The sequence below is a fragment of the Aeromonas sp. SER genome, assembly GCF_038739615.1.
GTDB lineage: Bacteria > Pseudomonadota > Gammaproteobacteria > Enterobacterales > Aeromonadaceae > Aeromonas > Aeromonas jandaei.
On the sequence record NZ_JBCGFC010000001.1, the window covers coordinates 1 to 226,164 of the forward strand.

Genomic DNA, 226,164 nt, shown 5'->3' on the forward strand with positions numbered 1-226,164 from the left:
CAGTAGCTTCTTGAGCAAAGCGGCCTTCCGTTCACTTGAATAACGAGCCATTCGACACTCTTTATCCTCCCCCGGTCTTCACTTGTAGATAGATCAGATCAGGCGACAACTATCCTGACACCGGGGGCTTCCATGGCGCCGTCGCTGAGGTTGTACCACAGCTACATGCAAGTGAATACGGGGGGGCGATTGGCGATGGTTGACGCCCGTTACCTGCCTTGGGATAGACGGGGTCGATGACCGTCAGCATCCTTGACCATGGGAGCACAGCCTCCATGCGGGCTAAGAATATATCTTTGCGGGGTTTGCGGAATTTAGCATTGAACTCGCTATCCGCGAAGGTGAGCTGGGGACTCATGCTGAACCTTACCCATGATGCCAAGTGGGGCTCATGCTCTCACGAAAAGGACTCGCCCCCCCCCCTTAAACCATGCCGTGAGGGCATGGCCTTGTCTATTTAGATGAGGAACTCGTCCAGCTGACGACCTTGCTCGAGTTGCTCAGCCAGGAACTTGGGTGTACGGCCCTGACCGGTCCAGGTTTTCTCTACGCCATTTTCAACATAACGGTATTTCGGGGGCCGAGGTGCTCGTTTCGCTTTAGCCGCAGTCGCTGCTGCTGGGGCACAGCCTACCAACTCAGTCGGGTCAATACCAGCCTGAGCCAACATCGCTTGGAACTCAGCCAGCTTTTGCTGACGTTCTGCATTGGCTGCTTGCTCTTTCTCTGCGTGCTCCAGACGCTCCAGATAAATCGATTCAATCTTCTCGTGGGCTTCTTGGAGTTGTTCCAGAGACAACTCACGCATTGCTGCACGTAGACTACGGATGTTCAACAGCACTTTCAGAAATTCACTCATAGATATCCTTAAATTAAATACGCAGGGATTGTTCTATAGCATACTAATGAGCACTGACGTGCTCAAGCGTCTTATCGTACTTGACTGCAACCGAAGTTGCGTTGTCCATCAGCAACCTTCGTTCTTTGTTTACTCAGATAAGCCATACGAAATAAAAATGCACTGAAATTTTCATCTAAGTTTCGCGCTGAATTACGGTCAAACTTGTATTGTGGATTTACAGGGAAGTTAACCAGCGTTGCATTATCAGGGTATGGGAGGCCCAACGCGCTGCACCACGCCTTCTGGATCCGAGTTCCCATGTTGTTAGCATCATAATCCCGATAATCTCCCAGGAAGGCATAAACATCTTTGTTAAACAGCAGCATCAGGTGGTAATGAGGTGATGCCGATGACTCCTGTTCCCGACACCAGATAACGGTTGGTAATGACGGAGACCCACGCCGTTTCTGACGGCAATGGTCTGCACGTAATTGGCTTTTTAGTGACTCCATAAAGCGAGTGATCACTGATGAATCTGAACGCTGTAAACAAGTCAGCGTATCCGTATCATCTTCAGGCGACTCACTAGCAAAGCGCAGATCCACACGCAGAGCATAAACACGAGGATACCTAGCCAGGGTACCGGAAACAACATCTAAGCTACGCCTTAAATAATTACTATTCATAGGGCCGTAACTATCTGTGTATAATCTAGTAAGTGCTTTCATCTTCAATACTGAATTTTTTAAGTGATTCAACATAGGAGTCCCTACCTTGGTGAATAGACACGGAGGTATAGTTATTGAATTAAATAAATAGATGTGCTTTTTGCTTAAGTAAATACACCATGCTCTGGATGCTATCCATAGTGGTACATGCTTAGAGGCATGTAGTCTTCACGCTACCCCATCGTTAGATTGCATAGCGTATATGCATCGTTAGTAGTGTGCATGGCTATGGATGTATATAATGGAGTGTGTATATATAATACATATACCGCTCTATATGTTATTTAAGCAACCTGACACACAACCTGCCCATATCTATATATACACTGAAATATATACATATGATTCCTAATTCATATGCAGTTATGATTCATCCATATATAACAACACTCTTAAGTTATTTAAGGATAGGTATCGCAATCGTTAATGCTGCATCTTACTGCATGGGTATGGAGCATATTCTTATCATCGTAATTGACTTCTCATGTCCATCAACGGTCTTTCAAAAAGTTCAACTGATGGTATCCCTAAATGGCGTCTTCCACGATACTCTACAAGTTCGTTAACATAAATCCTATCGTGAGTGCGTACTGAAGAGCGCCTAACAAGCCTAGGGTATTTTTTCCAAGATAAAGAAATATAGATTGACTGTTTCTTTTTAAAGCAAATGATATCTCCTCGAGCAATAAGAACTTCTATTGCATCTTCTAGCTTATTCAAATTACGAACGCAATGTGGTCCACTTCGTCTAATGTCACCTTTCAGAAACAGCTCATTATTCCAGTTATGAATAATCCACTCCAGTAGCTTATTAACATGTGCCTCGTCCACGAACTCCCTAGCCTCAGGTGATCTAAATATTATCAGTGCTTGATGCAAATATATTTCAGCCAGTGCAATGGCTGTCTGCATAGTTTCATGAGTCACAAGCGTGTTTCTGTAGTTTATGTTTTTAAATACATGAAGTGACGCCGCAATTCTTGACGCCTGCTCCATAAACTTTGAACCAAAATCTTTATAGTGTTCCAAATATTCCCCACGTCTCATCGCGTATTCAATGTCATTGAACTTGTCATTCCAAATTTCCTTAGCACTTTCTGTCAAATTCAGGCAATGACGCTCCTTGCCTTGTGCTATCATCTCTAGCCCTTCTTTCAGTAAAGAATCAATCCTGGAGTTAAATCTACCTAATTTAACTTTATCCTCTAGTGATGTGCTCTCATTTCTATCTTCTTGACGATAGCCAATCTCTGATTCAGGCTCACAAAGTAAAATTCGAGCATCTAATCCAGAGCTCCTCATCGCATCACCATTACTATCTCTGAATGTTCTATATATATCAGGCTGGATTTGCATGCTCAAAGTCAAACGAGCGCCTTCAATATGGACTTCATTGGCATTGGCTCTGTCAACACGTATACTTTGACCTGACCATAAAGAGTTAAACAATGCATTATCTTTCATCAGGTCACTCGATAATAGTGTCCCCGCTTCATCGGACACCAGAGCTAATGATGTATTTTTCCCTGCTAACATCGACTTCAGCTTTGCGACAGTTATATCCTCAGCTAAAATCCTCTTAACTACCGGAGCTATAGGCATAATCGCATGGTGAGTATGCCATGTCTCTATTAGAACGGGTTGCTCATCACCTTTTTTATAAATTTCATATAACTCTTTGCTTAACACTTTTTTCTTCATATTCCACAATTCTAGTTCGACCTGGTATTTCTGTTGTGCAGCTTCTACCTGCTCAGCCAAGCATTTTTCAAATTCACGGACTGGTTTCATGAGCATCTTATCGACCGTGCTTTTTCTCTCACCAGAAGCCGCTAGAATTAGAATGTAAAGTGATGCTGGTATTTTTATCTCACTTTTGGGGCTAATATCTACCAACTGCTGCGATGCGATAGCTATTACAGATAACATTTGAGTCAAGATCATAAATCTCGGGGCTTTTGTTTTATAGGCGACGACATCCAGTGGATCCCAAAGGGATTGATCTAACCGCTCAATGACAGCTTCAATGGCTCTGTGTTGATTCATTATTGACCTCCATTGCTTGACTACTTTGCGACCTAGTTGCGATCCATTGATTAACCTCGCTCTGACGCCAGCCTATCGCTGACTTGCCAAGCTTTATCGCCTTGGGAAAGCTGGGGTCGTGCCGAGAAGACTTGACATTCAACTTGTCATAAATTGTTGATCTAGCAAGGCTAATCATCTTTATAAGCTCCGGCATCCTAATGATGCAGTCTATTGCTTCTTGCATTATGTGATGTCCTTCTAACGTCTGATTGGATGAGCTCGCATTATGGTGGACCTGGGGGTAACGTGTCAGGGGGACAAATTACGGACCCAATCTTGGGCAAACACACGAACATTTATTGAACGAAATCCATATTTTGTGCGCGTAAATCGAGCAATCAACACTTACCAACATCAACTCAATCGTGTATATCCAACGATGCTTTCATCGAAACAGATCTTGAGTGTTCACAAACCGCACATACGCTCGACCACCCAGCAACGAACCCAACAGGTAAATCATGAAGACACATCCCTTTGCTGAATTTATCTACTCTGTAGAAGACACTCTTGGTCTTTGGTATAAGGCTCGGAAAACAGAGCAAACAAGTAAACGCCCTTTCGATGCGCACCGTGAACACTTTCAAAGTGTTGTTCCAGCAAAATCTGATAGAGATGAATACCGACCAAGACTAGAAAAAATATGTAGACGGCTACATGTCGGCAGTCATTTATCACCTGACATTCTTTCCAATCATGTTGATATATTGGAGAGTGTGTACATTGGTCTGGCTCGGCAACCCAATGTTGTTGAAGTATTCGCAGATGATATCAACCAGTTTTATATTGCTACCATATTAATCCCTCTAATATGTGCAGACATATTGATTTTCAAAGAGAAGGCTGATGAAAACTCCATCTACTATCATCTTAACCAGATCCTAGCAATAGAAGGACTGGTCACACTCGATGGTGAGCAGGTTAAACTCAGAAAAAGAACAGCACGAAAATATATGATTGACTATATAGATAACTATTTCACTGCAAATCGCGAGGTGCTTAAAGTCAATTATGAAAAACCTGCTTCGTTAATATTGGAACTACTAGAATACTTAGATGAACTACCTAAGAAAGGCAATCAAACATGTGTGACATTAAATCAAAAAATTGATGTGTGTAACAAGTTGTTCCTCAATAAAAACATTGAAAACTTTAGCATTCAACCAATTGCCGCAGCTTACACCGCGATTATCATCCTTCAAGATATCGATACCAAAACAAATATGTTTGGGTATTTCTGTCAAATTTACAATGCAATGTCCATAGAGGGTGATGAAGATGCTTTACAATCAAGCCTGCACGCAGCTCTTAATGAGAATTACAATGACATTGATATAAGTGAGTTTTTGGCATGTAAATATCTCAGCTATGAGCCCAAAAGACTCTTAAGCATCAAGAAGAAAAACAACTTAGACAACATTATTTATCACGCCCTTGAATTGTGTAAAACACGGTTACCATCTAACTATTTGGATATGCTAGCTCCATTCCCAACACAGGAATTATATTTGTCAAAGATGGTGTCTCTTCCACCTCAATTCGATATACCTATGGTAATCAGTGAAGATGCCATTTATTCAAAATATAAAACCGCCGCTATTGATATGAACATTATAGTGTTTGATAAAAAATCCATATTCGCTATTGCAGAACTAAAGCATAAAACTAAAAATCGAGTTGAAATGCATTATGCTCAATACACGCCATTAATCGATGCTCTGAACTGTATTAAACTAAATAATCCAGATGCGGCTTTAAAGATAGTTGAGAATGCAGTGAAGAAAAGTTACCCACTATTTGGCTTCATTAAGTATTCACTCGCAGTGCTTTACGTTGGACTCATGTATAAGCTAGAGAGAAGAAAAATAAAACATCAATCGTTAATGCAACAAGTAAATGACATTATAAATCACCAAGGGATTGTTTTCATCCCTGTAATTAGACCGTCTCATGTAACTACATCCACCAATATTTCTTGGCTTTCCGAAGATGATTATATCAAATATTCTATAATCACTGGAGATAATACTTATAACGCAATCATATTGCAGGCCATATACAGTTATAACTTCACTGTTGCACGGCACACCTCTACGGACAATAATCTAATTGATGCGAACAACTACAAATTTTTGAGAGTAAACCTTCTTGATATAAATTACGCCTCCTCGATGATCTGTCACGATTTACTAGAACGGTTTAATTCGATATCAGGAAAAATACTCGCTGGGTTAGATAAAGTGAACACGGAGTCAACACCTGAATTATTTGTAAGTGACCTAATAAGTACACACGTTATCTTACCTGAAGATTTAACTGACAACCTGATCCACTGTATAGGTGGTTCTTCACTCGGTATCTGTCTACTAGACCATTTATCGATTATATTGTTTTTATCTGTTCCTGGGGATGATGTTGAGAACATTATAGCATTGGGTAAAAATACTAAAGTTGTTGAACTATTGTTCAGGTATCAGCATTCTTTAACTAACTGAGGTTCATGTACAGGAGTCAGGGTAAAGGTCGAGGTGTTCTTGGTTCATACCGGAATTATACGGATAACAACTGGGTACGTAACTTCAGTTAACTAAGAGCAAGAACACCTTTTGATGTATGTCACTGCCAAACACATCTATGAATAATAATTTTAACATGTTTTTATTATTAGGTATATTTTCACTAGGCGAGGATGTTACAAACCATGGATTTATGCTCTGATGACATGACAGCGACCCAATCCGGCAGCATCTACTCTGGTGTATGGTTATACTTCCTTCCCTTATCCGTGAGATGCCAGCAATCTAAAAAAAAGAAAGCTCCGGATACTCTTTGATACAAATATCAAAAATATCTAAAATGTCAAACATATCACGCACAAACGAGTCTCATGTGTGCTAGTGGCTGCCGCCACAAAACCTCATATAAGGTTGCTTGAACTTTAATCTCTATGCATGGTGCATTGCGGTTATCGGACATTCTCATTACGACATTTAAAATGAACCATCTAATATCCGCCTCTCTATACTCCTATCTGTAGGAGTAATTTATTAAATTCATTTCCATCGGAAATTTTTATATGTTCCACCTTATTAAAGGCATGATCTGTACTGGCAAGTACACCCTGGAAAAATTTGATAATCCATTACCAAAAAATATTTTCAGATTTCACTGAATAATGTAGAAATGACATTAATTAACAAGCTAACTGAATTAATTTCTAATGTTTTGAGAGCCTCTGTATACTCATGCCTATAGTGTTCGCAAGGGTTATGATATCACATCCCCCTCGCACGAGTATCTCAGCATCATAATGTGGTGCAGCCCCATAAAGCTCCATTGGAAGCAAAAATGTTTTGAGCTGGGAAAAGATGTGTCCTCAAAGGTGGTCGTAATATTTGAGATCATGATCGTATCGCTCATGATATGAAAACTAGGGTGAGAGTGTTAATTTTATATGCCTCTTGCCACCAGCTGCAATGTAAGTTTCTTGATGCCTACGGTATCAACCTAGAATTGGATAAGCGACGCCTTGATGTGTTAACGCCGATACAATAACACCCCTCAATCACCGAGCGATGCCTCAAGGTAATGCGAATAACGAGCGATTGGCGATACGCGACTGGATGCCATGCTTTATTTTAGGCACAGATATTCACTTATCAGTGACAGCCGAGGATAGGAGGTCATACAACTGAAAAAGCCAGACAACAGTCTCTATCTCTCCACTCTCGGGCCTAAATAAAATACTGGACAGGTATTTACCCATCCAAATAGGTAAGTGGATGATGTTCCCGAACTTCGTCTTGGTAGATCAAGATTATCGCTTTTCCGGTCCGATTGAAAAGTAACTCAGATAGATATTATCAAGGGAGAGTAAACACATATCGCTGTGAAGCTGCTTGGGAGCGCCATTGCGGCCTCCCAAGTTATTGACCCTGGCATCGGGTGTCAGTCAGTCACAGATGCGCACTGCGAGCTGTTAAGGCGCCAGTCGTGCCACCAGTTTATCAACCACCTCCAACACCAGCTCTCTGTCCGCTGTATCGAGCTTGGCCAACTGTTGGCTGAGCACAATGCCTTGTTCGGTGGGGCGGTTGCTGGTCTCACGCAGGAAGTCTGCTAGCTCACACTCAAACAGCTGGGCGAGCTCTGCCAACCGCACTACGGTCGGCACCACGAGACCTCGCTCCATTCGGGAGACGGCTTCCATACCTATCTTTAAGTGCTCTGCCACTTGCTCCTGAGTCAGCCCCGCCTGCTGGCGTTGGCGTCCAATCGCTTTGCCCACGCTCTTGGCCAGCTCTTCAGAGTTGATGTTTGTCATACGTCCTCCAGTCAACCCTAATAGTTGACTATGGACCCTCATTGACATTAAGGACCCTTTGGGGTGAGGATCACCTCATTAGATCTAATTCAGTGAAGTAGTCACCCCAACATCGAAAGGAGTTCGACACGACCTAACCTCAACCCATCCCCTTGGTGGCATTTGACTATCAGCCCTCACCACCATTAACCCATTACGTTTACACCCGTTAGCCCGACAGGCTCGCCTCGTCGGTCAGGCATCCCTTTGCCATTTTTATTAAGGAGAGATCATGAATCGCACACTGCTTTATCCCTTGCTGCTGGCCTCTGGCCTATCACTGAGTGCCTGCAATGCAGAGTCTGCCGATGGCCCAGAATTCGATCTAGACGTGGAGTACACCGCTATTGGACGGCCTCAGATCGTCGTCACCTCGCTCAACGATCAAGTCACTATTCAGAAAGTGCTGATTAATGGCGGCAAGAGTAAATGTCGGGTGATGCTGCGCAATGACATCGGTGGTCAGCTTGGGGGGACCCATTTCCCACTCAAGCTCAATTACACCGAAAGCTGGCGGCTGGTCATGACCGAACCGTGCCGATTGAGAGAGGTCACCCTCTTTACCAATCTGGGCAATGCCTCTTACACCATTGAATAAGTCGTCTGGAGAGTGACATGACAGAAAGAATCAAACTGGCACTGTGGTGCACATGGTTATCGCTGTTTGCCTTACCAGCCTGGGCGGCGCCTGAATTCACGGTGCCAACGGTCACTCAGCGGGTACCGGCCAACATTGAGGGTACCCTCAATTTCGCCAGCATGCTGTTTTGGATAGAGACCTCGAAAGGGGAACGCATCATGCTGATGCCGCTGGATGAAGATGAGCCAAGGCTCATACCCAGGGTCAGCCAGCCGGTTGCCCTGAACGGTTTTATGCTCACCTATTCAGATGGCAGTCGTTACTTCGAGCCCTCCTTTGCCCCCGCGTCCACCGCATCAAGTACCACGTCATTTACCATCGTGAAAAATGGTGATGACAACATCGAGATCTGGCATGGGGGTGAAGTGCTGCTGCGCACCGATGAATATGACGCCATCAAACTCACGCACCGTTTGCCGCTGGCCAACGGGCAGGCGGTCTTGTTTGAGCTGCACAGTGGCGGTGTGGCATGCCCGGCGCTCTATCAGTTGGCGGTCGCTCAGACGGGGGCGCTGACCATGCTTTCACAACCCTTTGGTACCTGCAGCGATGAAGGCAAGCTGACCCCCGCCCCCAACGGTTTCACCCTCGACCTGCCCGGCAATCCTCGCCAGCGCTGGGTATGGGATGCCAACAGCTTGACGCTGCGTAAGCAGTCCTGACCACCAGCCACCACACATTCACCACCATCAGGGCACCTTCGGGTGCCCTCTTTTTTATGTCGCATTTTATTTAAGGAACGGTTCATGCCATTACCACAATCAGGGGATCACCTCGTTTCCCCCCGCACCGGTTACCAGCACCACGGTCTCTATCTGGGGGACCATCAGGTCATCCATTACCAAGGGGTCAGTGCCGGAATACATTCCGGTCAGATAGCTATCACCACGCTTGCCGAGTTTAGCCAAGGGCGGGGCTATCGCATCCAGCACCATAGCGCACGTGCCTATAACCAGGAGGAGAGTATCGACCGTGCTTACTCCCGTCTTGGAGAGGCGCACTACAGCACGCTCTTTAACAACTGCGAGCACTTCGTGCTCTGGTGCATCGAGGGCTTTCACTACAGCAAGCAGATTAATCAGCTGATTGCCACGGGGTGTATCGCACATCAGGCACTTCGCAGCGTGGCACATCAGCCGACCCTAGCAGCCCTGCCAGGCAGGGCCACCAGCACGGTACTGAACCCGTCAGCAACGACTGTGGTGACCGCTGCAGTCGGTGCGTTGCTGGGGAGCTCGGTCACCTCGCTGGCGGCGCCCTTGGCCGCCTCCTACGGCCTCTACCGCGCCTGGCGCTGGTTCAGGGATTAACGCCTCTCACATTCGATACGAAAGGACACACCATGATGACCATGCCATTTCACCTAGCAGGGATGGCCCTGCCGATTTCACCTGAGCTACCTGACTTGCTGCGCCGCGTCGTGCGGGAACAACAGCTCGACCTCACCCACCTCTCGACCCTGATCTTCAACTTTCGCTGCCCCGGCTACAGTGCCGAGACGGGTGGCGTCCATCCGGTAGAGCTGCGGCTTATTCGGGGATTACACGGCTGGGTCTTTGATTACATCACCGACTTCAGTTACCAGGGACTGGGCCAGGATGCCGAGCTCTGCAAGGAGCTCGACTTCAACCTCTCCTGCGACGAGCACTATCTGCAGGGCTGGGGACCACTGCCCGGCGTGGAAGCACGGGAGCTGTTTGCCCTGTGGCAGCGCAATTTCATTAGCTACGCCCAGTTGGGATATTTCAGCGTCACAGTCAGTGGGGAGTAGGAGGTGTGTGATGACTAACGAACTGCCGCTCTCCCATTACTCACGTCAGTGGCTGGGATTGGTCGCGGCCAAGGCTAAGCTAACCCCCACCCACAGTGGTCAGCGCTGGTTGCTGCACCTGACTCCTAGTCGCCCATATGCCCGCACCGTTACGCTGCACCTGCGCTGGTCTGGGGTGCAGTGGCAACTGCTCTCCCTCACCAATGCCGAGGATTGGCGCACCATGAGCCAGCACGTGGATGAAATCTGTGTGGACCCCACGCGTCGCTGTTTCTGGCGCTGTCAGGCTGGACCGGTGCCACTCACTGAGCAGCCCCGAGTACTGGGGCGCTTTCTGAGCGACCTGCAGCGTGCCTGCATTCATCACGGTTATCGTGTGGAGAGTGATCCCTTACCCCAAGAGGAGGCACTCGATGCCCAAACAACCGATAGCCGTTGAGCTTGAAGCGATTAATCGAGATGGCGAGACGCAGGTGGTACGTGACAGTAGCCTGACGGTTCAGGGCTACAGCGTCTACCTGCGGGCGGTGGAGGCAAGTGGCCTAGCCTTGGCTACCTGGGTAGCTGACTACGACGCTATCGGCCCAGCCTACCAACTGGCGGAACGGCTGAGTATTGCGCTGGCTATCCCGCTCACCGTGCAGGTCCCCGGATCGCTGATACCGGTGATGTGGGGACCCACAGCCGGAGCAAGAGCAAAAGCCACCACCAAGGCCAACTGAACTACCCTCAAAGTGAACCAACAACACCTCTGCATTTAGCCCCGGTATGCCTCGCGCTGCCGGGGTCTTTCTTTTTCTGGAGACCACCATGCGTTACCACAAACTCAAGGCCGGGGAATGCCCCGGCACCTATGTCGTCACCGAACCGGTGACTGAGCAAGACCTGCTGCGCATCGCCAATCAGATTGCCCGTAAACGCCTGGCCAAAGGCACCGCCATTACCAGCACCACCGAGGCCGCAGAGCGACTGCAAACCCTACTGCAAGACCGGGAGCATGAAGTGTTTGGCGCACTGTTCCTTGACTCCCAGCATCGCGTGCTGGCTTTTGAGGAGCTGTTTCGCGGCACCCTCGACAGCGCCAGCATCTACCCACGGGAGGTGGTCAAAAGGGCCTTGTTACTCAATTCCGGGGCCATCATTGCGGTCCACAATCACCCCAGTGGTGACCCAGAACCCAGTCACTCTGACCGGGTCTTTACCCAAGCCCTCAAAGAGGCCTTGGCCCTGGTCGATGTGCGATTGCTCGACCATCTGGTGGTCGGTGCTGAGGGCGTGGTGTCATTGGCCGAAAGAGGTCAGCTATGAACCAGACCTCAGGTAAAGACCACCTCACTACCCTCGATATCCTCCTCGAGCTGCGCTGCTGGCTTGCAGACAACGTCGAGATGCAGGCCGAGCCTGCTATCGTCGCTCATCTGCCCAATGGTTACCAGCTCACCCACGCTGACTGTATCGAGGCTATCGATACGCTGCTGCATCAGCTACGCCATTAGCTACTCAAAGAAGGGACAAGCACCATGCGATTACCCAATCCCTATTCCCTTGAGGAAACCCTCGAGAAGCTGCGCCATGGTCTGGCAGTCGCCAGCAACGAAGATGCATTGACGTTGCTGGAGAAGGCCGTCACCAAGGCGCGTGATGACGAGGCCTATGCCAAGCGGCTTGAAGAGACCCTGCTGCAAGGATCCACCATCGAGATCCGTGAATGTCTCAGCTGCTTTGGCGACTACTTCGAGCGCTCCCGAGACGCACCGCCCTACTACCCGCATCATGATGCCGTTAACGGCATTGATTGTGCACTCTACGCCATCCTGTTCGATGAGGCTTACCCAGACGCAGAGCAGGCACACGAATAACGCCAGCATCCCCAAACTAGGATCATCAGGTCCCACACCATGATCCGGATATCTCGACACAACCCACAAGGCCACCTCACCGAAGGTGGCCTTTTGCATTTTAAGGAACCATGCCCATGTCTGCCTTCATGATCGATCGCAAGGACTACCTGGCCTTTGCCGTACAGTTACACCGTTTTTGCAATGCTCCGATGCCACCGCACTACACCTTGGAGCTGCTGCGCTCCCTCTGGTGGAACTCACCAATGGATGTCACCAGTACCTGGACGTGGCGGGTAGACCGGCTGGTACGGCTGATGATGCTCGCCAATCGGCGGGCAGTCTGGCATCGCTATCAGCTGGGGCGTCAGCAGGAGCGTAAGGAACCACGCCAGCACCACTCGAACAAGCTGGGGCCACTTAAACCTGCGCACCGTTACCACCAGACGCCACTAACCGATAGCGAGCTGGTGGCTCTGTACAAATTCACCTGCTGCGCCCTGTACCAATCGAGTGAATGGAGCGGGAGCCCTGAGCAGGCTCCCCGTATGGTGAAGGTAATCCAGCAGTTACAGCAAGCGCTGGCGCAAGACGTGCTGACTCGACTGTCACTGTGGGAGCAAGCCCCTTGGGGAGAGATGTAATGGAGCTCTCCATCACCCTGACAGTGACAAGCTCACCACCGAGCTCAACAGCCCACCTAGCCCAACGTGTCGCCGATGACATGGCACACCTGCATCACCTTCTGGGAGATGAGGTAAGCGATGAACTGGGCATTAGCATCAGTTACTTAGTCGAACAATTTGCGCTGCTGGCAGCGGCTTACCGTGTACCAGCGGAAATGGAGAAACAACAATGATTACGTTCAACGATAGCTTTAGCCAGGCCACTTGGCTGAGGCTATTCAAGGTGTGGGAGAACGAACCGTGGGACGGCGTCACCCCGCTGCAGAGGAACTAATCCCCTCCCTGAAGGGAGGGTTCAATCATGGGCTGCCCATTCTGGCGGCTCTTTTTGTTTCATGGATAAACATCATGATCGAATTCAACGATAGCTTCACTCAGGTCGCTGTCGCTCAGGCCATGAGCGCACATGGCGATTTGCATAGGCTCATTACCTATCAGCTCACCTTCCCGACGTGGGCACACGACTATGACGAGACCGGCAAGCGCACTGGCCCCGACAAGATCAAGCCCGTGCCAACGATGCACAAGACCACGCTGTTCGTGAGTCCACTGGACATGGTGGACAACCTGCCCCGCGAGATTAACTTTGCGTGGTGGGAGCGTGAGTGCAACGACCTCGGCTATCCCGTTGGAGAGTGGCGACGCACCATTGTGGGTGCCTACTTCAACCACGGCACCAACGACAACCCAAACTGGAGCAGCCACACATGAGCATCGTCGAGCACATGACATGGGGACTGGGCACCCCGAACCTGCCCAAGCTGGGGGCTCGAGCCATTCTGCAACGTGGTTATGTTGATTTCTTGGGTGACCGTGCCGGTATGTACGGCGAGCCAGACGAGGCGTGGCGGGCCGAGTGCGACACAGTGCTGCCGCACTTCCTGCGTGAGTTAACCAAGATGGCCAAGGCATACCAGATATGCACCGACATGGACGAGGTGTTTCGCCTTGAACACAAGGGCTGGGTGTGTGAAGCCAGTCCGAGGCGCAGCTACGGCTACCTCTACCTCGACATCTACCACCCCGCTAACTAGCGGGGTGTTTGTTTCAAGGATAAGTATCATGAACAAGTTCTATCACGTGGGCACACTGGCCCGCTGTGAAGTCACCGCCCTGCTGCACACGCTGACGCACAATACAGCCGCCAATGCCGAGGGGATCCTCAACTACGTGGGCAGCAAGCTGAACCCCTACGACCCGCGCAAAGAGAAGGCCAAGGCACGGCACACATTGCGCCGGGTCAAGAAGGCTCTGAAGGTAGGGCGTATCCCGCTTGAGCTCACCGTGACGGGTTGCCGCATCGACCGTGGCAGCCATCAGGCAGACCGTTACTACTACGACCGGACGCTGCTGGCCCAGGGCTGGCAACAATACGATACCGAGGAAGACGCCTGGTATTTCGGCATCTGGATTCACACCGAGAAGCTGGAGACCTTTACCTACGCCGAAGGGGATACCAGCCATGTGATTGCACCGAACGTCGAGGCGTTTCGTGCCGAACTGGCGCGGCTCTACCAGTACCACCCGCAAGCCCCGGCGTTTATCAGCATCGACCCGGAAGCGGGCATTGTAACCTGCCACTTTGAAGCCAAACCGGAGGTGTGAGATGGCAAAAAACATCACCATCAAGGTACCCGGCAAACATCCGCAAACTGGCGAGTTCACCACCTTTGAGCTCAAGGGCCAGCGCATGGATATCGACATCGGCGGCCAGGCTGTGCCCTTCCTCATTCACGGGAGGGGGATAGGGACGTCGCTCACCCATATCCCGAGCGGCTATCGCATCGCGCTGCTCGGCGGCTGGCTCACCGCTCGTTACGCAATCCCCGAGAATAAGCCCAGCAGAACAGACTGCGCCCAGATGGCCATAGACCGACTGGTAGCCCAGTACGGCTCGCTACACCTGCTGGACCGCCTCAATTGCAAGCCTGTTATCAATCAGATGTAACGCACAGCCCAGACAACAAGGAGCGATGTAATGACCAACACCCTCCCTGCAACGCCGGACCCACTGGCAGGCCATTCGGTGATGCAGATGCTGGATGTCGCCATGAGTTCCATCATCGGCGATTACGATGACGCAGACCTGGTGCCAGAATGGCAATGGGTCAAGCAAAGGGCCTCCCATGAACATGTCGGTGTGAAGGATGACTTCGCCTATGAGTTCACCCTGAACCTGGCCATGGAGCTCAATGACATCCCGCCAGCACTACAACCCTTGCTCACTGCCGCCCAGCTGGTCGGTGTGAACTACATCCTGTTTTACAACGGCTAGCCACCGCGACCATCTCATCGCTCATCAACAAACAACATAAAGGGCCAGCCCTCACAGGCTGGCCCTTTGCATCATTGGAGTCACCGAACATGACCCGTCTTATCACTGGGCTCAAGGTACATCGCTATACCCCGAGCTGAACAAACTGCATCTGCTGGAGTGACGAAAAAATACTGTTTTTCTTTACAGTGAAACTATGCCTCTGGGTCAAATGAGTGATAGACTCCCCACAATTACTGAAGACTGGATTCGACTATGAACATTGCATTGCAGCTCAACTCCCTGGATGAAATCCAGAACTATCAAAACCCTAGCCTTAAAGAAGACCGCCATCTCATGGAAATGGTCCTTGAAATCTATGATCAGAAACAAATCGCTGAGAAGCTGCGTGAAATAGGTGACAGCGAATGGACCCGAGAGGGGCTCAATCGCTGGCTCAACGGAAAAGTTGAACAAAAGCCACTGACGCATAACGAAACCGAGATGCTAAAAGGACTACTGCCTTCACCACCTAAGCATCACGGAAACTATGATTTCAAGTTTATCGATCTATTTGCCGGCATTGGTGGTATCCGCAAAGGATTCGAGGACATTGGCGGCCAGTGTGTATTTACCAGTGAGTGGAACGAGCAGGCAGTCAGGACCTACAAGGCCAACTGGTATTGTGACAAAGATCATCACAAGTTCAACTCCGATATACGTGAAATCACTATGCCGGATAATGAAAACCGTGACTTTGTTTATGCTCATATTGACAAGGAGATCCCGGATCATGATGTGCTGCTGGCTGGTTTCCCATGCCAGCCATTCTCCTTGGCCGGTGTATCCAAAAAGAACTCGCTTGGCCGTGCCCATGGTTTTGAGTGCGAGGCTCAAGGGACCCTGTTCTTTGATGTCGCACGGATCATCGATGCTAAGCGGCCAACTGCGTTCGTCTTAGAAAACGTCAAGAACCTTAAAAGTCATGATAAGGGCAATACTTTTAGAGTAATCAAGGAGGCTCTGACTGAACTGGGTTATTGGATCGCTGATCTTGATGTAAATGGCCCAAATGATCCCAAGATCATCGATGGAAAACATTTTATTCCACAACACCGAGAACGAATTGTTCTCGTGGGGTTCAGAAAGGATTTAAATTTGCACGAAGGTTTCTCACTTAAGGAGATATCCAAGCTATTTCCTGCAAAGAGAATTACATTTTCCGACTTGCTCGAACCCGTTGAGCGACTTGATCCTAAATATATCTTGACACCCAAGCTGTGGTCATATCTTTATCAATATGCCAAGAAACACCAAGCAAAAGGTAATGGCTTTGGGTATGGACTTGTCAATCCTGAAAATCCTGCAACCGTTGCTAGAACTCTATCTGCCCGCTATCACAAAGATGGTTCAGAAATTCTGATTGATCGTGGCTGGGACATGCAGCTGGCAGAGGTAGACTTCAATAATGAAGAAAACCAGCAAAAACGCCCACGTCGTCTGACACCTAGGGAATGTGCCAGATTGATGGGGTTTGAACAACCGGGAGAATACAACTTCAGGATACCAGTCTCCGATACACAAGCATATCGGCAATTCGGCAATTCGGTAGTTGTCCCTGTGTTTGCTGCTGTGGCCAAGATGATGAAACCACTTTTATTAAAGTCTAAAAACAAGGCCTAATAAATTTAGTTGTTTTATATCTATCGAGGTGCCCGTCAATTTGATGATGGGCATTTTATTTGTTTTTTATTAAACATTTAAAACTAATACCTACTTGGTATTTACTTACTGTTAATTATAGTGATGGGGTACGTTATGGAAAAGTCAAAAACACTCAATGCTTTAAATACTGATTTTCGTATGATCGGATTGTCAGCAGATTGGATTTATCAAACGTGGCTAATAAAAGGTTCTCTAACTAAAGGGACTGTTATTTTTGAAAACGAAGATAATGCTACATACGAGCTTGTTGATTTTTATTATGAAGACGAACAGCGTGTAGAGAACATTTTATGCTCTGGCTCTCTAAGAGACGTTATAGAGTTTTCTTCTTGTTTAAAACAAACAAGATGATAGGCGAGATCAACTCTGAAATACCGTGCCGTTCAAAAATTAGGCAGCCTAGAGTGGCTCATCAAACACCACATAGGGCTGCCGAAATCCCAAGCATACGCTGAGCCTGAAACTTAACTACCGTTCGAAGCCAAGCAGGACGTTGAGCAGCACTAAGCTTTGCTCTCCGACATACTGTCGCGTCAAGCCATCAACGCAATCGTTCCCATGGGCAATATAGATGAGCACTGCATTGCTATGGGTTGGCATGCTGAAGATGACAGTCAGCAAGCTGACCAGTATGGTCAAATCCCCGAAAAAACCAAATTGATTGGATGAACCTTTTTGGGGTCTTGGTGGGTCAGTGAAAAAACTAGGATTAAACCTAGCTTAAACCAAGCCAAAAAAAATAAAATCAATAAAATCAACGCTTTGGTTTTTTGTGTGAATCTTTTTGTTGGTGCTTTTCGAATTCTCGATCTACGATGCTCCTACTTTTCCAATGTAGGAGCTCGGACATGTCTGCCAAAACTCACTTTCCATCAGCATTCGAACACTTCTTCACATCAGTGAACGATTTGACTCTTATGTTGAAAAGCCTCGGCATCCAAAAAGCTATCCTTAAACCACTGCCGAAAAACGCAAATGACAAGAATCAGATTTATTTCGCTAGTGACTTCAGCGTGCTGTACAACCTTTTTGACATTACGCTGGCCGAACGCGGACCCAGTTTCAGCAGCACCAAGGACTCGTCTACTCCGGGTAGTCTGATCCCGGAAGGGGTATTCAACGACTTCTCATGGTGCAAGCGTGATGGAACTTTGGTTAAGGCCAAGAACGTCAAGGTTATTATCTACACGCAATATCCCGAGGCGCGCCTGTCAGGATTCATCAGTGTAGAAAACGACATGCCTCAATCGCTGTCAGTTAGTTTCATGAAGGACAATCCGGAATGTAAACGCATTCTTGTTCTTGGCAGCCTGCCAGGTGGGGCATGTATTGCACTTGTGATCATCAACTACACCGATAGTTTTGCTGCTGATGTGGCAGCCCTGCCGGGGATGGAAGGGTCACGTATATGCAAACAGATAACAATCGAGCAGGACCACAGAAGTAACCTACTCAAGCAATTATCCGGTGTAGTAAAAACGCCACGGAAGGGATGTCGACTAGATGCATACGGGAACACTCTCCCGTTCACTGGTACCCAAGTGTGTGGATATACTCTGGAACATGCCTTGGGCATCGTCCCCAACTCGGACAAAGATGGTGATATTAACGGGATAGAACTGAAAACCCATACTCAAGAAAAAGTAACGCTCTTCACACCAGAACCGGATTTCGGTCCGTACACAGATGATTTTGCAAAGTTCATGATGATGTATGGCTATCAGTCGGCTGGGAAGAACGAATACCGTCTGACAGGTGTTCATCGTGCAAATGAACGCAATAAAAAGACCGGTCTGACACTAAAAATTCGTGAATATCGCCCAGCCAACCCAGACGATAAAAAGTCTGACTGGGTGCGTGATGCCAATGGAGATAAAGTAGCATTTCCATATGACAGATCTACTTCATTGACATCCAAACTGAACGCCGTTGAAGTAGTTCTTGAAGATGATGCCGGAAAGGTTGCAGCAGGCTGGAGTCTGACTCGTCTGATGAATACTTGGGGGGTAAAACACAATGATGTGGTGTATCTCTCGGCAAGTAAGACGGCGAATGAAGATCAAGCTGAGAGAGAACTGGGATATGAATTCAAGGTTCGCTTTGAGCCCAAGGTAATCTTGTGTCAGCGGACATCAGCAGAGCATCTTCTGAAAGCTATCAATGATGGTGTCATTTTCCTAGATCCTGCCCCCAAATATGTACCCGATGATGTGTCAAAGAACAAGCGGCGTTCACAGTGGCGAGTTAATGATATCCGTAAGGCTGTCTATTCGTTGTATGATGATGTTAATATTTTTAATCTTGTCGACGCTTGATGCTTATTTAATTGTTCTGACCGCCCTGTACCAGAATAATATGACACTGTCAGTTCAAGGCGGCATATCCACAATTCAGAAAGTAATGCTTTTTTTCATCCATATTAGAAAAATCCTTTATTGCTTTAGCAATAAAGGATTTTCCAATCTCGATGACATGGGGAGGTTCATCCCTCAATGTTCTCATTAATTCTAGAATCTTCGAGCATTTTTGCCGTTACAGGATGAGAAAGCGAGCCATTAGCTGCAAGGACTATATTCTGAGCTAGCTTAGCAATAGATGTATCAAGTGTTCCAATAACATGAAAATTTTCAACAGGTACATCGATATACTTTAATTTCTTATTTCCATCAAATGATGTCTTGTAGTCGCTAGTCTCACAATTACGTTTTCCAAGTTCATCCAATTGTTTCGAGTCAATACGGTACGCAATAAGAAGTACCTTATTTCGCAACGAAGGATCTTGCAACAAGTAACCAGGGCTCAATTCATCGTTCCACTTTGGTTTCACCATAACCATATGGAGTGTATTAATTCCCATATTGGCTAAATCCTTCATCACATTCAACTGACCAAAATTCAAGCCAAAGCATAAACGATTATTTCTATAAAACGGATATTTATGTTTTACTTCAAACTGCATCAACCTTCCATCTGCAAAGGATACGATGTTATCTACATCCCATAGTGCAGTGAAAAAGGGACTTATCACACAGTTTTTGAAAAGACGATGTAGAACGACATCATTGAATAGCCTTTCGTTATAAATCCCCTTAAGCCCTCCCCAGAAAGCTTGCATGTACCTCTTATCATTGCTCACTCTTTCAGCTGGAGCATGATATTGCAACTTAGGTATGTTGCGCTTCTTCATCATGTATTGCTGAACAGGTTCTTTGACTTTTTGAGAATTCCAGCTATCTAGAATGAAATCAAAATCTATCCGATCGTAGGTGCATTCAATAAGGACATGTCTTTTGGAATAAAGCCTCTCTTTCAGCGATATTGTATCTTGAAATTTCTCATCATATATCCACAACCACCAAGCTGGTTTTTTCCAGCCACGTACGGGATCCTTATACGACGATTTAACCAAGGCTATAGGGAGAGTGATGATTCCAATGTTGTGTAACATTTCAACAAACTGTCTGAAATATCCTTCAACTATCAGCCCTTCCAACATTTGGTGCTTGTCATGGCGCAGCAAACTTTGCAGGCAGTCATCCGACTCGAGTTCAAGTCGATCAAGTGGTCCCATAGGAGTAATTAGTGACATGGTATTCCATTATGACGCTACAGAGTGAGATGCAATTGTATCCGTCAAGGAAGATAACAGCAATATATCATGTGGTTACATGAAAAACACATCACGGAAGGTTCCCAATGAGTGCAAAAAATCGACATGGTTGGTGCAAAGACAGGCTCTCGCCTGATGTCCGGAATACAGCTCAAGAATACAAAACCCGAGCTGATGCTCCGTCGTTTATTCCACTTAGAGAGGATTTCTATTCAGGCTGATGGGCATTGTTGAAGATAGTGGTGGTGAGCAGATTGCCACGCGGCCAGTTAGCTCCATTCAATGGGAGGCAACGTCGACATTCGTTACTTCGTGATTCACAGGGGCCATGATCGTTCAACTGCACCAGAATACGCAGTGTGACTCTGTCATCAATGAGGTATTTCATTTCTGAGCCGCTCGGCTTAGTACGGCAAATGTGGGTTCAAGTGTGGGTTCAAAACTAAAAAAGCACTTCCAGTTAAATGAAAGTGCTTTTGTTTTCAGTTGCTTAGCTGTTATGGCTTAGTTCATGCCGTAACGCTTGAGCTTCTTGCGCAGGGTACCACGGTTGATGCCCATCATCACGGCGGCGCGAGTCTGGTTACCGCGGGTGTACTGCATGATCACGTCCAGCATCGGCGCTTCGACTTCGGAAAGAACCATATCGTACAGATCAATCACTTCCTGACCGTTCAACTGGGCCAGGTAGTTACGCAGGGCCTGTTGCACAGAGTCACGCAGGGGGCGCTGGGTCGGCTCGGCAGCGTGATTGTGAGTAGTTGTTACCAATGCATCAGAAGTCAGGGTTTGTTCGAACATATTCGGTCGGCTCTTTAGTTATGCGTTAACCTAATCCATCGAAATACGCTTCGAGTGCCTCAAGTTGTGCGTCTGCACAATCCAGGGCATTGAAGTGCTTACGGAATTCTCGGCCCGTCTCTTCTTCATCCAGATACCAGCCCACGTGTTTACGGGCTATGCGCGCTCCCAGATATGCACCATAAAACTGGTGCAGGTTGGTTACATGCTCGTTCATCAGGGTGCGAACCTCTTCCCTTTCGGGAGGCGGCAGCTTGGTGCCCGTCTCAAGAAAATGACGGATTTCCCGGAAAATCCAGGGTCGTCCTTGCGCAGCGCGGCCGATCATCACGGCGTCGACGCCGGTATAGTCGAGGACATACCGGGCCTTTTCCGGGCTGTTGATGTCGCCATTGGCGACAACAGGAATCGATACGGCCTGCTTAATCGCCCTGATAGTGTCGTACTCCGCTTCGCCCTTGTAGAGGCAGGCACGGGTACGACCATGCACGGCGAGGGCCGCGATACCGCAATCTTCGGCGATTCGGGCGATCTCCACGCCATTGCGGTTATCCGGATCCCATCCTGTGCGGATCTTCAAGGTGACAGGCACCTCCACTGCATCCACCACGGCCCGGCAAATTGCTTTGACCTGATCGGGGTATCGCAGCAGGGCTGAACCTGCCAGCTTCTTATTCACTTTTTTTGCCGGACATCCCATGTTGATGTCGACGATCTGTGCGCCCTGCTCCACGTTGTAGCGGGCAGCAAACGCCATCATCTCGGGGTCGGCTCCGGCAATCTGGACCGATCGCAAACCGCCTTCTGCAGAGTGATCCATCCTCATCCGGGTTTTCTGGGTATCCCAGACATCCGGGTTGGCCAGCAGCATCTCGGAAACGGCCATGCCGGCCCCCAGTCGCAAACAAAGTTCACGGAATGGTCGGTCAGTTACACCGGCCATGGGAGCCACGATCAAGGGAGTTTCAAGCGTGTGGGGACCTATCTGCATTCCACGGTTACCATCGGCTTAGGGCGGCGTATATTACGCATTTTTTAGGCAGGAGAAAAGGTTAGTATTTGAGCGTCAGCCATTTTTTTCTGAAAAAAACGTCGCGCCAAGGCTTGCAAATTCTGGAGTTATTGAAAAACGGCCAGATTGACCGTCAGTGAGTGCTGTACCATTCGGACCAGCCCCTTGCATAATTGTCTGTCCACTTGTCGGCCTCGTTTGCGTTATGATGGCGGGCTTATGCGAGCAAAAGCTCCAAACATTTTTGCAACAATGCGGATTGGGGATCTATGACGTCAAGGTTCATTACATCACTCTGGCCGTGTCTGCTAGGTGCCGTGCTGGGGTCGGCGCAGGCACAGACCATCAGTTTCAGCGAGGCCTGGACCCGGGTCATCCAGCAGGATGAGGGGCTGGCCGCCGAACAGGCAGGGGTGGATCGCGCCAAGCAGTTGCGCGAGGCTGCCAAATCCATGTATCTGCCCAAGGTAGATGTGGGCGCCAGCTATACCCACCTCGATCAGCCGATGGAACTCGACATGATGGATCTCAACCCCATCGCCAACCATCCGGAGATGATCAAGGCGCTGCAGGGCATACTGAGCCAATTTCCGGTACCACTTCCCCAACTCTCACATGACGACTTCGTTACACCTCTCACCAAGCAGAATGTCGTGACCAGCTCGGTCAAGATGCTCTGGCCGCTCTTTACCGGCGGTCGCATCGATGCGGCGCAGGACATTCGCCAGGCGCAGGTGAGCGAGGCGCAACAGCTGCTGGTGCTCAAGGAGCAGTCCACTTTCGAGAGCCTATCCCAGGCCTATTTCGGTGTGGTGCTGGCAGGTCAGGTGGTACAGACCAAGCAGGATATTGAGGACGGGCTGGCCCGCCATCTGGATCACGCCAGGAAGCTCGAAGCGCAGGGGCAGATTGCCAAGGTGGAGCGCCTCTCTGCCCAGTCGGCCTATGACCGTGCCCGCATCGATACCCAGAAGGCGCGTCGCAGCCTCGAGATCGCCGAACTGGCCCTTGGCCGCATGCTGAAGTTGCCAGATGCCCAGCCGGGCAGCGGCCTGTTCGTCAATGAGGAGCTGCCGCGCCTCGATGGGCTGGTGCAACAGACCCTGGAAGTACACCCCGGCCTCAAGTTGCTCAGCGCCAAGAAAGAGCAGGCCAAGGGGATGATCCGGGTCGAGCAGGGCAAATATGCCCCCGAGGTGTTCCTGTTCGGTAACTACAACCTCTATGAAGATGATTCGATAGCTTCCAAGACCGCGCCGGACTGGCTGGTGGGGGTGGGTGTCAGCATGCCGCTGGTGAGCCGCGATGGCCGCTCCGAGACGGTGCAGGCCGCCAAGAGCGCCGAGCTGCAGGTCAATCTGCTGCAGGCCAAGACCCGCGATGATCTGAAGCTGCTGGTGGAGAAGACCTGGCGTGAAGCGGCGCAGGGGCTGGAGGAGTATCAATCGCTCTCTTCCACCCAGGCGCTGGCCGAGGAGAACGTGCTGCTGCGGGACAAAGCCTTCGGGCAGGGGCTTTCCACGTCACTCGATGTAGTGGATGCCCAGAACCAGCTGGCGGGGGTCAAGACCCAGCGCGCGGCGGCAGCTTATCAATATGTGGTGTCGCTGGCCCGTCTGCTGGCACTCTCCGGCCAGATGAACAGTTTCAATCAATATCAGCACGGTCAGGTGATCGAGGTGAACTCATGATCGCACTTCAGTCCGTGCCTTTTTCTATCTCTGTTTCGACCGCCAAGGGTCGCCCGTTTGTCGAGGTGAAGTGATGAGCCATCCCCCCATCAAAAAGAAGATGAGCCAGGGTAAACCGCTGTTGTTGCCGCTGGTGCTGGTGATCCTGGTGGTCTGGCTGGGCTGGCGCTTCTGGCTCGCCTATCAGCCGGAGCCGGTGCATCTGCAAGGGCAGATTGAGGCGCAGCAGTATTCGGTCTCCTCCAAGGTGCCGGGGCGCATCGACGAAGTGCTGGTGAAAAAGGGTGATCAGCTGACCAAAGACCAGCTGGTCTTTACTCTGGCGAGCCCCGAGATTGAAGCCAAGCTGAGCCAGGCCAAGGCGGGTGAAGCGGCTGCGGGCGCGCTGGCGCAAGAGGCTGAGAAAGGAGCAAGAGCCCAGCAGATCGCCGCAGCCAAGGATCAGTGGCAAAAAGCCAAGGCAGCCGCAGCCCTGCGCGGCAAGACCTATGAGCGGGTTGCCAGCCTGCACCGCGATGGCGTGATGCCGCTGCAAAAACGCGATGAAGCCTGGACTGCCTGGCAAGCCGCCCGCTACAGCGAAGGGATGGCATGGCAGCAGTACCAGATGGCGCTGGAAGGGGCGCGGGAAGAGACCAAGATCGCCGCTCGCGAGAAGGCCAAGATGGCGGCCGGTTCGGTGGCCGAGGTTGAGGCCTATCTGGCCGATACCCGCATCGTCAGCCCCCACTCAGGCGAGGTAAGTCAGGTGCTGCTGCGCAGCGGCGAGCTGGCGCCGCAAGGCTTCCCGGTGGTGACTTTGCTCGACATGAGCGATGCCTGGGCCCAGTTCCACGTGCGCGAAGATCTGCTGCCCCGCTTCCCGGTCGGTACCGAGTTCGATGCCCGCATCCCCGGCCTTGGCGATCAGATGGTGCGCTTCAGGGTGACCCATGTGGCCGTGATGGGGGATTTCGCCACCTGGCGTGCTACCGATACCCGTCAGGGCTTCGACATGAAGAGCTTCCAGGTAGAGGCTCGCCCGCTGCAACCGGTTGAGGGGCTGCGGGTTGGCATGAGTGTGCTGGTTGAACTCTGATGGGACGTGAATTTCGGCTGCTGTGGCAGGATCCGTTCAGCCGTGCTCTGATGAGTTGGGCGCCGCTGCTGCTGATGGGGATTCTCTGCTGGATCTTCTCGGCAGGGCTGGCCCGCGACCTCAAGGTGGGGCTGGTGGATCTCGACCACAGCATGCTCTCGCGCCAGCTCGCCTTCTCGCTGGATGGCTCGGCCGGGCTCAAGGTCGCGCAACAGTTTGACTCCATCGATGCCGGGGCCCACGCCCTGCGCGGTGGCGACATCTATGCGCTAGTGGTGATCCCCAACCATCTGGAGCGGGATGCCCGTCAGGGTACCCAGCCGCAGGTGACGGTGTTCAACAACGGCCAGTTCATCCTCATCGCCAAGCTGGTCAACTCTGCGCTGGCGCAGGTGGTAGGCACTCTTAACGGTCAGGTGGGCGTGCTGGAGGCGATGGCTGACGGCAAGGCGCTGCCCGGTGCGATTGGGCAGTCGGTGCCCATCAACAGTCAGGTCACTGCGCTCTACAACCTCAACTCCAGCTACGCCCAGTTTCTGCTGAGCGCCATTCTGCCCGCGGTATGGCAGATCTTGGTGGTGCTGTTCGGCCTCAATGCGCTGGCCCGTACCGATCGGCTGGGGCTGGACTGGACCACTCGCGGTGTCTGGTTTGGCCTCTGGCGCACCCTGCTGCCCCACGTGCTGATTGGCTGGGGCTGGGGGATTGTCTGGACGCTGCTGCTGTTCAAGGGCTTCTCCTACCCCATGCACGGTAGCTGGCTGGTATTGCTGGTGGGGCTGGGGCTTGCCTCGGCCGCCTGCGTCACCATGGGTGCCTTTTTCTACGGCATCATCCGGGATCCAGCCCGCGCTCTGTCGCTGGCGGGGGCTTACACGGCGCCAGGTTTTGCCTTTATGGGGGTCACCTTTCCGGTGAGTGCCATGGGGGATTTCGCCCGCTTCTGGCGCAGCCTGTTGCCGGTCTCTCACTATGTCGAGCTGCAGATTGGTCAGAGCAACTACGGTCTGCCCCTCGCATCGGCGCTGCCGCAACTGGGGGCTCTGCTGCTGTTTCTGCTTCCCCTGCTGCTGGTGGTGCGCCGTTACAAGCAGCAGGCCGAGCTGGCCCGTCAATCAGCCGCAGTGGCAGTCGCCGAAAAGGAGCCTGAGTGATGCTGGGATTTGTCGATCTGTTGCGCCTCGAGTTGCGCACCCTGCTGGCGGATCGCGCCATCATGCTGACCCTGTTTGGCGGGGTGTTCTTCTACTCCTTCCTCTACCCCCAACCCTATCTGCATCAGTTGCCGCGGGAAGAGGCGGTGGTGGTGGTCAACGAAGATGGCAGTCAGCTATCGCGCCAGCTGGAATTTATGGCCGATGCTACGCCACAGGTGAAGCTGGTCGCGCGGGCCAATTCGCTGGATGAAGCGCGGCAGCTGATGATGGCCGGGAAGGCGAGCGGGATCCTGCATATCCCCAACCACTTCTATCGGGATCTGATGCTGGGTAAGAGCGTCACCCTGAGTTATGCCGGTGATGCCTCCTACTTTCTGGTCTACGGTACCATTGCCGAGGGGCTGGCGCAGGCCGGCGGCACTCTCGCCGCGCAGGTGAAGGTGGCGCGGCTGCTGAGCCACGGCGAGGCGCTGCCACAAGCGGCCATGGGCTGGAATGCGGTGGCCCTCAACGTGGTGCCGGTGTTCAACCCAACCATGGGCTACGTCAACTACGTGGTGCCGGCGGTGTTCGTGCTGATCCTCCATCAGGTGTTGCTGATGGGGGCGGGGATCCTGGGGGCAACCCAGAACCAGCGCAGCTGTCGCGGCGAGCATGGTTACTGGCAAAGCGCGCCGGTGTTGCCGCTGCTGCTGGCCAGAACTCTGGTGCTGGCGGGGTTGTTCCTGCTGCCGGTGAGCTACTTCCTCGGCTTTTGCTTCGATCACTACAATATCGCTCGTCATGCCGACCCGGTGCAGCTTTGGCTGTTCGCCCTGCCGTTCCTGCTGGCGACCTGCTGGTTTGGCGTGGTGCTCGGCGCGATATTTACCCGGCGGGATCTGCCCACTCAGGTGGTGCTGATCTCCTCCCTGCCGCTGGTTTTTCTGGCGGGCTTTATCTGGCCGCTGGAGCTGATCCCGGCCCCCCTCAACTGGCTGGCTCAGTGGGTGCCCACTATCCCCGCCATCGAGGGTTTTCTGCGCCTTAACCAGATGGGGGCCGACTTTGTGCAGGTTGCCCGCTACTGGTGGCAACTATGGGGTCTGGCGCTGCTCTACGGTGTGCTGGCCTGCCTGCTGCTGCGTTGGCGGCAGCAGTCGTTGCCGGTTGCTCGCCCGTCAGTCGTGCAGAGTGAAACGACCGCCGGTTAAGCGGGATGGTGTAAGTGCGCGTGAGATAGCGTGTGCGGTAAAGCGAAAACGGTCAGCCCTTGGGCTGACCGTTTTGTTATGTGGTGGGGTTAAGCGGTTTTACTGCTGCTTTAGCCACGCTGGAGTTCGGGATCGCCGATGGCGTAGATCTGCCCCACTGCCGTCTCATCCGCCAGCAGACGCAAGCCTCGGGCGGCCACATCGGCGCGGCGCACCAGTCCGTGTACCTCCTTGCCCTGACTCAGCTCGGCGCGGTCGGTGGCGTCGCCATCCAGCAGACCCGCCGGGCGCAGAATGGTCCATGCGAGGGAGCTGGTCTGCAGCCAGCTCTCCGCCAGACTCTTGAGGCGCACCTCGTGGCCGAAGGCGGCGCGGGCACGCTGCGGCAAATATTGCCAGCTGTCGCCACAGCCGAGAGAGGTGACCAGCAGCAGCCGTTTCAGGCCTGCCTGCTCCATGGCATCGATCACATGACGGTTGCCCTGATAGTCCACCGGCACAACCTGACGGAAACTGCCGAGGGTAGAGACGACTTGGGCAGCTTGTCCTGCCGCAATGCAGGCCTGCTGCACCGCAGCCGGATCCAGTGCATCCCCCTCGATCACCTCAACTCCCAGCGCCTCCAGTTCCGTAGCCATCTCGGGGCTGCGCACCAGCGCAACGACCCGATGAGCCTCAGCGAGAGCGTGATGAGTAAAGGCGCGGCCCAGCCCGCGGCTGGCTCCGAAAATCAGTGTGGTTGGCATAGCTGAGCTCCCTTGGCAAAGGGGCTAGCCTAGTGGCTTGTTCGCTTGCTGTAAATGAGAGTTGTTTCTATTTGTGAGCCGGCAGAGAGGCGCGGGTGCGAGCCGCTTGCGACTCGCACCCGCTGAGAGGGGATCAGCCGTTGTAGTTGCCGATGCTGGGGCGACGGCTGGGGCCGCTCAGGTGGATATCCACCGGATTGAACGCCTTGATCGCCTCATAGCTGAAATCACCGATCGCCTGATGCAGGGTCTGGGGTGTGTGGTTGGTGATGATGATGACGCTTTTTGACAGGTTGCGACGGCGGCGCAGCAGGTGGCCGAGGAAGCTGGACTGGCTCTCCGCCATCTTGGCTCGGTTGGCCGATACCTCGTCGATGATCAGCAGATCCACCTCTTCCAGCGCGCGGCGGTACTGGTTGCGCTCGTCCTGATCGGGGATGACGTTGAAGAAGAGGCGATCGACGATGGAGGCCCACTGCTGGAAGATCACCGATTTCTGGTGACGCTCGATCAGCTCGTGCGCCACTGCACCCGCCAGGGTCGACTTGCCGGTGCCGTAGTCGCCGTAGATGAGCATGCAGCCGCCACCGCTCTTCTCCCAGTGCTCGAAACCGCTGATAAAGTAACGGGCGGTCTCGATGGGATATTGCAGCGCCGGATCTGTGGCATCCATCTTGTCGAACACCCAGTCGGGGTTGAGGTCGGCCTGGGCGATCAGCTTCTGGATCCGCTCCTGACGGGCCGCCTTCTGCAGCTCGCGCACCTCGGCGTTGGCCTTGGCGTCGTACTCCTTGCGCAGGGTCTCGTAGTCATACTGGCCGCCGCCGGTCTCTTGCTGCAGGCGACGAATGCGCTCCAGCAGGCCACCCACATGGCGGCTCAATTCCGGATCGTGAACACGGTGGTCCTGCTTGGCCTTGGCGATCTTCTGGCGCTTGGCTTCGATCTCTTCCAGCTCCTGGCGCAGGGGATCTTGCGGGTCAGTCATGGAGTGCTCCTTCTGCTTGATCAGGGATGGGACAGGGGTCTGATTCTGCCTGCAGCAGGCAGATGGTATCAATCATTATCCGGTGTCTGGGCAGGCATCTGCTGGCTCTCTGCCAGCCGCTTTGCCTCTTCAATCATCTGTTGGGCCCGTTTGCTGGGACCCGACTCTGCCGGGGCCGGCGTCACCTGCTGATAGCCCTGCACCTCCATCGGCTTGCGACGGGTATAGCGGCGGGTCTTGAGGGCGCGAATAAACTTGAGCATCCATTGATGCTGGGAGTCGAATACCTCGGGGCGCCCCAGCCAGTAGGCGATAAATTCTCCCAGATCCTCTTCGCTATAGCTGGCATCGATCACCCCGCACAGACGGGCGAGGGCGGGCAGCTCTTCGTCCGGGCGCCATTGCAGATGCATCTGGAAGGGGCGTTCCGGCAGCGGGCTGCGCAATTTCTGGGTCAGCAGCGGCAACTGAAAAGGGCACTGATGGTAGTGCTCACTCTCGGGCTGAGCCTCGACCTGCAGCAGGCCCGCCTCCATCAGTTCATCGAACAGTTCGGTGAGCTGGCGGGCATTGACCTGAAACGAGAAGCCGCAGGGATCGCCCGGGTCAACCACCGCCAGTGCGCGACCCAGCTCGGGATAGTTAATCCGGGCCAACTGATTTTCCAGCACCAGTCTGCGCAGCTGCAGGGTATAGAGACTGCGGGCCGGATGGGACAATCTGGGGTGGGCGAGGGCACTGTATTCGGCTGGAGTCATGGTCTTCTTTATACGCTTGTGTGGCGGCCATTATCCCCTATGGCAGGGGCTTGCACAATTCGCATGGAGGTAGCGACATTGTGGGGAGAGGTTGTGCTGCTATGTGGTTGTTAATAGAGCAATCTGTCGCTCAGAACCTGACCAAGGTCTATTTTTGACGCATCGTTTCCGCGGATACCTCACTTTTGAACTAGTCTTAATATCTAAATAACCAATTGACTAATAAGAGCTTTATCAAGATGTTAAGAGCCGGGCTAAGGATCCTGGTGGTGGAGGACGAAGCCGTTTTTCGCCACTCGCTAGTGAGTTACCTCGCACGGGACGGGGCAACGGTTTTTCAGGCCGAAGACGGGATTGAGGGTCTGTCGGCCGCAGCTCTCTACCATCCCGATGTGGTGCTCTGCGATCTCAACATGCCCAATATGGATGGTCACGAAGTGATCGCCTGCCTCTCTGCTCGCTACCCCGATATCCCGGTTATCGTCATCTCGGCCCAGAGCACGATGGAGGCAGTGGCTGGTGCCTTGCGCGCTGGTGCGCGTGATTACCTGCTCAAGCCGCTGGAAGATTATGCGCTGGTCGAGCGCAGCATAGAGCAGTGCCTCAAGAGCCAAGGGACACGCAGCCAGCAGCTGGAGCTGATGGATCATATGGAGTACTTCAGTGCCCACGATCGGGCCGCCAGCCGTTTGCTGGCGGGACTGAAACCGCCGGGATTGCAGGAGTGGGGCCCCTGGCAGATTACGTTCAAGGGGCTGGGCCAGCTCTTTATTCCCGACACCTTCAAGGTGGGGGACAAGTTACTGGTATTGGTGATGGAGCTGCCCATCATGGGGACGGATGCCGCCTTCTGCGGGGCGCTGGTGCGCTCGTTGATGAATGTCCCTTATCGCCAGTTCCAGCGCAAGGAGAGTCAGCTGTTAAGTCAGCCACACCGGCTGCTCGACTACCTCAATCATCAGTTGATGGAGTCGGGGCTGCGCAGCTCTTTTGCCATGGCGGCACTGCTGTTTGATCAGGAGGATGGGCTGGTGTTTGCCAATGCAGGGCTCACCTCTCCCCACTGGCTGATGCGCTCGGGTGGCTTGCCCCTTGGCTTGATGCGCAGCAGCCACTATGCCCTGCACAAGCGCAGCTGGCACGAGCCCTTTGATCTGCAGTTTTGCAGCGATAGCGGCAGCGCCCTTCATGTTCAGGTGCGTTACCACTGACGGCCATGGTGCCACAGTTGAATATCGGTCAGATAAAAAGAGAGGGCGCCCATCGGCGCCCTCTCTTATGTCTGCTTGTCCAACTTGCTTATGCGGTAGCGGACTGCAGTTTTTCATCCTGATGGTCAGTGGATTTTGCCGGGCCTTCGGCACCGTGCATCCAGTAGACCAGACGGTTGGCCATGGTCAGCAGGATCACGGCACTGATCACGGCAGCCAGAGCGATACCGCCGAAGATGGCGATGGGGCCGGCTTCACCCACGAAGGAGCCGATAAAGCCCGCAGCGTAGTTGGCCAGAGCCACGAAGCCGAACCAGGCACCCATCATCAGGGAGGCCAGGCGCAGCGGAGCCAGCTTGGTCACCATGGAGAGGCCGATCGGGGAGAGGCAGAGCTCACCCAGGGTGTGGAACAGGTACGCGCCAACCAGCCAGAACATGGAGGTCTTGACGGTGTTGTCACCACCCTGCTGCAGCACGGCACCGACCATGAACAGGAAACCAACGGCCAGGAACAGCAGACCCATGGCGAATTTCACCGGAGAGTTCGGCTCTTTCTTGCCGAGCTTGATCCAGATGGCCGCAACGACCGGCGCCAGAGTGATGATGAAGAAGGGGTTCAGGGACTGGAACCAGGCAGTCGGCACTTCAAAAGAGCCGATCATGCGGTCGGTGTACTCCTGGGTATAGAGGTTCATCAGACCGCCGGCCTGTTCGAAACCAGCCCAGAAGATGATGGTGAACAGACCCAGAACCAGAATGACCTTGATGCGATCCACTTCCTGCTTGGTCAACGGCGCTTTCTGCTCGGTAGTGCGCAGAGCGGCGGCACGCTGGGCGGCAGTCACACGGCCGATGTCGCCGAGGAAACGCTGTGCCAGAGTCGCCTGGATCACCAGAGAGAGCAGCATACCAATACCGGCACCGACGAAGGCAGCTTGCCAGCCGTAGGCAGTCGCGGCAGCACCACAGATCACGCCTGCCAGCAGGGAACCCAGGTTGATACCCATGTAGAAGATGGTAAAGGCACCATCACGACGGTGGTCACCCTCTGCATAGAGGTCGCCTACCATGGTGGAGATGTTCGGCTTGAACAGGCCGTTACCCACGATCAGCAGAGCCAGACCGGTATAGAAGACGCTGTTGACCATATCCGGGAACATGGCGTGGGGCAGGGCCAGAGTGAATTGGCCCGCGGCCATCAGCACGGCACCGATCAGGATGGCACGGCGTTGACCCAGGAAGGTGTCAGCCAGCCAGCCGCCGATCAGCGGAGTGATGTAAACCAGACCGGTATAGATACCGTAGAGTTTGAGGGCGTCTGCCTGACTCCAGCCCAGACCGCCATTGGCAGTCAGGTCGGTCAGATATAGCACCAGTACGGCACGCATGCCGTAATAGGAGAATCTCTCCCAGAGTTCGGTACTAAAGAGCAAAAAAAGCCCTTTAGGGTGACCTAAAAAGGTCCCTTTTGACGGGTTATTCATTGGAACTTCCACCTGTGTCTTATATTTTTTTGAGTTTTTTATGCAAGGGCGAGAAACACGCCTCAATCCTTATAGAGCATGTGTGAATAAATTACAACATTATGATTTGCTGAGGATTTATTTATTCTTGATTGATTTTTTGTTGCGCAAATGAAAAAGGAGCATCATTTGATGCTCCTTGAATACCACTATGAAAAACGGAATTTTCAGCTATTACAACTGCTTGACGAACTGCTTCAGCCAGCCGATGAATTCGCCGTTCAGCTCGCGGTGACGCACGGCATACTCCACATTCGCTTTCATATAACCGATCTTGCTGCCGCAGTCGTGGCTCTTGCCCTTCATGAAGTAGGCGTTGACCTGCTCCTGCTCCATCAGCATGGCGATGGCATCAGTCAGCTGGATCTCGTCACCAGCGCCGGCAGGGGTTTTTTCCAGCAGCGGCCAGATATTGGAAGAGAGCACATAACGGCCCACTACCGCCAGATTAGAGGGGGCTTCATCGCGCGGTGGTTTTTCGACGATAGCCTGCATCGGCAGGGACATCCCTTCGGTCAGTGCTTCGCCCTTGATGTCGGCGATACCATATTTGTCCACTTCACTCTCGGGCACAGCTTCCACCATGATCTGGCTGATCTGGTCTTCTTCAAACATGTGCACCATTTCGGCCAAGTTGTCTTTTTTCGGGTCGCTGGCCACTTCATCGATCAGCACATCCGGCAGCAGCACGGCAAACGGGTTGTCACCGATCAGCGGGCGGGCGCAGAGCACAGCGTGGCCCAGACCTTTGGCCTCACCCTGACGGACGTGCATGATGGTGACGTCTTTCGGGCAGATCTGTTGTACCTCTTCCAGCAGCTGACGCTTGACCCGCTTCTCGAGGGTCGCTTCCAGTTCGAAACTCTTGTCGAAGTGGTTTTCGATGGAGTTCTTACTGGAGTGGGTGACCAGCACGATCTCTTTGATACCGGCGGCGATGGCTTCGCGCACAACGTACTGGATCAGGGGTTTGTCGACCACCGGCAGCATCTCTTTCGGAATGGCCTTGGTGGCGGGAAGCATGCGGGTACCCAGACCGGCTACCGGGAGCACAGCCTTGCGAACAACGAGAGGTGTCTTTTTCATGGAGAGATATCCAGAGATACAAAGTGGGCCCATGATACCCGAAGAAAAATGGGGCAGCCACAGGCTGCCCCATTTGCATATACAGTGCTCGGACGTTATTTGACGATGATCATGTCACGGTTGGCTTCCAGCGTGGCCGGGCCGATGCCGTTTACATCAACCAGTTGATCGACAGAGGTAAATTTCCCCTGTTTTTCGCGATAGTCGACGATGGCTTGTGCCTTTTTGTCGCCAATTCCCTTAAGGTTGGTGAGTTCGGCAAGGGTTGCCGTATTGATATCTACTTTGCCGATCTCTTGCTTGGCGGCAACCGTGGTGGTCTGCTTGGGTGCGACCTTGTCTGCGGCCTGTGAGGACAGGGTGAACAACGGGAGGGCGGAGAGCAACATGATGATGGGCAAGTTGTTTTTACGCATTTCACACTTCCTTGTGGTGGGGGATTCGTATGGATGATTAACCAGATTTGGAAGGTGTGACGGCTGTCATTTTTTACAGGTATTGCTAGTGGGTTGCTTTGCTATAAGAGATTGCTGTTTGCGACTAACGACAAGATATATAAAGACTTTTATCGGCACATACAAAATGGAAATTATTGTATGGCAGGGCGTGAAGCTTCATAAAGCACTCACACTTTTATCTGTCTGATCCTGAATCTTCGGTTGGTTATGCTGCCTTCAGAAAAATTCCCAACAAAAAAGGCTGCTCACCTTGGGTGAGCAGCCTTTGTGATCGGTTTTTTCAGACGGATGCTGATTAAGCTTGTTCGTCAGCCTGAGCAGCCTGGATACCGGTCAGGGCGATGGTGTAGACGATGTCGTCAACCAGGGCGCCGCGGGAGAGGTCGTTGACCGGCTTGCGCATGCCTTGCAGCATCGGGCCGATGGAGACCAGGTCAGCGGAACGCTGCACCGCTTTGTAAGTGGTGTTACCGGTGTTCAGGTCAGGGAAGACGAACACGGTGGCTTTACCGGCAACCGGTGAGTTCGGTGCCTTGGACTTGGCCACGTTCTCCATGATGGCCGCATCGTACTGCAGCGGGCCGTCGATGATGAGATCGGGGCGCTTGGCCTTGGCCAGCTCGGTCGCTTCACGCACTTTCTCTACATCGGCACCGGCGCCAGAGGTACCGGTAGAGTAGGAGATCATGGCGACGCGCGGCTCGATGCCGAACGCGGCAGCGGAGTCGGCGGACTGGATGGCGATCTCGGCCAGCTGCTCGGCAGTCGGATCCGGGTTGATCGCGCAGTCACCGTAGACCAGCACCTGATCAGGCAGCAGCATGAAGAAGATGGAGGAGATCAGGGAAGAGCCCGGAGCGGTCTTGATGATCTGCATCGGCGGACGGATGGTGTTGGCAGTGGTGTGCACCGCGCCGGATACCAGGCCGTCAACTTCATTGCGCTCCAGCATCATGGTACCCAGTACCACGTTGTCTTCCAGCTGCTCGCGGGCAACCACTTCGGTCATGCCCTTGTTCTTGCGCAGCTCGACCAGACGCGGCACATAGCGCTCGCGCACAACGGCCGGATCGATGATTTCGACGCGATCGGTCAGAACAACACCCTGCTGTTCGGCAACGCGACGGATCTCTTCCGGATTACCCAGCAGCACCGGACGGGCAATGCCACGCTCGGCACAGATGGCGGCAGCCTTGATGGTGCGCGGCTCGTCGCCTTCCGGCAGCACGACACGCTTGTTGGCCTGACGGGCCAGCTCGGTCAGCTGATAACGGAATGCCGGCGGGCTCAGACGACGGGAACGGGTAGAGCTGATGGTCAGCGACTCGATCCAGTGCTTGTCGATGTGGCCAGCCACATAGTCCTGTACCAGCTCGATACGCTCGCGGTCATCTTCCGGGATATCGACGTTGAAGTTCTGCAGGCTGACGGCGGTCTGCCAGGTGTTGGTACCGGTCATCATGATCGGCAGGCCGGTGGCCATGGCCTGTTGGCACAGTGCCATTACCTGCGGCTCCGGATGATAGTTGCCGGTCAGCAGCAGGGCACCCAGCTTGACGCCGTTCATGGCGGAGAGGCAGGCGGAGACGATGACGTCAGAGCGGTCACCGGAGGTGACCAGCAGGCTGCCCGGACGGAAGTGCTCGACCATGTTGTGGATGGAGCGGGCGCAGAAAGTCACGGTCTGCAGGCGACGGCTATCCAGCTCGCCTTTGTGCAGGATCTTGGCGGCCAGATGCTTGGCGAGATCCTTGGCGCGCGGGGCGATCAGCTGGGTGTTCCAGGGGATGCAACCCAGGATGCGCAGCGGGCTCTTGCCAAACACTTGCAGTACTTCCAGGTTGTGGGCGGCGTCGGAAGCGTGGTGATGGGCTTCGAACATCTCGGTCAGGTCAGGGCGGGTTACGCCATGCTCGTCAACCGGCGCGCCAACCTTGTTGATCACGCAGCCAACGATACGGGGGTTGTTGACACCACCGAAGTTGGAGCAGGCCAGTTCGATGCGCTCTTTCAGCTTCTGGCTGGAGTCATGGCCCGGGTGGGTCACGAATACCATGTCGGCATCCAGCGCCTTGGCAACGTCGTAGTTCAGCTTGTTGGCAAAGGGCTGCTTGTCGGTCGGCACCATACCTTCGACAACCAGCACTTCGGCACCGCTGGATTTCACGTGCTCTTCGAAGCGGGCAACGATCTCTTCCAGCAGGATGTCGGTGTTGCTGGAGCTGATCATGTTCTCGGCGTAGGAGAGGGTGAAGGGCTCGGGCGGATTGATGTTGGCAGCTGCGCGGATAACGGCGGTTGAGCGCTCGGCACCGGTTTCACCCGGACGCGGCTGGGCAACCGGTTTGAAGAAGCTGACATTGACACCGTGACGTTCCATGGCGCGAACAACGCCAAGGCTTACGGAAGTTACGCCGACACCAGTGCCGACCGGGATAAGCATAATAGTGCGTGCCACTTTATACCCCTTGTTCATTTTTTGGGATCAGGAAAAGGCCGCCCTGGTGGGCGGCCTCGAGTTACTGCGTCAATTAAGCGCCGACCAGTTCCAGCGCGTCGTGGGCGATAACCCACTCTTCGTTGGTCGGGATTACCAGAGCCTTGGTAGAACCAGCCTTGGTGATCTCGCCACCCTTGCCGAAACGAGCCTTCAGGTTGGCGTCGTGATCGACGTCAAAGCCCAGCAGACCCAGCTTGTTCAGGGTGATTTCACGGATCGGGGCGGAGTTTTCACCGATACCACCGGTGAAAACAACGGCGTCCAGACGACCGTCCATGGCGGCAGCGTAGGCGCCGATGTACTTGGCCAGGCGATAGCAGTAAACGTCCATGGCACGCTTGGCTTCTTCTTTGCTGTCGTAGTTGTCTTCAACAAAACGGCAGTCGGAGGTAACTTCGGTCAGACCCTGCAGGCCGGACTCTTTGGTCAGCATGGTGTTGATATCGGCAACGCTCATGCCCAGCTTGTCGTGCAGGAAGAAGATGATGGCCGGGTCCAGATCACCGGAACGGGTACCCATCACCAGACCTTCCAGCGGAGTCAGGCCCATGGAGGTATCAACGGATTTGCCGTTCTTGATGGCGCAGACGGAACCGCCGTTGCCCAGGTGGCAGTTGATGATGTTCAGCTCTTCCACCGGCTTGTTCAGCTGCTTGGCTGCTTCCAGGCTGATGTAGTAGTGGCTGGTGCCGTGAGCGCCGTAGCGACGGATGCCGTTCTCTTTGTAGAGCTTGTACGGCAGAGCGTACAGGAAGGCTTCTTCCGGCATGGTCTGGTGGAACGCGGTATCGAATACGGCCACGTTCTTGTCAGCCAGCGCCGGGAATACGCGGCGGGCTTCACGGATACCGATCAGGTGAGCCGGGTTGTGCAGCGGCGCGTACGGAACGGCGGCTTCGATGCCGGCGATCACGTCGTCACAGATAACGACGGAAGAGGTGAAGCGCTCACCGCCGTGAACAACACGGTGACCGATGGCGATCAGGTTCTTGGACAGTTCCGGGTTGAGCGGCAGGATCTTGTTGACGATGAAGTCCAGCGCTTCCTGGTGAGCGGCACCAGCGCCCAGATCGGCACTGCCTTTCTCGCCATTCAGTTTCCACTTGATGCGGGCGTCGTCGAGGTTGAAGCACTCGGCCAGGCCGGACAGCAGGTCATCACCGGTGGTTGCGTCAATGACAGCAAACTTCAGGGAAGAGCTGCCACAGTTAAGAACAAGAACCAGCTTACTCATGAATAAATCCTATCGCAGATTGGGTTGTGTAGGCGGATGCGTTGGACGCCGGACGTCCAAAAACTTTCAACTTATCCTTATGAGGGTTGGCAATCTGTTGCTTGCCCCTTGTATAGTGATACAAGACCCGAAATCCAGACGTCCCTGACAGGTCAATAGCAAGATGCTTTTGACGCAAAAATGGGCGTACAAAGGATAACCCGATTGTTGAAAAATAACAAAGTCATCCTCAACCTTTGTTACTTTGCATCAAATTTTGTCGAGGTTTTGCCGTTGGTACGTTCAAAAAGCGCTCGGAGGTAGTATGAGCATGAACATTTTTGGAACTAAGTTACAGCAAGGCCGCCATTATATGACGCTTTGGCCGCGCCGTCCCGAGCTCAATTCGATGTTTCCTGAAAATCGGGTGATCAAGGCGACCGAATTCGCTCTCAAGGTGATTCCGGCGCTGGCGGTGCTGAGCGTGATGCTGCAATTCCAGTTTGGGGAGCAGCACTACTGGCCTTCAGTCATCACTTCCGTACTGTTTCTGCTCAGTTTGCCGCTGCAGGGTTACTACTGGCTCGGTCAGCGGGCCGACACCCGGTTGCCCCCGTCGCTGGCGAGCTGGTATCGGGAGATCAACGGCAAGATGAACGAGCAGGGGGGGCGCCGTCAGCTGGTCTCCCAGCCCCGCTATGAAGAGCTCGCCGATACCCTCAAGGCCGCCTTCCAGCAGCTCGATAAGTCCTTTCTCTACGAATAACCCGATTCAGATGCAAAAAGGCGCCAGTGGCGCCTTTTTGTTGTCTGGTGGCCTGCCATCAGGCTGCCAGCACTTTGCGGATCTCCTGGATGGAGAGCTTGTACTGACGGGGGCACTGGCGCCACACCTGCAGCATCCGCTGGTACTTGTCGCGCATGGCGATGTCGCTGGAGAGCTCGTCGCACGGGCACTTGAGCTCGGGGAAGCGCTTGTCCACTTCCAGCAGGAAGCAGACATAGTCGGCCAGCTCCCGCTCCTGGCTGCGGCTGTAGCCGTTGAACTCCAGCCGGCTGGCGTTGATCTCGCCCTGATCGGCTGCATCCAGATTACCCCATGAGATGGCCAGCGCGTGGTGCAGCTCCAGGGTATCGATCACCTCCTGGCAGGTCGCCAGATCCAGATGGCCGAAGCTCTTCTCCAGCTCGAGGATTTGCAGGCAATAGCCGCGCTCGATGATGGTGCTGGCACGCTGGTAGAAGTCCGCTTTCTCCGGATTGAGTTTTGCCAGAATTTCGTACTGGTTGCTCAGGATCAAACGCTCTGTGTTGCTCATGTTCATGGGATATCTCGCTGGAAGATGATTCTGGGGTCACGTTAACCCATATATAAAATGAATTTTTTGATCTGGGCGGGGGAGTTGGTGAGAAAAATCTTCAGGCAAGGGATGGCTTGTCAGAGCAAAAAGGCCTGCGTGGCAGGCCTTTCAATAATGCAGGGGAGGGTTACCCCTTGAGGAAATCCATTACCACCTGATGGTGATCGCTGGTCTTGAACTTGTCGAAGTGATGGGCAATCTTGCCCTCTTCGTCGATCAGGAAGCTCTGGCGGTGGATGCCGTCATACTCCTTGCCCATGAACTTCTTCGGACCCCAGACGCCAAAGGCATCGGCGACGGCGTGATCCTCATCGGCCAGCAGGGTGAAGTTAAGCTGATCGCGCTCTTCGAACTTTTTCAGGCGCTTGGCCGGATCCGGGCTGATACCGAGCACTACCACATTGAGGGCGGCCAGCTCGGCGTTGACATCGCGCAGGCTGCAGGCTTGGGTGGTGCAGCCGGGGGTCATCGCCTTGGGATAGAAGTAGACCAGCACTTTTTTGCCGCGCAGGGAGGAGAGTTGCAGCGGATTGCCGTTCTGGTCGGGCAAAGTGAAGTCGGGGGCGGGGCTGCCAGCTTGTAATGGTTGCATGGGTTCTCCTTGAGTGAGTGCTCAGGCGTGTTTGCGATTGACGATAAACTCGAACGATTCTGCGCCCAGTTCACGACAGAATCCGGCGAAGGCGGTCTGCGACCGTTCAACCTCTCCCTCTTTGGCCAGATTGAGCTGGAAACTCATCTTGAGCAGGTTGAATGGCTGCTGTTCCAGGGTCATGGACTGCATCGCCTGAATGTTCCAGCCGTGTTCGCTGAAGAACTGGGTGCACTGGCTTACGATGCCCGGCTCGTCACGGATCAGGATCCCGACGCTGGCGCTCACGTCATACTGGAGCGACTGGTGGCGCTCGGTGCGCTTCATCATGGTGATGAGGTCCCACTCCTGGCTGCGCAGGGGGAGGCTGATCTCGAGTTGCATCATGCTGTTCCAGTCGCCCGAGAGCAGCATGATAAAGGTGAATTCATTGCCGAAGATGCCAAGACGGCTGTCCACAATGTTGCAACCACAGCTACTGACGTGACGGGTCACTTCATTGACGATGCCAGGCCTGTCCGTGCCGATGGCCGTTACGACCAGATAGTGAGTCATAAATCTTCTCTCGTCCGTTATGTATCTTGAAAGCCGCACAGGATTGCCGATTTTCGGGCTGTTGATGACCCGCAGCGAGGTGCTCCCCCGACTCTCATTTATTGCTTTTTGTGGCCGATGGTATCACGGCTTGTCCCCTCTCTCCCTTGTTTTTCAAAGGGGGCAGCTTTACCATTACGGCCCTGAAAATCGGGAGAAATATCCATGTTGCGCGGTAGTATTGTTGCCCTCGTTACCCCTATGCTGGCTTCAGGTGAAGTCGATTGGGCCAGTCTGGCCAAGCTGGTCGAGTATCATGTCAGCGCCGGAACCAGCGCCATTGTCGCGGTTGGTACCACAGGGGAGTCGGTGACCCTGAGCGAGCAAGAGCACATTGCCGTCGTTGAAAAGACCGTTGAATATGCTGCCGGTCGCATTCCTGTCATTGCAGGCAGTGGCTCCAACAATACTGCCCACGCCATCGAACTTAGCAAACGTCTGGCCAAAACCGGCGTGGTTGCTGGTCTCTCGGTGACCCCTTACTACAACAAACCCACTCAGGAAGGTCTCTATCGCCACTATTGTGCGATCGCCGAGGCTAGTGGTCTGCCCCAAATTCTTTATAATGTGCCCGGTCGCACCTGCTGCGATCTGAAACCGGAGACCGTGGCCCGTCTGGCCAAGGTGCCCGGTATTATCGGCCTGAAAGAGGCAACCGGCGATTTGAGTCGCACCCCGCTGCTGCGCGAGCTGTGCGGGCCGGATTTTGCGCTCTACAGTGGCGACGATGCCACTGGCTGTGATTTTATGCTGCAAGGCGGTGATGGTGTCATTTCGGTCACCACCAATATTGCAGCGGCCCAGATGGCCGACATGTGTCGTGCTGCGCTGGCCGGTGATGCCGGTCTGGCCCATGACATCAACAATCTCTTGATGCCGTTGCACAAGACTCTGTTCTGCGAACCGAGCCCCACCCCGGTGAAATGGGCCTGTGCCCAGCTGGGATTGATTGCAACAGCAACCTTGCGTCTGCCGCTGGTTGAACTCTCTCCCGAGGGTGAACAGCAGATGGCGCGAGCACTGACCACTGCGGAGTTGATGGCGAGTGTTTAAATCAAATGGAAAGGGAAATAGTGCCCGTCTGGTGCTGACTGTTGCGACCGCCGCCGTGCTGGCCGCGTGCAGCACGCCCCAGGATCGCAAAATGGCCAACCGCGACTTCGGTTATGAAGATGCCCGCCTCGAGGGCCGTGCATTCCTGATCCCGTCAGGATTGAGCGCCCCCGCCTTCAACAGCCAGTTCGATATTCCGCCGTTGCCCGAGAGCAGCCGTGACGGTGCCCTTGGCGCCAAGATCGACGTGCGTCCGCCCGCCCAGCTGCTGACCGTAGTGCCGGGTAGCCAGGTCGTCCAGAATGCCAGTGAACCGACCATCGCCTACTATGCCCTGAGCACCAGCCAGAGCGTGGAGCGCGATACCTGGTCGTTCCTGATGAACTTCCTGGCCAAGTACAAGGTCACCACCGAGAAGCTGGACCAGCAGGCCGGCGTGCTGCAGACCGGCTGGTTTGACAACACGGTTGCACTCGATGGCTGGGGTGAAGATGACGACGATTTCAAAATCCGTCAGCGTTACCAGTTCACCGTGCGCAACGATGCTGCGCGCCATGCCGTCAACATGTCGGTTCGGGTACTGGATCACGAAGAGAGCTTCGATGGCGAGACCACTACCCAGCTGAGCCCGGCTGAAGCGCAGCGTTATGCCGTGCGGGTGCTCAACCAGTTCTCTCTCTATTACGACAGCCAGCTCAAGTCACGCGAACAGCACAAGTCCAATGAGGGCATGGGGCTGGAACTGGGTCTGGACAACAACGAGCTGAGCGCCTGGATTGCCGATGGCTCCTTCGAGCAGGTATGGCGCCGTCTCAACCAGGTGCTGCCGGGCTACGGCTTCGTCATCAAGGATACCCAGCAGTCGCTGGGCTGGATCGACGTCGAGTATGAAGCCCCGTCCGCCGAGTTCTGGAAGGCGAAAGGGAGCGAGCCGTTCAAACTGGAAGAGGAGAAGTACCGCTTCCAGCTGGGTGAAATGGCAGGAGGCAAAACCTCCATCACCCTGTTCGACAAGGACAAGAAGCCGGTGTCGTCCGGGGTCATCTCCCAGATGTACATCAGCATGTCAGAGGCGTTTGCCAAAGGACTGGCTGCACAGGCAGCAAAATCAGAATAAATACAGGGGCCTTGTGCCCCTGTTTTTTTATCTCTGCACGACTGGCGAGCCACTCAATGTGGATACCGGCGTGCAGGGCATGGATTGATTACCCCCAACGAGAGCGGAGCTTGCGGCTTCTCTCTTATTACCCCCCACAAACAGGAAGTGTTATTAGCCATGAGTCTTGCAGACCAAGTATTGGCGGTGAATGACGATTTGCCGATCCGTACCGATAAGCCTGTCCATTCCGGTAAAGTGCGTAGTGTCTACTGGCTGACCGCCGCAGACAGCGCCCGTCTCATTCGCGAGAAGGGTTATGACGTGCCAGCGGATGCGCCGCTCGCCATCATGGTGATCAGCGACAGGATCTCTGCCTTCGACTGCATCTGGCAAGGTGTGAACGGGCTGAACGGCGTACCGGGCAAAGGGGCGGCGCTCAACGCCATCTCCAGCCACTGGTTCAAGCTGTTCAAGGAGAAGGGGCTGGCCGACAGCCACATTCTCGACATCCCGCACCCCTTTGTCTGGATCGTGCAAAAAGCCCGTCCGGTGATGATCGAGGCGATTGCCCGCCAGTACATCACAGGTTCCATGTGGCGTGCCTACAAGGATGGCGAGCGCGAGTTCTGCGGCATCACCCTGCCGGAAGGGCTCAAGAAGGATCAGAAGCTGCCGGAGATCCTCATCACCCCTTCCACCAAGGGCGTGCTGAAAGGACTGGATGGCGTGCCGGAAGCTGATGACGTCAACGTCTCCCGTGCCGATATCGAACGCCACTACCAGGGCTTCAACTTCAGCAAGCCGGCCGATATCGACCGCTACGAAGTGCTGCTCAAAGAGGGCTTCAACGTCATCAGCGACGCGCTGGCCGAGCTGGATCAGGTGTTCGTCGATACCAAGTTCGAGTTTGGCTACGTCCACGATGCCGCCGGCAATGAAAAGCTCATCTACATGGATGAAGTGGGTACCCCCGACAGCTCCCGTATCTGGGATGGCGCCGCCCTGCGCGACGGCCAGATCGTCGAGAAGTCGAAAGAGGGTTTCCGTCAGTGGCTGCTCAACCACTTCCCGGATCCGGACATCCTGCTCAACAAGAACCGCATGCCGGAACGCTTCGCCCTGGCCCGCGACAACAAGCTGCCGACCGAAGTGATGATGGATATCTCCAGCACCTACGTCGGGATCGCCGAGAAGATCATCGGCCACAAGCTGGAACTGTCGGCCAACCCGAAGCAGGAGATCATCGATATCCTGCGCGCGCAGTACGGTCTGATCGACTAAGAGTTTCGCTCTTTTTTGCCATCAAGAAACAAACGTTTGCCGATGGTGAAGAAGAGGCGCAGAGAAACAGACGGGCCCCATTGCGGGGCCCGTTTTTTGTATCCGGCGCACGGCGATCAGCCGTTGACCTTGAACACCTGGCCGGTCTGGATGCCCAGCACCGACTTCTTGTAGGCCTGCGCTACTTTGGCGGCGGGCACCGGCACGAAACCGGGGAAGAAGTCGGCGTATTTGTCCATCGACTCCGCCAGCACGGTCGGGCTTACCACGTTGATGCGCAGGCCGCGGGGCAGCTCGCAGGCGGCCGCTTTGACGAAGTGCTCGACGGCGCCATTGATGGTGGTCGCACTCGCCCCCCAGTTGATGGGCTCTTCGCTCAGGATGCCGCTGATCAGGGTGATGGAACCTTTGTCGCTCAGGTGGGGGATAGCGGCACGGGTCAGGTTGATCTGGCCCATCAGCTTGCTCTGAAGCCCCACCTGCCACTGCTCGTCGGTCATCTCGGTCAGGGCGTTGAAGGCCACGTTGCCGCTGGCCACTACCAGCGCATCAAACTGGCCCAGCCCGGTGAACAGCGCCTTGATGGAGGCGGGATCGCGCATATCGACCGTGGCATCCCCCTGGCTGTGGCCGACCCGGATCACCTGATGATCTTTGGCGAGCAATTCGCTGACGGCAGAACCTATGGTGCCGGACGCACCCACAATCACAATCTTCATCTCTGTCACTCCTCGGTTGGGATGTGTTGATTCTAGTGCAACAAAAAAAGAGAAAAAGCGCGTAAAATAAACCAATTGTTTCCATATTGGAGTTAATGATGGATATCGCCCATCTGGCCAGCTTTTACGAGGTGGTTTTGCGGGGCAGTTTCTCTGCGGCCGCCGATGCACTGGGGGTCAGCAAGGGGATGCTGAGTCGCCACGTCAGCGCGCTGGAGTCCTCCCTCAACGCCCAGTTGCTGCAACGCACCACCCGCCGGCTCAGTCTGACCGAGGCGGGGTCGACCCTCTATCTGCAGGCGGGCGAGATCTTCGCGCTGGCACGGCAGGCGGAGCAGGATATTCAGGCGCTGACCGAAGAGGATAGCGGACGACTGCGCTTCACCTGCCCGATCAGTACCGGCGATCGCATGGTGAGCGAGCTGATCGCTCGCTTTGCTGCGCTCTGTCCCGGGGTGGCGGTCGAGCTCAACTTTACCAATCAGGTGGTCGACATGAGCCAAGGGGAGAATGACATCGCCCTGCGCGCCATCAATGAGGTGCCGGACAATCTGGTCGCGCTCCCCCTTGGCTGGCTTAAGGATGTGGTGGTGGCCAGCCCTGCGCTGGTGGCCAGAGAGGGGAAACCGGCAACTCCCTATGAGTTGGGGGGGCTATCCTGCCTGCCCATGGAGAGCAATCCGGCCTGGGAGCAGTGGCACTTCAGCCGCAAGGGCGAAGAGGCTCATATTTTGGTGCAGGGCAGGGTGCGGGCCAATCAATACAGCACCGTCATTGAGCTGGCCCGGGCAGGCATGGGCTATGCCAAATGCCCGCTGGTGGCGGTGGATGCCCTGCTGGCGACGGGAGAGCTGGTGACCGTGCTCGATGACTGGCAGAGCGGCCTGCACCAGCTTCATGTGCTGCATGCCCAGCAGCGGCGGGTGCCACGCAAGATCCGCTTGTTCAAACAGGTGCTGGCCCAGTGGTTTGCCGATCATCCCCGTTATCTGCTGTAAGAGGGCACATCCCACCGGTCGCCCAGAATGGGGCCCGACTACGTTATTTTTCTGTCATCTTCGGCTGCTACCCTGCGCCCATTGTCGGCATCAGGAAGCGAGAAGCGATGAACAAGCATTGGAGATGGGCGGGATTGGCGCTGCTGTGCGGCACCGCCAGCGTGCAGGCGGCTGTCGGGGTGAGCGTGCCAGAGAATTTCCGCATCCTCGCGGTGAGCAGTGGCACGCTGCAGGATGAGCAGCACGCCACCCTGAGCGATGGGGAGCAGCAATTGCTGGTACGTTTCGAGGGGCTCATCCCCAGCCGCAGCAGCAGCGAGAATGATCGGCAGGTTCGCTCCGAGCCGCAGGTAGTGCGCTATCAGGCGAGCAACCAGCGGTTGCAACTGGTGGCGAGCGTACCGGCCGATGAGCAGGGGATGCAGGCCTATGCCAAATCGCCCGCAGTGGCGTTGCAGGAGAGTGGCCGGGCACTTGCCATCCAGCAGGATGCACTGGTGACCAGCGGCATGCTGCTTGGGGTGGATTGGAACGGGAAACTGACTGAATACAACCGCAGTGGCGGCAAGGCGGCCCTAACGGCGGGAGTGATTGCGGCTCCGTCAATCAATGTAGTTTCTGGCGGCTCTCAACCTGTTGTGGCAGCCGGCGAGCTGGAAGGGCAGTTGCAGCAGCTGTTCCTCAAGGCAGACCCGACTCTGCGCAAGCGCTTTATCAGTTGGGCTGTGCCGCAGCTTTAAGTTTGCCGCCCGTTGCAGTAACGTGGGCATCCCTGTCGGATGCCCTCTTCATCGTACTCAACGAGGTGTTCATGTTTGAATTGCATTCCCGCCTGCAGGCCGATACCTGCTGGCTTGGCGATCTGCCGCTTTGCCGCATCCTGCTGGCCAAAGACAGTCAATACCCCTGGCTGATTCTGGTACCGCGAGTGGCCGACCTGCGCGAGATCCACCATCTGGCACCAGAGCAGCAGCAACAGCTGATGCAGGAGTCCTGCGCCGTCGCGGCGCTGATGGAGCAGGCCCTCAGTCCGGACAAGATCAACATCGGGGCGCTCGGCAATCTGGTACCGCAACTGCACATTCATCATGTCGCCCGCTTTGCCACCGATGCCGCCTGGCCAGGCCCCATTTGGGGTGCTCATCCGGTCGTTCCTTATGAGCCACAAGTTTTGGCGCAGCATGCCGATACATGGCGTGCCCGGCTCGCCAGGCTGAGCGGTTTCACCCCTGTGGCTGCTGATAACGGAGTCAACTGAGAGGCGTGTCGCTATTTCAGTCTTCTGGCCGCGCCATCTGTTAGAGTTATGGTATAGATAAGCCCATTCTCGATGTTCAGGAAGGACACATGATAGTTACAAGATCCGATGATGACGTCGTGTTGACGACTGAGGATGTACTGCTCAGTCTGTGCAACTCGGTAACCGACGTATTGAGTGCCGCGACCATGAGTCAGGTACGTTTTTCCGGTATGGTGCAGCGGATCAGCAAGACCTGCCTCAAGCCCGATATCGGCTGCTTCGTGCTGTTCGATGGCGGCTTCTCCGGTCTGGTGGTGATCAACTTCTCCGCCGCTGCCGCCATGGAGCTCTATGAGAGCTATATGCTGAGCATGGGGCTCTCCAAGGAGGATCTCGCCATCTCTCATACTTCTGACGAGGTGAGCAACGTGATGGGCGAGCTGATGAACCAGATCGTCGGCAGCTTCACCGTCAAGGTGGGCCGCGATCTGCAGACCCACATCACCCAGAATCAGCCGAAGATGCTGGCCCTCAACAAGCAGGTTATGCTGAGCGTTGATACCAATCTCGACAGCCCGGAATCTCGCCGCGTCACCTTCTTCACCGCTCGCAACAACATCTTCTATCTGGAGCTGGCGATGGACAAGACCGAGTTCATCCGTATCCACAATGAGGGGATGGAGCACGAGGAGCTGGATCCCGATGCCCTGATAGCTCAGGCCAAGCAAGACGCAGCCAAACCGGCGCCAGCAGCAGCTCCGGCCGCCAGCAATGACCACGACGATCTGCTCGACTCGCTCGGTATCTGAAGCAGGTCTAAGGCAGCAATGATAAGGCCACCCATCGGGTGGCCTTTTTTATTGCGGCTTTGCTGAGATTAGAAGTTGTAGAGCAGGCCGGTGCTGACGCGGCTCGCTTCGGTATCGTAGAAGCCGATATCGGAGCTGGCGTTGGCGTAGGAGAGGGTAAAGGTCGCGCTGAGCGGTTTCACCCCGAACAGGCTATGCCAGAAGAAGGTGCCGTTGATGGCAAACTCGTCTGCATCGGCGCGCTGGCCGAAGATGGGGTTGGCTTCGTCATACTTGCGCTTGCCGGCATAGACGTTGCTGACAATCGACCACTGGGGGCCGCGCTTGGCATAGGTCAGTTGCAGGCCGGTGTTTTCGAAGCTTTCGGCGCTGCCATCGAGGTTGGCTTGCTTGTAGATCAGCGCAGGTTCCAGAGCCTGACCGTCGGCGAAGGTCCACTTGTAGGAGAGCTGCATGTCATACATCTTGCCATTGCGATCCAGCATGGATGCGTAGTGAGTGCCATGGACCCGGTCGTACTGCTGGCCGCTCTGCTCATCATCCATGTCGATGCTGCGGGCGGTGATGCTGCCGTTGAAGTTGCTGCCCCAGATCTTGTCCCAGGCGAAACGCGCCCCTTTGGATTTCAAGTCGGTGGAGCTGCGATCCACGCCGGTGGCAAAAGGATCGCTCCACAGCTCGACCGGCATGGCGTTGAATACCAGCGAGGTAGCGACGATCCCCTTGTCGCCCATCTCCTGACGCAGACCGAACTGCTGGGTAAAGTCGAAGCGGATGGCATCCTGAATGAGGTTACCGAGGAAGATCTGGGTGCGGGTATCGGCAAAGGTGTAGCGGATATCGGCGTTGATCAGTGGAGTCAGCTTGTTCTCGCTATCCGGTGAGCCCAGATCATTGATGCGACTGTGGTTGTCGTCGCCTGCATAGAAGTTGGACTTGTAGCTGGTGGCGCTGACGCCGCCCAGCAGGAAGCCGGACCAACCGGACTGGCGCGGAATTTCGCCCAGATCGGCGTATGCAGCGTGGCTCGCAAGCAGGCCGAGGCCCAGCAAGGTGAGATTGCGCATCAAAAGACTCCTGATATATCAAACTGTTGAGGTGTGAAGCCCGGGATGTTCGTGCTGCTGATGTCACCTTGGTATTGCCCGGGCGAGTGCAATGGTCACATATGATACAGGAATATCCAATTATTGGCTTATCACACAAGAGTTAAGCGCGTTGTGCTGGTATTCTGTCCGGCGAATATCGGGGAGAAAACAACAAGATGAAGCAGATTAAATCCTGGGCGCAATACTACGTCGATCTGATGACCAAGCTGGGGCTGGTGCGTTTCAGCATGTTTCTGGCCACCGGCATCATAGTGCTGGCGGTCGCCATCCAGATGGGGGTCACCCTGTTTTTGCGGGGCAGCATCGATGTCATCGATTTCGTGCGCTCGGTGTTTTTTGGTCTGCTGGTCACCCCCTGGGCGGTCTATTTTCTCTCCATCGTGGTGGATCAGCTGGAGGATTCCCGCCAACGGCTGAGCCGGATGGTGCGCAAGCTGCAGGATATGCGCGAGCGGGATCTCGAGCTCAACAATCAGCTGCAGGAGAACATCAGCCGCCTCAACAGCCAGATCGCCGAGACCAACCGGGCCGAGAGTCTGCGTCTGCAGGCCATCGAGGATCTGGAAAACGAGGTGTTCCAGCGGGAAAAGGCTCAGCTTCATCTGGGAGAGCGCACCGCTCTGCTGCGCTCCTTTATCGACTGCTCCCCGGATCTGGTTTACTACCGCAATGAGGATGAGCAGTTCTCCGGCTGCAACCGCGCCATGGAGGAGCTGACCGGCAAGGCAGAGAGCGAGTTGATTGGCCTTACCCCGTTCGATGTCTACAAACAGGAGATCGCCAACAAGGTGGTGGAGACCGACCGCCAGGTCTTTGCCAGCAACGAGCCGCTCACCTATGAGCAGTGGCTGGAGTACCCCGATGGTCGCAAAGCCTACTTCGAGCTGCGCAAGGTGCCCTTCTTCGACCGCTTCGGCAAGCGGCTCGGCCTGCTCGGCTTTGGCCGTGACATCACCGAACGCAAGCAGTATCAGGACAAGCTGGAGAAGGCGAGCCGCGACAAGACCACCTTCATCTCCACCATCAGCCACGAGCTGCGTACCCCGCTCAACGGCATTGTGGGGTTGAGCCGGATGCTGATGGATACCCCACTCGACCCGAGTCAGCGCCAGCAGCTCAAGACCATCCATCTGAGTGCGGTCACACTCGGCAACATCTTCAACGACATCATCGACTTGGACAAACTCGATCGGCGCCGGCTTGAGATCGCGCCAACCCGGATCGACCTGCCTGCCTTCCTCGACGAGCTGGAGACGCTGTCGCGTATTCAGGCGGAGCAGAAGGGGCTCTATCTGCACTTTGATCGCGATGGCGACATGCCGCAATTCGTCATGGCGGATGGCACCCGCCTGCGTCAGGTGTTGTGGAATCTGGTGGGCAATGCAGTCAAGTTTACCGATGAGGGCGGCGTCACCGTGCGCTGCCTCTCCCATCCTGCCGACGAGCCGGGCAAGCTGGCGCTCCACTTTGAGGTGGAAGATACCGGCGTCGGCATTCCCCGCGCCCAGCAGGAGAAGATCTTCGCCATGTACTATCAGGTGCAGGGCAAAAAACACGCCACCGGTACCGGGATCGGCCTCGCGGTGTCGCGCCAGTTGGTACAGGCCATGGGCGGCCAGCTCTACGTGGATAGCGAGCCGGGTGAAGGCTCCTGCTTCACCGCCGAGCTGGAGGTCGCCTGTGTCGAACAGGTGTTGCCTGAACAGGAAGAGGAGATGCCCTCCCTCGACATCCTGCTGGTGGAGGATGTCGAGCTCAATGTGACGGTTGCCTGCGCCCTGCTGAACAAGCTCGGCCATCAGGTCAAGGTGGCGCGCGATGGTTCCCAGGCGCTGGCGATGGCCAACCCGGATGATTTCGACCTTATCCTGCTCGATATCCAGCTGCCGGACATGACCGGGTTCGATGTAGCGGCAACCCTGCTCGAGCGCTACGGCGAAAGTTTGCCGCCCATGGTTGCCCTGACGGCCAATGTAACCGGCGATCGCCAGTACTATCTGGATCGCGGCATGCGGGATGTGATTAACAAGCCGCTCGGCTCGAAGGCGGTGCGCGAGGTGATTGGTCACCTGTTTGCCGATCTGGCCGACGACGAGGCGGACGAGCAGGCTGATGCGGTGGCTCAGGATGCGTTGCTGGATCTCCCTTTCCTCACCGACTATGCCGATACCGTGGGCAAGCCGGTACTGCTCTCCAGCGTCGAGCTGTTCGAGAAGATGATGCCCGACTACATGGCGGTGCTCGACTCCAACATGATCGCGCGGGATCAGGCTGGCGTGGTGGAGGAGGCGCACAAGATCAAGGGGGCGGCAGGCTCCATCGGCCTGCGTCGCCTGCAGCAGACGGCGCAACTCATCCAGAGCCCGGATCATCCCGCCTGGTGGGAGAATGTGGAAGACTGGATTGAGACGCTGCGCCGGGAATACCCGGGTGATATCGCCCGTCTGCGCCGCTGGTTGTTGTCTTGAATCCAATGGGAGCCGCGGGCAAGGAGCCACAGGATGTATAGCCGTTTGATCACCCCCGAGCGTGTTCACCCCTGGGGAAATGAGGATCTGCTGGAGGCGACCGAGCTGGATCGCGCCCGCATAGTGCAGGCGGCGCCGGTGCGCCGGTTGCAGCAGAAGACCCAGGTTTTTCCGCTCGATGTGAAAGCCTCGGTGCGCAGCCGTCTCACCCATTCGCTGGAGGTGCAGGAGACCGGCCGCCAGATCAGTCGCCGCATTCTGGCGGAATTGCCCGCCGGTGTGGTGTGCGAGGGAGCCTTTATCAATCTGGTGGAGATGTCCTGCCTCTTGCACGATGTGGGCAACCCGCCGTTCGGCCACTTCGGCGAGCAGGTGATGAGCCAGTGGATCGGTGAAATGCTCGATCCCCTCTATCAGCAGGCACTGGCACAGCCCCCCTCGGCCCAGTGGGCTGAATTGTGTCAGGATCTGCAACTGTTTGATGGCAACGCCCAGAGTCTGCGGCTGGTGCACAGCTTGCACGAGCTCAACCTGACGCTCGGACAACTGGCAGCGCTCTGCAAATACCCGCAGCAGCCCCGGCCCGGCGTGAGCTATGGCCAACATCATGGCTGGAGCAGCAAGCGGGGCATCTTCTTTAGCGAGCAGCCGCTCTACCGGGCCCTCGGTCAGAGCCTGGGATTGGCCCCCGGCTGCCGTCATCCGCTGGTTTACATCATGGAGGCGGCTGATGACATCTCCTACTGCATCGCCGATCTGGAAGATGCGGTAGATCGGAGGATCCTGACTCAGGGTGAACTGCTGGCGGCGCTGCGAGCTGCTGACCAGAGTGACTACATGGGCACCTTGCTGGATGAGGCGCTTACCAGTGGTCGGGGCTTTTTCCCCCATTTTCGCCAGCAGCTGACCCGGGATCTGGTTACGCTGGCGGCGCAGAGCTATGTCAGCGAACATCAGGCCATTTTGCAGGGCTCCTATCCGCAAGCACTGCTGCATGGTCAGGCGCCGGCGGCGCGGGTGCTCGATATCCTCAAACGGGTGGCCCGCGAGCTGGTCTTTATGCGCCCCGAGGTGGAAGCGCTTGAGCTGGAGGGGTATGCGGCGCTGCGCGGGGTACTGACCAGTTATGCCTGCCTGTTGTCGCTGCCAGCGCCACAGTTTGCCCGTCTGCTGGCCGGGGAGGGGAGTCAGGCGCTGTTCTTTGCGCGCCGCCTCTATCACCGTCTCTCGGCCCGCCATCTCAAGGCCTATCGATTGGCGATCGCCACCCCGGATCCGCGCTTTGCCTGCCAGAACGAGCAGGAGTGGTATTACCGGGTGCGGCTGCTGCTCGATTATGTCAGCGGCATGACGGATACCTATGTACTGGAAGAGTACCGCCTGCTATCGGGGATCTGATGACCCGTACTCCCTTGCGGGCAGCATAAAATGCCGTAAAAACGTTTAAAAAGGAGTCGCAAGAGGCTTGTGTTAAATTCGGAGTTTTTTTAGACTGCTGCAACCTGTTCAACTTTTATCCGGTAAGGAGACGAAAATGCACCATCAGATGCTAAATCTTGCATTCTCTCGCGGCACTGCGTGCGGCTTGAAATCTCGTGCTCTTTTACCGCGTGGCGTAAACAGGTAACCCCTGTCTTTTTATCACCCGCGGTTTGTCCCGCAGGGTGATATCCACTTTCTCCGGGAGAACCGCATGTTCAACTGGAGAATGTCATGTCTATCGAACTGGTTTTACTGCGTAGCGTCGAGTCTTTGGTACAAAAGCGGATCGCCAAGGTCGAGCGTCGTCTCGCCGTGATCAATCTCTCGCCTGCCCTGCTGAAAGATATCGGTCTGGAAGGGTATGAGGGGCAGATCTCCCATATCCGTGAGCGCGAGTATCAAACAGGCTTCCGGCTTGGGAATCGAATAACCTGATGTGGTGGGGGGCGTTGTTCCCCCCCAATCTTTTAACGTTGCGAAAAAATGACGTGACAGACCACAATCTGTCACGTTTTTTGCTTTAAAAAGGATTGTTTATTCACATTCAGCCAATATCCCTCTATCCTCTTGGCCCCGTTTATAGCGGAACTGTTTGTTTTCTCACCGGCTAGAGCCATTATCTAGAGGGTCGAGGATGAATCGTATTGGCCTCACTCATCAGGACAAATAGCTCATGTCTCGCGCTTGTCATCTCCTACTGATTTTTTGCTCACTGCTTCTGCTGAGTTGGCATGTTGCTGCAGAGTCATCGCCCGAAGAGGAACAAAGAGCGGTTGATGAGCAGGGCTTCTCTCAGGAGCTGGTGGTGGGCGTCCCCCGTGGTGGTTATCCCCCCTTTATCTACGAGGTGCCATCGAAACAGTACGCCGGTCCGCTCAAAGAGCTGGCCCTGCGGATTGCCGCCGAGATGGGATTAACGCTGCGTTGCGTATCCTTTAACTCTTATATCGAAGCTCAGGAAGCGTTGAAGAAGGGGAAGGTTGATGCGCTGGTCGGGGTGGAGCTTGATGCTTTGCCGGTGGAGGGGGTGAACCATATCGGTCACCTCGGCTCTTATGGCCGCGCTATCCTGATGCAGCATCCCAACCAGCGGTTAACGATCGAGCAGGCAAAAAAAATGCGCTGGGTTTGTATCCGCGGGTTTGGCAGTTGCCGTGAGCTGGCATCGCTGGGAATGCCCAACGTGACCCAGGTCGAGAGCCGTGATGAGGCAACCTATATGGTCAAGCTGGGTCTGGCTGATGGTTATCTGGCTCTGGGCCCTATTCTGGTGCGGGAGCTGCAGCGCCTCCCGGACACCATGGGGATTGCGACTCCTCGCTGGTTGAGCAGCAGCGCCCTGACGATTGCGACCAGTGCAAATAATAGTGAGCTGACAGAGCGGATATGGCAGGCATATCAGAGGATCCCGGTGACCGATTCCCGCCTGCGCCTGGCGGAGGGGGATAGCCGCTTCAAGGTCGATCTGCTGCTGGAGCCTGCCGAGATGGCATGGTTAAAACAGAAAAAAGTGATCCGGTTTGCCGTAGCCCCCTCTTTTTCCGGTATCAGCGAGATCGATGAAGAGGGGCGATTGCACGGGTATGCCGCTGACCTGATGAAGCTCATTAGTCTGCGTTCCGGAGTCCGGTTTGAGCTGGTTCCGACCCGCACCTGGCAAGAGTCCATCGAACTACTGCAAGCGCACAAGATTGATTTGATCCCCCTGATGACTCCCCTGAAGGATCGGCGGGAGTTCGCCTCCTTTACTTCCTCTTACCTCAAGTTTGACAGCTACATCGTTGCCAGGACCGGAGCTCGCAGCTTGAAATCTCTGGCTGATTTAAAGGGGCGTCAGATCGGGGGGGTGACAGGTTCCTACGAGGCATCGTTGATTCGCAACTTTGGCGGGAAGATTGTTGAGGTTGACCGCGATGCAGATCTTCTGAAGTTGCTCGACTCGGGCAAGGTCGATTATGTACTGCTGACCATGACCAACCTTGGCCAGCAGGCGATGAAAGGATTCAACGAGAAGTACCAGGTTGTGCTGGGGAGCCCCGAATTTTCGGTGCCGATCAGTATGGCGGTCGATATTGCACAGCCCGAGCTGACCAGGATTATGGACAAGTTGCTGCAGACCATTACCGATGAAGAGTGGCAGCTGTTCGATCGCCGCTGGCTCAACATCTCGGTCAATATGGCGGTGGACAATAGCCCTCTATACAAATGGCTGGCTTTTGCCGTAGCGGCTCTTGGTACCTCGGGTCTGCTGGTGTTGCTGTGGGCGCGCAGCCTGCGCCGCCAGATTGCCCAACGCAAGGTTGCGGAAAGCAAGTTGAATGAGCAGCTCTCTTTTGTGCAGACACTGCTCAACTCCTTGCCGACCATGGTGGCACTGCGTGACAACGAGCAGCGTATTACCCTTTGCAATCAAGCCTATCGCGAGACCTTTTTCATCGAGCATGATGGGCAGCCGCGAGACGATCTCGCGCACATGCCCGAGCCGGTTCGCCGCCAGATGGTGCAGGAGGAGCGAGCCGTCTGGCAGAGCGGTCGCCAGCTGGAGGGGGCGGGCAACAGTGTGCGGGCCGATGGTTCACCATTTCATGTGATGTACGCCAAACTCCCCTATCGCGACCCGGCAGGCAAGATGCTTGGGGTATTGACCGTGCTCACCGATGTCAGCCAGATCAAGGATGCGGAGGCGCGGGCGCGCAAGGCGGAAACCCGCCTGACCCAGATTACCGACAGTATGCCGGGCATTGTCTACCAGTATCTGTGGCAGGGGCCGGGCAAGGGACGTTTTCTCTATGCCTCCCAGGGGGCTCGCGAGATCCTCGGGGTCAGTCATCAGGAGCTTTTTGCTGCCGAGTCGGGAGGAGAGATCTTCGGGTTTACCGAAGAGGCGTTGCAGGACTTTGTCAGCAAGGTGGCCAATCATGCCGAGACCCTGGCCCCGCTTGATCTGGAGGTCAAGGTCGAGCGGCCGGAGGGGGATCGCTATCTGCAGGTACGCGGCAGTTTCGTGCGCCAGGAGCAGCAGGAGCTGATCCTCAACGGGGTGATTCAGGACATTACGGCGCTCAAGCTGCAGGAGCACCAGTTGCGCGAGGCGCAAGCCTATGCCGAGCAGGCCATGCAGGCGCGTAGCCGCTTTCTTGCCACCATGAGCCATGAGTTGAGAACACCCATCTCCGGTATGCACGGCATGCTGGAGCTGTTGCAGATGAGCGAGCTGGATGACGATCAGCGCTACATGGTGCGCAATGTCGTCACTTCAACCAACAACCTGCTCTATCTGGTGAATGACATCCTCGACTTTTCCAAGATAGAGGCCGGCCAGTTGCGATTGCACTATCAGGTCTGTCGCGTGCAATCAGTTATTTGTGACGCGATCCGTGGCCATGCGACGCTCGCGCATAGCAAAGGGTTGCAGGTGGTGCTGGAGTGGGGTCAATCCGTGCCCGATCAGGCCGAGATGGATGGCGTCAGGGTAGGACAGGTTATCTCCAATCTGCTCAACAATGCCGTCAAGTTTACCGAGCAGGGGAGCATCACTCTTGCTGTTAACTACCTCGACGGGTTGTTGAGCATTATGGTCGCCGATACCGGTATCGGGATTGCCGAAGAGAAGCAGGCGCTGCTCTTCACTCCTTTTGAGCAGGTGGAGTCAGACATCAATCGCCGCTTCGGTGGTACAGGGCTGGGGCTGGCCATCTGCGATCAGCTGGTGCGCAAAATGGGGGGCAACCTGCATTTGGTCAGCAAGCCGGGTGAGGGGGCGAGTTTTACCTTCACCGTACCGCTGCAAAAACCACAATGGGACCTGCCAGCTTTGGCAGGGAGCGAGTGGTGGTATTTCAGCAACGATCCGGTGCTGGAGATGGCCATGAGACGTCTTGGCGCCAAGCTCAAACCCATTGAAGCATCGAATTTCAGCGATGATTTGCAGGGATTGTTGCTGGCTGACGAACTTTGGCTGGAGCAGACGCTGGGGCCCGAGTGGCAAAGCTGGCTTCAACAAAGGGCTCTCAAAGGGATCATTGTGTCTCCCCGCGAGGCGCTCCGCGGGCGTCTCGGTGCTGCTCACTGGTGGCGACTGGGACTCTCGCCTCTCTATCCGGATCTGCTGCTGGAGAGTTGCAACGAATTGCTCAATGAGCAGGTTACTCCCATGCTCACTGCACTCGGGGAGAAGCTGGGAGGTAGGGTGCTGGTGGCCGACGATCATCCGGTCAACCGGGCTCTGCTGGCCAGACAGCTCGCCATTCTCGGGATAGAGGCGCAGGTGGTTGAGGATGGCGAGAAGGCTTTGCGGGCATGGCAGGGGCAGGATTTCTCTCTGCTGCTGACCGATTGTCATATGCCGGTGATGGATGGCTATAGTCTGGCCAGAGCGCTGCGAGCCCAGGGAGTGACTGCGCCCATAATCGGGGTAACGGCTGATACTTCGGAAGAGGCGAGTGCGCGGATGGTTGAGGCTGGCATGAGCGACATGCTGTTCAAGCCATATCCCCTCGAGACCCTGCGTCAACTATTGGCACATTGGCTGACTGATGTGGCTACAGTCTCAACAGAAAAACCCGCAGAACAGCAGCAAATCGCCGAGCAGGCGGAACGCTGGCAAGGGCTCTTTGGTGATGAGGAGGCTGCTCGGGCGATGGCAAAAGAATATCTCGATTCCAACCGTCAGGATGGCAAGGATATGATGGTGGCACTGACTTGCCACGATACTCAGGCGCTGGTAGAAACTGCCCACCGTATCAAGGGGGCCGCACGCATGGTGGGGCTGCAAGAGCTGGCAGTACAGGCCGCCAGACTCGAATCGGCCGCACGATTGAAGCAGACGGAGGAGCTGGAAGAGTTGGTTTGCGGGGTACAGGTATTGATGAACGCAATCTCCCACGAAATTGGATTATGGCTCGATGAATAACGTACAAAACGTACACGATGAATTGGTCATCATGGTTGTCGAGGATCATGCGTTTCAACGCAAGGCCCTGATGCACCAGATCCGTGACCTGGGTTATCAACAGTTGCTGGAGGCTCGTGATGGGCAGGAGGCACTTGAGCTGTGCCAGCGTCACTCGGTTGATATCCTTTTTTGTGACCTGCGCATGCCCGGCATGGATGGAATGGCGCTGTTGCGCCGCCTCTCCCTGGGAGGATTCAGTGGTGGCATCATTCTCTCCAGCGCATTGGAGGATGACGTCGTTGAAGCTGTGTTGCGGATGAGTGCCGCCTATGGTTTGCAGGTGCTGGGACGTATCGAAAAACCATCGAGCAAGCAGCAGCTAAAGGTGCTGATCGAGTCGTGGTCTCCCCGTCAGGAGCAGGCCCAAAAAGAGGATGGGCATCGGCTTGGGCTGGATGAACTGCGACGCGCGCTGGATGATGACCAAATCGTCCCCTGGTATCAACCGAAGGTCAGCTTTGCCACCGGTGAATGGGTCGGGATGGAAGCGCTGGCGCGCTGGCAGCACCCGGAATATGGCCTGGTCTCGCCGGGCCGTTTCATTCCGTTGGCGGAAAACAACGGGCTCATCGATCAACTCACCGAAATCATCATCAACAAGTCGCTGCGCGATGGTCATCTCTGGGAGGAGACCGGTCTATCACTCAACTTGTCGATGAACCTTTCAACCACCTCGCTGATTGAGGGGGATCTCTGCAACTCCCTGATCGCGCAATGTCTGCGCTGGAGCATAAATCCAGAACTGATCACCCTGGAGGTGACCGAGAGCTCCTTCGTGCAGGATGTGGGCAAGTCGCTGGAGGTGCTGACCCGACTGCGGATGCATGGATTCGGTCTCTCTATCGATGATTTCGGCACCGGCTACTCGTCGATGCAGCAGTTGGCTCTGCTGCCTTTTACCGAGTTGAAGCTGGATCGATCCTTTGTCGATCGCTGCTATGCAGATCCATCCCGTCTGGCCATTATCGAGTCCAGTATCGAGCTTGCCCGCAAGCTGGGGCTTAAATCGGTGGCGGAAGGGGTCGAGGATGAGTTGACTTGGCAACAGTTGGCAAAACTTGGATGTGACGTGTGTCAGGGCTTTTTCTCTGCCAGACCGATGCCGCGCAGTGAATTGCAGGAGTGGCACCGCTCCTGGCAGGAGAGATTGCCTACACTTATATCGACCTGATTCTTTTGGCCTTCGGGCCTCATCTGAACAAGGATGTTCATGAAAATCTCACACAAGCTTCTGATCAGCTTCGGATTTATCAATCTTCTGATCGCCCTCTCCTCTGCACTGGTCTACTACCGGCTAAACCAGATCAATCAATCCCAGCAGATGCTGCTGGCGCAGGCGCTGCCGGCTCTGCAGCGGGATGAGGCCAGCCAGAAAGCGCTGGTCGCCACCGTCTCGGCATTGCGTGGTTATCTCATTCTTGGCAAGGATCCCGCCCAAGCTGCCAGATTGAAGCAGGAGTGGGAGGGGGCCTGGCAGGTTATTACCAGCCAGCAGTTTGATGTGGGGTTGGTACAGTCACTCAAGAGTTTCAAGAGCAGTCAGGAAAAGGTATGGGTGATTGCCCACACAGAGGAGAATCTGCCTGCACATACCCTGATGCTGCAGGAGGCAGGGCCGCTTGCCGAAGCTGCGCTCGATCAGCTGCAATCTTTCGCCAATGAAGAGGTGGCGACTCCTCAGGAACAGCTATCGGGAGATCGCCGCATGTTGCTCAAGCAGGTGGGAGATGCCTACAACAGCTTGTCAAATGCGCTCTCCGCCCTGCGAGATTTTCTTATTTCCGGCGACCCGGAATATCGCAGCAAGTATGAGGACTATTACAAGTTCCATCAGCAACGGGTGGCGGAACTCAAACAGCAGTCCAGTCTCTTTTCCGAAACCGAGCGCAGCCTCTGGCAGCTGTTTGAGGAGATGGGAACCCCCTTCTCGGAGCTGGTGGGCCAGGTCATCAGCAAGCGGCAAGCACCGGATTGGGATCAGGCTAACTACTTGATGGCAAAAGAGATTGAGCCGATGCAGGAGATCCTCTACGAACGGCTGGCCAAACAGGTAGGGGAAACCCGCAGCAAAGTAACTGCAATCTCAGGAGAGATGACCCAGGCTGGCCACTCCATCACTCGTACTCTGTTGCTGGCAACGGGGAGTTCCATCGTGCTTGGCATGTTGGTGGCGTGGCTCTTCAGTCGTCGTTTGACTCGTGACATCGCCAGTCTGGTTGTGCGGGCTGGCGAGGTCGCCGATGGCAAGCTGGCTGCCAACCCCTTGCCCATCTTGAGTCAGGATGAGCTGGGCGGTTTGACCGGCTCCATCAACCGGATGTCGGCCCAGCTACGCAGTCTAGTGAGCGAGCTGCAGGGGGCGGTGGGACAGGTAGATGTCGCCTGTCAGGATGTAGGCAGCACAACTCAGGCCATAGTGACCGATTTGACCGCGCAGGATATTCGGGTAAAAGCGGTCGCCAGCGCGATCGAGCAGATGTCGGTCAGTATGAAAGAGGTGGCGGGCAATATTGCCAATGCAGCCGACAGTGCCCATCAGGTGCAGCAGCAAACCCGGCAGGGACAGAATGCATTGGCACGGATGACAGATGCCATGCAGCAGATCGCCGCCATGATTGGGCAAGCCAATCACGCGATGGGATTGCTTGAGAAGCAGAGCGAACAGGTCGGGCAGATCACCGAAGTTATCGCCACCATAGCCGAACAGACCAACTTGCTGGCCCTTAATGCGGCAATAGAAGCTGCGAGGGCCGGTGATCAGGGGCGCGGTTTTGCCGTGGTCGCCGATGAGGTACGTCAGCTGGCAACCCGCACCCACCAGTCAACCGCCGAAATCAGCCAGACGATTAGCGCAATTTCCCAGCAAACCCGCCAGACCGTCGCCACGGTGAGCGGTGGCACCCAGCTGGTCGAGCAGGGGCGTGATGCAGTCGGGTTGGTAACCGAGACGTTGAATGCGATGAACCAGCTGGTGCAGGCGCTATCTGGCCAGCTGGAGGCCATCGCAACGGCGACCGAGCAACAATCCCAGGTCGCCGCCGAAGTGGCTGGAACGGTAGAGGATATTGCCGCTCTGAGCCGTCAATCCTGTCAGCAGAGCCAGCAGGGTGAGGGCATCGTCGCCCGTCTGGCGGGTGATACCGGCAAGTTGACGGCGGTGATCGCCCGTTTCGAGCTGGAGTGACGGGGGGGGGGCAGGACATCCTGCCCACCTCTTAGTCGATTCGTCTGAAGGCGTGGTTTTCGAAGCTGCTGGTGGTCTCTTTATTGAGCAGACTGACCAGCAGAATGGCCCGTTTCTCCCCATCCGGCTCCATATAGATGGCTTCAAACCCTGCCAATGGCCCCTCTTCAATCAATACCTTATCGCCCGCATTTGGCAGTTTGGCGTAACTTGCTCGCGCCTGGTCGCTGTCATCACGGCTCATCAGCTGATAGACCAGCTTGTTGCTGATGGGGGTCCATTCACTGCCGAAGTGGATGATCCGGCTGATGCCACGGGTCGATTTCAGGGTGACCGGAGTTACCTCTTCCAGATCGACGTATATGAAGAGGTAGTTGGGAAACATGGGTTCCTTTACCGGGACTCGCTTGCCCCGACGCAGTTTCTCGATTTCCACCATGGGGTAGTAGGACTCGATACCTTGGGCATCGAGGTGGGCGCGGGCGCGGGCCTCTTCCTTTGGCTTGCAGTAGGCCAGATACCATTTTTTCATGTGATGTTATATTCGTGTTGCCGTGCTCGCCGATATGATAGCGGCGGCAATAAAAAAGGCCACGCATTGCGTGGCCTTTTTTGTCGAGTGAGCAATTACCAACCTTTTACCAGGCCGCCTTTGAACAGCTCCAGCCCTTTCTTGTAGACATCATCGGTCTGGAAAGCCTGTACGAACTGTTTGACCTTCTCGTCATCCTTGTTGTTGTCGCGGGCGACGATCAGGTTGACGTAGGGGGACTCTTTATCTTCAACAAACAGACCATTTTCGGTCGGGGTCAGACCAATCTGGCCGGCAAAGGTGTTGTTGATGATGGCGAGATCCACGTCTTCCAGCGAGCGAGGCAGCTGAGCTGCTTCCAGTTCAACGATCTTGAAGTTGCGCGGGTTGCTGGCGATATCGAGTACGGTCGCCTCCAGACCAGCACCATCTTTCAGGGTGATCAGGCCCTGCTTGGCCAGCAGGATCAGCGAGCGGCCCAAGTTGGTCGGATCGTTCGGTACCGCGATCTGGGCGCCATCTTTCAGCTCGCTCAGAGACTTCAGCTTCTTGGAGTAACCGGCGATCGGGTAGACAAAGGTGTTGCCGACCGGTACCAGTTTGAAGCCGCGATCACGTACCTGTGCATCCAGATAGGGTTTGTGCTGGAAGGCGTTGATGTCGATGCTGCCATCGTTCAGCGCCACGTTCGGGGTGACATAGTCGGAGAAGTTGACGATCTCGACGTTCAGACCATATTTCTCTTTTGCCACCTTGGCGGCTACTTCGACCAGCTCGGTCTCAGGGCCGGCAATGGCGCCTACTTTCAGGGTCTTGTTCTCTTCCTTTTGACCGCAACCGGCCAGTACCAGACCAGCCAGCAGGGCTGCCGCAACGGATTTGATGCCAAATTTCATAAAACCTCCTGTCAGAAATCGACGATTAACGATGATCACATTTGTTGACCAGGCGCTCACCCGCGCTCTGGATAAGTTGAACCAGCACGACCAGTATCACGACGGTGACCAGCATGACGGTCGGATCGAAGCGCTGATAGCCGTAACGGATGCCCACATCACCGAGACCACCACCACCGATGGCACCAGCCATGGCGGAGTAGTTCACCAGCGTGACGAGGGTAATGGTGACGCTGTTGAGGATGCCGGGCAGGGCCTCGGGCAGCAGCACCTTGGTGATGATTTGCAATGGCTTGGCACCCATCGCCTTGGCCGCTTCCAGCAGGCCGTCGGGGACTTCCATCAGGGCACCTTCCACCAGACGGGCGATGAAGGGGATGCAACCGACGGTCAGCGGCACGATGGCGGCGATGGTGCCGATACTGGTGCCGACAATCAGCCGGGTCAGCGGAATAATCGCGACCAGCAGGATGATAAAGGGCACCGAGCGACCCACGTTGACCACCATGCCCAGAGTGCGGTTGAGCAGCGGGTTGGCCAGGATCTGGCCGGCTTTGGTCACATGCAGCGCCACGCCGAGCGGCAGGCCGAGCAGGCAGCCAAACAGGGCGGAGGCAAACACCATGATAAGGGTGTCGCCCAGGGCCGTGATGAGCAGATTAATCATGGCTTCGGACATAACCCATTACCTCCAGCTGAATGTGATTGTCGATGAGGAACTGCTGGGTCGCTTCGCACTGGGCTTCATCCCCGAACAGCTCGGCCAGCAGGAAACCGAACTTGACGCCACCGGCGTACTCGATGTCGGCACTCAGAATGCTGATATCGATATTGAAACGGCGGCTCGCCTCGGAGATGAGCGGCGTATCGACCGTGCTGCCGGTAAAGCCAAGTTTCAGCAGCGGGTAGCTGCCGGGCACTCGCTCATTGCTCATCCGATCCTGATACTCCTGCGGTACCTCCAGATGGATGGTGGAGCGAATGAAATCGCGGGCCAGCTGGGTCTTGGCATTGCTGAAGAACCAGGCCACTTCGCCCTGTTCGATCAGGCTACCATCGCTGATGATGGCCACTTCGTCACAGATCCCCTTCACTACATCCATTTCGTGGGTGATGAGCAGGATGGTAAGCCCCAGCTTGACGTTGATCTCCTTGAGCAGGGTCAGGATCGAGCGGGTGGTCTGCGGATCGAGCGCCGAAGTGGCCTCGTCACAGAGCAGCACCTTGGGCGCCGGGGCCAGCGCCCGGGCTATGGCGACCCGCTGTTTCTGACCGCCGGAGAGTTCGGATGGATAGGCGTGGGCACGGGCTTCCAGCCCGACCAGCGCCAGCAGCTCTTCGACCCGGCTCTTGATCTGATCCTTGTTCCAGCCTGCCAGCTCCAGCGGAAAGGCGATGTTGGCAAACACGGTTCGGGAGGCGAGCAGGTTGAAGTGCTGGAAGATCATCCCGATCTGGCGGCGGGCCTGGGTCAGATCCCGTTCGCTCAGGGCGACCAGATCCTGGCCGTCGACAATCACCTGGCCCTCTGTCGGGCGCTCCAGCAGGTTGACACAGCGGATGAGGGTACTCTTGCCGGCACCGGAGGCACCGATCACCCCGAAGATTTTGCCTTGGGGTACATGCAGACTCACGTCACGCAGGGCGTGCACGGCGTCACTGCCTGTACCGTAGACTTTGTTGAGACCGATCAACTTAATCATGGATTCTTCCGTGCTAACAGCCTTACAGCACAGGGCGCTACAGGCGAGAAAATTGGGCAGAGGTTTCACTAGGTTGCACTGCCATCATGGGGGATGATGCTAAGATGTCCGGATGGCTGTGTCAACGCATGTTTTTACGTCTAGACGTCTAAAAAAGTGATAAGGATTTTCAGTTGGCAGATAAGGAATAGCAGGGTTTGGCGTTATTCCATATTGAATTTCGCTTTGAAGCCAAAGAGCCGAATTAAAGTTGGCTGATGGCGTGTGATGCTCTGTTCTATTAGGTATCCCTGTCGCGACTATCCGGCTGTGGAGCCTACCCCTCACAAGCCCCAGAATTGCATAAAGTTGAACCCCCTGTCTGCCCACTTATATATACCTCGGCCAATTTTGATGCAGCGCAAGAAGATGCCTGATCGTGATTGGGGCCTGACTGGTCGTTTTTTATACTGAGGTTGCGGATTTCCCATGGAGGGCAGAGCGATGAGATTCCAACAGATCAAAGAGTTGCTGCACTACCTCGAGCAGGTGCATCACCAGCTCGGTCTCTGTTACCGGCGTCTGGGCAATCAGGTGGATAGCGAACGCTGCCGGATGTTGCTGGTCTATCTGCAAGGGCGGGAGGATGCCGCGAGCGTCCATCTGCAGGAGTATGCCAGCCAGCTGGGCGGCACGGTGCGGGAGACCTGGCTGGATCAGAGCTTTAGCGAGGACATGTTGCCAGCGATTATGTGCTGCGAATTGCCTGCTTCAGCCAGAACCGGAGATATCGTAGCCCTGGTTTGCCGCTGGGAGGGGCAGTTGATTGGCGAACTGGGTCATCTGGCCCGGGAGTGCCCGACTCGGAGCACGGCTGAATTGCTGGATAATTTGGCCCGACTGGAGCAGACCCGCCTGACCCGCTTGGTGCACGGTGCCCACCAGCTCGATGACTTGTAGCAAAGACAGAGGATCGATCACCAGATAGAGAGAGGGCCCGGTATTGCTGTCAGGCCCTCTTCGTATCGGGAGCTCATGGCTCCGATGTGCAATCAGCCCTGATGTCGTTCAGCGGCGTAGAGCGCCGCGCCGATAATTCCGGCCTGGTTGAGACTGGCTGCGGGAATGAGTGGTGCCCGGGTTTCGATGCGATCGACGAACTTCTCCAGTTTGGCTGCGCTGCCGCCGCCCAGAATGAAGAGGTCGGGGGAGAAGAGAAACTCGAGGCGAGCCAGATATTTGTTGAAGCGTTTGCCCCAGCGCCCCCAGGAGAGATCCTCGCGTTTGCGCACTGCGTCGGAGCAGTAGTGCTCGGCGATCATCCCTTCCAGCATCAGATGGCCCAGCTCGGTGTTGGGCAGCAGGTGACCGTTGACGAAGACTGCGGTGCCGATACCGGTGCCGACCGTGATGAGGATGATAACACCCTTGCGATCCTTGCCGGCACCAAAGCGCATCTCGGCCAGACCGGCGGCGTCGGCATCGTTGAGCACATAGCAGGGCTTGCCGGTGACATCGGCAAACAGGTGCTCGGCATCGGTCTCAATCCAGCTCTTGTCGATGTTGGCTGCGCTCTTGGCAATGCCGTTGTGGATGGTGGCCGGGAAGCCGCAGCCCACCGGCCCTTTCCAGTCGAAGTGTTCCACCAGCGCCTTGAGGGTATGGGCAATGGCGGCCGGGGTGGCCGGCTGTGGTGTGGCAATGCGATGGCGCTCGCCAATCAGCTCACCGGTTTCGGTATCGACCAGACAGCCCTTGATCCCCGAGCCTCCAATATCCACTCCCAACATTTGCATCTGTGATGTCCTTTTTGTGTGCCGACCATTGTTGCTCAACCATGGCGTGCTGATCTTTGTGGGTCGGCAGAGCATGAAAAAACTGCTGCAATCCGGCAAGGGGCAGATCACTCAGGCGTGATCCGGCAGACCTTTTTCGATGCAACGGATCAGCAGGCGGGTTTTCTTGTTCGTTTCATCCTGGCGTCTGGCCAGCGTTGCCAGCGCCCATTCAATATGTTCTGCCGCCATGGGCTCTGCTTCCGGCAGTGCTTGCTGCAGGGCAGCCATCACTTCCGGGTTGGCCGGGCCGTTGCCAAGGGCTACCGCCAGATTGCGGCGCCAGCGTTGATAGCCGATGCGGCGGATCGGGCTCCCCTCGGTATGTTTGAGGAACTCGGCCTCGCTCCAGCGCCACAGCGCCAGCAGGGGCGGGCGATGCAGGCTGGGGCGGGGGCTGAAATCGGGCTCCGGGCTAGCATCTGCGTAGCGATTCCACGGGCAGATGAGCTGGCAGTCGTCGCAGCCATAGATGCGGTTGCCCATCATGGGTCTGAACTCTTCCGGAATAGGGCCGTCGTTCTCTATGGTGAGATAGGAGATGCAGCGGCGGCCATCCACCACATAGGGAGCGACAATAGCGCCAGTGGGGCAGATGTTGATGCAGGCGACACACTTGCCGCACTGCTCTTTTTCCACCTGCACATCGATGGGGAGTGGCAGGCTTACCAGCAGCTCCCCCAAAAAGAAGAAGGATCCGGCTGACTCATTGAGCAGCAGTGAGTGTTTGCCAACCCAGCCGAGGCCAGCTTTGGCGGCCAACGGCCGCTCCAGCACGGGAGCGGAGTCGACAAAGGGGCGCCACTCACCAAGGGTGTCAGACGTGCCTTGAAACAACTTGGCGCATCGTGCTTCGATTCGGTCACCCAGCTGTTTGAGGCGATTGCGCAGCACCTTGTGGTAGTCGCGGCCGAGGGCGTAGCGGCTGATATAGCCGAGAGTCGGGTCGCGCAGGGTGGCGGCAAAGCCCGCCTCGAAGGGGAGGTAGTTCATTCGCACCGAGATGACCCGCAAGGTGCCCGGCAGCAACTCATGGGGGCGGGCGCGCATCATGCTGTGACGCGCCATGTAATCCATGGTGCCGTGATAACCGGCGTCCAGCCAGGCCTGCAATTTCGGCTCTTCGGCCCGCAGATCCGAGTCGGTGATGCCAACCTGGTCAAATCCTAGCTCGCTCGCCCAGAGCTTGATATCTTGAGCCAGCTGGTTGAAATCAGGTGTTGTCATGCTGCATGGCATCCCGGCACTTGAGCACTTGGAGCGAAAGAGAGCAGATCGGGAGCCATCATGGTAGAGGTCATCGGGGACGCTTGGTGCAAAAAAGTGGGAAGCAGTCTATCACAGGGGCTGTGGTCGACTGAACAGATCCGCTCGCGAGAGCGGCGCTGGGCCGAGCGTGAGGGGCAACCCCTCTATGCGCTGATGGAGCGGGCAGGGCTGGCGCTTTGTACCTATGCCTGCAGTCACTGGCCCGCGAGCAACTGCTGGTGGATTTTTGTCGGCCCCGGCAACAATGGCGGCGATGGCTATGTGCTGGCCCGCCTTGCCCGTGAACGTGGCCTTGAGCCGGTGGTGATCGCCGCTCGCTCTCCCGACCAGCTGAAAGGGGATGCCAGGATTGCCGCCGATAGCTGGCTGGCGGCCGGTGGTGAGGTCTGGCTGGCAGAGCAGTTCGATCAGGCGCTATTTCCTCCTCCCGATCTGGTGGTCGATGCCCTGCTTGGCACCGGTGTCAGTACACCCCTTGCACCGTTACTGACAAAGATCGTCGCAACAATCAATGAGTTGGCTGCACCTGTGCTGGCGGTCGATCTTCCTTCTGGCCTCAATGGCGATACCGGCAGGATCATGGGGGCTGCCGTGCGGGCGACCCGAACTCTTACCTTTATCGGTATCAAGCAAGGGCTGCTCACTGCAGACGGGGTCGATGTGACCGGTCAGCTCGATTGTGAGCCGCTTGGTGTCATGCCTGATGATGAGATTCACCCCGCAGCATGGCGGCTCGATTATCCTGTGCTGCAATCCTTGCTGACCCCGCGTCAGCGCTCCTCGCACAAGGGTTCCCACGGCAAGGTGTTACTGGTGGGCGGGGAGTGCGGCATGCAGGGGGCCATTGTGCTCGCCGGCCGGGCCTGTCTGCGGGCAGGCGCCGGTCTGGTTCGAGTCAGCCAGCACCCGGCGTTGCCGCCGGTCAGCCTCTATCAGCCTGAATTGATGAGCCTGCAGGGAGAAGATGATGACGGTTGGGCCTCGGTTCGGGTCATTGGCCCCGGGTTGGGTCAGGGGGAGTGGGGCAGACAGCAGTTTGCCCGCCACCTTACCGAACAATTGCCGCTGGTTTTGGACGCCGACGGGTTGAATTGGCTGGCGCAATCTCCCCGCCATCAGGATAATTGGGTGCTCACTCCGCACCCTGGCGAAGCGGCGCGGCTGCTGGGGTGTTCCATTGCCGAGATTGAAGCAGACCGGTTTGCCGCCGTGCGGGCGCTGCAACAGCGTTACGGCGGAGTGGTGCTGCTCAAGGGGGCGGGGACTCTCATCCATGATGGCGAGCGGCTTGCCTTGTGCAATGAAGGCAATCCCGGCATGGCAAGTGGCGGCATGGGCGATCTGTTATCTGGTATAATCGCCGCCCTTTTGGCTCAGGGTTGGTCTGCCACCCTGGCAACCTGGCTGGGGGCCGTGATCCACGGTGAGGCAGCCGTTCTGGCTGCTGCTGATGGAGAGCGTGGCATGCTGGCATCAGATCTGCTGCCCTTTATCCGCAAGCTGGTTAATCCCGACACCATAACAAGTTAAAAAAGAAGAACATGGCAAAACAGTTGATGATGACACTGCCGGACGAGGCAGCAACAGTGGCTCTGGGAGGCCGTCTGGCAAAGGCTTGCCAGCAGGCGACGACCGTGTTTTTGCACGGGACGCTCGGGGCTGGCAAAACAACCCTGACCCGTGGCTGGGTGCAGGGGCTTGGCCATCAGGGCAAGGTGAAAAGTCCGACTTATACCCTGGTGGAACCCTACGAGCTGGAGGGGTGGCAGGTTTACCACTTCGATCTCTATCGTCTGGCCGATCCGGAAGAGCTGGAATTCATGGGAATTCGCGACTATTTTGCCGCCAATACCCTCTGTCTGGTGGAGTGGTCGGAGAAGGGGGAAGGCTGGTTGCCGGCGCCTGATCTCGAGATCACCCTCACTTATGTAGGCGAGCAGCGCGAAGCTCTGATTGAAGCTCGTTCTGCTACTGGCGAAGCTATTCTGGAACGGTTGTCATCCACGTGCGTTTGATCCTTGTTATTGCTCTCTCCCTGATGGCGTTACCCTCCTGGGCTAATCAGCTCAAGAGCGTGCGGATTTGGCCATCACCTGATAACACCCGGGTGGTGCTCGACATGAGCAGCGCCCCCGATTTCAACTATTTCACCCTGACTGGCCCCGATCGGCTGGTGATCGACATGAAAGGGGCGAGCAACGCCACCAATCTGGCGCGGGTCGAGAACAGCAGCGAACTGGTGCGTAAAATTCGTGAAAGTTCACCGCTGGAGAAGGGGGGGCTGCGTCTGGTGCTCGACCTCAGCTCTGCCATCAAGCCGGTAGTCTTTCCGCTGGCGCCTGCCGGCCCCTATGGTCACCGTCTGGTGATCGACCTTCCCTATGAAGAGAAGCGCTCGGCCGCCGCGGTACAGTCCACGCCGGTTGGCGGCAAGGGCAAGGGGGTGGTGATTGCCATCGACCCGGGCCACGGCGGTGAAGACCCGGGTTCCATCGGCCCGCGCCGCACTTATGAGAAGCGGGTGACCCTGGCGGTTTCCCAGAAACTGGCGGCACTGATCGACCGTGAGCCGGGCATGCGCGCCGTGCTGACCCGCCGCAGCGACTACTTCGTTGATCTCAACAAGCGTTCCGAGATCGCGCGCAAAGCCAAGGCCGACCTGCTGGTATCGGTGCACGCGGACAGCTTCCACAACTCCACTCCGCGTGGTGCCTCGGTCTGGGTACTCTCGACCAACCGCGCCAACCGCGAGATGGGCAGCTGGCTGGAGAAGCAGGAGAAGCAGGGTGAGCTGCTGGGTGGTGTCGGCAAGGTGTTGGCCGAATCCGATCCCAACCCCTATCTGGCGCAGACCTTCCTCGACCTCTCGATGGACAAGTCCCGTGCCGAGGGTTATGACGTCAGCCGTCAGATCCTGCGCTCGCTGGGCAAGGTGGCACGGCTGCACAAGAGAGCGCCGGAGCACGCCAGTCTGGCGGTGCTGAAGGCCCCTGACATTCCCTCTGTGCTGGTTGAGACCGGCTTTATCTCCAACCATGCGGAAGAGCAGCTGCTGGCTACCGCCAGCTATCAGGATCAGCTGGCTCGCGCCATTTTCGAAGGTATCCGCAACTACTACCGTGCTCACCCGACCAAGGGTGCCATGCTCACCGGCAAGGGGGTTGCCAGCGCCCCGGCCTCGACCCATAAACAGGTCGCTGCCAGCAAACCTGCGCCAGCCAGGCAGGTTGCGAGCAAGCCGGCAGCAGTTCAGTCCCAGCCGGTTGTGACCAACCGGATGCCGGCGACGGTGCGCGATAGCACAAGCGCTTCTGGCAGCTCCTCCGGTGCTGGGGTGATCAAGCCTTATTCCGAGGCGGCCAAAGAGACCGGCGCTCCGGTCACCAGCGTGCAGGAAAACGAGAAGTCGCAGATGATCCGCCACGTGGTCACGCGCGGTCAGAGCCTCTCGCGCCTGGCCGAGAAGTACGGCGTGAGTCAGGCGAGACTGGCGGAGATCAACAAACTCAAGTCACGGGAAATCCAGATAGGGCAGGTGCTCTATATTCCCAAGCAATAACTGAGCGGGAGCTAGCGATGCCGATCCGTATTTTGCCACCTATTCTGGCCAACCAGATTGCCGCCGGAGAGGTGGTGGAGCGGCCCTCCTCCGTGGTCAAGGAGTTGGTGGAAAACAGTCTGGATGCGGGCGCAGACCGGGTCGAAATCGATATCGACAAGGGGGGCGCCAAGCTGATCCGCATCCGTGACAACGGTTGCGGCGTTGCCAAAGATGAGCTGGTGCTGGCGTTGTCGCGCCACGCCACCTCCAAGGTGGCGACCCTCGATGATCTGGAGGGGATCAACAGCCTCGGTTTTCGTGGCGAGGCGCTTGCCTCCATCAGCTCGGTCTCACGCCTCACTTTCACCTCCCGCACCGCCGAGCAGGCCGAAGCCTGGCAGGCGCAGGCCGAAGGGCGCGAGATGAGCGTCACCGTCAAGCCGGCGGCCCATCCGGTGGGTACCACGGTGGAGGTGGTGGATCTCTTCTTCAATACTCCGGCGCGGCGCAAGTTCATGCGCAGCGAAAAGACCGAGTTTGCCCATATCGACGAGCTGGTGCGTCGCATCGCTCTCTCCCGCTTCGACGTCACCCTGATCCTGCGCCACAACGGCAAGGTGGTGCGCCAATACAAGGCCGCCAATACGGTGCCGGAGCAGGAGCGGCGTCTTGCTGCCGTCTGCGGTACCCCCTTCATGCACCATGCGCTGGCTGTCGAGAGCGAGCACAGCGACGTGCGGTTGTGGGGCTGGCTGGCGACCCCCGAGGGCGCCAGACCGCAGAACGATCTGCAATACACCTATGTCAATGGCCGGATGATGCGCGACAAACTCATCAATCATGCCATTCGTCAGGCCTATGACGAGCTGCTGCCCGCCGACCGCTTTGCAGCCTATGTGCTCTATATCGAGCTGGATCCCCGTCAGGTGGATGTCAACGTTCACCCTGCCAAGCACGAGGTGCGCTTCCATCAGGCGCGGCTGATCCACGACTTTATCTTTCAGGCACTCTTTACCGCCTTGCGCCGCGAAGGTCGCGCCGTCAACGAGCAAGAGCAGCCGCTGGCCGAGACGCTGGTCGAGCTGCCGGCCAGCCCGCAGATCGAATATCCCGGTCAGGCACCGCGTACCGAGTGGTATGGCGCCGAACACAGCTATCGGGCGCCGGCGCAGGTGCGGGAAGGGAGCGGTGGTGGTGCAGGCCGGGTCAGCAACTATCAACCACCCGAGCCGCCGAGCCGGGAGGCGATGCGTGGCATGGGGGCCTTGCTTACCACGCTGCCCGTTGCCACAACCGCTTCAGCTCCCGAGCCGGGTGTAGCCACTCAGACGGTTTCAAAACAGGGCGGGTGCCGGGCACTGACTCTGGTGGAGCAGGCTTATCTACTGTTCGAGCGGGATGGTCAGCTGGCGCTGCTTTCACTGGTACGTGCCGAGCGTCTGCTGCTGCGCCACTGGCTGTTGGAGACCTGGGGCCAGGGGCTGGCAGCCCAGCCGCTGCTCTTGCCTGTTTCCTTCAAGCTGCCGAAGAACCTGAGTTCGCTGGTAGAAGAGCAGGAGCGACTGCTGAAACGGATGGGGCTGGAGTTGAAAAGCGGGGGGCGCGACACCATGATCCTGACGCGGGTGCCTGCTCTGCTGCGTCAGACCGATCTGGTGCGTCTGTTACCCGAATTGCTGCAAATTATCGAGGGCGGATCTGACAGTGATGCTGGCCAGCAGGCTGAAGTATTATGCCAATGGCTGGTGGAGCAGGGGATAAGCCGCGAAAAAATATACGATTTTTCAACTGCCAGTCGTCTGCTGACGGAACTTGTGACCGATTTCAGTGACCAACTGGCAGATATTCGCATGGCCCGCCCGCTCTCGCTGGCGGCTGTGCTTGAGGAGTTTGAACATGGCGAGTGACTTGCCGACCGCAATTTTTTTGATGGGGCCGACGGCCTCCGGCAAGACGGATCTCGCCATTGAACTGTGTCAGGTGTTGCCCTGCGACATCATCAGCGTCGATTCGGCGCTGATCTATCGCGGCATGGATATTGGCACGGCCAAGCCGACCGCCGATGAACTGGCACGAGCCCCGCACCGGCTGATCGATATCCTCGATCCCGCCATAAGTTATTCGGCAGCCGATTTTTGCAAGGATGCCCTGCGGGAGATGAAGGAGATCGCCGACCGCGGCCGCATTCCGCTGCTGGTGGGCGGTACCATGCTCTATTTCAAGGCGCTGCTGGAAGGACTCTCTCCGCTCCCTTCTGCCGACCCCGTCATTCGGGCTGGAATAGAAGAGGAGGCTGTCCGTCTTGGCTGGCAGGCGCTGCACGATGAGCTGGTGCGTATCGATCCGGTCGCCGGGGCGCGTATTCATCCCAATGACCCGCAGCGGCTCAGCCGGGCGCTCGAGGTTTACCGCATCAGCGGCAAGACCCTCACCGAGCTGACCCGGGTGCAGGGGGAGGGGCTGCCCTATCGGGTGCAGCAGTTTGCCATCGCCCCGAGCGATCGCGCCGTGCTGCATCAGCGGATCGAACAGCGTTTCGACAAGATGCTGCAGGGGGATTTCGAGCAGGAAGTGCGGGCTTTGATGGCTCGTGGCGATCTGACCCCGGATCTCCCCTCCATTCGCTGTGTAGGTTATCGCCAAATGTGGGACTACCTGAACGGCGAGATAGAGTATGATGAGATGCGTTATCGTGGCATTGTTGCCACTCGCCAGTTGGCAAAACGGCAGATGACCTGGTTGCGCGGTTGGGCCGATGTGACCTGGCTGGAATCCGGTGAGTCTGACAACCTCGCCCGCGTGCTTGCTCGCGCTGGTGCGGCTTGACACTCCCTGTATAATCAGGTTGTTATATTGAATATCCGGTGTTTAAAAACAACAAACTATAAGGAAAAGAAAAATGGCTAAGGGGCAATCTCTCCAAGACCCGTTTTTGAATGCGCTGCGCCGTGAGCGGATTCCTGTTTCTATCTATTTGGTGAACGGCATCAAACTGCAAGGTCAAATCGAATCCTTCGACCAGTTTGTCATTCTGCTGAAGAACACCGTGAGCCAGATGGTCTACAAGCACGCCATCTCTACCGTGGTTCCGGCCCGTGCCGTCAACCATCATCAACAGGCTGCCGGTGGCGCCGGTGATGAACAGGGTGATGCCGAGGCGTGATATCCCGGGGCGAGTCGACTCGCCAACTCAGATTCATCATGAAACCTGTTAAGGAGCAAGCGCTTGTTTGACCGTTATGAAGCTGGCGAACAGGCCGTTCTGGTGCACGTCAACTTCAGTGATGAGGGGGAGCGGGAGGATCTGGAAGAGCTCAAGATGCTGGTGAGCTCGGCTGGCGTCAATGCACTGGGTGTCATCACCACCAGCCGCAGTGCGCCCAGCGCCAAGTATTTTGTCGGCAGTGGCAAGGCTGAAGAGATTGCGTACCAGGTCCAGATGCTGGATGCCGACGTCGTCATCTTCAACCATGCCCTGACCCCTGCCCAGGAGCGTAACCTGGAGCGTCTGTTCCAGTGCCGGGTAGTGGATCGCACCGGTCTGATCCTCGATATCTTCGCCCAGCGCGCCCGTACCCATGAAGGTAAACTGCAGGTCGAACTGGCCCAGTTGCGTCATCTTTCTACCCGTTTGGTTCGAGGCTGGACCCACCTTGAACGTCAAAAAGGCGGGATCGGCTTGCGCGGCCCGGGTGAAACCCAGCTTGAAACCGACCGACGCCTGTTGCGCGAGCGCATCAAGGCGATTTTGCGCAGGCTCGACAAGGTGGCCAAACAGCGGGAGCAGGGGCGACGTGCCCGCAACCGCAATGAAGTACCGACAGTATCTCTGGTTGGTTACACAAACGCCGGAAAGTCTACTTTGTTCAACCAACTTACAGCTGCCAGCGTGTATGCTGCCGACCAGTTGTTCGCAACCCTTGATCCGACGCTGCGTAAACTGGTGATCCGGGATGTGGGCGATGTGATTTTGGCCGACACGGTTGGATTTATTCGACACTTGCCCCATGATCTGGTCGCAGCGTTCAAGGCGACCCTGCAGGAGACCCGCGAAGCGGACCTGCTGCTCCATGTGGTGGATTGTGCCGATGAGCAGATGCAGGAGAATATCGACTCCGTGCAACAGGTGCTGGCTGAAATCGAGGCGGATGACCGTCCCCAGCTAATGATCTGCAACAAGATCGACAAGCTGGCTGATCGCCCGGCGGGTCTGGAGCGGGATGATGAGGGGCGTCCGCTGCGGGTCTGGCTGTCTGCCCAGACTGGCGAGGGGTGTGAGTTTCTGTTTGCGGCGCTGACCGAATTGCTGGCTGGCTCCATGGTGCACCACACCCTGCAACTGCCGCCTTCTGCTGCGAGATTGCGCAGTGCGCTCTATCAGCTGAAAGGGATCGAGCAGGAAGGTTTTAGCGAGGAAGGGGATTTTGTGCTGAAAGTCCGCCTGCAACTGGCTGACTGGAACCGCCTCGTGAAACAGGAAGGTGAGAATTTACAACGCTTTATCAGGCATTGAACCGTTGATGAGGATAACCGCTTAGCGGCTTCGTCAACGAGCAGTGACCCGATAGAGATGATATCCATCTGCATGTATTAATGGAGACGCTGATGGCTTGGAATGAGCCTGGTAACAACGGCAAAGACCGTGACCCCTGGGGGAATAACGGCAAGAATCAGGGGCCCCCTGATCTGGACGAGATGCTGCGCAAGATGAGTCGTCGCTTTGGCGGCCTGTTTGGCAGTGGCAAATCTGGCGGCGATGTAGGCCGCTTTGGTATCTCCATCGCGCTGGTTGTCGCCGTGGTGGTATGGGTCGTTAGCGGCTTCTATACCATTCGCGAAGCCGAGCGTGGTGCAGTGCTGCGCTTTGGCAAGTTTTCCCATATCGTCGAGCCGGGCCTGCGCTGGAAGCCGACTTTCATCGATCAGGTGATCCCGGTGGACGTTGAGTCCGTGCGTTCCCTGCCTGCGTCCGGCTTTATGCTGACCCAGGACGAGAACGTGGTACGGGTCGAGATGGACGTGCAGTATCGTGTCGTCAATCCGGAGCAGTACCTGTTCAGCGTGACCAATGCCGACGAGAGTCTGAGTCAGGCCACCGATAGCGCCCTGCGTTACGTGGTGGGCCACACCAAGATGGATGACGTGCTGACGACCGGTCGTGAAAAAGTGCGTCAGGAGACCTGGCAGGTGATCGATGGCATCATCGAGCCTTACCAGATGGGTCTGCAGATTGTCGACGTCAACTTCCTGCCGGCACGTCCGCCGGAAGAGGTGAAGGATGCCTTCGATGACGCCATCTCCGCTCAGGAAGATGAGCAGCGTTTCATCCGTGAAGCGGAAGCCTATGCCCGTGAAGTCGAGCCCAAGGCCCGTGGTCAGGTGAAGCGTCTGGAGCAGGAAGCCGAAGCGTACAAGTCCCAGATCGTGCTGAAAGCACAGGGTGAAGTGGCCCGTTTCAACGAGTTGCTGCCCCAGTATCAGGCTGCGCCCGAGCTGACTCGCAACCGTATCTACCTGGAAACCATGGAAGAGCTCTATCAGCAGGCCAACAAGGTCATTGTTGATATGCCGGCTGGCAACAACAGCATGATCTATCTGCCGCTCGACAAGCTGACTGGCAAGCCGGCAGCTGCTCAGCAGACTCGTCCTGCGACTGTGCCGGTAGCAGAGCCTGCGCCTGTTTCCAACGAGGGTGCCAACTCCACTCCGATGCCGCTGCGTAGCGGTGACCGCTTCAGCTCAGGGAGAAACTGATAGATGAAAAAGCTAGCTATTGGTGCAATCGCTGTGGCTGCCATGGTCTGCTTCTCCTCTGTCTTTATCGTTGATGAAGGTCAGAAGGGGATCGTGGTGCAGTTTGGCAAGGTGAAGCGGGTTGATTCCGGTGAGCCCCGTCTCTATGAGCCGGGCCTGCACTTCAAGGTGCCGCTCATCGATCAGGTTCGCAAGATGGATGCCCGTATCCAGACCATCGACAGCCAGGCCGACCGTTTCGTCACCTCTGAGAAGAAAGACCTGATCATCGACTCCTATGTGAAGTGGAAGATCGAGGACTTCTCCAAGTACTACCTGGCAACCGGTGGTGGCAACAAGCTGCAGGCAGAAGATCTGCTCAAGCGCAAGATCAACAATGGTCTGCGCTCCGAGATCGGTAACCGCACCATCAAGGACATCGTCTCCGGTGAGCGCAGTACCGTGATGGAAGATGCCCTGAAGAAGATGGCGCGCTCCTCCGAGCTCGGCATCAAGGTGGTAGATGTGCGGATCAAGCAGATCAACCTGCCGGTGGAAGTCTCCAATTCCATCTATCAGCGGATGCGTGCCGAGCGTACTGCGGTGGCCCGTGAGCATCGTTCACAGGGTCGCGAGAAGGCCGAGATCCTGCGCGCCGATATCGACCGTAAGGTAACCGTCATGCTGGCGGATGCCGAGAGTAACGCCCGTCAGTTGCGCGGTGAAGGTGATGCAGAAGCGGCCAAGATCTATGCCGAAAGCTACAAGAAAGACCCCGAGTTTTTCAGCTTCGTGCGTAGTATGGAGGCCTATCGCAAGAGCTTCACCGGCGGTAACGAGCTGATGGTGCTCAAACCTGACAGCGAGTTCTTCCGCTATCTCAAGTCTCCTCACGGCACCAAGCAGTAATCGCCGGAGTTGTCTTGCCAGGGGCCTGCATTGTCAGGCCCTTTTATTTATCTGCCGAACCACCGGAGAAGGTGGTTTTTGACGGGAGAAGGGCACAATGATGACATCCATACTGACAGGGATTGGCTTGTTGCTGCTGTTTGAAGGGCTCGGTCCCTTGTTGATGCCAAAAGGGTGGCAGCAGATGTTGCGGCTGCTGAGCGATCAGCCGGCTGAGCAGCTGCGCCGTATCGGCGGTTCGCTGGTGGTGGCGGGCGCCGTGATCCTCTGGATGGTGAGCCGCTGGTAGCAAACGCATAAACAACAAGAGGCCCATGGGGCCTCTTGTTGTTTATGAAAACAGTGACGGGATCAGGCGCTGCGCTGTACGGCCATGTGGGCCAGTGTTGCCAGAGCCTGCTTGTGCTGGGAGTCCGGCAGAATGGCGAGGGCGGCAATCGCCTTGTCAGCCTCTTCCCGGGCACGCATGCGGGAGTACTCCAGCGCGCCGGTACGATCGAGAATGGCCAGGATCTGGTCGAGGTGTTCCATGCCGTTGCGGTGCTCGATGGCATCGCGCACCAGCTGACGCTCCTCGGGCGAACCCACTTCCATGGCACGCAGCAGCGGCAGGGTCGGTTTGCCTTCGGCCAGATCGTCGCCGACGTTCTTGCCCATCTCTTCGCTTTGAGAGCAGTAGTCCATCACGTCGTCGATGATCTGGAACGCGGTGCCAAGATACTTGCCGTAATCGGTCATTGCCTGCTCGACGGGTTGGGGCTGATGGGTCAGCACGGCGGCGAGGCGTGTCGCGGCTTCAAACAGCTTGGCAGTCTTGCAGTAGATGACCGTCATGTAGCTCTGTTCGGTAGTATCCGGGTCGTTGCAGTTCATCAGCTGCAGCACTTCCCCTTCGGCGATGGTGTTGGTGGCATCGGAGAGGATCTCCATCACCCGCAGGTTGGAGAGCTCGGCCATCATCTGGAAGGAGCGGCTGTAGAGGTAGTCACCCACGAGAACGCTTGCCGCATTGCCAAACAGGGCATTGGCCGTTTCGCGACCGCGGCGCAGGTCGGATTCATCGACCACGTCGTCATGGAGCAGGGTGGAGGTGTGGATAAATTCGATAATGGCGGCCAGTTTCAGGTGATCCTCACCTTCGTAGCCCAAGGCGCGAGCGGCCATCACAGTCAGCATGGGGCGCATCCGCTTGCCGCCAGCACTGACAATATAGAAACCCAGCTGATTGATCAGACTAACGTCGGACTGGAGTCGGGCCAGGATCAGTTCATTGACCGCCGTCATGTCGGCGGCACAGAGCGCACGGATAGTCTGTTGGTCCATAAGTCTCGTAACGTGACAGCAGCAATAACTGCGATTTTTAGTAATGCTGGGGATTCTACACGATTTCACAATGGGTTACAGTTAAGCGTTTATCCACGGCGGCAGATATGCGCACAAAATAAACTTTTTGCGAAAATGGCCTTGCCTGAGCAGATCGATTTGCGTAGAATGCCCGCCCATTGTTATAGGTTTTTGTGCATGTCTGCCTTGAGCAAAGGACATGCCTTTACGGAGTTAATCAAATGTACGCGGTATTCCAAAGCGGCGGAAAACAACACCGTGTGGCCGAAGGTCAAATCGTTCGTCTGGAAAAGCTGAACGTTGAGACTGGCGCTACCATCGACTTCAACGAAGTTCTGATGGTTGCTGCAGGCGACACTTTTAAAGTAGGTGCTCCTTTCGTTGAAGGTGGCAAGGTTGTAGCTGAAGTTGTGGCTCACGGCCGTGGCGAGAAAGTGACTATCGTCAAGTTCCGTCGTCGTAAGCACCACCGTAAGCAAGCGGGCCACCGTCAGTGGTTCACTGAAGTCAAAATCACTGGCATCAGCGCTTAATTAGAGGAGTCCGATAGATGGCACACAAAAAAGCTGGCGGTTCATCCCGCAACGGTCGCGATTCTGAAGCCAAACGCCTGGGCGTGAAGCGCTTCGGCGGCGAAACAGTTCTGGCTGGCAGCATCATCGTTCGTCAGCGCGGCACCAAGTTCCACGCTGGTGAGAACGTTGGTCTGGGCAAGGACCACACCCTGTTCGCTACCGCGAACGGCAAGGTGCAGTTCGAAGTTAAAGGTCCGCTGAACCGTAAGTACGTTAGCATCGTTGCTGAGTAATTACGGACCGCAAGGATCCGAAGCCCCGCCAACAGGCGGGGCTTTTGTTTTTCCGAAATGATGACGAAAAAACGGAACGCAGATGACCCGGGCGCAGAGATGGCTCGGTGAGGCAAGATGCGTATCGCCCGCAGGGGTCTGTACCACTATAATTGCGTATCGGTTTTTCGAATTAAGGTGACGGTTACCTATGAAGTTTGTTGATGAAGTCCAGATTCGAGTCGATGCCGGTGACGGTGGTAACGGTTGTGTAAGCTTTCGCCGTGAAAAATATATTCCCAACGGTGGTCCGGATGGTGGCGATGGTGGTGACGGTGGCGACGTGTATCTGGTTGCCGACGAGAACCTCAACACCCTGATCGACTATCGTTTTGAGCGCTTCCATGCCGCCGAACGTGGCGAGAATGGTCAAAGCGCCAACTGTACCGGTCGCCGCGGCAAGGACAAGATCCTGCGTGTGCCGGTCGGTACCCGTGCGACCGACGAAGATACCGGCGAGCTGCTGGGTGACCTGACTCACCACGAGCAGAAGCTGCTGGTCGCCAAGGGCGGCTTCCACGGTCTTGGCAACACCCGCTTCAAGAGCTCGGTCAACCGCGCGCCGCGCCAGAAGAGCAACGGTACTCCGGGTGAAGTGCGGACCCTGAAGCTGGAGCTGCTGCTGCTGGCCGACGTCGGTATGCTGGGTCTGCCGAACGCCGGCAAGTCCACCTTTATCCGCGCCGTATCAGCCGCTCGTCCGAAAGTGGCTGACTATCCCTTTACTACCCTGGTGCCGAACCTGGGCGTAGTACGTGGCGAGAACTCACGCTCCTTCGTGATCGCCGATATCCCGGGTCTGATCGAGGGGGCCGCCGAAGGTGCGGGCCTCGGGATCCGCTTCCTGAAACACCTCGAGCGCTGCCGCGTATTGATCCATCTGGTGGATATCTGCCCGGTTGATGGTTCCGATCCGGCCGAAAATGCCGTGACCATCGTGCGTGAGCTGGAGAAGTACAGCCCCGAGCTGGCTGGCAAGCCGCGCTGGCTGGTGTTCAACAAGATGGACCTGATCCTGGAAGAAGAGGCTCAGGAGGTGATGGACCGCGTGAAAGCCGCCCTCAACCACGAAGGGCCGGTTTACGCCATCACTGCCATCAGCAAGGAAGGCACCAAGAAGGTCTGCTACGACATTCTGGATCTGCTGGATACCATGCCCCGTCAACTGGAGCAGGATGCCAAAGAGGCGATTGAGAAAGTGGAGTTCAAGTGGGATGACTACCACAAGAACCAGCTGGCCAAGGCTGAAGCGGAAGCGCTGGCCGCCTCCATGGCCTTCGACGAGAGTCTCGATGATGATGACTGGGATGACGAAGATGATGATGGCGTGGAAGTGATCTACGTCCGCGATTGATTTCGCTGTTCTTTGCCAAAAACCGGAGCCTGCAGAGGCTCCGGTTTTTTTATGGCTGGCGCCTGGTCTCTGTACCTGATTAGCTTGGGGTGGGCAGAGTGTTTAGTGAATTAATATTCCGCTAGTTGCCTGTTTATCCGTTCACGCCGGTTTTATTTGGGTATTTATTCGTTAATTAATCTGAAATTGCTTTTTTAATCCATTCTATTGGGATATTCTTGCGCCCCGTTTGGCTGGGTGTGCATGAATATGCGCATTATCCGGCATAAGTTTTAGCTATGTCAGGGCAGTAGATTATGTTGGAAAAGAGTCTGGAAGCGCCTGCGGTCAATACCCGCCGCAATCTGTTGATGTTCTTGATCCCCTCGCTGATCGGGATCCTGTTGTTCATGACTCCGGTACTCTATGATGGGAATGTCACCATTCCGGTAGCCGTGCTGGCCAAGCTGGTTCAGCGGGTGTTTGCCGACTATCTGGTTGCCATGGTCAGCGCGGTGATCACCACCACCATGCTGATGACCGTCGTCGCCTGGTTGTTCAAACCGGCGCTCCTGGTGCGCCGTCCTTTCCTCAATAGCCTGTTCAACGTCTCCCCCTTCTGGGCCTGTGTGCGGGTGCTGGGCGGGATCTTCGTACTGCTGACCTTCTTCCAGACTGGGCCTGAAGTGCTACATTCCGGCGCAACCGGCGGGCTGGTGCTCAAGGATCTGCTGCCAGTGCTGTTTTCCGTCTTTATCTTCGCCGGCCTGCTGTTGCCACTGTTGCTCGATTTCGGGCTGCTGGAGTTCGTCGGCACCATGATGACCCGCATCATGCGCCCGGTGTTCCGGTTGCCGGGTCGCTCCGCAGTTGACTGCTTTGCCTCCTGGTTAGGGGATGGCAGCGTCGGCATTTTGCTCACCAGCAAGCAGTACGAAGGGAAGTTTTATACCCAGCGGGAAGCTGCCGTCATTGGCACCACCTTCTCTGCCGTCTCCATCACCTTCTGCCTGGTGGTGATCTCGCAGGTGAAGCTGGAGCACATGTTTGTTCCCTTCTATCTGACCGTCTGCCTGGCCGGTGTGGTTGCGGCTATCGTGGTACCACGCCTGCCACCGCTCTGCTGGAAGAGGGATGTCTATATCGATGGCACCCCCTTGTGCCGCAAGCAGGAGTCGGTACCGCATCAGCACAGCGTGCTGAGCTATGGTCTCGAGCGTGCATTGACCAAGGCGGAGAAGATGACCGATCTCGGTGCTGTGGTGCGGGAAGGGGTGAAGAACGCGTTGGACATGGTGTTTGGCGTGCTGCCAGTGGTTATGGCGATCGGTACTTGTGCCCTGATGCTGGCTGAACATACCCCCGTCTTCAACTGGCTGGGTGCACCGTTCGTTCCCTTGCTCGAACTGCTGCAGCTGCCGGAGGCAGAAGCGGCTGCCAAGACCATCATGGTCGGGTTTGCCGACATGTTTATCCCGGCTGTGCTGGCGTCCGGCATCGAGAGCGAGATGACCCGCTTCGTCATCGCAGCCATGTCGGTGACCCAGCTTATCTATATGTCTGAAGTGGGGGCACTGCTGCTGGGCAGCAAGATCCCGGTCAAGTTGTGGGAGCTCTTTATTATCTTCCTGATGCGTACCCTGGTGACGCTGCCCGTGATTGCCGGTATGGCCCATCTGCTGTTCTGATACAGACTGCCATAGTCTTAAGGCCACTCCCTGTGGAGTGGCCTTTTGCTATCTGGCGTTTGCCACGGCAGAAAGTGTTCCGTTCGAACATCTCATGGTAGAGTGCCCCTCTGTTAGCAAATTGTGATGCAACGGAGTGTATTTATGTCTGCCATCCCCTATTCCCTGCTCGATCTGGTGCCGGTTGCCGAGGGTTCCCATCCTGCCGAATCGTTCCGCCATTCGCGCGATCTGGCGCAACATGCTGAGCGTTGGGGCTACCGCCGCTACTGGCTGGCTGAACACCACAACATGCCGGGTATTGCCAGTGCCGCGACATCTGTGTTGATCGGCCATCTTGCCGGGGCAACCAGCACCCTACGGATCGGGGCGGGTGGCATCATGCTGCCGAACCACTCGCCGCTGGTCATTGCCGAACAGTTTGGCACCCTGGCTTCTCTCTATCCTGACCGCATCGATCTTGGCCTTGGTCGCGCCCCCGGTACCGATCAGCGCACCATGCGGGCCCTCAGACGCCAACGCAGCGGTGAGGTGGATGACTTCCCGGCCGATGTCCGCGAGCTGATGAGTTACTTTGGCGACGAGATAGGCGCGGTACAGGCAGTACCCGGGCAGGGACTGCATCTGCCAGTCTGGCTGCTGGGCTCCAGCCTCTACAGTGCCCAACTGGCTGCGGCGATGGGCTTGCCGTTCGGTTTTGCCTCCCATTTCGCGCCAGCCATGTTGCTGCAGGCGCTGGAGATCTACCGTATCCAGTACCGTCCCTCTGCTCGCTGGCCCAAGCCTCATGCGGTGGTCTGCATCAACATGATCGCCGCCGACAGCGAGCGGGAGGCGCGCTTCCAGTTCACTACGTTGCAGCAGCAGTTCCTGCGCCTCCATCGTGGTGATGCGGGCAAGCTGCCAGCACCGGTTGCCGAGTTGGGCGAGCAATGGTCGCCGCGCGAGCTGATGGCGATGGAGCAGACCCTTGCCCGCTCTCTGGTTGGCGATCCGGAGCAGATCCGCCATGGCCTCAAGGCGTTGCTGGCGGAAACCCGAGCCGATGAGCTTATGTTCAACGGTCCCATCGTCGATCATCAGGCTCGCTTGCGCTCTTTCGAGATCGCTGCCGGATTGATGCGGGATCTATAAGCTCGCCTCCCCGCATACAAAGGCGCTATCTTGCAGAGAGAGTCTGGTGTCGCCCTGCTGTCCGGTTCTCGCAAACGGGCAGCTGGGGAACTGGATCCCGGATATCGAGCCTTTATCTAATGCACTGAATTAAAAGGAAAGTCAGGTTGGTGTCAGGCTGCTGTCGTGTCGCGTGCCACCCTCCGGCCCCTATGCTGGCTCCGTCAAGCAACCACAAGGAGTTCGAGATGATCGTCAGGAAGTTGAGATTGCAGCGGGGCTGGTCACAGGAGCAGTTGGCCGCCTTTACCGGCCTGAGCGTTCGCACCATTCAGCGGATCGAGCAGGGTCAGCAACCCGGACTGGAATCCCTCAAGGCCCTGGCCGCCGTCTTTGAGCTCGATGTGGCGCAACTGGACGGCACACGGCAACAGGAGCATGAGATGAGAGGGAGTGACACGATGGAACAGGATGGATTGCAGGTATCGGCTGAGGAGCGGGCCGCCATGAAGTATGTGGAGGGGCTCAAGGGCTTCTATCACCATGTCGCCAGCTATCTGCTGGTCATTGGCGGGTTGTTTGTCATCAACTACCTGAGCAACCCGGGTTATATCTGGGCCTGGTGGCCGGCGCTGGGGTGGGGATTGGGGTTGGCGTCCCATGCTATTCGGATATTCGAGCCTTTCAAACTGTTTGGCCCGGAGTGGGAGCGACGCCAGATCGAGAAACGGTTGGGGCGCAAGTTGTAACCAGAGCTGTTGTGGAAAAAGAGAGCCCGGCAAGTTGCCGGGCTCTCTTTTTGGTTCAGGTCTTTGCAACCACTGCCCTAGCTGGCGTGAGTGGGGCAGGGGGTGGCAAAGAGGGCATCATCCTCGTAGCGCCACAGGGTGAGGCTGTTGCCCCAGACACAGCCGGTATCGAGCGCCTTGATATCGCTCTTGCCGGTGTTGCCCATCAGGGCCGCCCAGTGGCCGAACACCAGAATGGGGTCATCCACGTGATGCTCGCGCTGCTCGAACCAGGGACGCAGGCCCGGGGTCGACTCTTTGGGGCCCTTCTTGCATTTGAAGTCGAGCCGTCCATCGAAGTAGCAGAAGCGCATCCGGGTGAAGGTGTTGATGATGTAGCGGTAGCGGTCGATCCCGACCAGATCATCTTTCCAGCCATCCGGCTGATCGCCATACATGTTGTGCAGCAACCACAGGTACTGATCGCCACGCAGCAGGCTCTCTACCTCGCGGGCGCAGTTGCGGGCGGTGCGGGCATCCCACGCCGGGGAGATACCGGCATGCACCATCATGATGGGCAGGTCGGGGTGTTCGGCCAGCAGCGGGCGCTGGCGCAGCCACTCCAGCAGTTCGTCCCGATCCGGCGCATCCATCAGGCTCTGCAGCTTGTCTTTCTTCTTGAGCGGTGCAACACCATTGGCCACCGCCAGCAGGTGCAGGTCGTGGTTACCGAGCACGGTAACGGCACGGTTGCCCAGATCCTTGACGAATCGCAATGTGTTGAGCGAGTCCGGGCCGCGGGCGACCAGATCGCCGCACAGCCAGAGCACGTCATTTTCGGGATCGAACTTGGCAAGATCCAGCAGACGGCGCAAGTCGTCGTAACAGCCCTGGATGTCACCGACAAAACAGTTCGCCATGAAACCTCAGTTGATAATGTTGGGGATGGCCAGCGTGAAGGGGGCGACGGGCGCCTCAAACTGCTGGCCAGAGCCATCTTGCAGGGTGTAACTCCCCTCCATCACTCCGAGCGGTGTCGCCAGCGGCACGCCGCTCTGGTAGCGGTAGGTCTCTCCCTCGGCAATAAGGGGTTGCTCCCCGACCACGCCGGGGCCCGAGACTTCCTGCATCTTGCCATTGGCATCGGTGATGAGCCAGCGCCGGTGCAGCAGCTGCACCGGGCCGGGCCCCAGATTCTCAATCTCGATCAGATAGTGAAACTGGTAGGGGTCTTTGCTATCCGCCACATACGAGGGGTATGGGCGGACAACGATGTGCGGGAGTGCCACCTGATCAGGCCTTTGGCTGATCCGCCAGCCAGTTGGCGATCATGACAAACTGCTCGAGGGAGAGGTTCTCCGGGCGCAGATTGCCATCGATACCAAGCTCGGTCAGCTGGGCGTCGGTGATGAAGTTGGAGAAGCTGTTGCGAATGGTCTTGCGACGCTGGCCGAAGCCCTCGGTGCAGACGCGATTCAGGCAACGGATGTCTTTGGCGACGATGGTCGGGTTCTTGTGCGGCACCAGACGAACCACGGCAGAGTCCACCTTCGGCGCCGGTTTGAAGGCGCCCGGGCCCACTTCCAGTACCGGGATCACCTGGCAGTAGTACTGGGTCATCACGCTCAGACGGCCATAAGCCTTGCTGCCGGGGCCGGCGGCCAGACGCAGGACCACTTCCTTTTGCAGCATGAAGTGCATGTCTTCGACCCGATCTGCGAACTCGCACAGGTGGAAGATGAGCGGAGTGGAGATGTTGTAGGGCAGGTTGCCGAAGATACGCAGCGGCCCCTTGCCTTCACCCATCAGGGTGCTGAAGTCGAAGCGCATGGCATCGGCTTCGATGACGGTGAGCTTCTCCTTCAGGGTCGGGTGCTCGCGCAGGCGCGCCGCCAGATCCCGGTCCAGCTCGACCACGGTCATCTTGTCCATCTGGGCGGCAACCGGCTCGGTCAGCGCGGCCAGACCCGGGCCGATCTCCACCAGGTTTTGGCCCGGCTGCGGATTGATGGCGGCCACGATCTGGTCGATCACGTAGCGATCGTGCAAGAAGTTCTGACCGAAACGCTTACGGGCCGTGTGGCCCATGTGCACCTTACTGCTCATATCTTTTTTTCTCTACCATCTTGATGGCGTGGTTAATCGCGGTGACAAGGCTACCCGAATCGGCCAGGCCCTTGCCTGCCAGATCCAGTGCGGTGCCGTGATCCACCGAAGTGCGGATGAAGGGAAGCCCCAGAGTGATATTGACCGAACTGCCAAAGCCCTTGTATTTGAGCACGGGCAGCCCCTGGTCGTGGTACATGGCGAGTACCGCATCCGCATCCTTGAGGTATTTCTCCTGGAACAGGGTGTCGGCCGGCAACGGGCCGACCAGATCGATCCCCTCCTGACGCAGAGTCGCCAGAGCAGGTTCGATCACGTCAATCTCTTCACGTCCGAGGTGGCCGCCTTCCCCGGCGTGGGGATTGAGGCCGCAGACGTAAATTCGGGGGTTGGCGATGCCAAACTTGGTGGCGAGATCCGCATTGAGGATGCGGATCACCTTGCCGAGGCGATCTTCCGTGATCGCCATCGCCACATAGGCAAGGGGGATATGGGTGGTCGCCAGCGCAACCCGCAGCCCCTCGGTTGCCAGCATCATCACCACATCGGCGGTGTTGGATTGCTGGGCGAAGAACTCGGTATGACCGCTAAACGAGACTCCGGCCTGGTTGATGATCCCCTTGTGTACCGGCCCGGTCACCACGGCGGCAAATTCGCCGCTCATGTTGCCATCGCAGGCGCGCTGCAGGGTTGCCAGCACATAGGCGCCGTTGCCTTCGTTCAGCTCGCCCGGTACCACAGAGGTATCAAGAGAGACAGAACATACCGTCAGGGTACCAGCTCGCTGCGGTTGAGCAGGTTGACTGGCATCATAGGGCTCAAGTTCGATGGGCAGCCCCAGCAGGGCCGCCCGCTCGCGCAGCAATACCGGATCGGCAATGACCACCAACTGATGCGGCCAATCCTGCTGGGCAATCTGCAGCACCAGATCAGGCCCAATCCCGGCCGGTTCGCCCGGGGTGACGGCAAGACGACGGCAGTTCATCAGCTACCGGCGCCTTCGATACGGATGTAGGCCTCATCACGCAGCTCGTCCAGCCACGCCTGGGACTCTTCCACGAAGCGACGGTTGTAGATGAGCTGGTAGGCACGCTGCTCCTGTGCCTTGTCAGTGGCGTCCTGGCTACGGCGATCTTCAACCTGCACGATGTGCCAGCCATGGCTGGTACGGAACGGTGCACTGATTTGGCCCGGCTGCAGGCGGTTGACCATGTCGCGGAACTCGGGCACATAGACGTTGGGATCAGACCAGCCCAGTTCGCCGCCCTGTACTGCAGAGCCCGGATCTTCGGAGTACTTCTCTGCCATGCTGGCGAAGCTTGCCTTGCCGCTCTTGATGTCGTGCAGAATGCCATCCAGCATCCCCTTGGCCTTCTCTTCGCTCAGGATGATGGAGGGCTTGATCAGGATATGGCGAGCCTTCACCTCGGTCAGCATCACCTGCTGCTGCCCCTTGGTATCGAACACCTTGATGATGTGCAGACCGGCACCGGAGCGCAGCGGGCCAACGATGTCGCCCTTCTTGGCGCCCTGTACCGCTTCCGCCATCAGGGTCGGCATCTCTTGCGGGCTCATCCAGCCCCAATCACCACCTTCCAGTGCCTTGGGGCCGTTACTTTCGGCAATGGCCAGTTTGCGGAAGTCGGCACCCTGCTTGAGGGCAGTCAGGATACGCTCGATCTTGCTCTTGGCGGCATCCAGCTGGGCTGCGGTGGGGTTATCCGGCAGGGAGATCTGGATATGGCCGACGTGATATTCGTTCTGTTGCTGACCCTGTTTTTTCAGGATCTCGACCACCTGCTTCACCTCCTGATCGGAGATGTTGATGCGACGGCGTACCTGATTGCGGCGTACCTCGTTCATCAGGATCTCGCGGCGCACCTCTTCCCGATACTGGGCATAGCTCATCCCTTCGCGGGCGAGCTGGGCACGCAGCTGATCCATGGTCATCTTGTTGTCGGCGGCGATCCCCTGGATAGCTTGCTCCAGCTGGGTATCGCTGATCTTGAGGCCCTGGCGATCAGCCAGTTGCAGCTGCAGACTCTCCTGGATCAGGCGATCCAGTGCCTGCTTGCGCAGGGTGGCGTCATCGGGCAGGGACTGGCCGCTCTCCTGAGCGGAGAGCTTTACCTTGTTGACCAGTGCATCCTGTTGACTGGCAAGCACCACGTCCTTGTTGACCACGGCCAGCACCTTGTCCATCAGCTCGGGGGCCGCCAGTGCGGCCTGACTCATGGCGCCAAACATACCCGCGGTCAGCAGGGCAATCAGGGTCTTTTTCATATCCATCTCTCAAGGCTGGACCAGCATCATTGCTGGTCTTTCAGATTAAACGGGCGAACATAGGGCAACAGCTCTGTATCCAGCGTGACGCTGCGGCCACCGGTACCGACACTGCCAAGTCCCTTCATCTCGAATTGAAGACCGATCGATTTCTCGGAGGTGGGCTTCAGAGTGATGTTGTCTGGCTGGTTGTGCCACTCCAGACTCAGGTTGATGCTCCAGCAGCAGGAGTCATATTTGACGCCTATTTTGCGGTCAATATTGACGTTTTGCTGGATGTCACGGTAGTAGCCACCATACATCTGCCACTGATCGGCGATCGGCGCCATCATCACCAGACCTGCCTGGCTCAAGTCTTCGGCCACAGCACTGTTGTAGTAGCTCTTGTTGCCATCCTTGATAAAGCGGTAGTTGACCTGGCTGATGAACTTCTCGTTGCGGTATTCCACCGCGCCATTTGCCGCACTGAACTGACTTTTCTCTGTGTCGTATTGAGTGCCAGCGTGAGCAAACCACTGCTCCGTGACCCGGGCATCCCCCTCAAAGGAGAGCAGGGAGCGAGAGTTGGTGCTCTCGGGATCCGAAGGATAGAGGCGAACCTTGGGCGGCGTGATCTCGAAGGCTTGGGCTACTGCCAAACGCAGCCGCTCGTCACCTACGTTGTCATAGATCCGGCTGGTGAGACCGGCAGTGACGCGGTTGGCGTCGCTGATGCGGTCGAGACCGGCGTAGCGGCGATCACTGAACAGGCTGTAGTAATCCTGACGGGTGGTGGTGGAGTCGTAGATCCCGATATCGTCCTGATCCCGATAAGGAACGTAGAGATACTGGAACTCAGGTTCCAGAGTCTGGGTGCCCTTGCCATCATACCAGTCAACCGGGCGATCGAAGTTGAGCCCCCCCTTGAGCCGGAAGGAGGGGAGTGTGCGATTGACAGTGCCATCCTTCAGGGTGAGCTGGCCAGTGCTGGAGTCGGTAAAACGCGAGCGATCCGTGTAGACCAGATCCTTGGGCACCTCCTGGTTGTAGGAGGTAAACATCAGCTTGTACTGGCTGGTGAGGTAGTAGCCAGGGGCATCGATGAGAGGCACGGTCAGGGTCGGAGCCAGGTGCAGACGGGTGGTGGTGTAACGCTCACCGGCCTGCTGGGCACTGGCGCTGCCACTGTCATAACCAAATTTGGTCAGTTCGCTGTTCCAGGCCAGATCGAACCACTTGCCCTGCTGGTAGTAGTTGTAGTCGATACGCGGCAGCATCTCGTGGGGCAGCAGCGCGTAGGGGCTCAGGATCTGATAGCGGCGCACTTCTGAGGTGAGGTTCCAGTTCTGCTGGTAGTAACCGGCAGTAAAGGATTGTTGCAACTGACTATCGACCTGGGTGCCCACCGTCGGACTGAAGTCGTTGAAGTAGTTGTAATCCTTGTCGCGCACCTGGGTGTAATCGACACCAAAGCGCAGGGAACCATCCATCAGGCTTGAGCCGTGACGCACGTTCATCAGATAGCGGTGGCCATCGGACAGGTAAGGGGTGCCGGTCGACGTGTTGATGAAGCTGGGGTTGCCGGCATCATACTGCTTGTCGTCCGCCAGGTTTTCAAAGTAGAGGATGCCTGCGTGGGCGGGGTCCGGCATATAGCGGAACTCCACCTGCTCCATCAGGCCGCGTTTGTCCATAAAACGGGAGGTGATGGTGGCATCGTAGTTAGGGGCAATGTTCCAGTAGAAGGGCTGGGTGATATCCATGCCGTTGCTGGAACTTTGGGTATAACCGGGGTAGAGCAAGCCCGTCTTCCGCTCATCCTTGATAGGGAAGTTGATATAGGGAAAGTAGAACACCGGATAGTCGTAGAGCCAGAGGCTGGCGTTCCATGCTTCGCCGAACACCTCTTTCTGGTCGATGTCGATGCTGCCCGCTTTGAGGGTCCACACCTCCTGACCCGGGGGGCAGGTGGTGTACTGGGCCCCCTCCATGGTGATGTTCTGGTTGTTGTTGGTCATGGTGACCCGCTTGGCAAAGCCGCGCACCGGTGAGCCATGAACCTGATATTTGCCCTCTTCCAGCTCCGAGTTCTTGGTATCCAGGTTGGATTTGAGGGTCTTGTCGCTGGTGACGGTCACCTGACCGTCGTTGTAATAGATGTTGCCGATGGCGATGACATCCCGGCTCTTCTGGTCGAGCTGGGCATAGTCGGAGTCGAACTTGCGAACCCCCTGACGAACCTTGACATCCCCTTCATAGACGGCGGTGCCGCCCTGCTTGGCTTCGAGGCGGTCAGCATCCACCTCGACCGGCAGCGCATTGGCTTCCTCGGCAGAGGCAGGTTTTTCGACCTTGGGGACATAGTCGTAACAGAGGCTGTCGAGGATCCCTGTGGCTGGCGGCGTCTCAAAAGGGGCAGCCTGAACCATCATGGATGTCAGGGCCGGTGCCAGGCTGATAGTCAGGGCGATGGGATAACGGTATCCCAGTGTCCATTTTGTCATGTGAAAGACTCGTGCAATCCGTGATAGATACGGTTGATCCAAGGCATGCATTTTACGACAGGTTTCATCGAGTTGACATTGCATGTCATTGCTTTATGTTAGCCGGCAATGATAAAGCATTATTGCGGCCAGGGCTAACAGCCAAGTGCTGCTTTCCACTTTGGTCCCCGACTTATGCACGATCGCGATTCCCTGCTATTGCAGTGGGCACGCCAGATTTCAGGCGATGCCACCCTTCAGTTGACTCTCATTTCCGGTGATGCCAGTTTTCGCCGCTACTACCGTGGCGCCGGGCTGGTATGGGTAGATGCCAATCCTAAAACCGAAAAAAATCATGAGTTTGTTCGTAATGCAGCAGCCTTGCATGCGCGTCAGCTCCTGGCGCCAGAGGTCAAGGCCGTTGATTATGAACAAGGTTTGCTGGCGGTCAGCGACCTGGGCGATACCCAGCTGATCAGCTGCCTGAATGAGCAAAATGTGCTGGCTTGGTATACCAAGGCGATAGAGCTGTTGCCAACTCTGGGGGTGGTGGAGCTGGCGCTTGAGCCCTTCGATGCCGCCTTTATGGCGCGGGAGAACAGCATTTTCCCCGAGTGGCTGCTTGGCCACCATCTAAAACTGACCCTGGGCGATGAAGAGCAACAATTGCTGGATGAGACCTTTGCCTGCCTCACCGCTTGCAATCTGGCTCAGCCGCAAGGGGTGATGCACCGTGACTTCCACAGTCGCAACCTGATGGTGTGCCGCGGAGACACTCCTGATAGCAGCGAACTCGCCATCATCGATTTTCAGGATATGGTCATCGGGCCGCTCACCTATGATCTGGTTTCCCTGCTGAAAGATTGCTATGTGCGCTGGCCGGACGCGGTGATCGAGCAGGGGATGCAGCATGGCTTTGCCACCCTGCAGCAGGCGGGGCTGCTTGGCGAGCGCGACTACGCCAGTTTCCGCCGCGATGCCGACCTGACCGGCATGCAGCGCCATCTGAAAGCGGCAGGGATTTTCACCCGCCTCTATCATCGCGACGGCAAGTCCGGCTATCTCAAGGACATTCCCCGCACCCTCGGCTACGTGGTGGATGTCTGTCGCAGCCATGGTAGCGCCTATCCGGTTTTGGCCCGTTTTGGTCAGTGGCTGGAGCTGGTGGTGTTGCCGGGGATCGCCAACGCCGGGGTGAAACCATGAAGGCGATGATCCTGGCCGCTGGCCGTGGCGAGCGGATGCGCCCGCTGACTGACCTGCTGCCCAAGCCGTTGTTGGCTGTCGGGGGCAAGCCGCTCATTGTCCACCATATCGAAAAGCTCAAAGCAGCCGGAGTCACCGAGCTGGTGATCAACCACGCTTGGCTCGGCCACAAGCTGGTCGAGACTCTGGGTGATGGCAGTGCGCTTGGCGTGACCATCCGCTGGTCAGCCGAGGAGAGTGCGCTGGAAACGGCCGGCGGCATCATTCAGGCGCTGCCACTGTTGGGGGATGAGCCATTTCTGGTGATCAACGGCGATACCTGGCTCGATCTCGACTATCGCTCTCTGGTTGAGCTGTCCTTGGGTGAGAATCTTGCCCACCTCTGGTTGGCTCCCAATCCCCCCCAGCATCCGGCCGGGGACTTTGCCCTGCAAGATGGCAAGGTCGTAGACACCCCCGCCTTCACGTTCAGCGGCGTCGGTCTTTATCGGCCCGCAGCCTTTGCCGGTCTGCCTGCCGGTGCCCGCAAATTGGCTCCCCTGCTGCGGGAGTGGATGGCGCAGGGTCTGGTAGGTGGCAGCCTGCTGGCTGGCGAGTGGCGCGATATCGGCACTGTCGACCGTCTGCGCGAGCTGGACGAACAGCTTCAGCTCCGCGCTCAATAACATCAAGAGGTCTTGAACCATGCGTATTTGGGGTAAGGTGCTGGGCGCCTTCTTCGGTTTTCTGCTCGGCAACATCATCGGTGCCCTGATTGGTCTCTGGATTGGCCACCGTTTCGATCGCGGCATGGGGTTGCAGGGGGCGTTTCGCCGTACCCCGACTCAGGAGCAACAGGCTGTCTTCTTCCATGCCACCTTCTCGGTGATGGGCCATATCGCCAAATCGAGCGGTCAGGTGACCGAGCAGGAGATCCGGGTCGCCTCCAATCTGATGGATCGAATGCGCCTCTCCGGCGAGCAGCGCAGCCGCGCGCAGGATTCGTTCCGGCAGGGCAAGGAGGCCGGTTTCCCGCTGCGCGAGACCCTGGCCGAGTTTCGTCGTGCCAGCCAGGGCCAGCGCGATATCCTGCGCTTCTTTCTGGAAGTGCAGCTGCAGGCCGCCTTTGCCGATGGTCGGGTAGAGGATGGTGAACGCGCCATCCTGCACACCATTGCTGACGAGCTGGGCTTCAGCCGCATCGAGCTGGCCCGCATTCTGGCGATGGCCGAAGCGCAGATGAACTTCTTCAATCAGGCCCATGGCCAGTATCAGGGGGGCGGCGCGGGTGGCCAGCAGTATCGGCAGGCGCCTCCCTCGGCGGATCGCCTCAAAAATGCCTACCAGCTGCTGGGGGTAAGCGAGAGCGACAGCGATCAGGATATCAAGCGCGCCTACCGCAAGGAGATGAGCAAGCATCACCCGGATAAGCTTGCCGCCAAGGGGTTGCCGCCGGAGATGATGGAGATGGCCAAGGAGAAAACCCAGGAGATCCAGCAAGCCTGGGAGTGGATCCGCGAGGCCCGCGGTATCCGTTAAGTGCCAAAGTCAGGCTGGAACAGACAATAAAAAGCCCCGCAGCAGTGCGGGGCTTTTGTTTTGCCTGTTTTATCCGGGCCGTCTTACTTGGCCGGAATGGCTTCCAGTACGTGTACCAGCAGTTGCCAGAAACGCTCGACTGCCGGGATGTGTACCTTCTCGTCAGGGGAGTGGGCACCGCGGATGGTCGGGCCGAAGGAGACCATGTCCCACTCCGGATAGGCGCTCTTGAACAGACCGCACTCGAGACCGGCGTGGATCACCATCACGTTGGGCATGGTGCCGAACAGGGTCTGGTAGCTGTTGCGCACCAGCGCCATGACGGGGGAGTCCACGTTCGGCGCCCAACCCGGATAGGCACCGGTGAACTCGCAGCTGGCACCCGCCAGGGTGAACAGGGAGCGGGTCATCTGCTCGATGCTCTCGCGACCGGAGTCGATCAGGGAGCGGATCAGGCACTGGACATACACTTCGCCATCCTGAGTCTTGATGACCCCCAGGTTGGTAGAGGTTTCGGTTACGCCGGGCATGGCATCGCTCATGCGCATCACGCCGTTCGGGCAGGCCATCAGGGCATCCAGCAGGCGCTGCTGCAGGGAGACGCTCATCAGCTTGGCCGGTTTGGCGGCGTTGTTGACCAGCAGAGTCAGGTTCGGCTCGGTGGCGGCCAGTTCGGTCTGGTAGATCCCGGTGTAGCGGTCAACCAGCGCCTTGAACTCGTTTACGCTGGCAGCGGGTACCAGCAGGGTGGCACGGGCTTCGCGCGGGATGGCGTTGCGCAGGGTGCCGCCGTGGATCTCGGCCAGACGGATACCGAGCGGCTCGGCTGCTTTGAGCAGGCGCACCAGCAGCTTGTTGGCGTTGCCACGACCGCGATGGATGTCGCAACCGGAGTGACCGCCACGCAGCCCTTTCACGGCCAGCTCGAATGCTTCACCTTCCGCAGCATCAACCAGCTCGAGCGGGAAACGGATATTGGCATCCACCCCACCGGCGCAGCCCATATAGACCTCGCCATCCTCTTCGGAGTCGGTGTTGAGCAGGATCTCGCCTTCCAGCCAGCCCGCTTCCAGACCGAAGGCGCCGGTCATGCCGGTCTCTTCGTCAGTGGTCAGCAGCACTTCCAGCGGGCCGTGTTTGATGGTCTTGTCCGCCAGCACTGCCAGGCAACCGGCCATACCGATGCCGTTGTCGGCACCCAGGGTGGTGCCACGGGCAGTGACCCACTCGCCATCGACATAGGCATCGATGGGATCGGTCGCGAAGTCGTGTTTGGTGTCGGCGTTGGCCTGCGGCACCATGTCGATGTGGGCCTGCAGCACCACGCCCTTGCGGTTTTCCATCCCCGGGGTAGCCGGTTTCTTGATGATGATGTTGCCGACGTTATCCTGTTTGACCGCCAGACCTTCCCCTTGCGCCCATTGGACGATCCAGGCGCTCAGCTTGGCTTCATGCTTGGAAGGGTGGGGGATGGAGCAGATCTGTTCGAAGAAATGCCAAATCAGTTGGGGGGACAAGGAACTTAGTTGTGCCACGTCAGGACTCCTTACCAGCACGGAATGAAAGAGGCCCCGTCAGTGGGCCTGGAAAGTGGATAACGATAATACAGTCAATCGCAGAAAAATGTGAGCGGTTAGCGCAAATCGCAGGGCGGTTGTGCTGTCGGTGGCCACCGGGGCAGTGTAATTGTCAGGCTCGGGTGACACTGTTTGGTAGAAATGAAATTTATGTGACGTGCTTCACAAAAAGATTGAATTTACGGTGCCGGCTGGTAAATTAGCTCCCGTGGTTCGCCACCCGTCAGGATGACGATGAAAGCCTCCAGGGAACCGAAGCAAAGCAAGTGCGCCTCCATGGAACCGAGTGTTCGTTCAAGGATTTGAGCCCGCATAAAGGTACGTAACTTGTTAAGCAATCAGGAGATTCAAGATGCCAGGCAGCAACTCTACCTATTGGTTCGCCCCATCTCTCTATACCCAGGGTTTCAGCTACCCTAACCCCTTCGTCAGCCGTCGCTAAGACGAGCTTGTCCTGAGGGGCAAGTCACCCGATTGGGTGCAGACGACAAAGCAGCAGGTGCGCGAGGTAAATCCTCCCCCTGCTATTTTTTTATCTGTCGTTTATCAAAGAGCGCCAATTGTCGCTGACGAGAGGGGCGCAAGATTGGCCATTCGACTCTCTGGTTGGGTCATTTGAAGATGAAGAGGCCAATTTTTCCTGAATTTGGCATACGTTTGCCAGGCATTTTCTCTGCAAAGGGTGCTATCATATCGGCCCAACAGCCTGTCCGCGGTTTTGGCACTCTTATCGACCCAAGCGCCGGATATGTCCATCTTGCTTCCACTGCTATCAGATTTGCTGCCGAGGTCATCCCTCAGGCAGAACAAGTGCAATCTGAATTCAGCCGGACAAGAGCCGCCATTTATTGGCATTCGAGAGGGTACTTTCGGATGCCATTATTTTAAGTGATTGTTTTTGTACAACTATTCGAGATCGATAATATGCCGAAAAAGTTTTATGTGTCGTGGGACAACCTGCAACGTGAAGCTCGCCGTCTGGCTCGTCGTCAACTGCCTGCCAACCAGTGGAAAGGGATCATCGCGGTCAGCCGCGGTGGTCTGGTACCCGCAGCCCTGATGGCCCGTGAACTCGGCATCCGCAACGTAGAGACCCTCTGCATCTCCAGCTATGACCATGACAACCAGCGCGAGCTGGTGGTCGTGAAGGGTGCGACCACTGCCGGTGACGGCGAAGGCTGGCTGGTAGTGGAAGATCTGGTGGACACCGGCACAACTGCCAAGGCCATCCGCGATCTCTACCCGAAAGCCAAGTTCATCGCCATTTTTGCCAAGCCTATGGGTGAGCCGCTGCTGGATGATTTCGAAGTTGCCATCCCGCAGGACACCTGGATCGAGCAACCGTGGGATATGGCGTTGGAGTTTGTCACGCCAATCTGCGACGAAGAGTAATGGTTTCACAGGGCTCCTTGAAGGAGCCCTGTTTTTTTGTGTATCAATCTGTTGCGGGGTGGCTGACGGGCAGTAAAAGTGGTTAAGATGAACCATTGCCTGATTGAAAGAGACATTATCTTGGACTTGAACGACGACCTTAATCTGACCGAAAAACTGTTCACCCGGGTCAAGAAGGTATTGGAAACTTCCGAGATCTCCAACTCCAGCCCTGCCGAACTGGCCGAGGCCGAGTCAGACGAGATGTTTATTGACGGCTCCATGTCAAAGAGCTGGTATCGCTTGCTGCGCCGCCCATCCTGGGCCTGGCAGGGGGCAGATCCGGTCGAGGTGGAGCAGACTCTGGCCCGCATCGCCATGGCGACCGGCGAGCGCACCCACGACTGCTATCTCGATACCATCAAGGGCTATGTGCCCGGCAACTGGATCTACGAGTGGAGCCAGGTGGCTGGCACCTATTTCAAGCAGGGCCGCGAACTGTGCGAGCAGGGCGATAAGGAAGGGGCTCTCAAGCAACTGCTCAAGGCGGTGCGCTACTACTCCATCGCCAGCTACCCCCATCTCAAGGATGATGAACTGGCGGATCAGGCCCAACTGCTCGGCAACATGGCCTATCGCGAAGCGGGCCGGCTGTTCAAGGTGCCGCTCAAAGAGATCCAGGTGCCATTTCGCGGCAAGAATATCCAGGGCTATCTCCACCTGCCGGCTACCGACAAGCCGGTGCCGCTGGTGATCATCAGCGGGGGGATCGACTCCCTGCAGCTCGATTTTCTCAACTTCTACCTCAAACGGCTCGAACCCAACGGCATCGGCATGCTGTCGCTGGATATGCCGGGTATCGGCTATGCCGAGCACTGGCCGCTGGTGCAGGATACCAGCCGTCTCCATCAGGCGGTGCTGCACTACCTCTCCGAGGTTGCCTGGGTCGATCACCAGCGTATCGCCATGGTCGGTTTTCGACTGGCAGGCAATGTGGCGGCGCGGCTGGCCTTTATCGAACCGTTCAAGCTCAAAACCGTGGTCTGTGTCGGGGCCGGGGTCAATCAGGTGTTTACCAATCAGGAGCTGTTTGCCCGATGCCCGCGCATGATGCGGGACAGTCTGGCCAACCGGTTGGGGGCCGATGCGGCCGAGTGGGATACCATGCGTACCAAGTGCCAGGTATTTTCACTGAAAACGCAAGGATTGCTCGGGACTCGCACATCGGTGCCGATATTAAGTATCGGACACAAGAGAGATTTCATCTGTCCCGAGCAGGATGTCCGGGCGTTGGCGTCGGCCAGCCGCAATGGCAAGGCCATCGTGTTTGACAAACAGCCTTTGCTGGAGGTCTATGACCAGGCGCTGGATGAGATTGTCGAGTGGTTGAAACGGCACCTGTGTGCCTGATATTGCGCTAAAAATCTGACGCCATCACCAGGTGGCGTGGCTTGTTTAACAGGGAGGTTAACATGTCTGAAAGAGTGACCTACAAGCGGCTGCTGCGGCAGTTTGCTGCCATTGGCCCCTATCTGCGCGAAGATCTCTGTGAAGAGGGGCGTTACCGCTTCGACTGTTTGTCTGTCTGCGTCAGCGCCAAACCGGCGCCGGACAAGCGGGAGTTCTGGGGCTGGTGGCTGGTACTGGAGCAGGATGATCACCAGTTCCGCTATCACTATCAGTTCGGTTTTTACAATGCCGATGGCGAGTGGCTCGACAAGCCGATCCCCAAGAAGCATCAGGTGGAGGTGGAACGCACCCTCAACCGCTTCTACAAGCTCATCAGCGACAAGCTGGCCGCGCTTGAGTGTCACTTGTCTCCTGCCGAGCAGGTCACCAACGAGCTGACCGTAACGGCAGCCTGATCCCCTGAAGCCCTGCGAGTTGCATCTGTCACTCGCAGGGCTCCAGTTCTCTCTCCTCCCGTTTTTTCTCCTCCTCCACCGCACCATGAATTGCCTTGCAGGGCTCCATGGCCGTGGGTATAAAGATATTCCTTACTTTTTTAGCCTTTATGCTCCCATGGAAAACAGAACCATAGTCGTCAAGTTGGGCACCAGCGTGCTCACAGGGGGGTCTTCCCAGCTCAATCGTGCCCATATGGTCGAGCTGGTCAGACAGTGTGCGGCCTTGCACCGCCACGGCCATCGGGTCGTGGTCGTCACCTCGGGGGCTATCGCCGCCGGGCGTGAGCATCTGGGCCACCCGCCACTGGCGCCAACCTTGCCCAACAAGCAGATGCTGGCGGCGGTCGGTCAGACCCAACTCATTCGGGTGTGGCAGGATCTGTTCAACCTCTATGGCTTGCATATCGGCCAGATGCTGCTGACTCGCGCCGATCTGGAAGATCGGGAGCGCTATCTCAATGCCCGCGACACCATGCGCACCCTGCTCGATCACCGCATCATTCCGGTCATCAACGAAAACGACGCGGTAGCGACCGCCGAGATCAAGGTGGGCGACAACGACAACCTCTCCGCCCGTGCCGCCATCCTGGCCGATGCCGATCTGCTGATCCTGCTCACCGACCAGAAGGGATTGTTTACTGCCGATCCGCGCACCAATCCCGATGCCCAGCTCATCGAAGAGGTGCAGACCATTGACGATACCCTGCGTTCGCTGGCGGGTGACAGTGTCAGTGGCCTCGGTACCGGCGGCATGGCCACCAAGCTGCAGGCGGCCGATGTTGCGCGTCGCGCCGGCGTCAACGTGGTGATCGCGACCGGCCAGATGCCGGAGGTGATCGGCCGTCTCGCCAAGGGCGAGCGTATCGGAACCCTCTTCCCGGCGCTGGCCTCCCCGCTGGAAGGGCGCAAGAGCTGGATCCTGGCAGGCCCGCCCCCTCACGGCGAAGTCCATGTGGATCAGGGGGCTGTGGCCGCCATGAAGGAGAAAGGCTCCAGCCTGCTGCCCAAGGGGATCGTCGCGGTCAAGGGCGACTTCATTCGGGGCGATGTGGTGCGCATTCTTGATCCCAAGGGCGCCGAGCTGGCCCGCGGCATCTGCCGTTACGACCATCTGGAGCTGGATAAGCTGCGCGGCGTCCACTCGGACCAGATTGAGCAGGTATTAGGCTATGGCTACGGCTCTGTGGCTATCCATCGAGACGACATGGTGCTGCTCTAATCAGGGCGGCACGGCATGAACAAAGGGAAATGAGATGAGTCTGGAGAAAATGGGGCAGGCGGCCCGTGAAGCCGCCTATCAGCTGGCTACCGTCAGCACGGCGCAGAAGAACCGGGCGCTGGCCGCCATCGCCGACGAGCTGGAGGCGCGCAGCGAGCAGATCCTCGCTGCCAACGCGAAAGATATCGCCGCTGGCCGTGAGGCTGGCTTGTCAGAGGCGATGCTGGATCGCCTGCTGCTTAATCCGGCCCGGCTGGTCGGTATCGTGGCAGATGTGCGCAAGGTAATCACGCTGGATGATCCGGTCGGCGCCGAAATGGATAGCCGGGTGCTGGAGAATGGCCTGCGCCTCTCCCGTCGTCGGGTGCCCATCGGGGTTATCGGCGTCATCTACGAGGCGCGCCCCAACGTCACCATCGACATCGCCAGCCTCTGCCTCAAGACCGGCAACGCCAGCATACTGCGTGGCGGTCGCGAGACCTTCCACTCCAATCTGGAGCTGGTGCGGGTGATCCAGGATGCCTTGGCGGCCTCCGGCCTGCCCGAGGCGGCGGTGCAGTATATCGACAACCCGGATCGGGCGCTGGTGGCCGAGCTGCTGCGCCTCGACCGCTTTGTGGACATGATCATTCCCCGCGGTGGTGCCGGTTTGCACAAGATGTGCAAGGAGAACAGCTCCATTCCGGTCATCATCGGTGGTTTCGGCATCAGCCACATCTTCGTCGACGAGAGTGCCGATCTGGTGCGCTCTCTGGCAGTTATCGACAACGCCAAGGTGCAGCGCCCCTCCGCCTGCAACGCCCTCGATACCCTGTTGGTACACGAGAACGTCGCTTCAACTTTCCTGCCGCAGCTGGTAGCGCTGATGAACGAGCGTAAGGTGACGCTGGTCGGCGCGGCCAACGCCATGACGCTGCTGGCGGGCGCCGACAATCTGTGCGAGGCGGGGCCGGAAGATTTCGATACCGAGTGGCTGGGATTGACTCTGGGGGTCAAGCTGGTGGCGGATGTGAACGAAGCGCTGGCCCATATGCGCGAGCATAACGCCGGCCACTCCGATGCCATCCTGACCAACGATCTGGCCAACGCCGAGCGTTTCGTCAACGGGGCCGGTTCGGCGGCGGTCTACGTCAACGCCTCGACCCGCTTCACCGATGGCGGCCAGTTTGGGCTGGGGGCTGAAGTGGCGGTGTCGACCCAGATGCTGCACGCCCGTGGCCCCATGGGGCTGACCGAGCTTACCAGCTACAAGTGGGTGGGGCAGGCCGATTACCTCAGCCGCGCCTGATAACCTGTTGTGTCAGAAACAAAAATGCCGACCCTTGGGTCGGCATTTTATTTGGTGGATATCGGGAAGATATCAGGCGCTCGGGTTACTCCCCCTGATAGAGCACCTTGTCACCGGATTTGAGCACATAGCCCTTCCAGGGGAAGAGGGTGTAACCGCTGCCCTGCCACGACCAGTTGCCTTCCATGCCCTGACGGGCAAGCTGGTGCTGCTCGCCGGTGGGCAGGGTCAGCTCGGCCTTGCTCTGATCGGTGTTGAACAGCACGAACGCACTGCTGGTCTGGCTGGCATCGGTCGGATTGAGTCGGATGCCCTGCTCGAACAGGCGCACGCATTTGCCGGTCAGCGCTGACCACTGATAGCCCGCACTGCCGATGCAGCCGTGGCTGTCGCGATCGCTGCCAACCAGATGTTGTTCCGGTGTACTGCATGCCGCCAGCAGCAGAGAGGCGGCCATCAGAGTCAAGGTTCGCATGGTTACTCCTGATCCTCTTCGAGGTTGTCCCGTTCGATGACAATGTTGGAAAACCCCAGCTCTTTGAAGTAGTTCTCCCGGTAATCCTTCACGCTCTTCTTGTCGCGCCGGCACACCTGAGCCAGCTGAGCCTCCATGGCGTGGAAGCTGGCGAGATCGATCCCTTCGGCAGCGGCAACCGCATCATAGATGCTGTTGAACTTGTCGTTGGCATAGCCGATCGTTTTGGCCTGCTTCTTGTAGGTGTAGGTAATCTTGAACGCCATGGCGTTATTCCTTTGATTTGGCTTGCTTGCGCTGAACGTAGAGGTAGAGGCTCTCTACCTTCTCCCGGGCCCATGGGGTCTTGCGCAAGAACTTCAGGCTGGATTTGACGCTGGGCTCATGGGTGAAGCAGCGGATATTGATCTGCTGCCCCAGCTCTTCCCAGCCGTAGTGTTCGACCAGCGCGGTGACGATGGCTTCCAGCGTCAGCCCGTGCAGCGGGTTGTTCTTCTGCGAGGCGTTCGGTTGCTCGCTCATGCCTGCTCCGCCAGCTTGGCAAAGGGCTGACCCATGCGGGTGGTGACCCCGTTGGCCAAGTGAGGTTCGAAACCGGCCAGCATGCCCGGGCCAAACAGGCAGACGACAGTACTGCCCAGTTTGAACAGCCCCATCTCGGCACCTTTTTGCAGGGTAATGGCCTCGTCACCGGTGTAGTCCCAGCGCACCACCTTCTTCTCTTTGGTCGGCGCAATGTTGCCGGCCCAGATGGTCTCGATGCTGGCCACGATAGTGGCACCAACCAGCACCAGCGCCATGGGGCCGTGCGGGGTGCGGAAGGTGGCCACCACCCGCTCGTTGCGGGCAAACAGGTTCGGCACATTCTCGGCGGTGAGCGGGTTGACGGAGAAGAGATCCCCCGGCACGAACACCATGCTCTCCAGCACGCCGTCCAGCGGCATGTGGATGCGGTGGTAATCCTTGGGCGCCAGATAGATGGTGGCGAAGTCGCCATCCTTGAACGGCGCTACCAGATCCTCATAGCCGCCCAGCAGCTCGCGAGCGCTGTAGTCGTGGCCCTTGGCCTGGATGATGCGACCCTGCTGGATCGGGCCGAGCTGGCTGACGGTGCCATCCACCGGCAGCACCAGGGTCATGGCATCTTCTACCACGGGGCGGATGCCGGGCTTGAGCTCGCGGGTGAAGAACTCGTTGAAGCTCTTGTAGTGGGCCGGACTCTCGTGCAGCGCCTCGCTCATGTCGACCTGGTACTGCTTGATAAAAGCCTCGATCACCCTGGTGGTGATGTTGCCCGCTTCGGCGGCGGCAAACTTGCCGATCAGACGGGATAGGGCGTGCTTGGGCAGACAGTATTGACCGGCAATTTTCAGGTTGTCAGTAATGCTCATGTTCATCATCAACGTAGGTTAAACAGGGTCACAGGCGCGCTTGTTGGCGACCGTGACGGGCTTCCTGCATGGTTTCCAGGATGCGGTGATAGTTGTGGAAGCGATCGGCGCTGATAGCGCCCGCGTCGACCGCGGCGCGCAGGGCACAGCCGGGATCGTCCTTGTGGGTACAGTCGCGGAACTTGCAGCCACCCAGATAGTCGCGAAACTCGACGAAGCACCAGGTGATGCGGTCGGCTTCCAGATGCCAGAGGGCGAACTCGCGGATCCCGGGGGAGTCGATGAGATCGCCACCGCTCGGGAAGTGGTAGAGCCGCGCCGTGGTGGTGGTGTGCTGGCCGAGCCCCGAGTTTTCGGAGATCTCGCCTGTGAGCACATCCAGCCCCGGCATCAGGGCATTGGTGAGCGAGGATTTGCCCACCCCGGACTGGCCGACGAAGATGCTGATCTTGTCGGTGAGCTTGGCTTTCAGCTCATCGAGCCCTTCACCGCTCTCGCAGCTCACCAGCAGCACCTCGTAATTGAGTTTGCGGTAGGTTTCGAGCTGGCTCTCGATGCGCGCTCTCGCGGCATCATCGAGCATATCGACCTTGTTCAGCACGATGAGTGGCTGGATCTCCACATCCTCGGCGGCCACCAGATAGCGGTCGACGATGTTGGTGGAGAACTCGGGCATCACCGCCGAGACGATGATGATCTGGTCGATGTTGGCGGCGATGGGTTTGACCCCGTCGTAGAAGTCCGGCCGGGTCAGTACCGAGTGGCGCGGATGCACCGCTTCGATGACGCCCGCTGTTGCGGCATTGAGGCCGGGACGCCACACCACCTTGTCGCCGCACACCAGACTGCTGATGCTGCTGCGCCGCAGGTTGCTGCGGTGGATGGTGCCATCGCTCGCCTCAACGTCCGCGTGCTGACCGAAACGGCTGATCACCACCCCTTCGATGGCCGGGCCAAACAGGGTGTCATCCACCTCTGTGGTGTGCTCTTTTTGCAGCCGACGCTCGCGGTTGGCCTGGACGCGTCTTTGTTGACCCAGATTGAGTTTTGCTTTCTTTGCCACTCGATTCGCCAGTTTATGAACAGATCCAAAGCCAGTATGATACATGCAAATTGGCAAAATTCCGCCATTCCTCCCAACAGAGAGAGTAATCATGACAGTCAGCGCGCAGAACCTGGTATGGATCGACATGGAGATGACGGGTCTCGACCCCGAAGAGAACGTGGTACTGGAGATTGCCACCATCGTCACCGACAAGGACCTGAACGTGCTGGCCGAAGGGCCGGTCATCGCCATCCATCAGAGCGATGAAGAGCTGGCCAAGATGGACGAGTGGAACGTCAACACCCACACCAAGAGTGGTTTGGTGGCCCGGGTCAAGGCGAGCCAGCATGACGAGGCGAAAGCCGTTGCCGAGACCCTCGACTTTATTCGCCAGTGGGTGCCGGAGCGCACCAGCCCGCTATGCGGCAACAGCATCGGTCAGGATCGCCGCTTCATGGTCAAGCACATGGCTGATCTGGAAGCCTTCTTCCACTATCGCAACGTCGACGTCAGCACCATCAAGGAGCTGGTACGCCGCTGGCAGCCGGAGTTGCTGGATCAGTTCAAGAAGAGCGGTACCCATCAGGCGCTGGACGATATCCGCGAATCCATCGCCGAGTTGCAGTTCTATCGCAGCCACGTCTTCAAGATCTGATTTCCCGGCAAGGGGTTGTCATGCGCTGGCTGCTAAAATCGACAGTTCGGCCAGCTTTTGAGCGAACGCGCGCAACCAGACAAAAAAGCCCTTGCAATTGGAATGACTGCTCTTATAATTCGGCTCCCGTACAGTAGCGCAAGCAACCAAATGCTGTACGGCCTGTTTTAAGGTAGTTGCGGGAATAGCTCAGTTGGTAGAGCACGACCTTGCCAAGGTCGGGGTCGCGAGTTCGAGTCTCGTTTCCCGCTCCAAAAATCTGATGATGACACTGGTGCAAACCAGCCCGATGCGGGAATAGCTCAGTTGGTAGAGCACGACCTTGCCAAGGTCGGGGTCGCGAGTTCGAGTCTCGTTTCCCGCTCCAATCATCAGCCAGCCTCAAGACAACCAAATTGTTGCGGGAATAGCTCAGTTGGTAGAGCACGACCTTGCCAAGGTCGGGGTCGCGAGTTCGAGTCTCGTTTCCCGCTCCAAAAAATTTGTAAGTGATATTCCGATGCGGGAATAGCTCAGTTGGTAGAGCACGACCTTGCCAAGGTCGGGGTCGCGAGTTCGAGTCTCGTTTCCCGCTCCAATCACTTGCAGATGACATTCTGTTGCGGGAATAGCTCAGTTGGTAGAGCACGACCTTGCCAAGGTCGGGGTCGCGAGTTCGAGTCTCGTTTCCCGCTCCAAACATTTGTAAGTGACATTCCGTTGCGGGAATAGCTCAGTTGGTAGAGCACGACCTTGCCAAGGTCGGGGTCGCGAGTTCGAGTCTCGTTTCCCGCTCCAATCACTTGTAAATGACATCCTGTTGCGGGAATAGCTCAGTTGGTAGAGCACGACCTTGCCAAGGTCGGGGTCGCGAGTTCGAGTCTCGTTTCCCGCTCCAATCTCTCTTCGAAGTCCTGATAATCCCTTTGAATTGCCCATCACATCGCGCTGCGATGACTTGTCGTATCCGGTGCTTGCTTTCTCTCTTCCCCGCATATCCCAAGTCATAAGACCAAGATGTATTGCTCGCTAATAGCCTCTCGGAGATCGGGCACAACCCTTTGCGGTCGGCTTACAGACATGGCAGGGGCTGAATCACAGACATTGGCTCGGTATAAGTTAAAACCGGGGCATTTAACCAAAACCCATAAATTTGACTTATAGCGGCCGGTGGTGGCCATAAACGCCTTGCAGGCGGGGATGGCAAGCCCGGCAAGAGCTCTGCCGATCGGGGAGGGGACATCGCGGGCAAAAAAAGCGGGCAAAAAAATAGGAGGGCCGATGGCACCTCCTACATGTTCACTGGCGTGGCCTTAGATAACGGTGACGTTTTCGGCCTGCGGGCCTTTCTTGCCCTGGGTCACAGTGAACTGGACTTTCTGACCTTCAGCCAGGGTTTTGAAACCTGCGCTCTGGATGGAGGAGAAGTGAACGAATACGTCCGGACCCTGGGATTGCTCGATGAAGCCAAAACCCTTGGTTTCGTTGAACCATTTTACCTGGCCGGTGCGAATGTCAGACATGTGCAAAATCCTATCAATAACAAAATGAAACTAAGCCCTGTGGGGCTGCATTTGCCTTGCAGCAGGGGTTGGCTCATGACTGACCACGTCTCTTTGTCCCAGTAGCACGCAGAACAATCCCTGTCTAAAGCACAATCGATTGTACGTTAGCGCCGATCCTTGTCAATTTGACCCCTGTCGTTTTTTGAACAAGCTAAAAATATTGTGAAGTCAGTAGCTTATTTGGCAGGGATCGGGATGTAAAACGGGAGGCCGCAGCCTCCCGTTTTGTTTTACTCCTTGAGGACGAACCCTTCGCCCTGCCGGTCATAGCGATAGATGGCCTGACCGTAGGAGCGGATCTCGACCCGCTGAATGCGGCGGCTGTCATCCACCAGAATGAAGACGGAGCGGCCCGATTGCAGGCGGGTCAGCGGCCGATCCGGCCCCTCGATGGCGATCAGGCGACTGAGCTCGGCGCCCGGCAGCTCGAACTTGCGGAAGATGGAGAAGAGGGTCTCACCGGCTTGCACATCGTGCTGCAGCCAGGTGCCATTGACCTTCTCTTCGACCGGTTTGGCAGCGGCAGGCGCACTGCCCGTGGTGCCATTGCCAACGGTCATGGCCTGTGCCGGTACCGCCAGCGGCACTTCCAGCGAACCGGACGGCGGCGCTTTGGGCACACTCGGGGCGGGTTCCCAGGCCAGCACCAGCAGCCAGAGCGGGATCAGGATCAGCAGACCTATGGTGTTCTTGCGCGGCAGCGGGCTGCTCAGCTTGAATTTGCCGGTGCTGGCACTCTGGCTGCGCAGGGCTGGCTGCTGCTCTTTTTTGCCAAATCGTTGGCGCAAGGACTCTGTTGCTGCATTGATACGATGGAGCAGGGATACTTGTGATTCGTCTTTGCGACGCTGCTGGGCTCGTCTGTTATGGCCACGTGGGCGACGGTCCGGGGTGGGCACGGCATTTACCTCTCACTGCATTGCCTGCCATCAGGCAAATTTCGCCGCCTATGGTAAACGGACTCGCCCCCGAGGGGGAGAGTCCTGAGGTGGAAAATTATCAGCTGAGACGAAATTGTCCCAATAATTGCTGCAATTTGTCGGCTGCCTGGCGCAGTGCCTGGCTGGCTTTGGCCGTTTCGGTCGCATCCTGAGCGATGTCGTTGGCCAGTGCGTTGGTTTTTGACAGGTTGCCGGAGACCGTCTCGGAGACCGAGCTTTGCTCTTCGGCGGCGGAGGCGATCTGGTAGGTCATGTCGTTGATGGTGGAGATGGCCTTGTAGATGCTGCCAAGTGCCTCTTCCGCCAGATCCGCTTCGCCCACCGCCTGATGGGTCAGCTGCTGGCTCTGGTTGATGGCGTTGACCGCGTTGGTCGAGCTGTGGCGGATCTTCTCGATTAGCTCCTGAGTGTTCTGCACTGCCTGCTGGGTGTTGCCCGCCAGTTTGCGCACCTCGTCGGCGACCACCGCGAAACCGCGCCCCTGCTCACCGGCCCGTGCTGCCTCGATGGCTGCGTTGAGGGCCAGCAGGTTGGTCTGATCGGCAATCCCCTGAATGACGGTGAGGATGCTGGTGATCTGCTCGCTGTCGTGGGCCAGCCCTTCCACCACTTCGGCCCCTTTACCGGCTTCTGCCGCGACCTTGTGCATCGACTGGATCACCTGCTGGAAGCGCTCCTTGCCCTGATCGGCGGCGCTTTGCGCCTGCTTGGCCGAGTCGGCGGTGTTGTTGGCGTGGGTGGCGACCTCCTGACTGACGTAGGACATCTCCTGCACCGCGGTCAGCATCTGTTCCATCTCGGCCTGATGATGCTGCAGGTTGGTGTCGGTCTGGCCGGCGATGCGGTCGGTATCGCCGGCATGGCGATTCACTTCGCTGGCCGTTTTCAGCACATCCCCGAGCAGCCCCTGCAGCTTGTCGATGAAGCGGTTGATCCCCTTGGCCAGATCCCCCAGCTCGTCCACCGAGCGGGTGTTGAGGCGCTTGGTGAGATCGCCCTCGCCATCGGCGATATCATCCACCAGGCTGACCATCTGGCGGATGGGGCCGGTGATGCTGCGGGCGATCATCAGCATGGTGACCAGCGCCAGCACCAGCACGACAAAGGCGCCGACCAGCTGTTGGGTCACGGCGGTGCGGTTCATCTCGCCCAACTGGTTCTCCAGCTGATCGGCTCCCGCCAGCACCACCTGATAGGGCAGGGTGACGATGATGGCCCAGTTGCGGCTCATGCCCGGCACCATGATGGGCACCGAGATGCGAAACGAGTTGTTCAGCTCCTGACGCTGCAGTTCCGGCTTCAGGTACTGCTGCCACTGGCTGCCCAGCACCTTCTCGGCGCTGCTGCCAAGCAGGCTGGCATCGCCGCTGGTGCCGGTGATGACGCCGGCGGCGCTGACGATCAGGGTTTCCCCCTTGCCGTCATAGATGTTGCTGTTGAGGGACTGGGCCTGACGGCTGATGGAGTCCACCGCCAGATCGAGCGCGGCGATCCCCCTGAACTGGCCATCCACCATGATGGGAGTGGTGATGGTGCTCACCAGCACCTGCTGGCCGTTGATATCCACCTTGAAGGGATCGATGAGGCAGGAGCGCCCCTCCCGTTTCGGGCAGGCGTAGTAGTCGTTGGCCGGGTTGCCGAAGCTGTCGGTCTCGCTCTTCTCGATGGAGAGCAGCAGATCTGTGCCGACCTTGTCCTTGTCGCGATAGAAGTAGGGGACAAAGCGCCCCTTGCTGTCACTGCCCAGCGCAGTCTGGCCGGCAAAGCTGGCATCCTGATTGTCGAAGCCGTTGGGCTCGAAGCCGGCGAAGGCGCCGTAGAGCTGAGGCTCAAGGGCGAGTTGAGCCTTGAGCAGGTCGGTGGCTTGCTGACGATCGAGCGGCAGCTTGCCCTGCTGTTGCTGGGCGAAGACGCTGGCCATCTGCTGGGTGTAGGAGAGCCCTTTTTGCAACAGCTGGGTGATGGTGGCCGCTTCGGCGCGGGCGTTGGCACTGACCTTCTGCCATGCCTCCTGCTGCAGGGCGGCGCGGCTGGAGCTGATGGTCAGCTTCTGGGTCTGTTGACCGGAGTACTGGTTGAGCAGGATCAGGATGACCAGGGCTGTCGTCATGGCGATCCCGGCCATGACCAGTATTCGGGTCTGGATTGAACGGAACTGCATCGTCTCTTCCTTGTTCTTGTTGCGTGGGGCGTTGAGAGTTGTCTGGATATCGGCAGGAGGAGGCAGCTCTCCAGCGCTATGCATAGCAAATCGGAAATGGGGATTTTGTTCTGCGATCCCCTTCAAAGATCAGGGGGGCAGGGGGGCGTTGCGCAAATTTAACCCGCTACTTTGCCCTTTGCGGCTTCATGGTTTTCCCATCCGTGATTGTCGGTGCTAAAATGCGACGGTTTTTTTAACGAATTGGCCCAAGGCCCTCTACACAAGGCTTAAAGATGAAAGTCAAAACCCGTTTTGCTCCCAGCCCGACCGGCTTTTTGCATGTCGGCGGTGCCCGTACCGCACTCTATTCCTGGTTGTTTGCAAAGAACCAGGGCGGTGAGTTTGTGCTGCGTATCGAGGATACCGATCTGGAACGTTCCACTCAGGAGGCCATCGACGCCATCATTGAGGGCATGGAATGGCTGGAGCTGAACTGGGATGAGGGCCCCTACTACCAGACCAAGCGCTTCGATCGCTACAACGCGCTGATCGACGAGATGCTGGCTGACGGCCGCGCCTACAAGTGCTACTGCTCCAAAGAGCGTCTGGAAGCGCTGCGTGAAGGCCAGATGGCCAACGGCGAGAAGCCCCGTTATGACGGCAAGTGCCGCGACCACGACCACGATCACCCGGCCGATGCGCCGCACGTGATCCGCTTCCGCAACCCGACCGAAGGCTCCGTGGTGTTCGATGACCACGTCCGTGGCCGCATCGAGTTCGCCAACACCGAGCTGGACGATCTGATCATCCGCCGTACCGACGGCGCGCCGACCTACAACTTCTGCGTAGTGGTCGATGACTGGGATATGGAGATCACCCACGTGGTGCGTGGCGAAGACCATATCAACAACACCCCGCGCCAGATCAACATCTACAAGGCGCTGAACGCGCCGGTGCCCGAGTTTGCTCACGTCTCCATGATCCTGGGTGACGACGGTGCCAAGCTCTCCAAGCGCCACGGTGCTGTCTCCGTGATGCAGTACCGCGACGATGGCTACCTGCCGGAAGCACTGCTGAACTATCTGGTGCGTCTGGGTTGGTCCCACGGCGATCAGGAGATCTTCAGCCTGGAAGAGATGATCAAGCTGTTCAGCTTGGATGCCATCTCCAAGTCCGCCTCTGCCTTCAACACCGACAAGCTGCTGTGGCTGAACAACCACTACATGCGCAGCCTGGATCCGGCTTATGTTGCCAAGCATCTGGCATGGCACATGGAAAACCAGAAGATCGACACCAGCAATGGCCCGGCGCTGGCCGATGTGGTCACCCTGCTGGCCGAGCGCTGCAACACCCTGGTCGAGATGGCTGCCCAGAGCCGCTACCTGTTCGAAGAGTACGAAGCGATCGACGAAGCGGCTGCCAAGAAGCACCTGCGCGGCGTGGCTGCCGAGCCGCTGGCTCTGGCCAAAACCAAGCTGGCTGCACTGGATAGCTGGACTACCGAAGCACTGCACGAGCTGATTGAAGCGACCGCTGCCGAGCTGGGTCAGGGCATGGGCAAGGTTGGTATGCCGCTGCGTGTGGCCGTCACCGGTCTGGGCCAATCCCCTGCCATCGACGCCGTGATGGCGCTGGTCGGCAAGGAGCGCGTTCTGGCCCGTATCGACCGCGCGCTGGCTTACATCGAAGCCCGCGTGGCTGCCGAGTAACTGCTGCCGATGTGGCAGGCGAGGGGATAACCCTGCTCTGCCACATGCTGAATAGCAAAAATCCGAAACCACTGGTTTCGGATTTTTTTATGGCCATCGCACAGGCCGAGAATAGTTTGGGATAAAAAAATGCCAGTCAGCTGACTGGCATTTTTGTTGGCGAAAACCTGACTTAGTGGCCGTCTACCCAGAAGAACTTGAGGACGAACAGCAGGGCTACCACCAGTACGCAGGGGTTGATCTCGCGCCAGCGGCCGGTGCCCGCCTTCATCACGCAGTAGGAGATGAAGCCCACGGCGATCCCCTCGGTGATGGAGAAGCTGAACGGCATCATCACCGCAGTCATGAAGGCCGGTACCGCTTCGGTCAGGTCTTCCCACTTCACCCGGGTCAGCTCGGAGCACATCAGCACGCCCACATAGATGAGAGCACCAGCGGCGGCATAGGCCGGCACCATGGCGGCGACCGGAGAGAAGAAGATTGCCAGCAGGAACAGAATGCCGACCACGATGGCGGTCAGACCGGTACGGCCGCCGACGGCAACGCCGGAGCTGCTCTCGATAAAGGCGGTGACCGAGGAGGTGCCCATAAAGGCGCCGCCGACCGAGCTGACGCTATCGACCAGCAGTGCCTGCTTCATGCGCGGGAAGTGGCCCTTGTCATCGGCCAGCTTGGCGCGGTTGGTGACGCCGATCAGGGTGCCGGAGGAGTCGAACAGGTTGACCAGCATAAAGGAGAAGATGATTCCGGCGAGGCTGATGTCGAGCGACCCCATCAGATCCAGCTGACCGAACACCGGCTCGATGCTGGGGGGCATGGAGACGAAACCCTTGAAGGTGACATCGCCAAACAGCCAGCCCAGCGCCGTGGTGACCACGATGGCGATCAGCACGGCGGAATGAACGCCGCGGGCGGAGAAGATGCAGATCAGGAAGAAACCGAGCAGACCCAGCAGGCAGGGCAGGGAGGTGAGGTTGCCCACGGTCACCATAGTCGCGGGGCTGGCCACGACGATCCCGGCGTTGTGCAGGCCGAGCAGGGCGATCAGCAGACCGATACCGGCGGTGATGCCGACCCGCAGGGTGAGCGGAATGTTGCCGATCAGCCAGTAGCGCACCCGCAGCAGGGTGAGGATCAACAGACCCATGGCGCCCCAGAAGATGGTGCCCATACCCACTTGCCAGGAGTAGCCCATACCGGCCACGACCACGAAGGCGAAGAAGGCGTTGAGGCCCATGGCGGGTGCCAGCGCGATGGGCAGGTTGGCGAGCAGACCCATCAGGATGCTGCCGATACCGGCGATGAGGCAGGTGGTGACAAAGACTGCCTGGGTGTCCATGCCTGCCGCAGAGAGGATCTGCGGGTTGACGAAGACGATATAGACCATGGTCAGGAAGGTAGTGATGCCGGCGATCAGTTCGGTGCGGGCGTTGGTGCCATGGCCCTTCAGGGCAAACAGACGCTCAAGCAATCCTTGCCCGGCAGCCTGTGTGGGGGCCTGTTGTGGTTGATTCATGTTGGATTCCAATAGGTGACGTGAAATAAGCAGCAGGCGAGCGGGCTCCCATTCATGCGGGAGTGATGGCCCTGTTTCTGGTGGAGAAGTAACCAGACTCGTCCTGATACCGTGACAGCGCGCACATTTTTACACAGGCGACGCCGTTTACAAACCCCGGATCTGCGAAGCGGATCAATGAATGGAGCAAAAGATCAAACGTTTGCTTTTTCGCCAACAAAAAAGGTTCTCGTCGGAGAACCTTTTTGGCGTGGAGAGGGCAGAGATCAGAGAGTTTTGAAGTAGCGCTCCACCAGCTGGGCCAGCACCGAATCGAGCTGATCCTGCACTTCCCCCAGCTCGCGGCCGAAGCGGCGCAGAAAGAGACTGGCCTGCTCCTCGCTCAGCTTGAGATCGTTGAGAAAGAACTCCTGCTCCGGCAGCTTCTTGTCATAGCGAGGGATCAGCACCCAGCTCACCAGCTCCGGCTCGACCGCTTCGAAGATTTTGGCAGCGGCAACGCAGAAGGTTTCGATGTGTTCCTTGCCATCCGGCCCGAGACAGCCGGGTTCAACCCGGATCTGGATGGTCAGTTTTTTGGTCATTTCAGTACATCCATGCAATGTTATCCGTCTTGGATTGTAAGCCAAAAGGCAACAGAAAGGGGAGCCGGAGCTCCCCTTGTGACGCTGGTCGCAGCTGCAATGGTACGGCTTGCGCCGACCGACCGCTTACTTGGCGATGCGCTTGTACTTGGCGCGGTGCGGCTGGATGGCCTCGGCGCCGTAAGTCTTCTTCTTCCACTCTTCGTATTCGGTAAAGTTACCTTCGAAGAACTCGATCTTGCCCTCATCCTGATAGTCGAGGATGTGAGTGGCGATACGGTCGAGGAACCAGCGGTCGTGGGAGATGACCATGGCACAACCCGGGAACTCCAGCAGAGCGTTCTCGAGGGCGCGCAGGGTTTCGATATCCAGATCGTTGGTCGGTTCATCCAGCAGCAGCACGTTGCCGCCGGTCTGCAGCAGCTTGGCCAGGTGCAGACGACCGCGCTCACCACCGGAGAGCTCGCCAACCCGTTTCTGCTGGTCGGAACCCTTGAAGTTGAAGCGGCCGATATAGGCGCGGCTCGGGAACTCGTAGTTGCCGATGCGCAGGATATCCTGACCGTCAGCGACCTCTTCGAATACCGTCTTCTTGTCATCCATGCTGTCGCGGAACTGATCGACAGAGGCGAGCACCACGGTTTCACCCAGGGTGATGGCACCGGAATCCGGCTGCTCCTGACCCGACATCATGCGGAACAGGGTCGACTTACCGGCACCGTTCGGGCCGATGATGCCGACGATGGCACCCTTCGGAATGGCAAACGACAGATCGTCGATCAGCACCCGATCACCATAGGATTTGCGCAGGTTGGCCACTTCCACCACCTTGTCGCCGAGGCGCGGTCCGGGCGGAATGAACAGCTCGTTGGTCTCGTTGCGCTTCTGGTAGTCGTTGGTGTTGAGCTCTTCGAAGCGAGCCATACGGGCCTTGGACTTGGCCTGACGCCCTTTCGGGTTTTGACGAACCCACTCCAGCTCTTTCTCGATGGACTTGCGACGGGCAGCTTCGGAACTTGCTTCCTGCGCCAGACGGGCGTCCTTCTGCTCCAGCCAGGAGGAGTAGTTGCCTTCCCACGGGATACCTTCGCCGCGGTCCAGCTCCAGGATCCAGCCCGCCACGTTGTCGAGGAAGTAACGGTCGTGGGTGATGGCTACGACAGTGCCTTCGTAGTCGTGCAGGAAGCGCTCGAGCCAGGCCACGGATTCCGCATCCAGGTGGTTGGTCGGTTCGTCCAGCAGCAGCATGTCCGGCTTTTCCAGCAGCAGACGGCACAGTGCCACACGGCGGCGCTCACCACCGGAGAGGTGCTTGATCTTGGCATCCCAGGCCGGCAGGCGCAGGGCATCGGCCGCGCGCTCCAGCTGGTTTTCCATGTTGTGGCCACCCTGAGCCTGGATGATGGCTTCCAGCTCGCCCTGTTCGCGGGCCAGCTTGTCAAAGTCGGCATCCGGGTCGGCGTAGGCCGCATAGACCTCGTCCAGACGGGCCATGGCGCGCTTCACTTCGCCAACGGCCTCTTCGACCGCCTCGCGTACGGTCTGCTCCGGATCCAGCTTCGGCTCCTGCGGCAGGTAGCCAATCTTGATGCCGGGCTGCGGACGGGCTTCCCCTTCGATCTCGGTGTCGATGCCTGCCATGATGCGCAGCAGGGTGGATTTACCGGCGCCGTTCAGACCCAGCACGCCGATCTTGGCGCCCGGGAAGAAGCTCAAGGAGATGTTCTTGAGAATATGACGCTTGGGCGGCACTACCTTGCCGACCCGGTTCATGGTGTAAATAAATTGAGCCATTGGCTAATTCTCTTCCTTTTCAGCAGGTTAATGTCTTGGCATTAACAGACTGATGTCGTGGTGGGGCCAAGTCGACACAGGTCAACCGGGTTCCAAAAAACCCGTCGATTGTAAACCAACGGACGAGGGGGGGCAAAGGCGGCACCCGGCTATGTCCCCCCTTTGCCAACAGGGTCACGCCTTGCTGCATCAGTCGTGCAATTTGGGCATGATGTGGGCTGCCGTTTTGTTCCGGAGCCGTCATGAACCCATCTCCTCAAGCCCCCCTGCTTGCCACCTTTTTGTGTGCCATGGGATTGGACGCCGCCCTGAGCGAAGCCCTCTGTCAGCGTTTGCCACGGCAGACGCTGCGAGCCGGTCAGGTGCTGTTGGCGCAAGGGGCCGAACAGGAGGCTGCCTTCTATATCGAAGCGGGCATCGCTCGCGCCTGCCACTACACCCGGGACGGACAGGAGCGCTGCAAGGAGTTCTACTTCGAAGGGGAGCTTTGCCTGCTCTATGACAGCTGGCTCACGGGGTCGCTCGCCCGCTACCAGCTGGAGGCGCTGACGGAGTTGCAGGTGGTGCGGGTGCCGCTCGCCCTGCTGGATGAGCCCGTCTGGCAGCCGGTCTGCATGACTCTGTTGCGTCAGCAGCTCGGTTACAAGGAGCGCAAGGAGGCGTTTTTGCTGCTCCACTCGCCCGAAGAGCGTTATCGGGAGCTCTGCCACACCTTCCCCCACTGGCCGGCACGACTGACCCAAGTACAGCTCGCCAACTACATCGGCATCAGCCCGGTCACCCTGTCACGGATCCGCAGGCGCATTAACACGGGTTAATGCCACCTGCCGGTTGCCACTTCATGCTGCGCCATCCAAATGACGGACGAGGGGTGGATGATGTCGCTGTTTCTGTGGTCGCAACTGGTGGTGAGCCTGGCCTTGCTGCTCGATCTGTTGTCGTTTCAGTTGCGGGATCGCCGCAGGATCTTGGCCTGTCTGGCCCTCTCCTGCGCGCTCAATGCCGGTCACTTTGCCCTGCTCGGGCAGTGGTCGGCCGCCTGCCTGTTGCTGCTGGCCAGCGTGCGCTTTCTGGTGAGTATCTGGCTGGTTCGCCGCATCTTGATGTGGTTTTTCATGGGGTTGGCCTGTGCGGCTGCGCTGGCGACCTATCAGGGCGTACTCTCATTGGTCGGGCTACTGGCGAGCCTGCTGCAAACCCGGGCCGCGTTTTGCCCGGATGATCGCCAACTGCGGCGCTGGATGCTGCTCGGCACCCTCTGCTGGCTGGTCAACAACCTGCTGGTGGGCTCTCCGGTCGCCGCTCTGATGGAGGGGCTGTTTCTGGTCAGCAATCTGGTGGGCTACTATCGCCACTATGGCTTCCACTATTCGGCCGGTAGCGGTCATAACCATAGTTGTCGCAATCCGGAGCAGCCTTCCGAGCGGACTGGCAACTGAGAGTTCGCTCAGGGCTGCTTGTGGCCAGCGAAGTAGAGCACCCGTTTGACATACTCTCGGGTCTCGTCATAGGGCGGTATACCGCCATAGCGCTCAACTGCCTTCTCGCCTGCATTGTAGGCTGCCGAGATCAGTACCCAGTCGCCATCGAAGCGGCGATCCAGCCACTTGAGATAACTGACGCCACCCTTGATGTTCTGTGCCGGATCAAAGGGTTGAGTGACACCAAAACGCTGCTGGGTTTCGGGGATCAGCTGCATCACCCCCTGCGCATTCTTGGCGGAGACGGCGCGGCTTTCGAGGTTGGATTCGGCAATGGCGATGGCCAGCACCAGCCGCACATCGACCTGATGGCGCTTGGCTGCGTGGCGCAGCATGGTGGCCAGCTTCTGTTTGCCCGGTGACTGGCGCGCCAGATAGGCCTCGACATTGAACGGTGTGCTGGGCAGGGCGAAATAACTCCCTTGTCCGCCGCGCATGCCGACACCGCACTGATCGCCCATGGGGGCATTGCCGACCCGCGGGTTGTAGTAGCGGCTGGCCTGCTGGTTGCCCAGGCGCATCGCCATGGCGAGATAGCTGTTGGCCATTTTCGCGCTGCGCACCGAGGCGGGGCCGGTGGCGAGCAGACGCCCGATCCGGAAGTAACCTTCGGGATTGCCGGTGCTGGCGGCTACGCAGTAGAGGGCAATCGCCTTTTGCAGATTGCCGCTGTGCTGGGCTGCCTGCCCCTGCCTGAGCGCCGTCATTGCCCTGGGGGCTTGTCTGAAATCCCTGCCCTGTGCCGTCTGCGGAATGCCCGCCAGTAGCGACGACAAAAAAAGCAGCAAAAACAGTCCGTTTTCGCTGATCTTCCCCATCGTTTATCTCCTGCTTGAGTAGAGAAGATATAGAGGAACATGGCTGCCATCGCCATGAAGGCAGTGGATCCTGTTGTTATAGCGGGGGGATTTCAGAGAGCAAAATGGTATGGAACTAACGGCATTGCGAGAGTTTCATACCACTTTTCATCGGGTTAGAAGTCGTGGTGATACTCATGCTCATCCAGGTCGGCGGGAGGAAGCGCGCGATAGAAGCTGCCAATTTCGCTGACAACCCAGAGCGAAAGCAGGATCAACATGCTGATAAGGGGAAACAGGGTGTGGTTATGGGTCAGGGCATAGGCCGCGATGGCGGCGCCAATCAGGAGAAGGGTTCGGATCATGAGGTGGCTCCTTGTCGTCATGGGGGTGTTGCGTGGCCACGGACAGAGCGCCTGGGGTCGGGAGTGTCTCCCGGGTGGCACGAAGCGAAGTGATTATATCGCGTCATGCTGCTGCCGGTCCGTGGTGTCATCACACTTTCCATAGTCATGGGTTTCGTATCGAGTTGGGCCCCGCCACATGCGGGGCCTGTGGTTGTGTAACGGTTAGAAGAAACCGCCGTTGTTATCGTCACTGTCGGTCCAGCCGCCACTCTGGCTATCGTCGTCGAGAAAACTGCCGCCATCATCGGGAGGTGAATCCCAGCCGTCCCAGCGTACCGGTTCTGCATCGACCGGATTGGCAATGGGCGCTGGCTCTATGATGTCGATGATCTCCTCGGGTCGGTTGCTGTGAAACAGTCCGCCGATCATGTCGGCCAGCATGACCCCGCCGGCAACCCCGGCTGCGGTTTGCAGGGCGCCACCGAGAAAGGAGCTGGTACGGGAAGCGGGTTGGGCAGGCGCAGTTGCCGGTGGCGGCGTGAAGCGCGGGGGCGGAGTGCTCTCGCCACCGAACAGGCCGGAGAGAAAACTGCCACCGCTCGAACTGCTTTGGCTGGCCTCCAGCTCCTTGACTCGCTCGTTGAGGCGGGTAAGGGCAGCCTGCTGGATCAGCAGCGCCTGGGTCATGTAGTAGGGGGCATCGGGCTGCTGGGCCAGATGCTGGCGGATCAGCAGATCCGCTTGTTGGTCTCGCTTGCTATCCCTGGCTTGCGCTTGCTTGAGGCGGTCGAACAGTCCATCGATCAGACCCTGTTCCTGTTGTTGCATCTCAAATCCTCGCTATGGTGCGCAGACAGTGCGTTCAGCCATCCTAAAACGCGTGGCAAGCCAGTGGTACCGGATTAACTCATCGGCGACCAAGGGCTGCAGCCCGGCAATTTCACGCGCCGGGCTGGTAGTAGTCGAGATACCAGCGGACGAACGCGGCGACCCCCTCCTTGATGGAGGTGGCAGGGCGCAGGCCGGTGAGGGTGTGGAGGGGCTCGCTGTCGGCCCAGGTGGCGTGCATGTCGCCCGCCTGCATCGGCAGCATCCGCTTGATGGCGGGTTTGCCGAGGGCCTCTTCCAGCGCCTCGATAAAGTCGAGCAGCCGCACCGGCTGACCATGACCGATGTTGAGGATGCGATAGGGCGCGGCGCTCTCGGCCGGGCTTTGCTCGCTGGCGTGCCAATCGGGATTGGGACAGGGCGGCAGGTCGGCCACGGCGAGGATCCCTTCGACGATGTCGTCGATAAAGGTGAAGTCGCGGCTGAGATCGCCGTGGTTATAGACGTCGATAGGCTCGCCCGCGAGGATGGCGCGGGTGAACTTGATGATGGCCATGTCGGGCCGACCCCAGGGGCCGTAGACGGTGAAAAAGCGCAACCCTGTGGTGGGCAGGCCATAGAGCGTGGAATAGGCGTGAGCCATCAGCTCGCCACTCTTCTTGGTGGCGGCGTAGAGGGAGACCGGGTGATCCACTGGTTGCTCGGTGGTGAAGGGCATCTGGTCGGTCAGACCATAAACCGAGCTGGAGGAGGCGTAGAGCAGATGCCGGATGCCGTGCTGGCGGCACCCCTCCAGCACCGTTAGCATGCCGGTGAGGTTGCTGTCGGCGTAGGCAAACGGGTTTTCCAGCGAGTAGCGCACTCCCGCCTGCGCTCCCAGATGGATTACCCGCTCGAAGCCATGACGGGCAAAGAGTGCCGCCATCGCTTCGCGATCAGCCAGATCGACCCGCTCGAAGTGGAAATGGGGATAGCTGGCCAATTGTGCCAGTCGCGCCTCTTTCAGACTTACCTCGTAGTAGTCGTTGAGGTTGTCGATACCCACCACCCGATGACCTGCCGCGCAGAGCCGGCTGGCCACGTGAAACCCGATAAAACCGGCGGCCCCGGTCACCAGCCAGCTCATGGTTGCACCTGCGTGAGAGGGAGGTGAGGCCGCCCTATGGCGTAGTAGCAAAAGCCCTGCTGGTGCAGGCGCACCGGATCGTAGAGGTTGCGCCCGTCGATGATGACGGGGTTGGCGAGCAGGCTCTTCATCCGGGCAAAGTCGGGGACGCGGAAGGATTGCCACTCGGTGCAGATGAGCAGGGCATCGGCCCCCTCCAGTGCAGATTCCTGAGTCGGGCAGAGCAGCAGATCCGGTCGCTCGCCGTAAAGTTCGCGAGCGCGAGCCATCGCCTTGGGATCAAACGCCTGCACCTTGCCACCAGCAGCCCAGATGGCGGCCAGCAGCGGGCGGCTCGGCGCTTCGCGCATGTCGTCGGTGCCGGGTTTGAACGCCAGCCCCCACAGGGCAAACGTGCGGCCGCGCAGATCCGGGCCGAAGTGACTCAGCAGCCGCTCGGCCATCTTCTGCTGCTGGCGCTGGTTGACCTGTTCGACCGCGGCGAGCAACGGGGTATCGCAGTCGACGCGGCGGGCTGTGTGCAGCAGGGACTGGATATCCTTGGGGAAGCAGGAGCCGCCATAGCCGCAGCCCGGGTAGAGAAAGTGGTAACCGATGCGGGGATCGGCCCCCATCCCCTGGCGCACCGCCTCGATATCGGCCCCCAGCTCCTCGGCGAGTGTCGCGATCTCGTTCATAAAGGAGATGCGGGTGGCCAGCATGGCGTTGGCGGCGTACTTGGTGAGCTCGGCACTACGTAGGTCCATCACCACGATCCGGTCGTGGTTGCGGTTGAAGGGGGCGTAGAGGGCGCGCAACTGCTCCAGCGCCATCTCGCTGTCACAGCCGATGATGATGCGATCCGGCCGCATGCAGTCGCTGACAGCTGCCCCCTCCTTGAGAAACTCGGGATTGGCGGCCACGTCGCACTCGAGGGCTACGTCACGCTCAAGTAGCTGCGCCTGAATGTGCTGCCGCACCTGCTGCGCCGTGCCGACCGGCACAGTGCTCTTGGTCACCACCAGCTTGGGGCGGCTCATCAGCCGGCCTATGGTGTCGGCCACCGCCAGCACATGTTGCAGATCGGCAGAGCCATCCTCATCTGCGGGTGTGCCTACTGCGATGAGCAGCAGGTCGGCGTGCTCGACTCCAACGGCGGGGTCGGCAGAGAAGTGCAGACGACCACTGGCCAGATGGCTCTCGACCAGCGGGGCCAGCCCCGGCTCGTAGAAGGGGATTTGGCCCTGCCGAAGCGCGGCGATCCGCCCCTCATCCACATCAATGCAGCAGATCTGATGGCCCACCTCGGCCAGAACGGCGGCCTGAACCAGCCCGACATAGCCTGTGCCAAAAATGGTGACCTTCATGAAAAATGCCTCTTGCTGCGGATGGGATGCGGGGTGTCAGAGGGCGGCATGCTGCATCTTGGTGCAGCGGGTGTCAATGCCGGATGACAGGCACCAGAATGGGGCGTGCAGCCCCCTTGTTGTGATCATTTTCACAAAAAATAGACTGGACCTCATAACGAAGCCCTGCCGACAGGGCTCGCAGCCTGCCGAATAGGGCAGGCGACAGACACTCTCCATTTACTTCGCTTGGATACAGGTTATGGACAACACCTCGACTCGTACTGCCCATCCCGTCTATGAGGATGTGCTGGCCCTGCTGACCGCGGCAGGCTTCGTCTCCCTCGGCATCTTCCTGTTTCATCAGGTTGGCCTGCTCACCGGCGGCACGGCCGGGTTGGCGCTGCTGCTGCAACAGGTGACGGGCATCAGCTTTGGTCTGCTCTTCTTCGGCATCAATCTGCCCTTCTACGCGCTCGCCTGGCTCAGGATGGGACCGCGCTTTACCCTCAACACCTTCGTCTCGGTGGCGGCGGTCTCCTACATGACCGATCACCTCAACGGCGTGTTGCAGATCGGCAAGATAGAGCCCCTCTATGCGGCGCTGATCGGTGGCACCCTGATCGGCATGGGGCTGCTCATCATGTTTCGCCACAAGTCGAGTCTGGGGGGCTTCAATATTCTGGCGCTCTTTATTCAGGATCGCTTTGGCATCCGGGCGGGCAAGCTGCAGATGGGGCTCGATTGCGCCATCGTCATCGCCTCGTTCTTCGTGGTGCAACCCTGGATTCTGGCCCTCTCCATCGTGGCGGCGGTTATCTGTAATCTGGTGTTGACACTCAACCACAAGCCGGGGCGCTACCAGATCGCCTGATCGAGGCTCGCCCGTCAGGGATAGAGAGTCTGCCGCGCACCGCTGGTCAGCGGTGCCGGCAGCTGCCAGCGCGCCCTGATCTGCTCGAATTTCCCCTCCCGCTCCAGCTTGTCCAGAATCTGGTCAAAGGCGGCCAGATGCGTCTCGTTCATCCTCGTTTTGTTGAAGCCCACCTGATAGTTGGCTTGATGGGTTATCTGCAGGGGCCGGATATCCTGATGGCTGCCGCTCGCCAGGTAGTAGCGGGCCACATCCACATTGGAGAAATAGAGCTGGTAGCGGCTGCTTCGCGTCAGCTTTTGCAGGCTGCGGATCGAGTCCGTGGTATTGAGCCGGATATGGAGTGGCACATTTCCCTGCTGCTGCAAGCGGCGATCCAGCTCCTCCAGTAGATACTGGCTGAACGAGTTGCGGGTGACCCCGACGATGGCGCCAGAGAGCGTCTCTCGGGTCAGTGCCGGTTCAGGGGATTCGGAGTGGACGAAAAATCCCCAGCTGGCGGCGCCGAGGGGGTGGGAAAAACGTAGGCTTTGCTCCCGTTCCGGACTTCGGGCGAGCGGAAACATGCCGTCCAGCTCACCCACCTCCAATAGCTTTCGTGCCCTGAGGTTGGGGAGCTGGGTGATGGTGCAGCCGTCAGGCCACTCATGACAGACGGCATCGACCATCTCCACATAGGCACCGACCAGATGCTTGCTCTGGTCTGTGAAGCTGTAGGGGGGAAACTCCTGTACCGCCAGCTGGAGCGGTCTGGCATGGGGGGCGAGGCTGACAAGCAGAGCGAGAAGAGCGAACGGGTGGCGCATCGTGGAGCCCCGGGTTGCTGTGACTTGCCTTGAGTATGACGGGGATCCCGGTGCCGTGTGGCAGGTCCGGGATCTCGCCGGCCTGTCAGCCTTGTTCCGGTTCGGGTGTCGCCAGAGGCAGATGGCACGCCACCAGATGACTGCTCTCATCCTTCCCTTCGAGGGTTGGCGCCACGTTTTTGCAGTGCGCCGTGGCATGGGGACAGCGCGGATGGAAGTGGCAGCCGGCGGGAGGGGTGATGGGGGAGGGGACATCGCCGGTCAGCAGGATGCGCTGGCTGCGCCGACGTGGATCCGGCACCGGAATAGCCGAGATCAGCGCTTGAGTATAGGGGTGGCGCGGCGCCAGATAGAGCGACTGGGCATCCGCCAGTTCGACGATCCTGCCCAGATACATCACCGCAATCCGATCCGAGATATGTTTCACCACCGACAGATCGTGGGCGATGAAGATGATGGCGAGCTGCATCTCCCGCTGCAGGGTGAGCAGCAGGTTGATGATTTGCGACTGCACCGAAACATCGAGGGCCGAGACCGCCTCGTCGCAGATCAGCAGCTTGGGGCGCAGGGCGATGGCGCGGGCGATACCGATGCGCTGGCGCTGGCCGCCGGAAAACTCGTGGGGGTAGCGATCCCGCGCTCTGGTGGGCAGCCCGACCTTGGCCAGCAACTCATCGACCCAGGCGCGCCGCTCTTGCGTGCTGCCCTTGCCGTGGATGATAAAGGGCTCCTCCAGAATTTGCCCCACAGTATGACGGCTGTTGAGGGATTCTGCGGGATCCTGAAACACCATCTGCATCTCCTGACGCAAAGAGCGCATCTCGCGAGGGCTGAGGCGGGTGATATCGCGCCCCTCGAAGGTGATGGTGCCGCCGCTTGGCTCGAACAGTTTGAGCAGGGTGCGCCCCAAGGTCGACTTGCCGCAGCCCGATTCCCCCACCAGCCCCAGCGTCTCTCCCTGCTTGAGGTCGAAGCTGATGTCATCCACCGCGTGAACCGTATATTGCTTGCGCAGGAACCCGCCTCCCAGCCGGAAGTGCTGTTTCAGATCCCTGACCGATAACAGAGTGCTCATGGGGTCAACTCCTTCCAGTAGTGACAGGCGACATGGTGGCGCGGATTTAACTGTTCCACCGCCGGAATGGCGCTGATGCAGAGATCGGTCGCGTGGGGGCAGCGGTTGGCGAAGCGGCAGCCGGCCGGCATCTCGTGCAGGGCCGGCACCTGTCCCTTGATGGTCTTGAGTAAGCTCTTGGGCTCATCCTCGAGGCGCGGGATCGAGCTCATCAGACCGTGGGTATAGGGGTGGCGGGGGTGGTCAAACAGCTCGAACACGTCGGCCTGCTCTACCGCCCGCCCGGCGTACATCACCACCACCTCGTCGCACAGCTCCGCCACCACGCCAAGGTCGTGGGTGATAAAGAGGATGGCCATCCCGGTCTCGGCCTGCAGCCCCTTCATCAGGTCGAGGATCTGGGCCTGAATGGTGACATCCAGCGCCGTGGTCGGCTCGTCGCAGATGAGCAGATCGGGCTCGCAGGCGAGCGCCATGGCGATCATCACCCGCTGGCGCATGCCGCCGGAGAGGTTGTGGGGATAGACCGCAAAGCGCTGGGCCGGTTCAGGGATACCCACTTTCTGCAGCATGGCGATGGCCGCGGCTTTGCGCTGGGCCTTGTCATACTCGGGGCGATGGAGGCGAAACACCTCCATCAGCTGCTCCCCCACCGTCTGCACCGGATTGAGGGCCGTCATCGGCTCCTGAAAGATCATCGAGATACGGTTGCCGCGCACCCTGTGCATCTGTTTGGGAGGGAGGGCGAGAAGATCCTCCCCCTCAAAATCGATGGTGCCGGCTACCACCCGGCCGTGGGGGCGGGGCAGCAGCCCCATGATGGCCAGCGCGGTGACGCTCTTGCCGCAGCCCGATTCACCGACCAGACCGAGGGTCTGTCCCGGTGCGACGCTGAAACTGACGCCATCGAGCACCTTGAGCTCGTCCCCGTCGACGGTAAAGGTGACCTCGAGGTCGCGTACGGTGAGCATGGGGGAGGACATGGCGCAGCTCCTACTGATAACGGGTGAAGGGGCGCGGGTCGAATGCCTCGCGGATGGCCTCGCCGATGAAGGAGACCATGATCAGCACCAGACTCACCGCCGCCACCACCGAGCTGACGATCCAGATGGCGTCGAGGTTGTTGATCCCCTGCGAGAGCAGCTCCCCCCAGCTCGGGGTCGGCGGCGCAAGGCCAAAGCCCAGATAGTCGAGGGCGGTCAGGGTGGATATGTTGCCCACCACCGAGAAGGGGGCCAGGGTAACGATCATCATCAGGGTGTTGGGCAGAATGTGGTGGAAGATGATGCGCCCGGTGCTCGCTCCCTGCGCCCGTGCCGCCATCACATAGTCTCGCGCCCGCTCCTTGTAGGTGAGGGTGCGCATGTACCAGGTGATCCCCATCCAGCCGAACAGCACGTTGATGGCGACAAAGAGGCTGAAGTCGGGCTTGGTGAGCGACACCAGGATCATGATGACGTAGAGAAACGGCACCTGTGACCAGATCTCGATAAAGCGCTGCAGGATGAGGTCGAAACGGCCGCCGAGAAAGCCCATCAGGCAGCCGACGGTGACCCCGATGGCATAGCTGGCCACCAGCGCGATAAAGGCGAAACAGATGGCGATGCGAAAGCCATAGACCAGCCGCGCCAGCACGTCGCGCCCGCCGGTATCTGTGCCGAAGACGTGGCGATCGGAGAGGCTGGGGGCGTAAGGGGGGTAGGCATCCTCCTTGAAATCCTGCTCATAGGGGTTCCATGGCACCGGCGGCAGCAGCACCCAATCCCCCTTCTGCTCATGGGCAAAGCGGCTCTTGAGCTGGCGGTAGTTGGTCTCGTAGTCGTAGTCGAAGCCGAAGTGGCGACCGGGGATCACCGCGCTGTAGGTGGGGAAGTAGAGGGTGCCCTGATAGCTCACCACCAGCGCCCGGCTGTTGACCAGGAGCTCCGCCAGCAGGGAAACCAGTACCAGCAGGGTGAACAGGATAAAGGAGTAGTAGCCGCGCTTGATCGACTTGAATCGCTTCAGTTTTTTCAGGGTGACGGGGTTCATGGCTACTCTCCGAACCGCACGCGGGGATCGACGAACCGGATTGCAACGCAGATAGCGGGGGCGATATGGCGTTGTTTCAATCTGACAGTAAAAAGAGAAAGGGGGCTCATCTTCACTCTCCAAACCGTACGCGGGGATCGACGATGGCAACACAGATGTCGGAGACGATATTGCCCACCAGCATCAGCATGGAGGTGATGGCAAGAATGCCCATCACGGTGGGATAGTCCCGCTCGACGATCGCCTCGTAACCGAGCAGGCCGATGCCGTCGATGTTGAAGATGGTCTCGATGAGAAAGGAGCCGCCGAAGAAGACGGTGAGCACAGAGCCCAGATGGCTGGCGATGGGGATCAGACTGTTGCGCATGGCGTGATCGGTAACGGCCCGGCGAAATGGCAGCCCCTTGGCCACCGCGGTACGCACGTAATCGGCCGAGAGGTTCTCCATCAGGCTGTTCTTCATGGTCATGGTGAGGATGGCGAAATCGCCGATGGCATAGGCGATAAGCGGCAGCAGGGCATGGGCAAAGAGGGTGCGGATCTGATCCCAGCTGCTGGTCATCGAGTCGTACTCGTCCCCCGGGAAGCCCCCCATGGGCAGCCACTCCAGATGAAACGCGAAGACGGTGATGAGAAAGATCCCCACCACGTAGGCGGGCAGGGCATAGGCCATGTAGATAAGCATGGAGCTGAGGGAATCGAAGCGGCTGTTGTGTTTGAGCGCCTTGGCTACCCCGAGCGGGATGGAGACGGCGTAGCTCAGCACGAACGTGGCCACGCCGAAGAAGGCGGTGACCGGCAGCCGCTCCTTGATGAGATCCCAAACCGGTTCGTAGTAGCGGGTCGAATCGCCGAGATCGAGCACCGCCAGCTTCTGCAGCCACTCCCAGTAGGCGACCAGCATCGGCTTGTCGAGGCCGTAGAAGGCCTTGAGCTCCTCGATCTGCTCGTCGGAGAGGGCCTGCGCCCCCTTGCTGCCGCCGGAGCGGCCCCCCTCATGCTGCGACACCTGCGCCTGCATCAGCATCCGTTCCACCGGCCCGCCCGGCACAAATCGGGTGACGGTAAAGACCAGCAGGGTGATGCCAAGAAAGGTCGGAATGATGAGCAGCGTGCGGCGCAGCAGATACGACAACATGGCGAAACCTCGTCCTTGGTGGTTGCTGGCGGCCCCTCATCTCCCTGATTGGCCGCAATGCTTCATTGGTAAACATAAACCCGAGCCAGATCAATCAAATAATCGCGTCGGGCGGTGCTATGGCTGCGCTTTGCGCCATTTTGTCGGCCCCGCAGCAAATGAGATTGTATCTGCCTGTGAGACAAACGTTTTGATATCCGTTTCATGAGTGAAACAATTAGCTTGTGCCTCCCCTGTTTGCGGGGCGATCTGGCGCTTTCTGGATGCCCGCCCGATCCTGTTCATCCGCCGTTTGGTTGCCTTGTGTCACAGTGGCTTTTGCCAGCTTGAGCGCGATTGCCGCACAAACGACGCTTTTTAACAACAAAAGCGGGACAACAAAGTTGAAATTTTGGCCGACTCGGGAAAGAATGCGCGCTCGGTTATTGGCGCCGTGGTGCAGGTTTACCCGCCACCGGCAGACCGAGGATGAGACGGCCTCTGGCCCATTTGGTACAGGAAACCACACAGGAATTTTATGAATCCCCTTCGCACTGCCGCTTCGGCGCTTTTTTGCACACTTGCCCTGGTCAGCCAGCAGGCCGCTGCCGTTGAATACACTCTGCCTGCGGCCAACAGCCGCCTGATCGGCGAGAACCAGGAATACGTGGTGCCCGCGGACAACCGTCCGCTGGAGCAGATCGCCGCTGACTTCCAGCTGGGTCTCACCAACATCATGGAAGCCAACCCGGGCGTTGATCCCTATCTGCCGAAGGCGGGTAGCACCCTGATCATCCCCCATCAGCTGATCCTGCCCAACGCCCCCCGCGAAGGGATCGTCATCAACGTCGCCGAGATGCGCCTCTACTACTACCCGAAAGGCAAGAACGTGGTGGAAGTGCTGCCCATCGGCATCGGCCAGCTGGGAGTCAACACCCCGGAGAACTGGATCACCAAGGTAGAGCGCAAGCGCGCCAACCCGACCTGGACCCCGACCGAGAACATCCGTCGCCGTTATGCCGCCCAAGGCGTTACCCTGCCTGCGGTATGGCCGGCTGGCCCGGATAACCCCATGGGTCTGCACGCCCTCTACATCGGCAACCTCTATGCCATCCACGGCACCAACGCCAGCTTCGGCATCGGTCTGCGGGTGAGCAGCGGTTGCGTCCGTCTGCGCGCCGACGACATCAAGTATCTGTTCGACAACGTACCGGTCGGCACCCGTGTCCAGTTCGTCAACCAGCCGGTCAAGACCTCGGTCGAGCCGGATGGCGGTCGCTACATGGAAGTGCACGAGCCGCTGTCGCGCAACGAGGAGGAGTTCAACTCCACCGCCTCCGTGCCGCTCCCGATGACTCCGGCCATCACCCGCTTCATCGCCCATGCCGAGTCTGACTCCAACGTGGTCAAGCAGGTGCTGGAGCAGCGTACCGGCCTGCCGACCCGTCTCAATCCCTGATTGAACGCTCTGCCAGTGCAGAGGAACTGGCAAGGCAGGCAAAGAAAACGGCGACCAGATGGTCGCCGTTTTTTATTGCTTCGTTTGCTGCATCTTATGGCATGCAGACCGGGCAGAAGGCGTAGGTGCCTTGCGGGTCGTTGAAGCGGGTCAACGGGTCGAGAGAGCGGTTCACCTCGCTCAGCGCCTTGCCAAAGCCGGCCGGCAGCCAGCTCTGCAGCTGCGGGGCGAGCACGCGGGCGCTGCTGTCAAACAGCTGGCGCAGGAACTTGTCCTTGGTGGACTCCTCCTGCTCGATGGGGGTCACCTGCCACTCCTTGAGGTTGGCCAGCTCGGCGGCGGCCTTGATGGCGTCATTGAGGTTGCCGAACTCATCCACCAGACCGAGCTCCTTGGCGTCCTCGCCAGTCCAGACCCGACCTTCAGCCGCTTTCTCCGCCTCTTCCGGGCTCAGGCCGCGGCCCTTGCTCACCAGACCGACGAAGCGCTGGTAGGTATCCTCGACGTTCAGCTGGATCGCCTGACCGACATGTTCCGGCAAGGCGCGGGTCAGGCCGACGCCGACATAATCGGTGGTGCCGACGCCGTCAGTGTGCACGCCGTACTGGGAGAGCGCCTTGTCGATGGTGGCGAACATGCCGAACACCCCGATGGAGCCGGTGAGAGTGGTCGGTGAGGCGAAGATTTTGTCCGCATCGGCAGAGATCCAGTAGCCACCGGAGGCGGCGTAGCTGCCCATGGAGACGACTACCGGCTTGCCCGCCTGTTTCAGGGCCAGCAGCTCGGCGCGGATCTGCTCGGCGGCGAAGGCGCTGCCGCCCGGGCTGTCGACCCGCAGGACCACGGCTTTCACCTTGTCATCGCGGCGAGCATCGGCCAGCAGGTCGGAGAGGGTATCGCCGCCGATGGTGCCGGCAGGCTGGACGCCATCCATGATGGCGCCGCTGGCGACCACCAGACCGACTTCATCCTTGCCGCTCTGGGGATACTGATCCGGGATGGCAGCCAGATACTCTTTCAGGCCAACCCCTTTCCAGCCGTGGTCATCGCTCTCGCCCACTTCCTTGATGACCGCCTGGGTCATCTCGTCGCGGGTCGCCAGCTGATCCACCAGCCCGTTGTCGAGGGCGTAGTTGGCGGCGTTGCCACCGGCCTTGCGCAGCAGCTCGAGGAAGCGATCCTTGCCCGGTGCCACGGCGTCCGGTTCGATTTCGCGCTGCTCGGCTACATCGGCCACATAGGATTGCCACAGCTGATCCAGCCAGCGCTGGTTTGCCTCCTTGCTCTCGGGGGACATCTCGTCGCGGGTATAGGGCTCGACGAAGGATTTGTAGGTGCCGACCTTGAACACGTGCGGGGTGATGTTGAGCTTCTCCAGCGCCGACTTGAAGTAGGTCTGGTAGACGCCGAGCCCCTCTATCACCACGGCGCCGCTCTGGTTGAGCAGCACGTGATCGGCATGGGCGGCCAGCAGGTATTGGCCCTGGCTGTAGAAGTCGGCCATGGCGATAACCGGTTTGCCGCTCTCCTTGAACTCGTCGATGGCGGCAGTCACCTCCTGCAGCTTGGAGAAGCTGGTGCCCTGCAGCCCTTGCGGTTTGATCACCAGCGCCTTGATGCGATCGTCATCCTTGGCGCTGCGAATGGCCCACAGCAGGTCGGAGAGGAGGATCTCGCTCGGCTGCTCGTCGCTGTTGTCCATCTGGCGCAGCAGTTGCGAGGTGGGATCGGTCGTGCTGCGCTGTTCCACCAGTACGCCGTTGAGGTTGAGGGTCAGAGCGCCTTCGATGGGCGTCTCCGGAGCCTCTTTCTGGCCAACGCTGTAGACGATGACCAGCACCAGTGCGAGAAACAGCAGATTGACCAGCATCAGCCGGGTGAAATTGAGCAGGCGCCACAGCGTGCGGAACAGCCAACCCAGACCTTTGAAGATAGACATAGTCGAGTTATCGCCCTGTTAATGGGTTAAAGAGGGCTCATTATTAACCAGTTGGCCCCTCAATTGCCATTTCCTGCAAAGAGTTACCGCTTAACTTCGTTCAGGGCACGGCTGTTCGCTGAAAAATCATCCAAACAATTGTTTGAAAAAGCATTTTCGATTCTTTACTCTAGTTGCAGTTTGATAACAAAAAATTAACTGGAGGCGTCGTGAGTCGTTACCCAACCCTGCTGACCCCGCTCGATCTCGGCTTCACCCAGCTGCGCAACCGCGTCTTGATGGGATCCATGCATACCGGCCTTGAAGAGGAGAAGGGCGGTTTTGACAAGCTGGCCGCCTTCTACGCCGAGCGCGCCCGCGGCGGCGTCGGTCTTATCGTCACCGGCGGCATTGCCCCCAACCTGCGTGGACGGCTGGTGCCTCACGGCTCCCAGCTGAGCTTTCCCTGGCAGGTAAGCAAGCACAAGAAGGTGACCAGTGCCGTGCATAAGGAGGGGGGCAAGATAGCGCTGCAGATCCTCCATGCGGGCCGCTACGCCTACCATCCGTTCAGTCTGGCGCCAAGCTCCCTCAAGGCGCCCATCTCCCCCTTCAAGCCGCGCGCCATGAGCGAGCGGCAGATCCGCGGCACCATCCGCGACTTCGCTGCCACCGCAGCACTGGCCAAGGCGGCCGGTTATGACGGGGTTGAGGTGATGGGTTCGGAAGGCTATCTCATCAACCAGTTCATCTGCGAGCGCACCAACCAGCGCAGCGATGGCTGGGGTGGCAGCTTCGAGAAGCGGATGCGCTTCCCGGTGGAAATTGTCCGCGCCATCCGCGAGCGGGTCGGCACTGACTTCATCATTATCTTCCGCCTCTCCATGCTCGATCTGGTGGAGCAGGGCTCGACTCTGGAAGAGGTGATTGCCCTTGGCAAAGCGCTGGAGGCGGTGGGGGTGACCCTCATCAACACCGGTATCGGCTGGCATGAGGCGCGCATTCCCACCATCGCCACCAGCGTGCCGCGCGGCGCTTTCAGCTGGGTCACTGCCGAGCTGAAAAAACACCTCAAGGTACCGCTTATCACTACTAACCGGATCAACACTCCCGAGGTGGCCGAGCGCATTCTGGCAGGCGGCGAGGCGGACATGGTCTCCATGGCGCGCCCCTTCCTGGCTGACCCGGAATTTGTCATCAAGGCCGCCGAGGACAGGGCGGACGAGATCAACACCTGCATCGCCTGCAATCAGGCTTGCCTCGACCATGTGTTCAAGCAGAAGCGGGCCTCCTGCCTGGTCAATCCTCGTGCCTGTTTCGAAACCGAATTGACGTTTGGCCGCGTGCCGCAGCCCAAGAAGCTGGCAGTGGTGGGGGCGGGCCCCGCAGGGCTGGCCTTTGCCTGCTACGCTGCCGAGCGCGGCCATCAGGTGAGCCTGTTCGATCAGGCGAGCGAGATTGGCGGCCAGTTCAACTTCGCCAAGCAGATCCCGGGCAAGGAGGAGTTTCACGAAACCCTGCGCTATTTCGCCAAGCGGCTCGAGAAGTGCGGCGTCGAGCTCTACCTCGGTCAGCGCCAGAGTGCCGAGAGCCTGCTCGGCGGCGGCTTTGACGAGGTGATCCTCGCCACCGGTATCCGCCCGCGTACTCCCAATATCCCGGGGATCGAGCATCCCAAAGTATTGAACTACCTCGATGTATTGCGGGATCACAAGCCGGTCGGCCAGAAGGTGGCGGTGATCGGCGCTGGTGGCATCGGCTTTGATGTTGCTGAGTATCTGGTCGAGAAGAAGGTGGAGATGGATGCCGAGGGGCATCGTGATCACTGGCTCAAGGAGTGGGGTATCGACAAGCATCTCGGCGAGCGCGGTGGCCTCACCACCCCTGAAATCGATGCGCCAGAGCGCCAGATCTGGCTGCTCCAGCGCAAGGAGAGCAAGGTGGGCGACGGCCTTGGCAAAACCACCGGCTGGATCCACCGTACCGTGCTCAAGAACCGCAAGGTGCAGATGCTCTCCGGCGTGCAGTACCTGCGCATCGATGACGACGGGCTTCATATTCAGGTGGGTGACAAGCAGCAGTGTCTGCCGGTGGATCAGGTGATCATCTGCGCCGGACAAGAGCCCCTCAAGGAGCTGCAGGCCGGTCTGCAGGCCGCAGGCAAGCCGGTGCATATCATAGGTGGTGCCGATGTGGCTGCCGAGCTGGATGCCAAGCGGGCGATCAGACAGGGCGCCGAACTGGCGGCGGTCATCTAATCTCTCCCCGCCATCATGAAGGAGATAAACCCCTGAGCCTCAGGGGTTTTCTTCATTCGGCGCTGTGCTAAGGTAGCGCCATCATTGCCCAAGAAGGAATTGCCCATGGATGCCCTCACCCTGCTGCTCAACCGCCACTCCTGTGGCCGTCTCGCCGATCCCGCTCCTGCTGGCGAGGTGCTCGACAATATTTTGAAGGCGGGGCTGCGCGCGCCGGATCACGGCACCCTGACTCCCTGGCAGTTCATTCTGTTTGAAGGGGAAGGCCGCGAGCGGCTGGGCAAGCTGCTGGCCGAGGCGGCCCGTGCTCGTGGCGAGGATGAAGAGAGCATCAAGAAGTGCAGCGAGGCGCCGCTGCGGGCACCGCTGGTCATCGCGGTGGCAACCCGTTATCAGGAGCACCCCAAGGTGCCGAAGCTGGAGCAGGAGCTCTCGGCCGGTTGCGCCGTGATGGCGATGCAGATGGCGGCACAGGCGCAGGGTTTCAACGGCATCTGGCGCTCCGGCTGGTTTATCTTCGACGAGCAGATCAACAAGGGGTTGGGACTGGCGGCAGAAGATCAGCTGGTGGGCTTCCTCTACCTCGGCACCCCCATGCTGGAAGCGCGCAAGCTGCGTGAACTGCCTATCGAGCAGTTTGTCCGCCACTTCTAGGTTGCCCGGTAAATAGTCAAAAAGAGAAAGCCCCTCAGTGCAGGGGCTTTTTGTTTAACCGTGAATAGTAACCAGAGTGGTGGGAGAAAATAAACGGCTCCAAGGGGGTCGGCGAGGCGTAGCAGGTAATTATTTAAATAGTGAGATACACCTCTCAATCCTGGTGTATTTCGCTATGTAAAACGTTTTCGCGTCTATTAATATCCCTCTTGCCAGTTTAGAAGGGCACTCCTTCTAATTTTTCTGCGATGAGAGTCGCAATTCCGTAGCACCTTTTTAAACAGCCCAACGTCTTCGTGACATTGGGCTTTATTTTTTATGGGGTTATGCGTCTGCTGACACGGGCCGCGTATGGTTGCAGTGATGCGTCAGCTGGTTCGTTCCACTCTCCTGGCTGGATTGCCCGCCACTCTGGCGCCTGCCGGCACATCCTTGGTGACCACGGCTCCGGCGCCGACAATTGCCTCCCGTCCTATGGTGACCCCGGGCAGCAGGATGGCCCCACCACCGATCCAGACCTTGTCTTCTATGGTGATGGGCAGCGCCTTCTCGACCCCTTTCACCCGTTCATCGGCCTCCTGTGAGTGGGCAGCGGTATAGATCTGCACGTTTGGCCCGATCATCACCTCTGCCCCGATACGGATGGGGGCGTTGTCCAGCAGGGTGGCACCCATGTTGATGTAGCTGTTTTTGCCAAGGTGGATGTGGCGGCCATAGGTGCAGTAGAGGGGCGGACAGATAAAGGCTCCCTCTGCCAGCTCGCCGACCAGCTCCTGCAACAGCGCCCGTTGTGCATCCTCTTCCTCTGCCCGATTGAAACGGCGGTAGCGTGCCGCCGCCTCGCGCCGTATCGCCATCAATTCCGGGTCGATGCAGTTATAGGGCTGGCTGCTGATCATCTTCTGATATTCGTTCATGGAGCCTCCTTACGGTTGGATAGGAGATGGTAAAGCGTTGTGGAGCAATGAAGCGTGAAGAGCTTCCCAGAGTGGGGACCTAGTGAGAATAGTTTGTCGGAAAGAATCAGGGCCCCCGAACGGGAGCCCTGATGGCATGAGGTTGTCGCCAAAGCTGACGCTTAGCCGTGCTTGCGGCCGGAGAGGCGGCACCACTCCTCCTTGACGGCGGTCGGGTCCATCTCGAACCACTGGCCGTAGATGGTTTCCAGCTCCGGAGCCTGACTTTCCAGCACGCCGGAGAGGGCCATCAGGCTGCCCGCTTTGCCGTGGCCGGCGATCAGCGGTGCCAGTTCGCGCAGCGGGCCGGCCAGAATGTTGGCGACTACCACGTCCGCTTCGACGTCTTGTGGCTGGTCGGCCGGCAGATAGAGTTCAATCTGGTCAGCGACGCCGTTGCGTGCGGCGTTGTCGCGGCTGGCCTGAATCGCTTGCGGGTCGATGTCGATACCGATAACGCGGGCGGCACCCAGTTTCAGGGCGGCAATGCCGAGGATGCCGGAGCCGCAGCCAAAGTCGACCACGGTTTTACCGGCCAGATCCAGCCCGTCCAGCCACTGCAGGCAGAGAGCGGTGGTGGGGTGGGTACCGGTACCGAAGGCCAGACCCGGATCCAGCATCACGTTGACCGCATCGGGGTTCGGCACATCGCGCCAGCTCGGGCAGATCCAGAGGCGTTCGCCAAACTGCATGGGGTGGAAGTGATCCATCCACTCGCGCACCCAATCCTTGTCTTCCAGCTGTTCGACCTTGTAGCCGACGTTTTCGCCGAAGATCTGCTGGAAGAAGGCGATGGTGGGGGCCGGATCGGTTTCGGCATCGAACAGACCCATTACTTCGGTCTCGCCCCAGAGCGGGGTTTCACCGGGCATGGGTTCATAGACGGGCACATCCTTGGCATCCATAAAGGTCACCGCCTGGGCACCACGCCCCAGCAGCATGTTGCTCACCTTGTCTGCGGTCTTGGCAGTGGCGTTGATTCGAATTTGTATCCAGGGCATGGCGTCGACTCTTCATAAATGTGAAACCGCGCGATTCTATCATCATGGGCGTGTGCTGTCGTGGTTTGCCCATGACGTGGAGGGATATGGGGGCTTTTGCCGGATTGGCACGGTTCCTGTATTGCACTATGCAGGCGAAGACGACCGGTTTTCGCTGAACGCTTTGCTCAAGTTCCGTCATTTTTCATAGCCACCGTCAGGTGGCATTTTTTTGGCTCAAAGATGGGAAGTTGCAAGGCAACCGGCATAGTTGGCACGCCAGCTGCAAAAGTTTGATGTCCTGCTGAAGGATATGTGTGTGATTGTTACCCCAATGTTCAGGTATTTAGGGCCATCCCGGCGGGATGGCCCTCTTTTATGGGGTTTTTATGGTGGTTCAGCGTGGTGACTGTCTGGCTCTCTGGTTGCTGCGTCCCCTGTTGGGGCGTGGCACTGGTGAGTTCACACCATGATGGTGCAGCAATTACCCACAAGGGATTAGCGGGAGAAGCCGCTCATGTCGATCACCAGCTTGCCCACCATGCGACCCGCCTCTACCTCGGCATGGGCCTGTGCCAGTGAGGTCGGGGTCAGGGCCGGCAGGGTTTTGGTCAGGGTGCTCTTCAGTACGCCCTGATCAACCAGATTGGCAACCTGTGTCAGCAGCTTGTGCTGTTCGATCATGTCCGGGGTCTGGAACAGGGATCGGGTGAACATGAACTCCTGGCTGAAGGTGACGCTCTTGCTCTTGAGCAGGGAGAGATCCCAGGGCTCTTTGGACTCGGCGATGGTGCAGATATGGCCAAACGGGCGGATCAACCCCGCCATGGTGGCCCAGTGCTCGGCGGTGGCATTGGTGCAGAAGATGGCATCGACCTGAGTAATGCCAAGGGCGGTCAACTCCTCCTGTAGCTTGTGATGGTTCACGACCTGATGGGCGCCCATCTCGAGGCACCACTCACGGGTTTCGGGGCGGGAAGCGGTAGCAATCACCTCCATGCCGGTGAGCTGGCGGGCGAGTTGGATGGCGATGGAGCCCACCCCGCCAGCTCCACCGATGATCAGCAGCTTGCCACGGCTCTCGCGGGTGAGGCCAAAGCGGTCGAACAGGGTCTCCCAAGCGGTGATGGCGGTGAGCGGCAGAGCGGCTGCCTCCACGTCGCTCAGACTGGTGGGGGCGAGGGCGGCGATGCGCTCATCCACCAGTTGCAGGGCGCTGTTGCTGCCGGGGCGGCTGATGTCGCCGGCATACCAGACCCGGTCGCCGGCCTTGAACAGGGTTACTTCGCTGCCGGTGGCGATCACTTCACCGACCGCATCCCAACCCAGCACGCGCGGGCTATTTTCGACCTTGGCCTTGGGGGCGCGCACCTTGGTGTCGACCGGATTGATGGAGGTGGCGGTGACCCGCACCAGCAGGTCCCGCGGGCCCGGCGTGGGGTCGGGCAGCTCGGCAGCGATAAAGCAGTCGGGATGGTCGCTCGGCAGATATTGAGTCAGGGCAATGGCTTTCATGGTTGTTCCTTTCAAATCGGTGTGTTCGGGATTGCCACTCACTCTAGTCTGGTTAATTATCCTGATTAAGATGGGTAATTGGTAAAGACTGTTTGAATATATGAACAATGTCGATCTGGAGTTGATGGGACTGTTTGCCACCGTGGTGGAGCAGGGGAGCTTTACCCGGGCTGCCGAGCTGATGGGGATGCCGAAATCGTCGGTGAGCCAGAAGATCTCGCGACTCGAAGCTCAGCTCGGCGTGCGGCTGCTGCAGCGCACCACCCGCAGGTTGAGCCTGACCCCGCAGGGGGAGGTCTATGTGGAGCATTGTCAGGGGCTGCTGACGCTGGCTCGCAGCGCCAATCTGGCGATGGCAAGGTTGCGCTCGGCCCCGGCAGGTCGGGTGCGGATCACCGCCCCCGAGGCGACCGGTACCCTGCTGCTTGGCCGGATCCTGGCCGAGTTTCGTGCGCTTTACCCCGAGGTGGTACTGGAGCTTACCCTGAGCGATGAGCAGCTTGATCTGGTGGGCGAGGGTTACGATCTGGCGCTGAGGGCAGCGCCGCTGAAAGACTCCAGCCTGATCTGCCGGCGTATCGGTCAGGTGCCGCGCCATCTGGTGGCGGCACCCGCCTATCTGGCGGCTCACGGCATGCCGCAGCAATTGAGCGATCTGGGACGATACGCCTGTCTGGTGCATTCGGCGCTGCCGCTCTGGCCGCTGCATGAGGGAGGCTGGCGGCCGCAGGGAGCCTGCATCAGCAACAGCCTGCTGGCGTTGCGGGAGTTGGCGATCAACGAAGGGGGGATTGCCTTGCTGCCCCATCATGTCTGCGAGGGGGATCTGGCGAGTGGCCGATTGCAGAAGGTGCTGCCGGAGCTCGCAGTGCCGCCCAACCCCTTCTATCTCATCTATCCGAGCCGGGAGCATCTCGCTCCCGCCTTGCGAACCCTGATGGACTTTGTGGCCGAACGGCTGCCATTTGCCTGAGTTGTTACCAGCTGCTCTGGCTGGCCGACTCCTGATTGGGCTTGAGACCGAGCGGCACCGATTGGCGCTCTGCCAGCATGCGGATCTGCCCCTCGATAAGCCCTGCGCTGGGGCCCAGAACCAGTACCAGCTGGTGGTCGTTGAGCACGATCCAGGAGAGGCAGCCCAGCTCCAGCAGACGGGATTGATCGACCCGGCTGATGTCGCGCACTCGCAGGCTGAGACGGGTCAGGCAGACGCTCATCGCCTGCAGGTTGTCCATGCCGCCCAATACCTTGAGGTACTGGATCGCCAGCATCTGCGGGTCGGTGGGTACCACGCTCGCAAGGCGCGGGTGCTCCTTGGCGATGGGCTTGCTCGGCATGCTGAGGGGGGCGCGCTCCAGCAGCTGATAAAAGAGCAGGGTGTAGGCGACGAAGAACAGGATACCGACCGGAATGATCCAGAAACTGTGCTCTCCCGCCTGATAGCTCAATACCAGATCCAGCAGGCCGGCGGAGAAGTAGCTGCCCACCTTGATGCCGAGCGCGCTGCAAACGGCGAGCGAGAGCCCCGTCATCAGGGCGTGAGCCAGAAACAGCCAGGGGGCGGTAAAGGCGAACAGAAATTCGATGGGTTCGGTGATCCCCACCAGCGCCGAGGTGAGCGCCAGAGTAAGCAGCAAGCCCCCCTGTGGCAGCCGTTGCATCCGCTGGCGGTGCAGCCAGATGGCGAAGCAGGCGCCCGGCAGGCCAAACATGATGATGGGGTAGAGGCCAGCCATATACCCCTCGTGCAACGGCTGGGCGGCAGCCAGTGCCTGCAGGTTGCTCTCGCCAAGCCCCACCACGCTGCCCAGCACCTGATGCAGGCCGAGCGGAATGAGCAGGCGGTTGAGGGTGCCAAAACAGAAGGCGCCGAAGGGGGTGGTGAGCAGATCCGAGGTGAGCAGGGTCAAGCCGCGCTCCAGCGGTGGCCAGAGTAGCGAGAGGGGAACTGCGAGCAGCAGGCAGACCAGCGCCGAAGCCAGCACGCTGGGAAACTCCCCTCTGGCCATCTGCAGCCAGCCGGGCAGCTTTTGCTGATGCACCCAGGGGTAGACAATCGCGGTGGTCAGCCCCGCCAGCAGACCGCAGATCATATCGGCGTGCAGGTTGGGGGCCAGCGTGTTGAACGCTGTGCTGAGCAGCAGAAAGTTGACCGCACCCGCCAGCGTTTGCCCGCCCAGCTCTTGTCGACTCAGGCCAAAGGCGATAGCTACTGCATAGATGAGCGGCATCTGGCTGAAGATCGCCTGCCCGGTGAGGGAGAGCACCGCCAGATCCAGTACATCCGGCTGCCCCAGCCGATAGATGAGGGCCGCCATCGGCAGGATAGAGACCGGCAGCAGCAAGGCATAACCGAGCCGCTGCAGGGAGTGGGTAATCAGTTGTCGAGTGGCTTTAACGGGCATACTGCGGCAATCTTTTGTGACTTGGCGCACAGTTTAACCGGAAACCACCCATTTGGGGATAGTTTTGGAACCCTTTATTTATCTTTTTGTTATTGCTACTCGAAAAGGGCCCGAACTTCCCTCGTGGGGGCGGCGGTGAACAGGCTGACCACCACGAAAATCACCAGTGCCAGCGCGAGGCTCGGCACGATGGCGTGCAGGCCGGCCAGCTTGATCTCCCACTGACTCAGAACCCCGTAGCTGACGATGCCGCTGACCATGCTGGCCAGTGCGCCGGGGCCGTTGGCCCGCGACCAGTAGAGGCCGAGCACCAGCGGCCAGAGGAATACAGCCTGCAAGCCACCGAAGGCGAGCAGGTTGAGCCAGATGATCATCTCTGGCGGCTGTAGTGCCGCGAGCAGCACCAGGGTGCCGAGGATCAGGGTACAGAGCAGGGAGAGGCGCGGGATGCGCACCTCCAGCTTCTCTTGTTTCGGGCTGAGGTAGTTGAGGTAGAGATCCTTCACCAGAGTGGCGGAGGCCTGGATCAGTTGGGAGTCGATGGTAGACATGATGGCCGCCATCGGTGCCGCCAGAAAAACCCCGGCCAGCCAGGGAGGCAGCACTTCCATCATCAGAGAGGGCATGATCTTGTCCGGACTGTCCATGCCGGGCAGGATGGCGCGCCCCAGAGCGCCGGCCAGATGCATGCCGAACATCAGCAGGGCACTCACCACAGTACCGATCAGGATGCCGCGATGGAGCGCCTTGCTGTCGCGATAGCCAAAGCAGCGCAGCGCCGAGTGGGGCAACCCCACCACTCCGACACAGACCAGGATCCAGAAACTCAGCATGAAGGGCTGGGTCAACATGTCGCCGGCCCCCTGCGGGCTCACCAGTTTGGGATCGATCACCTTGAGCTGGTGGATAAGGTTTGGCAGGCCGTCACCTGCGACCAGAATCCCCGCCAGCAACGCGCCGGTGCCGATCAGCATGATGATCCCCTGCAGGGCATCGGTCATCACCACGGCGCGAAAACCGCCGATGATGGTGTAGAGCAGCACGCAGCTGGCAAACAGCATCAGCCCCTGCTGGTAGGAGAGGCCGGTTGCGGTCTCCAGCAGACGGGCGCCACCGATAAACTGCACCACCATGGTGGCGATAAAGGCGAGGATGATGGTGACCGAACCCAGCACCACCACCGCCTTGCTCCGGTAGCGGGCCCACAGCATGTCGTTGATGGTCACCGCATTGACCCGGCGGGCGATGATGGCGAACTTCTTGCCCAGTACCCCCAGGGTCAGCCAGACGGTGGGCAGCTGGATCATCGCCAGCAACACCCAGCCCAGACCGATTTTGTAGGCCGCGCCCGGCCCGCCGATGAACGAGGAAGCCGAGGTGTAGGTCGCCACCAGCGTCATCGCCAGCACCAGCCCACCCATGCTGCGGTTGCCGATGAAGTACTCCTGCACGAAGTTGCCGCCGGCGCGGTGGCGGCTGGCCCAGAAACCGACCCCCAGCACCAGCACCAGATAGATGAAGAGCGGCAGCATCAACTCAAGATTCACGGGTGGGCTCCTTCTGCGGGCTGGCGTGGGTATCGAGCGGGATATCCACGAAGAGGCGATTGACCATCAGGGCGCAGAGGATGATGAAGATAAGTGGCATCACCATGCAGCTGAGCAGGAACCAGAGCGGGATGTCCCACAGCTCCAGATGGACTGGGATGAAATAGGCGGTGCCATACCAGGCAAAGAAGTAGAGCAGGGTCAGCAGCAGACAAAAAGCAGCTTCCCGGCGGGCGAGAGCGAAACGGTTCACCTTGGCCTCCGACAAATTTGAGGGGCGCAAGGATAACAAAAAAGGGCCATGTCGCCATGGCCCTTTTTCAGCAGAGGCTTCTTGCGAAGCCGCCTCCCGGTTGGATTGCGGATAAGCAGCGGGCTGCTATCCGGCCGGAAGTGATTGTTCTGCCTGCGAGATCTTACAGACCCAGCTTCTTGTGCAGGTAGTGGATATTGGTACCACCGTGCTGGAAGTTTTCGTCTTTCATGATCTCTTTTTGCAGCGGCACGTTGGTCTTGATGCCCTCGACCACCAGTTCGTCCAGCGCATGGCGCATGCGGGCGATGGCGATGTCACGATTCTCGCCGTAGCAGATCAGCTTGCCGATCATCGAATCGTAGTGGGGCGGAACCTTGTAACCGGCATAGATGTGGGAGTCCCAACGCACGCCCAGACCACCCGGAACGTGGAAGCTCTTGATCAGGCCCGGAGAGGGCATGAAAGTAGCCGGGTCTTCGGCGTTGATCCGGCACTCGATGGCGTGGCCATGGATGCGGATATCCTGCTGGGTGATCGACAGGGGCTGGCCAGCGGCGATGCGCAGCTGCTCCTTGATCAGATCGACACCAGTGACCATCTCGGTAACCGGATGTTCCACCTGAATACGGGTGTTCATCTCGATGAAGTAGAACTCGCCGTTTTCGTAGAGGAACTCGAAGGTGCCAGCACCGCGGTAGCCGATCTCGATACAGGCGCGTACGCAGCGCTCACCGATGAACTTGCGCATCTCGGCGGTGATGCCCGGAGCCGGAGCCTCTTCCACCACTTTCTGGTGACGTCGCTGCATGGAGCAGTCGCGCTCGCCCAGATAGATGGCATTGCCCTGACCGTCAGCCAGCACCTGGATCTCGATGTGGCGCGGATTCTCCAGGTACTTCTCCATGTAGACCATGTCGTTCTTGAAGAACTGGCCTGCTTCGGATTTGGTCAGCGCGATGGCGCCCGCCAGTTCCGCTTCGTTGCGCACTACGCGCATGCCGCGACCACCACCGCCCCCGGCGGCCTTGATGATCACCGGATAGCCGATGCGCTTGGCAATGGCTGCATTGCGTTTGGCGTCGTTGTCGACGGGGCCGTCAGAGCCCGGTACGCAAGGTACGCCAGCCTTCTTCATCGCCTCGATGGCGGAGACCTTGTCACCCATCAGGCGAATGGTCTCGGCGCGCGGGCCGATGAAGACGAAACCGGACTTCTCGACCATGTCGGCGAAGTCGGCGTTCTCGGAGAGGAAGCCGTAACCCGGGTGGATGGCAACGGCACCGGTTACCTCGGCCGCAGCGATGATCGCCGGCACGTTGAGGTAGGAGTCGGTACTGGCCGGCTTGCCGATACAGATGGATTCGTCGGCCAGCAGCACATGGATGAGCTCCCGGTCGGCGGTGGAGTGAACGGCCACTGTCTTGATCCCGAGCTCTTTACAGGCGCGCAGGATCCGCAGGGCAATTTCACCGCGGTTGGCGATGACTACTTTATCCAACATGGGTGGCGATATCCCTTATTCGATGATGAACAGCGGCTCGTCGAATTCGACGGCCTGACCATTTTCAACCAGGATCGCTTTGATCACACCGGCCTTGTCAGACTCGATTTGGTTCATCATTTTCATGGCTTCGACGATGCACAGGGTGTCGCCGACATTGACTTGCTGGCCCACTTCCGCGAACGGCTTGGCATCCGGGCTGGAGGAGCGGTAGAAGGAGCCGACCATCGGGGAACGCATCAGGTGACCGCTCGGGGTGGCATCTGCGGCCGGTGCAGCGGCAGCCGGAGCTGCAGCAACAGGGGCGGCAACCGGAGCAGCAGCCTGCGGCATGATCATCTGCGGTGCGGCAGTAACCTGACCTGCGAAGTTGCGGCTGATGCGAACGGACTCTTCACCTTCGGAGATCTCCAGTTCGGCGATGCCGGACTCTTCAACCAGTTCAATCAGCTTCTTGATTTTGCGGATATCCATTAGCATTCTCTTTCTTCTTTATCTGATCAGTGATTATCAAGCCGCGCGCAGATGGCGCACGGCCGCGGTTAAAGCGAATTGGTAGCCATCGGCCCCCAGACCACAAATGACCCCTTTGGCGACATCAGACAGATAGGAGTGATGACGGAACGGCTCCCTGGCATGGACGTTTGACAGGTGCACTTCGATAAAGGGGATGGCGACACCCAGCAGTGCATCGCGGATGGCGACGCTGGTGTGGGTGAAGGCGGCTGGATTGATGATGATAAAATCCACTTGGCCCATGGCCTGATGGATGCGGCTGATCAATTCGTGTTCGGCGTTGGATTGCAGATGTTCCAGAGTTACACCGAATTCGCTGGCGTTGAGCGTCAGATCGGCGACGATCTCATCAAGCGTCTTGCTGCCGTAGATACCCGGTTCCCGCTTGCCCAGCAGATTCAGATTCGGTCCGTTGAGCAGGAGAATGCGGTGATTTTGCGACATATTGAGTACATCCTCGATGATAATGCTGCTATCTATCAGCTATCTTGTGGACTACCAGAAATCTAGCCATTTTCTGCGCAAATCGGTGTGCCCTGGCACACAGATTTCGCAATTATATTGATTTCGTGAAAATTAGCAGCATTTTACTGGTCTAATCTCTACATCTGCCTATTTATTGAGCTCTCTAGCCCCGGGAGCGAGGTTCCGGTGACGCAGGCTGTTTGCACCGTTCCGAAAACAACAAAGCCGGCACAAGGCCGGCTTTGCAAGTGAGTTGGCAGAGGGATCAGGCCGCTTCCGACTTCTCGCGGATCAACTTGTCCACCACTCCCGGATCCGCCAGGGTGGAGATATCCCCCAGACTGTCGGTCTCGCCGGTGGCGATCTTGCGCAAAATTCGCCGCATGATCTTGCCAGAACGGGTTTTCGGCAGTCCCTCGGCCCAGTGGATCACATCTGGCGTGGCGATGGCGCCGATCTCCTTGCGAACCCACTCCTTCACCTCTTTATGCAGCTCGCGGCTCGGCTCCTCGCCGGCAATCAGGGTGACGTAGGCATAGATACCCTGACCCTTGATCTCGTGCGGCACCCCCACCACCGCCGCTTCGGCGATCTTGGGATGGGCCACCAGCGCCGATTCGATTTCGGCGGTACCCATGCGGTGGCCGGAGACGTTCAGTACATCATCCACCCGTCCGGTGATCCAGTAGTAGCCATCGGCATCGCGACGGGCACCGTCGCCAGTGAAGTAGCGGCCGGGGAAGGTGGAGAAGTAGGTCTGCTCGAACCGTTCGTGATCACCGAACACGGTGCGCATCTGACCCGGCCAGGAGTCGGTGATCACCAGATTGCCCTCAGTGGCTCCCTCCAGCGGCTCGCCCATATTGTCGAGCAGCGCCGGCTGTACGCCGAAGAACGGCTTGGTGGCTGAACCCGGCTTGAGGTCGGTCACACCGGGTAGCGGGGTGATCAGGATGCCGCCGGTTTCGGTCTGCCACCAGGTATCGACGATGGGGCAGCGCTCATCGCCTATGGTGCGGTAGTACCACTCCCAGGCTTCCGGGTTGATGGGCTCACCCACCGAGCCCATGATGCGCAGGCTCTGGCGCGAGGTGCCGGTCACTGCCTCGGTGCCTTTGGCCATCAGGGCGCGGATGGCGGTGGGGGCAGTATAGAGAATGGTGACCTGGTGTTTGTCCACCACCTGACTCATGCGGTTGGTGGCCGGGTAGTTGGGCACCCCTTCGAACATGATGGTGGTGGCACCGTTGGCAAGCGGCCCGTAGACCAGATAGGAGTGACCGGTGACCCAGCCCACATCTGCGGTACACCAGTAGATGTCCTCTTCGTGGTAGTCGAATACATATTTGAAGGTGAGGGTGGCATAGACCAAATAACCGCCGGTGGTGTGCAGCACCCCTTTGGGTTTGCCAGTTGAGCCGGAGGTATAGAGGATAAAGAGCGGATCTTCGGCGTTCATCGCCTCCGGCGGGCAGTCACTGCTGACGGCGGCGGTCGCTTCGTGCCACCACACATCGCGATGGTTGTGCCAGGCAACATTGCCACCGGTGCGTTTGAGCACGATCACCTTGCTGACCTGGGTATCCGGGTTGGTAAGTGCTTCGTCCACATTCTTCTTGAGCGGTACGGCGCGACCACCGCGCAGCCCTTCGTCAGCGGTGATGACGATGCGAGAGCCCGAGTCGATGATGCGGCCGGCCAGCGCTTCCGGCGAGAAGCCGCCAAAGACGATACTGTGCACCGCGCCGATACGGGTACAGGCCAGCATGGCGATGGCGGCCTCGGGCACCATGGGCATATAGAGGCAGACCACGTCACCGCGATGGACCCCTTGGGCTTTCAAGACGTTGGCAAACTTGCACACTTCGGCGTGCAGCTCGCGGTAGGTGAGTTTGCGATCTTCGGCCGGATTGTCCCCTTCCCAGATGATGGCGACCTTGTCGCCACGCTCTGCCAAGTGGCGATCGAGGCAGTTGGCGGAGACGTTGAGCTGGCCATCTTCAAACCATTTGATGGAGACATGGCCCGGATCGTAGGAGGTGTTTTTGACCCTGGTGTAGGGTTTTATCCAGTCGAGGATTTTGCCCTGCTCACCCCAGAAGGTATCGGGATCCTCGACGGAGGCCTGATACATGGCGGCATAGTCGCCCTTGTCGAGCAGGGCGCTGTTGCTGATATGGGGTTTGACCGGGTAGACCTTGCTCTCGCTCATCACTCACTCCTTTGAATACATTCTTTTAATGATTAAGTAACAACTTATACCTTTGGCGGGTGGGGGCAATTAGACTTTTGGATAGACGGCAATATTTGGTTACAGGGAAGTCGATGACAATTAATCGACGCGTCGGTAAAAAGGGGCATGCTGATTAATTGGAGGTCGTCATGTTTTCCCTGTTGCTCTGTGCATCCCTTTGGCAGTTTGATACGCCAGTTCCTGCTGGCGAACCTCTGAAAGAGTTCGAGATCACCCATCAGGAGGCTTCACCTGCGCTGCGGGATCGGGTGGCCGATCAGTTTGGCCATGTATGGCAGGCCAAAGATCCCGGCACCAGACTCACCTTCAGTGAACCTGCCCCCCGTTATGCTGGCGAATCACCGCTGACACGCATGCTCAATGACCGTGATGATGGTTGGGAATCCCGCTTGCAGATTGAGTGGTAATCCGGTTGGCAGCCAGGAGGCGGATGCCAACCGGGTGGTGATAATGACTGTCTGCCACTATGAGTGCATGCGCTGATGCAGGTGATCTCCCATATGGTTGACGTGTAGCGGTTTGCTGAACAGATAACCCTGTCCCTCGCCGCAGTTGAGTGATTGCAGGAAGGTATACTGGGCCCGCGTCTCAATCCCCTCGGCGGTGACCTCCATATCCAGGCTGTCGGCCAAATTGATGATGGTGCGGCAGAGTTCCCGGCTATTTTTGTCCTCCGGCAAGGCCTGTACGAAAGCGCGATCGATCTTGATGCGATCGATGGGTAGGGTTTTCAGCAAACTCAGTGACGAGAAGCCTGTACCAAAGTCGTCGATGGCAATCTGCACGCCGAGACTTTTCAGGCGGGTAAAGAGATCCAGACTCTGTTCGACCCGTTGGATAATGCTCTCCGTCACCTCGATCTCCAGACGCTGTGGCGGAAAACCCGTTTCGCTCAGAATGGCAGCTACCCGTTCCACATAGCCGGGCGAGCGCATCTCCCGCACTGATACGTTGACCGACATCCGGGGGACGGGCAGGCCGGCGGCCAACCAAGCCTGGCCTTGCTCGCAGGCATGGCGCATCACCCACTCGCCAATTTTTTCGATGAGGCCGCACTCCTCGGCAACCGGAATAAAACGGGCCGGGTTGATCATCCCTTCATTCGGGTGTTGCCAGCGTAGCAGGGCCTCCAGACCACTCAGGTGACCATCGTTCAGGTCGGTCATGGGTTGATAGAAGATACAGAGCTGTTCCAGCTCCATCGCCTTGAGCAACCCCTGTTCAATCTGCATCCGTTCACGGGCCCGCGCCGCCATGCTCGGGGTGTAAAACTGATAACCGTTGCGCCCCTGGCTTTTGGCTTCATACATGGCGCTATCTGCCGCACTGACCAGATTTTCCGGGGTTTCGGCATGATCCGGATACATGGCAATGCCGATACTGGCCGAAATGGCGACCAGCTCATGGTCCAGCTCTACCGGCTCTCGCAGCACGGCGAGCAGCGTATTGGCCAGAGCAGACAGCTCGTCGGGATGTTCCAGATAGGGAATGAGTACCAGAAATTCATCGCCCCCCAGTCGGGTGGCCAGATCGTTTTGCTGCAGGCAGCCGTTGATCCGTTCGGCCAGCCGCTTGAGCAGTTGATCGCCGACCCCATGGCCCAGGCTATCGTTGATCAGCTTGAAGCCATCAAGATCGATGAAAAGCAGCCCGAGGCGAGTGTGATTGAGTTGCGCTGTTTTGAGTTCAAGGGCCAGCCGCTCTTGCAACAGATGGCGGTTGCCAAGTTCGGTCAGCGTATCGTGATAGGCAAGGTGGTTCAGTTCGGCCTCTACCTTGCGGATAGCGCTGATGTCGGAGAGAGCAATCACATAATGCGTCGTGTTGTTGAAACTGTCATAGACGGCGCTGATCTGCTGCCAGGAGGAGAAGTAGCTGCCATCCTTGCGCAGGCAGACCATCTCGCCATGCCAGGCGTGGTTGCCGGGACGCAGGTTATGCCAGGGATAGTCATGCTCCATGTAGCGCCTTGGGTGCATGATGATGTCTGGCGTTCGTCCTGTGACTTCCTCTGCATCGTACTGGGTCAGCATGGTAAAAGCCGGATTGACCGAGATGATACGCTGTTCGCTGTCGAGGATGATGATCCCTTCAGCCGTGGTATCGAACACCACGTTGGCCTGATGAAGCCGCTCCTCCTGGCGACGACGGGCTGTGGCATTGTGGATCACGCCCATTACTCGCTGACCGACCGACTCGGTGGCGGGCACATGGTCGGCATGAATATCGACCCAGTGACGCTCTTGCTGGGGGTTGAGATAACTCAGGGTGAGGTGGATGGGCTCCCGCCCCAGCAGGGCCGACTTGAGCTGGCGTGCAGATTCAGGTTCAAAGCAGTCGACAAATGTCTGCAAGCCCCCGCGAAAGCGGTTGGCCGGAATACCGAGCAGAGTCTCAATCTGACCTTCAAACAGCATGCGATCTTCCTCTACATGCCACTCCCACACCCCTATCTGGGCTGCTCGCATCGCCAGTTGCAGCCGCTGCTCGGTTTCATACTGCTCGGTGATGTCACGCACAATGGCGAGAATGCCGCTCAGCTCTCCTTGCTCATCGCGCATAGGGCTGTAGGTGGCCTGCCAGCGACGATAGTTGCTGTCGTGGGCTGCAGTCTGGCCGGTAATGGCGATATCGACGTAGGGAATGCCGCTGCGCATGATCTGCTGAAACATGGGTTCCAGAGTCGGTGCCAGTTTCGGAACAACCTCCCGCAGGTGTTTGCCCTGATGCTCCTCGATGGTTTTGCCATTGATGTCGGCCAGCACCTGATTGACCTTGCGATAGCGGAACTCCCGATCGAACACGCCGATGCCCAGCGGCGCAGTGCCCATGAGCTGTTCCAGTACCGAGTGATCGGAGAGCTGTGTCATGAGAGCATCGGTATCGTTGCTGAGAGGTTTTCTGTCCATGATGGCCCCGGCATTGACTTATCTGTCATTAACATCGTCTTTGAGTATGGCACGAACTCTCTGACGGGGAGCCAGGCGAGATAGTTGTAGCCATACAATGTGCAAGGGGATTGATAGAAATAGAGGCAGGTTATTGAAAGAAAAGGCTTATCCCTTCTGGCGGCCAAAGGCCTGAACGCCGCGCACAAACACCAGCCAGCCTAGCAGGTGGAAAGGCAGGGCCAGCGCATAGAGTTGCAGCCAGTGGGCACTGCTGCCGCTGCTCTGGATGAAGTCAATCCAGGCGGCCAGCAGGGCCAGCATGCCGGCGATCTGGAAGCGGCGGCGCAGCACCACTTCGACGCCGAGGTTGGAGAGGTAGAGGGTCAGCAGGATGCCGGCAAAGCCGGTGAGCTGGGCAGTACCGTAGAGGTCGCGATCCGGATTGAACAGCAGGGCCACGAGAGGGGTAATGCCCTGATCCTGCGGGATCAGGGCCAACAGCCAGCATGCAATGAGAAGCAGGGCTGTTTTCATCGGCTTAGCTGGCCTGGGCCGGCTTGACCAGAGTCAGGTAGTTGGCATCCATCTTGAGAAATACCCCCAGCAGACGGGCACTGGCGCCGTAAAAGCCAAACTGGTCGGCGGCGCGACAGGCCGTCTCGAACTTGTCGAACCAGCCCAGCAGGTGGCCGTGCAGCAGCGCTTCCTGTTCGTCGAGCCAGTTTTCCCGCTCGGCTGCACTCTTTGCTTCTGCCGCACGGATGATGAGATTGCCCATCAGATCCAGCTCGATGGCGAGATGGTCGGCAGGCTCTTTGTATTTGTCGCTGACATTGATGCCGAGGCGATCGAGGCGGGCCTGCATCTCGGCCATCGGGGCCTGCATCAGCAGCTTGGCATCACTGCGGTAGAGAGACTCGTAGGGCAGGGCACCCAGCTTGGGATCCACCAGAAACAGCCCGGCGAAGTCGGCGGCGAGTTCCTGTTGGCGAGCCGGGCGCACCAGCAGGCGGGCGATGGCATCATTGAGTTCGGCCACGGCTTCGCGCATCGGATCCAGGGTCGAGAGGCTTTTCAGGAAGCTTCGCACATCATAGGTGTCATATTCGGCGATCTGCTCATCACTGAGTTCAGCGGCGAACAGGGTGGAGAACCACCAGTAGAGTTCGGCCCGGCGTTCGCTGGTAGCCATAAAGTCCTGCATTTTTCCTCCGTGGATGGCAATCGGGAGCCTTGATGGCCCCCGATTCTAACGACTTTAAAAATAAAGGAAACTTCATGGGGTGGTTTCGGTGACTCCAGCCAGCCGGGCACAGAGGGTGCAGGCTGGCGGTTCTGTTCAGGGGCGGGTCTCGAACTGCGGACAATCATCGCCAATCTGATGCCAGGGCGCTTTGGAGCCGACAAAAATGTGGAAGTTGGGGCTCTGGGTCGGCACATCGTCGAGGATCCCCAGCCGCAAGTTGATCTTGCCGCTGTTCTGCTTTTCGCTAAAAAGGCTGGATCCGCAATTGCGGCAGAAGGCGAGGGTGGTTTCGGCCGATTTGCGGTAGCGGGTCAGCGCCTCCTCGCCCTGTGTGACGGTGACCTTGCTGCCATCCAGTCCGCCGACGGAGGCATAGTCGGAGCCGGAAAACTTGCGGCACTCCGAGCAGTGGCAGTTGCCCATGTAGTCGAACTGGTCAGGCAGGGTGAGGTGAATGGCTCCACAGAGGCAGCTGGCGTGTAACTGTTTCATTATCTGTTCCTTGTGCCATTTGGCACATCAGAGAGAGTGGGGATCGTCATCGCGAAAGAGCACCTGCTTGCACTTGGCGCAGACCCATTCGCGGCGATAATCTGCCAGATGTACCAGCCCCACTTCCATCAATTCGTGATGGCCGCAGTGGTGACAGAAGATGATGTCGCCATCGACCGCCTCCGGGTGGATCGCCAGATACTCCATCTTTGTCGGGAGCTCCTCCCACGCGCTGGTGGGGATATGCTTGCGCTGGCTGGTGTAGTAGACCCAGTAAAACAGAAAAAAGATCGCCAGGATCAGAAAGGTGAGCAGATGGTCCATCTTCAATTCCTCCGGTTAGGTGCAGCCCCTCGGATGCATGGCTGCAATCAGCTCCATCATGATGAAATTTGTTTCGAATGAAGATGTTACCGGAAGGCTAACGGGATCGTTGTGATCCCCTTCGGGTTTTGCCCAGTCAAAGAGCAGGGTTGAATGAGACTTTTTGAGTCACAATTGCAGGCCGGAGCGGGCTGGTCCTCCTGATTTTTACAACATAAATTCAACATTTTTTTAGGTGGTTGGACTGTCTCTTTGATCCAGCTCACGTTACAATGCGCGGGCCCACTTCACCTATCGCGCAAACGATTTTCAGGAGAGAAACGGATGTTGAAACGTGACATGACCATCGCCAATTATGATCCGCAATTGTGGCAGGCCATCACAGACGAAACCCGTCGTCAGGAAGAGCATATCGAGCTGATTGCGTCCGAGAACTACACCAGCCCCCGTGTCATGGAAGCCCAGGGCTCCCAGCTGACCAACAAGTACGCCGAAGGTTACCCCTCCAAGCGTTACTACGGTGGTTGCGAGTATGTGGATGTGGTTGAAACCCTGGCTATCGAGCGCGCCAAAGAGCTGTTCGGTGCCACCTACGCCAACGTGCAGCCGCACTCCGGCTCCCAGGCCAACAGCGCCGTCTACATGGCCCTGCTGCAGCCGGGCGACACCGTGCTGGGCATGAACCTGGCCCACGGCGGTCACCTGACCCACGGCTCCCCGGTCAACTTCTCCGGCAAGCTGTACAACATCATTCCTTACGGTATCGATGAGTCCGGCAAGATCGACTACGACGACATGGAGCGTCAGGCTGTCGAGCACAAGCCGAAGATGATGATCGGTGGCTTCTCCGCCTACTCCGGCATCGTTGACTGGGCCCGCATGCGTGAAATCGCCGACAAGGTAGGTGCCTACCTGTTCGTCGACATGGCCCACGTGGCTGGTCTGATCGCCGCTGGCGTCTACCCGAACCCGGTGCCCCACGCTCACGTGGTCACCTCCACCACCCACAAGACCCTGGCCGGTCCGCGCGGTGGTCTGATCCTCTCCGCCGCTGACGACGAGGAGCTCTACAAGAAGCTCAACTCCGCCGTCTTCCCGGGTGGTCAGGGTGGCCCGCTGATGCACGTCATTGCCGGTAAAGCCGTTGCCTTCAAAGAGGCGCTGGAGCCCGAGTTCAAGACCTATCAGGCTCAGGTCGTGAAAAACGCCAAGGCGATGGCCGCTACCTTCATCGAGCGCGGTTACAAGATCGTCTCCGGCGGTACCGACAACCACCTGATGCTGGTTGATCTGATCGGTCGCGAGCTGACCGGTAAGGATGCTGACGCTGCGCTGGGCAAAGCCAACATCACCGTCAACAAGAACTCAGTGCCCAATGACCCGCGCTCCCCGTTCGTCACCTCCGGTGTGCGGATCGGTACCCCGGCCATCACCCGCCGCGGTTTCAAGGAAGCCGAGTCCATCGAGCTGACCCACTGGATCTGCGACGTACTGGACAACCACGACAACGATGCCGTGCTGGCCACCGTACGCGAGAAGGTGCTGGATATCTGCCGCCGCTTCCCGGTTTATGGCTGATAAGTCAGACCATCCGGTTTGAGACCAATGCCACCCTCGGGTGGCATTGTTTTTTATGGCGTTGGGCAACAGGGGAGGGATGAGATTGAACTGCGAAGAGAAGATGCAGAGCGAAGAGGCATACTCCTGCGCAGAGCGGGACAAGGCGCTGGAGGCGCAGCTTCGGCTGGCAATCCGCGCCCAGTATCACTTCCGTGCCAGTGAGCAGGGGTTGCTGGCATGGGATGTACGGCGGCTGGTGCGACTGAGCCGTGATCTGCCGCAGCAGGCAGTGGCGTTGAGCGAGATTGCCGAGCTCGACCGCGATCACTGGTACGGTCATGGCAGCGCCACCCCCACGGTGCGCAGCGTGGTCGAGCACTGCCAGCTCATCATGGCGGCGGATCTCGCCTATCCGATCATTCTCGACAGCGCCGGTCGGGTGATGGATGGCATGCACCGGATCGGCAAGGCGTTGCTGCTGGGCCACAGCCATATCGATGCGGTGCGGTTTGTGGTCGATCCCGCTCCCGATTATCAGGATTGTGATCCCGATAGCCTGCCTTATGACGACTGAGCTGCCCCCTGGCGATAACGACTGGAAAAATCACGCTTTTGCGCTTTTTACCGCGGTTGGATGGCCGTGCTACACTGGCCGACCTAACACCCGCACCTGTTGGCGGGTGCCCCGTTTTGTTAACGCCGGAGGTCAGATGCATTGCCCTTTCTGTAGTGCCGTTGATACCAAGGTGATCGATTCCCGTCTGGTGGCCGAAGGCCATCAGGTGCGCCGCCGTCGCGAATGCCTGCTCTGTCACGAGCGTTTTACCACCTTCGAGATGGCCGAGCTGGTGATGCCGCGGGTCATCAAGTCCAACGGTTCGCGCGAGCCGTTCAACGAGGACAAGCTGCGGGCCGGTATCCTGCGGGCGCTGGAGAAGCGTCCGGTGAGCATGGAGGCCATCGAAAAGGCGGTCAACCACATCAAGTCACGCCTGCGCGCCACCGGCGAGCGGGAAGTTGCCTCTCAGCTGGTGGGCAATCTGGTGATGGACGAGCTCAAGGGATTGGACAAGGTGGCCTATATCCGCTTTGCCTCCGTCTATCGCAGCTTTGAAGATATCCGCGAGTTTGGCGAAGAGATTGCCAAGCTGGAGAAGTAACGGCTGCGAACCCCTCCCGGATCGGAGGGGGCATGACCGGCCGGGGCCGCCACGCTGGCTACCGGCTGGCAAATGGACTGTTACGCCAGTGAAACATCCAAGCTCAGCATTGTTTCGCCGGTGAAAAAATTTGAGGGCGTGCGACCGCAACCTGCGGGTCGGCGCCTGCCGCCATGGCGGGAAATGCCATGGCCGATCTGCCCGATGTTGTTGGCGATAAGCTGGTGAGCGGCAAGAGATAAAAGAACGCAACTCATCAGATTGCTGCACCACACGGGATACGTTGCTGGAAACAGGAGCCCGGATGTTTAGTCAAGATGATTACCAATGGATGAGTCGGGCCCTCGAGCTGGCCCGCCGCGGCCGTTACACCACGGCCCCCAACCCCTGCGTCGGCGCCGTGCTGGTGAAAGATGGCGTGGTGGTTGGCGAAGGGTGGCATCAGAAGGCGGGTGAGCCCCATGCCGAGGTCTACGCCCTGCGCGCCGCCGGTGACAACGCCCGTGGCGCCACCGCCTATGTGACTCTCGAACCCTGCTCCCACCACGGCCGAACTCCTCCCTGCGCCGAAGCGCTGATCAACGCCGGCGTGGCCCGGGTGGTGGCGGCCATGGTCGATCCCAATCCCCAGGTGGGTGGACGTGGCCTGCGGATGCTCTCTGAAGCGGGCATCAAGACCGATTTCGGCTTGCTGGCGAGCGAAGCCGAGGCGCTCAACCCGGGCTTTTTCAAGCGGATGCGTACCGCCTTCCCGCGAGTGACCGTCAAGCTGGGGGCCAGTCTCGATGGCCGCACCGCCATGGCGAGCGGCGAGAGCCAGTGGATCACCTCCCCGGATGCGCGCCGTGACGTGCAGCGACTGCGGGCCCGCCACGATGCGGTGCTCTCCAGCGCCGAAACCGTGCTGGCCGATGGCGCCTCTCTGACCGTGCGCTGGGACGAGCTGCCCCCCTCGGTCAAGGCGTGCTATCCCAAGGAGACCCTGCGCCAGCCGCTGCGGGTCATCGTCGATTCGCAAAACCGGCTCACTCCCGACTTGCCGCTGTTCCAGAGCGAGAGCCCGGTGCTGCTGGCCCGTCACAAGGCGTCCGGCGAGTGGCCCGCGTGGGTGCAGCAGCTGGAGCTGCCGCTGCTGGATGGCAAGCTGGATCTGGTCAGCCTCTTCATGCTGCTGGCCAAGCAGAACGTCAACTCGGTACTGGTCGAGGCGGGGCCGCGGCTGTGCGGCGCTCTGCTGGAAAAAGGGCTGGTGGATGAGCTGGTGCTCTATCAGGCGCCCAAACTGATGGGCGATGAGGGGCGCGGTTTGTTCCATCTGCCCGGCCTGACCCGGCTGTTCCAGGCGCCCAAGCTCGCCATCAAGGATGTGCGCATGGTGGGGCCGGATATTCGCATTACCGCCAAAATAGCTTGATCTTTCAATGTTCAAGGGGGCATCCGCTGCCCCCGTCATCAGCAAGGTGATCTGCATGTTTACCGGAATTATCGAAGCGGTGGGGACCCTGGCCGAACTGCGTCGTCAGGGGGAGGACATGGCCCTCACCGTCCACGCCCCGGGCCTGGATTTTAGCGACGTCAAGCTGGGCGACTCCATCGCAACCAACGGCGTCTGCCTCACCGTGGTGGCGCTAGGCGACAAGAGCTATACCGCCGATGTGTCGCTGGAAACCCTCTCCCGTACCGGCTTTGCCGCCGCCAGAGTGGGCGATCGGGTCAACCTCGAGAAGGCGCTGATGCCCACCTCCCGTCTCGGCGGCCATCTGGTCTCCGGCCATGTGGACGGGGTAGGGGAAGTGAAAAGCGTCTCCAGCAGCGGCCGCGCCATCGAGTACTGGATCAAGGCGCCGGGCGAGCTCTCCCGCTACATCGCCGAGAAAGGTTCCATTGCGGTGGATGGCATCAGCCTCACCGTCAACGCGGTGCAGGGCGACCTGTTTCGCCTGACGATCGTGCCCCACACCGCGCAGGAGACCACCATCGCCAGCTGGAAGCCGGGTCACAAGGTCAACCTCGAGGTCGATCAGATCGCCCGTTATCTGGAGCGGTTGATGATGGGCAATAGTCAGGAGAGCAGCGCCTCCACCCTGACTCTGGACAAGCTGGCCAAGGCCGGTTTTCTCTGATGGTCGGGGTGTTGGCCCCGACCAAAACGATTTTCTGTGATCCCGCTCAGATTGAAATGGGGCCATGCGCCCCAATCTAGAGCAGCATATCTCGCATTCCCGTTGAGCCTGCGGGCTCAATCCCCAAATAGACAGATGGAGTAGCCCATGGCGCTGAGCACAACCCAGGAAATCATTGCCGACATCAAGGCTGGCAAGATGGTGATCCTGATGGATGACGAAGACAGGGAGAATGAAGGGGACCTCATCATGGCCGCCTCCTGCGTCCGTCCGGAGGATATCAACTTCATGGCCCGCTACGGCCGTGGCCTCATCTGCCTGACTCTGACCCGGGATCGCTGCAAGCAATTGGCGCTGCCGCTGATGGTGGATCGCAACAATGCCCAGTTCTCCACCGCCTTTACCGTCTCCATCGAGGCGGCTGAAGGGGTGACCACAGGTATCTCCGCCGCGGATCGGGCCGTGACCGTGCAGGCCGCTGTGGCGGCCAATGCCAAGGCGGCCGATCTGGTGCAGCCGGGCCACATCTTCCCGCTGATGGCGCAGGATGGCGGCGTGCTGACCCGTGCCGGCCACACCGAAGCGGGCTGCGATCTGGCCCGTCTGGCCGGTTTCGAGCCTGCCGCCGTCATCGTCGAGATCCTCAACGAAGATGGCACCATGGCGCGCCGTCCTGACCTGGAGATCTTCGCCGAGGAGCACGGCATCAAGCTTGGCACCATCGCCGACCTTATCGAGTACCGCAACCAGCACGAGACCACGGTCGAGAAGGTGGCCGAGTGCAAGCTGCCCACCGAATTTGGCGAGTTCGACCTCATCACCTTCCGCGACACCATCGACAATCAGGTGCACTTCGCCCTGAAAAAGGGTGAGGTACAGGCCGACCAGCCGACCCTGGTTCGCGTCCATCTGCACGATGTGCTGAGCGATCTGCTGCTGACCGATCGCCACGCCGCCCGCAGCTGGCCGCTGCCCAAGTCCATGGCCCGTATCGCCGACGAGGGCGGGGTGCTGGTGATTTTGGGGGCGGAAGCCCATGGCGCCGAGCTGCTGGCCCGGGTCAAGGGTTTTGAAGCCGCCGACAAGGGGTTGGCGCCGGAAGGAGCCAAGTGGCAGGGGACTTCACGCCGGGTGGGGGTTGGCTCCCAGATCCTCAAGGCCCTTGGCGTAAGCAAGATGCGCCTGTTGAGCTCGCCGAAGAAGTACCATGCCCTCGGCGGTTTTGGTCTGGAAGTGGTTGAATACATAGGCGAATAACAGCCATTGCTGCGGCTTGCAGAGGGCGCTATCCGTCCTCGGCAAGCCGTGGAGTATGCCGGCGCATGACCACGTCGGCCCGTTGAATTGGCGATCATGGCCGCTCGTTGCGGCCATGGTTTTTGTCGTGGGTCTGTTGTGCTAGAATGTGCGCACTTTTGACTCCGGCCCTTTTGCTTTCACAGATACAGGATTTCCAATGAAGGTTATCGAAGGAAACATTGCCGCTCCCGAGGCGCGCGTTGCCATTGTCGTTGCCCGTTTCAACAGCTTCATCAACGACAGCCTGGTGAGTGGTGCAGTAGACGTACTGAAGCGTCAAGGTCAAGTGCAGGACAGCAATCTGACTCTGGTGAAAGTACCGGGCGCAGTTGAAATGCCGCTGGTTATCAAGAAGCTGGCCAAGAGCGGCAAATATGACGCCATCGTGGCGGTCGGTACTGTCATCCGTGGCGGCACCTACCACTTCGATCTGGTGGCAAACGAGAACAGCAAAGGCATGGCCCAGGTGATGATGGAGTATGAAATCCCCGTCGCCTTCGGCGTGCTGACTACCGAAAACATTGAACAAGCCATCGAGCGTGCAGGTACCAAGGCGGGTAACAAGGGTGCAGAGGCTGCACTGGCAGCGCTTGAAATGATCAACGTCCTGAAAGAACTGGACGTGTAACGAGGAGAAATGCATTGAAACCGTCTGAGCGCCGTAAAGCCCGTCATTGCGCCACCCAGGCCATCTACCAGTGGCAGATGACCAAGGCCAACGTGGGTGACATCGAAGAGCAGTTCAAGATTGATCAGGACACCAAGGGTGTAGACCTGAACTACTTCCGCGATCTGCTGTTCGGGGTATCGCTCCACTGCAACGAGCTGGACAAGGTCTTCGCACCTTTCCTCTCCCGTCCGCTGGAAGAAGTGGACATGGTGGACAAGGCGATCCTGCGTCTGGCGACCTACGAGCTGACCCGTCGTGATGATGTGCCGCCGCGCGTGGTCATCAACGAAGCGATCGAGCTGGCCAAAGCTTTTGCTGCCGATGACAGCCACAAGTTTGTCAACGGTGTACTGGACAAGGTAATCAAGTCGCTGGACAAGCGCTGATAGCTGCGTTCATCAGCATCTAATAGAGGAGCCAGCTTATCGCTGGCTTTTTACTGTATGGGTGAATTCGAGCTGATTGATAAGTACTTCAAGGTCCCCCACGCCCGCAAGGACGTGGTGATGGGCCCTGGAGACGATTGCGCCCTGCTGACCCTGCCCCCCGACACCCAGCTGGCGGTGAGCACGGATACCCTGGTCAGCGGCGTGCACTTCTTCCCCGACATGGATCCGGTCGATCTCGGCTACAAGGCGCTGGCGGTCAATCTCTCCGATCTTGCCGCCATGGGGGCCGAGCCGCGCTGGGTCTCGCTGGCGCTGACGCTGCCGGCTATCAACGAGAGCTGGGTCGCCGGCTTTGCCGAAGGATTCCTGGAGCTCGCCGAGTACTACAACGTGGCGCTGGTGGGCGGGGACATGACCCGCGGGCCGCTCTCCATCACGGTGTCGGTCAAGGGGTCGGTGCCTGCCGGTCGCGCTCTGATGCGCAGCGGTGCCAAAGCCGGTGACGGCATCTATGTGACCGGCACTCTGGGAGATGCCGCCTTGGCGCTCTCCCACCTGCTGGGCAAACGCACCCTCAACGAGAACCAGCTGGCGGCCGTGCTGCCGCGCCTCGACCACCCCCATCCCCGCATTCTGGCCGGACAGGCGCTGCGCGGACTGGCGGGCAGTGCGCTGGATCTATCCGACGGTCTGGCATCGGATCTCGGCCATATCCTCAAGGCGTCCGGTGTGCGGGCCCAGATCGATCTCGATCTGCTGCCGCTCTCGCCGGTGCTGCAGGATGCGGTGAGCGAGCAGGATGCGTGGCAGTTGGCGTTGGCCGGCGGCGATGACTACGAGCTCTGCTTCACCGTGCCGCAGGAGCATCACGGTGCGCTCGATACCGCGCTGGCCCACAGCGGGGTCAAGTTTACCCGCATCGGCCGCATCGTGGCGGGTGAACCGGGCATCGAGTACCTGCGTGGCGAGCAGCCGGTCGAGCTGCAACTGAAAGGGTGGGATCACTTCGCATGAGTCTGTTCATGATAAAGCCCGAGCTGAAAAGACTGGATCTGAAGAATCCGCTCCACTTTCTGGCGGTGGGCTTTGGCTCCGGTCTCTCCCCCAAGGCGCCGGGCACCATGGGAACGATCGCCGCCATCCCGCTCTACCTGCTGGTGAGCGGTTTGCCGACCTCCTGGTTTATCGCCCTGCTGGTGTTGGGATTCCTGATCGGTATCCGTATCTGCCAGAGCGCCACCGATGCCATCGGCATGCCGGATCACGGCGCCATCGTCTGGGACGAGGTGATCGGCTTTGGTGTCACCATGATAGCTGCGCCGGCCGGTTGGGTGTGGGTACTGGCGGGCTTTCTGCTGTTTCGCCTGTTCGATGTGCTCAAACCCTGGCCCATCTCCTGGTTTGATCGCCGTATCCACGGCGGCCTTGGCATCATGTTGGACGATCTGATTGCCGCTCTGTTCGCCCTCATTTGTATGCAATTACTGGCCGCCTGGCTCGCTTGATTGCCCTCTCCCGGGGAGTGACTGTTACAGCACTCCCCGATTTATATCTGCCTAATTTTCATTCATCGGCATATGCTGCCGCATATCATCCATTTCACATAAATATTCACTACTCATTCGGGGCCTTACCGCGAATGGAGAATAGTGATAAATGCTGCTTGTTGCATTCTTGTTGAAATTAAAGTAATGCTAGCGGTAGGTATATGGATATGCGGGCCGTTTTTGTGACTATAGTCATCATTTTTCGCTATGGAAATGGTGGTTATCTGCGCAAAACATTGCGGAATTGTATAACTCAATCATTTACACCCGTGGGCAAACCGTCTAATTTACTCGCGGGTTATTCCAAAAAAATGCAAAAAACCCGCCCGGATCGCTGGTTTAACTGCTACACGGATTGAGCATTAATTGCCCTGAGCAGCACCGGCATCTGCGGCCGATTTATGGACGAATTATTTGGGACGGATGTCCCCCGCAGAGGTAAACATGTCCTTGCTCGAAGTAAAGAACTTGCGGATCGAGTATCCCTCCCGCTACGGGGTACTGGCCGCAGTGAAGGATCTCTCTTTCTCCATCGAAAAAGGGGAGATTGTCGGCGTCGTAGGTGAGTCCGGTGCCGGCAAATCCACCATCGGCAACGCCGTCATCGATCTCCTGAGCCCGCCCGGTCGCATCGCCCGCGGCGACATCTACCTCAATGGCGAGCTTATCTCCGGCAAGAGCCAGAACGAGATGCGGGCCATCCGTGGTTCACGCATCGGTTTTATCTTTCAGGATCCGATGACCTCCCTCAACCCGCTGTTCACCGTTGAGCATCAGCTGGTCGAGACCATTCTGGCCAACACCGACTTGTCACGCGAAGCGGCTTTTGCCAAGGCGCTGGATCTGATGAAGGCGGTCGGCATCCCGAGCCCGGAGCTGCGCATCAAGCAGTATCCACACCAGTTCTCCGGTGGCATGCGCCAGCGGGTGGTGATCGCTATCGCCCTCTCCGGCGACCCTGAACTCATCATCGCCGACGAGCCGACCACGGCGTTGGACGTCTCCATCCAGGACCAGATCCTCCAGCTCATCCGCACCCTCTGCAAGGAGCGTCAGGTGGGCTGCATGCTGGTGACCCACGACATGGGGGTGGTCTCCAACGTCACCGACAAGGTGGCGGTGATGTATCGCGGCGATCTGGTGGAGTTTGGCCGCACAGAGCAGGTGCTGGGCAGCCCCAATCATCCCTATACTCGCAGCCTCATCTCGGCGGTGCCACGCTCCGACGTGAAGCTGGTGCGCTTCCCGCTGGTCTCCTATATCGAGGATGCCAGCGCGCCGGATACCAATATCGACCTTAAGACCCACTGGCTCGGTCAGAGTCAGGACGAGCGTGCCTATGAAGGGGCGCTGCTGCGGGTGGAGAACGTCGATCTGAAGTTCGTCACCAAGGACTCCATCTTCCCGAGCCGCCGCCAGTATGTGCGTGCCTGCAATAACATCAGCTTCGAGATCTTCGAGGGCGAGACCTTCGGTCTGGTGGGGGAGTCGGGCTCAGGTAAATCGACCATTGCCCGCGCCATCACCGGCCTCTATCCGCCTGATACCGGCAAAATCGTCTTTGAGGGGATCGATCTGACTGCCCTCAAGAGCGAGAGCGAGCGCCGCCCCCTGCGTCGTCAGATGCAGATGGTGTTCCAGAACCCCTATTCATCGATGAACCCGCGGATGAAGGTGCGCGACATCATTGCCGAGCCGATCCGCTTCCATCAGCTGGCGAGCAGCGAGAGTCAGATCGAGGGGATTGTCGGGGATCTGCTGGATCATGTCGGTCTTGGCCGCGGTGCCGGGGTCAAGTATCCCCACGAGTTCTCCGGTGGTCAGCGTCAGCGCATCTCTATTGCCCGCGCATTGGCGACCCGCCCTCGTTTCCTCATCTGCGACGAGCCGACCTCGGCGCTGGATGTCTCGGTACAGGCCCAGATCCTCAATTTGCTCAAGGATCTGCAGCAGGAGCTCAAGCTCACCATGCTGTTCATCAGCCACGATCTGCCGGTGATCCGCCAGATGTGCGACCGCATCGGGGTGATGCAGCACGGTCATCTGGTGGAGGTGGCCGAGACCGAGAAACTCTTTACCAATGCCGAGCATGAGTACAGCCGCAAGCTGATCTCCCTCATGCCGGAGTTCAAGGGAATGTCCCGCGAGGGGCTGGAAATCGCAAGCTAGGAGAGCGCCGGTGCGCCGGATGGTCGCTCAAACCCGTTGTTCGTTAATAAAAAAGCCAAAAGCATGGAGAAAAAGATGAAGAAAGGATTTTCCAAGATTGCCCTGGCGCTGTTTGCCGCCGGTTTCGCCTTCAGCGTCTCTGCCGCTGATATCAAGGTAGGTGTCGCCTCCGATGCCACCTCGCTGGATCCGCAGGAGCAGCTCTCCGGTCAGACCCTGGAGATGTCGCACCTGGTATTCGATCCCCTGATGCGTTACACCCAGGATCTGAAATTCGAGCCGCGTCTGGCCGAGAAGTATGAGCGTGTTGACGACAAGACCGTCCGCTTCCACCTGCGCAAAGGGGTCAAGTTCCACTCCGGTAACGACTTTACCGCCGATGACGTGGTATGGACCGTCAACCGTCTGAAGTCCTCTGTCGACTTCAAGGCGATCTTCGACCCCATCGTCGAAGTGAAGAAGGTAGATGACTACACCGTCGATCTGATCACCGCGAAGCCCTTCCCGCTGATCCTGCAGACCGTCACCTACATCTTCCCGATGGACTCCAAGTTCTATACCGGCAAGACCGAAGCGGGCAAAGACAAGGCCGAGATCGTCAAGAACGGCGACTCCTATGCCTCTACCCACGTCTCCGGTACCGGCCCGTTCACCGTCAAGTTCCGCGAGCAGGGCGTGAAGCTCGATTATGCCCGCAACCCCAACTACTGGGACAAGGCCTCCAAGGGTAACGTCGAGAACCTGACCGTGGTGCCGATCAAGGAAGACGCGACCCGCGTAGCCGCTCTGCTGGGTGGTGACGTGGATGTGATCTACCCGGTTGCGCCGAACGATCTGGAGCGGGTGAAGAATGGCAAGGACTCCCAGCTGGTCACCCTGTCCGGTACCCGCGCCATCATCATCGAGCTGAACCAGAACACCAACCCGGCGCTGAAAGACAAGCGCGTGCGCCAGGCGATCAACTACGCCATCAACCAGGTGGGTATCGTCGAGAAGATCAACAAGGGCTTCGGTACCCCGGCCGGCCAGCTGAGCCCGAAAGGCTATGCCGGTCACAACGAAGCGCTGGTGCCCCAGTATGATCTGGCCAAAGCCAAGCAGCTGATGAAAGAAGCCGGTCATGAGAAGGGCTTCAAGATGACCTTCATTGCCCCGGCAGCCCGTTACGTCAACGACGTCAAGATTGCCCAGGCGGTCTCCGCCATGCTGGCCAAGATCAACATCAAGGTGGATCTGAAGACCATGCCGGTGGCCCAGTACTGGCCGGAGTTTGACAAGTGCGCCGCCGACATGCAGATGATTGGCTGGCACTCCGACACTGAAGATACCGCGAACTTCTTCGAGTTCCTGACCTTCACCAAGGATGCCAAGACCGGTATGGGTCAGTACAACTGCGCCGGCTATGCCAACGCAGAGGCTGACAAGCTGGTCGAGCAGGCCAACGCCGAGACCGATCCGGCCAAGCGTGCCGAGATGCTGAAGAAGGTGGAAGCCATGGTGATCGAGGATGCAGCTTATGTGCCGCTGCACTGGGAAGATCTGGCCTATGGCGCCAAGAAGAACGTTGACATCAAGCCGGTGGTCAACGTGATGAACTTCCCTTACTTCGGCGATCTGGTGGTCGGCAAGTAAGCGAACGTCACAAGGAAGGACGGGGCGGAGTGGTCAGCTGGCCACTCTGCCTGCTAACAGAAGCCTGTGCCACGACACAGGCCACGTAGAAGGACAAGCATGTTTACATTCCTGCTGAAACGGTTCTATCAGGCCGTGATAGTGATGTTCGTCATCAGCCTGGTCGCCTTCTCCATCCAGGACAACCTGGGGGATCCGTTGCGCGAGCTGGTGGGACAATCCGTCTCCGAAGCCCAGCGCCACGAATTGCGCGAGAAGATGGGCCTCAACGATCCCTTCCTCGTCAAATACAGCCGCTTTTTGAAAAATGCGGTGCACGGGGATCTGGGTACTTCCTACTTTTTCAAGCGACCGGCTCTTGAGGTGATCCTCGACAAGCTGGTGGCTACCCTTGAGCTGGTTTTTGCCGCCGCGCTCATCATCGTCGTGGTCTCCATTCCGCTGGGAGTCTACTCGGCGATCCGGCCGCGCAGCATTCCCACCAAGATAATCATGGCGGGGAGCAGTATCGGCATTTCGATCCCGGTGTTCCTGACCGCCATCATGCTGATGTATCTCTTCTCCATCCAGCTGGGCTGGCTGCCGGCCTATGGTCGCGGCGAGACCCGCAACCTGCTGGGCTGGGAGTCGGGCTTCTTCACCTGGGACGGCATCAAGCACCTGATCCTGCCTGCGGTGTCGCTCTCCTCCATCATGCTGCCGCTGTTTATCCGGCTGGTGCGCTCCGAGATGCTGGAGCAGCTCTCCTCCGAATACGTCAAGTTCGCCCGTGCCAAGGGGCTGGATAACAACAAGGTCTACTACCAGCACGCCCTGAAGAACACCATGCTGCCGGTCATTACCGTCGGTGGTGTGCAGATAGGCACCATGGTGGCCTACACCATCCTGACCGAGAGCGTGTTCCAGTGGCCGGGGACCGGCTTCCTGTTCCTCGAGGCGATCCACCGGGTCGATACCCCGCTGATCACCGCCTACGTCATCTTCGTCGGCTTGATCTTCGTGGTGACCAATACCCTGGTCGACCTGCTCTACGGGTTGATCAACCCGACCGTTAACCTGACTGCCAAGGGGTAAGCGCATGACTAATGCTGTAACTGCAAGCCCAAGCCGTTGGGCACGTTTCAAGAACTCCGACATCGTCTACTACTTCCTGCGGGACAAGGTAGCCATGTTCAGCTTTGCGGTGTTCGTGGTGTTCGTGGTGGCTGCCTTGCTGGCCCCCTGGATCGCCCCGCACAACGTCTATGACCAGACCAGCTTCGACCTGATGGATGCCGAACTGCCTCCTTCATGGCTGGATGGCGGCGAGGAACGCTTCTGGCTCGGCACCGACAACCAGGGACGGGATATCTGGAGCACCATCCTTTATGGTGCCCGAATCTCCCTCACCATCGGCCTGTTTGCGGTGGGTCTGCAGCTGGTGCTGGGGATTGTCATCGGTTTGATCGCCGGCTACTTTGGCGGTCGCATCGATAACCTCTTGATGCGCTTTGCCGACGTGCAGCTGTCGTTCTCCACCATGATGGTGGCGATCATCATCTCCGCCATCTTTCAGGCGACCTTTGGCTCCGAGTTCTACTCGCGCTTTGCCATCGTGATGCTGGTGGTGATCATCGGGATTGCCGAGTGGCCGCAGTACGCCCGTACCGTGCGCGCCTCGGTGCTGGCCGAGAAGAAGAAGGAGTATGTGGAGGCGGCCAAGGTGATGGGATTCCGCGCCCCGCGCATAATGTTCCGCCACATTCTGCCCAACTGCCTGTCGCCGATTCTGGTTATCTCCACCGTGCAGGTGGCCAACGCCATCATGAGTGAGGCGGCGCTCTCCTTCCTCGGTCTGGGGATGCCGGTTGATCAACCCTCGCTCGGTTCGCTTATCAGCGTCGGCTTCAACTACATCTTCTCCGGCTCCTGGTGGATCACCGCCTTCCCGGGCATCTGTCTGGTGGTGCTGGTGCTGGTCATCAACCTGCTGGGTGACTGGTTGCGGGATGTGTTTAACCCCAAGATCTACAAAGGGTAATCCGGGTCAGAAACGCAAAATAAGAAGGGCGCCAATGAGGCGCCCTTCTTTTGTTTGATAGCTTTAAGCGTTATCAGGCTTGTAACCAGCTTTCGATACTGTGCTGGATGCCTGCATCGTCCAGACCGAGCAGGGCATAGATCTCCTGCTGGGTACCCTGTTCCACGAAGCGATCCGGCAGGCCGAGGTTGAGCACCGGCTTGCACTGCTTATTGCGCATCAGCAGCTCGTTCACCGCCGAACCGGCGCCGCCCATGATGGCATTGTCTTCGATGGTGACGAACTGATCGTGGCTGGCCGCCAGCGACAGCACCAGCGCCTCATCCATCGGTTTGACGAAGCGCATATCAACTAGGGTGGCATCAAGTGCTTCGGCCGCCGCTTTGGCGTGTTGCAGCAGAGTGCCAAACGCCAGAATGGCGGTGCCTTTGCCCTCTCGAATGATGCGTCCCTTGCCAATCTCCAGCGCCTGCATCTCCTGCGAGATGGGGGTATCGCTCAGGCTGCTGCCACGTGGGTAGCGCACCGCGGCAGGCCCCTGATGGCGATAGCCGGTATAGAGCATCTGACGGCATTCGTTCTCGTCGGAGGGGGTCATGATCACCATGTTGGGCACGGTGCGCAGGAAGCTGATGTCGAACGCGCCCTGATGGGTCGGGCCATCGGCGCCCACCAGACCGGCCCGATCGATGGCGAACAGCACCGGCAGCTCTTGCAGCGCCACGTCGTGGATCACCTGATCGTAGGCGCGTTGCAGGAAGCTCGAATAGATGGCGACCACCGGCTTCTTGTCGGCAATGGCGAGACCGGCAGCAAAAGTGACCGCGTGCTGCTCGGCAATGGCCACATCGAAGTAGCGATCCGGATACTGTTGGCTGAATTTCACCAGCCCGGAGCCTTCGCGCATGGCAGGGGTGATGCCGACCAGCTTCTCGTCTTTGGCGGCCATGTCACACAGCCACTGGCCGAAGATGGCGGAGAAGGTGGGCTTGGCACCACTCGCCTTGGGAAGGGCGCACTCGTCCGGATTGAACTTGGGCACGGCGTGATAACCGATGGGGTCTTTCTCCGCCGGCTCATAGCCCTTGCCCTTCTTGGTCTTGACGTGCAGCAGCTGCGGGCCCTTGAGGTTGCGCATGTTGCGCAGGGTCTCGACCAGTGCCTCGATATCGTGACCGTCGATGGGGCCGATGTAGTTGAAGCCGAACTCCTCGAACAGGGTGCCGGGCACCACCATCCCCTTGAGGTGCTCTTCGGCCCGCTTGGCCAGCTCCTTGACCGGCGGCAGACCGGCCAGCACCTTCTTGCCGCCTTCGCGGATGGTGGTGTAGAGCTTGCCAGACATGACTCGGGCCAGATGGTTGTTGAGCGCGCCGACATTCTCGGAGATGGACATCTCGTTGTCGTTGAGGATCACCAGCATGTCTTTATGGACGTCGCCGGCGTGGTTGAGCGCTTCAAAAGCCATCCCCGCCGTGATGGCGCCATCACCGATCACCGCAACGACCTTGCGGCCCAGCCCTTCACTCTCGGCGGCAACCGCCATACCGAGAGCGGCTCCGATGGAGGTGCTGGAGTGGCCGACGGAGAGCACGTCGTATTCGCTCTCGCCACGCCAGGGGAAGGGGTGCAGACCATCCTTCTGACGAATGGTGTGGATCTGGTCACGGCGCCCGGTCAGGATCTTGTGGGGATAGGCCTGATGGCCCACGTCCCAGATCAGCCGATCGAACGGGGTGTTGTAGACGTAGTGCAGGGCCACGGTCAGTTCGACCGTGCCGAGCCCGGAGGCAAAGTGTCCGCTGGAGCGGCTGACGGAGCGCAGCAGATATTCGCGCAGCTCGTTGCACAGCACCGGTAGCCGCTCTTTGGGCAGGGAACGCAGCTCTATCGGGGTGTCCGCGAGGGCCAGGTTGGGGAAATTGCTAATATCAACGCTCATTTTTTAACTGTTATCCAGCGTTTAGTGGGTTCGCTCGATGATGTAATCGGCGAACGCTTCCAGAATGTCGGTATTGTAGGGCAAGGATTGCAGGGCTGTTAAGGCTTTACCGTGCAGTTCGCGAGCCAGCTCACGGGCGTTTTCGAGTCCAAGCAGGGCCGGATAGGTACTCTTCTCCAGCGCCAGATCGGAGCCTTGCGGTTTGCCCAGGGTGGCGGTGTCGCCGGTGATGTCGAGGATGTCATCCTGCACCTGGAAGGCGAGGCCGATGGCGGAGGCATAGGTTTGCAGCGCCGTCAGGGTCGCTTCGTCCACATTCTCCTTGCACAGGGCGCCAAGAGTGACGGCGCACTCGATGAGTGCCCCCGTCTTGTGGCGGTGTACCTGCTCCAGCTCGGCGAGCGTGATCCGGCGTCCTTCCGCTTGCAGATCCAGCGCCTGACCGCCGCACATACCGAGATAGCCGGAGGCGCGGGCGAGGGTGCTCAGCATGCGCACCCGGTTGGCCAGCAGTGTCTCTGGCATGGGGTGATCGGCCAGAATGGAGAACGCCAGCGTCTGCAGCGCATCACCCGCCAGAATCGCGGTGCCTTCATCAAAGGCCTTGTGAACGGTCGGCTGGCCGCGACGCAAATCGTCGTCATCCATGGCGGGCAGATCGTCGTGCAGCAGCGAGTAGGCGTGGATGCACTCCACCGCGGCGGCCGGGCCATCGAGCAGTTCGCTCTTTACCCCCAGCATCTCGCCGACGGCGTAGACCAGAAAAGGACGAACCCGCTTGCCGCCCAGCAGCAAGCCATATTTCATGGCATCGCGCAGGCGCGGCGCCATGGCAGGCAAGGATTCAAGTTGTGCTGACAGACAGTCGTCAATACGCTGACGATGCAGACGGGAAAAATGGTCCAGCGCCACTCACTCTTCTCCTTGTTCTGGCTGGAAGGGGGCAAGCTGGTCACTGCCATCGGCTTTGCTCAGCAGGATCTGGATCTTCTGTTCTGCCTGTTCCAGCTTCTGCTGGCCGGCACGCACCAGATGGACTCCTTGCTCGAACTGCTTGAGCGCCTCTTCCAGCGGGAGGGAACCTTGCTCCAGCTGATGAACGATGGTTTCCAGCTCTTCCAGAGTGGCATCAAAACTCAGACGGTCGATTTTTTTACTGGCCATGTCCATCCTCGGGGATTGAAAAAAACGGCTTATATTAACATCGACCGCCCAGCGGGGGGAGGCTGAAAACGCCTGAGCCGCAAACTCTCGACAAATCGGTCGATAATGAGCTCTCTCCCCCTTCGGATGGAAACTTGCCGCCGGGGCCGCAATAGCAGAAAATTCAACGGCGTATAATAGTGCATCAGCACAGATGACAGGAGTAGGACGTGGATCTAGGTAGTCTGATAGGCATAGTGCTGGGCTTCGGTGTGGTGATATACGGCATGTTGCTGGGTGGCCCCGTCACCATGTATGTGGACATGCCCTCTGTCTATATCACCATTCTGGGCTCCATCTTTATTGCCATGATGAAGTTCAACCTTGGCCAGTTCCTGATGGCGTTCAAGGTGGCAGGTAAAGCTTTTATGTACAAGGGCGACAAGCTGGAAGATCTCATTACCAAGGCGGTTGAGCTGGCCGATGCATCCCGCAAGGGGGGCTTTCTGGCGCTGGAAGCGGCGGAAATCCCCAATCCCTTCATGAAAAAAGGGATCGATATGCTGGTGGATGGTCACGATGCCGATGTGGTGCGTGGCGTGCTGGAGAAGGATATCGAGCTGACCTCCGAACGTCATGTCATCGCCATCAAGGTATTCCGCACTCTGGGGGATCTCGGCCCGGCCATGGGCATGATAGGTACGCTGGTGGGGCTGGTGGCAATGTTGGCAAACATGAGCGATCCCAAGTCTATCGGCCCGGCCATGGCGGTGGCATTGCTCACGACCCTATATGGCGCTATCGAGGCCAACATGATCGCGATCCCGATTGCCGACAAGCTGGAGCTGCGCAGTGGCGAGGAGCGGCTCTGCCGCACGCTGATCCTCGATGCCATCATGGGCATTCAGGATGGCCAGAATCCGCGGGTGATCCAGACCATGTTGCAGAACTATTTGCATCAATCCAAACGCAATAACGGCGCGGAGTAGGGGGCTTTATGTCCAAATGCAAATGTCCGCCGCCGGGGTTACCCGGTTACATGGGGACTTTCGCCGATCTGATGTCGCTATTGATGTGCTTCTTCGTGTTGCTGCTCTCGTTTGCCGAGATGGACGTACAGAAATTCAAGCAGATCGCCGGTTCCATGGAGAAGGCATTCGGCGTGCAGAATATTCTGGAAGTGAAGGATATTCCCAAGGGTACCTCGGTGATTGCCCAGGAGTTTCGGCCGGGCCGGCCGGAGCCGACCCCCATCGATACCATCATGCAGCAGACTATCGACATGACCCAGACCGAGCTGGAGTTTCTGCCCGGTGAGTCGGACCAGGCTGGCGGGCAGGACCAAACCGATGGCAAGCAGACCGGTGGCGATACGGCTCAGGATGCGCACCAGGCGCAGCAACAATCCAATGAGCTGGCTAAAGCGCTCGCCGAACAGATGAAGTCCCAGATCCAGGATGGGGCGATTGAGATCGAGGCGCTGGGTCAGCAGATCATCATCAGGATCCGGGAGAAGGCGTCATTTCCTGCCGGCTCGGCTTTTCTGCAGCCCCAGTTCTGGCCGGTTATCCGTAAAGTTGCCGAGTTGCTCAAGGATGTGCCGGGGGAGATCACCATCTCCGGCCACACCGATAACGTGGCAACCCATGACGAGCTGTTCCAGTCAAACTGGGAGCTTTCAACCCAGCGTGCGGTAGCGGTCGCTCATCAGATGATCAAGGTGCCCGGTTTTGATCAGGGGCGGCTGGTGGTGCAGGGAATGGCAGATTCCCAGCCGCTGGTGCCCAACAATACCCCGGAGAACCGGCGGGCGAACCGGCGCGTGGAGATCTCCATCATGCAGGGCAAGCCCACTGTCTCGACTCCCATCTCGGTGCCGAAAGCAGAGTGATGATGAGTCGCAAAGCGAGATCTGCATCAGGGAGCTGACATGGATTTTGTGCCGGCTTCATATTAAGATGCCCTATCCGAACCGACTGCTGCGGCTTTCTTGCTGATCGCCGCAGCTTCTATTTTCAAGCAACCCAGGTTTCGACTATGAACCATACTCCGATGACTGTTCGCGGTGCTGAGAAGCTGCGCGAAGAGCTCGAATATCTCAAGACCGAGCTGCGTCCCCAGATTATCGAAGCGATTGCCGATGCCCGTGAGCACGGTGATCTGAAGGAAAACGCCGAATACCATGCTGCCCGCGAGCAGCAGGGGTTCTGTGAAGGCCGCATTCAGGAGATTGAAGCCAAGCTCTCCAATGCTCAGGTGATCGATGTCACCAAGATGACCAACAATGGCCGCATCATTTTTGGCGCGACCGTGACCCTGCTCAAGAGCGAGACTGAGGAAGAGGTTGTCTACCGCATCGTGGGTGATGATGAGGCCGACATCAAACAGAACCTTATCTCCGTCAATTCACCGATTGCCCGCGCCCTGATCGGCAAGGAAGTAGACGATGTGGCCATCGTCAAGACTCCGGCTGGTGACGTGGAGTACGAAGTGCTGGAAGTCGCTTATCTCTAAGCGCTGCAGTATTTGATTGGACAGGGGAGCGGGTGCTCCCCTGTTTCTCTTTACCCGGCCTGGTAGGCCTCGGTAAAGGCATCCTGATGACGTTGAAACAACCAGTGGCGCAGGCGCTCTATGTCGCTTTCGCTCATCTGGAAGCTGATCGCCCAGGTGGCGCTGGCCGGGTTGGATTTGATTAACCTGACCAATCGTCCCTGCAGTGGCAGAGGTTCCTCCTCATCGAGACAGAGTTCGCCGTTGAGCTGTGTATCCGCCACCATGCCGAGAGGCATGTGCTCAACGATGAGCCCGTTGAGGGAGAGGCTGAGCACCTGATAGTGCCCCTGCTCGGTATGCAACCGCGCTTTCTGGCTGAGTCGCCAGGCGCGAGGGCGGGCAAACCCCAGCTCCCTGATCACCGGAGCAGATAGACATGGCTCGATAAAGCCATCTTCTCTTTGGGTAAAGGTGAGGGGAAAGCGTAGCTGGTGTCCTGCGAAGCGGGCTTCGAGTACGAGGTTGTCGGCTTTTTGCAGCAAGCCAAGCATGGGGCCGTCGAGGTGACCACTCAGGAGATGACTCTCCTGATTGCTCCCCAAGTCCCGCAGCATGGCCAGCTCATCGTCGGTTAGAATTTGATGGTGAGCCATAGCGCGTGTCCGGAAGTATTCATCGCAGGTTAAGGGGTTGGCGACTACTTTGGCAAGCGACTCGGGAAGAAGTGGAAGAAGGAAAGAGCTGCGCTCTTTCCTTTTATTTGCGGGGCAGCTGGATCTTGGGTTCGTTGGCCTGACGATAAATGGTCAGCACATGGCCCATGCTCTGTACTTTGACTGAACCGGTTTCACGGACGATGGCATCCATAACCAGTTGTTTCATCTCACGATCTTCAGACGCAACCTTAACCTTGATCAGCTCGTGATGGTTCAGTGCCAGATCGATCTCGGCCAGTACGCCTTCGGTCAGACCATGCTGACCCAGCAGGACGACAGGTTTGAGGCTGTGGGCAAGGCCCTTGAGGTACTGTTTCTGTTTGTTGTTGAGAATCATCGCAATTTCTTCATAAGTCAGGGTTGAAAGGGGCGTATTCTACCCCCACTTAGCCCTTAATACTAATAACCCTTGTGGTTTTTTAAAGTCGATTATCATGACCCAGAAAAAACATTCCCCCAGTTCAACCCGCTGGTTAAAAGAGCATTTTGACGATCAATACGTCAAAAAAGCCCAGAAGTTGGGACTGAGATCCCGTGCCGTGTTCAAGATCGACGAGATCCAGGGCAAGGACAAACTGCTCAAGCCGGGCATGACGGTGGTGGATCTGGGGGCGGCCCCCGGTGGCTGGTCCCAGTTCGCCATCGACCAGGTCGGTGACAAGGGGCGGGTGATCGCCTGCGATATTCTGCCGATGGATTCCATCGCCGGTGTCGATTTCCTTCAGGGCGACTTTCGGGAGGAAGCTGTACTGGGCGCGCTGCTGGAACGGGTAGGCCCGGACAAGGTAGATGTCGTCATGTCCGACATGGCGCCAAACATGAGCGGTACCCAGCAGGTGGATCAGGCTCGTTCCATGTATCTGGTCGAACTGGCGCTGGACATGTGCAATCAGGTATTGCGTGGTGACGGCAGTTTCGTGGTGAAAGTGTTTCAGGGAGAGGGGTTTGATGCCTATCTCAATGAAATTCGTCAACTTTTTACCACTGTCAAGATTCGTAAACCAGACTCGTCCCGCGCTCGTTCACGGGAAGTCTACATTGTGGCTACCGGTTTTAAACTGTAGTACCCTAACCTTCATCGTTAACTGTCAGTCTGCGAGGTTACTGATTTGAGTGACATGGCGAAAAATTTAATCCTGTGGCTGGTCATCGCCGTCGTGTTGATGTCGGTGTTCAATAGCTTCAGCCCCAGCGATACCTCCAGTCGCCAGCTGGACTATTCCAGCTTCGTTAAAGAGGTGACCCAAGAGCAGATCCGTGAAGTGCGGATGGACGGTAAGGTCATTAATGGCGTCAAGCGTACTGGTGAGCGTTTCACCACCATCATTCCGGCGCCGGATCCCCAGCTCCTCAACGACATGCTCAATCACAACGTCAAAGTGATGGGCGAGAAGCCGGAAGAGCCGTCTTTGCTGACCTCTATCTTCATCTCCTGGTTCCCGATGCTGCTGCTGATCGGTGTCTGGGTCTTCTTCATGCGTCAGATGCAGGGCGGCGGTGGCAAAGGTGCCATGTCGTTTGGCAAGAGCAAGGCTCGCCTGATGAGTGAAGATCAGATCAAGACCACTTTTGCTGACGTAGCTGGTTGCGACGAAGCCAAGGAAGAGGTGAAGGAGCTGGTCGATTATCTGCGCGACCCCAGCAAATTCCAGAAACTGGGTGGCAAGATCCCGACCGGCGTACTGCTGGTAGGTCCTCCCGGTACCGGTAAAACCCTGCTGGCGAAGGCCATTGCGGGTGAGGCCAAGGTGCCTTTCTTCACCATCTCGGGTTCCGATTTCGTGGAGATGTTCGTAGGTGTCGGTGCCTCCCGGGTACGCGACATGTTCGAGCAGGCCAAGAAATCCTCCCCCTGCATCATCTTCATCGATGAAATCGACGCCGTCGGTCGCCAGCGTGGCGCCGGTTTGGGCGGTGGTCACGATGAGCGTGAGCAGACTCTGAACCAGATGCTGGTCGAGATGGATGGCTTTGAGGGCAATGAAGGCATCATCGTCATTGCTGCTACCAACCGTCCTGACGTACTGGATCCGGCATTGCTGCGTCCGGGCCGTTTCGACCGTCAGGTTGTGGTTGGTCTGCCAGATGTTCGTGGTCGTGAACAGATCCTGAAAGTGCACATGCGCAAGGTTCCGTTGGCTGATGACGTCAACCCGGCGCTGATTGCGCGTGGTACTCCGGGTTTCTCCGGTGCTGATCTGGCCAACCTGGTCAACGAAGCTGCGCTCTTCTCAGCTCGCGAAAGTCGCCGAGTGGTCTCCATGGCTGAGTTCGAGAAGGCGAAGGACAAGATCATGATGGGCGCAGAACGCCGCTCCATGGTGATGAAAGAGTCCGAGAAGGAGATGACGGCCTATCACGAAGCTGGTCACGCCATTATAGGTCGTGTAGTTCCTGATCATGATCCCGTCTACAAGGTCTCCATCATTCCGCGCGGCCGTGCGCTGGGTGTAACCATGTACCTCCCTGAGCAAGATCGGTGGAGCCACTCCAAACAGCATCTGGAGTCCATGATCTCCAGCCTGTATGGCGGTCGTCTGGCGGAAGAGCTGATTTACGGTGCCGAGAAGGTATCGACCGGTGCGTCCAATGATATCGAGCGAGCTACCGATATCGCGCGCAAAATGGTGACCCAGTGGGGTATGTCCGAGCGTCTCGGCCCGATGCTTTATGCGGAAGAAGATGGCGAGGTGTTCCTCGGTCGCAGCATGGCCAAGGCCAAGCACATGTCAGACGACACTGCTCGTATCATCGATGCCGAAGTGAAGCAGGTCATTGATCGCAACTACGACCGCGCCAAGCAGATCCTGCTGGATAACATGGATGTACTGCACAGCATGAAAGATGCGCTGATGAAGTACGAAACCATCGATGCCAAGCAGATCGATGATCTGATGGCTCGCCGCGAGGTTCGCGCCCCGAGCAACTGGCACGACGAGCACGGAGATACGCCACAAGGCGGATCAACTGTTGCAGCAGAGCCCAAGCCGGCAGCTGCGGACGAGAGTGCTCCGGTTGCGGATGCCAATATCGACAAAGCCAACGACATCCCGGCTAAATAAATCCTGTTGTTGAAAACCCCGGGCTTGCCCGGGGTTTTTATTTTGCGAATGGAAGTGAAGATGCAGCTGATTAGCAAGGGGCTTAGCCTCTCCCTCGAACGTCCCCAGGTGATGGGGATCCTCAATGTGACTCCCGACTCCTTCTCCGATGGCGGCCATTTCAACCAGATTGAACGGGCTGTGGCCCATGCCCGTCAAATGGTGGCGGATGGGGCGACCCTTATCGATATCGGTGGCGAGTCGACCCGTCCGGGAGCGCCGGATGTGAGTGAGCAGGAGGAGCTGGACAGGGTTATCCCGGTTGTTGAACGACTGGTGAGCGAATGTGATGTGATGCTCTCGCTTGACACCTCCAAGGCGGTAGTAATGAGAGAAGGCTGCAAGGCTGGGGCTCATTTGATTAACGATGTGAGGGCGCTGCTGGAGCCGGGAGCGCTTGATGCTGCCGCTGAAGCGCGTGTTCCGGTTTGCTTGATGCACATGCAGGGGCAGCCGAGAACCATGCAGGTCGAGCCGTACTATGACGACCTGGTAGGGGAGGTGAAAGCCTTCTTTGACGAACGGATTGCAGCCTGCTTGGCCGCCGGGATAGCCCGTGAGCAGCTGCTGCTGGATCCGGGCTACGGTTTTGGCAAGACGCTGGTACACAACTATCAGCTGCTGGCCGCCCAGCGAGAGTTGCTTGACTACGGTCTTCCGCTCTTGGTGGGAATGTCGCGAAAGTCTATGATAGGCAACCTGCTGAACCGCCCTGTGGGTGAACGTCTGGCTGGCAGTCTGGCTTGTGCCCTTATAGGCATGCAGCACGGAGCCAGGATCATCAGGGTTCACGATGTGCGGGAGACCATGGATGCGTTGCGGGTTGGCTGGCAGGCCATGACGGGACAAGATTTCATTTCCAGATAAAAAAGAGAACAGACAATGGCAAGAAAGTATTTCGGCACAGATGGTGTGCGCGGCAAAGTCGGCGAATATCCCATTACTCCTGATTTTGTAATGAAGCTGGGCTGGGCCGCGGGCAAGGTGCTCTCCAAGAAGGGCACCAAAAAGGTGCTGATTGGCAAAGATACCCGAATTTCTGGCTATATGTTGGAATCAGCGCTGGAAGCGGGTCTCTCTGCCGCCGGTCTCAAAGCCATACTGATGGGCCCCATGCCCACTCCGGCCGTTGCCTACCTGACCCGCACCTTCCGTGCCGAGGCCGGCATCGTTATCAGCGCCTCGCACAATCCCTTCTATGACAACGGCATCAAGTTCTTCTCCGCTGACGGTACCAAACTGCCAGATGATGTCGAGATGGCTATTGAAGCCGAGCTTGATCACGAGCTCAAGTGCGTCGAATCTGCCGAGCTCGGCAAAGCGCTGCGTATTGATGATGCCGCGGGCCGCTATATCGAGTTTTGCAAGAGCACCTTCCCTTCCAACATGAATCTGGACGGGTTGAAGATGGTAGTCGATTGTGGTCATGGGGCAACCTACCATATCGCGCCTTCTGTGTTCCGCGAATTGGGGGCCGAAGTGATCACCATGGGCTGCTCTCCGGATGGTCTCAATATCAACGATGGCGTTGGCTCGACTGCGCCCGAGGCACTGGTTGCCAAGGTGCTGGAGTGCAAGGCGGATCTCGGCGTGGCATTCGATGGTGACGGTGATCGCCTGATCATGGTGGATCACACCGGCTATCTGATCGACGGTGACGAGATCCTCTATATCATCGCGCGGGATGCTTTGCGCAACGGTCGTCTCAAGGGCGGTGTCGTCGGTACCCTGATGGCCAATATGGGTCTGGAACTGGCGTTGCAAACCCTGGGTATCCCGTTTGCCCGTGCCAAGGTGGGCGACCGCTACGTGCTGGAAATGATGGAAGAGAAGGGCTGGCGTATCGGTGGCGAGAACTCCGGTCACATCATCTGTCTTGATCAGACCACCACGGGTGATGGCATTGTTGCCGCCCTGCAGGTGCTCACTGCCATGCGCAGTGCCGAGATGCCGCTGGCCAAGTTGCGCTCCGGCATGAGCAAGTTCCCGCAAGTACTGGTGAATATTCGCTTTGCCGAAGGCAAGGATCCGCTGGCTGCAGAAGCAGTCAAGCAGGAGGTCGCCAAGGTTGAACAGGAGCTGGGCGGTCGTGGCCGAGTGCTGTTGCGTAAATCAGGTACCGAACCGCTGATCCGGGTTATGGTGGAAGGGGAGCACGAGCAACAGGTGCGTGATATGGCTCAGCGCATTGCCGATCAGGTCGAATCGGCGTTTTAATGAGCGTCCAGGGCGGCTTTTTAGCCGCCCTGGTTGTATCTTGTTCAATCGATTCAAAAAAATGAAAATAGCACTTGTCAGCTGACAATCCTCTGGATATTATCAGCCCCGCTTTCGCAAGGGAGTTGCCGATGGGACATCGCAAGCCGTTTGTAGCAGCCAACTGGAAGTTGCACGGTAGTAGGTCGCAGTTAGAGCAGTTTACGAGTCAGTGCCTGAAAGGTGTTGATGGTGATGTAGATGTTGTTCTCTGTCCATCCCATGTGCATCTCGACTTTACCGCTTCAATGCTCAATGAGCAGAAGATGATAAGGTTGGGGGCTCAGAATGTGAGCCAGCACGAGACGGGCGCTTACACGGGTGAAGTCTCGTGTGAGATGCTGGTCGAGGCAGGGTGTCGATACGTATTGGTAGGGCACTCCGAGCGCAGGCGTCTCTTTGGTGAGACCAGCTTTATCGTCGCAGAGAAGTTTGCGGCAGCCAGAGCGGCAGGTCTGATTCCCATCCTCTGTTTGGGGGAGTCAGGTGCAGCAAGGCAAGCGAGAAGAACCTTCGAGGTCATCGCAGAAGAGCTGGACATCGTCATAGAGAAAAATGGCGCGATGGCTTTCGATAATGCTATCATCGCCTACGAGCCGATTTGGGCTGTAGGTACAGGTAAATGCGCCACACCCGAGCAGGCACAAGAGGTTCATTCCTTTATTCGTGGTCGCTTGGCGGAGGATACTCCGGTAATAGGTGAGAAGATCAGAATCATCTATGGTGGGAGCGTGACGCCGACCAATGCGAGAGATTTGTTTGCCCAACCCGACGTAGATGGCGGTTTGATAGGTAGAGCGAGTCTCGATAGCGATGCGTTTTTAGGAATTGTTGAAGCGGCAAAGGGTGCAAGTTAAATGTACGAGATTCTTTTGGTCGTTTATCTGCTGGTTTCACTGGCTCTGATTGGTCTGGTGATGATTCAGCAAGGTAAAGGGGCTGATATGGGCGCCTCCTTCGGCGCAGGGGCATCGAACACAGTATTCGGCTCCAGTGGTTCAGGCAGTTTCCTGACCCGAACAACAGCGATTTTGGCTACTCTGTTTTTCGTAATCAGCTTGGTGCTTGGCTCTATGTCCAGCAACAAGGTCAAACAGGGCAGTGAATGGGAAAATCTGCAACAAACCCAACAGGTTGAGCAGACCAAAGCGCCAGTGAAGAAAGATACTGACGTTCCCGAGTAAGAGTTTTGCCGTGGTGGTGGAATTGGTAGACACGCTATCTTGAGGGGGTAGTGCTCTAGGGTGTGCGGGTTCGAGTCCCGCCCACGGCACCAATTAAGCAGTGACCCGGGTAACCGGGATGTTATAGCCAAGTCAGTCTTGTATAGAAAGAATGAAGTGGCTATAATCTCGCACGATTTCGGACGCGGGGTGGAGCAGCATGGTAGCTCGTCGGGCTCATAACCCGAAGGTCGTCGGTTCAAATCCGGCCCCCGCAACCAAATTTCACGCATTTCCTACGCTCAGGAAGGCGGTCGCTGCGAGGCGACAATCAGGGTAAAGCGCCAAGCCCCGATTTGACATCGGGGCTTTTTGTTATGTGCGATTTACTCTGAATCGATCTCTATCTGGGCTTTATGCCCTTTTTTTGTTTTTCGGAGGGTGACTTTGGCTACGTTGGAACAACGTTTGACCGATCTGCTCGAGGCTCCGGTCGTTGCCTTGGGTTTTGAACTTTGGGGTATTGAGTTTATCCGCGCGGGTAAACACTCCACCTTGCGCGTCTATATCGACGGCGAGCAGGGCGTGACCGTTGAGAACTGTGCTGAGGTCAGCCATCAGGTTGGCGCCATTATGGACGTAGAAGATCCCATCACCGAGGAGTATTACCTCGAGGTATCTTCCCCGGGTCTGGATCGCCCCCTGTTCAAGGTTGCCCAGTTCGAAAAATACGTTGGCCAAGAGGCGGCGGTAACGCTTCGGATGGCAACAAACAACCGCCGCAAGTTCAAAGGCGTAATCAAAGCTGTACAGGGCGACATGATCACTCTGACGGTAGATGGTAAGGACGAAGTGTTGGCTTTCACCAATATCCAAAAAGCGAACATTGTGCCGAACTTTGGTTAACGAGGCTATCGGATATGAATAAAGAGATTTTGCTGGTCGTTGACGCAGTATCCAACGAGAAAGCTGTACCCCGCGAGAAGATCTTCCAGGCTCTGGAGACTGCGCTGGCGACTGCGACCAAGAAGAAATATGAAGGCGAGATTGAAGTGCGCGTTGAAATCGATCGCAAGACCGGTGACTACGACACCTATCGCCGTTGGGTGGTGATTGCGGATCAAGCCGCAATGGAGAACCCTTACGCCGAGATCACTCTGGAAGCAGCCCAAATCGAGCAGCCGGAGATCCAGATCGGTGAGTACGTTGAAGACCAGATCGATTCTGTCACCTTCGACCGTATTACTACCCAGACTGCCAAGCAGGTTATCGTGCAGAAAGTGCGCGAAGCCGAGCGTTCACAAGTCGTTGACCAGTTCAAGGACAAAGAAGGCACCATCATCAGCGGTGTGGTCAAGAAGAGCAACCGCGACAACGTGATCCTGGATCTGGGCAGCAATGCCGAGGCCGTGATCTTCCGCGACGACATGCTGCCGCGTGAAACCTTCCGTCCGGGTGACCGCGTGCGCGGCCTGCTGTATGCAGTACGTCCGGAAGCGCGTGGTTCCCAGCTGTTCGTCAGCCGCTCCAGCCCTGACTTCCTGAAAGAGCTGTTCCGCATCGAAGTACCGGAAATCGGTGAAGAGATGATCGAAATCATGGGCGCGGCCCGTGATCCGGGTTCCCGCGCCAAGATCGCGGTGAAGACCAACGATCGTCGTATCGACCCGATCGGTGCCTGTATCGGTATGCGTGGCGCCCGTGTGCAAGCTGTCTCCGCCGAGTTGAGCGGTGAGCGCGCTGACATCGTGCTGTACGATGACAACCCCGCCCAGTATGTGATCAATGCCATGGCGCCTGCCGATGTGGCTTCCATCATCGTTGATGAAGACAACCACACCATGGACATCGCCGTGGAAGCCGCCAACCTGGCTCAGGCCATCGGCCGCAACGGTCAGAACGTGCGTCTGGCCTCCCAGCTGACCGGTTGGGAGCTGAACGTGATGACCGTCGAGGACATGCGTGCCAAGCACCAGGCTGAAAACGACCGCATCATGAACCTGTTCACCAGCACTCTGGACATCGACGACGATTTCGCCGGCCTGCTGATGGAAGAGGGCTTCTCCACTCTGGAAGAGATCGCCTTCGTTCCGGTCAATGAACTGCTGGCTATCGACGGTCTGGATGAAGACATGGTCGAAGAGCTGCGCAAGCGTGCCAAAGATGCACTGACCACCAAGGCGCTGGCCAAAGAGGAGTCCTTCGATGGCGTCGAGCCGTCTGAAGACCTGCTCAATCTGAACGGTCTGAGTCGCGAACTGGCTTACGCCATGGCCGGTCGTGGTGTTGGTACCCTGGAAGATTTGGCTGAGCAAGGCATTGATGACCTTGCTGGTATTGAAGGGCTGACTGCCGAGAAGGCTGGTGAGCTCATTATGGCTGCTCGCAATATCTGTTGGTTCGGAGAAGAGCAGTCTTAAGTAAGATCAAACGGAGGAAAATGAATGGCAGAAGTATCAGTCAAACAACTTGCCACTGACATCGACACACCGGTTGATCGTCTTCTCCAGCAATTTGTCGATGCCGGTATCAGCAAGAGCAAGGCCGACGACATGGTTAGCGAGTCTGAAAAGCAGACTCTGCTGGCACACTTGAAGAAACAGCATGGTGGTGACGAGGTTGCCGCTCCTGCTCGCATGACTTTGCAGCGCAAGACCAAAAGCACCATCAGTGTGCAGGGTACTGGCGGCAAGAACAAAGAAGTGCAGGTAGAAGTACGCAAATCTCGCACCTATGTAAGACGTTCGGCGCTGGAAGAAGAACAGCGTCAGGCGGAAGCCGAGGAAACAGCGCGTTTGGAAGCAGAAGCAAAAGCTCGTCGCGAGGCCGAAGACAAGGCCCGTCTCGAAGCGGAAGAGAAGGCTCGCCGTGAGGCTGAGCAGGCTCGTCGTGAAGCTGAGGAAAAGGCGCGAATCGAGGCACAACAAAAGGCTCGACAGGCTCAACAGCCCGCCAAAGCAGCCAGTAGCACAGCTCAGCAAGAGGCAGAAAAGATGGCCAAGCGCGAAGCAGAAGAACTGAAGCGCCAACAGGAACAGACAGCTTTGCAAAAAGCTGAAGAGCTCGCCGCCAAGAAAGCCGAAGAGGCTCGTGTCATGGCAGAGCAGAATGCAGCCCGCTGGGCTGAAGAAGAAGCCGCTCGCGCCAAAGAGAGCAGCGACTACCATGTGACCACTTCCAAGCACGCCCAGGCTGCTGAAGATGAGCTGGATCGCAAGGAAGAGAGCAGCCGTCGTACTGCCGCTGCCGCCAAAGGTCCGAAGAAAGTAGGCCGTCGCGACGATGATCGCAACGACCGCAACTCCCGTGATCCGCGCGCTCGCAAGGGCAAGCGTGGCAAGGTTGCTACCCCGAACGCCATGAAGCACGGCTTTAACAAGCCGGCAGCTGCCGTCAACCGTGACGTCATCATCGGCGAGACCATCACCGTGGCCGAGCTGGCCAACAAGATGGCCGTCAAGGGTGTTGAAGTCATCAAGGCGATGATGAAGATGGGCGCCATGGCCACCATCAACCAGGTGATCGACCAGGAGACCGCTCAGCTGGTCGCCGAGGAGATGGGTCACAAGGTTGTGCTGCGTCGCGAGAACGAGCTGGAAGAGGCGGTACTGTCCGATCGTGACGAGACCTCCGAAGCCAAGCCGCGCGCGCCGGTTGTGACCATCATGGGTCACGTTGACCACGGCAAGACCTCGCTGCTGGACTACATCCGTAAGGCCAAGGTTGCTGCTGGCGAAGCCGGTGGTATTACCCAGCACATCGGTGCTTACCACGTTCAGACCGACAGCGGCATGATCACCTTCCTGGATACTCCGGGTCACGCGGCGTTTACCTCCATGCGTGCTCGTGGTGCCAAGGCGACCGACATCGTTGTTCTGGTTGTTGCAGCTGACGACGGCGTGATGCCGCAGACCATCGAAGCTATCCAGCACGCCAAGGCTGCCGGTGTGCCGCTGGTTGTTGCGGTCAACAAGATCGACAAGCCGGAAGCAGATCCGGACCGCGTCAAGACCGAGCTGGCTCGTTACAACGTCATGTCCGAAGATTGGGGTGGAGACTGCCAGTTCGTGCACGTTTCTGCCAAATCCGGCCAGGGCATCGACGACCTGCTGGAAGCCATTCTGATCCAGGCCGAAGTGCTGGAGCTGAAAGCCGTAGTCGACGGCATGGCCAACGGTGTGGTCATCGAATCCTTCCTCGACAAGGGCCGTGGTCCGGTTGCGACCGTGCTGGTTCAGGAAGGTACTCTGCGTCAGGGCGACATCGTTCTGTGTGGTCTCGAATACGGTCGTGTCCGTGCCATGCGTGACGAACTGGGCCGCGAAATCAAGGAAGCGGGTCCGTCCCTGCCGGTGGAAATCCTGGGTCTGTCCGGTGTTCCATCTGCCGGTGACGAAGCGACTGTAGTTCGTGACGAGAAGAAAGCCCGTGAAGTAGCGCTCTACCGTCAGGGCAAGTTCCGCGAAGTCAAACTGGCTCGCCAGCAGAAGGCCAAGCTGGAGAACATGTTCTCCAACATGACCGAAGGCGAAGTATCCGAAGTGAACGTGGTGATCAAGGCCGACGTACAGGGTTCTGTGGAAGCGATCTGCGATGCGCTGGTCAAGCTCTCCACCGACGAAGTGAAGGTGAAGATCGTGGGTTCCGGCGTAGGTGGTATCACCGAAACCGACGCGACTCTGGCTGCTGCCTCCAGCGCCATCCTGGTTGGCTTCAACGTCCGTGCCGATGCTTCTGCTCGCAAGGTTATCGAAGCCGAGAGCTTGGATCTGCGTTACTACTCCGTCATCTATGACCTGATCGACGAAGTGAAGCAGGCCATGAGCGGCAAGCTGGCTCCCGAGTATCGTCAGGAGATCATCGGTCTGGCCGAAGTGCGCAGCGTCTTCAAATCACCGAAGTTTGGCGCAGTTGCCGGCTGTATGGTTACCGAAGGTGTGGTCAAGCGCTCCAACCGTATTCGCGTTCTGCGCGACAACGTGGTTATCTATGAAGGCGAGCTGGAATCCCTGCGTCGCTTCAAGGATGACGTCAACGAAGTCAAGAACGGCTACGAGTGTGGTATCGCGGTCAAGAACTACAACGACGTACGCGAAGGCGACCAGATCGAAGTTTACGAGACCGTTGAAATCCAACGGACTCTGTAAGCCGAGAGTCAGACAAAATAGGGGGCCATGGCCCCCTTTTATCGCAGGATAGAATATGGCCAGAGAATTCAGCCGGACCCGTCGGGTCGGACAGCAGATCCAGCGTGAAATCGCGCTGATCCTGCAGCGCGAGGTGAAAGACCCGCGCATCGGCATGGTGACCGTTTCCGATGTGGAAGTGTCCCGTGACCTTAACTACGCCAAGATTTATGTCACCTTCTTGCAGCTGGAAAATGATGCCGAGCGCATCAATGAAGGGCTCAAGGCGTTGACCGAAGCGGCTGGTTACATCCGTAGCCTGCTGGGCAGTGCCATGCGTCTGCGCGTGGTGCCCGAGCTGCGCTTTTTCTATGATCAGACGCTGGTTGAGGGGATGCGTCTCTCCAACCTGGTGACCAATACCATCCGTGAAGACAAGCGCCGCATGGCGGAGTCGGGTCGTGACGAAGAGTCCGATGTGGCTGCGGATGATAACGCTGAGGATAAAGGCTGAGATGACTCGAAGACGTCGTTTCAAGGGCCGTGATGTTCACGGCATTCTGCTGCTGGACAAACCGACCGGCCTGACCTCCAACGATGTGTTGCAGAAGGTCAAGCGTATCTATAACGCCGCCAAGGCCGGTCATACCGGTGCGCTGGATCCGCTGGCGACCGGCATGCTGCCGATCTGCCTCGGCGAGGCCACCAAGTTTTCCCAGTATCTGCTGGATGCCGACAAGCGTTACGAAGTGACGGCCAAACTGGGTGAGCGCACCAACACCAGCGATTCCGATGGTGAAGTGGTTGCGACCCGTCCGGTCAATGTGGCTGTGGGGACCCTGATCGAGGCGCTGGACCAGTTCCGCGGCCCGATCATGCAGGTACCCTCCATGTACTCCGCGCTCAAGCACAACGGCCGTCCGCTCTACGAGTATGCCCGCGAGGGGATCGAGATTGAGCGGGAAGCCCGTCCCATCACCATTTTCGAGCTGAAACTGATCAGCTTCGAAGGGGACGAGGTGAAGCTGGAAGTGCACTGCAGCAAGGGCACCTACATTCGCTCTCTGGTCGATGATCTGGGCGAGGTACTGGGCTGTGGCGCTCACGTCACCCAGCTGCGCCGCACCCAGGTTGCCAGCTATCCCTATGAGCGGATGCTGACCCTGGAGCAGCTCGAGTGCATCTTCGAACAGGCCAAGAACGAGACCATTCCGCCGCGCGAAGTGCTCGATCCGCTGCTGCTGCCGATGGATACTGCCGTGGCATCCCTGCCCGAGGTGAACATGCTGGCGGTAGTCGCTGCCTATGTGAATCAGGGGCAGGCGGTGCAGGTACCGGGGGCTCCGGCCAGCGGTCAGGTTCGCATGACAGTCGGCCCGGAGCGCGAGTTCATCGGTGTCGGTGAGATTGATGATGATGGCCGTGTCGCGCCCAAGCGACTGGTGCGTTATCACGACGAGGAGTGATCCTCTGGCGGTATAGGGCATCTCTTTCCCGTTTCGCCTCTTTATCATTGCGAAAAGGGGCGGGGACGATTATTATACCGCCCTCATTTCACGGCTGAATTAGAGATTGGCTGTGAACCTTTAAACACTCTACTGGAGTATTACCATGTCTCTAAATGCTGAGATCAAAGCTCAAATCGTTGCTGACAACGCTCGTTGCGCCAACGACACTGGCTCCCCCGAAGTGCAAGTTGCCCTGCTGACTGCCCAGATCAACCATCTGCAAGGTCACTTCAAGGAGCACTCCAAGGATCACCACGGTCGTCGCGGTCTGCTGCGCATGGTTTCCCAGCGTCGTAAGCTGCTGGACTACCTGAAGCGTAAAGATTCCGAGCGTTATGCTGCTCTGATCGCCAAGCTGGGTCTGCGTCGTTAATCGACCATCAGATTTCGCGAAAAAGGGGAACCTCCGGGTTCCCCTTTTTTATTGCTCTTCGCAGGTTGTCGCCGCCCTCACAGAATTCGTGTCGCCGCTTACCTTTTGCATCGAATCAAGTATACTTGTGCGCGAATTTAAAGAGCCAAATTGTAAAAAGGAAATTCACGTGAATCCTATTGTAAAGTCATTCCAGTACGGTCAACACACCGTCACACTGGAAACCGGTGTGATGGCCCGTCAAGCCACTGCGGCCGTTATGGTCAGCATGGACGATACCTGCGTATTTGTGACCGTTGTCGGCAAGAAAGAGGCTGATCACGGCCGCGATTTCTTCCCGCTGACCGTTAACTATCAGGAGCGTACCTATGCTGCTGGTCGTATCCCGGGTGGTTTCTTCCGTCGTGAAGGTCGTCCGAGCGAAGGTGAGACCCTCATCTCCCGCCTGATCGACCGTCCTATTCGTCCGCTGTTCCCGGAAGGCTTCTTCAATGAGGTTCAGGTCGTTGCGACCGTAATGTCCGTGAATCCGGCTGTCTCCCCCGATATCGTTGCCATGATCGGTGCCTCTGCAGCGCTGGCTATCTCCGGTATCCCGTTCGGCGGCCCGATCGGTGCAGCTCGCGTGGGCTACATGAACGGTCAGTACGTACTGAACCCGACCACCACCGAACTGCCGCAGAGCGATCTGGATCTGGTTGTTGCCGGTACTGCCAACGCCGTGCTGATGGTTGAATCCGAAGCGGCCATCCTCTCTGAAGAGGTAATGCTGGGTGCCGTTGTATACGGTCACGAGCAGATGCAGACCGTGATTTCCGCCATCAACGAGTTTGCTGCCTCTGTCGGCACCAAGCCGTGGGATTGGGCTGCTCCTGCCGTCAACGAAGAGCTGAAAGCCAAGGTTGCCGAGCTGGCGACTGCCGAGCTGGGTGAAGCCTACCGCATCACCGAGAAGGCTGTTCGCTACGAAACCATCGCTGCCATCAAAGGTCGCGTGGTTGAGCAGGTGATCGCTTCCGGTGTGGAAGAAGATGCCAAGAAGATCGGCGAAGAGTTCCACAGCCTGGAAAGCCGCATCGTTCGTGGTCGTGTCGTACGTGGCGAGCCGCGTATCGATGGTCGCGATCCCGAAATGATCCGCGCCCTGTCCGTTGCTACCGGCGTTCTGCCGCGTGCTCACGGTTCTGCCCTGTTCACCCGTGGTGAAACTCAGGCCATGGTCGTTGCGACCCTAGGTACCGAGCGTGACGCCCAGAACATCGATGAGCTGACCGGCAACCGCGCCGATCGCTTCATGCTGCACTACAACTTCCCGCCATACTGTGTCGGTGAGACCGGCATGATGGGTAGCCCGAAGCGTCGTGAAATCGGTCACGGCCGTCTGGCCAAGCGCGGTGTTGCGGCTGTGATGCCGAGCGCAGACGAGTTCCCGTACGTGGTTCGTGTGGTTTCTGAAATCACCGAATCCAACGGTTCCTCCTCCATGGCCTCCGTGTGTGGCTCCTCTCTGGCGCTGATGGACGCGGGTGTGCCGATCAAGGCCTCCGTTGCCGGTATCGCCATGGGTCTGGTGAAGGAAGAAGAAGGTTTCGTCGTGCTGTCCGACATCCTGGGTGACGAAGATCACCTGGGCGACATGGACTTCAAGGTTGCCGGTACCACCGAAGGTGTGACCGCACTGCAGATGGACATTAAGATCGAAGGCATCACCAAAGAGATCATGGAGATTGCCCTGAAGCAAGCTCGTGGTGCTCGCTTGCACATCCTGAAAGTGATGGACGAAGCCATCCAGGCGCCGCGTGCCGAGATCTCCGATTTCGCTCCGCGCATCCACACCATCAAGATCAATCCGGAGAAGATCAAGGACGTCATCGGTAAAGGTGGCTCCGTGATCCGTGCTCTGACCGAAGAGACCGGCACCAACATTGAGCTGGATGATGACGGTACTGTCCGCATCGCCGCCGTTGACGGTGACGCTGCCAAAGAAGCGATCCGCCGTATCGAGGCCATCACCGCCGAGATCGAAGTGAACCGCATCTACGAAGGCAAGGTTGTTCGTCTGGCTGACTTCGGTGCTTTCGTCAACATCCTGCCGGGCAAGGATGGTCTGGTTCATATCTCCCAGATCACCGACGCTCGCGTGCAGAACGTAGCCGACTACCTGAAGATCGGTGACGTGGTGAAGGTGAAGGTACTGGAAGTGGACCGTCAGGGCCGCGTACGTCTCTCCATCAAGGAAGCGAACGCCCCGACCGAAGCTGCTCCGGCTGCCGATGCCCCGGTCGCTGCTGAAGCACCTGCTGCAGAGTAATCTGCTTGCCTGAAACCGGACTGATTTCCGGTTGCAGTAAAAAGTCCGGCTCCCCTTGGGGAGCCGGACTTTTTTATGGGTAATGGCGGAAATCCTAGTCAAAGGAGTTATCTGCCGAGGATGGCGTGATGCATCTCCTGCAAAGGAAGTACATGGCGGGCAGCCGAGAGTTTGATCGCCTCCTTGGGCATGCCGAAGACCACACAGGAAGCTTCATCCTGGGCATAGGTGTTGGCTCCCGCTTCCAGCATTTCGCGTAATCCCCGGGCTCCATCATCCCCCATGCCGGTCATGATGATGCCGGTGGCGTTCTTGCCGGCATATTTGGCCACGGAGCGGAACAACACATCTACCGAGGGGCGATGACGGTTGATAAGAGGGCCATCAACCACTTCGACGTGGTAATAAGCTCCGCTGCGCTTGAGCATCATGTGTTTGCCGCCCGGCGCGATCAGCGCCAGTCCCGGGATCACTCGATCATTGTTCTTGGCTTCTCTTACCTCTATCTGACACACCCCGTTGAGACGCTCGGCAAACATGGCGGTAAATTTTTCCGGCATGTGCTGCACGATCACGATGCCGGGACTGACCCGGGGGAGGGCGGTCAGGACAGCCTCAAGCGCCTGGGTGCCCCCCGTGGAGGTACCGATGGCGATGAGCCGCTCGGTGGTTTGTGCCATGGCGTGCTGGTTGGGGGACAACATGACATCGGCATTGAGTTTGGGATTGGTCGTGCGGGGTGCCGGTTTGCCGAGCCGCTTGATATTGGCTTGTGCAGCGGCTCGTACCGCCATAGCCAGATCATGGGCTGACTCCTGCAGGAAGCTCTTTATTCCCATGGTTGGTTTGGTGATGATATCGACCGCTCCGGCCGCCATTGCCTGCAGGGTGGTTTCAGCTCCTTTTTCGGTCAGAGAGGAGCAGATAACTACTGGGGTTGGGTGCTCTGCCATGATCTTGGTGAGAAAGGTGATGCCATCCATTCGTGGCATCTCCACATCGAGTATGATGACATCGGGCCACTCTTTCTTCAGCTTGTCCTGGGCAAAAATCGGGTCTGAGGCTGTTGCGATAACCTTGATATCTGGCTCCTGCTCCAACACAGCTTGCAAGACCTGTCTGACCACGGCGGAATCATCCACCAGCATGACCCGGATCTGTTTCATTCTCGCGACTCCCGTTGATGTGGCAGACGATGATGGCGCAGCCAGACACTACCGCTATTGAGCTCGAAAATCAGACTCCGGTGGCCATAGTGGCCAAGATGATGAGCCTTGATATCAAGTCCCAGGTGTTTGGTCAGCTGCCAGGCTGCCTGAATATTTCTGGTGGCGACATTGTTGTCGCTCTGGATGTACTCTGGTGCGTCAAACATGTTGCCCCCTCCAAACAACTTCACCTCGTACTCATGAATGGGGGCGGGATACTGGGCAATCGCCTTTAGCAGCAGGGTGATGGCCTCATCGGCATAGCGCCCATCCAGCTCTGTGGTGGGTGTTCCCCGGGTTGGCAACATGTAATGGCACATACCGCCCTGTTTCTGCTCCGGATGCCACAAGGTGATGGCCACGCAGGAGCCAAGGAAGGTTTTTATGTGCACATCTTCCTTGCCAAAGAAGATCTCCCCCGGTTGCAGGATCACCTCCCGTGCCATACTGGTTATCTCTTCTGGTAGATGGAGGGAGAGACAAGCTGCAAACCATGCGGCAAGCCGTGCAGGCTTTCTGCATGGCTGACCAGCAGATAGCCGCCATGTTTCAGCTTGGGCACCAACCGTTGCAATACTTGTGCTTTGGTCTCCTTGTTGAAGTAGATCATGACATTACGGATGAAGATGACGTCAAACATGCCAATGTCCGGCAGTTCCTGATTGAGGTTGATCTGCATGAAACGGACTTTTTCCCGTAGCTTGCGATCGATGATGAACGTGCCCTCCTGCAGACCGATGCCCTTGAGGCAGTACTTCATCAAAAAAGAGAGCGGTATGTTATGGGCTCGTTCTATTGGATAGCGCCCGCTCATCGCCTGCTCAAGCACCCGTGATGAGATATCCGAGGCCAGGATCTCCCAGCCGAGCGTGTTTCGCTTCTCTGCCAGGGTCATGGCAAGGCTGTATGGCTCTTCACCAGAGGAGCTGGCAGCACTCCAAACCCTCAATGAGCGATCTGCAGGGACGTGGGTGAGAACCTGCTGGGTCAGAAACTCAAAATGCTTGGGTTCTCTGAAGAAGTAGGTTTCATTAGTCGTGAGCAGATCGAGAGCCAGCTGCAGTTCGCCACTCCTGTCGGCCATGATGAACTGAAAATAATCGTCATAACTTTCCAGCCCGTAGTGACATACCCGCTTTGCCAGCCGACTGGCGACCAGCGCTTTTTTGGCAGGGGACATATCAATCCCCGCCGTCTGATGCAGCCAGCGTTGGAAACGGGAGAATTCGTCATCATGTAACTGGATTTGGTACAAGTGCCTATGCCTCCACCAGAGATATTCAGAAGAGAGGCAATGCCTCTCTTCTCATGGTTAAAACCGGACGAAATCAGAATCATTGAGTGGACGCGATTGGCCGGCTAATCGATCCTGGTTTTTGTTATTCCCCTCGGTAACGAAATGCCCTTTGGTATGGTGATGCGCAGACTTGCCGTTGGCTTTGTTCTCTTTGTGTGGTTCCTCCAGAGTGAAGAACTCCATAGCGAGTTGTAGTTGTTCTGCCTGAGTGCTCATCTCCTCCGCCGTTGCCGCCAGCTCTTCGCTGCAGGATGCATTTTGCTGGGTAACCTGGCTGAGCTGGTTCATGGCGAGGTTGATCTGGCTGACGCCGGTTGATTGCTCAGTGGATGCAGCACTAATCTCCTGAACAAGATCCGATGTTTTGTTGATAGAGGGCACCATTTGATCCAGAAGATGCCCAGCTTTCTCTGCCATATCTACGCTGCTGGACGCGAGCTCACCAATCTCTTGTGCCGCGATCTGGCTGCGCTCGGCCAGCTTGCGAACTTCAGCAGCAACTACGGCAAAGCCCTTGCCATGATCGCCTGCCCGGGCGGCCTCGATTGCCGCATTGAGTGCCAGCAAGTTGGTTTGATAGGCGATGTCGTCGATGATGCCAATCCGTTTGGCTATCTGCTTCATTGCATCAACGGTAAGTTTGACAGCCTCGCCACCCTCTATCGCCTCTTTCGCGGCCTTGCTGGCCATGCCATCGGTGACTTGGGCGTTGTCGGTGTTCTGGTTGATGCTGGCACTCATCTGCTCTATTGATGCGCTGGTCTCCTCCATGCTGGCTGCTTGTTCACTACTCGACTGGCTGATGGATTGAGCTGTTGCACTAACCTGTTCGGCTGCGCTGGATAAGTTATCCGAGGCACTTCTCACCTCTGTCACAATATTGGTCAGGGAGGCAATGGTTTGGTTGAGAGCATCCTTGGTGGTACCGAATATGCCGGGGTAATCGGCTTCAATGTGCTGGGTCAGGTCTCCTTTAGCCAAAGACTGAACTATCCGGATTACATCGCTTAGCGTGCTGTCGATCACTTCGGCAATCTGATTGATCCCTTCCCCCATAGTTTGGAAAAATCCGCTCTTTCCGGCCAGATCCATGCGGTGGTGCAGTTCGCCGTTGATGACAGCTTGCACGAGATCAGACATCTCTCTCTCGATGGTCACCTCCTTGGTTCTGTCTGCCCATTCGACAACGGCACCAAGCCGTTCGCCATTGTCATTGAAGACCGGATTGGCAATCAGGGCGAAGGTGCGTCCACCGAGCTTAATTTGGGTACGATAGGTGCTGCTCAATTTGGCCAGCATGGCGCGCTGGTGACCGGGATGCTTGTGAAAGCTGTCGATGTTTGCCCCCATCAGCTGATTGGCATTGAAGCTGTATAGCTCTTTTTTGATATCAGATTCAGCTGTATTGAGCATTTCGGTCACGGCTTCGTTCATGTAGATAATGTCGAAATTGGTATCGGCGATCATCACATTGGTTGTGGCGCAATCGAGTGCTTTGCGAACCAGCCGATTTTCATGGAGGAGCCTCTGGTTGTTATGAAGCTCTTCTCTGTAGCTCTCCAGCTTGTCATTCATCAGAGTGACAAGTTCATTGATGCTGTGGCCAGTCTCTAGTTGTGAACCATCGAATCCGGAGAGATCGATCGGTTGGAGTGACGCATCATCGATTAGTGCTTGCTGGAGCCTTTTGATAGATGCCAGTAGTTGGGCATGCTTGAGCGTTTCTGCTGCACTGTCGCCGAAGAGTTTGCCAAAGAGTGATTGAGTCATGAGCGTGTCCTTTTGCTGCATGTCATGGTTTAGATACCGGTTCAGGAAAGTTGCAGGTTACTCTGCGGTAAACGAGCCTGCGGCTGGGTTATTTCGTTGAGCTGGGCCATCTCTTCCAGTGACAGGACTTTTTCGGTGTCGATCAGAATGACGAACTTGCCATTGACCTTGCCCATTCCGCTGATGAAGTCAGCTCTGATTTTTGCGCCAAAACTGGGGGGCGGTTCGATGTCGGATGGGGGGATGCCTAGTACTTCAGATACTGAATCGACTACAACACCGATGTCATGACCAGCCGGCTCATCGCCTTGCTGCGGCATGCCTTCAATGATGACTATGCAACTTCTGCGCGTAATGTTTGAGGGAGCGCAGCCAAAACGGGCACTCAGATCCACGACAGATACCACAGATCCCCTCAGATTGATCACCCCGCGTATAAAGCTTGGCATCATGGGAATGGGAGTAATGTTGCCGTATTCGATGATCTCTTTGACGCCCAAAATATTGATGGCAAACATCTCGTTGTTAATCAGAAATGTCAGGTACTGGGCGTCGCCTGATTGTTCGTTCAATGTTGCCGGCGGCAGCGTGATATTGGTTGAACTGTTCATGCGGTCCTCCGGTTAAAAGTGAATAAAATCAGCTTCATTCACGGATGAAGATGGGGGCTGATGTGGCGGAATGGCCCGTTGTGGTGGGGCAATAAAGCTTCCTCTGGGAGGAGATGCTTTATGGCTTTTATGGCTCTGCTCATACTGACTGATGTTGGTTTGCGCATTTTTCTCCAACGAGAAAAAGGACATAGTCTGCTGCAGTTCACTTGCCTGCGAGCTCATCTCTTCCGCTGTTGCTGCCAACTCTTCGCTGCTGGCCGCATTTTGCTGTGTTACCTGATTAAGTTGACTCATCGCCAGACTGATTTGGTTGGCTGCACTGGCTTGTTCAGAGGAGGCCGCATTAATTTCCTGAACCAGATCGGATGTTTTGCGGATCGAGGGGACAATTTTCTCAAGCAAACTGCCAGCGCACTCTGCCTTGCTGACGCTGTCGGAAGATAGCTCACCAATCTCCTGTGCAGCGACCTGGCTGCGTTCAGCAAGTTTTCGAACTTCAGCCGCGACCACAGCAAAACCTTTACCATGTTCGCCGGCGCGAGCTGCTTCGATGGCTGCGTTCAGTGCCAGCAGGTTAGTTTGATAGGCAATATCATCGATAATGCTGACTTTCTTGGCTATTTGCTGCATGGCAGCCACTGTTTGCTGAACAGAACGCCCACCTTCGGTTGCCTCTTTTACCGAGTTGCTGGCCATGCTGTCGGTGATTTTGGCATTCTCTGTGTTCTGATTGATGCTGGCACTCATCTGCTCGATGGATGCACTTGTCTCCTCCACGCTGGCTGCTTGTTCACTGGTTGCCTGGCTTAGGGCTTGTGCTGTGTTGCTCACTTGGTTGGATGCATTGGTGAGGTTATCTGCGGCGTTGCGTACCTCTTCAATGATGTGTGTCAGTGCCACAATGGTTTGGTTCAAGCCATCTTTTGTCTGACCAAAAATCCCAGGGTAGGGCTCGTCAATGCGTTGTGTCAGGTCTCCCTTGGAGAGAGAGGTTGCAATGCGCATCACATCCTCAAGGCTGGTATCCGTGACATGAGATAAGCGGTTCAATAGTTCTGATACACGCTTGATATAGCCCTGGCGATCCTCCAGTGAAATTTTATGGCTGAAATCCCCTTGCTCAACGGCGGCGGTAACCAGAGTCTCTATGTCGGTGATCAGTGCTCCCAGCGTTTTGACCATATTGTCCATGGCGAGCAGCAACTGTCCTGCTTCGTCATTTGATTCAACCTTGATAGACACATCCAGGTTGCCTGCAGCCAGACTGTTGGCCACATGCAGTGCTTGTTCAATCGGGGCAATGATGCTTTTGATCAGCATGGCTCCCAACCAGGCAGCGAGGATCATGCCTGCAGCGACAACGCTGACCATGGTGATGAGCATGATGTGGTACCAAGATTGGGCCGCAGTGTATTCCGCTTTGGCTACATCGAGTTGCAGGGTTACCAGCTCGGTTATCTTGTTACCTATGGGGTCTATCGAGTTGTACAGAGCCCCGTCGAAGTTGCTGAGCATGCCAGAGATCGTGCCATGCTGGGTTGCCAGATACTTTTCCAGCTTGCCAATATCTTGGTTGGCTGCATTAAACAGGCTTGTGACTTCGGCAGATAGACGCTGCTCTTCCCTGGTAAGAGTGGTTGATTGATATTGTTGCCATACATCCTTGATCTCTTTTTGCGCTTGCTGAATCTGGGTCAGAGCCTCTTCTGCCGGGATCAGACCTGCATTGGCTTTATTGACGTTGTCGATGATCGAGACGGCGTAGCGATCAGAGATTGTTTTCAGTTGTTTGAGTGGAACCACCCGGTCGTTGTATACCCGTTGCAACCCTGTATTGCTGCTCTGCATATTATATAAGCCAAGGCTGCCAACTCCGAGCAGAAGTGTGCAAAGCAGGCAAAGCAGAACAATGAGGCGTAATTTTATAGTGGAGTTTTTAAACATATGTGACTCCTCAGTTGATGCTGATTTGGGGTTGGATTGATGGGGGGATTAATCGGCTAAATTGCCCTGATTCCTGGTTTATTGCGTGCTGAATAAGCGATGGAATATCGAGGATAAGAGCAATTTCTCCTCCTCCCAAAATGGTTGAGCCGCTTATTCCCTGCAGCCGCTGGAATAATTTACCCAGAGGTTTGATGACAGTTTGAAACTCTCCCAGCAGCTCATCGACTACCAGTCCAGACTTTTTCCCTGCATAACTCACCACGACAATATTCTCACGACGTCCCTTGATGCCCTGGGTATCAAAGTAGTGCTGCAGACGAATAAAGGGCAGCACTTCACCTCGCAAGTTGATGTAATTTCGTCCTTGTGTATCGGCCAGAGCGCTCGGTGTTAATTCCACGCACTCGATCACCATATCCAGCGGGATGACATAGTGGGTATCGCAGACCCTGACCAGAAAACCGTCGATGATGGCGAGTGTCAGCGGAAGGCGGATTTGCACTCTGGTGCCCTTGCCTGGGATGCTGTCGAGCTCAACTGTGCCCCTCAATGCCGTAATGTTGCGTTTGACCACATCCATACCGACGCCGCGGCCGGAGAGATTGGTAATTGCTTCGGCAGTGGAGAAGCCGGGCTCGAAAATGAGTTGGTAAATCTCCTGGTCTGTCAGCGTACTGGTGGTACTGATCAAACCGCGTTCAATGGCTTTTTGCTGGATCCTTGCCTTATTGAGGCCCGCACCATCATCCCTGATCTCGATAACGATGCTGTTCGAGTCGTGGTAGGCGTTGAGGTTCAACGTTCCTTTGGCAGGTTTGCCTGCAAGTAGGCGTTGCTCGGCCGATTCGATACCATGATCCATCGCATTTCTGACCAGATGCATGAGCGGGTCGCCGATCTTCTCTACGACGGATTTATCCAGTTCGGTTTCTGCACCTGATATTACTAGGGTGATTTCTTTGTTTAGCTCCTGACTTACATCTCGTACAACTCGTTGAAAGCGGTTGAAGGTATCACCAATGGGGACCATTCTCAGGCGCAATGCGTTATCGCGGATCTCTTCCACCAGCATGGCGATCACCGATGTGGCTTCCTGTAGCTGGGCTTCCCTGATGCGCTGTGCGAGCAAGTTTGCCCCTGAACTGGCGACTACCAGCTCCCCAACCAGATTAATCAGGTCATCCAGCTTGTCGGCATGTACCCTTACGTAGCGTCCCTCCTTGTTTTTGCTCTCTTTGGTCTGGTTTTGTTTTTTCAATGCGGCATCGACAACGGCTTCATTGACAGCGCCTTGTGCGATAAGGATTTCACCAAGCTTGGGGGCGGTTTCATTTGATGTCGCTTGCTGGGTTTGCAGTCCAGCGGCCAGCTCTTCTGCGGTCAGGGCTCCGGTATTGACCAGCAGTTGCCCCAGCATGGCGTTATCTTCCGGCAGCGATTCAATGAGATTGATGAACTCGGTGATCTTGCTGTGGGGGGGGAGAATGACAATCTGGCAGTCATCTCTGACAAATTCAAAGACGTCGCTGATAGCAGCCTTGTCTGCTTGCGAGTCAAAATCAATTTCGTAACCGAGATAGCAATTTTCCGGATCAAATTGCTCCCAATCCGGTATGGCCTGGTGAATGGTCTCCAGTGCACTGATAGTTCCGAGCGTGCAGAGATAGCGGAGAAAGGCCGCAGGATCCATGCCGTTGCGCAGCACGTCCGGACCAAAGCGCAGAGAGATATGCCATAGAGATGCTGAGCTGGTGACAGCTCCCTCTTTTTCTATTTTGGCTTCGGGAGTGGGCACCGTATCTGGCAACGTGGTTTGCGGTACGCATTGGTAACGGGTGAGAGCGAGCCGCAAGCGTTGATCCTGCATTTCGTCGCTATCGCTCAATGCTGAGCCCTGTTCGGCCACGACGCTGATGAGTAGCTGGATGTGGTCACAACTCTCCAGCAGATCCTTTATCAAGGGAGAGGTGACAGCAAGTTGCTGGTTTCTTATCTGGTCGAGCAGATCTTCTACGATGTGGGTAAACCCGACAATCGGTTGCAGCCCAAACAGCCCTGCGGAGCCTTTGATGGTGTGAGCCGCTCGGAAGATGGCACCTATCAGTTCGCCATTATCTGGCTCACCTTCCAGTGAGAGTAGAGCGGACTCCATCTCTTCGAGTAGATCACGCGCCTCGGCAATATAGGTTTGTAAAGCCTGATCAAGATCGATACTCACAGTGACTCCTTGTCATGGTGGCTCAGGGCCGCTCGTCATGAGTGATGAGAGTTGGATCGCCAAAGAATCCGGATAATTGGCAAAGTTCCAGAAGTTCCAGCACGACGTTGCTATGCCAGACCAGCGAGAGGGGGTAACCCTGTTGCTGTGCACTTTTTTTGGCAGCGATCAGCAGTTGGAGTCCCGCACTATCTATCTCGGCAATATTTGCCAGATTGAGTTCCAGTTCCCGTCCTTGATAGAGCAAGGGGGTGAGTGCCTCTTTGATTTCGCCCACTGTGTATATGGTGAGCTCGTCAGGTAGAGTGACCACTGTCTTGTTATCCAGCATCTCGCTTTGCAATGACATATGAGCTCCGAGATCATGGCATGATCAGTTTGGATACCGCGGAGAGCATCTGTTCCGGCTGGAACGGTTTGACTACCCATGCTTTGGCGCCTGCAGCCTGGCCTTCCTGCTTTTTGCTATCCTGCGACTCAGTCGTCAGCATGATGACGGGAGTGAATTTGTAGCTGGCCAGCTTTTTCGCCTCTTTGACAAAGGTGATGCCATCCATGTTGGGCATGTTGACGTCGCTGATGATCAGGTTGATCTTCTTGCCGTCGAGTTTTTTGAGCGCGTCCTTGCCATCACAAGCCTCCATTACTTCATAACCGGCGCCTTTGAGCGTCATGCCTACAACTTGGCGAATGGTTGCCGAGTCATCCACGATCAGGATCGTTTTGCCCATATATCTCTCCTAGAAAAATGTGATGTCAGCGCTGCTTGTTTGCGCTTGGACTGTACGGGTAGTGCGACCATGGTGAATATTGCGTTGCTCATCGGTTGCGTATGAGAGTTCCATATCAGCCAACCACCGGTTGGCATCGATCTGGATGGGGCCCGATTGCTGGTTGTTTTGCTCCGATTGCAGGTGGTTCGAGAGGTTCTCCATATTTTTCCGGATATGGCTCAGGATCTGGCTAACCCTGTCCTGAAATTGCAGTGAGACAATAACGCTGGAGATCTCGCGATGGATTTCGGTGCTTTCGTTTTGCAGTAAAGACGCTGACTCAGCCAGACTGTCGGTGGCATGACGAAAGCGGCTCAGCACCTGCTCGATGGTTTGCTCGGAATTGAGGGCCGAAGCGTGATCCCGTGCCGCGGCATTTTCGGCAATCTGAAATGCACGGCTGATCCCTGTGTTGATGGTGTCGACTTTATCCGTCATTTTTTGGGCTGTTTCGCTGGAGAGGCGTGACAGGTTGCGCACTTCATCCGCTACTACGGCAAAACCACGTCCGGCTTCGCCAGCCCGTGCTGCTTCAATGGCTGCGTTGAGTGCCAGAAGGTTGGTCTGGGAGGCAATCTTGGCAACATCCATCGCCATGGCATTGAGTTCGATAGTGTAGGTTGTCAGGCTCTTTATCTCGGCCAGCATGGCATCCCGATTGGCTTGCGCCGAGTGCAAGATGACCACGACTTCATTGAGCTGTTGTTGGCTTTCGCTCAGAACTCCTGCCATGCCGCGAGAGTTGGCATCTCCCAGTTCCCCCGCAGCAAGATGAGAGGCATTGACGGCTTCTTCCAGCTTGGTGGCCAATCCGCTGAAGCGTTGAGTCAGATCGATCATTGCCTCCTCGGTCTGTTGGCGAGAGTTTTCAATCTGTTTTGACCAGATGGGGAGAACTTTTTCACACACCTGTTCGAGACCAGCAATGGAGTGGGCATGTACGCTGTTATCTATGGCCGCAGAATCAGCTGAGCGAGTTTGCTGGTGGTGCAACTGCTGATGGAAATGGCGAGATGTCCAGAGAGAGGCCCCGCAGGAGAAGAGCACGGTAACAAGCAGGTAAATGAGCGAAAGGCCGCCGGCAAGCTGTAACAGCAGGCAGCTCAGTACGCCAAGACCGATACCGCAGAACCAGCAAACCGGTTCCCAAAGCGGTGTGTTTACGCCACTTTTTGGTTGTGTCATTTGAAGTTTTATCCCAGTGCAAAATTTTTTTGGGTTCAAGAGCCGATGGTTTTAATGTGAGGGTCTCTTGAATCTCTTTCTTTATTTATAGTTGGCACAATAAGGGTAGCGTAAAAAAAATACTTGGCTGCAAATTGGTCTGTTATGGCAGGTAGCCAGAGGCGCTGTTAAGGGGACAAGAACAGGGGTAGGGTGAACTGGATAAAAAAAGAGCCTGCAGTTGCAGGCTCTTTTGCTGAAAGCGGTAGCTGTCAGGCTTCGTTGGCGTGGGCTTTCTGGCACCCTTCCACTGCATGGGCGATGAGCTCCAGTGCGCTCTTGTCGCATGGCGGCAGCTCCGCCTCGCACTTGTTGATAGGGGTGACGCGATCGCCCCACTTGATGATGGCGGCACCCCAGGTCAGGCCGGCACCGAAAGCGGCGGTCAGCAGATAGGAGTTTGGCTGGACACGGCCCTGCTCCAGCGCTTCGCACAGGGCTATGGGCACGGTGGCGGCCGAGGTGTTGCCGTAGTTTTCGATATTGACCATCACCTTCTCCATCGGCGCATTCATCCGCTTGGCGAGGGTTTCGATGATGCGGATATTGGCCTGATGGGGGACGATCAGGTCGATCTGCTCGGGGGTCACTCCCGCCTGAGACAAAACGGTAGCAGTCGCTTCGCCCATTCCGCGTACGGCACGCTTGAAGATCTCCTGACCTTCGAAGTTGAAGGTGAACAGACCGTCGATATCGGCAAAGCGCACCCGATCGGTGCCGAAGTTCGGCACATGCAGGATCTCCCGCGCTTCGCTGTCACAGCCCAGCTTGTTGGCAATCAAACCACACTCCTGCTCGCTTGCCTCGATCACCACGGCACCGGCACCGTCGCCAAACAGTACCGCGGTATCGCGACGGGCCCAGTCCAGCAGGTAGGTGAGGCGCTCGGCGCCGATCACCAGCACCTTCTTCATCATGCCGGTCTGTACCAGCGAGGTAGCGACCGAGAGGGAATATACGAAACCGGTGCAGGCGGCGTTGAGGTCGAACACGGCTGCGTTGACGGCACCCAGCTTCTTCTGCACCGCAGAGGCTGCGCTTGGCAGCAGGTTGTCCGGAGTGGCGGTAGCCAGGATGATGCCATCGAGGTCGCTCGCTTCGAGACCAGCACAGGCCAGCGCGCGACGGCCAGCCAGAGTCGCCAGGTCAGAGGTACTGACATGGGAGACCCGACGCTGCTTGATGCCGGTACGGGGATAGATCCACTCATCTGACGTATCCATGATGGTGCTGAGGTCGTCATTGGTCAGCACTGAGGGGGGCAGGCATTTGCCCCAGCCTGTGATATTGGCGTATTTCATCTTGTTACCGCTTCTCAAAGTGGAGCGCCCCGCGGGCGGAAAATCGTGCAATTATGCCGCACGAGACAACCACTGTCATCTTGTGGTCATGGTTATGTGCCGGGCAAGTGGCTGCGCCATCTAGCCGCAAAGGGTCGCAACGTGCTGAACATGGCAGGAAATTTTGCTTAAAACACGGGACTCGTCTGCCCTAAGATAGGCGTTTCGCCACCGATGAGGGTATCTCTTTGCTCAGAGCCAATCTCAACCTGCTGCCCACCCTCAAGGTGCTGCTGGAGACCCGCAATATCAGCCGCGCCGCCGAGCTGCTGCACCTAAGCCAGCCCTCCATCAGCAAGCAGCTTGCCCAGTTGCGCAGTGAGTTTGACGACGAGCTGCTGGTGCGGGAGGGGCAACGCTGGCTGCTGACGCCACGGGCCGAAGCGCTGGCAGCCCAGCTGGCGGATTCTCTCGGTGCGCTGGAGCGGCTCTATGAGGCGCCTGGGTTTGACCCGAGCCGCTGTGAGCGGGTATTTCGGCTCGCCTCTTCTGATTATGTTGCCCAGCATATCCTGCCCGATATCTGCGCCGCGCTCGCCAAAGAGGCGCCGTTGGCGGCGCTGGAGTACAGCCTGTGGGACAAACGTCAGCTGCCGCAACTGTGGCAGTCGGAGCTTGATCTGGTCTCCACCATCACCGAACAGGTGCCGGATCAGATCCGCGGTCTGCATCAGGGGGAAGATCGGTTGGCGGTGTTGATGGGACGTCATCACCCGCTGGCGGGCAAGGTGCTGAGTCTCGATGACTATCTCGCCTGGCCTCACCTGCAGGTGAGCGGGGGAGGCGACAAGGACAGTCCGGTGGAGCAGGTGTTGGCGCCGCAGGGACTGAGTCGGCGCTGGTTTGCCCGAGTCCCATTCTTCCAGGCCGCAGTGGAGGTGTTGTTGCGCACGGATTGTCTGATGACAACCCCGGCCCATATCGCCTGGCAGCTCTCCTGCAGCCATGAGCTCACCTTTGTCGATCTGCCATTTGCTACCCGCGACCAGCAGTATCATCTGCTGTGGCATCAGCGCCACCATCAGGATCCGGCCCACCGCTGGTTTCGCGAGCTGGCCTACCCATTCCTGCGGGATCACCTGCAACGTACCGTCGGCGAGAGTCGCAAGCTGCTCGGTCCCGGCGGTTAGCCGCAGTCAGTTGTGTGGTGCCATAGCCATTGGTTATGGAATCTATTCATAACTTTCACTACTGGCATAATGGCTCAGCCCGTACCCTGAATGCAGGGCATCATATCGAGCATATAAAGAGGAAAAGCATGGAACTGACGAGTTGGCTGGCACTGGCCGCAATCTGCGTGATGGGCGCCATCAGCCCGGGGCCGAGCCTGGCGCTGATCATCCGCAACACGGTGCAGGGCGGGCAGGGGCATGGCGTCGCCACCGCGCTTGGCCACGGCCTCGGGGTTGGTATCTATGCGCTGGTTACCGCGCTTGGCCTCTCCATCCTGATCACCCAGACCCCAATCCTGTTTGATCTGATCCGCTACGGCGGTGCTGCGTTTCTTGCCTGGCTTGGGGTGAAAGCTCTGCTGGCAAAACCAGCCAGTGGTGAAGCGAGTGAAGAGGCGCACCAGCTGCGTGGTAGGCAAGGGGCCTTTGAAGGTTTTATGGTGGCCTTCCTCAATCCCCAGCTGGCGGTCTTCTTCATCGCCCTGTTCAGCCAGTTTGTGCGGGCCGATACCGGCTGGAGCGAAGGGGGCATCATGATGCTCACCGCTGGCGGGATCGATGCCGTCTGGTACGTGCTGGTGGCGCTGGTGCTCTCTCGTGGGCCGGTGCTGGTGTGGCTTAAAGCCAAATCCTTTGTCATCGACAAGGTGAGCGGGCTGGTGCTGCTCGGGCTGGCACTTAAGGTGGTTATGTAATCCTGTATTTCGCAGATACCTTAAGCGGGATCAAGGCATGTGGGTGGTGAATGGGCTAGAGTAGCGCCCATTTGCTGTCCGCCCTGATCCCGAGACCATGCACCAGAACAAGCACCCGTTAAGCCACAACAACCGGTTGGAGCTGCTGGCTCCGGCCAAGAACCTCGCCTACGGCATCGAAGCCATCAACCATGGCGCCGATGCCGTCTACATGGGCGGCCCTGCCTTTGGCGCCCGCAGCGCGGCGGGCAACACCATTGAAGATATCGAAGCGCTGGCGCGCCACGCCCATCGCTTCGGAGCCCAGGTCTTTGTCGCCTTCAACACCCTGCTGCACGATCACGAGCTGGAACAGGCCCTGCGCCTGACCCACCAGATCTATGAAGCGGGTGCCGATGCGCTCATCGTGCAGGATATGGGACTGCTGGCGCTCGATCTGCCACCCATCGCCCTTCATGCCAGTACCCAGACCGACAACCGCACGCCGGAGAAGGTGAAGTTTCTGCAGGATGTGGGTTTCTCTCAGGTGGTGCTGGCGCGCGAACTGTCTCTTGCGCAGATCCGCGAGATCAGTGCGGCGACCAATGTGCAGCTGGAGTTTTTTATCCACGGCGCGCTCTGCGTTTCCTACAGCGGCCAGTGCAACATCAGCCATGCCCGTACCGGTCGCAGCGCCAACCGCGGTGAGTGTGCCCAGCTCTGCCGTCTGCCTTGCTCGCTGCAAAAGCCAGATGGCGAAGTGCTGGTGGCCGACAGCCACCTGTTGTCCCTCAAGGATATGGATCAGACCGACAACCTGGAGGCCTTGATCGAGGCGGGGATCCGCTCCTTCAAGATTGAAGGGCGTCTCAAGGGGCTCGACTACGTCAAAAACGTCACTGCCTGGTATCGGCAGAAGCTGGACGCCATTCTGGATAGTCGCTCCGATTTGGTGGCTGCCTCTGCTGGCCGTTGCAGCTACAGCTTCACGCCTGACCCCAAGAAGAGTTTCAACCGCGGCAGCACCGATTACTTCCTCCATGGTCGCCAGCAGGGGATCGACTCCACCAAGAGCCCAAAATATGTGGGTGAGCCGCTGGGGCGGGTCACCAAGGTGACCCGTGACGGTATCGAGATCGATGGCAAACAGGTCACTCTCAACAACGGCGACGGTCTGGGCTTCTTCAAGCCGAATAACGAGCTGGTGGGAATGCGCCTCAACAAGGTCGAAGGTAAGCAGTTACTCTTGTCAGAACGTATGCCGGGGTTGAAGGTGGGCACCGAAATCTACCGCAACCACGATCAGGCCTTCAGCAAGATGCTGGAGAAGGCGAGCGCGGATCGCCGTATCCGGGTCGATATGGTGCTGGCAGAGTGCGATGAGGGCGTGAGCCTCACGCTCACCGACGAGCAGGGCATCAGCGCCATGGTGACGCTGTCTTGCGATAAACAGCCTGCCGACAATCCGGAGCGGGCGCTGCAACAGGCGCGGGATCAACTTGGCAAGCTCGGCAATACCCTGTTTGTGGCGCGCAAGATTGAGTTGGGATTCACTCACCCGCTATTTATCGCCGCCTCACAGCTCAACGGCTTGCGCCGGGATGGCATCGCCGCGCTGGAGGCGGCGCGGGTGGCCAGCTACCAGCGTCCCGAGCGACGCATCGCCCTGCGGGATATCAACTATCCCCAGCACCGTCTCTCCTACCTTGGCAATGTGCTTAATAGCGCGGCTGAAAAGTTCTTCCATGAGCACGGGGTGGAGCGCATTGCTCCTGCCTATGAGGCGAACAAGGAGGAGCGGGAAGTGGTGCTGATGATCACCAAGCACTGCATCCGCTATAGCCAGAACCTCTGCCCGAACGAGGTGCCCGGTCTCAAGGCCGAGCCGCTGGAGCTCAAGATGGGTAAGGATACCTTCCGCCTGCGCTTTGACTGCAACCGCTGCGAAATGCATGTGATGGGCAGTTTGAAGAAGTAATTGCTGGAGCGCGGCTCTGTTAAATCAGAGTTGGTCGGGAAGAAATGAAAAAGCCCCGGAGCATGGCTCCGGGGCTTTTGTTTGGCAATTATGGTTGGAACTGTTCGGTCTCTTCCCGGCCCGGAATGGCGCCTTTGCACACCTATTCGCTGAATAAGATTAATTGGGTAACTACGTTGTCACCTATTTTGAGTAATACATTCATTCCCAATGCAATATCAAAATTTAATAAAGTTAGTATGTAGATATAAGGTTTGACTCCATCATTGGATTTTTAAGGGTTTATTTTTCAATCAGCCAGTGTGCTTACTCTGATATTCTTGTTTTGAGTCGGGCCTTTATTATTAAGGCGCTGTTGGTAAATTCATTCATAAAATAATATTATCACCGGTGTTTATACAATGGCTATTTTTGTCGGCACTATATTAAAAGTAATGCAATGGAAGTTGGTCGTAATCAAGTTTGACCGTTCGGACGGGAAAATAAACTCCATTTCAAGTGGTTATACATTCATGTCGAGGTAATGGTTTGATGTTGTATTGCTGCTGAAAAATGACCGTGGTGCTGCGAACATCATTAATTGGCATTGTTTTAAGTTCTGTCTCGTTGTCATGGCATATGAAAGGCAGATAGTGGTATGAGCCATTTATGCAATTTTGCTCACATGAATCTGTCTGGTTTGCAGGTAGAATGTGCGAGCTGGCACCAACGATAAACACAACATAAAGTGAGAAACAACTCATGACAATTCCAATGAAGACGACCCTCACGCTGAGCTCGGTAGCCGTATTGCTGTTGCTCTCCGGTTGCAATAGCGATAATGGAAAAGTCGCCCCCGGCGATGTCAATCTGCGTCTGATCGAGACCTCTGATATTCACTCCAATCTGCTTGGTTTTGACTACTACCAGAACAAGGTCGACCACTCTCTCGGGCTCTCCCGTACTGCGCTGTTGATCCATAAAGCCCGTGAGGAAAATGGCAACAACCTGCTGATCGATAATGGCGACCTGATCCAGGGCACGCCGTTGTCGGATTATGTGTTTGCGCAATACAGAGGCAATCCGGATTACCTGAAAAAGCTGGGGCATCCCGCCATCAATGCGCTCAACCAGTTGCAATATGACGTCGGCAACCTCGGTAACCACGAGTTCAACTATGGCCTCGACTATCTGGCCGATGCACTGTCGGGGGCCAATTATCCGGTCTTGAATGCCAACGTGTTCGATGCCCGCGATTTCAAACGCGATAGCAATGGCAAGATCGACTGGAGTGCCATGCCCAACCGCTTCAAGCCTTATGTGCTGCTCGACCGTCAGGTGAAGGACGTCAATGGCAACGTGCAGACGGTCAAGGTAGGGGTTCTGGGGGTGAATCCGCCCCAGATAATGCAGTGGGATCGCCGTAATCTGGAAGGCAAGGTCATAGTAGCCGATATGGTCGAGACGGCTGAGCACTACATCCCCGAGATGCGTGCCAAAGGGGCCGACCTGGTGGTTGTAGTGGCTCATACCGGTATCACGGGGACGCCGCAGGAGCCCTTTATGGAGAACGCCGCGCTTTATCTGGCGCAGGTGAAAGGGGTTGACGCTCTGTTGCTGGGCCATGCCCACAAGGCTTTCCCGGGCGAGTATCCGGATGTCGCTCAGGTCGATAATGCCCAGGGCCGGATTGCCGGCGTGCCTGCTGTAATGCCGGGGGTTGCGGGTAACCATCTTGGGGTTATCGACCTCAAACTGACTCAGAAGGATGGTCGCTGGCAGGTGGCTTCCAGCCACTCGGAAGTGCGGCTGGTCGACAAGAGCATGGATGTGCCGGGAGATAGTCAAATCGAGGCGCTGGTCGACAAAACTCATGATGCGACCAATCAGTGGCTGGCCGACCCCATCAGCGAAATCGCCAAGCCGATCTACAGCTTCTTCTCGGTGGTGCAGGACGATGCCTCCCTCCAGATCGTGAGCGATGCCCAGAAGTGGCATATTGATCAAGTTAAGGCGGATTGTCTGAGTCATAACGGCGTGAACTGTGCCCTCAACGAGGATCTGCCGGTTCTGTCGGCGGTGGCGCCATTCCGTGGTGGCCGCAACGGCCCGAACGATTTTACCTGGGTACCGGCAGGCAAGATCTCCCTGCGCAACGTGGCGGATCTTTATGTCTTCCCCAACACCCTGCAAGTGACCAAAGTTAACGGTGCAACGGTGAAAGAGTGGCTGGAGAAGAGCGTCAGCCAGTACAACCAGATCGTCCCCGATGCCAGCAAGGCGCAGTGGCTGGTGGTAGATGACTTCCGCCCCTATAACTTCGACATGATCAAAGGGGTGCAATACAAGATTGATATTACCCAGCCAGCCCGTTATGACCAAGATGGCAAGCAGATCAGCGATAAGCACAGGATCACCGAGCTCACCTATCAGGGCAAACCGATCGACCTGAAGCAGAACTTCTATGTGGTCACCAACAACTATCGCGGTAGCGGTGGCGGCAATTTCCCGGGCATCGACAGCAAAGCGGTAGTGCATGAAGATCCCATGGAGACCCGCGAAGTGCTCTCTGCTTACGTCAAGGAGATGGCGAAGCAGCATCCGGAAGGGTTTGAGCAGAAAGTGGATAACAACTGGAGTCTTGCTGCGTTGCCGGCCGGTGCCAAGGTGTACTTCTACTCCTCAACCAACCCGGAAACTGAAAAACTGGCGGGGAGCAAGCTGAAGCGAGTCGAAGGGGTCAAGCCGAATGATCCCAAGTTCGTCAACCACGCGATCTATCAGCTGGTTGAATAGGCTGCGAGCGGTGCATTGCCATGAGTGATGTATCGCTGTCATGGCAGAACCCTTATGCCCCCGCTTCGGGGGCATATTTTTCTCGACCCGACTGGGTGGAGGTGGTTGATATCCCTCTTCGGCCTGCGCACCGCTATTGCGCGGTGGCTAGCTCCCCCTCCTGCTTCTCCAGCGCCAGCAGCACCTTTTTAATCTCCAATCCCCCCGCATAGCCGGTCAGACTGCCGTTTTGGCCGATCACCCGATGGCAGGGGACGATGATCGAGAGCGGATTGCGGCCGTTCGCCGCGCCCACTGCCCGCACCGCATCGGGTTTGCCGATAGCACGGGCAATATCGCTATAGCTGCGGGTCTCACCATAGGGGATGTCGCACAGCGCTTGCCACACGGCTTGCTGAAAGGCGGTGCCACGGGCGGCAAGGGGCAGGGAGAAACGCTGCAAGCGACCAGCAAAATAGGCGTCAAACTCGGCGAGGAAGGGGGCCAGCGCTGCGGCGTCTTGCTGCCAGCCACTTATATCGGGTAGCGCCCGCAGGCCCGTGACAAAGTCCACGTGCACCAAGCCATGCTCGTTGATGGCAACCAGCAGATCGCCGCAGCGGGTCGGCAGGATATCGTAGCGGATCATGGGGTTATCTCCTGTTGTTGGGTATCTGGCTGTTGTACGTTGCCGGTGGCACGGAGCAGCAAATCGGGCGCTTCGCTCATGGCATGCCACAGCCAGCTTGCGGCATAGCTGCGCCACGGCTGCCACGTTGCACTTTGGGTTAACACCTCTTTCACCGGTAGTTTGGTGCCGCCTCCGAGTGCCTTTTGCAGCACCAGATCGGAAGCGGGGAAGGCATCGGTATCGAGCCCGCAGCGCAGCCGCCAGTAAGCGACCGTCCAGGGACCTATGCCCGGTAGCGCCAGCAACTGTTCATCACTGGCTGTAGTGAGGGTCAGCTCGCCGCTGGCCAGTGCCTTCGCCACGCCCCGCAGGGTGCGAATGCGGCTGCCGGGCATGCCGATGCCGTCGAGATCGAGTTCACACAGCTGGACGGGGGTCGGTAGTTGCGCCACCCCGAATTGGGCCTCGGTGCGTGCCACCAGTCGCCCGAGTATGGTGATGGCTCCCTTGACCGAGACCTGCTGGCCGACGATGGCGCGCAGCATCACCTCGTACTCGTCCCAGCCACCCGGCAGCCGAACGCCGGGCCAGCGCGCTTGCAAACGGGCCAGTAGCGGATCCCGACCGAGCAGATCGCCGATCCGCTGCATGTCGGCATCGAGATCCCACATCCGACGGACCCGATAGAGCAGATCCGGCAGCGCGGCGAGCGGCAGATCATGGACGGTGAGCTGCAGGCTGTGCCCCTTGCCCTGTGCGATGCGCACCAGTGCAACCTGATCGCCAACCAGATAGCGTCGCTCATACACTTCGCCATCCACCCGCTCCAGCCCGGGGATCGCCCGCAGCCGATAGAACGCCAGCATGGCCGCCACATCATACGGAGGGCGGTAGGGCAGTTGCAGCGTCAACGTTGCCCCACGCTGGCCTGAAGCACAGTGGTCGGCCATATCGTTGCAGCCTTCCTGTTGGCGTAGGGTACGCGGGGGTAGCCCGTAGGCGTTAAGCCAGGCATCGTTGAAGCGACGGATGCTGGCAAAACCGGCGGCAAACGCGATATCTGTGATGGGGATCCGGGTCTCGGTCAGCAGCCGTTTCGCCAGCAGCAGGCGGCGCGTCTGCTCCACCTGCTTTGGTGAGGCGCCAAGGTATGCCTCAAACTGGCGGCGTAGCGTGCGCTCACTGATACCGCACTCTGCCGCAAGTTCGGCGAGCGTGCAGTCTGCCAGCTCGCCGCGATCGATACGCGCCAGCAGCCGTGTCAGCTCAACCGGCAGATCGCCACGGGCAGCGGGGGCCAGCTCCGGGCGGCAGCGCAGGCAGGGGCGCAGGCCATACTGCTCGGCGGCAGCGGCGCTCGGGAAGTAACGCACATTGTGCTCGTGCGGCGGACGTGCCGGACAGACCGGTCGGCAGTAGATGCCGGTCGAGATGACGCCGGTAAAAAAGCGGCCATCGAAGCGAGCGTCGCGGGCGAGCCGTGCGGCGTGGCACTGCTCGCGACTGAGGGCGTTGATCTGGTGATCCTGTGGCTGGTCACGCTCGTGCTGCGGCGTCATGGTATGGCTCTCTTGCTGTTGAGTACCGGGGATTTGCTGATGCGGCACAAAAGGGATGAGTGAGAGACTAAGCAGGATCGCGAGGGATGACTAGCCAGAAACGGACAGAGATAGCAATTAAGTTTGCATGGAATGTGCGCTGAAACAGGTGAAGGTCATGCGCAACTGTGCGAAGGTGGATGAGCCTTTATCACCGAGGATTGCACTATGCCAGGTCCCGCCCGTGCCGGCGCCCTGATCTATGCCAGGGAACCGGGCTTGCTGAGCCACTTTTACCGAACCTTGCTGCAGATGGAGATCCGCAGTCAGAGCGAGCAGCTGATCGTGCTGGAGAACGGCGACATCCAGCTGCTTGTGCATGCCATCCCCGAGCCCTATATCGGACAGGTCGTTGTCACGACGCCACCGGCGCTGCGTGAGCAGGGGGCCATCAAGCTCTTCTTTACCGTGCCAAGCCTTGCGTGGGCGGAGGCGAAAGCGGCGGATCTTGGTGGCGGCCTGCTGCCGCAGCAGTGGTCCGGGCCCGGTTTCGTGGTGCGCAATGCGTTTGACCCGGAGGGCAATATCTTGCAACTGCGCGAGTTTTTGAACGCGCAGGATCCGCTCTGACACGGATCGTTTTCCAATAAAAAACGGGGCCTGTCATGGCCCCGTCATGTTTTACCCGTATTGCACGGATCACTTCAGATAGCGCAGTTCCAGATGCTGGCGCAGCCAGTGCGGGTTCAGCGCCTCGCCGGTAGCGCGGCTGATCAGCTCATCAGTGCTGTAGCGGCTGCCCTGCGACCAGATGTGGCGGCCGAGCCAGGCGAAGATCTCCGGCAGGCGGCCTGCCGCGATCACCTCACTCATGCTGCCGAGCTCTTGCTCCAGCGCAAAGCGCAGCTGAGCGGCATACATGGCGCCGAGCGTGTAGCTCGGGAAGTAGCCGAAGGAGCCGTCAGTCCAGTGAATATCCTGCATGCAACCATTGCGGTAGTTGCCCCTGGTGGAGAGTCCCAGCCACTGCTGCATCTTCGCATCCCACAGTTCGGGTATGTCTGCTACTTCGATCCGCCCTTCTATCAGGTCTCGCTCCAGTTCGTAGCGCAGGATGACGTGGGCAGGATAGGTCACCTCATCCGCATCGACCCGGATGAAACCGGGCTCGACCCGGCTGTAGAGTCTGGCGAGATTGGTCGGGCTCAGGGCCGGCTGATCGCCGAAATGGCCGCGAATATGGGGCGCCAGCAACGAGAGGAAGGCGGGATCGTGGCCGAGCTGCATCTCGCAAAACAGGCTCTGGCTCTCGTGAATCGCCATGGAGCGCGCCTCGGCAACCGGCTGCCCCGACAGCTGGCGTGGCAAGCCCTGCTCGTAACGGGCGTGGCCGGTTTCATGGACTATGCCCATCAGGCTGGAGATAAACTCCTGCTCGTTGTATCTGGTGGTGATGCGCACATCGGTCGGCACACCGCCGCAGAAGGGGTGACTGCTCACATCAAGCCGGCCATGGGCGAAGTCAAAACCGAGCAGCCCCATCACCTCCTGACCGAGCGCCTGCTGGGCGGCGATGGGGAAGGGGCCTTGCGGCAGCAGTACGGACTCTTCCTTCTGCCGCTCGCTGACCTGCTTTATAAGGGGCGGCAGCCAGCTGGCGAGATCGCCGAAGATCTGATCCAGCCGCTCGCTGGTCATGCCCGGCTCATAGAGCGCCAGCATGGCGTCGTAGGGGCGCACGCCAAGCTTGTCTGCCCGCAAACGTGCCACCTCGCGGGAGAGCTTCACCACCTCTTCGAGATTGGGGGCAAAACCGGCCCAGTCGTTGTTTTTGCGCTGGCTGCGCCAGGCGTGCTCGCACTTGCTGCCGGCAAGCGACAGCGCCTCGACCAGCTCGCCGGGCAGCAGGCTGGCATCCTGCCACTGGCGCTTGATTTCGCGCAGGTTGGCGCGCTGCACCTCATCCAGCTGCTCGCTCTCTGCCTTGGCAATCCAGTCGCCAAGTTCGGGGGCGGTGCGCTTGTGGTGGATGATGAGGCCGAGCTCGGCCAACGCTTCGGCACGCGCCTCATTGCCCCCTTCCGGCATCATGGCGGCGCGATCCCAGCCGCAGATGGCGGAGAGGTGGTTGAGGCGGTGCAGCTGTTGCTGGTGCTGTTCAAGTTTCTGGTATGACATGGTGTTGTCCTTGTGATCGTCCCTGACGGGCGCCCGGGATCAGCCGAGGCGCTTCTGGTGGCGTTCGCGGTTTTCCGCTTTCTTGCGCTCGCTCTTGCGCAGCAGCACATAGAGGGCGCCGCTGCCGCCGTGGCGGCGCTCGGCGCTGTGGATGGCCATCACCGCCGGCAACTGCGGCAGCCAGGCGCTGACATAGCTTTTCAGCAGGGCGCGCGGCGTGCTGCGCTCCCCCTTGCCGTGCAGGATCAGCAGACAGCGGATATCGCGCTGCTCGCAATCGGCGATGAACTGCACCAGCGTCTGACGCGCTTCATTGAGCGTTTTCTGGTGCAAGTCCAGGCTTGCCTGCAGCTCGTACTTGCCGAGCCGCAGCTTTTTGTAGACCCCTTCTTGTACGCCATCGCGCTTGAAGCCGGTGATATCGTGCGGGTCGAGCATCTCGATCGCCTCCATGGTGAGGTGATCGAGCGCCAGCTGCTCGGCTGTGGCGGCCTGACGGCGGGCCAGCTGGGCTTCTGTCGGGGTGGATTTCACCCCCTGGGGATGGAAATTGTCGCTGCGAATGGGCCTGACATCGGCCACTTCATTCAGAAAAAGCGAGAGTTCGTCGCTATGTGACACGGCAGGCTCCCCATATGAAACAAAGTGGGGGCCATTATAGCGGTGCCAGCCGATCCGCAAAACGATCGTCCGGTTCAATAGAGTGGGGAGGGATAAACCGGGGCGCCGGAGACGAAACAGGCGGCCAGTTGCTGCCGCCTGTGGGGGTTACTTCTCTGCTTTGGGTGGTTGCGAGTGCATCACCTTGTAGATGAAGTAGGCAGCGTAAGAGCTGATCAGGATGAAGGTGCCGATAATCACCATCATCGACATCAAGCCCACGCTGTTGCCAAACATCAGATCCAGCCAAAAGTCCATTTCATTGCTCCTGTCATCCGGTGGATGACAGGCATCATAAATACCCCTTTATCTTCAGGGAGATGATCCCGATCAACTCCCCACAAGATTGTTTTATGACCAGCCGCAAATTGTGATAAATCTCACTCGAATCCTTATTTGGTGCTTTGCAGCACGGTGGGCGTGGTCAGCAGAGTGACGCGCCACCCCTGTTGTTCCAGCAGCGCCAGCAGTCCCTGTTCGCCATAAAGATGCAGCGCGCCGACCACAATAAAGCTCTCGTTGGGCAGGGTCTGCCACTTGGTCAGCCAGTTGTGGTTGCGTTCGGCCAGCAGGGTCTGCTCCATCCAGCTCTGCAGAGCGGGCGGTGCCATCTCCTCCTTGAGCAGATTGATCAGGGTTGCCTCGTCCCCTTGCTGCCACGCCTTCATCACGGCGGCGAAGCCGGTGTCAAGCATCGGCAGCTCGTCGAGGGTGCTGGAGAGCATCAGGGTCTGGTTATCACCTACGCTGGCAAGATAGCCGAGCTGCTCCAGCAGGGTCTCGAAGCCCACCACGGGTTTGCCCTCTTTGGCGGCCAGTGCAGCAAAGTGTTGATCGATCCCGAGCTCGCTCTTGAAGTCGGAGCGGGCCATGGCGGCCTGAGTCAGGGTGATGGCAACAAACCAGGGGCGCAGCGGGGCGAGCGCAGCTTCATTGAGGCCAAGACGCGCGCCAGCCATCAGGGTGCGCTGGTAGAGCTCGGCAGGCAGATGCTCCTTGAGTGCCTTGCCATCTACCAGGCGGGTGAGAGAGCCCATCTCTTGCCACTGCGCCTGTGCGATGCTGTTCATGTCGACCTCCATCACCAGTGCGCGGCTCTGCAGCCAGGCCCGTTCGACCGGCTCCGGTAGCGGATAGAGGGAGGGCTTGCCCGCATGAATGGAGCCCAGCAGCCAGTGTTGCTGGTTGCCCTTGCTGATTTTGTAGAAGGCGGGATCGGCAAAGGCGCTGAGCGGCAGCAGCAGGCAGAGCAGAAAGGCAAACAGGGAGCGCTGGAATTTCATGGTGATCCTTATCCGGGCTGGTGACTTCTTTTCATCGCAGGAGACTCTATGATAAGTGCTCATTTCTGATAGCCAAGAGGTTTGCCATGCCCCATCTTCGTTTTCGCGCCGTTTCACTCGATACCCTCAAGGAGATCAGCGCGCCGCTGCTTGCGGATCTCTGTGCCCTGACCGGTGGCAAGCCGGAGTTTGTCACCATGGAGCGGGTCGAGAGCCACTGGGTTCGTGACGGTGAGCTGGAGTCCGGTTTTCCGTTTGTCGAGCTGCACTGGTTTGCTAGGCCGCAGGAGATTCAGGATGAGGCGGCAGACCTTATCACCCGCCATCTGAAGGCGGCGCTGGGGGAACAGACCTATGTGGTGGTGCAGGTTTTCCTCATCGATAAAAGCGCCTACTACAGCAATGGAGAGCACTATTGAGCGAGGCGACTCAGGTCGTCGCCAGCGCAAGGGCTCAGGCTGACTTTGCCAATAGCTTGTCGAGCCAGCGAGTGGGCAGGATCCGTCTTAGCAGTGCAAAAACTCTGGTCGGGGTGGTGACCGGATAGCGCGCCTTGGGGCGAGCGCTGCTCAGTGCATGGATTAGCGGCGGCAGACAGGCTTCGCTTGGCAGGGTAAAGCCACGGGCGCCGCCCTCTCGCTCCAGCCGGTTGAGGGTCTGTTGGTAGGCCGCCTGATGGCGGCTCTTGGTCGGGTCGATATGGCGCAGAAAGGCGGCGCGGGCGTTGGCACGAAAGCGGGTATCGATGGGACCGGGTTCAATGAGGCTGATATGGACGCCGCTGCCGGCCAGCTCGAGACGCAGGGTATCCGAATAACCTTCTAGCGCAAACTTGCTGGCGTTGTAGGCGCCGCGATACTTCATGGCGACCAGCCCCAGCACCGAGCTGTTCTGGACTATCCGCCCCTCTCTGGCCTCCAGCATGGCGGGCAGCACCTGACGAATGAGGTGATGCCAGCCAAACAGGTTGATGTTGAACTGCTCGCGCAGCGCCTCTGTTGGAAGATCTTCCAGCGCCCCCGGCTGGCCATAAGCGCCGTTGTTGAACAGGCCATAGAGGCGACCACCAGCAAGATGGAGTGCCGCACTGGCCCCCAGCTCGATGGAGGCGGGATCCGCCAGATCCAGCTGTACTGCCAGCAACCCCTGCTGCTGCAAGCGCTCCACATCCTCCGCCTTGCGCGCCGAAGCGATCACGGTAAAGCCGTGCTGACCCAGCGCCTGGGCGGCAGCCAGACCAATCCCGCTGGAACATCCGGTGACAAGAACAAATCGGGGCATAGGGAGATCCTTGTAAGAGGGGCGACGGATGGAAAGTGGGGGTCTGTCAGCATGTTAACCTGCTGATCAGAAAAAAGAAAACCGGGCCACTTGGCCCGGTTTGCTGACATCGTATTGCCTGATTACATGATGGTAAACGGCATGATGATGTGGAACTTGACGTCGTGTTCGGATTGGAACATGTTCGGATAGTACCAGTTACCTTTCTCATCCTGCATGTTGTTGTAATCGGTATAGTGCAGTTTGAACAGAGTGCCTTTCAGCTTGCCATCCTGCACGGTATACATGACGTCAAAGTTGGCGGCCCACTCTTTGCCATCCACACGGGTGCTATTGCCATTTTCGGCATCCCAGCCATAGGCACCGGATACGCCAACAGACCAGCCAGGGGCACCAACCAGATCGTCCAGAGAGCGAGTTACACCGGCAAACAGTGCTTTCTCGTTGTTTTCGTTCCAGTCAGAGCGGGAATCCCACCAAATTTCGTTGGCACCCTGGGAGTTGCCGTAGCCTTTGGTCAGACGGGGCAGGTAGTTCCCCATGTCACCTTCAGCTTTAGTCCACAAGCCTTCCAGGCGGAAACCATAAGGCCCCATGGCCCAAGCGGCAGTCAGAGCTTGCTGCCATGCAAGACCGTCATAGTCAGTGTTGTCAGTTTCGGAACCGTAGAACTGATAACTGGTGGTGAGGCCACCCAGCACGTCAAACTTGTGAGCCAGTTTGAAGTGGTAGCTGTCCATATAGCCTTCGGACTGACCGAAAGCACCGGTAATGGCAGTGCCATTCTCAAAGGTATAGCGAGCAGCCAGGGCGTGGATGTAGTCGATCTGGTTTTCATCAGAATACTGGGTAGCTGCACCGGCGTAGTTGCCTGCTTTGGAGAAGCCGTTGGTATCTTTGAACCAGGGGGCCTTGTACTCGTCAGCGATGGCATAGGTCAGGTAGAGGCCGCCGAAGTTGCCTTCAATCTGGCCACCACGATAGGTACCTGGCTGATATGACCAGTTAACACCCATTACGCCCGGAACATAGAGCTGGGTCAAACCACCCTTGGCAGTCAGAGCGCCATCCAGGAATTTCAGCTTCAGAGCCGCGTTGGAGAGGCTGGCTCCATTTTCGGAAAGACCATCCCCTTGCGACCAGCTGTTGCCCCAGAAGGAGAACTCGTTCTCTTCGTTGACACCGTTGCTTTCGTCAACGGCAAGGTTGGCAGCGGCGAAACCACCCACATCGACACCGATCATGTCCCATGCATAACCGGAGTTGAAGTTCAGAGCTACCTGCGCAGTAGAGTGGCTGAGGTTGCTATGGTACTTGCCATCTTGGGCAGGTACATATTTGCCATCGTCATCGTAGTGGGCTTCTTGGCCCTGTTTGCGGTCACGCTCACGCTGGAAGTAGAAAACACCACCTGTCAGCTTGGAATCATTGACGAAGGCTTCGTAGGATTTACCGTAGGTTGGGCTCATCATGTCCTGAGCTGCCAATGCCATACCGGGTGCTACCAGAGCGGCTACCACAGCGGCACTCAACGCGGCGCGCTTGAAGATCACTTTTTCCATTTTGTATTGCTCCTGATTTTATGGACTTAGCTTTTTTTGTTCCGGCAGTCGGCATCTGGCCCACCGCTCGGTATTGGCATTGCAATCAAAACCCCGCAGGGCAAAAAATCGTTCAGTTTGATCTCTGCAACCCCGATGTCTTGGCACATCTGTGGCAGTGCAGTTCTGTTCATCACTCTTTGTTTTTTATGTTCCGATTCTTGGCTATCGGACAATCACAAGAGTACGTTCGCGGTGCGAAATATCAATGAAAAGTTCCCGCCAAGTTTCAAAAGTATGACAGAGTGCAAATATTCATTGCGTGAAGGCGAAGGGCTCTCATTCCACGTCATGCGGCCATGAGAGCGTTTTCAATGGGTTGCAGAAGGAGGTGGGGGGCGAGCAGGACGACGGCCGGTCCGTGGTCAATATTAACCTGCAGGTAACAGATAATTTTGCGCAACAAAAAAACTCTCCCGCTGACAGGCGAGAGAGGGGGCGGGGCTGTTAGCGCGCAATATTCAATTTGGCTGGCCCAGGATCAGCGGGATTTGGCGGGCCTGATGGTGAATGTGGGAGGAGACCTGCACCGAGAGCTGGTTGACCTGACTGGCATGCTGATGAATGCGGGCGATCAGGTCGGCAAAGCTGGCCAGTTTGTGCTCCTGACTTTTGGCATTGTCGGCGCCCTGCAGGGCGATCACCGCGGTATTGCGCGCGATCTCCCGCACCGCCCGGGTTGTTTCCCGCAGTCGCTCGGCCTGCTCGCGCTGGCTGTTTGCCTCGCTGGTGATGCGGTCGAGCACGGTTCCAAGCTGGTCGCCTGACTGGGTCAGTCGCCCGAGGATCTCGGTGATCTGGTTGAGCGAGCGCTGGGTGTTGGCAGAGAGATGGCGCACCTCGTCTGCAACCACGGCAAAACCGCGCCCCTGCTCGCCGGCACGGGCGGCTTCGATGGCGGCATTGAGGGCCAGCAGGTTGGTCTGCTGGGCAATGTGGCCAATCACGTCGACGATGGCGGTCACGTCGCTGACCGAGCGTTTGAGTGCCTGCAGCGCTTCGCCGCTCTCGTCGATGGCAAGCCCGGTCTGGGTGGTCGCATGCAGCATGCTGCCAACCAGCCCTTCACTCTGGCTCATGGCCTGTTCGTTGTGGCTGGCATGGCGGGCTATCTCGGCAGCTACCTGATGCACCTCGCCAGCCAGCTGATTGAGTTCTCCCATCATCTGGCCGCTTTCATCGACGACCTGTTCGGTGGTGCGGGTGCTCTGGTGGATCTCCTCCACCTGGCTCACCATCCCCTGCAGGCTGGTGGAGACCGCCGAGAGTTGCCCCGTTTTCTGCTGCTGATCCTGTTGCAGGCGGCCAATCAGACGGTTGTAGCTGGTAACTATGTCCCCCAGCTCGTTGCGCTCGCGAGCAGCAGGCAAGGGCTCCGCCTGTCCGGTGTTATCCAGCTGCAAAAAGGCGTGACGCAAGCGCAACAAGGGGACAAGCAGCCAGCGGCGCTGCACCAGCGCAAAAAGGAGGGCTACCGCCACCAGGATCAGCGCCAGCGTGCCGAGTATGGTGGCCAGTCTCTGGTTGACGGCCTGCCGTTCGCTGGCAATCGTGTCGCCCATCTCGCGGGTGAGCTGCACCATCCGGGTAATATCCTGCTGTACGGCATGGCGGGCAGTCTGCTGTTGTTGCAGCGCCATGCGGCTGTTAGCGAGCTCCTGTGGATAGCGCTTGATGAGTGATTGCACCTCGCTGCGCGGCTGATCACCTATCTCCTTGCGCTCAGGCTCTCCCAGAGTGAATTCGTCCGCCGCTGGCTGTTCATAGATGCCGAGCAGTGGCAGCGCTTGCAGCTGGTTCGCCAGCTTCGCCATCCCTTCCAGCTCGAGAGTGAGCCCTTCCAGCAGTTTGCTGCTTCCCTGCTCCATGTAGCTTTGACGCTGGTGGCCGAGCTGCGACAGGCTGGCGAGAATCTCCGAGGCTGCCAAGCGGTATTGCCGGGCAGCATTGGCCTGCTCACCGCCTTCCCCCTGTTCTCCGTAGCGCAGCAGAGCCAGCGCCTGACTGGCGATCTCGTTCTCTGCATTTTGCAACAGCAACTGGCTGTTGCCGGAGAGCTTGCCCGCCGCCTGATAGTCGTGCTCGATGCGCTTGCCCATCTCCTCCAGCTGATGCTGCAGAGGGGCGGCTATCTCTTGTGGCTGATTTTCCAGCGCAACCAGAACCCGTGTGCGGATCTTCTCTGCGGCGGCCAGTTGTTGGGGATCACCTGCGGCGAGGTAGTCACGCAAGCTGTTTTGCAACGCGACCGTGACCTGTTGCTGCAACGCCTCATGCTGTCGCTGAGTCTGCTCGGTTTGCGCCAGCTGTTGCCACCCCCGGTAGAGCGCCAGCGCCTCGCCTCCCGCGACCAGCAGTAGAACGAGGGAGGAGAGGGTGACGTAGTGGGCAATTTTCACGATGTGGTTCCTGTCAGCGGTAGGCCATCCATGGGGCATGGCCTGAGCCTAACGGGGAGAGATGGCGTTTTTATGACACCATCTTTAACGCATCGATTTTTGCCAGTGCAGCAGGGGTTAGCTTGCGGCGGCGATGGCTGGAGGGGCTTTTTTGCTCCGCATGCCAAGCAGGGCGCCGCCCATGATCAGGGCACCGGCCAGCAGATGGCGAGAGGTCAGCTCCTCTCCGTTCAATGTCACCAGCAGCAAGGTACTCAGCAGTGGGGTCAGGTAGGCAAGGGCACCGATCCGGCGTGGATCGCCGTCTCGCAGCGCCAGATACCAGGTAACAAAGGCGGCCCCCATGGGGCCAAGAGCCAGCCCGATGATGAGGCTCCAGTCGCTGGCCGGGATCTGTGTCAGTGGCAGAGGCCCCTCCAGCAGACGGGCGAGCAGCAGCGCCAGCACGCCGGCGGGCAGACAGGCTGCTGCAGTGACCACGGCAGGCGCCGGTGGCAGACGGCGCGACAGTACCGAGTAGGCGCCCCAGATGATGGCGGCACCCAGCGCCAGCATATAGCCGGGCAAATATGCTTGCTGCAGTTGCAGCTCGCCATCGACCATCACCAGCATGGAGCCAGCCAGCCCGCAGATCCCCGCCAGAATGTGGCGAAGGTGGAGGGGATGATTTGGCAGCAACAGCGGAGTGAAGAGGATGATGCAGAGCGGCCAGAGGTAGTTGATGAGGTTGGCTTCAAGCACCGGGGCGTGGCGAAAGCTCATAAAAAGCAGCAGATGATAAAAGAGCAGGGCTGTGATGGTAATCAGCCAGGTGAGCGGGCTGGCTCGCCACTGGCGCCAGAACGGTAATGCCCCGGCCCCGCAGAAAAACAGCACCAGTCCCACCAGAACGAGTGGTGAAACACTGGTAATGCGCGAAGTCAGTGCGGCCAGCGAGGCCCACAGCACAATGGTCAGCAAGGCAAAACCGGTGGATCTATCCCACCAGGAACAACCGGACATCCAACACTCCTTTGCAAGATGAAGCTGCTGGCTTGGGCGCTGGGCCCAGCCAAAGAGAGTCAGTCTATCAGAGAGAGTGCAAGCCAAGAATGCAGAGGGTGTCACAGATGAGAGGAGACGGGATTGACCACCGTCAAAAACGACCAAGGGGTTAGCACCATGAAGATGCTAACCCCTTGTTTTATATGGCGCTCCCGACTGGAGTCGAACCAGTGGCCTGTCCCTTAGGAGGGGACCGCTCTATCCTACTGAGCTACGGGAGCCTTGTGGCGGGCATTATACAAGAAGCAACTCCCTTTTAAACCCTTGATTCCTATTCCAATACTGCCAAATCCCCGTTCTGGATGTTGAATGGTGAATATTTGTTCTGGCTGCGAATGATGGCGCCGTCGTCGAACACCTGCACCACTTCGAACAGACCGTCGGCTGGGTTGCGCATCATGCGGGACTTGCCGTAGGGGTCGATGAAGTCGGCGTTGTGCTGTATGCGGAACTGGTCGCCGAGCTTGACGCCGTTGCGTCGGCCGAGATTGATGTAGGGACCGCGTTCGTTCTGGCCGACCACCCGTGCGGTGACCGGGGCACAGGTGAGTTGGGCCACCAGATCCTGAGCGGCCTGCTGCAGCTGGTAGTTGACCTCCTGGCCGTAGCTCGACTGCCAGAACTGGCCGCTGTTGCTGCCCACCTGATCCCGTTTGCCGAATGTCCAGGTGGCGCGCCCTTCATAGACCTTGCGGTTGATCAGGCTGCCGTTGATGCCGTCGAACAGGTAGAGCTGCATGCGAAAGTTGCGCACGGGATCCTGATACCAGCTGGTCAGCTGGTTGCCCTGCGGTTCGATGGAGAGATCGTCGATGCTGCCGAGTACCAGATACTGGCTGTCGGTGCGCAGGCTGAGCGCTTTGATCTCCTCGAGGGCGCTGCGATCCCCCTGTTGCAGGTGAAGCGGGTCGATGCGCAGGTTTTCATCCAGCCACTGACGCACCGCGACCCCTTGCTGGGCGTTGGCGAGGGTTTCGAACAGCCGTCGCGAGAGGTTTTCCGGCATGTCGTCCATGGCGCCGTAGCTAGCCTGATCGGGGTAGCGCAGGCGCAGCCTGACCAGTGTCAAATCCTTGGCGAAGTGCTGGGTCTGGCAGATCTGGCGTTCGGCCTGAATGTCGGCCACCAGGGTGATGTACATGCGGCCGTTGCGCACCTCTTCCCGTTTGAGGCGGTATTGGCGAATGTCGCCGCCGGAGCGGATCTGGATCTGCTCGGATCGCAGGCTGCCATTTTCCAGACGCTGCACGCTGGAGACGGCGGCGCCGCTGGCCAGCAGCGCCTGACGCAGGGCATCGCGAGTCGCCTGTTCACGGGCGTAGACTTCATCCCCCCCCAGAATGGCAGCACTGCCCTGTGCTTCGATAAGCTCGGCGCGGGCGCTCAGGCTGGCCAGCAGCAGGGTCAACAGCAGCGGTAATTTCATAGCAGATACCTTGATTAGGCGACTCGCAGCCTCTTCTCTTGAAGAGGGCATGGCAGGCCGACATGGATCACAACAGTTGTTCGATGGCGTTTTTCTGACCATCCGCCAGAGATTGGCTTAACAGCGAGTGTTTCAGCAAGAATCATGCCTCATTCCCGGCTCAAGGTTTGGCCGACGCGTCCGATAACAAATCAGGTGCAGATACAGGAAAGGTATCCATGAACAAATTCATCACGGCGTTGGCGCTCGCTTTGGCATTGGCCGGCTGCGGCTCCGACCCTATCAATCGGGATCAGGGTGATCCGCGTCAGGCGGCGCAGGGGATGGAGCTCAACTGGCTGGTGGCACGCATGACCGATCAGCTGATGGAGCGCAAATCGCTCTCCACCCTGACCGATCCCATTGCGGTAGCTTCTTTTGTCGATCTCGATACCCTGCAGGATACCAACTGGATGGGGCAGCAGATTGAGGAGAGCTTTATCTACGAGCTCAACCGCCGCGGCGAGGTGGTGGTGGACTTCAAGCTGACCGGCAGCATCAAGGTAACGCCGCAAGGGGATTTTGTGCTGAGCCGCAACTACAAGGAGCTCTCTCCCCGTCTGCCCATCTCGCGTATTCTGGTCGGCACCTTCAGTCGCAACAGCAAGGGGGTTCTGGTCAACGCCCGCATCATCGACATGCGTACCAAGATGGTCGAGACCACGGCCCAGAGCCTGATCCCGCAGAAATATCTGTTCGGTGCCAACAACTCGTTTGGTCGGGCATCGATTAACCGCGGTTATCTGATGCGTGACAGTCAGGCCCGACCGGGTGGTCATCTGGTCAACCTGACCCCATAAGGAGCGAGTCATGAAGATGTTGTTTGGTTGCCTGCTGGCTCTCTTGCTCACCGGTTGCAGCTACAACCGGGTGACGGATTACACCCAGGGTGGCAAGCCCGATGATTTTCCGGTGCTCAAGGCGGTGGGCTATGCGGTGATCGACATCCAGCCCGGCCCCTCCCAGTCGGAGAAGATGCTGCAGGCGATCCGGGCTTCCAAAATGGATGCCTACCGCGAGCTGGCCGAGCAGCTCAATGGCCAGCAGGTGCGCGGCCAGAGCAGTTATCGTGACCTGACCCAGACCTCCAACTCGCTCGATGTTTCGGTCGCCGGTGTGGTGCGTGGTGCCCGTGTCGTAGCCTCCTATCCCCGCGGCAACACCTATGCCACCGAGATGGAGCTCGATACCCGCGCCCTCTACAACATCAACCAGCTGATGGCCGGTCAGTTCTGATGTGAACCGGTCGAAAGTTGTGTGTTCAAGGCGAGCCAGCGGCTCGCCTTTTTGTTATCGGGAAGAGTCAGGAGCCGGGGTCCGGCAGGGAAAAAATGGCTCTGGACAGGCAATTTAGCTGCGGCAATGGCCTTTTTAGCGGGCTTTATCGTCAATTTTTGCTTGATGCTGGTGAGCAGTTATTTAGCTTTTCTGAACAATAAATGGCCCGTGATGGCGAGTTTTGGCACCTGGCTACAGCCTGTTTAGCGCTTCAGGTGGGCAGGTGGCAGAAAAAACAGAGGCGGGCATGATGCCCGCCTCTTGCCGATTGGCTCGATTATTTGCCCATCAGTACCGGCGGCACTGCGGTCGGTTTGACATCCTCGCTCGGATAGCAGCCCAGCACCTTGATGTAGCGGGTGATCTTGGTCAGCTCCACCAGTGCGGCCTGCATCGCCGGGGTGTTGAGGTTGGCGGAGACGTCGAGGTAGAACATCTCTTCCCACGGGTTGCCCTGCACCGGACGGGATTCGAGTTTGGTCATGTTGATCTCGTGGTTGCGCAGCACCAGCAGCGCTTCCACCAGCGAGCCCGGCTTCTGGGAGGTGGACATGATGAGGGTGGTCTTGGCCGGGATCTGCGGCGCCACGTCGATGGGCTTGCGCGCCACCACGATAAAGCGGCTGTAGTTCTCTTTCTGGTTGGCGAGCTGCTCGGCCAGTACGTCCAGACCATAGAGTTCGCCACCGGCGGCGCTGCCGATGGCGGCGGCCTCCGGGCTCGCCAGCTCTTTCACCTTCATCATGGCGCTGGAGGAGGAGTCGCAGATCTCGTGACGCGCCCCTTCCAGCTTGCTCAGATAGTGGGAGCACTGCTGGAACACCTGCGGGTGGGCATAGAAGGTTTTGATGCGACTCAGCTCGGTCGGCACGGCGGTGAGGATGCAGTGCTCGATGGGGTAGGTGAGCTCGCCAACGATGGAGAGGCTGGTATGCTGCATCACGTCATAGACTTCGTTGATGGAGCCCGAGCTGGTGTTCTCGATGGGCAGCACGCCGAAGGCGGCGCGACCCGACTCCACCGCATCCAGCACTTCGCGGAAGTTCTGGCAGTTCACCTCGATCACCTGATCCTTGTAGCGCGCCAGATATTTGCGGGCGGCCAGGCTGGAGTAAGAACCGCGTGGTCCCAGATAGGCGACGCTGGTCATCGGCTCCTGCTGCTCCGGGTTGAGCAGGCTCTGCAGATAGGCCTGCTGGGAGAGCACCGAGTCCTCGATGATGGTGTGGTAGATGCGGGTGATGTACTGGGCGTCCAGCCCCAGCACGCGCCCTTGCTGGATCAGGGCGACCAGCAGCTCCTGCTCGCGCTGGTGGTCACGGATAGGGCGCGGGTTGGCTTGCTTGGCTCGGGCTACCTCGATGCTGAGGGTCTTGCGTTTTGCCAGCAGGGCAAGCAGCTCCTGATCCAACCGGGTGATGTCTTGTCTGATCTTGTCGAGCGTTGCCATGATGGTTCCCTATCCAATTAATCGATTGATATTGATGCAAAAAAAAGCCTCCGCGAGGGGAGGCTTGATTCGTCTTTGCTTTCTGTTCACACGACGACAGGCCTTCCCTCAAGCGGGCCGGATAAACGAGAAAGCAAAGAAGAACGGTGCGTGCATAGGTGTGTCCTTGAAGTAACGTCATAACCATTAAGGGATTTGCCGCTGCGATGCAAGTAAAACTTGCCCGCACCGCGAGATGGGGGCAGGGTATCCGGTCAAGTGGCAAGCGTATAAACGGCTTTATATGAAGCTGAGTGTTTGCCCGCGATTCAGAGCTGCAGGAGGTTGCGATGGCGATTATTTTCGATTTGGGACGGGTGGTGGTGAGCTGGGATCCGGTAGGCATAGTGAGCTCGGTGCGTGGCCCGGAAGGGGCCGAGCAGCTGGCGGAGCGGCTGTTTAATCATCAGGACTGGCTGGAGGTGGACAGAGGCACTATGTCACTGCACACCATGGCTCGTCAGGCAGAGCGCAGAACCGGCCTGAGCGCCGCAGAAAACCTGGCGATTTTGCAGGCGGTGCCTCCGTCGCTGCAGCCAGATCCCGCTATGCTAACCTTGATGGCCGAGCTGCACGGAGCAGGCCATTCGCTCTATGCCCTCTCCAATATGGGGCACGCCAGCATCGACTGGCTGGAGCAGCATCAGGATTTCTGGCGCTTTTTCAGCGGCAAGGTGGTCTCGGCGCGGGTGCGGATGATGAAGCCGGAGCCGGATATCTATCGCTACCTGCAGGTGTCGTTCGATCTCAAACCGGCAGAGTGCATCTTCATCGATGACAGTCCCGCCAACGTAGCGGCGGCAGAGGCCCTTGGCATCAGGGGCATGGTATTCACCGACGCGGCGAGTTGCCGCCAGCAGCTGGTTGAGCTGGGCTGTTTGCCCGCCACCGGCAAGGGGTAATGCCCCTTTGGGAGCGTTATGGAGCATGGCCGGTTTCGCAATTGGCTCAGTCACTATCCTGAGTCGAGCCTGCTGATCGCCTGCAAGGATGGCAGCGGTTATCAACTATGTATCGAAGCGGAAGGGGAGTGCCTCTGCCTGACCGACAGCGAGGGAGGGCGGCTTACCTTCACCTCGCTGGCGCAAGCGGAAGGTTTCCTTCGTGCGCACCAGATCCATCAGGCACGGCTGCGGGTTTATGATGCCCAGAACGAGGATGTCGGGGCCGAATCGCAAGAGATCATTATCAAGTTTTAACCACAAATCCTGACCTTTTTAAGGGTCTATTCAGCTTGCCCGTTGCACAATACCGGAACCTGTTGTTGATCCGCCGGAGCTGTTGTCATGGGTGCCAATGTCGTTCTATTGAATCAGGGATATGATCATGCGTTCCTGGCCCGCGAGCAGCAGATGCTTGAGCGGTTGGCCGGGTTTGAGGAGGTCGTGGTCTCTTTTTCCGGGCGACTGGAGTCCTGTTACAGCATCGACATGTGCCGTGCCAGCGGCGTGAAGATCCATGCCATCACCTTTGATAATCCCACCCGCAGCCGTAGCGAAGTGGCGCGAGCCCGCCGTTACTGCCAGCGCTACGGTATCGATCACTGGATTATCAAGACCGACGAAATGATCTTCTGTGATCGCCTGCCCCACATGGAGGGGCTGATCGATCCGGTGCGCCGCTTGCGTGAACATGTGGGGGCACATCCAAAGTGGAACCATCTCCCGCTGCTGGTGCCGGCGGCGCTGGAAGAGCGGGATGAGTATCTGGCTGAATTCGGTTCTCTGCCTGACCACACTATCTGGTTCTTTGCCGACAACCAGATGACCCGGCGGGATTTTCGCTATGGCTTCAACAAGCGCCAGCTTGGTCGCTGGGGCAAGGGGGGCAATGGCTGCCTGAGCCATCGCTTCACCAATCCACGGCTGCTTGAGCAGCGTTACCTGCGGATGGTGGATCAAGCCGAGCAGATGCTGGCCGACATGGGGCTGGACGAGGCGCAGGTGTTTTTTCACACCCTCTCCGATTGCGGCATGACCCTGGCCCGGGTGCGTCTGCCTGAACACCAGCGGGCGCAGGCCTTTGATCTCCAGCCGGATATCCTGATGGCGCTCAAAGGAACCGAGTTCGATCTGGTGACCCTCGACATGGTGCAGGAAGAGCGCCACGACCTGGCTATCTAGGCTCCTGCGACAGCGGGAACGTGAGTCCCGTCATAGGCAAGGAGGGGGGCGACTGTTTATACTGTCGCCCTTTCACCCGTTACCGAGTGTTCATGCCATGAAATCTTTCTCCCGTCTGCTGGTTGCTCTCTGTCTCTCGCCTGTGTTGGCGCAGGCTGCTCCTGTTACCCAGGTGACCTTGCCTGATGGTCGTCAGGTGCAACTGAACGATGACTTCACCTGGGAATATCTGGTGGTCAAGCCGGCCGAGCCCGTCAAGGCGCTGGCCGAAGGGGCGAAAGCGAGTGCTGTGGTTGCGGTAGCGGCACCCGTGCTGACCGATCAGGCCAAGGCACACCCCGAATTGCTGTCACAGGCTGCGCGCGACGGGATCGTGGTCAAGCTCGACAAGGTTGAGGGAACTGATCCCCTGATGCTTACCTTTATGGTGGGCAATACCGGTACCCGCAATGTGGTCGGTGTCCGTGGCTGGGTCACGCTCTTCAGTCAGGAGGGGGTACAGCTCTCCCGTCAGGAGGCCCGTTTCTGGGTCGCCGAGAACCGTCTGCCGGAGACCTATCTGCGCAAGGGGCAGGAGCGTCCATCACTGGCCCTCGAGGTTGCCCGTCCGGCCGGATTGACCGGTCAGCCGCTGGTGCGAGTCGAGATCGACGAGGTGGTCTTCCGCTGATGTTTACCGGCTGGCGTGAGCCTCACGCCAGCCATTTGTAACTCCTGTCATCATCCGCAATATCTGCTTACATCTGACATGATTTGGCAACAGCTTGCCGCTCGGCAAGCAGGGAACCTCGCCGCACAATGACTCCATACCAGCTCGACGAGCTTATCAATGGAGTTAATGAGATGAAAAAGAGCGCTGTTTCCCTTCTGGTTCTGGCCGGTTTTGCTTCCACCTCTGCACTGGCACAGGATGCTTTCAGCTACGCCAAGGGCGCGGCTACCTGGGCCCACACCAAGTCCGATTTTCTCAAGTCCGATCAATTCGGCGG

217 protein-coding genes, 10 tRNA genes, 1 pseudogene and 1 other annotated feature (1 of these 229 only partly in view) are annotated in these 226,164 nt (G+C 57.7%); of the genes and pseudogenes, 126 read left to right on the forward strand and 102 right to left on the reverse strand.

What is annotated here, in order from left to right; translation table 11 throughout:
* Positions 1-164 precede the first annotated feature (164 nt).
* From AAHA41_RS00005 to AAHA41_RS00025, 5 genes and pseudogenes are all read right to left on the reverse strand, one after another.
* Positions 165-358 (reverse strand): annotated as a pseudogene (locus AAHA41_RS00005) (hypothetical protein); the annotation flags it as partial.
* Between the two features lie 99 nt (positions 359-457).
* On the reverse strand, positions 458-859 hold the full coding sequence (locus AAHA41_RS00010; RefSeq protein WP_029303618.1) for an H-NS family nucleoid-associated regulatory protein: 402 nt from the start codon (positions 857-859) through the stop codon (positions 458-460).
* A gap of 71 nt (positions 860-930) precedes the next feature.
* Positions 931-1,602, reverse strand: a complete 672-nt coding sequence (locus tag AAHA41_RS00015; protein ID WP_196249023.1) for an inovirus Gp2 family protein — start codon at positions 1,600-1,602, stop codon at positions 931-933.
* Between the two features lie 432 nt (positions 1,603-2,034).
* Positions 2,035-3,615, reverse strand: coding sequence for a YfjI family protein (locus AAHA41_RS00020; protein WP_323071535.1), 1,581 nt, complete (start codon positions 3,613-3,615; stop codon positions 2,035-2,037).
* The gene (locus tag AAHA41_RS00025; protein ID WP_342697299.1) at positions 3,593-3,841 is read right to left on the reverse strand and encodes an AlpA family phage regulatory protein; all 249 of its coding nucleotides are present in this window, start codon (positions 3,839-3,841) and stop codon (positions 3,593-3,595) included. Before AAHA41_RS00025 ends, AAHA41_RS00020 begins: the two co-directional genes overlap by 23 nt.
* 277 nt (positions 3,842-4,118) lie before the next feature.
* Here AAHA41_RS00025 and AAHA41_RS00030 point away from each other — a divergent pair, with 277 nt between their 5' ends.
* Positions 4,119-6,152: a hypothetical protein gene (locus AAHA41_RS00030; RefSeq protein ID WP_323071532.1), complete on the forward strand. Its 2,034-nt coding sequence runs from the start codon at positions 4,119-4,121 to the stop codon at positions 6,150-6,152.
* Positions 6,153-7,636: 1,484 nt separating this feature from the next.
* Here AAHA41_RS00030 and AAHA41_RS00035 read toward each other — a convergent pair.
* Positions 7,637-7,981 carry a helix-turn-helix transcriptional regulator gene (locus AAHA41_RS00035; RefSeq protein WP_323071079.1) on the reverse strand — a complete coding sequence of 115 codons (345 nt, stop codon included), beginning with the start codon at positions 7,979-7,981 and terminating at the stop codon, positions 7,637-7,639.
* A 271-nt stretch (positions 7,982-8,252) separates the two neighbouring features.
* Between AAHA41_RS00035 and AAHA41_RS00040 the strand changes: the two genes are divergently transcribed.
* The 19 genes from AAHA41_RS00040 to AAHA41_RS00130 all read left to right on the forward strand — a co-directional run bounded on the left by AAHA41_RS00040 (position 8,253) and on the right by AAHA41_RS00130 (position 19,249).
* Entirely contained in the window at positions 8,253-8,618 is a 366-nt protein-coding gene (locus tag AAHA41_RS00040; RefSeq protein WP_323071080.1) for a hypothetical protein, read from the forward strand.
* A gap of 17 nt (positions 8,619-8,635) precedes the next feature.
* Positions 8,636-9,322: a hypothetical protein gene (locus AAHA41_RS00045; RefSeq protein ID WP_323071081.1), complete on the forward strand. Its 687-nt coding sequence runs from the start codon at positions 8,636-8,638 to the stop codon at positions 9,320-9,322.
* 84 nt (positions 9,323-9,406) lie between these two features.
* Positions 9,407-9,970 carry a lecithin retinol acyltransferase family protein gene (locus tag AAHA41_RS00050; RefSeq protein ID WP_236271294.1) on the forward strand — a complete coding sequence of 188 codons (564 nt, stop codon included), beginning with the start codon at positions 9,407-9,409 and terminating at the stop codon, positions 9,968-9,970.
* A 35-nt stretch (positions 9,971-10,005) separates the two neighbouring features.
* Positions 10,006-10,431, forward strand: coding sequence for a DUF2787 family protein (locus AAHA41_RS00055; protein ID WP_323071102.1), 426 nt, complete (start codon positions 10,006-10,008; stop codon positions 10,429-10,431).
* A 10-nt stretch (positions 10,432-10,441) separates the two neighbouring features.
* Positions 10,442-10,870 (forward strand): hypothetical protein, encoded by a 429-nt coding sequence (locus AAHA41_RS00060; RefSeq protein ID WP_323071082.1) that lies wholly within the window; start codon positions 10,442-10,444, stop codon positions 10,868-10,870.
* A 34-nt stretch (positions 10,871-10,904) separates the two neighbouring features.
* Complete coding sequence (locus tag AAHA41_RS00065) at positions 10,905-11,153, forward strand: hypothetical protein (protein WP_236271292.1); 249 nt, start codon at positions 10,905-10,907, stop codon at positions 11,151-11,153.
* Between the two features lie 88 nt (positions 11,154-11,241).
* Positions 11,242-11,739 (forward strand): DNA repair protein RadC, encoded by a 498-nt coding sequence (radC, locus tag AAHA41_RS00070; protein WP_094698189.1) that lies wholly within the window; start codon positions 11,242-11,244, stop codon positions 11,737-11,739.
* Entirely contained in the window at positions 11,736-11,927 is a 192-nt protein-coding gene (locus AAHA41_RS00075; RefSeq protein WP_094698190.1) for a hypothetical protein, read from the forward strand. Before radC ends, AAHA41_RS00075 begins: the two co-directional genes overlap by 4 nt.
* 24 nt (positions 11,928-11,951) lie before the next feature.
* Positions 11,952-12,290, forward strand: a complete 339-nt coding sequence (locus tag AAHA41_RS00080) for a hypothetical protein (protein WP_323071083.1) — start codon at positions 11,952-11,954, stop codon at positions 12,288-12,290.
* A 116-nt stretch (positions 12,291-12,406) separates the two neighbouring features.
* Entirely contained in the window at positions 12,407-12,913 is a 507-nt protein-coding gene (locus AAHA41_RS00085) for a hypothetical protein (RefSeq protein WP_094698191.1), read from the forward strand.
* Positions 12,913-13,128 (forward strand): hypothetical protein, encoded by a 216-nt coding sequence (locus AAHA41_RS00090; RefSeq protein WP_201929425.1) that lies wholly within the window; start codon positions 12,913-12,915, stop codon positions 13,126-13,128. The genes AAHA41_RS00085 and AAHA41_RS00090 overlap by 1 nt, the downstream gene beginning before the upstream one ends.
* Positions 13,129-13,303: 175 nt before the next feature.
* Positions 13,304-13,666 carry a hypothetical protein gene (locus AAHA41_RS00095; RefSeq protein WP_268016962.1) on the forward strand — a complete coding sequence of 121 codons (363 nt, stop codon included), beginning with the start codon at positions 13,304-13,306 and terminating at the stop codon, positions 13,664-13,666.
* The gene (locus AAHA41_RS00100; protein ID WP_270688955.1) at positions 13,663-13,989 is read left to right on the forward strand and encodes a type IV toxin-antitoxin system YeeU family antitoxin; all 327 of its coding nucleotides are present in this window, start codon (positions 13,663-13,665) and stop codon (positions 13,987-13,989) included. The genes AAHA41_RS00095 and AAHA41_RS00100 overlap by 4 nt, the downstream gene beginning before the upstream one ends.
* Positions 13,990-14,017: 28 nt before the next feature.
* Complete coding sequence (locus AAHA41_RS00105; RefSeq protein ID WP_323071086.1) at positions 14,018-14,560, forward strand: hypothetical protein; 543 nt, start codon at positions 14,018-14,020, stop codon at positions 14,558-14,560.
* Position 14,561: 1 nt separating this feature from the next.
* A complete protein-coding gene (locus AAHA41_RS00110) occupies positions 14,562-14,903 on the forward strand; it encodes a hypothetical protein (RefSeq protein ID WP_323071088.1) in 342 nt (113 codons plus the stop codon).
* Positions 14,904-14,933: 30 nt separating this feature from the next.
* The gene (locus AAHA41_RS00115) at positions 14,934-15,230 is read left to right on the forward strand and encodes a hypothetical protein (RefSeq protein ID WP_323071089.1); all 297 of its coding nucleotides are present in this window, start codon (positions 14,934-14,936) and stop codon (positions 15,228-15,230) included.
* Between the two features lie 255 nt (positions 15,231-15,485).
* On the forward strand, positions 15,486-16,892 hold the full coding sequence (locus AAHA41_RS00120; protein WP_323071091.1) for a DNA cytosine methyltransferase: 1,407 nt from the start codon (positions 15,486-15,488) through the stop codon (positions 16,890-16,892).
* 135 nt (positions 16,893-17,027) lie between these two features.
* Positions 17,028-17,285, forward strand: coding sequence for a hypothetical protein (locus AAHA41_RS00125; protein ID WP_323071092.1), 258 nt, complete (start codon positions 17,028-17,030; stop codon positions 17,283-17,285).
* A gap of 497 nt (positions 17,286-17,782) precedes the next feature.
* Positions 17,783-19,249, forward strand: a complete 1,467-nt coding sequence (locus AAHA41_RS00130; RefSeq protein WP_323071093.1) for an MvaI/BcnI family restriction endonuclease — start codon at positions 17,783-17,785, stop codon at positions 19,247-19,249.
* 167 nt (positions 19,250-19,416) lie between these two features.
* Here AAHA41_RS00130 and AAHA41_RS00135 read toward each other — a convergent pair whose 3' ends face one another.
* The 3 genes from AAHA41_RS00135 to dusB all read right to left on the reverse strand — a co-directional run bounded on the left by AAHA41_RS00135 (position 19,417) and on the right by dusB (position 22,336).
* Entirely contained in the window at positions 19,417-20,523 is a 1,107-nt protein-coding gene (locus AAHA41_RS00135; protein ID WP_323071095.1) for a hypothetical protein, read from the reverse strand.
* Between the two features lie 525 nt (positions 20,524-21,048).
* Positions 21,049-21,345: a DNA-binding transcriptional regulator Fis gene (gene fis / locus AAHA41_RS00140; protein ID WP_005309538.1), complete on the reverse strand. Its 297-nt coding sequence runs from the start codon at positions 21,343-21,345 to the stop codon at positions 21,049-21,051.
* Positions 21,346-21,370: 25 nt separating this feature from the next.
* Positions 21,371-22,336, reverse strand: a complete 966-nt coding sequence (gene dusB / locus AAHA41_RS00145; protein WP_033114933.1) for a tRNA dihydrouridine synthase DusB — start codon at positions 22,334-22,336, stop codon at positions 21,371-21,373.
* 290 nt (positions 22,337-22,626) lie between these two features.
* On the opposite strand from dusB, the gene AAHA41_RS00150 reads away from it, so the two are divergent.
* The 4 genes from AAHA41_RS00150 to AAHA41_RS00165 all read left to right on the forward strand — a co-directional run bounded on the left by AAHA41_RS00150 (position 22,627) and on the right by AAHA41_RS00165 (position 27,476).
* On the forward strand, positions 22,627-24,048 hold the full coding sequence (locus AAHA41_RS00150; RefSeq protein WP_323071096.1) for a TolC family protein: 1,422 nt from the start codon (positions 22,627-22,629) through the stop codon (positions 24,046-24,048).
* A 73-nt stretch (positions 24,049-24,121) separates the two neighbouring features.
* Positions 24,122-25,126 (forward strand): biotin/lipoyl-binding protein, encoded by a 1,005-nt coding sequence (locus AAHA41_RS00155; RefSeq protein WP_323071098.1) that lies wholly within the window; start codon positions 24,122-24,124, stop codon positions 25,124-25,126.
* Positions 25,126-26,280 carry an ABC transporter permease gene (locus tag AAHA41_RS00160; RefSeq protein WP_323071099.1) on the forward strand — a complete coding sequence of 385 codons (1,155 nt, stop codon included), beginning with the start codon at positions 25,126-25,128 and terminating at the stop codon, positions 26,278-26,280. The genes AAHA41_RS00155 and AAHA41_RS00160 overlap by 1 nt, the downstream gene beginning before the upstream one ends.
* Positions 26,280-27,476, forward strand: a complete 1,197-nt coding sequence (locus AAHA41_RS00165; RefSeq protein WP_323071100.1) for an ABC transporter permease — start codon at positions 26,280-26,282, stop codon at positions 27,474-27,476. The genes AAHA41_RS00160 and AAHA41_RS00165 overlap by 1 nt, the downstream gene beginning before the upstream one ends.
* A 110-nt stretch (positions 27,477-27,586) precedes the next feature.
* Here AAHA41_RS00165 and AAHA41_RS00170 read toward each other — a convergent pair whose 3' ends face one another.
* The 3 genes from AAHA41_RS00170 to AAHA41_RS00180 form a co-directional block, all read right to left on the reverse strand.
* A complete protein-coding gene (locus AAHA41_RS00170) occupies positions 27,587-28,222 on the reverse strand; it encodes an SDR family oxidoreductase (RefSeq protein WP_323071101.1) in 636 nt (211 codons plus the stop codon).
* A 133-nt stretch (positions 28,223-28,355) separates the two neighbouring features.
* Positions 28,356-29,210, reverse strand: a complete 855-nt coding sequence (locus AAHA41_RS00175; RefSeq protein WP_041210392.1) for a DnaA/Hda family protein — start codon at positions 29,208-29,210, stop codon at positions 28,356-28,358.
* Between the two features lie 68 nt (positions 29,211-29,278).
* Positions 29,279-29,968 (reverse strand): DnaT-like ssDNA-binding domain-containing protein, encoded by a 690-nt coding sequence (locus AAHA41_RS00180; protein ID WP_255939877.1) that lies wholly within the window; start codon positions 29,966-29,968, stop codon positions 29,279-29,281.
* Between the two features lie 239 nt (positions 29,969-30,207).
* Here AAHA41_RS00180 and AAHA41_RS00185 point away from each other — a divergent pair, with 239 nt between their 5' ends.
* Positions 30,208-31,179: a response regulator gene (locus AAHA41_RS00185; protein ID WP_041210394.1), complete on the forward strand. Its 972-nt coding sequence runs from the start codon at positions 30,208-30,210 to the stop codon at positions 31,177-31,179.
* Between the two features lie 88 nt (positions 31,180-31,267).
* Here AAHA41_RS00185 and AAHA41_RS00190 read toward each other — a convergent pair whose 3' ends face one another.
* The 5 genes from AAHA41_RS00190 to AAHA41_RS00210 form a co-directional block, all read right to left on the reverse strand.
* Entirely contained in the window at positions 31,268-32,665 is a 1,398-nt protein-coding gene (locus tag AAHA41_RS00190; protein WP_042031806.1) for a peptide MFS transporter, read from the reverse strand.
* A 213-nt stretch (positions 32,666-32,878) separates the two neighbouring features.
* Complete coding sequence (gene galU / locus AAHA41_RS00195) at positions 32,879-33,790, reverse strand: UTP--glucose-1-phosphate uridylyltransferase GalU (RefSeq protein ID WP_104015695.1); 912 nt, start codon at positions 33,788-33,790, stop codon at positions 32,879-32,881.
* Positions 33,791-33,885: 95 nt separating this feature from the next.
* Positions 33,886-34,206, reverse strand: coding sequence for a helix-hairpin-helix domain-containing protein (locus AAHA41_RS00200; protein ID WP_323070607.1), 321 nt, complete (start codon positions 34,204-34,206; stop codon positions 33,886-33,888).
* Between the two features lie 337 nt (positions 34,207-34,543).
* On the reverse strand, positions 34,544-36,724 hold the full coding sequence (gene pta / locus AAHA41_RS00205) for a phosphate acetyltransferase (RefSeq protein WP_041210398.1): 2,181 nt from the start codon (positions 36,722-36,724) through the stop codon (positions 34,544-34,546).
* A gap of 55 nt (positions 36,725-36,779) precedes the next feature.
* Positions 36,780-37,982 carry an acetate kinase gene (locus AAHA41_RS00210; RefSeq protein ID WP_040065015.1) on the reverse strand — a complete coding sequence of 401 codons (1,203 nt, stop codon included), beginning with the start codon at positions 37,980-37,982 and terminating at the stop codon, positions 36,780-36,782.
* 304 nt (positions 37,983-38,286) lie between these two features.
* Between AAHA41_RS00210 and yfbV the strand changes: the two genes are divergently transcribed.
* A complete protein-coding gene (yfbV, locus tag AAHA41_RS00215) occupies positions 38,287-38,727 on the forward strand; it encodes a terminus macrodomain insulation protein YfbV (RefSeq protein WP_043851809.1) in 441 nt (146 codons plus the stop codon).
* Between the two features lie 58 nt (positions 38,728-38,785).
* Here yfbV and AAHA41_RS00220 read toward each other — a convergent pair whose 3' ends face one another.
* From AAHA41_RS00220 to AAHA41_RS00230, 3 genes are all read right to left on the reverse strand, one after another.
* Positions 38,786-39,286, reverse strand: a complete 501-nt coding sequence (locus AAHA41_RS00220) for a YfbU family protein (RefSeq protein WP_043851808.1) — start codon at positions 39,284-39,286, stop codon at positions 38,786-38,788.
* Between the two features lie 163 nt (positions 39,287-39,449).
* Complete coding sequence (gene bcp / locus AAHA41_RS00225; RefSeq protein WP_323070606.1) at positions 39,450-39,914, reverse strand: thioredoxin-dependent thiol peroxidase; 465 nt, start codon at positions 39,912-39,914, stop codon at positions 39,450-39,452.
* Positions 39,915-39,935: 21 nt separating this feature from the next.
* A complete protein-coding gene (locus tag AAHA41_RS00230) occupies positions 39,936-40,469 on the reverse strand; it encodes an ACT domain-containing protein (protein WP_041210402.1) in 534 nt (177 codons plus the stop codon).
* Between the two features lie 204 nt (positions 40,470-40,673).
* Here AAHA41_RS00230 and dapA point away from each other — a divergent pair, with 204 nt between their 5' ends.
* The 3 genes from dapA (at position 40,674) to AAHA41_RS00245 (ending at position 43,941) form a co-directional block, all read left to right on the forward strand.
* Positions 40,674-41,561 carry a 4-hydroxy-tetrahydrodipicolinate synthase gene (gene dapA, locus AAHA41_RS00235; RefSeq protein ID WP_041210403.1) on the forward strand — a complete coding sequence of 296 codons (888 nt, stop codon included), beginning with the start codon at positions 40,674-40,676 and terminating at the stop codon, positions 41,559-41,561.
* Positions 41,554-42,678 (forward strand): outer membrane protein assembly factor BamC, encoded by a 1,125-nt coding sequence (gene bamC / locus AAHA41_RS00240; protein ID WP_041210404.1) that lies wholly within the window; start codon positions 41,554-41,556, stop codon positions 42,676-42,678. The genes dapA and bamC overlap by 8 nt, the downstream gene beginning before the upstream one ends.
* Before the next feature lie 159 nt (positions 42,679-42,837).
* Positions 42,838-43,941, forward strand: coding sequence for a phosphoribosylaminoimidazolesuccinocarboxamide synthase (locus AAHA41_RS00245; RefSeq protein ID WP_162516748.1), 1,104 nt, complete (start codon positions 42,838-42,840; stop codon positions 43,939-43,941).
* Between the two features lie 116 nt (positions 43,942-44,057).
* On the opposite strand, the gene AAHA41_RS00250 is transcribed toward AAHA41_RS00245, so the two are convergent.
* Complete coding sequence (locus AAHA41_RS00250; RefSeq protein WP_041210406.1) at positions 44,058-44,660, reverse strand: short chain dehydrogenase; 603 nt, start codon at positions 44,658-44,660, stop codon at positions 44,058-44,060.
* A 98-nt stretch (positions 44,661-44,758) separates the two neighbouring features.
* On the opposite strand from AAHA41_RS00250, the gene AAHA41_RS00255 reads away from it, so the two are divergent.
* From AAHA41_RS00255 to AAHA41_RS00270, 4 genes are all read left to right on the forward strand, one after another.
* Positions 44,759-45,658 carry a LysR family transcriptional regulator gene (locus AAHA41_RS00255; RefSeq protein WP_323070608.1) on the forward strand — a complete coding sequence of 300 codons (900 nt, stop codon included), beginning with the start codon at positions 44,759-44,761 and terminating at the stop codon, positions 45,656-45,658.
* A 107-nt stretch (positions 45,659-45,765) separates the two neighbouring features.
* Positions 45,766-46,398 carry a DUF2057 domain-containing protein gene (locus tag AAHA41_RS00260; protein ID WP_323070605.1) on the forward strand — a complete coding sequence of 211 codons (633 nt, stop codon included), beginning with the start codon at positions 45,766-45,768 and terminating at the stop codon, positions 46,396-46,398.
* 71 nt (positions 46,399-46,469) lie between these two features.
* Complete coding sequence (locus tag AAHA41_RS00265) at positions 46,470-46,916, forward strand: HIT domain-containing protein (RefSeq protein WP_323070604.1); 447 nt, start codon at positions 46,470-46,472, stop codon at positions 46,914-46,916.
* A gap of 89 nt (positions 46,917-47,005) precedes the next feature.
* Complete coding sequence (locus AAHA41_RS00270; protein WP_033114911.1) at positions 47,006-47,707, forward strand: DUF3334 family protein; 702 nt, start codon at positions 47,006-47,008, stop codon at positions 47,705-47,707.
* Between the two features lie 68 nt (positions 47,708-47,775).
* Here the strand turns inward: AAHA41_RS00270 and AAHA41_RS00275 are convergent, their stop codons facing one another.
* Positions 47,776-48,774: a DUF2860 family protein gene (locus AAHA41_RS00275; protein ID WP_071914428.1), complete on the reverse strand. Its 999-nt coding sequence runs from the start codon at positions 48,772-48,774 to the stop codon at positions 47,776-47,778.
* Between the two features lie 197 nt (positions 48,775-48,971).
* Between AAHA41_RS00275 and arcB the strand changes: the two genes are divergently transcribed.
* The 6 genes from arcB to AAHA41_RS00305 all read left to right on the forward strand — a co-directional run bounded on the left by arcB (position 48,972) and on the right by AAHA41_RS00305 (position 60,904).
* A complete protein-coding gene (gene arcB, locus AAHA41_RS00280; protein ID WP_201912198.1) occupies positions 48,972-51,284 on the forward strand; it encodes an aerobic respiration two-component sensor histidine kinase ArcB in 2,313 nt (770 codons plus the stop codon).
* Positions 51,285-51,317: 33 nt separating this feature from the next.
* The gene (gene dgt, locus AAHA41_RS00285; RefSeq protein WP_323070603.1) at positions 51,318-52,682 is read left to right on the forward strand and encodes a dGTPase; all 1,365 of its coding nucleotides are present in this window, start codon (positions 51,318-51,320) and stop codon (positions 52,680-52,682) included.
* 315 nt (positions 52,683-52,997) lie between these two features.
* Positions 52,998-53,201, forward strand: a complete 204-nt coding sequence (locus AAHA41_RS00290; RefSeq protein WP_033114907.1) for a hypothetical protein — start codon at positions 52,998-53,000, stop codon at positions 53,199-53,201.
* A 238-nt stretch (positions 53,202-53,439) separates the two neighbouring features.
* Entirely contained in the window at positions 53,440-57,678 is a 4,239-nt protein-coding gene (locus tag AAHA41_RS00295) for a transporter substrate-binding domain-containing protein (protein ID WP_323070602.1), read from the forward strand.
* A complete protein-coding gene (locus AAHA41_RS00300) occupies positions 57,671-58,891 on the forward strand; it encodes an EAL domain-containing response regulator (protein ID WP_323070601.1) in 1,221 nt (406 codons plus the stop codon). The genes AAHA41_RS00295 and AAHA41_RS00300 overlap by 8 nt, the downstream gene beginning before the upstream one ends.
* A 39-nt stretch (positions 58,892-58,930) precedes the next feature.
* Positions 58,931-60,904, forward strand: a complete 1,974-nt coding sequence (locus AAHA41_RS00305; protein WP_323070600.1) for a methyl-accepting chemotaxis protein — start codon at positions 58,931-58,933, stop codon at positions 60,902-60,904.
* 31 nt (positions 60,905-60,935) lie between these two features.
* Here the strand turns inward: AAHA41_RS00305 and rfaH are convergent, their stop codons facing one another.
* The 4 genes from rfaH to metN form a co-directional block, all read right to left on the reverse strand.
* Positions 60,936-61,436, reverse strand: coding sequence for a transcription/translation regulatory transformer protein RfaH (rfaH, locus tag AAHA41_RS00310; RefSeq protein WP_323070599.1), 501 nt, complete (start codon positions 61,434-61,436; stop codon positions 60,936-60,938).
* A 95-nt stretch (positions 61,437-61,531) separates the two neighbouring features.
* Entirely contained in the window at positions 61,532-62,332 is an 801-nt protein-coding gene (metQ, locus tag AAHA41_RS00315) for a methionine ABC transporter substrate-binding lipoprotein MetQ (protein WP_041210417.1), read from the reverse strand.
* 25 nt (positions 62,333-62,357) lie between these two features.
* Complete coding sequence (locus AAHA41_RS00320; protein WP_005339070.1) at positions 62,358-63,011, reverse strand: methionine ABC transporter permease; 654 nt, start codon at positions 63,009-63,011, stop codon at positions 62,358-62,360.
* A complete protein-coding gene (metN, locus tag AAHA41_RS00325) occupies positions 62,992-64,035 on the reverse strand; it encodes a methionine ABC transporter ATP-binding protein MetN (RefSeq protein ID WP_043851794.1) in 1,044 nt (347 codons plus the stop codon). Before metN ends, AAHA41_RS00320 begins: the two co-directional genes overlap by 20 nt.
* 483 nt (positions 64,036-64,518) lie before the next feature.
* Here metN and AAHA41_RS00330 point away from each other — a divergent pair, with 483 nt between their 5' ends.
* A complete protein-coding gene (locus AAHA41_RS00330; protein ID WP_323070598.1) occupies positions 64,519-64,974 on the forward strand; it encodes a hypothetical protein in 456 nt (151 codons plus the stop codon).
* A gap of 92 nt (positions 64,975-65,066) precedes the next feature.
* Here AAHA41_RS00330 and AAHA41_RS00335 read toward each other — a convergent pair whose 3' ends face one another.
* Both AAHA41_RS00335 and queG read right to left on the reverse strand, forming a co-directional pair.
* A complete protein-coding gene (locus tag AAHA41_RS00335; protein WP_041210420.1) occupies positions 65,067-65,810 on the reverse strand; it encodes an ROK family protein in 744 nt (247 codons plus the stop codon).
* A gap of 111 nt (positions 65,811-65,921) precedes the next feature.
* The gene (gene queG / locus AAHA41_RS00340) at positions 65,922-67,076 is read right to left on the reverse strand and encodes a tRNA epoxyqueuosine(34) reductase QueG (protein ID WP_323070597.1); all 1,155 of its coding nucleotides are present in this window, start codon (positions 67,074-67,076) and stop codon (positions 65,922-65,924) included.
* A 60-nt stretch (positions 67,077-67,136) separates the two neighbouring features.
* Between queG and AAHA41_RS00345 the strand changes: the two genes are divergently transcribed.
* From AAHA41_RS00345 to AAHA41_RS00390, 10 genes are all read left to right on the forward strand, one after another.
* On the forward strand, positions 67,137-68,648 hold the full coding sequence (locus AAHA41_RS00345) for an NAD(P)H-hydrate dehydratase (RefSeq protein WP_323070596.1): 1,512 nt from the start codon (positions 67,137-67,139) through the stop codon (positions 68,646-68,648).
* 11 nt (positions 68,649-68,659) lie between these two features.
* Positions 68,660-69,133 (forward strand): tRNA (adenosine(37)-N6)-threonylcarbamoyltransferase complex ATPase subunit type 1 TsaE, encoded by a 474-nt coding sequence (tsaE, locus tag AAHA41_RS00350; RefSeq protein ID WP_041210423.1) that lies wholly within the window; start codon positions 68,660-68,662, stop codon positions 69,131-69,133.
* A complete protein-coding gene (locus tag AAHA41_RS00355; protein WP_139395133.1) occupies positions 69,124-70,677 on the forward strand; it encodes an N-acetylmuramoyl-L-alanine amidase in 1,554 nt (517 codons plus the stop codon). The genes tsaE and AAHA41_RS00355 overlap by 10 nt, the downstream gene beginning before the upstream one ends.
* Positions 70,678-70,694: 17 nt before the next feature.
* Positions 70,695-72,566, forward strand: coding sequence for a DNA mismatch repair endonuclease MutL (mutL, locus tag AAHA41_RS00360; RefSeq protein WP_323070595.1), 1,872 nt, complete (start codon positions 70,695-70,697; stop codon positions 72,564-72,566).
* Positions 72,556-73,485, forward strand: a complete 930-nt coding sequence (miaA, locus tag AAHA41_RS00365) for a tRNA (adenosine(37)-N6)-dimethylallyltransferase MiaA (protein ID WP_323070594.1) — start codon at positions 72,556-72,558, stop codon at positions 73,483-73,485. Before mutL ends, miaA begins: the two co-directional genes overlap by 11 nt.
* A gap of 73 nt (positions 73,486-73,558) precedes the next feature.
* A complete protein-coding gene (gene hfq / locus AAHA41_RS00370) occupies positions 73,559-73,822 on the forward strand; it encodes an RNA chaperone Hfq (RefSeq protein ID WP_033114894.1) in 264 nt (87 codons plus the stop codon).
* 63 nt (positions 73,823-73,885) lie between these two features.
* On the forward strand, positions 73,886-75,172 hold the full coding sequence (gene hflX, locus AAHA41_RS00375) for a ribosome rescue GTPase HflX (RefSeq protein WP_323070593.1): 1,287 nt from the start codon (positions 73,886-73,888) through the stop codon (positions 75,170-75,172).
* A gap of 92 nt (positions 75,173-75,264) precedes the next feature.
* Complete coding sequence (hflK, locus tag AAHA41_RS00380) at positions 75,265-76,413, forward strand: FtsH protease activity modulator HflK (protein ID WP_033114892.1); 1,149 nt, start codon at positions 75,265-75,267, stop codon at positions 76,411-76,413.
* A gap of 3 nt (positions 76,414-76,416) precedes the next feature.
* Positions 76,417-77,301, forward strand: coding sequence for a protease modulator HflC (gene hflC, locus AAHA41_RS00385; protein WP_041210428.1), 885 nt, complete (start codon positions 76,417-76,419; stop codon positions 77,299-77,301).
* 97 nt (positions 77,302-77,398) lie between these two features.
* Positions 77,399-77,590 (forward strand): DUF2065 family protein, encoded by a 192-nt coding sequence (locus AAHA41_RS00390; protein WP_043851786.1) that lies wholly within the window; start codon positions 77,399-77,401, stop codon positions 77,588-77,590.
* 62 nt (positions 77,591-77,652) lie between these two features.
* Here AAHA41_RS00390 and ispB read toward each other — a convergent pair whose 3' ends face one another.
* Positions 77,653-78,624, reverse strand: coding sequence for an octaprenyl diphosphate synthase (gene ispB / locus AAHA41_RS00395; protein ID WP_323070592.1), 972 nt, complete (start codon positions 78,622-78,624; stop codon positions 77,653-77,655).
* Between the two features lie 242 nt (positions 78,625-78,866).
* Between ispB and rplU the strand changes: the two genes are divergently transcribed.
* The 6 genes from rplU to AAHA41_RS00425 all read left to right on the forward strand — a co-directional run bounded on the left by rplU (position 78,867) and on the right by AAHA41_RS00425 (position 84,375).
* The gene (rplU, locus tag AAHA41_RS00400; protein ID WP_005304210.1) at positions 78,867-79,178 is read left to right on the forward strand and encodes a 50S ribosomal protein L21; all 312 of its coding nucleotides are present in this window, start codon (positions 78,867-78,869) and stop codon (positions 79,176-79,178) included.
* A 17-nt stretch (positions 79,179-79,195) separates the two neighbouring features.
* Positions 79,196-79,453, forward strand: a complete 258-nt coding sequence (gene rpmA / locus AAHA41_RS00405; protein ID WP_005304202.1) for a 50S ribosomal protein L27 — start codon at positions 79,196-79,198, stop codon at positions 79,451-79,453.
* Between the two features lie 190 nt (positions 79,454-79,643).
* Positions 79,644-80,846, forward strand: a complete 1,203-nt coding sequence (gene cgtA / locus AAHA41_RS00410; protein WP_041210430.1) for an Obg family GTPase CgtA — start codon at positions 79,644-79,646, stop codon at positions 80,844-80,846.
* Between the two features lie 296 nt (positions 80,847-81,142).
* A complete protein-coding gene (locus AAHA41_RS00415) occupies positions 81,143-82,513 on the forward strand; it encodes a YjiH family protein (protein WP_323068474.1) in 1,371 nt (456 codons plus the stop codon).
* A 144-nt stretch (positions 82,514-82,657) separates the two neighbouring features.
* Positions 82,658-83,647, forward strand: coding sequence for a luciferase-like monooxygenase (locus AAHA41_RS00420; protein ID WP_323068475.1), 990 nt, complete (start codon positions 82,658-82,660; stop codon positions 83,645-83,647).
* Between the two features lie 227 nt (positions 83,648-83,874).
* Positions 83,875-84,375: a 2TM domain-containing protein gene (locus tag AAHA41_RS00425; protein WP_041210433.1), complete on the forward strand. Its 501-nt coding sequence runs from the start codon at positions 83,875-83,877 to the stop codon at positions 84,373-84,375.
* 77 nt (positions 84,376-84,452) lie between these two features.
* On the opposite strand, the gene AAHA41_RS00430 is transcribed toward AAHA41_RS00425, so the two are convergent.
* The 6 genes from AAHA41_RS00430 to lptD are packed head-to-tail and all read right to left on the reverse strand — an operon-like array spanning position 84,453 to position 91,226.
* Positions 84,453-85,274 carry a symmetrical bis(5'-nucleosyl)-tetraphosphatase gene (locus tag AAHA41_RS00430; protein ID WP_321150493.1) on the reverse strand — a complete coding sequence of 274 codons (822 nt, stop codon included), beginning with the start codon at positions 85,272-85,274 and terminating at the stop codon, positions 84,453-84,455.
* Between the two features lie 6 nt (positions 85,275-85,280).
* A complete protein-coding gene (apaG, locus tag AAHA41_RS00435; protein WP_104015625.1) occupies positions 85,281-85,643 on the reverse strand; it encodes a Co2+/Mg2+ efflux protein ApaG in 363 nt (120 codons plus the stop codon).
* A gap of 4 nt (positions 85,644-85,647) precedes the next feature.
* Positions 85,648-86,460 (reverse strand): 16S rRNA (adenine(1518)-N(6)/adenine(1519)-N(6))-dimethyltransferase RsmA, encoded by an 813-nt coding sequence (gene rsmA / locus AAHA41_RS00440; RefSeq protein WP_041210436.1) that lies wholly within the window; start codon positions 86,458-86,460, stop codon positions 85,648-85,650.
* Entirely contained in the window at positions 86,450-87,445 is a 996-nt protein-coding gene (gene pdxA, locus AAHA41_RS00445) for a 4-hydroxythreonine-4-phosphate dehydrogenase PdxA (RefSeq protein WP_323068477.1), read from the reverse strand. Before pdxA ends, rsmA begins: the two co-directional genes overlap by 11 nt.
* A complete protein-coding gene (gene surA, locus AAHA41_RS00450) occupies positions 87,445-88,743 on the reverse strand; it encodes a peptidylprolyl isomerase SurA (RefSeq protein ID WP_041210451.1) in 1,299 nt (432 codons plus the stop codon). The genes pdxA and surA overlap by 1 nt, the downstream gene beginning before the upstream one ends.
* Before the next feature lie 26 nt (positions 88,744-88,769).
* Positions 88,770-91,226 (reverse strand): LPS assembly protein LptD, encoded by a 2,457-nt coding sequence (lptD, locus tag AAHA41_RS00455; protein ID WP_182927299.1) that lies wholly within the window; start codon positions 91,224-91,226, stop codon positions 88,770-88,772.
* 174 nt (positions 91,227-91,400) lie between these two features.
* Here lptD and AAHA41_RS00460 point away from each other — a divergent pair, with 174 nt between their 5' ends.
* Genes AAHA41_RS00460 through djlA form a run of 3 tightly spaced genes read left to right on the forward strand, consistent with a single transcriptional unit; the run spans position 91,401 to position 93,929 of the window.
* Positions 91,401-92,411, forward strand: a complete 1,011-nt coding sequence (locus AAHA41_RS00460) for a phosphotransferase (protein WP_215803073.1) — start codon at positions 91,401-91,403, stop codon at positions 92,409-92,411.
* Positions 92,408-93,076, forward strand: coding sequence for an N-acetylmuramate alpha-1-phosphate uridylyltransferase MurU (gene murU / locus AAHA41_RS00465; protein ID WP_323068479.1), 669 nt, complete (start codon positions 92,408-92,410; stop codon positions 93,074-93,076). Before AAHA41_RS00460 ends, murU begins: the two co-directional genes overlap by 4 nt.
* Positions 93,077-93,095: 19 nt before the next feature.
* Complete coding sequence (gene djlA, locus AAHA41_RS00470) at positions 93,096-93,929, forward strand: co-chaperone DjlA (protein ID WP_215803075.1); 834 nt, start codon at positions 93,096-93,098, stop codon at positions 93,927-93,929.
* 83 nt (positions 93,930-94,012) lie between these two features.
* On the opposite strand, the gene AAHA41_RS00475 is transcribed toward djlA, so the two are convergent.
* The gene (locus AAHA41_RS00475; protein ID WP_203977404.1) at positions 94,013-95,464 is read right to left on the reverse strand and encodes an aminoacyl-histidine dipeptidase; all 1,452 of its coding nucleotides are present in this window, start codon (positions 95,462-95,464) and stop codon (positions 94,013-94,015) included.
* A 966-nt stretch (positions 95,465-96,430) separates the two neighbouring features.
* Here AAHA41_RS00475 and gpt point away from each other — a divergent pair.
* The 5 genes from gpt (at position 96,431) to AAHA41_RS00500 (ending at position 101,291) form a co-directional block, all read left to right on the forward strand.
* Entirely contained in the window at positions 96,431-96,898 is a 468-nt protein-coding gene (gene gpt, locus AAHA41_RS00480; protein ID WP_033114875.1) for a xanthine phosphoribosyltransferase, read from the forward strand.
* A 120-nt stretch (positions 96,899-97,018) separates the two neighbouring features.
* Positions 97,019-98,287 carry an esterase FrsA gene (gene frsA, locus AAHA41_RS00485; RefSeq protein ID WP_323068481.1) on the forward strand — a complete coding sequence of 423 codons (1,269 nt, stop codon included), beginning with the start codon at positions 97,019-97,021 and terminating at the stop codon, positions 98,285-98,287.
* 62 nt (positions 98,288-98,349) lie between these two features.
* Positions 98,350-98,742, forward strand: a complete 393-nt coding sequence (crl, locus tag AAHA41_RS00490) for a sigma factor-binding protein Crl (protein WP_042031710.1) — start codon at positions 98,350-98,352, stop codon at positions 98,740-98,742.
* Positions 98,743-98,899: 157 nt separating this feature from the next.
* Entirely contained in the window at positions 98,900-100,003 is a 1,104-nt protein-coding gene (proB, locus tag AAHA41_RS00495) for a glutamate 5-kinase (RefSeq protein WP_033114873.1), read from the forward strand.
* Between the two features lie 34 nt (positions 100,004-100,037).
* A complete protein-coding gene (locus tag AAHA41_RS00500) occupies positions 100,038-101,291 on the forward strand; it encodes a glutamate-5-semialdehyde dehydrogenase (protein ID WP_323068482.1) in 1,254 nt (417 codons plus the stop codon).
* Positions 101,292-101,376: 85 nt separating this feature from the next.
* Here the strand turns inward: AAHA41_RS00500 and AAHA41_RS00505 are convergent, their stop codons facing one another.
* From AAHA41_RS00505 to rsgA, 5 genes are read right to left on the reverse strand one after another with little or no spacing between them, the layout of a single operon-like run.
* On the reverse strand, positions 101,377-101,766 hold the full coding sequence (locus tag AAHA41_RS00505; protein ID WP_041210445.1) for a hypothetical protein: 390 nt from the start codon (positions 101,764-101,766) through the stop codon (positions 101,377-101,379).
* Positions 101,767-101,768: 2 nt separating this feature from the next.
* A complete protein-coding gene (locus tag AAHA41_RS00510) occupies positions 101,769-102,032 on the reverse strand; it encodes a DUF2960 domain-containing protein (protein ID WP_042031708.1) in 264 nt (87 codons plus the stop codon).
* 4 nt (positions 102,033-102,036) lie between these two features.
* Positions 102,037-102,288 carry a VF530 family protein gene (locus AAHA41_RS00515; RefSeq protein ID WP_005341005.1) on the reverse strand — a complete coding sequence of 84 codons (252 nt, stop codon included), beginning with the start codon at positions 102,286-102,288 and terminating at the stop codon, positions 102,037-102,039.
* Positions 102,285-103,157, reverse strand: a complete 873-nt coding sequence (gene asd, locus AAHA41_RS00520; protein ID WP_323068484.1) for an archaetidylserine decarboxylase — start codon at positions 103,155-103,157, stop codon at positions 102,285-102,287. The genes AAHA41_RS00515 and asd overlap by 4 nt, the downstream gene beginning before the upstream one ends.
* Positions 103,158-103,185: 28 nt before the next feature.
* The gene (gene rsgA, locus AAHA41_RS00525) at positions 103,186-104,220 is read right to left on the reverse strand and encodes a small ribosomal subunit biogenesis GTPase RsgA (RefSeq protein ID WP_323068485.1); all 1,035 of its coding nucleotides are present in this window, start codon (positions 104,218-104,220) and stop codon (positions 103,186-103,188) included.
* Between the two features lie 91 nt (positions 104,221-104,311).
* Here rsgA and orn point away from each other — a divergent pair, with 91 nt between their 5' ends.
* The 8 genes from orn (at position 104,312) to AAHA41_RS00565 (ending at position 105,734) form a co-directional block, all read left to right on the forward strand.
* Positions 104,312-104,857 carry an oligoribonuclease gene (gene orn / locus AAHA41_RS00530; RefSeq protein ID WP_047436099.1) on the forward strand — a complete coding sequence of 182 codons (546 nt, stop codon included), beginning with the start codon at positions 104,312-104,314 and terminating at the stop codon, positions 104,855-104,857.
* Positions 104,858-105,035: 178 nt separating this feature from the next.
* Positions 105,036-105,111, forward strand: a tRNA-Gly gene (locus AAHA41_RS00535).
* Positions 105,112-105,148: 37 nt separating this feature from the next.
* Positions 105,149-105,224 (forward strand) — tRNA-Gly (locus tag AAHA41_RS00540).
* Positions 105,225-105,257: 33 nt separating this feature from the next.
* Positions 105,258-105,333 (forward strand) — tRNA-Gly (locus AAHA41_RS00545).
* Positions 105,334-105,358: 25 nt separating this feature from the next.
* Positions 105,359-105,434 (forward strand) — tRNA-Gly (locus AAHA41_RS00550).
* 24 nt (positions 105,435-105,458) lie between these two features.
* Positions 105,459-105,534: transfer RNA gene (locus tag AAHA41_RS00555), tRNA-Gly, on the forward strand.
* A gap of 24 nt (positions 105,535-105,558) precedes the next feature.
* Positions 105,559-105,634 (forward strand) — tRNA-Gly (locus AAHA41_RS00560).
* 24 nt (positions 105,635-105,658) lie between these two features.
* Positions 105,659-105,734: transfer RNA gene (locus AAHA41_RS00565), tRNA-Gly, on the forward strand.
* Positions 105,735-106,149: 415 nt separating this feature from the next.
* On the opposite strand, the gene AAHA41_RS00570 is transcribed toward AAHA41_RS00565, so the two are convergent.
* From AAHA41_RS00570 to AAHA41_RS00580, 3 genes are all read right to left on the reverse strand, one after another.
* Positions 106,150-106,359, reverse strand: a complete 210-nt coding sequence (locus tag AAHA41_RS00570; protein ID WP_005297820.1) for a cold-shock protein — start codon at positions 106,357-106,359, stop codon at positions 106,150-106,152.
* Positions 106,360-106,631: 272 nt separating this feature from the next.
* On the reverse strand, positions 106,632-107,300 hold the full coding sequence (locus AAHA41_RS00575; protein WP_323068486.1) for a LysM-like peptidoglycan-binding domain-containing protein: 669 nt from the start codon (positions 107,298-107,300) through the stop codon (positions 106,632-106,634).
* Positions 107,301-107,400: 100 nt separating this feature from the next.
* Positions 107,401-109,503 carry a methyl-accepting chemotaxis protein gene (locus AAHA41_RS00580; RefSeq protein ID WP_323068487.1) on the reverse strand — a complete coding sequence of 701 codons (2,103 nt, stop codon included), beginning with the start codon at positions 109,501-109,503 and terminating at the stop codon, positions 107,401-107,403.
* Positions 109,504-109,778: 275 nt separating this feature from the next.
* Here AAHA41_RS00580 and gltX point away from each other — a divergent pair, with 275 nt between their 5' ends.
* Positions 109,779-111,194, forward strand: coding sequence for a glutamate--tRNA ligase (gene gltX, locus AAHA41_RS00585; RefSeq protein WP_323068488.1), 1,416 nt, complete (start codon positions 109,779-109,781; stop codon positions 111,192-111,194).
* 172 nt (positions 111,195-111,366) lie between these two features.
* On the opposite strand, the gene AAHA41_RS00590 is transcribed toward gltX, so the two are convergent.
* The 3 genes from AAHA41_RS00590 to ettA all read right to left on the reverse strand — a co-directional run bounded on the left by AAHA41_RS00590 (position 111,367) and on the right by ettA (position 115,088).
* On the reverse strand, positions 111,367-112,710 hold the full coding sequence (locus AAHA41_RS00590; protein ID WP_033114095.1) for an NCS2 family permease: 1,344 nt from the start codon (positions 112,708-112,710) through the stop codon (positions 111,367-111,369).
* A gap of 266 nt (positions 112,711-112,976) precedes the next feature.
* Complete coding sequence (locus tag AAHA41_RS00595) at positions 112,977-113,294, reverse strand: hypothetical protein (protein ID WP_005349395.1); 318 nt, start codon at positions 113,292-113,294, stop codon at positions 112,977-112,979.
* 126 nt (positions 113,295-113,420) lie between these two features.
* Positions 113,421-115,088 carry an energy-dependent translational throttle protein EttA gene (gene ettA / locus AAHA41_RS00600; protein ID WP_005358378.1) on the reverse strand — a complete coding sequence of 556 codons (1,668 nt, stop codon included), beginning with the start codon at positions 115,086-115,088 and terminating at the stop codon, positions 113,421-113,423.
* A 242-nt stretch (positions 115,089-115,330) separates the two neighbouring features.
* On the opposite strand from ettA, the gene AAHA41_RS00605 reads away from it, so the two are divergent.
* Together AAHA41_RS00605 and AAHA41_RS00610 are read left to right on the forward strand one after the other, a co-directional pair.
* Positions 115,331-115,906 (forward strand): Crp/Fnr family transcriptional regulator, encoded by a 576-nt coding sequence (locus tag AAHA41_RS00605; RefSeq protein WP_323068490.1) that lies wholly within the window; start codon positions 115,331-115,333, stop codon positions 115,904-115,906.
* Positions 115,907-115,963: 57 nt separating this feature from the next.
* Entirely contained in the window at positions 115,964-116,527 is a 564-nt protein-coding gene (locus AAHA41_RS00610) for a YgjV family protein (protein ID WP_279006856.1), read from the forward strand.
* 8 nt (positions 116,528-116,535) lie between these two features.
* Here AAHA41_RS00610 and AAHA41_RS00615 read toward each other — a convergent pair whose 3' ends face one another.
* The 5 genes from AAHA41_RS00615 to AAHA41_RS00635 form a co-directional block, all read right to left on the reverse strand.
* On the reverse strand, positions 116,536-117,387 hold the full coding sequence (locus AAHA41_RS00615; RefSeq protein WP_041207925.1) for a lytic transglycosylase domain-containing protein: 852 nt from the start codon (positions 117,385-117,387) through the stop codon (positions 116,536-116,538).
* Between the two features lie 155 nt (positions 117,388-117,542).
* On the reverse strand, positions 117,543-117,731 hold the full coding sequence (locus AAHA41_RS00620) for a hypothetical protein (protein WP_323068493.1): 189 nt from the start codon (positions 117,729-117,731) through the stop codon (positions 117,543-117,545).
* Positions 117,732-117,935: 204 nt separating this feature from the next.
* Positions 117,936-118,541 (reverse strand): DUF2076 domain-containing protein, encoded by a 606-nt coding sequence (locus AAHA41_RS00625; RefSeq protein WP_041207926.1) that lies wholly within the window; start codon positions 118,539-118,541, stop codon positions 117,936-117,938.
* A 112-nt stretch (positions 118,542-118,653) separates the two neighbouring features.
* Positions 118,654-119,667, reverse strand: a complete 1,014-nt coding sequence (locus AAHA41_RS00630) for an NAD-dependent epimerase (RefSeq protein ID WP_323068494.1) — start codon at positions 119,665-119,667, stop codon at positions 118,654-118,656.
* Entirely contained in the window at positions 119,664-121,013 is a 1,350-nt protein-coding gene (locus AAHA41_RS00635; protein WP_323068496.1) for a UDP-glucose/GDP-mannose dehydrogenase family protein, read from the reverse strand. Before AAHA41_RS00635 ends, AAHA41_RS00630 begins: the two co-directional genes overlap by 4 nt.
* 241 nt (positions 121,014-121,254) lie before the next feature.
* On the opposite strand from AAHA41_RS00635, the gene AAHA41_RS00640 reads away from it, so the two are divergent.
* On the forward strand, positions 121,255-121,866 hold the full coding sequence (locus AAHA41_RS00640; RefSeq protein ID WP_042031690.1) for a YitT family protein: 612 nt from the start codon (positions 121,255-121,257) through the stop codon (positions 121,864-121,866).
* Between the two features lie 14 nt (positions 121,867-121,880).
* On the opposite strand, the gene AAHA41_RS00645 is transcribed toward AAHA41_RS00640, so the two are convergent.
* The 5 genes from AAHA41_RS00645 to AAHA41_RS00665 all read right to left on the reverse strand — a co-directional run bounded on the left by AAHA41_RS00645 (position 121,881) and on the right by AAHA41_RS00665 (position 126,916).
* The gene (locus AAHA41_RS00645; protein WP_323068498.1) at positions 121,881-122,672 is read right to left on the reverse strand and encodes a transporter substrate-binding domain-containing protein; all 792 of its coding nucleotides are present in this window, start codon (positions 122,670-122,672) and stop codon (positions 121,881-121,883) included.
* A gap of 85 nt (positions 122,673-122,757) precedes the next feature.
* On the reverse strand, positions 122,758-123,747 hold the full coding sequence (locus AAHA41_RS00650) for a dipeptide ABC transporter ATP-binding protein (protein ID WP_323068499.1): 990 nt from the start codon (positions 123,745-123,747) through the stop codon (positions 122,758-122,760).
* Entirely contained in the window at positions 123,744-124,730 is a 987-nt protein-coding gene (locus AAHA41_RS00655; protein ID WP_323068501.1) for an ABC transporter ATP-binding protein, read from the reverse strand. Before AAHA41_RS00655 ends, AAHA41_RS00650 begins: the two co-directional genes overlap by 4 nt.
* A gap of 10 nt (positions 124,731-124,740) precedes the next feature.
* A complete protein-coding gene (locus AAHA41_RS00660) occupies positions 124,741-125,778 on the reverse strand; it encodes an ABC transporter permease subunit (RefSeq protein WP_323068502.1) in 1,038 nt (345 codons plus the stop codon).
* Positions 125,779-125,890: 112 nt separating this feature from the next.
* The gene (locus tag AAHA41_RS00665; RefSeq protein ID WP_124241361.1) at positions 125,891-126,916 is read right to left on the reverse strand and encodes an ABC transporter permease subunit; all 1,026 of its coding nucleotides are present in this window, start codon (positions 126,914-126,916) and stop codon (positions 125,891-125,893) included.
* A 517-nt stretch (positions 126,917-127,433) separates the two neighbouring features.
* Between AAHA41_RS00665 and AAHA41_RS00670 the strand changes: the two genes are divergently transcribed.
* Complete coding sequence (locus AAHA41_RS00670) at positions 127,434-128,354, forward strand: L,D-transpeptidase family protein (protein WP_042031678.1); 921 nt, start codon at positions 127,434-127,436, stop codon at positions 128,352-128,354.
* Positions 128,355-128,448: 94 nt separating this feature from the next.
* Here AAHA41_RS00670 and sppA read toward each other — a convergent pair whose 3' ends face one another.
* The gene (gene sppA / locus AAHA41_RS00675; protein ID WP_323068504.1) at positions 128,449-130,293 is read right to left on the reverse strand and encodes a signal peptide peptidase SppA; all 1,845 of its coding nucleotides are present in this window, start codon (positions 130,291-130,293) and stop codon (positions 128,449-128,451) included.
* A 209-nt stretch (positions 130,294-130,502) separates the two neighbouring features.
* Between sppA and AAHA41_RS00680 the strand changes: the two genes are divergently transcribed.
* Together AAHA41_RS00680 and AAHA41_RS00685 are read left to right on the forward strand one after the other, a co-directional pair.
* Positions 130,503-132,530: an NADPH-dependent 2,4-dienoyl-CoA reductase gene (locus tag AAHA41_RS00680; RefSeq protein WP_323068505.1), complete on the forward strand. Its 2,028-nt coding sequence runs from the start codon at positions 130,503-130,505 to the stop codon at positions 132,528-132,530.
* Between the two features lie 105 nt (positions 132,531-132,635).
* Positions 132,636-133,184 (forward strand): NAD(P)H nitroreductase, encoded by a 549-nt coding sequence (locus tag AAHA41_RS00685; protein ID WP_033114114.1) that lies wholly within the window; start codon positions 132,636-132,638, stop codon positions 133,182-133,184.
* Between the two features lie 368 nt (positions 133,185-133,552).
* Here AAHA41_RS00685 and AAHA41_RS00690 read toward each other — a convergent pair whose 3' ends face one another.
* The 3 genes from AAHA41_RS00690 to AAHA41_RS00700 form a co-directional block, all read right to left on the reverse strand.
* Positions 133,553-134,101, reverse strand: coding sequence for a sugar O-acetyltransferase (locus AAHA41_RS00690; RefSeq protein WP_323068507.1), 549 nt, complete (start codon positions 134,099-134,101; stop codon positions 133,553-133,555).
* Positions 134,102-134,262: 161 nt separating this feature from the next.
* The gene (gene prmA, locus AAHA41_RS00695) at positions 134,263-135,141 is read right to left on the reverse strand and encodes a 50S ribosomal protein L11 methyltransferase (protein WP_041207941.1); all 879 of its coding nucleotides are present in this window, start codon (positions 135,139-135,141) and stop codon (positions 134,263-134,265) included.
* 477 nt (positions 135,142-135,618) lie between these two features.
* Positions 135,619-136,635 (reverse strand): zinc-binding alcohol dehydrogenase family protein, encoded by a 1,017-nt coding sequence (locus AAHA41_RS00700; RefSeq protein ID WP_323068509.1) that lies wholly within the window; start codon positions 136,633-136,635, stop codon positions 135,619-135,621.
* Between the two features lie 100 nt (positions 136,636-136,735).
* Here AAHA41_RS00700 and AAHA41_RS00705 point away from each other — a divergent pair, with 100 nt between their 5' ends.
* Complete coding sequence (locus AAHA41_RS00705; RefSeq protein ID WP_323068510.1) at positions 136,736-137,608, forward strand: LysR family transcriptional regulator; 873 nt, start codon at positions 136,736-136,738, stop codon at positions 137,606-137,608.
* Between the two features lie 4 nt (positions 137,609-137,612).
* Here the strand turns inward: AAHA41_RS00705 and AAHA41_RS00710 are convergent, their stop codons facing one another.
* From AAHA41_RS00710 to acs, 7 genes are all read right to left on the reverse strand, one after another.
* Positions 137,613-139,040 (reverse strand): PTS transporter subunit EIIC, encoded by a 1,428-nt coding sequence (locus AAHA41_RS00710; protein ID WP_041207944.1) that lies wholly within the window; start codon positions 139,038-139,040, stop codon positions 137,613-137,615.
* Between the two features lie 95 nt (positions 139,041-139,135).
* On the reverse strand, positions 139,136-140,587 hold the full coding sequence (gene panF, locus AAHA41_RS00715; RefSeq protein WP_043850097.1) for a sodium/pantothenate symporter: 1,452 nt from the start codon (positions 140,585-140,587) through the stop codon (positions 139,136-139,138).
* Entirely contained in the window at positions 140,577-140,840 is a 264-nt protein-coding gene (locus AAHA41_RS00720) for a DUF997 family protein (protein ID WP_043850098.1), read from the reverse strand. The genes panF and AAHA41_RS00720 overlap by 11 nt, the downstream gene beginning before the upstream one ends.
* 163 nt (positions 140,841-141,003) lie before the next feature.
* Positions 141,004-142,344 (reverse strand): acetyl-CoA carboxylase biotin carboxylase subunit, encoded by a 1,341-nt coding sequence (accC, locus tag AAHA41_RS00725; protein WP_033114123.1) that lies wholly within the window; start codon positions 142,342-142,344, stop codon positions 141,004-141,006.
* Positions 142,345-142,359: 15 nt separating this feature from the next.
* Complete coding sequence (gene accB / locus AAHA41_RS00730) at positions 142,360-142,818, reverse strand: acetyl-CoA carboxylase biotin carboxyl carrier protein (RefSeq protein ID WP_033114124.1); 459 nt, start codon at positions 142,816-142,818, stop codon at positions 142,360-142,362.
* Positions 142,819-142,854: 36 nt separating this feature from the next.
* Complete coding sequence (aroQ, locus tag AAHA41_RS00735; protein ID WP_323068512.1) at positions 142,855-143,304, reverse strand: type II 3-dehydroquinate dehydratase; 450 nt, start codon at positions 143,302-143,304, stop codon at positions 142,855-142,857.
* A gap of 286 nt (positions 143,305-143,590) precedes the next feature.
* Positions 143,591-145,537 carry an acetate--CoA ligase gene (gene acs / locus AAHA41_RS00740; RefSeq protein ID WP_043850099.1) on the reverse strand — a complete coding sequence of 649 codons (1,947 nt, stop codon included), beginning with the start codon at positions 145,535-145,537 and terminating at the stop codon, positions 143,591-143,593.
* 170 nt (positions 145,538-145,707) lie between these two features.
* Here acs and AAHA41_RS00745 point away from each other — a divergent pair, with 170 nt between their 5' ends.
* Positions 145,708-145,986: a hypothetical protein gene (locus tag AAHA41_RS00745; protein ID WP_323068513.1), complete on the forward strand. Its 279-nt coding sequence runs from the start codon at positions 145,708-145,710 to the stop codon at positions 145,984-145,986.
* A 57-nt stretch (positions 145,987-146,043) separates the two neighbouring features.
* On the opposite strand, the gene AAHA41_RS00750 is transcribed toward AAHA41_RS00745, so the two are convergent.
* The 5 genes from AAHA41_RS00750 to AAHA41_RS00770 all read right to left on the reverse strand — a co-directional run bounded on the left by AAHA41_RS00750 (position 146,044) and on the right by AAHA41_RS00770 (position 150,532).
* The gene (locus tag AAHA41_RS00750) at positions 146,044-148,488 is read right to left on the reverse strand and encodes an EAL domain-containing protein (RefSeq protein ID WP_104015586.1); all 2,445 of its coding nucleotides are present in this window, start codon (positions 148,486-148,488) and stop codon (positions 146,044-146,046) included.
* Positions 148,489-148,635: 147 nt separating this feature from the next.
* Positions 148,636-149,004: a hypothetical protein gene (locus AAHA41_RS00755; protein ID WP_043850102.1), complete on the reverse strand. Its 369-nt coding sequence runs from the start codon at positions 149,002-149,004 to the stop codon at positions 148,636-148,638.
* Positions 149,005-149,008: 4 nt separating this feature from the next.
* Positions 149,009-149,674 carry a molecular chaperone TorD gene (torD, locus tag AAHA41_RS00760; RefSeq protein ID WP_208736904.1) on the reverse strand — a complete coding sequence of 222 codons (666 nt, stop codon included), beginning with the start codon at positions 149,672-149,674 and terminating at the stop codon, positions 149,009-149,011.
* A 135-nt stretch (positions 149,675-149,809) separates the two neighbouring features.
* Positions 149,810-150,208, reverse strand: a complete 399-nt coding sequence (locus AAHA41_RS00765) for a GFA family protein (protein WP_323068516.1) — start codon at positions 150,206-150,208, stop codon at positions 149,810-149,812.
* A 27-nt stretch (positions 150,209-150,235) separates the two neighbouring features.
* Positions 150,236-150,532 carry a hypothetical protein gene (locus AAHA41_RS00770; RefSeq protein ID WP_124241348.1) on the reverse strand — a complete coding sequence of 99 codons (297 nt, stop codon included), beginning with the start codon at positions 150,530-150,532 and terminating at the stop codon, positions 150,236-150,238.
* A 324-nt stretch (positions 150,533-150,856) separates the two neighbouring features.
* Here AAHA41_RS00770 and glyA point away from each other — a divergent pair, with 324 nt between their 5' ends.
* The 14 genes from glyA to AAHA41_RS00840 all read left to right on the forward strand — a co-directional run bounded on the left by glyA (position 150,857) and on the right by AAHA41_RS00840 (position 165,101).
* Positions 150,857-152,110 carry a serine hydroxymethyltransferase gene (gene glyA, locus AAHA41_RS00775; RefSeq protein ID WP_040068624.1) on the forward strand — a complete coding sequence of 418 codons (1,254 nt, stop codon included), beginning with the start codon at positions 150,857-150,859 and terminating at the stop codon, positions 152,108-152,110.
* Positions 152,111-152,189: 79 nt separating this feature from the next.
* A complete protein-coding gene (locus AAHA41_RS00780; RefSeq protein WP_203977379.1) occupies positions 152,190-152,666 on the forward strand; it encodes a hypothetical protein in 477 nt (158 codons plus the stop codon).
* Positions 152,667-152,802: 136 nt separating this feature from the next.
* On the forward strand, positions 152,803-153,252 hold the full coding sequence (gene nrdR, locus AAHA41_RS00785; RefSeq protein WP_033114135.1) for a transcriptional regulator NrdR: 450 nt from the start codon (positions 152,803-152,805) through the stop codon (positions 153,250-153,252).
* A 304-nt stretch (positions 153,253-153,556) separates the two neighbouring features.
* On the forward strand, positions 153,557-154,666 hold the full coding sequence (gene ribD / locus AAHA41_RS00790) for a bifunctional diaminohydroxyphosphoribosylaminopyrimidine deaminase/5-amino-6-(5-phosphoribosylamino)uracil reductase RibD (protein WP_323068518.1): 1,110 nt from the start codon (positions 153,557-153,559) through the stop codon (positions 154,664-154,666).
* A 55-nt stretch (positions 154,667-154,721) separates the two neighbouring features.
* A complete protein-coding gene (locus AAHA41_RS00795; RefSeq protein ID WP_323068519.1) occupies positions 154,722-155,375 on the forward strand; it encodes a riboflavin synthase in 654 nt (217 codons plus the stop codon).
* 147 nt (positions 155,376-155,522) lie between these two features.
* Positions 155,523-156,632: a bifunctional 3,4-dihydroxy-2-butanone-4-phosphate synthase/GTP cyclohydrolase II gene (gene ribBA / locus AAHA41_RS00800; RefSeq protein ID WP_043850107.1), complete on the forward strand. Its 1,110-nt coding sequence runs from the start codon at positions 155,523-155,525 to the stop codon at positions 156,630-156,632.
* A gap of 199 nt (positions 156,633-156,831) precedes the next feature.
* The gene (gene ribE, locus AAHA41_RS00805) at positions 156,832-157,302 is read left to right on the forward strand and encodes a 6,7-dimethyl-8-ribityllumazine synthase (protein WP_033114139.1); all 471 of its coding nucleotides are present in this window, start codon (positions 156,832-156,834) and stop codon (positions 157,300-157,302) included.
* A gap of 14 nt (positions 157,303-157,316) precedes the next feature.
* Positions 157,317-157,730: a transcription antitermination factor NusB gene (nusB, locus tag AAHA41_RS00810; RefSeq protein ID WP_033114140.1), complete on the forward strand. Its 414-nt coding sequence runs from the start codon at positions 157,317-157,319 to the stop codon at positions 157,728-157,730.
* Positions 157,731-157,787: 57 nt separating this feature from the next.
* The gene (thiL, locus tag AAHA41_RS00815; RefSeq protein WP_041207962.1) at positions 157,788-158,747 is read left to right on the forward strand and encodes a thiamine-phosphate kinase; all 960 of its coding nucleotides are present in this window, start codon (positions 157,788-157,790) and stop codon (positions 158,745-158,747) included.
* On the forward strand, positions 158,744-159,238 hold the full coding sequence (locus AAHA41_RS00820) for a phosphatidylglycerophosphatase A (RefSeq protein ID WP_323068521.1): 495 nt from the start codon (positions 158,744-158,746) through the stop codon (positions 159,236-159,238). The genes thiL and AAHA41_RS00820 overlap by 4 nt, the downstream gene beginning before the upstream one ends.
* Before the next feature lie 486 nt (positions 159,239-159,724).
* Positions 159,725-161,449 carry an ABC transporter ATP-binding protein gene (locus AAHA41_RS00825; RefSeq protein WP_033114143.1) on the forward strand — a complete coding sequence of 575 codons (1,725 nt, stop codon included), beginning with the start codon at positions 159,725-159,727 and terminating at the stop codon, positions 161,447-161,449.
* Positions 161,450-161,524: 75 nt separating this feature from the next.
* Positions 161,525-163,081, forward strand: coding sequence for an ABC transporter substrate-binding protein (locus AAHA41_RS00830; protein ID WP_201960114.1), 1,557 nt, complete (start codon positions 161,525-161,527; stop codon positions 163,079-163,081).
* Positions 163,082-163,180: 99 nt separating this feature from the next.
* Positions 163,181-164,155 carry an ABC transporter permease gene (locus AAHA41_RS00835; RefSeq protein ID WP_041207966.1) on the forward strand — a complete coding sequence of 325 codons (975 nt, stop codon included), beginning with the start codon at positions 163,181-163,183 and terminating at the stop codon, positions 164,153-164,155.
* Positions 164,156-164,159: 4 nt separating this feature from the next.
* Positions 164,160-165,101, forward strand: a complete 942-nt coding sequence (locus tag AAHA41_RS00840) for an ABC transporter permease (RefSeq protein ID WP_041207967.1) — start codon at positions 164,160-164,162, stop codon at positions 165,099-165,101.
* A gap of 73 nt (positions 165,102-165,174) precedes the next feature.
* Here the strand turns inward: AAHA41_RS00840 and dxs are convergent, their stop codons facing one another.
* The 3 genes from dxs to xseB are packed head-to-tail and all read right to left on the reverse strand — an operon-like array spanning position 165,175 to position 168,207.
* Positions 165,175-167,043 (reverse strand): 1-deoxy-D-xylulose-5-phosphate synthase, encoded by a 1,869-nt coding sequence (gene dxs, locus AAHA41_RS00845; RefSeq protein WP_201912111.1) that lies wholly within the window; start codon positions 167,041-167,043, stop codon positions 165,175-165,177.
* Positions 167,044-167,064: 21 nt separating this feature from the next.
* Positions 167,065-167,955 carry a (2E,6E)-farnesyl diphosphate synthase gene (gene ispA, locus AAHA41_RS00850; RefSeq protein ID WP_033114147.1) on the reverse strand — a complete coding sequence of 297 codons (891 nt, stop codon included), beginning with the start codon at positions 167,953-167,955 and terminating at the stop codon, positions 167,065-167,067.
* Entirely contained in the window at positions 167,956-168,207 is a 252-nt protein-coding gene (xseB, locus tag AAHA41_RS00855) for an exodeoxyribonuclease VII small subunit (RefSeq protein WP_041207970.1), read from the reverse strand. It lies immediately after the preceding gene.
* A gap of 209 nt (positions 168,208-168,416) precedes the next feature.
* Here xseB and pomA point away from each other — a divergent pair, with 209 nt between their 5' ends.
* The 3 genes from pomA (at position 168,417) to greA (ending at position 170,700) form a co-directional block, all read left to right on the forward strand.
* Positions 168,417-169,175 carry a flagellar motor protein PomA gene (pomA, locus tag AAHA41_RS00860; protein ID WP_041207971.1) on the forward strand — a complete coding sequence of 253 codons (759 nt, stop codon included), beginning with the start codon at positions 168,417-168,419 and terminating at the stop codon, positions 169,173-169,175.
* A gap of 8 nt (positions 169,176-169,183) precedes the next feature.
* Positions 169,184-170,077, forward strand: coding sequence for a flagellar motor protein MotB (locus AAHA41_RS00865; protein WP_323068524.1), 894 nt, complete (start codon positions 169,184-169,186; stop codon positions 170,075-170,077).
* A gap of 146 nt (positions 170,078-170,223) precedes the next feature.
* The gene (gene greA, locus AAHA41_RS00870; RefSeq protein WP_041207974.1) at positions 170,224-170,700 is read left to right on the forward strand and encodes a transcription elongation factor GreA; all 477 of its coding nucleotides are present in this window, start codon (positions 170,224-170,226) and stop codon (positions 170,698-170,700) included.
* Between the two features lie 50 nt (positions 170,701-170,750).
* On the opposite strand, the gene AAHA41_RS00875 is transcribed toward greA, so the two are convergent.
* Together AAHA41_RS00875 and yhbY are read right to left on the reverse strand one after the other, a co-directional pair.
* The gene (locus AAHA41_RS00875) at positions 170,751-171,335 is read right to left on the reverse strand and encodes a PilZ domain-containing protein (RefSeq protein WP_323068526.1); all 585 of its coding nucleotides are present in this window, start codon (positions 171,333-171,335) and stop codon (positions 170,751-170,753) included.
* 103 nt (positions 171,336-171,438) lie between these two features.
* The gene (gene yhbY / locus AAHA41_RS00880) at positions 171,439-171,735 is read right to left on the reverse strand and encodes a ribosome assembly RNA-binding protein YhbY (protein ID WP_033114153.1); all 297 of its coding nucleotides are present in this window, start codon (positions 171,733-171,735) and stop codon (positions 171,439-171,441) included.
* Positions 171,736-171,832: 97 nt separating this feature from the next.
* Here yhbY and rlmE point away from each other — a divergent pair, with 97 nt between their 5' ends.
* From rlmE to pnp, 15 genes are all read left to right on the forward strand, one after another.
* On the forward strand, positions 171,833-172,462 hold the full coding sequence (gene rlmE, locus AAHA41_RS00885) for a 23S rRNA (uridine(2552)-2'-O)-methyltransferase RlmE (protein ID WP_033114154.1): 630 nt from the start codon (positions 171,833-171,835) through the stop codon (positions 172,460-172,462).
* A gap of 45 nt (positions 172,463-172,507) precedes the next feature.
* The gene (ftsH, locus tag AAHA41_RS00890; protein WP_041207977.1) at positions 172,508-174,460 is read left to right on the forward strand and encodes an ATP-dependent zinc metalloprotease FtsH; all 1,953 of its coding nucleotides are present in this window, start codon (positions 172,508-172,510) and stop codon (positions 174,458-174,460) included.
* A gap of 60 nt (positions 174,461-174,520) precedes the next feature.
* Positions 174,521-175,366, forward strand: coding sequence for a dihydropteroate synthase (folP, locus tag AAHA41_RS00895; RefSeq protein ID WP_255935469.1), 846 nt, complete (start codon positions 174,521-174,523; stop codon positions 175,364-175,366).
* A 15-nt stretch (positions 175,367-175,381) separates the two neighbouring features.
* Complete coding sequence (gene glmM, locus AAHA41_RS00900; RefSeq protein WP_323068527.1) at positions 175,382-176,716, forward strand: phosphoglucosamine mutase; 1,335 nt, start codon at positions 175,382-175,384, stop codon at positions 176,714-176,716.
* A 131-nt stretch (positions 176,717-176,847) separates the two neighbouring features.
* On the forward strand, positions 176,848-177,612 hold the full coding sequence (tpiA, locus tag AAHA41_RS00905; RefSeq protein ID WP_104015568.1) for a triose-phosphate isomerase: 765 nt from the start codon (positions 176,848-176,850) through the stop codon (positions 177,610-177,612).
* Complete coding sequence (gene secG, locus AAHA41_RS00910) at positions 177,613-177,939, forward strand: preprotein translocase subunit SecG (RefSeq protein WP_005343541.1); 327 nt, start codon at positions 177,613-177,615, stop codon at positions 177,937-177,939. It begins immediately after the preceding gene.
* 7 nt (positions 177,940-177,946) lie between these two features.
* Positions 177,947-178,031, forward strand: a tRNA-Leu gene (locus AAHA41_RS00915).
* 91 nt (positions 178,032-178,122) lie between these two features.
* Positions 178,123-178,199 (forward strand) — tRNA-Met (locus tag AAHA41_RS00920).
* A 166-nt stretch (positions 178,200-178,365) separates the two neighbouring features.
* Positions 178,366-178,824, forward strand: a complete 459-nt coding sequence (rimP, locus tag AAHA41_RS00925) for a ribosome maturation factor RimP (protein WP_005343544.1) — start codon at positions 178,366-178,368, stop codon at positions 178,822-178,824.
* A 14-nt stretch (positions 178,825-178,838) separates the two neighbouring features.
* On the forward strand, positions 178,839-180,338 hold the full coding sequence (gene nusA / locus AAHA41_RS00930; RefSeq protein ID WP_041207982.1) for a transcription termination factor NusA: 1,500 nt from the start codon (positions 178,839-178,841) through the stop codon (positions 180,336-180,338).
* A 24-nt stretch (positions 180,339-180,362) separates the two neighbouring features.
* Positions 180,363-183,065: a translation initiation factor IF-2 gene (gene infB / locus AAHA41_RS00935; RefSeq protein WP_041207983.1), complete on the forward strand. Its 2,703-nt coding sequence runs from the start codon at positions 180,363-180,365 to the stop codon at positions 183,063-183,065.
* A gap of 55 nt (positions 183,066-183,120) precedes the next feature.
* On the forward strand, positions 183,121-183,558 hold the full coding sequence (gene rbfA, locus AAHA41_RS00940) for a 30S ribosome-binding factor RbfA (RefSeq protein ID WP_041207984.1): 438 nt from the start codon (positions 183,121-183,123) through the stop codon (positions 183,556-183,558).
* A 1-nt stretch (position 183,559) separates the two neighbouring features.
* Complete coding sequence (gene truB / locus AAHA41_RS00945) at positions 183,560-184,510, forward strand: tRNA pseudouridine(55) synthase TruB (RefSeq protein WP_033114162.1); 951 nt, start codon at positions 183,560-183,562, stop codon at positions 184,508-184,510.
* Between the two features lie 145 nt (positions 184,511-184,655).
* On the forward strand, positions 184,656-184,925 hold the full coding sequence (rpsO, locus tag AAHA41_RS00950; RefSeq protein WP_005338797.1) for a 30S ribosomal protein S15: 270 nt from the start codon (positions 184,656-184,658) through the stop codon (positions 184,923-184,925).
* Positions 184,926-185,094: 169 nt separating this feature from the next.
* Positions 185,095-187,236 (forward strand): polyribonucleotide nucleotidyltransferase, encoded by a 2,142-nt coding sequence (pnp, locus tag AAHA41_RS00955; protein ID WP_201930345.1) that lies wholly within the window; start codon positions 185,095-185,097, stop codon positions 187,234-187,236.
* A 107-nt stretch (positions 187,237-187,343) separates the two neighbouring features.
* Here the strand turns inward: pnp and AAHA41_RS00960 are convergent, their stop codons facing one another.
* The 11 genes from AAHA41_RS00960 to AAHA41_RS01010 all read right to left on the reverse strand — a co-directional run bounded on the left by AAHA41_RS00960 (position 187,344) and on the right by AAHA41_RS01010 (position 199,588).
* A complete protein-coding gene (locus tag AAHA41_RS00960) occupies positions 187,344-188,402 on the reverse strand; it encodes a chemotaxis response regulator protein-glutamate methylesterase (protein WP_033114164.1) in 1,059 nt (352 codons plus the stop codon).
* On the reverse strand, positions 188,399-188,890 hold the full coding sequence (gene cheD / locus AAHA41_RS00965) for a chemoreceptor glutamine deamidase CheD (protein ID WP_323068531.1): 492 nt from the start codon (positions 188,888-188,890) through the stop codon (positions 188,399-188,401). Before cheD ends, AAHA41_RS00960 begins: the two co-directional genes overlap by 4 nt.
* A 5-nt stretch (positions 188,891-188,895) precedes the next feature.
* Positions 188,896-189,699 (reverse strand): protein-glutamate O-methyltransferase CheR, encoded by an 804-nt coding sequence (locus AAHA41_RS00970; RefSeq protein WP_209297967.1) that lies wholly within the window; start codon positions 189,697-189,699, stop codon positions 188,896-188,898.
* A 57-nt stretch (positions 189,700-189,756) separates the two neighbouring features.
* Positions 189,757-191,511 carry a methyl-accepting chemotaxis protein gene (locus AAHA41_RS00975; RefSeq protein ID WP_323068532.1) on the reverse strand — a complete coding sequence of 585 codons (1,755 nt, stop codon included), beginning with the start codon at positions 191,509-191,511 and terminating at the stop codon, positions 189,757-189,759.
* Positions 191,512-191,552: 41 nt separating this feature from the next.
* Positions 191,553-192,122: a chemotaxis protein CheW gene (locus AAHA41_RS00980; RefSeq protein WP_042032153.1), complete on the reverse strand. Its 570-nt coding sequence runs from the start codon at positions 192,120-192,122 to the stop codon at positions 191,553-191,555.
* A 12-nt stretch (positions 192,123-192,134) separates the two neighbouring features.
* On the reverse strand, positions 192,135-194,069 hold the full coding sequence (locus tag AAHA41_RS00985; protein ID WP_323068533.1) for a methyl-accepting chemotaxis protein: 1,935 nt from the start codon (positions 194,067-194,069) through the stop codon (positions 192,135-192,137).
* Between the two features lie 10 nt (positions 194,070-194,079).
* The gene (locus tag AAHA41_RS00990; protein ID WP_323068535.1) at positions 194,080-196,290 is read right to left on the reverse strand and encodes a chemotaxis protein CheA; all 2,211 of its coding nucleotides are present in this window, start codon (positions 196,288-196,290) and stop codon (positions 194,080-194,082) included.
* A gap of 22 nt (positions 196,291-196,312) precedes the next feature.
* Complete coding sequence (locus AAHA41_RS00995) at positions 196,313-196,639, reverse strand: STAS domain-containing protein (RefSeq protein ID WP_033114171.1); 327 nt, start codon at positions 196,637-196,639, stop codon at positions 196,313-196,315.
* A 13-nt stretch (positions 196,640-196,652) separates the two neighbouring features.
* A complete protein-coding gene (locus tag AAHA41_RS01000; RefSeq protein WP_033114172.1) occupies positions 196,653-197,021 on the reverse strand; it encodes a response regulator in 369 nt (122 codons plus the stop codon).
* Positions 197,022-197,030: 9 nt separating this feature from the next.
* Complete coding sequence (locus tag AAHA41_RS01005) at positions 197,031-198,248, reverse strand: methyl-accepting chemotaxis protein (RefSeq protein WP_323068537.1); 1,218 nt, start codon at positions 198,246-198,248, stop codon at positions 197,031-197,033.
* A 251-nt stretch (positions 198,249-198,499) separates the two neighbouring features.
* Complete coding sequence (locus tag AAHA41_RS01010) at positions 198,500-199,588, reverse strand: ketoacyl-ACP synthase III (protein ID WP_104015556.1); 1,089 nt, start codon at positions 199,586-199,588, stop codon at positions 198,500-198,502.
* 227 nt (positions 199,589-199,815) lie between these two features.
* Here AAHA41_RS01010 and AAHA41_RS01015 point away from each other — a divergent pair, with 227 nt between their 5' ends.
* The 4 genes from AAHA41_RS01015 (at position 199,816) to AAHA41_RS01030 (ending at position 206,226) form a co-directional block, all read left to right on the forward strand.
* Positions 199,816-200,757, forward strand: coding sequence for a LysR family transcriptional regulator (locus AAHA41_RS01015; protein ID WP_323068539.1), 942 nt, complete (start codon positions 199,816-199,818; stop codon positions 200,755-200,757).
* 128 nt (positions 200,758-200,885) lie between these two features.
* Positions 200,886-201,494, forward strand: a complete 609-nt coding sequence (locus tag AAHA41_RS01020) for a LysE family translocator (protein WP_323068541.1) — start codon at positions 200,886-200,888, stop codon at positions 201,492-201,494.
* Positions 201,495-201,591: 97 nt separating this feature from the next.
* Entirely contained in the window at positions 201,592-203,451 is a 1,860-nt protein-coding gene (locus AAHA41_RS01025; RefSeq protein ID WP_323068542.1) for a U32 family peptidase, read from the forward strand.
* A 753-nt stretch (positions 203,452-204,204) separates the two neighbouring features.
* On the forward strand, positions 204,205-206,226 hold the full coding sequence (locus AAHA41_RS01030) for a bifunctional 2',3'-cyclic-nucleotide 2'-phosphodiesterase/3'-nucleotidase (RefSeq protein ID WP_323068544.1): 2,022 nt from the start codon (positions 204,205-204,207) through the stop codon (positions 206,224-206,226).
* Positions 206,227-206,359: 133 nt separating this feature from the next.
* Here the strand turns inward: AAHA41_RS01030 and AAHA41_RS01035 are convergent, their stop codons facing one another.
* Positions 206,360-206,854 carry a methylated-DNA--[protein]-cysteine S-methyltransferase gene (locus AAHA41_RS01035; RefSeq protein ID WP_323068545.1) on the reverse strand — a complete coding sequence of 165 codons (495 nt, stop codon included), beginning with the start codon at positions 206,852-206,854 and terminating at the stop codon, positions 206,360-206,362.
* Positions 206,851-208,395, reverse strand: coding sequence for an AlkA N-terminal domain-containing protein (locus AAHA41_RS01040; RefSeq protein ID WP_323068547.1), 1,545 nt, complete (start codon positions 208,393-208,395; stop codon positions 206,851-206,853). Before AAHA41_RS01040 ends, AAHA41_RS01035 begins: the two co-directional genes overlap by 4 nt.
* 207 nt (positions 208,396-208,602) lie before the next feature.
* Between AAHA41_RS01040 and AAHA41_RS01045 the strand changes: the two genes are divergently transcribed.
* Positions 208,603-209,004 carry a VOC family protein gene (locus AAHA41_RS01045; RefSeq protein WP_041208004.1) on the forward strand — a complete coding sequence of 134 codons (402 nt, stop codon included), beginning with the start codon at positions 208,603-208,605 and terminating at the stop codon, positions 209,002-209,004.
* Between the two features lie 69 nt (positions 209,005-209,073).
* On the opposite strand, the gene AAHA41_RS01050 is transcribed toward AAHA41_RS01045, so the two are convergent.
* From AAHA41_RS01050 to AAHA41_RS01065, 4 genes are all read right to left on the reverse strand, one after another.
* Positions 209,074-210,552: a carboxypeptidase M32 gene (locus tag AAHA41_RS01050; protein WP_323068548.1), complete on the reverse strand. Its 1,479-nt coding sequence runs from the start codon at positions 210,550-210,552 to the stop codon at positions 209,074-209,076.
* Between the two features lie 39 nt (positions 210,553-210,591).
* Positions 210,592-211,173, reverse strand: a complete 582-nt coding sequence (gene smrA / locus AAHA41_RS01055) for a DNA endonuclease SmrA (protein WP_323068549.1) — start codon at positions 211,171-211,173, stop codon at positions 210,592-210,594.
* A 147-nt stretch (positions 211,174-211,320) separates the two neighbouring features.
* On the reverse strand, positions 211,321-211,470 hold the full coding sequence (locus AAHA41_RS01060) for a DUF3149 domain-containing protein (protein ID WP_071912328.1): 150 nt from the start codon (positions 211,468-211,470) through the stop codon (positions 211,321-211,323).
* A 134-nt stretch (positions 211,471-211,604) separates the two neighbouring features.
* The gene (locus AAHA41_RS01065; RefSeq protein WP_323068550.1) at positions 211,605-212,495 is read right to left on the reverse strand and encodes a TraB/GumN family protein; all 891 of its coding nucleotides are present in this window, start codon (positions 212,493-212,495) and stop codon (positions 211,605-211,607) included.
* An 86-nt stretch (positions 212,496-212,581) separates the two neighbouring features.
* On the opposite strand from AAHA41_RS01065, the gene AAHA41_RS01070 reads away from it, so the two are divergent.
* Positions 212,582-212,914, forward strand: coding sequence for a DUF1904 family protein (locus AAHA41_RS01070; protein ID WP_323068551.1), 333 nt, complete (start codon positions 212,582-212,584; stop codon positions 212,912-212,914).
* A gap of 34 nt (positions 212,915-212,948) precedes the next feature.
* Here the strand turns inward: AAHA41_RS01070 and AAHA41_RS01075 are convergent, their stop codons facing one another.
* From AAHA41_RS01075 to AAHA41_RS01100, 6 genes are all read right to left on the reverse strand, one after another.
* Entirely contained in the window at positions 212,949-213,776 is an 828-nt protein-coding gene (locus tag AAHA41_RS01075; protein ID WP_323068552.1) for an SDR family oxidoreductase, read from the reverse strand.
* A gap of 122 nt (positions 213,777-213,898) precedes the next feature.
* Positions 213,899-215,338: an OprD family outer membrane porin gene (locus AAHA41_RS01080; protein ID WP_203977337.1), complete on the reverse strand. Its 1,440-nt coding sequence runs from the start codon at positions 215,336-215,338 to the stop codon at positions 213,899-213,901.
* Between the two features lie 500 nt (positions 215,339-215,838).
* The gene (locus tag AAHA41_RS01085; RefSeq protein WP_323068555.1) at positions 215,839-217,776 is read right to left on the reverse strand and encodes a methyl-accepting chemotaxis protein; all 1,938 of its coding nucleotides are present in this window, start codon (positions 217,774-217,776) and stop codon (positions 215,839-215,841) included.
* 117 nt (positions 217,777-217,893) lie between these two features.
* Positions 217,894-218,778 (reverse strand): DMT family transporter, encoded by an 885-nt coding sequence (locus AAHA41_RS01090; protein ID WP_323068557.1) that lies wholly within the window; start codon positions 218,776-218,778, stop codon positions 217,894-217,896.
* 186 nt (positions 218,779-218,964) lie between these two features.
* Positions 218,965-219,041 (reverse strand) — tRNA-Arg (locus tag AAHA41_RS01095).
* Positions 219,042-219,091: 50 nt separating this feature from the next.
* Positions 219,092-220,246, reverse strand: coding sequence for a flagella assembly protein FlgT (locus AAHA41_RS01100; RefSeq protein WP_139394959.1), 1,155 nt, complete (start codon positions 220,244-220,246; stop codon positions 219,092-219,094).
* 218 nt (positions 220,247-220,464) lie between these two features.
* Here AAHA41_RS01100 and AAHA41_RS01105 point away from each other — a divergent pair, with 218 nt between their 5' ends.
* Positions 220,465-221,085: a FlgO family outer membrane protein gene (locus AAHA41_RS01105; RefSeq protein WP_041208019.1), complete on the forward strand. Its 621-nt coding sequence runs from the start codon at positions 220,465-220,467 to the stop codon at positions 221,083-221,085.
* Positions 221,086-221,095: 10 nt separating this feature from the next.
* Positions 221,096-221,521 carry an LPP20 family lipoprotein gene (locus AAHA41_RS01110; RefSeq protein ID WP_041208020.1) on the forward strand — a complete coding sequence of 142 codons (426 nt, stop codon included), beginning with the start codon at positions 221,096-221,098 and terminating at the stop codon, positions 221,519-221,521.
* 319 nt (positions 221,522-221,840) lie between these two features.
* Here the strand turns inward: AAHA41_RS01110 and pheA are convergent, their stop codons facing one another.
* Positions 221,841-223,013, reverse strand: a complete 1,173-nt coding sequence (gene pheA, locus AAHA41_RS01115) for a prephenate dehydratase (protein ID WP_323068561.1) — start codon at positions 223,011-223,013, stop codon at positions 221,841-221,843.
* A 38-nt stretch (positions 223,014-223,051) separates the two neighbouring features.
* Positions 223,052-223,173: a sequence feature (Phe leader region), on the reverse strand.
* A gap of 169 nt (positions 223,174-223,342) precedes the next feature.
* On the opposite strand from pheA, the gene AAHA41_RS01120 reads away from it, so the two are divergent.
* From AAHA41_RS01120 to AAHA41_RS01140, 5 genes are all read left to right on the forward strand, one after another.
* The gene (locus AAHA41_RS01120; protein WP_323068562.1) at positions 223,343-223,954 is read left to right on the forward strand and encodes an HAD family phosphatase; all 612 of its coding nucleotides are present in this window, start codon (positions 223,343-223,345) and stop codon (positions 223,952-223,954) included.
* Between the two features lie 18 nt (positions 223,955-223,972).
* A complete protein-coding gene (locus AAHA41_RS01125) occupies positions 223,973-224,251 on the forward strand; it encodes a DUF6482 family protein (protein ID WP_041208026.1) in 279 nt (92 codons plus the stop codon).
* A gap of 87 nt (positions 224,252-224,338) precedes the next feature.
* On the forward strand, positions 224,339-225,175 hold the full coding sequence (locus AAHA41_RS01130; protein ID WP_042032130.1) for a 7-cyano-7-deazaguanine synthase: 837 nt from the start codon (positions 224,339-224,341) through the stop codon (positions 225,173-225,175).
* A 97-nt stretch (positions 225,176-225,272) separates the two neighbouring features.
* Complete coding sequence (locus AAHA41_RS01135; protein WP_156852382.1) at positions 225,273-225,845, forward strand: DUF3157 family protein; 573 nt, start codon at positions 225,273-225,275, stop codon at positions 225,843-225,845.
* A 173-nt stretch (positions 225,846-226,018) separates the two neighbouring features.
* Positions 226,019-226,164: the start of an autotransporter gene (locus tag AAHA41_RS01140; protein ID WP_208736842.1), read on the forward strand. It continues 511 nt past the right edge of the window; 146 of the gene's 657 nt are visible here — the first part of the coding sequence; the start codon lies at positions 226,019-226,021; the stop codon falls past the right edge of the window.

Bases quoted from the DNA above. Each gene is read 5' to 3' on its own strand.
- dusB (WP_033114933.1), bottom strand. From the start codon at position 22,336: ATGCAGATAGGTCCCCACACGCTTGAAACTCCCTTGATCGTGGCTCCC.
- AAHA41_RS00980 (WP_042032153.1), bottom strand. From the start codon at position 192,122: ATGAACAGTTCAACCAATATCACGCTGCCGCCGGCAACATTGAACGAA.
- dxs (WP_201912111.1), bottom strand. From the start codon at position 167,043: ATGAGCGTTGATATTAGCAATTTCCCCAACCTGGCCCTCGCGGACACC.
- AAHA41_RS00165 (WP_323071100.1), top strand. From the start codon at position 26,280: ATGCTGGGATTTGTCGATCTGTTGCGCCTCGAGTTGCGCACCCTGCTG.
- hfq (WP_033114894.1), top strand. From the start codon at position 73,559: ATGGCTAAGGGGCAATCTCTCCAAGACCCGTTTTTGAATGCGCTGCGC.
- ribD (WP_323068518.1), top strand. From the start codon at position 153,557: ATGTTTAGTCAAGATGATTACCAATGGATGAGTCGGGCCCTCGAGCTG.
- AAHA41_RS01105 (WP_041208019.1), top strand. From the start codon at position 220,465: ATGAACAAATTCATCACGGCGTTGGCGCTCGCTTTGGCATTGGCCGGC.
- AAHA41_RS00010 (WP_029303618.1), bottom strand. From the start codon at position 859: ATGAGTGAATTTCTGAAAGTGCTGTTGAACATCCGTAGTCTACGTGCA.
- AAHA41_RS00985 (WP_323068533.1), bottom strand. From the start codon at position 194,069: ATGTTTAAAAACTCCACTATAAAATTACGCCTCATTGTTCTGCTTTGC.
- AAHA41_RS00595 (WP_005349395.1), bottom strand. From the start codon at position 113,294: ATGACCAAAAAACTGACCATCCAGATCCGGGTTGAACCCGGCTGTCTC.
- AAHA41_RS00660 (WP_323068502.1), bottom strand. From the start codon at position 125,778: ATGAACCCCGTCACCCTGAAAAAACTGAAGCGATTCAAGTCGATCAAG.
- dapA (WP_041210403.1), top strand. From the start codon at position 40,674: ATGTTGCGCGGTAGTATTGTTGCCCTCGTTACCCCTATGCTGGCTTCA.
- AAHA41_RS01070 (WP_323068551.1), top strand. From the start codon at position 212,582: ATGCCCCATCTTCGTTTTCGCGCCGTTTCACTCGATACCCTCAAGGAG.
- AAHA41_RS01035 (WP_323068545.1), bottom strand. From the start codon at position 206,854: ATGATCCGCTACGATATCCTGCCGACCCGCTGCGGCGATCTGCTGGTT.
- AAHA41_RS00635 (WP_323068496.1), bottom strand. From the start codon at position 121,013: ATGAAGGTCACCATTTTTGGCACAGGCTATGTCGGGCTGGTTCAGGCC.
- AAHA41_RS00640 (WP_042031690.1), top strand. From the start codon at position 121,255: ATGGACAACACCTCGACTCGTACTGCCCATCCCGTCTATGAGGATGTG.
- AAHA41_RS00705 (WP_323068510.1), top strand. From the start codon at position 136,736: ATGAACAATGTCGATCTGGAGTTGATGGGACTGTTTGCCACCGTGGTG.
- glyA (WP_040068624.1), top strand. From the start codon at position 150,857: ATGTTGAAACGTGACATGACCATCGCCAATTATGATCCGCAATTGTGG.
- AAHA41_RS00055 (WP_323071102.1), top strand. From the start codon at position 10,006: ATGACCATGCCATTTCACCTAGCAGGGATGGCCCTGCCGATTTCACCT.
- AAHA41_RS00150 (WP_323071096.1), top strand. From the start codon at position 22,627: ATGACGTCAAGGTTCATTACATCACTCTGGCCGTGTCTGCTAGGTGCC.
- AAHA41_RS00795 (WP_323068519.1), top strand. From the start codon at position 154,722: ATGTTTACCGGAATTATCGAAGCGGTGGGGACCCTGGCCGAACTGCGT.
- AAHA41_RS00020 (WP_323071535.1), bottom strand. From the start codon at position 3,615: ATGAATCAACACAGAGCCATTGAAGCTGTCATTGAGCGGTTAGATCAA.
- ribBA (WP_043850107.1), top strand. From the start codon at position 155,523: ATGGCGCTGAGCACAACCCAGGAAATCATTGCCGACATCAAGGCTGGC.
- AAHA41_RS00650 (WP_323068499.1), bottom strand. From the start codon at position 123,747: ATGAGCACTCTGTTATCGGTCAGGGATCTGAAACAGCACTTCCGGCTG.
- AAHA41_RS00110 (WP_323071088.1), top strand. From the start codon at position 14,562: ATGGCAAAAAACATCACCATCAAGGTACCCGGCAAACATCCGCAAACT.
- xseB (WP_041207970.1), bottom strand. From the start codon at position 168,207: ATGGCCAGTAAAAAAATCGACCGTCTGAGTTTTGATGCCACTCTGGAA.
- tpiA (WP_104015568.1), top strand. From the start codon at position 176,848: ATGGGACATCGCAAGCCGTTTGTAGCAGCCAACTGGAAGTTGCACGGT.
- AAHA41_RS00230 (WP_041210402.1), bottom strand. From the start codon at position 40,469: ATGACTCACTATCTGGTCGTAACGGCCATCGGCACGGACAGGCCTGGC.
- truB (WP_033114162.1), top strand. From the start codon at position 183,560: ATGACTCGAAGACGTCGTTTCAAGGGCCGTGATGTTCACGGCATTCTG.
- mutL (WP_323070595.1), top strand. From the start codon at position 70,695: ATGCCGATCCGTATTTTGCCACCTATTCTGGCCAACCAGATTGCCGCC.
- AAHA41_RS00510 (WP_042031708.1), bottom strand. From the start codon at position 102,032: ATGGCGTTCAAGATTACCTACACCTACAAGAAGCAGGCCAAAACGATC.
- AAHA41_RS01040 (WP_323068547.1), bottom strand. From the start codon at position 208,395: ATGACGCCGCAGCACGAGCGTGACCAGCCACAGGATCACCAGATCAAC.
- gpt (WP_033114875.1), top strand. From the start codon at position 96,431: ATGCCGAAAAAGTTTTATGTGTCGTGGGACAACCTGCAACGTGAAGCT.
- orn (WP_047436099.1), top strand. From the start codon at position 104,312: ATGACAGTCAGCGCGCAGAACCTGGTATGGATCGACATGGAGATGACG.
- AAHA41_RS00295 (WP_323070602.1), top strand. From the start codon at position 53,440: ATGTCTCGCGCTTGTCATCTCCTACTGATTTTTTGCTCACTGCTTCTG.
- AAHA41_RS00580 (WP_323068487.1), bottom strand. From the start codon at position 109,503: ATGCAGTTCCGTTCAATCCAGACCCGAATACTGGTCATGGCCGGGATC.
- AAHA41_RS00245 (WP_162516748.1), top strand. From the start codon at position 42,838: ATGAGTCTTGCAGACCAAGTATTGGCGGTGAATGACGATTTGCCGATC.
- pta (WP_041210398.1), bottom strand. From the start codon at position 36,724: ATGAACAAGGGGTATAAAGTGGCACGCACTATTATGCTTATCCCGGTC.
- AAHA41_RS00305 (WP_323070600.1), top strand. From the start codon at position 58,931: ATGAAAATCTCACACAAGCTTCTGATCAGCTTCGGATTTATCAATCTT.
- AAHA41_RS01080 (WP_203977337.1), bottom strand. From the start codon at position 215,338: ATGGAAAAAGTGATCTTCAAGCGCGCCGCGTTGAGTGCCGCTGTGGTA.
- AAHA41_RS00425 (WP_041210433.1), top strand. From the start codon at position 83,875: ATGATCGTCAGGAAGTTGAGATTGCAGCGGGGCTGGTCACAGGAGCAG.
- galU (WP_104015695.1), bottom strand. From the start codon at position 33,790: ATGAAAAAGACACCTCTCGTTGTTCGCAAGGCTGTGCTCCCGGTAGCC.
- AAHA41_RS00500 (WP_323068482.1), top strand. From the start codon at position 100,038: ATGAGTCTGGAGAAAATGGGGCAGGCGGCCCGTGAAGCCGCCTATCAG.
- AAHA41_RS00040 (WP_323071080.1), top strand. From the start codon at position 8,253: ATGAATCGCACACTGCTTTATCCCTTGCTGCTGGCCTCTGGCCTATCA.
- greA (WP_041207974.1), top strand. From the start codon at position 170,224: ATGAACCATACTCCGATGACTGTTCGCGGTGCTGAGAAGCTGCGCGAA.
- AAHA41_RS00080 (WP_323071083.1), top strand. From the start codon at position 11,952: ATGCGATTACCCAATCCCTATTCCCTTGAGGAAACCCTCGAGAAGCTG.
- AAHA41_RS00830 (WP_201960114.1), top strand. From the start codon at position 161,525: ATGAAGAAAGGATTTTCCAAGATTGCCCTGGCGCTGTTTGCCGCCGGT.
- lptD (WP_182927299.1), bottom strand. From the start codon at position 91,226: ATGACAAAATGGACACTGGGATACCGTTATCCCATCGCCCTGACTATC.
- AAHA41_RS01090 (WP_323068557.1), bottom strand. From the start codon at position 218,778: ATGTCCGGTTGTTCCTGGTGGGATAGATCCACCGGTTTTGCCTTGCTG.
- AAHA41_RS00780 (WP_203977379.1), top strand. From the start codon at position 152,190: ATGAGATTGAACTGCGAAGAGAAGATGCAGAGCGAAGAGGCATACTCC.
- AAHA41_RS00170 (WP_323071101.1), bottom strand. From the start codon at position 28,222: ATGCCAACCACACTGATTTTCGGAGCCAGCCGCGGGCTGGGCCGCGCC.
- AAHA41_RS00515 (WP_005341005.1), bottom strand. From the start codon at position 102,288: ATGAGCGAGCAACCGAACGCCTCGCAGAAGAACAACCCGCTGCACGGG.
- AAHA41_RS00755 (WP_043850102.1), bottom strand. From the start codon at position 149,004: ATGAAAACAGCCCTGCTTCTCATTGCATGCTGGCTGTTGGCCCTGATC.
- AAHA41_RS00825 (WP_033114143.1), top strand. From the start codon at position 159,725: ATGTCCTTGCTCGAAGTAAAGAACTTGCGGATCGAGTATCCCTCCCGC.
- AAHA41_RS00015 (WP_196249023.1), bottom strand. From the start codon at position 1,602: ATGTTGAATCACTTAAAAAATTCAGTATTGAAGATGAAAGCACTTACT.
- AAHA41_RS00200 (WP_323070607.1), bottom strand. From the start codon at position 34,206: ATGCGTAAAAACAACTTGCCCATCATCATGTTGCTCTCCGCCCTCCCG.
- AAHA41_RS00030 (WP_323071532.1), top strand. From the start codon at position 4,119: ATGAAGACACATCCCTTTGCTGAATTTATCTACTCTGTAGAAGACACT.
- AAHA41_RS00690 (WP_323068507.1), bottom strand. From the start codon at position 134,101: ATGAACGAATATCAGAAGATGATCAGCAGCCAGCCCTATAACTGCATC.
- torD (WP_208736904.1), bottom strand. From the start codon at position 149,674: ATGCAGGACTTTATGGCTACCAGCGAACGCCGGGCCGAACTCTACTGG.
- AAHA41_RS00175 (WP_041210392.1), bottom strand. From the start codon at position 29,210: ATGACTGACCCGCAAGATCCCCTGCGCCAGGAGCTGGAAGAGATCGAA.
- AAHA41_RS00095 (WP_268016962.1), top strand. From the start codon at position 13,304: ATGATCGAATTCAACGATAGCTTCACTCAGGTCGCTGTCGCTCAGGCC.
- AAHA41_RS00420 (WP_323068475.1), top strand. From the start codon at position 82,658: ATGTCTGCCATCCCCTATTCCCTGCTCGATCTGGTGCCGGTTGCCGAG.
- hflK (WP_033114892.1), top strand. From the start codon at position 75,265: ATGGCTTGGAATGAGCCTGGTAACAACGGCAAAGACCGTGACCCCTGG.
- AAHA41_RS00685 (WP_033114114.1), top strand. From the start codon at position 132,636: ATGGATGCCCTCACCCTGCTGCTCAACCGCCACTCCTGTGGCCGTCTC.
- AAHA41_RS00090 (WP_201929425.1), top strand. From the start codon at position 12,913: ATGGAGCTCTCCATCACCCTGACAGTGACAAGCTCACCACCGAGCTCA.
- AAHA41_RS00270 (WP_033114911.1), top strand. From the start codon at position 47,006: ATGATAGTTACAAGATCCGATGATGACGTCGTGTTGACGACTGAGGAT.
- AAHA41_RS00320 (WP_005339070.1), bottom strand. From the start codon at position 63,011: ATGTCCGAAGCCATGATTAATCTGCTCATCACGGCCCTGGGCGACACC.
- AAHA41_RS00430 (WP_321150493.1), bottom strand. From the start codon at position 85,274: ATGGCGAACTGTTTTGTCGGTGACATCCAGGGCTGTTACGACGACTTG.
- AAHA41_RS00185 (WP_041210394.1), top strand. From the start codon at position 30,208: ATGTTAAGAGCCGGGCTAAGGATCCTGGTGGTGGAGGACGAAGCCGTT.
- rplU (WP_005304210.1), top strand. From the start codon at position 78,867: ATGTACGCGGTATTCCAAAGCGGCGGAAAACAACACCGTGTGGCCGAA.
- thiL (WP_041207962.1), top strand. From the start codon at position 157,788: ATGGGTGAATTCGAGCTGATTGATAAGTACTTCAAGGTCCCCCACGCC.
- queG (WP_323070597.1), bottom strand. From the start codon at position 67,076: ATGACAACACCTGATTTCAACCAGCTGGCTCAAGATATCAAGCTCTGG.
- yhbY (WP_033114153.1), bottom strand. From the start codon at position 171,735: ATGATTCTCAACAACAAACAGAAACAGTACCTCAAGGGCCTTGCCCAC.
- AAHA41_RS00625 (WP_041207926.1), bottom strand. From the start codon at position 118,541: ATGCAACAACAGGAACAGGGTCTGATCGATGGACTGTTCGACCGCCTC.
- AAHA41_RS00460 (WP_215803073.1), top strand. From the start codon at position 91,401: ATGCACGATCGCGATTCCCTGCTATTGCAGTGGGCACGCCAGATTTCA.
- miaA (WP_323070594.1), top strand. From the start codon at position 72,556: ATGGCGAGTGACTTGCCGACCGCAATTTTTTTGATGGGGCCGACGGCC.
- AAHA41_RS00155 (WP_323071098.1), top strand. From the start codon at position 24,122: ATGAGCCATCCCCCCATCAAAAAGAAGATGAGCCAGGGTAAACCGCTG.
- AAHA41_RS00615 (WP_041207925.1), bottom strand. From the start codon at position 117,387: ATGGGGAAGATCAGCGAAAACGGACTGTTTTTGCTGCTTTTTTTGTCG.
- AAHA41_RS00250 (WP_041210406.1), bottom strand. From the start codon at position 44,660: ATGAAGATTGTGATTGTGGGTGCGTCCGGCACCATAGGTTCTGCCGTC.
- AAHA41_RS00995 (WP_033114171.1), bottom strand. From the start codon at position 196,639: ATGTCATTGCAAAGCGAGATGCTGGATAACAAGACAGTGGTCACTCTA.
- AAHA41_RS01075 (WP_323068552.1), bottom strand. From the start codon at position 213,776: ATGCCCCGATTTGTTCTTGTCACCGGATGTTCCAGCGGGATTGGTCTG.
- AAHA41_RS01135 (WP_156852382.1), top strand. From the start codon at position 225,273: ATGAAATCTTTCTCCCGTCTGCTGGTTGCTCTCTGTCTCTCGCCTGTG.
- AAHA41_RS00330 (WP_323070598.1), top strand. From the start codon at position 64,519: ATGAGATTCCAACAGATCAAAGAGTTGCTGCACTACCTCGAGCAGGTG.
- cgtA (WP_041210430.1), top strand. From the start codon at position 79,644: ATGAAGTTTGTTGATGAAGTCCAGATTCGAGTCGATGCCGGTGACGGT.
- bcp (WP_323070606.1), bottom strand. From the start codon at position 39,914: ATGCAACCATTACAAGCTGGCAGCCCCGCCCCCGACTTCACTTTGCCC.
- AAHA41_RS01045 (WP_041208004.1), top strand. From the start codon at position 208,603: ATGCCAGGTCCCGCCCGTGCCGGCGCCCTGATCTATGCCAGGGAACCG.
- AAHA41_RS00570 (WP_005297820.1), bottom strand. From the start codon at position 106,359: ATGTCTGACATTCGCACCGGCCAGGTAAAATGGTTCAACGAAACCAAG.
- fis (WP_005309538.1), bottom strand. From the start codon at position 21,345: ATGTTCGAACAAACCCTGACTTCTGATGCATTGGTAACAACTACTCAC.
- AAHA41_RS00180 (WP_255939877.1), bottom strand. From the start codon at position 29,968: ATGACTCCAGCCGAATACAGTGCCCTCGCCCACCCCAGATTGTCCCAT.
- rsmA (WP_041210436.1), bottom strand. From the start codon at position 86,460: ATGAGCAGTAAGGTGCACATGGGCCACACGGCCCGTAAGCGTTTCGGT.
- metQ (WP_041210417.1), bottom strand. From the start codon at position 62,332: ATGAAATTTGGCATCAAATCCGTTGCGGCAGCCCTGCTGGCTGGTCTG.
- cheD (WP_323068531.1), bottom strand. From the start codon at position 188,890: ATGGCACGGGAGGTGATCCTGCAACCGGGGGAGATCTTCTTTGGCAAG.
- pheA (WP_323068561.1), bottom strand. From the start codon at position 223,013: ATGGCAACGCTCGACAAGATCAGACAAGACATCACCCGGTTGGATCAG.
- pdxA (WP_323068477.1), bottom strand. From the start codon at position 87,445: ATGAACTGCCGTCGTCTTGCCGTCACCCCGGGCGAACCGGCCGGGATT.
- asd (WP_323068484.1), bottom strand. From the start codon at position 103,157: ATGAGCATTACTGACAACCTGAAAATTGCCGGTCAATACTGTCTGCCC.
- AAHA41_RS00260 (WP_323070605.1), top strand. From the start codon at position 45,766: ATGAACAAGCATTGGAGATGGGCGGGATTGGCGCTGCTGTGCGGCACC.
- infB (WP_041207983.1), top strand. From the start codon at position 180,363: ATGGCAGAAGTATCAGTCAAACAACTTGCCACTGACATCGACACACCG.
- AAHA41_RS00700 (WP_323068509.1), bottom strand. From the start codon at position 136,635: ATGAAAGCCATTGCCCTGACTCAATATCTGCCGAGCGACCATCCCGAC.
- rbfA (WP_041207984.1), top strand. From the start codon at position 183,121: ATGGCCAGAGAATTCAGCCGGACCCGTCGGGTCGGACAGCAGATCCAG.
- radC (WP_094698189.1), top strand. From the start codon at position 11,242: ATGCGTTACCACAAACTCAAGGCCGGGGAATGCCCCGGCACCTATGTC.
- AAHA41_RS01125 (WP_041208026.1), top strand. From the start codon at position 223,973: ATGGAGCATGGCCGGTTTCGCAATTGGCTCAGTCACTATCCTGAGTCG.
- AAHA41_RS00045 (WP_323071081.1), top strand. From the start codon at position 8,636: ATGACAGAAAGAATCAAACTGGCACTGTGGTGCACATGGTTATCGCTG.
- secG (WP_005343541.1), top strand. From the start codon at position 177,613: ATGTACGAGATTCTTTTGGTCGTTTATCTGCTGGTTTCACTGGCTCTG.
- AAHA41_RS00645 (WP_323068498.1), bottom strand. From the start codon at position 122,672: ATGCGCCACCCGTTCGCTCTTCTCGCTCTGCTTGTCAGCCTCGCCCCC.
- AAHA41_RS00590 (WP_033114095.1), bottom strand. From the start codon at position 112,710: ATGAATCAACCACAACAGGCCCCCACACAGGCTGCCGGGCAAGGATTG.
- AAHA41_RS00820 (WP_323068521.1), top strand. From the start codon at position 158,744: ATGAGTCTGTTCATGATAAAGCCCGAGCTGAAAAGACTGGATCTGAAG.
- AAHA41_RS00160 (WP_323071099.1), top strand. From the start codon at position 25,126: ATGGGACGTGAATTTCGGCTGCTGTGGCAGGATCCGTTCAGCCGTGCT.
- glmM (WP_323068527.1), top strand. From the start codon at position 175,382: ATGGCAAGAAAGTATTTCGGCACAGATGGTGTGCGCGGCAAAGTCGGC.
- AAHA41_RS00135 (WP_323071095.1), bottom strand. From the start codon at position 20,523: ATGTCACTAATTACTCCTATGGGACCACTTGATCGACTTGAACTCGAG.
- yfbV (WP_043851809.1), top strand. From the start codon at position 38,287: ATGAGCATGAACATTTTTGGAACTAAGTTACAGCAAGGCCGCCATTAT.
- AAHA41_RS00105 (WP_323071086.1), top strand. From the start codon at position 14,018: ATGAACAAGTTCTATCACGTGGGCACACTGGCCCGCTGTGAAGTCACC.
- rpmA (WP_005304202.1), top strand. From the start codon at position 79,196: ATGGCACACAAAAAAGCTGGCGGTTCATCCCGCAACGGTCGCGATTCT.
- AAHA41_RS01110 (WP_041208020.1), top strand. From the start codon at position 221,096: ATGAAGATGTTGTTTGGTTGCCTGCTGGCTCTCTTGCTCACCGGTTGC.
- AAHA41_RS00255 (WP_323070608.1), top strand. From the start codon at position 44,759: ATGGATATCGCCCATCTGGCCAGCTTTTACGAGGTGGTTTTGCGGGGC.
- dgt (WP_323070603.1), top strand. From the start codon at position 51,318: ATGTATAGCCGTTTGATCACCCCCGAGCGTGTTCACCCCTGGGGAAAT.
- ribE (WP_033114139.1), top strand. From the start codon at position 156,832: ATGAAGGTTATCGAAGGAAACATTGCCGCTCCCGAGGCGCGCGTTGCC.
- AAHA41_RS00075 (WP_094698190.1), top strand. From the start codon at position 11,736: ATGAACCAGACCTCAGGTAAAGACCACCTCACTACCCTCGATATCCTC.
- AAHA41_RS00865 (WP_323068524.1), top strand. From the start codon at position 169,184: ATGTCCAAATGCAAATGTCCGCCGCCGGGGTTACCCGGTTACATGGGG.
- ispB (WP_323070592.1), bottom strand. From the start codon at position 78,624: ATGGACCAACAGACTATCCGTGCGCTCTGTGCCGCCGACATGACGGCG.
- AAHA41_RS00605 (WP_323068490.1), top strand. From the start codon at position 115,331: ATGAACCCATCTCCTCAAGCCCCCCTGCTTGCCACCTTTTTGTGTGCC.
- AAHA41_RS00265 (WP_323070604.1), top strand. From the start codon at position 46,470: ATGTTTGAATTGCATTCCCGCCTGCAGGCCGATACCTGCTGGCTTGGC.
- tsaE (WP_041210423.1), top strand. From the start codon at position 68,660: ATGGCAAAACAGTTGATGATGACACTGCCGGACGAGGCAGCAACAGTG.
- AAHA41_RS00750 (WP_104015586.1), bottom strand. From the start codon at position 148,488: ATGGACAGAAAACCTCTCAGCAACGATACCGATGCTCTCATGACACAG.
- AAHA41_RS00025 (WP_342697299.1), bottom strand. From the start codon at position 3,841: ATGCAAGAAGCAATAGACTGCATCATTAGGATGCCGGAGCTTATAAAG.
- nusA (WP_041207982.1), top strand. From the start codon at position 178,839: ATGAATAAAGAGATTTTGCTGGTCGTTGACGCAGTATCCAACGAGAAA.
- AAHA41_RS00115 (WP_323071089.1), top strand. From the start codon at position 14,934: ATGACCAACACCCTCCCTGCAACGCCGGACCCACTGGCAGGCCATTCG.
- acs (WP_043850099.1), bottom strand. From the start codon at position 145,537: ATGAGCGAGAGCAAGGTCTACCCGGTCAAACCCCATATCAGCAACAGC.
- AAHA41_RS00840 (WP_041207967.1), top strand. From the start codon at position 164,160: ATGACTAATGCTGTAACTGCAAGCCCAAGCCGTTGGGCACGTTTCAAG.
- AAHA41_RS00085 (WP_094698191.1), top strand. From the start codon at position 12,407: ATGTCTGCCTTCATGATCGATCGCAAGGACTACCTGGCCTTTGCCGTA.
- AAHA41_RS00710 (WP_041207944.1), bottom strand. From the start codon at position 139,040: ATGCCCGTTAAAGCCACTCGACAACTGATTACCCACTCCCTGCAGCGG.
- AAHA41_RS00125 (WP_323071092.1), top strand. From the start codon at position 17,028: ATGGAAAAGTCAAAAACACTCAATGCTTTAAATACTGATTTTCGTATG.
- AAHA41_RS01120 (WP_323068562.1), top strand. From the start codon at position 223,343: ATGGCGATTATTTTCGATTTGGGACGGGTGGTGGTGAGCTGGGATCCG.
- arcB (WP_201912198.1), top strand. From the start codon at position 48,972: ATGAAGCAGATTAAATCCTGGGCGCAATACTACGTCGATCTGATGACC.
- AAHA41_RS00060 (WP_323071082.1), top strand. From the start codon at position 10,442: ATGACTAACGAACTGCCGCTCTCCCATTACTCACGTCAGTGGCTGGGA.
- AAHA41_RS00290 (WP_033114907.1), top strand. From the start codon at position 52,998: ATGTCTATCGAACTGGTTTTACTGCGTAGCGTCGAGTCTTTGGTACAA.
- AAHA41_RS00335 (WP_041210420.1), bottom strand. From the start codon at position 65,810: ATGCAAATGTTGGGAGTGGATATTGGAGGCTCGGGGATCAAGGGCTGT.
- AAHA41_RS00035 (WP_323071079.1), bottom strand. From the start codon at position 7,981: ATGACAAACATCAACTCTGAAGAGCTGGCCAAGAGCGTGGGCAAAGCG.
- AAHA41_RS01030 (WP_323068544.1), top strand. From the start codon at position 204,205: ATGAAGACGACCCTCACGCTGAGCTCGGTAGCCGTATTGCTGTTGCTC.
- djlA (WP_215803075.1), top strand. From the start codon at position 93,096: ATGCGTATTTGGGGTAAGGTGCTGGGCGCCTTCTTCGGTTTTCTGCTC.
- rlmE (WP_033114154.1), top strand. From the start codon at position 171,833: ATGACCCAGAAAAAACATTCCCCCAGTTCAACCCGCTGGTTAAAAGAG.
- AAHA41_RS00130 (WP_323071093.1), top strand. From the start codon at position 17,783: ATGTCTGCCAAAACTCACTTTCCATCAGCATTCGAACACTTCTTCACA.
- sppA (WP_323068504.1), bottom strand. From the start codon at position 130,293: ATGTCTATCTTCAAAGGTCTGGGTTGGCTGTTCCGCACGCTGTGGCGC.
- AAHA41_RS00960 (WP_033114164.1), bottom strand. From the start codon at position 188,402: ATGAAACAGATCCGGGTCATGCTGGTGGATGATTCCGCCGTGGTCAGA.
- AAHA41_RS00300 (WP_323070601.1), top strand. From the start codon at position 57,671: ATGAATAACGTACAAAACGTACACGATGAATTGGTCATCATGGTTGTC.
- AAHA41_RS00120 (WP_323071091.1), top strand. From the start codon at position 15,486: ATGAACATTGCATTGCAGCTCAACTCCCTGGATGAAATCCAGAACTAT.
- AAHA41_RS00210 (WP_040065015.1), bottom strand. From the start codon at position 37,982: ATGAGTAAGCTGGTTCTTGTTCTTAACTGTGGCAGCTCTTCCCTGAAG.
- AAHA41_RS01065 (WP_323068550.1), bottom strand. From the start codon at position 212,495: ATGAAATTCCAGCGCTCCCTGTTTGCCTTTCTGCTCTGCCTGCTGCTG.
- murU (WP_323068479.1), top strand. From the start codon at position 92,408: ATGAAGGCGATGATCCTGGCCGCTGGCCGTGGCGAGCGGATGCGCCCG.
- AAHA41_RS00620 (WP_323068493.1), bottom strand. From the start codon at position 117,731: ATGATCCGAACCCTTCTCCTGATTGGCGCCGCCATCGCGGCCTATGCC.
- AAHA41_RS00765 (WP_323068516.1), bottom strand. From the start codon at position 150,208: ATGAAACAGTTACACGCCAGCTGCCTCTGTGGAGCCATTCACCTCACC.
- AAHA41_RS01100 (WP_139394959.1), bottom strand. From the start codon at position 220,246: ATGAAATTACCGCTGCTGTTGACCCTGCTGCTGGCCAGCCTGAGCGCC.
- AAHA41_RS00100 (WP_270688955.1), top strand. From the start codon at position 13,663: ATGAGCATCGTCGAGCACATGACATGGGGACTGGGCACCCCGAACCTG.
- AAHA41_RS00975 (WP_323068532.1), bottom strand. From the start codon at position 191,511: ATGACTCAATCACTCTTTGGCAAACTCTTCGGCGACAGTGCAGCAGAA.
- accC (WP_033114123.1), bottom strand. From the start codon at position 142,344: ATGTTGGATAAAGTAGTCATCGCCAACCGCGGTGAAATTGCCCTGCGG.
- AAHA41_RS01005 (WP_323068537.1), bottom strand. From the start codon at position 198,248: ATGACACAACCAAAAAGTGGCGTAAACACACCGCTTTGGGAACCGGTT.
- AAHA41_RS01020 (WP_323068541.1), top strand. From the start codon at position 200,886: ATGGAACTGACGAGTTGGCTGGCACTGGCCGCAATCTGCGTGATGGGC.
- prmA (WP_041207941.1), bottom strand. From the start codon at position 135,141: ATGCCCTGGATACAAATTCGAATCAACGCCACTGCCAAGACCGCAGAC.
- rfaH (WP_323070599.1), bottom strand. From the start codon at position 61,436: ATGAAAAAATGGTATCTGGCCTACTGCAAGCCAAAGGAAGAGGCCCGC.
- AAHA41_RS01000 (WP_033114172.1), bottom strand. From the start codon at position 197,021: ATGGGCAAAACGATCCTGATCGTGGATGACTCGGCAACCATTCGCCAA.
- AAHA41_RS00665 (WP_124241361.1), bottom strand. From the start codon at position 126,916: ATGTTGTCGTATCTGCTGCGCCGCACGCTGCTCATCATTCCGACCTTT.
- AAHA41_RS00745 (WP_323068513.1), top strand. From the start codon at position 145,708: ATGTTTTCCCTGTTGCTCTGTGCATCCCTTTGGCAGTTTGATACGCCA.
- gltX (WP_323068488.1), top strand. From the start codon at position 109,779: ATGAAAGTCAAAACCCGTTTTGCTCCCAGCCCGACCGGCTTTTTGCAT.
- AAHA41_RS00655 (WP_323068501.1), bottom strand. From the start codon at position 124,730: ATGTCCTCCCCCATGCTCACCGTACGCGACCTCGAGGTCACCTTTACC.
- AAHA41_RS00390 (WP_043851786.1), top strand. From the start codon at position 77,399: ATGATGACATCCATACTGACAGGGATTGGCTTGTTGCTGCTGTTTGAA.
- AAHA41_RS00770 (WP_124241348.1), bottom strand. From the start codon at position 150,532: ATGGACCATCTGCTCACCTTTCTGATCCTGGCGATCTTTTTTCTGTTT.
- AAHA41_RS00630 (WP_323068494.1), bottom strand. From the start codon at position 119,667: ATGAGCTGGCTGGTGACCGGGGCCGCCGGTTTTATCGGGTTTCACGTG.
- nrdR (WP_033114135.1), top strand. From the start codon at position 152,803: ATGCATTGCCCTTTCTGTAGTGCCGTTGATACCAAGGTGATCGATTCC.
- AAHA41_RS00220 (WP_043851808.1), bottom strand. From the start codon at position 39,286: ATGAACATGAGCAACACAGAGCGTTTGATCCTGAGCAACCAGTACGAA.
- AAHA41_RS00415 (WP_323068474.1), top strand. From the start codon at position 81,143: ATGTTGGAAAAGAGTCTGGAAGCGCCTGCGGTCAATACCCGCCGCAAT.
- ettA (WP_005358378.1), bottom strand. From the start codon at position 115,088: ATGGCTCAATTTATTTACACCATGAACCGGGTCGGCAAGGTAGTGCCG.
- AAHA41_RS00670 (WP_042031678.1), top strand. From the start codon at position 127,434: ATGAATCCCCTTCGCACTGCCGCTTCGGCGCTTTTTTGCACACTTGCC.
- crl (WP_042031710.1), top strand. From the start codon at position 98,350: ATGTCTGAAAGAGTGACCTACAAGCGGCTGCTGCGGCAGTTTGCTGCC.
- AAHA41_RS01050 (WP_323068548.1), bottom strand. From the start codon at position 210,552: ATGTCATACCAGAAACTTGAACAGCACCAGCAACAGCTGCACCGCCTC.
- AAHA41_RS01025 (WP_323068542.1), top strand. From the start codon at position 201,592: ATGCACCAGAACAAGCACCCGTTAAGCCACAACAACCGGTTGGAGCTG.
- AAHA41_RS00190 (WP_042031806.1), bottom strand. From the start codon at position 32,665: ATGAATAACCCGTCAAAAGGGACCTTTTTAGGTCACCCTAAAGGGCTT.
- aroQ (WP_323068512.1), bottom strand. From the start codon at position 143,304: ATGTCGCAAAATCACCGCATTCTCCTGCTCAACGGACCGAATCTGAAT.
- AAHA41_RS00875 (WP_323068526.1), bottom strand. From the start codon at position 171,335: ATGGCTCACCATCAAATTCTAACCGACGATGAGCTGGCCATGCTGCGG.
- AAHA41_RS01130 (WP_042032130.1), top strand. From the start codon at position 224,339: ATGGGTGCCAATGTCGTTCTATTGAATCAGGGATATGATCATGCGTTC.
- AAHA41_RS00345 (WP_323070596.1), top strand. From the start codon at position 67,137: ATGGTAGAGGTCATCGGGGACGCTTGGTGCAAAAAAGTGGGAAGCAGT.
- AAHA41_RS00050 (WP_236271294.1), top strand. From the start codon at position 9,407: ATGCCATTACCACAATCAGGGGATCACCTCGTTTCCCCCCGCACCGGT.
- AAHA41_RS00505 (WP_041210445.1), bottom strand. From the start codon at position 101,766: ATGCGAACCTTGACTCTGATGGCCGCCTCTCTGCTGCTGGCGGCATGC.
- rpsO (WP_005338797.1), top strand. From the start codon at position 184,656: ATGTCTCTAAATGCTGAGATCAAAGCTCAAATCGTTGCTGACAACGCT.
- proB (WP_033114873.1), top strand. From the start codon at position 98,900: ATGGAAAACAGAACCATAGTCGTCAAGTTGGGCACCAGCGTGCTCACA.
- AAHA41_RS00275 (WP_071914428.1), bottom strand. From the start codon at position 48,774: ATGCGCAATCTCACCTTGCTGGGCCTCGGCCTGCTTGCGAGCCACGCT.
- hflC (WP_041210428.1), top strand. From the start codon at position 76,417: ATGAAAAAGCTAGCTATTGGTGCAATCGCTGTGGCTGCCATGGTCTGC.
- AAHA41_RS01010 (WP_104015556.1), bottom strand. From the start codon at position 199,588: ATGAAATACGCCAATATCACAGGCTGGGGCAAATGCCTGCCCCCCTCA.
- AAHA41_RS00610 (WP_279006856.1), top strand. From the start codon at position 115,964: ATGATGTCGCTGTTTCTGTGGTCGCAACTGGTGGTGAGCCTGGCCTTG.
- accB (WP_033114124.1), bottom strand. From the start codon at position 142,818: ATGGATATCCGCAAAATCAAGAAGCTGATTGAACTGGTTGAAGAGTCC.
- folP (WP_255935469.1), top strand. From the start codon at position 174,521: ATGCAGCTGATTAGCAAGGGGCTTAGCCTCTCCCTCGAACGTCCCCAG.
- metN (WP_043851794.1), bottom strand. From the start codon at position 64,035: ATGATTAAGTTGATCGGTCTCAACAAAGTCTACGGTACAGGCAGTGAC.
- AAHA41_RS01060 (WP_071912328.1), bottom strand. From the start codon at position 211,470: ATGGACTTTTGGCTGGATCTGATGTTTGGCAACAGCGTGGGCTTGATG.
- AAHA41_RS00835 (WP_041207966.1), top strand. From the start codon at position 163,181: ATGTTTACATTCCTGCTGAAACGGTTCTATCAGGCCGTGATAGTGATG.
- surA (WP_041210451.1), bottom strand. From the start codon at position 88,743: ATGAAAAAGACCCTGATTGCCCTGCTGACCGCGGGTATGTTTGGCGCC.